The organism is Methanococcus mangrovi (assembly GCF_054506835.1).
Window position 1 is genome coordinate 402,275 of the sequence record NZ_CP197114.1, and the last position, 230,686, is coordinate 632,960.

At 32.9% G+C, this 230,686-nt stretch carries 253 protein-coding genes, 1 tRNA gene, 4 pseudogenes and 1 CRISPR repeat array (2 of these 259 cut by a window edge); of the genes and pseudogenes, 125 read left to right on the plus strand and 133 right to left on the minus strand.

Annotated elements, in window-relative coordinates:
* Together ACS5L2_RS02175 and modA (ACS5L2_RS02180) are read right to left on the minus strand one after the other, a co-directional pair.
* On the minus strand, positions 1–318 hold the 5' end (the start) of the coding sequence (locus tag ACS5L2_RS02175) for an ABC transporter permease (protein WP_459202127.1). The gene continues 483 nt to the left of window position 1, outside the view; 318 of the gene's 801 nt are visible here — the first part of the coding sequence; it begins with the start codon at positions 316–318; its stop codon lies off the left edge, out of view.
* 13 nt (positions 319–331) lie between these two features.
* Positions 332–1,117, minus strand: coding sequence for a molybdate ABC transporter substrate-binding protein (gene modA, locus ACS5L2_RS02180; RefSeq protein ID WP_459202128.1), 786 nt, complete (start codon positions 1,115–1,117; stop codon positions 332–334).
* A gap of 585 nt (positions 1,118–1,702) precedes the next feature.
* Here modA (ACS5L2_RS02180) and ACS5L2_RS02185 point away from each other — a divergent pair.
* From ACS5L2_RS02185 to ACS5L2_RS02205, 5 genes are all read left to right on the plus strand, one after another.
* A complete protein-coding gene (locus ACS5L2_RS02185; RefSeq protein ID WP_459202129.1) occupies positions 1,703–2,278 on the plus strand; it encodes an FmdE family protein in 576 nt (191 codons plus the stop codon).
* A 43-nt stretch (positions 2,279–2,321) separates the two neighbouring features.
* On the plus strand, positions 2,322–4,073 hold the full coding sequence (locus ACS5L2_RS02190; RefSeq protein ID WP_459202130.1) for a formylmethanofuran dehydrogenase subunit A: 1,752 nt from the start codon (positions 2,322–2,324) through the stop codon (positions 4,071–4,073).
* Between the two features lie 9 nt (positions 4,074–4,082).
* Complete coding sequence (locus ACS5L2_RS02195) at positions 4,083–5,330, plus strand: formylmethanofuran dehydrogenase subunit C (protein ID WP_459202131.1); 1,248 nt, start codon at positions 4,083–4,085, stop codon at positions 5,328–5,330.
* Positions 5,331–5,335: 5 nt separating this feature from the next.
* On the plus strand, positions 5,336–6,667 hold the full coding sequence (locus tag ACS5L2_RS02200) for a formylmethanofuran dehydrogenase subunit B (protein WP_459202132.1): 1,332 nt from the start codon (positions 5,336–5,338) through the stop codon (positions 6,665–6,667).
* A 120-nt stretch (positions 6,668–6,787) separates the two neighbouring features.
* Positions 6,788–8,125, plus strand: coding sequence for a formylmethanofuran dehydrogenase subunit B (locus ACS5L2_RS02205; protein ID WP_459202133.1), 1,338 nt, complete (start codon positions 6,788–6,790; stop codon positions 8,123–8,125).
* A gap of 81 nt (positions 8,126–8,206) precedes the next feature.
* Here ACS5L2_RS02205 and ACS5L2_RS02210 read toward each other — a convergent pair whose 3' ends face one another.
* Entirely contained in the window at positions 8,207–9,328 is a 1,122-nt protein-coding gene (locus tag ACS5L2_RS02210; RefSeq protein WP_459202134.1) for a molybdopterin molybdotransferase MoeA, read from the minus strand.
* Between the two features lie 238 nt (positions 9,329–9,566).
* On the opposite strand from ACS5L2_RS02210, the gene modA (ACS5L2_RS02215) reads away from it, so the two are divergent.
* The 3 genes from modA (ACS5L2_RS02215) (at position 9,567) to modD (ending at position 11,979) form a co-directional block, all read left to right on the plus strand.
* Positions 9,567–10,343 carry a molybdate ABC transporter substrate-binding protein gene (modA, locus tag ACS5L2_RS02215; RefSeq protein ID WP_459202135.1) on the plus strand — a complete coding sequence of 259 codons (777 nt, stop codon included), beginning with the start codon at positions 9,567–9,569 and terminating at the stop codon, positions 10,341–10,343.
* A gap of 10 nt (positions 10,344–10,353) precedes the next feature.
* Positions 10,354–11,019, plus strand: a complete 666-nt coding sequence (modB, locus tag ACS5L2_RS02220; protein WP_459202136.1) for a molybdate ABC transporter permease subunit — start codon at positions 10,354–10,356, stop codon at positions 11,017–11,019.
* A 105-nt stretch (positions 11,020–11,124) separates the two neighbouring features.
* Positions 11,125–11,979, plus strand: coding sequence for a ModD protein (modD, locus tag ACS5L2_RS02225; RefSeq protein WP_459202137.1), 855 nt, complete (start codon positions 11,125–11,127; stop codon positions 11,977–11,979).
* A 27-nt stretch (positions 11,980–12,006) separates the two neighbouring features.
* Here the strand turns inward: modD and ACS5L2_RS02230 are convergent, their stop codons facing one another.
* From ACS5L2_RS02230 to ACS5L2_RS02265, 8 genes are all read right to left on the minus strand, one after another.
* Entirely contained in the window at positions 12,007–12,537 is a 531-nt protein-coding gene (locus ACS5L2_RS02230; RefSeq protein ID WP_459202138.1) for an MBL fold metallo-hydrolase, read from the minus strand.
* Positions 12,538–12,619: 82 nt separating this feature from the next.
* Complete coding sequence (locus ACS5L2_RS02235; RefSeq protein WP_459202139.1) at positions 12,620–13,000, minus strand: hypothetical protein; 381 nt, start codon at positions 12,998–13,000, stop codon at positions 12,620–12,622.
* Positions 13,001–13,015: 15 nt separating this feature from the next.
* The gene (locus tag ACS5L2_RS02240; protein ID WP_459202140.1) at positions 13,016–15,520 is read right to left on the minus strand and encodes an HAD-IC family P-type ATPase; all 2,505 of its coding nucleotides are present in this window, start codon (positions 15,518–15,520) and stop codon (positions 13,016–13,018) included.
* 100 nt (positions 15,521–15,620) lie between these two features.
* Positions 15,621–16,865, minus strand: coding sequence for an ABC transporter permease (locus ACS5L2_RS02245; RefSeq protein ID WP_459202141.1), 1,245 nt, complete (start codon positions 16,863–16,865; stop codon positions 15,621–15,623).
* A gap of 12 nt (positions 16,866–16,877) precedes the next feature.
* Complete coding sequence (locus ACS5L2_RS02250; RefSeq protein ID WP_459202142.1) at positions 16,878–18,194, minus strand: COG1361 S-layer family protein; 1,317 nt, start codon at positions 18,192–18,194, stop codon at positions 16,878–16,880.
* Positions 18,195–18,198: 4 nt separating this feature from the next.
* Positions 18,199–18,903 (minus strand): ABC transporter ATP-binding protein, encoded by a 705-nt coding sequence (locus ACS5L2_RS02255; RefSeq protein WP_459202143.1) that lies wholly within the window; start codon positions 18,901–18,903, stop codon positions 18,199–18,201.
* Positions 18,904–19,103: 200 nt separating this feature from the next.
* A complete protein-coding gene (locus ACS5L2_RS02260; protein ID WP_459202144.1) occupies positions 19,104–19,889 on the minus strand; it encodes a hypothetical protein in 786 nt (261 codons plus the stop codon).
* Between the two features lie 33 nt (positions 19,890–19,922).
* Complete coding sequence (locus ACS5L2_RS02265; RefSeq protein WP_459202145.1) at positions 19,923–20,375, minus strand: hypothetical protein; 453 nt, start codon at positions 20,373–20,375, stop codon at positions 19,923–19,925.
* A 516-nt stretch (positions 20,376–20,891) separates the two neighbouring features.
* Here ACS5L2_RS02265 and ACS5L2_RS02270 point away from each other — a divergent pair.
* Together ACS5L2_RS02270 and ACS5L2_RS02275 are read left to right on the plus strand one after the other, a co-directional pair.
* The gene (locus tag ACS5L2_RS02270) at positions 20,892–21,617 is read left to right on the plus strand and encodes a hypothetical protein (RefSeq protein ID WP_459202146.1); all 726 of its coding nucleotides are present in this window, start codon (positions 20,892–20,894) and stop codon (positions 21,615–21,617) included.
* A gap of 15 nt (positions 21,618–21,632) precedes the next feature.
* Positions 21,633–22,253 carry a helix-turn-helix transcriptional regulator gene (locus ACS5L2_RS02275; RefSeq protein ID WP_459202147.1) on the plus strand — a complete coding sequence of 207 codons (621 nt, stop codon included), beginning with the start codon at positions 21,633–21,635 and terminating at the stop codon, positions 22,251–22,253.
* Between the two features lies 1 nt (position 22,254).
* Here ACS5L2_RS02275 and ACS5L2_RS02280 read toward each other — a convergent pair whose 3' ends face one another.
* Together ACS5L2_RS02280 and ACS5L2_RS02285 are read right to left on the minus strand one after the other, a co-directional pair.
* Positions 22,255–22,476 carry a class III signal peptide-containing protein gene (locus ACS5L2_RS02280; RefSeq protein ID WP_459202148.1) on the minus strand — a complete coding sequence of 74 codons (222 nt, stop codon included), beginning with the start codon at positions 22,474–22,476 and terminating at the stop codon, positions 22,255–22,257.
* A gap of 437 nt (positions 22,477–22,913) precedes the next feature.
* The gene (locus ACS5L2_RS02285; RefSeq protein WP_459202149.1) at positions 22,914–24,572 is read right to left on the minus strand and encodes a SulP family inorganic anion transporter; all 1,659 of its coding nucleotides are present in this window, start codon (positions 24,570–24,572) and stop codon (positions 22,914–22,916) included.
* 236 nt (positions 24,573–24,808) lie between these two features.
* Between ACS5L2_RS02285 and ACS5L2_RS02290 the strand changes: the two genes are divergently transcribed.
* From ACS5L2_RS02290 to ACS5L2_RS02300, 3 genes are all read left to right on the plus strand, one after another.
* Positions 24,809–25,426, plus strand: a complete 618-nt coding sequence (locus ACS5L2_RS02290) for a nucleotidyltransferase domain-containing protein (RefSeq protein ID WP_459202150.1) — start codon at positions 24,809–24,811, stop codon at positions 25,424–25,426.
* The gene (locus ACS5L2_RS02295) at positions 25,413–25,922 is read left to right on the plus strand and encodes a HEPN domain-containing protein (protein ID WP_459202151.1); all 510 of its coding nucleotides are present in this window, start codon (positions 25,413–25,415) and stop codon (positions 25,920–25,922) included. Before ACS5L2_RS02290 ends, ACS5L2_RS02295 begins: the two co-directional genes overlap by 14 nt.
* Positions 25,923–26,081: 159 nt before the next feature.
* Positions 26,082–27,584 (plus strand): hypothetical protein, encoded by a 1,503-nt coding sequence (locus ACS5L2_RS02300; RefSeq protein WP_459202152.1) that lies wholly within the window; start codon positions 26,082–26,084, stop codon positions 27,582–27,584.
* Between the two features lie 30 nt (positions 27,585–27,614).
* On the opposite strand, the gene ACS5L2_RS02305 is transcribed toward ACS5L2_RS02300, so the two are convergent.
* The 4 genes from ACS5L2_RS02305 to ACS5L2_RS02320 all read right to left on the minus strand — a co-directional run bounded on the left by ACS5L2_RS02305 (position 27,615) and on the right by ACS5L2_RS02320 (position 31,018).
* Positions 27,615–28,691 carry a mechanosensitive ion channel family protein gene (locus tag ACS5L2_RS02305; protein ID WP_459202153.1) on the minus strand — a complete coding sequence of 359 codons (1,077 nt, stop codon included), beginning with the start codon at positions 28,689–28,691 and terminating at the stop codon, positions 27,615–27,617.
* A complete protein-coding gene (locus tag ACS5L2_RS02310) occupies positions 28,692–29,351 on the minus strand; it encodes a DUF432 domain-containing protein (protein WP_459202154.1) in 660 nt (219 codons plus the stop codon).
* 150 nt (positions 29,352–29,501) lie between these two features.
* Positions 29,502–29,915, minus strand: coding sequence for a CGGC domain-containing protein (locus tag ACS5L2_RS02315; protein WP_459202155.1), 414 nt, complete (start codon positions 29,913–29,915; stop codon positions 29,502–29,504).
* Positions 29,916–29,947: 32 nt separating this feature from the next.
* Complete coding sequence (locus tag ACS5L2_RS02320) at positions 29,948–31,018, minus strand: DUF123 domain-containing protein (RefSeq protein WP_459202156.1); 1,071 nt, start codon at positions 31,016–31,018, stop codon at positions 29,948–29,950.
* Positions 31,019–31,110: 92 nt separating this feature from the next.
* On the opposite strand from ACS5L2_RS02320, the gene ACS5L2_RS02325 reads away from it, so the two are divergent.
* The 9 genes from ACS5L2_RS02325 to ACS5L2_RS02365 all read left to right on the plus strand — a co-directional run bounded on the left by ACS5L2_RS02325 (position 31,111) and on the right by ACS5L2_RS02365 (position 39,065).
* The gene (locus ACS5L2_RS02325) at positions 31,111–31,722 is read left to right on the plus strand and encodes a hypothetical protein (protein WP_459202157.1); all 612 of its coding nucleotides are present in this window, start codon (positions 31,111–31,113) and stop codon (positions 31,720–31,722) included.
* Between the two features lie 217 nt (positions 31,723–31,939).
* Positions 31,940–32,230, plus strand: a complete 291-nt coding sequence (locus ACS5L2_RS02330) for a hypothetical protein (RefSeq protein WP_459202158.1) — start codon at positions 31,940–31,942, stop codon at positions 32,228–32,230.
* Positions 32,231–32,395: 165 nt separating this feature from the next.
* A complete protein-coding gene (locus ACS5L2_RS02335; protein ID WP_459202159.1) occupies positions 32,396–33,388 on the plus strand; it encodes a 3-isopropylmalate dehydrogenase in 993 nt (330 codons plus the stop codon).
* Between the two features lie 78 nt (positions 33,389–33,466).
* Positions 33,467–34,204: a phosphoribosylaminoimidazolesuccinocarboxamide synthase gene (purC, locus tag ACS5L2_RS02340; RefSeq protein WP_459202160.1), complete on the plus strand. Its 738-nt coding sequence runs from the start codon at positions 33,467–33,469 to the stop codon at positions 34,202–34,204.
* Between the two features lie 37 nt (positions 34,205–34,241).
* Positions 34,242–34,883, plus strand: a complete 642-nt coding sequence (gene serB / locus ACS5L2_RS02345) for a phosphoserine phosphatase SerB (protein ID WP_459202161.1) — start codon at positions 34,242–34,244, stop codon at positions 34,881–34,883.
* 125 nt (positions 34,884–35,008) lie between these two features.
* Entirely contained in the window at positions 35,009–35,611 is a 603-nt protein-coding gene (locus tag ACS5L2_RS02350; RefSeq protein WP_459202162.1) for a DUF7121 family protein, read from the plus strand.
* A 35-nt stretch (positions 35,612–35,646) separates the two neighbouring features.
* Positions 35,647–36,162, plus strand: coding sequence for a chorismate pyruvate-lyase family protein (locus ACS5L2_RS02355; RefSeq protein WP_459202163.1), 516 nt, complete (start codon positions 35,647–35,649; stop codon positions 36,160–36,162).
* A gap of 14 nt (positions 36,163–36,176) precedes the next feature.
* Entirely contained in the window at positions 36,177–37,187 is a 1,011-nt protein-coding gene (gene amrS / locus ACS5L2_RS02360; protein ID WP_459202164.1) for an AmmeMemoRadiSam system radical SAM enzyme, read from the plus strand.
* Positions 37,188–37,214: 27 nt separating this feature from the next.
* On the plus strand, positions 37,215–39,065 hold the full coding sequence (locus ACS5L2_RS02365) for a molybdopterin biosynthesis protein (protein WP_459202165.1): 1,851 nt from the start codon (positions 37,215–37,217) through the stop codon (positions 39,063–39,065).
* A gap of 11 nt (positions 39,066–39,076) precedes the next feature.
* Here the strand turns inward: ACS5L2_RS02365 and ACS5L2_RS02370 are convergent, their stop codons facing one another.
* Complete coding sequence (locus ACS5L2_RS02370) at positions 39,077–39,772, minus strand: rhomboid family intramembrane serine protease (protein WP_459202166.1); 696 nt, start codon at positions 39,770–39,772, stop codon at positions 39,077–39,079.
* Positions 39,773–40,141: 369 nt separating this feature from the next.
* Here ACS5L2_RS02370 and ACS5L2_RS02375 point away from each other — a divergent pair, with 369 nt between their 5' ends.
* The 7 genes from ACS5L2_RS02375 (at position 40,142) to ACS5L2_RS02405 (ending at position 45,947) form a co-directional block, all read left to right on the plus strand.
* Positions 40,142–40,753 carry a TIGR00296 family protein gene (locus ACS5L2_RS02375; RefSeq protein ID WP_459202167.1) on the plus strand — a complete coding sequence of 204 codons (612 nt, stop codon included), beginning with the start codon at positions 40,142–40,144 and terminating at the stop codon, positions 40,751–40,753.
* A 60-nt stretch (positions 40,754–40,813) separates the two neighbouring features.
* A complete protein-coding gene (locus ACS5L2_RS02380) occupies positions 40,814–42,109 on the plus strand; it encodes a DHH family phosphoesterase (RefSeq protein WP_459202168.1) in 1,296 nt (431 codons plus the stop codon).
* Positions 42,110–42,190: 81 nt separating this feature from the next.
* Positions 42,191–42,763 (plus strand): imidazoleglycerol-phosphate dehydratase HisB, encoded by a 573-nt coding sequence (gene hisB / locus ACS5L2_RS02385; protein ID WP_459202169.1) that lies wholly within the window; start codon positions 42,191–42,193, stop codon positions 42,761–42,763.
* Positions 42,764–42,773: 10 nt separating this feature from the next.
* Complete coding sequence (locus tag ACS5L2_RS02390; protein WP_459202170.1) at positions 42,774–43,322, plus strand: CD3072 family TudS-related putative desulfidase; 549 nt, start codon at positions 42,774–42,776, stop codon at positions 43,320–43,322.
* A gap of 177 nt (positions 43,323–43,499) precedes the next feature.
* Entirely contained in the window at positions 43,500–44,294 is a 795-nt protein-coding gene (locus ACS5L2_RS02395; protein ID WP_459202171.1) for an ABC transporter substrate-binding protein, read from the plus strand.
* A gap of 32 nt (positions 44,295–44,326) precedes the next feature.
* Complete coding sequence (locus ACS5L2_RS02400; protein ID WP_459202172.1) at positions 44,327–44,986, plus strand: amino acid ABC transporter permease; 660 nt, start codon at positions 44,327–44,329, stop codon at positions 44,984–44,986.
* Between the two features lie 73 nt (positions 44,987–45,059).
* Positions 45,060–45,947: a DMT family transporter gene (locus ACS5L2_RS02405; RefSeq protein ID WP_459202173.1), complete on the plus strand. Its 888-nt coding sequence runs from the start codon at positions 45,060–45,062 to the stop codon at positions 45,945–45,947.
* A 19-nt stretch (positions 45,948–45,966) separates the two neighbouring features.
* Here the strand turns inward: ACS5L2_RS02405 and argF are convergent, their stop codons facing one another.
* Positions 45,967–46,881 carry an ornithine carbamoyltransferase gene (gene argF, locus ACS5L2_RS02410; RefSeq protein WP_459202174.1) on the minus strand — a complete coding sequence of 305 codons (915 nt, stop codon included), beginning with the start codon at positions 46,879–46,881 and terminating at the stop codon, positions 45,967–45,969.
* A 118-nt stretch (positions 46,882–46,999) separates the two neighbouring features.
* Between argF and ACS5L2_RS02415 the strand changes: the two genes are divergently transcribed.
* A complete protein-coding gene (locus ACS5L2_RS02415; RefSeq protein ID WP_459202175.1) occupies positions 47,000–47,599 on the plus strand; it encodes a class I SAM-dependent methyltransferase in 600 nt (199 codons plus the stop codon).
* A gap of 29 nt (positions 47,600–47,628) precedes the next feature.
* Here ACS5L2_RS02415 and ACS5L2_RS02420 read toward each other — a convergent pair whose 3' ends face one another.
* Genes ACS5L2_RS02420 through ACS5L2_RS02430 form a run of 3 tightly spaced genes read right to left on the minus strand, consistent with a single transcriptional unit; the run spans position 47,629 to position 49,194 of the window.
* A complete protein-coding gene (locus ACS5L2_RS02420; RefSeq protein ID WP_459202176.1) occupies positions 47,629–48,471 on the minus strand; it encodes a TatD family hydrolase in 843 nt (280 codons plus the stop codon).
* Between the two features lies 1 nt (position 48,472).
* Complete coding sequence (locus tag ACS5L2_RS02425; protein WP_459202177.1) at positions 48,473–48,886, minus strand: UPF0146 family protein; 414 nt, start codon at positions 48,884–48,886, stop codon at positions 48,473–48,475.
* Positions 48,887–48,897: 11 nt separating this feature from the next.
* On the minus strand, positions 48,898–49,194 hold the full coding sequence (locus tag ACS5L2_RS02430) for a hypothetical protein (protein WP_459202178.1): 297 nt from the start codon (positions 49,192–49,194) through the stop codon (positions 48,898–48,900).
* Positions 49,195–49,311: 117 nt separating this feature from the next.
* Between ACS5L2_RS02430 and ACS5L2_RS02435 the strand changes: the two genes are divergently transcribed.
* Together ACS5L2_RS02435 and taw2 are read left to right on the plus strand one after the other, a co-directional pair.
* A complete protein-coding gene (locus ACS5L2_RS02435) occupies positions 49,312–49,827 on the plus strand; it encodes a DJ-1/PfpI/YhbO family deglycase/protease (protein WP_459202179.1) in 516 nt (171 codons plus the stop codon).
* Between the two features lie 62 nt (positions 49,828–49,889).
* Entirely contained in the window at positions 49,890–50,651 is a 762-nt protein-coding gene (gene taw2, locus ACS5L2_RS02440; RefSeq protein ID WP_459202180.1) for a tRNA(Phe) (4-demethylwyosine(37)-C(7)) aminocarboxypropyltransferase Taw2, read from the plus strand.
* A gap of 35 nt (positions 50,652–50,686) precedes the next feature.
* Here the strand turns inward: taw2 and ACS5L2_RS02445 are convergent, their stop codons facing one another.
* The 11 genes from ACS5L2_RS02445 to ACS5L2_RS02495 all read right to left on the minus strand — a co-directional run bounded on the left by ACS5L2_RS02445 (position 50,687) and on the right by ACS5L2_RS02495 (position 60,389).
* Entirely contained in the window at positions 50,687–51,121 is a 435-nt protein-coding gene (locus tag ACS5L2_RS02445; protein WP_459202181.1) for a carboxymuconolactone decarboxylase family protein, read from the minus strand.
* A gap of 91 nt (positions 51,122–51,212) precedes the next feature.
* Positions 51,213–51,503 (minus strand): hypothetical protein, encoded by a 291-nt coding sequence (locus ACS5L2_RS02450; protein WP_459202182.1) that lies wholly within the window; start codon positions 51,501–51,503, stop codon positions 51,213–51,215.
* Positions 51,504–51,639: 136 nt separating this feature from the next.
* Positions 51,640–52,131, minus strand: a complete 492-nt coding sequence (locus ACS5L2_RS02455; protein ID WP_459202183.1) for a DUF2124 family protein — start codon at positions 52,129–52,131, stop codon at positions 51,640–51,642.
* A 62-nt stretch (positions 52,132–52,193) separates the two neighbouring features.
* Positions 52,194–53,102: a tyramine--L-glutamate ligase gene (gene mfnD, locus ACS5L2_RS02460; protein WP_459202184.1), complete on the minus strand. Its 909-nt coding sequence runs from the start codon at positions 53,100–53,102 to the stop codon at positions 52,194–52,196.
* 19 nt (positions 53,103–53,121) lie between these two features.
* Entirely contained in the window at positions 53,122–54,045 is a 924-nt protein-coding gene (locus ACS5L2_RS02465) for a hypothetical protein (RefSeq protein WP_459202185.1), read from the minus strand.
* Positions 54,046–54,075: 30 nt separating this feature from the next.
* Positions 54,076–55,725, minus strand: a complete 1,650-nt coding sequence (locus tag ACS5L2_RS02470) for an AMP-binding protein (RefSeq protein WP_459202186.1) — start codon at positions 55,723–55,725, stop codon at positions 54,076–54,078.
* Positions 55,726–55,745: 20 nt separating this feature from the next.
* Entirely contained in the window at positions 55,746–56,153 is a 408-nt protein-coding gene (locus ACS5L2_RS02475; protein WP_459202187.1) for an acyl-CoA thioesterase, read from the minus strand.
* Between the two features lie 22 nt (positions 56,154–56,175).
* Positions 56,176–56,754: a helix-turn-helix domain-containing protein gene (locus tag ACS5L2_RS02480; RefSeq protein ID WP_459202188.1), complete on the minus strand. Its 579-nt coding sequence runs from the start codon at positions 56,752–56,754 to the stop codon at positions 56,176–56,178.
* Between the two features lie 126 nt (positions 56,755–56,880).
* Positions 56,881–58,470 carry an S-layer protein gene (locus tag ACS5L2_RS02485; protein ID WP_459202189.1) on the minus strand — a complete coding sequence of 530 codons (1,590 nt, stop codon included), beginning with the start codon at positions 58,468–58,470 and terminating at the stop codon, positions 56,881–56,883.
* Positions 58,471–58,685: 215 nt separating this feature from the next.
* Positions 58,686–59,579, minus strand: a complete 894-nt coding sequence (gene moaA / locus ACS5L2_RS02490) for a GTP 3',8-cyclase MoaA (protein ID WP_459202190.1) — start codon at positions 59,577–59,579, stop codon at positions 58,686–58,688.
* Positions 59,580–59,711: 132 nt separating this feature from the next.
* Complete coding sequence (locus tag ACS5L2_RS02495) at positions 59,712–60,389, minus strand: FKBP-type peptidyl-prolyl cis-trans isomerase (RefSeq protein WP_459202191.1); 678 nt, start codon at positions 60,387–60,389, stop codon at positions 59,712–59,714.
* Positions 60,390–60,498: 109 nt separating this feature from the next.
* Between ACS5L2_RS02495 and ACS5L2_RS02500 the strand changes: the two genes are divergently transcribed.
* Positions 60,499–61,143: a molybdenum cofactor guanylyltransferase gene (locus ACS5L2_RS02500; RefSeq protein WP_459202192.1), complete on the plus strand. Its 645-nt coding sequence runs from the start codon at positions 60,499–60,501 to the stop codon at positions 61,141–61,143.
* Positions 61,144–61,206: 63 nt separating this feature from the next.
* Here the strand turns inward: ACS5L2_RS02500 and ACS5L2_RS02505 are convergent, their stop codons facing one another.
* From ACS5L2_RS02505 to ACS5L2_RS02615, 23 genes and pseudogenes are all read right to left on the minus strand, one after another.
* Positions 61,207–62,970, minus strand: a complete 1,764-nt coding sequence (locus ACS5L2_RS02505) for a radical SAM protein (RefSeq protein WP_459202193.1) — start codon at positions 62,968–62,970, stop codon at positions 61,207–61,209.
* Complete coding sequence (locus ACS5L2_RS02510; protein ID WP_459202194.1) at positions 62,951–63,625, minus strand: class I SAM-dependent methyltransferase; 675 nt, start codon at positions 63,623–63,625, stop codon at positions 62,951–62,953. The genes ACS5L2_RS02505 and ACS5L2_RS02510 overlap by 20 nt, the downstream gene beginning before the upstream one ends.
* A 403-nt stretch (positions 63,626–64,028) precedes the next feature.
* Positions 64,029–64,580, minus strand: a complete 552-nt coding sequence (locus ACS5L2_RS02515) for an HNH endonuclease (RefSeq protein ID WP_459202195.1) — start codon at positions 64,578–64,580, stop codon at positions 64,029–64,031.
* A 152-nt stretch (positions 64,581–64,732) separates the two neighbouring features.
* A complete protein-coding gene (locus tag ACS5L2_RS02520; RefSeq protein WP_459202196.1) occupies positions 64,733–65,938 on the minus strand; it encodes an MFS transporter in 1,206 nt (401 codons plus the stop codon).
* A gap of 149 nt (positions 65,939–66,087) precedes the next feature.
* The gene (locus ACS5L2_RS02525; protein ID WP_459202197.1) at positions 66,088–66,606 is read right to left on the minus strand and encodes a cyclophilin-like fold protein; all 519 of its coding nucleotides are present in this window, start codon (positions 66,604–66,606) and stop codon (positions 66,088–66,090) included.
* A 73-nt stretch (positions 66,607–66,679) separates the two neighbouring features.
* A complete protein-coding gene (locus ACS5L2_RS02530) occupies positions 66,680–67,627 on the minus strand; it encodes a DUF3737 family protein (protein WP_459202198.1) in 948 nt (315 codons plus the stop codon).
* A gap of 15 nt (positions 67,628–67,642) precedes the next feature.
* On the minus strand, positions 67,643–68,629 hold the full coding sequence (locus ACS5L2_RS02535; protein ID WP_459202199.1) for an alpha/beta hydrolase: 987 nt from the start codon (positions 68,627–68,629) through the stop codon (positions 67,643–67,645).
* Positions 68,630–68,665: 36 nt separating this feature from the next.
* Positions 68,666–69,091 (minus strand): cupin domain-containing protein, encoded by a 426-nt coding sequence (locus ACS5L2_RS02540; protein ID WP_459202200.1) that lies wholly within the window; start codon positions 69,089–69,091, stop codon positions 68,666–68,668.
* An 87-nt stretch (positions 69,092–69,178) separates the two neighbouring features.
* Entirely contained in the window at positions 69,179–69,757 is a 579-nt protein-coding gene (locus ACS5L2_RS02545; protein ID WP_459202201.1) for a TetR/AcrR family transcriptional regulator, read from the minus strand.
* 154 nt (positions 69,758–69,911) lie between these two features.
* Positions 69,912–70,691 (minus strand): nickel pincer cofactor biosynthesis protein LarB, encoded by a 780-nt coding sequence (gene larB / locus ACS5L2_RS02550; protein WP_459202202.1) that lies wholly within the window; start codon positions 70,689–70,691, stop codon positions 69,912–69,914.
* Positions 70,692–70,702: 11 nt separating this feature from the next.
* Positions 70,703–71,896, minus strand: coding sequence for an aldo/keto reductase (locus ACS5L2_RS02555; RefSeq protein ID WP_459202203.1), 1,194 nt, complete (start codon positions 71,894–71,896; stop codon positions 70,703–70,705).
* Between the two features lie 131 nt (positions 71,897–72,027).
* Positions 72,028–72,563: pseudogene (locus ACS5L2_RS02560) on the minus strand (flavodoxin family protein).
* Positions 72,564–72,580: 17 nt separating this feature from the next.
* Positions 72,581–73,717 (minus strand): annotated as a pseudogene (locus tag ACS5L2_RS02565) (aldo/keto reductase).
* Positions 73,718–73,804: 87 nt separating this feature from the next.
* Positions 73,805–74,521: pseudogene (gene larC, locus ACS5L2_RS02570) on the minus strand (nickel pincer cofactor biosynthesis protein LarC); the annotation flags it as partial.
* A gap of 30 nt (positions 74,522–74,551) precedes the next feature.
* Positions 74,552–75,088 carry a flavodoxin gene (locus ACS5L2_RS02575; RefSeq protein ID WP_459202204.1) on the minus strand — a complete coding sequence of 179 codons (537 nt, stop codon included), beginning with the start codon at positions 75,086–75,088 and terminating at the stop codon, positions 74,552–74,554.
* Positions 75,089–75,141: 53 nt separating this feature from the next.
* A complete protein-coding gene (locus tag ACS5L2_RS02580) occupies positions 75,142–75,777 on the minus strand; it encodes a flavodoxin family protein (protein WP_459202205.1) in 636 nt (211 codons plus the stop codon).
* Between the two features lie 106 nt (positions 75,778–75,883).
* Positions 75,884–76,311 (minus strand): annotated as a pseudogene (locus tag ACS5L2_RS02585) (cupin domain-containing protein).
* Between the two features lie 23 nt (positions 76,312–76,334).
* Positions 76,335–77,447 carry an aldo/keto reductase gene (locus ACS5L2_RS02590; protein ID WP_459202206.1) on the minus strand — a complete coding sequence of 371 codons (1,113 nt, stop codon included), beginning with the start codon at positions 77,445–77,447 and terminating at the stop codon, positions 76,335–76,337.
* 53 nt (positions 77,448–77,500) lie between these two features.
* Complete coding sequence (locus tag ACS5L2_RS02595; protein ID WP_459202207.1) at positions 77,501–78,463, minus strand: alpha/beta hydrolase; 963 nt, start codon at positions 78,461–78,463, stop codon at positions 77,501–77,503.
* A 113-nt stretch (positions 78,464–78,576) separates the two neighbouring features.
* The gene (locus ACS5L2_RS02600; RefSeq protein ID WP_459202208.1) at positions 78,577–79,155 is read right to left on the minus strand and encodes a TetR/AcrR family transcriptional regulator; all 579 of its coding nucleotides are present in this window, start codon (positions 79,153–79,155) and stop codon (positions 78,577–78,579) included.
* Between the two features lie 325 nt (positions 79,156–79,480).
* Positions 79,481–80,119 (minus strand): YczE/YyaS/YitT family protein, encoded by a 639-nt coding sequence (locus ACS5L2_RS02605; protein ID WP_459202209.1) that lies wholly within the window; start codon positions 80,117–80,119, stop codon positions 79,481–79,483.
* 168 nt (positions 80,120–80,287) lie between these two features.
* The gene (locus ACS5L2_RS02610; RefSeq protein WP_459202210.1) at positions 80,288–80,839 is read right to left on the minus strand and encodes a flavodoxin family protein; all 552 of its coding nucleotides are present in this window, start codon (positions 80,837–80,839) and stop codon (positions 80,288–80,290) included.
* Positions 80,840–80,882: 43 nt separating this feature from the next.
* On the minus strand, positions 80,883–81,026 hold the full coding sequence (locus tag ACS5L2_RS02615; RefSeq protein ID WP_459202211.1) for a hypothetical protein: 144 nt from the start codon (positions 81,024–81,026) through the stop codon (positions 80,883–80,885).
* Positions 81,027–81,138: 112 nt separating this feature from the next.
* Between ACS5L2_RS02615 and ACS5L2_RS02620 the strand changes: the two genes are divergently transcribed.
* The 3 genes from ACS5L2_RS02620 to ACS5L2_RS02630 all read left to right on the plus strand — a co-directional run bounded on the left by ACS5L2_RS02620 (position 81,139) and on the right by ACS5L2_RS02630 (position 84,275).
* A complete protein-coding gene (locus tag ACS5L2_RS02620; RefSeq protein ID WP_459202212.1) occupies positions 81,139–81,879 on the plus strand; it encodes a winged helix-turn-helix domain-containing protein in 741 nt (246 codons plus the stop codon).
* Positions 81,880–82,097: 218 nt separating this feature from the next.
* A complete protein-coding gene (locus ACS5L2_RS02625; protein ID WP_459202213.1) occupies positions 82,098–83,444 on the plus strand; it encodes an MATE family efflux transporter in 1,347 nt (448 codons plus the stop codon).
* Positions 83,445–83,612: 168 nt separating this feature from the next.
* Complete coding sequence (locus tag ACS5L2_RS02630) at positions 83,613–84,275, plus strand: hypothetical protein (protein WP_459202214.1); 663 nt, start codon at positions 83,613–83,615, stop codon at positions 84,273–84,275.
* Between the two features lie 175 nt (positions 84,276–84,450).
* Here ACS5L2_RS02630 and ACS5L2_RS02635 read toward each other — a convergent pair whose 3' ends face one another.
* From ACS5L2_RS02635 to ACS5L2_RS02675, 9 genes are all read right to left on the minus strand, one after another.
* On the minus strand, positions 84,451–85,533 hold the full coding sequence (locus ACS5L2_RS02635; RefSeq protein ID WP_459202215.1) for a transglutaminase-like domain-containing protein: 1,083 nt from the start codon (positions 85,531–85,533) through the stop codon (positions 84,451–84,453).
* A gap of 242 nt (positions 85,534–85,775) precedes the next feature.
* A CRISPR array of direct repeats spans positions 85,776–91,378; the repeat unit is 30 nt; unit sequence GTTTCAATCCCTTTAAGGTCTTATTTTAAC.
* Positions 91,379–91,683: 305 nt separating this feature from the next.
* On the minus strand, positions 91,684–91,947 hold the full coding sequence (gene cas2 / locus ACS5L2_RS02640; RefSeq protein ID WP_459202216.1) for a CRISPR-associated endonuclease Cas2: 264 nt from the start codon (positions 91,945–91,947) through the stop codon (positions 91,684–91,686).
* Between the two features lie 2 nt (positions 91,948–91,949).
* Positions 91,950–92,915, minus strand: a complete 966-nt coding sequence (gene cas1b / locus ACS5L2_RS02645) for a type I-B CRISPR-associated endonuclease Cas1b (RefSeq protein WP_459202217.1) — start codon at positions 92,913–92,915, stop codon at positions 91,950–91,952.
* Positions 92,916–92,925: 10 nt separating this feature from the next.
* Complete coding sequence (gene cas4, locus ACS5L2_RS02650; RefSeq protein ID WP_459202218.1) at positions 92,926–93,444, minus strand: CRISPR-associated protein Cas4; 519 nt, start codon at positions 93,442–93,444, stop codon at positions 92,926–92,928.
* Between the two features lies 1 nt (position 93,445).
* Entirely contained in the window at positions 93,446–95,680 is a 2,235-nt protein-coding gene (cas3, locus tag ACS5L2_RS02655; RefSeq protein ID WP_459202219.1) for a CRISPR-associated helicase Cas3', read from the minus strand.
* A complete protein-coding gene (cas5, locus tag ACS5L2_RS02660; protein WP_459202220.1) occupies positions 95,677–96,354 on the minus strand; it encodes a CRISPR-associated protein Cas5 in 678 nt (225 codons plus the stop codon). The genes cas3 and cas5 overlap by 4 nt, the downstream gene beginning before the upstream one ends.
* Before the next feature lie 8 nt (positions 96,355–96,362).
* A complete protein-coding gene (cas7i, locus tag ACS5L2_RS02665) occupies positions 96,363–97,415 on the minus strand; it encodes a type I-B CRISPR-associated protein Cas7/Cst2/DevR (RefSeq protein WP_459202221.1) in 1,053 nt (350 codons plus the stop codon).
* Positions 97,416–97,417: 2 nt separating this feature from the next.
* On the minus strand, positions 97,418–97,765 hold the full coding sequence (locus tag ACS5L2_RS02670; RefSeq protein ID WP_459202222.1) for a hypothetical protein: 348 nt from the start codon (positions 97,763–97,765) through the stop codon (positions 97,418–97,420).
* Between the two features lie 4 nt (positions 97,766–97,769).
* A complete protein-coding gene (locus ACS5L2_RS02675; RefSeq protein WP_459202223.1) occupies positions 97,770–99,050 on the minus strand; it encodes a hypothetical protein in 1,281 nt (426 codons plus the stop codon).
* A 152-nt stretch (positions 99,051–99,202) separates the two neighbouring features.
* On the opposite strand from ACS5L2_RS02675, the gene cas6 reads away from it, so the two are divergent.
* From cas6 to ACS5L2_RS02690, 3 genes are all read left to right on the plus strand, one after another.
* The gene (cas6, locus tag ACS5L2_RS02680) at positions 99,203–99,916 is read left to right on the plus strand and encodes a CRISPR-associated endoribonuclease Cas6 (protein WP_459202224.1); all 714 of its coding nucleotides are present in this window, start codon (positions 99,203–99,205) and stop codon (positions 99,914–99,916) included.
* 127 nt (positions 99,917–100,043) lie between these two features.
* Positions 100,044–100,130 (plus strand) — tRNA-Ser (locus tag ACS5L2_RS02685).
* Positions 100,131–100,632: 502 nt separating this feature from the next.
* Positions 100,633–102,021: a hypothetical protein gene (locus tag ACS5L2_RS02690; protein ID WP_459202225.1), complete on the plus strand. Its 1,389-nt coding sequence runs from the start codon at positions 100,633–100,635 to the stop codon at positions 102,019–102,021.
* A gap of 722 nt (positions 102,022–102,743) precedes the next feature.
* On the opposite strand, the gene ACS5L2_RS02695 is transcribed toward ACS5L2_RS02690, so the two are convergent.
* Positions 102,744–105,041, minus strand: coding sequence for a NosD domain-containing protein (locus tag ACS5L2_RS02695; protein WP_459202226.1), 2,298 nt, complete (start codon positions 105,039–105,041; stop codon positions 102,744–102,746).
* Positions 105,042–105,354: 313 nt separating this feature from the next.
* Positions 105,355–107,316, minus strand: coding sequence for a helicase C-terminal domain-containing protein (locus tag ACS5L2_RS02700; protein WP_459202227.1), 1,962 nt, complete (start codon positions 107,314–107,316; stop codon positions 105,355–105,357).
* 151 nt (positions 107,317–107,467) lie between these two features.
* Between ACS5L2_RS02700 and ACS5L2_RS02705 the strand changes: the two genes are divergently transcribed.
* A complete protein-coding gene (locus ACS5L2_RS02705) occupies positions 107,468–108,175 on the plus strand; it encodes an aspartate/glutamate racemase family protein (RefSeq protein WP_459202228.1) in 708 nt (235 codons plus the stop codon).
* A 516-nt stretch (positions 108,176–108,691) separates the two neighbouring features.
* Here the strand turns inward: ACS5L2_RS02705 and gatC are convergent.
* The 6 genes from gatC to ACS5L2_RS02735 form a co-directional block, all read right to left on the minus strand.
* Positions 108,692–108,931: an Asp-tRNA(Asn) amidotransferase subunit GatC gene (gene gatC, locus ACS5L2_RS02710; protein WP_459202229.1), complete on the minus strand. Its 240-nt coding sequence runs from the start codon at positions 108,929–108,931 to the stop codon at positions 108,692–108,694.
* A 17-nt stretch (positions 108,932–108,948) separates the two neighbouring features.
* Positions 108,949–109,818 (minus strand): 4-hydroxy-tetrahydrodipicolinate synthase, encoded by an 870-nt coding sequence (gene dapA, locus ACS5L2_RS02715; protein WP_459202230.1) that lies wholly within the window; start codon positions 109,816–109,818, stop codon positions 108,949–108,951.
* 10 nt (positions 109,819–109,828) lie between these two features.
* Positions 109,829–110,020 carry a 30S ribosomal protein S17e gene (locus tag ACS5L2_RS02720; protein ID WP_459202231.1) on the minus strand — a complete coding sequence of 64 codons (192 nt, stop codon included), beginning with the start codon at positions 110,018–110,020 and terminating at the stop codon, positions 109,829–109,831.
* A gap of 81 nt (positions 110,021–110,101) precedes the next feature.
* Positions 110,102–110,392, minus strand: coding sequence for a chorismate mutase (locus ACS5L2_RS02725; RefSeq protein WP_459202232.1), 291 nt, complete (start codon positions 110,390–110,392; stop codon positions 110,102–110,104).
* 100 nt (positions 110,393–110,492) lie between these two features.
* Entirely contained in the window at positions 110,493–111,209 is a 717-nt protein-coding gene (locus ACS5L2_RS02730; protein WP_459202233.1) for a 6-hydroxymethylpterin diphosphokinase MptE-like protein, read from the minus strand.
* A gap of 16 nt (positions 111,210–111,225) precedes the next feature.
* The gene (locus ACS5L2_RS02735; protein WP_459202234.1) at positions 111,226–111,936 is read right to left on the minus strand and encodes an anaerobic ribonucleoside-triphosphate reductase activating protein; all 711 of its coding nucleotides are present in this window, start codon (positions 111,934–111,936) and stop codon (positions 111,226–111,228) included.
* A 94-nt stretch (positions 111,937–112,030) separates the two neighbouring features.
* Here ACS5L2_RS02735 and ACS5L2_RS02740 point away from each other — a divergent pair, with 94 nt between their 5' ends.
* The 3 genes from ACS5L2_RS02740 to ACS5L2_RS02750 all read left to right on the plus strand — a co-directional run bounded on the left by ACS5L2_RS02740 (position 112,031) and on the right by ACS5L2_RS02750 (position 113,975).
* Positions 112,031–112,813, plus strand: a complete 783-nt coding sequence (locus tag ACS5L2_RS02740; protein ID WP_459202235.1) for an MBL fold metallo-hydrolase — start codon at positions 112,031–112,033, stop codon at positions 112,811–112,813.
* A gap of 144 nt (positions 112,814–112,957) precedes the next feature.
* Complete coding sequence (locus ACS5L2_RS02745) at positions 112,958–113,674, plus strand: AzlC family ABC transporter permease (protein ID WP_459202236.1); 717 nt, start codon at positions 112,958–112,960, stop codon at positions 113,672–113,674.
* Complete coding sequence (locus tag ACS5L2_RS02750; protein ID WP_459202237.1) at positions 113,667–113,975, plus strand: AzlD domain-containing protein; 309 nt, start codon at positions 113,667–113,669, stop codon at positions 113,973–113,975. Before ACS5L2_RS02745 ends, ACS5L2_RS02750 begins: the two co-directional genes overlap by 8 nt.
* Positions 113,976–114,034: 59 nt before the next feature.
* Here the strand turns inward: ACS5L2_RS02750 and ACS5L2_RS02755 are convergent, their stop codons facing one another.
* Positions 114,035–116,695 carry a valine--tRNA ligase gene (locus ACS5L2_RS02755; RefSeq protein ID WP_459202238.1) on the minus strand — a complete coding sequence of 887 codons (2,661 nt, stop codon included), beginning with the start codon at positions 116,693–116,695 and terminating at the stop codon, positions 114,035–114,037.
* Between the two features lie 415 nt (positions 116,696–117,110).
* Here ACS5L2_RS02755 and ACS5L2_RS02760 point away from each other — a divergent pair, with 415 nt between their 5' ends.
* Entirely contained in the window at positions 117,111–117,548 is a 438-nt protein-coding gene (locus ACS5L2_RS02760) for a universal stress protein (protein WP_459202239.1), read from the plus strand.
* A gap of 5 nt (positions 117,549–117,553) precedes the next feature.
* On the opposite strand, the gene ACS5L2_RS02765 is transcribed toward ACS5L2_RS02760, so the two are convergent.
* On the minus strand, positions 117,554–118,252 hold the full coding sequence (locus ACS5L2_RS02765; RefSeq protein WP_459202240.1) for an endonuclease III domain-containing protein: 699 nt from the start codon (positions 118,250–118,252) through the stop codon (positions 117,554–117,556).
* Positions 118,253–118,278: 26 nt separating this feature from the next.
* On the minus strand, positions 118,279–119,448 hold the full coding sequence (locus ACS5L2_RS02770; RefSeq protein ID WP_459202241.1) for a cation:proton antiporter: 1,170 nt from the start codon (positions 119,446–119,448) through the stop codon (positions 118,279–118,281).
* A 115-nt stretch (positions 119,449–119,563) separates the two neighbouring features.
* Here ACS5L2_RS02770 and dph5 point away from each other — a divergent pair, with 115 nt between their 5' ends.
* Positions 119,564–120,331 (plus strand): diphthine synthase, encoded by a 768-nt coding sequence (gene dph5, locus ACS5L2_RS02775; RefSeq protein ID WP_459202242.1) that lies wholly within the window; start codon positions 119,564–119,566, stop codon positions 120,329–120,331.
* Between the two features lie 40 nt (positions 120,332–120,371).
* Here the strand turns inward: dph5 and ACS5L2_RS02780 are convergent, their stop codons facing one another.
* Positions 120,372–120,572 (minus strand): hypothetical protein, encoded by a 201-nt coding sequence (locus ACS5L2_RS02780; RefSeq protein WP_459202243.1) that lies wholly within the window; start codon positions 120,570–120,572, stop codon positions 120,372–120,374.
* A 258-nt stretch (positions 120,573–120,830) separates the two neighbouring features.
* On the opposite strand from ACS5L2_RS02780, the gene ACS5L2_RS02785 reads away from it, so the two are divergent.
* A complete protein-coding gene (locus ACS5L2_RS02785; RefSeq protein WP_459202244.1) occupies positions 120,831–122,363 on the plus strand; it encodes a radical SAM protein in 1,533 nt (510 codons plus the stop codon).
* Between the two features lie 4 nt (positions 122,364–122,367).
* Here the strand turns inward: ACS5L2_RS02785 and ACS5L2_RS02790 are convergent, their stop codons facing one another.
* The 6 genes from ACS5L2_RS02790 to spcS all read right to left on the minus strand — a co-directional run bounded on the left by ACS5L2_RS02790 (position 122,368) and on the right by spcS (position 126,691).
* The gene (locus tag ACS5L2_RS02790; protein WP_459202610.1) at positions 122,368–123,063 is read right to left on the minus strand and encodes a glycosyltransferase family 2 protein; all 696 of its coding nucleotides are present in this window, start codon (positions 123,061–123,063) and stop codon (positions 122,368–122,370) included.
* A 37-nt stretch (positions 123,064–123,100) separates the two neighbouring features.
* Positions 123,101–123,751, minus strand: a complete 651-nt coding sequence (locus tag ACS5L2_RS02795) for a hypothetical protein (RefSeq protein ID WP_459202245.1) — start codon at positions 123,749–123,751, stop codon at positions 123,101–123,103.
* 10 nt (positions 123,752–123,761) lie between these two features.
* Positions 123,762–123,944, minus strand: coding sequence for a hypothetical protein (locus tag ACS5L2_RS02800; RefSeq protein WP_459202246.1), 183 nt, complete (start codon positions 123,942–123,944; stop codon positions 123,762–123,764).
* On the minus strand, positions 123,941–124,726 hold the full coding sequence (gene minD / locus ACS5L2_RS02805; protein ID WP_459202247.1) for a cell division ATPase MinD: 786 nt from the start codon (positions 124,724–124,726) through the stop codon (positions 123,941–123,943). The genes ACS5L2_RS02800 and minD overlap by 4 nt, the downstream gene beginning before the upstream one ends.
* A gap of 66 nt (positions 124,727–124,792) precedes the next feature.
* Positions 124,793–125,362, minus strand: a complete 570-nt coding sequence (locus ACS5L2_RS02810) for a hypothetical protein (protein WP_459202248.1) — start codon at positions 125,360–125,362, stop codon at positions 124,793–124,795.
* Between the two features lie 18 nt (positions 125,363–125,380).
* The gene (gene spcS / locus ACS5L2_RS02815) at positions 125,381–126,691 is read right to left on the minus strand and encodes an O-phosphoseryl-tRNA(Sec) selenium transferase (RefSeq protein ID WP_459202249.1); all 1,311 of its coding nucleotides are present in this window, start codon (positions 126,689–126,691) and stop codon (positions 125,381–125,383) included.
* A gap of 194 nt (positions 126,692–126,885) precedes the next feature.
* On the opposite strand from spcS, the gene ACS5L2_RS02820 reads away from it, so the two are divergent.
* The 3 genes from ACS5L2_RS02820 to ACS5L2_RS02830 all read left to right on the plus strand — a co-directional run bounded on the left by ACS5L2_RS02820 (position 126,886) and on the right by ACS5L2_RS02830 (position 130,467).
* Entirely contained in the window at positions 126,886–128,319 is a 1,434-nt protein-coding gene (locus tag ACS5L2_RS02820) for a Pre-mRNA processing ribonucleoprotein (protein ID WP_459202250.1), read from the plus strand.
* A gap of 17 nt (positions 128,320–128,336) precedes the next feature.
* The gene (locus tag ACS5L2_RS02825) at positions 128,337–129,029 is read left to right on the plus strand and encodes a fibrillarin-like rRNA/tRNA 2'-O-methyltransferase (protein ID WP_459202251.1); all 693 of its coding nucleotides are present in this window, start codon (positions 128,337–128,339) and stop codon (positions 129,027–129,029) included.
* 151 nt (positions 129,030–129,180) lie between these two features.
* On the plus strand, positions 129,181–130,467 hold the full coding sequence (locus tag ACS5L2_RS02830) for an alkaline phosphatase family protein (RefSeq protein ID WP_459202252.1): 1,287 nt from the start codon (positions 129,181–129,183) through the stop codon (positions 130,465–130,467).
* 11 nt (positions 130,468–130,478) lie between these two features.
* Here ACS5L2_RS02830 and cobK read toward each other — a convergent pair whose 3' ends face one another.
* The 4 genes from cobK to pyrF form a co-directional block, all read right to left on the minus strand.
* Positions 130,479–131,225: a precorrin-6A reductase gene (gene cobK / locus ACS5L2_RS02835; protein WP_459202253.1), complete on the minus strand. Its 747-nt coding sequence runs from the start codon at positions 131,223–131,225 to the stop codon at positions 130,479–130,481.
* 47 nt (positions 131,226–131,272) lie between these two features.
* Positions 131,273–131,947: a class III signal peptide-containing protein gene (locus ACS5L2_RS02840; protein ID WP_459202254.1), complete on the minus strand. Its 675-nt coding sequence runs from the start codon at positions 131,945–131,947 to the stop codon at positions 131,273–131,275.
* Positions 131,948–132,045: 98 nt separating this feature from the next.
* Positions 132,046–133,140, minus strand: coding sequence for a class III signal peptide-containing protein (locus ACS5L2_RS02845; protein WP_459202255.1), 1,095 nt, complete (start codon positions 133,138–133,140; stop codon positions 132,046–132,048).
* Between the two features lie 117 nt (positions 133,141–133,257).
* A complete protein-coding gene (gene pyrF / locus ACS5L2_RS02850; RefSeq protein WP_459202256.1) occupies positions 133,258–133,911 on the minus strand; it encodes an orotidine-5'-phosphate decarboxylase in 654 nt (217 codons plus the stop codon).
* Between the two features lie 144 nt (positions 133,912–134,055).
* Between pyrF and eif1A the strand changes: the two genes are divergently transcribed.
* The 3 genes from eif1A (at position 134,056) to ACS5L2_RS02865 (ending at position 135,835) form a co-directional block, all read left to right on the plus strand.
* Positions 134,056–134,370 (plus strand): translation initiation factor eIF-1A, encoded by a 315-nt coding sequence (eif1A, locus tag ACS5L2_RS02855; protein ID WP_459202257.1) that lies wholly within the window; start codon positions 134,056–134,058, stop codon positions 134,368–134,370.
* An 8-nt stretch (positions 134,371–134,378) separates the two neighbouring features.
* Positions 134,379–135,200: a serine protein kinase RIO gene (locus tag ACS5L2_RS02860; protein WP_459202258.1), complete on the plus strand. Its 822-nt coding sequence runs from the start codon at positions 134,379–134,381 to the stop codon at positions 135,198–135,200.
* Between the two features lie 80 nt (positions 135,201–135,280).
* Positions 135,281–135,835 (plus strand): KH domain-containing protein, encoded by a 555-nt coding sequence (locus tag ACS5L2_RS02865; protein WP_459202259.1) that lies wholly within the window; start codon positions 135,281–135,283, stop codon positions 135,833–135,835.
* Between the two features lie 39 nt (positions 135,836–135,874).
* Here ACS5L2_RS02865 and ACS5L2_RS02870 read toward each other — a convergent pair whose 3' ends face one another.
* From ACS5L2_RS02870 to pth2, 4 genes are all read right to left on the minus strand, one after another.
* On the minus strand, positions 135,875–136,651 hold the full coding sequence (locus ACS5L2_RS02870; protein WP_459202260.1) for an RlmE family RNA methyltransferase: 777 nt from the start codon (positions 136,649–136,651) through the stop codon (positions 135,875–135,877).
* A gap of 21 nt (positions 136,652–136,672) precedes the next feature.
* Positions 136,673–138,283, minus strand: coding sequence for an NrpR regulatory domain-containing protein (locus ACS5L2_RS02875; protein ID WP_459202261.1), 1,611 nt, complete (start codon positions 138,281–138,283; stop codon positions 136,673–136,675).
* 38 nt (positions 138,284–138,321) lie between these two features.
* Complete coding sequence (locus ACS5L2_RS02880) at positions 138,322–139,557, minus strand: methanogenesis marker 15 protein (RefSeq protein WP_459202262.1); 1,236 nt, start codon at positions 139,555–139,557, stop codon at positions 138,322–138,324.
* Positions 139,558–139,695: 138 nt separating this feature from the next.
* The gene (gene pth2 / locus ACS5L2_RS02885) at positions 139,696–140,046 is read right to left on the minus strand and encodes a peptidyl-tRNA hydrolase Pth2 (protein ID WP_459202263.1); all 351 of its coding nucleotides are present in this window, start codon (positions 140,044–140,046) and stop codon (positions 139,696–139,698) included.
* 148 nt (positions 140,047–140,194) lie between these two features.
* On the opposite strand from pth2, the gene tgtA reads away from it, so the two are divergent.
* A complete protein-coding gene (gene tgtA, locus ACS5L2_RS02890; RefSeq protein ID WP_459202264.1) occupies positions 140,195–142,144 on the plus strand; it encodes a tRNA guanosine(15) transglycosylase TgtA in 1,950 nt (649 codons plus the stop codon).
* 51 nt (positions 142,145–142,195) lie between these two features.
* Positions 142,196–142,738: an MBL fold metallo-hydrolase gene (locus ACS5L2_RS02895; protein WP_459202265.1), complete on the plus strand. Its 543-nt coding sequence runs from the start codon at positions 142,196–142,198 to the stop codon at positions 142,736–142,738.
* 1 nt (position 142,739) lies between these two features.
* Here the strand turns inward: ACS5L2_RS02895 and thpR are convergent, their stop codons facing one another.
* A complete protein-coding gene (thpR, locus tag ACS5L2_RS02900) occupies positions 142,740–143,264 on the minus strand; it encodes an RNA 2',3'-cyclic phosphodiesterase (protein WP_459202266.1) in 525 nt (174 codons plus the stop codon).
* Positions 143,265–143,272: 8 nt separating this feature from the next.
* Positions 143,273–143,419 carry a Trm112 family protein gene (locus ACS5L2_RS02905; RefSeq protein WP_459202267.1) on the minus strand — a complete coding sequence of 49 codons (147 nt, stop codon included), beginning with the start codon at positions 143,417–143,419 and terminating at the stop codon, positions 143,273–143,275.
* 79 nt (positions 143,420–143,498) lie between these two features.
* On the opposite strand from ACS5L2_RS02905, the gene budA reads away from it, so the two are divergent.
* Together budA and ACS5L2_RS02915 are read left to right on the plus strand one after the other, a co-directional pair.
* Positions 143,499–144,299 (plus strand): acetolactate decarboxylase, encoded by an 801-nt coding sequence (budA, locus tag ACS5L2_RS02910; protein ID WP_459202268.1) that lies wholly within the window; start codon positions 143,499–143,501, stop codon positions 144,297–144,299.
* 97 nt (positions 144,300–144,396) lie between these two features.
* Positions 144,397–144,972, plus strand: a complete 576-nt coding sequence (locus tag ACS5L2_RS02915; protein WP_459202269.1) for a flavodoxin family protein — start codon at positions 144,397–144,399, stop codon at positions 144,970–144,972.
* Positions 144,973–145,185: 213 nt separating this feature from the next.
* On the opposite strand, the gene truD is transcribed toward ACS5L2_RS02915, so the two are convergent.
* A complete protein-coding gene (gene truD, locus ACS5L2_RS02920) occupies positions 145,186–146,478 on the minus strand; it encodes a tRNA pseudouridine(13) synthase TruD (RefSeq protein ID WP_459202270.1) in 1,293 nt (430 codons plus the stop codon).
* Positions 146,479–146,596: 118 nt separating this feature from the next.
* Between truD and ACS5L2_RS02925 the strand changes: the two genes are divergently transcribed.
* The 5 genes from ACS5L2_RS02925 to atwA all read left to right on the plus strand — a co-directional run bounded on the left by ACS5L2_RS02925 (position 146,597) and on the right by atwA (position 151,003).
* The gene (locus tag ACS5L2_RS02925; protein WP_459202271.1) at positions 146,597–147,871 is read left to right on the plus strand and encodes a TiaS agmantine-binding domain-containing protein; all 1,275 of its coding nucleotides are present in this window, start codon (positions 146,597–146,599) and stop codon (positions 147,869–147,871) included.
* Between the two features lie 23 nt (positions 147,872–147,894).
* On the plus strand, positions 147,895–148,542 hold the full coding sequence (radB, locus tag ACS5L2_RS02930) for a DNA repair and recombination protein RadB (protein WP_459202272.1): 648 nt from the start codon (positions 147,895–147,897) through the stop codon (positions 148,540–148,542).
* A 107-nt stretch (positions 148,543–148,649) separates the two neighbouring features.
* Positions 148,650–148,979, plus strand: coding sequence for an MJ1244 family protein (locus tag ACS5L2_RS02935; RefSeq protein ID WP_459202273.1), 330 nt, complete (start codon positions 148,650–148,652; stop codon positions 148,977–148,979).
* 10 nt (positions 148,980–148,989) lie between these two features.
* Entirely contained in the window at positions 148,990–149,385 is a 396-nt protein-coding gene (locus ACS5L2_RS02940) for a DUF134 domain-containing protein (RefSeq protein ID WP_459202274.1), read from the plus strand.
* A gap of 22 nt (positions 149,386–149,407) precedes the next feature.
* Positions 149,408–151,003: a methyl coenzyme M reductase system, component A2 gene (gene atwA / locus ACS5L2_RS02945; RefSeq protein WP_459202275.1), complete on the plus strand. Its 1,596-nt coding sequence runs from the start codon at positions 149,408–149,410 to the stop codon at positions 151,001–151,003.
* A gap of 18 nt (positions 151,004–151,021) precedes the next feature.
* On the opposite strand, the gene ACS5L2_RS02950 is transcribed toward atwA, so the two are convergent.
* Positions 151,022–151,831 carry a sugar phosphate isomerase/epimerase family protein gene (locus ACS5L2_RS02950; protein WP_459202276.1) on the minus strand — a complete coding sequence of 270 codons (810 nt, stop codon included), beginning with the start codon at positions 151,829–151,831 and terminating at the stop codon, positions 151,022–151,024.
* Positions 151,832–151,877: 46 nt separating this feature from the next.
* Here ACS5L2_RS02950 and ACS5L2_RS02955 point away from each other — a divergent pair, with 46 nt between their 5' ends.
* The 4 genes from ACS5L2_RS02955 to ACS5L2_RS02970 all read left to right on the plus strand — a co-directional run bounded on the left by ACS5L2_RS02955 (position 151,878) and on the right by ACS5L2_RS02970 (position 154,648).
* The gene (locus tag ACS5L2_RS02955; RefSeq protein WP_459202277.1) at positions 151,878–152,786 is read left to right on the plus strand and encodes an ADP-ribosylglycohydrolase family protein; all 909 of its coding nucleotides are present in this window, start codon (positions 151,878–151,880) and stop codon (positions 152,784–152,786) included.
* 63 nt (positions 152,787–152,849) lie between these two features.
* Positions 152,850–153,515 carry a TIGR00266 family protein gene (locus tag ACS5L2_RS02960; RefSeq protein WP_459202278.1) on the plus strand — a complete coding sequence of 222 codons (666 nt, stop codon included), beginning with the start codon at positions 152,850–152,852 and terminating at the stop codon, positions 153,513–153,515.
* 68 nt (positions 153,516–153,583) lie between these two features.
* The gene (locus ACS5L2_RS02965; RefSeq protein WP_459202279.1) at positions 153,584–153,985 is read left to right on the plus strand and encodes a pyridoxamine 5'-phosphate oxidase family protein; all 402 of its coding nucleotides are present in this window, start codon (positions 153,584–153,586) and stop codon (positions 153,983–153,985) included.
* 45 nt (positions 153,986–154,030) lie between these two features.
* A complete protein-coding gene (locus ACS5L2_RS02970; RefSeq protein ID WP_459202280.1) occupies positions 154,031–154,648 on the plus strand; it encodes a LysE family translocator in 618 nt (205 codons plus the stop codon).
* Between the two features lie 59 nt (positions 154,649–154,707).
* Here the strand turns inward: ACS5L2_RS02970 and ACS5L2_RS02975 are convergent, their stop codons facing one another.
* The 3 genes from ACS5L2_RS02975 to ACS5L2_RS02985 form a co-directional block, all read right to left on the minus strand.
* Positions 154,708–154,941 carry a 50S ribosomal protein L14e gene (locus ACS5L2_RS02975; RefSeq protein ID WP_011170569.1) on the minus strand — a complete coding sequence of 78 codons (234 nt, stop codon included), beginning with the start codon at positions 154,939–154,941 and terminating at the stop codon, positions 154,708–154,710.
* A gap of 82 nt (positions 154,942–155,023) precedes the next feature.
* A complete protein-coding gene (gene cmk, locus ACS5L2_RS02980; RefSeq protein WP_459202281.1) occupies positions 155,024–155,560 on the minus strand; it encodes a (d)CMP kinase in 537 nt (178 codons plus the stop codon).
* A gap of 9 nt (positions 155,561–155,569) precedes the next feature.
* Positions 155,570–155,839 (minus strand): 50S ribosomal protein L34e, encoded by a 270-nt coding sequence (locus tag ACS5L2_RS02985; RefSeq protein WP_459202282.1) that lies wholly within the window; start codon positions 155,837–155,839, stop codon positions 155,570–155,572.
* 328 nt (positions 155,840–156,167) lie between these two features.
* Between ACS5L2_RS02985 and ACS5L2_RS02990 the strand changes: the two genes are divergently transcribed.
* On the plus strand, positions 156,168–156,374 hold the full coding sequence (locus ACS5L2_RS02990; protein ID WP_459202283.1) for a TOBE domain-containing protein: 207 nt from the start codon (positions 156,168–156,170) through the stop codon (positions 156,372–156,374).
* Between the two features lie 166 nt (positions 156,375–156,540).
* On the plus strand, positions 156,541–156,939 hold the full coding sequence (locus tag ACS5L2_RS02995; RefSeq protein ID WP_459202284.1) for a helix-turn-helix domain-containing protein: 399 nt from the start codon (positions 156,541–156,543) through the stop codon (positions 156,937–156,939).
* A gap of 212 nt (positions 156,940–157,151) precedes the next feature.
* Here ACS5L2_RS02995 and feoB read toward each other — a convergent pair whose 3' ends face one another.
* The 3 genes from feoB to ACS5L2_RS03010 form a co-directional block, all read right to left on the minus strand.
* Positions 157,152–159,095: a ferrous iron transport protein B gene (feoB, locus tag ACS5L2_RS03000; protein ID WP_459202285.1), complete on the minus strand. Its 1,944-nt coding sequence runs from the start codon at positions 159,093–159,095 to the stop codon at positions 157,152–157,154.
* Positions 159,088–159,249 (minus strand): hypothetical protein, encoded by a 162-nt coding sequence (locus ACS5L2_RS03005; protein WP_459202286.1) that lies wholly within the window; start codon positions 159,247–159,249, stop codon positions 159,088–159,090. Before ACS5L2_RS03005 ends, feoB begins: the two co-directional genes overlap by 8 nt.
* Before the next feature lie 121 nt (positions 159,250–159,370).
* Entirely contained in the window at positions 159,371–159,577 is a 207-nt protein-coding gene (locus ACS5L2_RS03010) for a FeoA family protein (protein WP_459202287.1), read from the minus strand.
* 112 nt (positions 159,578–159,689) lie between these two features.
* Here ACS5L2_RS03010 and ACS5L2_RS03015 point away from each other — a divergent pair, with 112 nt between their 5' ends.
* The 8 genes from ACS5L2_RS03015 (at position 159,690) to ACS5L2_RS03050 (ending at position 168,535) form a co-directional block, all read left to right on the plus strand.
* Positions 159,690–160,094 (plus strand): metal-dependent transcriptional regulator, encoded by a 405-nt coding sequence (locus tag ACS5L2_RS03015; RefSeq protein ID WP_459202288.1) that lies wholly within the window; start codon positions 159,690–159,692, stop codon positions 160,092–160,094.
* Positions 160,095–160,253: 159 nt separating this feature from the next.
* Entirely contained in the window at positions 160,254–161,417 is a 1,164-nt protein-coding gene (locus ACS5L2_RS03020; RefSeq protein WP_459202289.1) for an ATP-binding protein, read from the plus strand.
* Between the two features lie 106 nt (positions 161,418–161,523).
* Positions 161,524–162,099, plus strand: coding sequence for a rubrerythrin (rbr, locus tag ACS5L2_RS03025; protein WP_459202290.1), 576 nt, complete (start codon positions 161,524–161,526; stop codon positions 162,097–162,099).
* 140 nt (positions 162,100–162,239) lie between these two features.
* Entirely contained in the window at positions 162,240–163,433 is a 1,194-nt protein-coding gene (locus ACS5L2_RS03030; RefSeq protein ID WP_459202291.1) for an ABC transporter permease, read from the plus strand.
* A gap of 2 nt (positions 163,434–163,435) precedes the next feature.
* The gene (locus ACS5L2_RS03035; RefSeq protein ID WP_459202292.1) at positions 163,436–164,164 is read left to right on the plus strand and encodes an ABC transporter ATP-binding protein; all 729 of its coding nucleotides are present in this window, start codon (positions 163,436–163,438) and stop codon (positions 164,162–164,164) included.
* 196 nt (positions 164,165–164,360) lie between these two features.
* A complete protein-coding gene (locus ACS5L2_RS03040) occupies positions 164,361–165,596 on the plus strand; it encodes a COG1361 S-layer family protein (protein WP_459202293.1) in 1,236 nt (411 codons plus the stop codon).
* A gap of 35 nt (positions 165,597–165,631) precedes the next feature.
* Positions 165,632–166,174 (plus strand): winged helix-turn-helix domain-containing protein, encoded by a 543-nt coding sequence (locus ACS5L2_RS03045; RefSeq protein WP_459202294.1) that lies wholly within the window; start codon positions 165,632–165,634, stop codon positions 166,172–166,174.
* Between the two features lie 126 nt (positions 166,175–166,300).
* On the plus strand, positions 166,301–168,535 hold the full coding sequence (locus tag ACS5L2_RS03050; protein WP_459202295.1) for a beta-propeller domain-containing protein: 2,235 nt from the start codon (positions 166,301–166,303) through the stop codon (positions 168,533–168,535).
* Between the two features lie 95 nt (positions 168,536–168,630).
* Here ACS5L2_RS03050 and ACS5L2_RS03055 read toward each other — a convergent pair whose 3' ends face one another.
* The 4 genes from ACS5L2_RS03055 to ACS5L2_RS03070 form a co-directional block, all read right to left on the minus strand.
* A complete protein-coding gene (locus ACS5L2_RS03055; protein ID WP_011170583.1) occupies positions 168,631–168,819 on the minus strand; it encodes a 50S ribosomal protein L24e in 189 nt (62 codons plus the stop codon).
* Positions 168,820–168,838: 19 nt separating this feature from the next.
* A complete protein-coding gene (locus ACS5L2_RS03060) occupies positions 168,839–169,069 on the minus strand; it encodes a 30S ribosomal protein S28e (RefSeq protein ID WP_459202296.1) in 231 nt (76 codons plus the stop codon).
* A 39-nt stretch (positions 169,070–169,108) separates the two neighbouring features.
* Entirely contained in the window at positions 169,109–169,462 is a 354-nt protein-coding gene (rpl7ae, locus tag ACS5L2_RS03065; RefSeq protein ID WP_048058475.1) for a 50S ribosomal protein L7Ae, read from the minus strand.
* A gap of 146 nt (positions 169,463–169,608) precedes the next feature.
* Positions 169,609–170,586: a methanogenesis marker 12 protein gene (locus tag ACS5L2_RS03070; protein WP_459202297.1), complete on the minus strand. Its 978-nt coding sequence runs from the start codon at positions 170,584–170,586 to the stop codon at positions 169,609–169,611.
* A 143-nt stretch (positions 170,587–170,729) separates the two neighbouring features.
* Between ACS5L2_RS03070 and ACS5L2_RS03075 the strand changes: the two genes are divergently transcribed.
* Positions 170,730–171,743: a DUF354 domain-containing protein gene (locus ACS5L2_RS03075; protein ID WP_459202298.1), complete on the plus strand. Its 1,014-nt coding sequence runs from the start codon at positions 170,730–170,732 to the stop codon at positions 171,741–171,743.
* A 1-nt stretch (position 171,744) separates the two neighbouring features.
* Here the strand turns inward: ACS5L2_RS03075 and ACS5L2_RS03080 are convergent, their stop codons facing one another.
* Together ACS5L2_RS03080 and ACS5L2_RS03085 are read right to left on the minus strand one after the other, a co-directional pair.
* The gene (locus ACS5L2_RS03080; RefSeq protein ID WP_459202299.1) at positions 171,745–172,623 is read right to left on the minus strand and encodes a cation diffusion facilitator family transporter; all 879 of its coding nucleotides are present in this window, start codon (positions 172,621–172,623) and stop codon (positions 171,745–171,747) included.
* Between the two features lie 16 nt (positions 172,624–172,639).
* On the minus strand, positions 172,640–173,584 hold the full coding sequence (locus tag ACS5L2_RS03085) for a malate dehydrogenase (protein ID WP_459202300.1): 945 nt from the start codon (positions 173,582–173,584) through the stop codon (positions 172,640–172,642).
* Between the two features lie 203 nt (positions 173,585–173,787).
* Here ACS5L2_RS03085 and ACS5L2_RS03090 point away from each other — a divergent pair, with 203 nt between their 5' ends.
* Complete coding sequence (locus ACS5L2_RS03090; RefSeq protein ID WP_459202301.1) at positions 173,788–173,991, plus strand: hypothetical protein; 204 nt, start codon at positions 173,788–173,790, stop codon at positions 173,989–173,991.
* Position 173,992: 1 nt separating this feature from the next.
* On the opposite strand, the gene ACS5L2_RS03095 is transcribed toward ACS5L2_RS03090, so the two are convergent.
* From ACS5L2_RS03095 to ACS5L2_RS03105, 3 genes are read right to left on the minus strand one after another with little or no spacing between them, the layout of a single operon-like run.
* Complete coding sequence (locus ACS5L2_RS03095) at positions 173,993–174,409, minus strand: archease (protein WP_459202302.1); 417 nt, start codon at positions 174,407–174,409, stop codon at positions 173,993–173,995.
* A gap of 2 nt (positions 174,410–174,411) precedes the next feature.
* A complete protein-coding gene (gene rtcA / locus ACS5L2_RS03100; protein WP_459202303.1) occupies positions 174,412–175,431 on the minus strand; it encodes an RNA 3'-terminal phosphate cyclase in 1,020 nt (339 codons plus the stop codon).
* A 4-nt stretch (positions 175,432–175,435) separates the two neighbouring features.
* On the minus strand, positions 175,436–176,968 hold the full coding sequence (locus ACS5L2_RS03105; protein WP_459202304.1) for a carbamoyltransferase C-terminal domain-containing protein: 1,533 nt from the start codon (positions 176,966–176,968) through the stop codon (positions 175,436–175,438).
* 158 nt (positions 176,969–177,126) lie between these two features.
* On the opposite strand from ACS5L2_RS03105, the gene ACS5L2_RS03110 reads away from it, so the two are divergent.
* The 3 genes from ACS5L2_RS03110 (at position 177,127) to ACS5L2_RS03120 (ending at position 180,065) form a co-directional block, all read left to right on the plus strand.
* Positions 177,127–178,890 (plus strand): acetolactate synthase large subunit, encoded by a 1,764-nt coding sequence (locus ACS5L2_RS03110; RefSeq protein ID WP_459202305.1) that lies wholly within the window; start codon positions 177,127–177,129, stop codon positions 178,888–178,890.
* Between the two features lie 13 nt (positions 178,891–178,903).
* Positions 178,904–179,413 (plus strand): acetolactate synthase small subunit, encoded by a 510-nt coding sequence (ilvN, locus tag ACS5L2_RS03115; protein ID WP_459202306.1) that lies wholly within the window; start codon positions 178,904–178,906, stop codon positions 179,411–179,413.
* A 199-nt stretch (positions 179,414–179,612) separates the two neighbouring features.
* A complete protein-coding gene (locus ACS5L2_RS03120; protein WP_459202307.1) occupies positions 179,613–180,065 on the plus strand; it encodes a hypothetical protein in 453 nt (150 codons plus the stop codon).
* 16 nt (positions 180,066–180,081) lie between these two features.
* On the opposite strand, the gene ACS5L2_RS03125 is transcribed toward ACS5L2_RS03120, so the two are convergent.
* The gene (locus ACS5L2_RS03125; protein WP_459202308.1) at positions 180,082–181,053 is read right to left on the minus strand and encodes a bile acid:sodium symporter family protein; all 972 of its coding nucleotides are present in this window, start codon (positions 181,051–181,053) and stop codon (positions 180,082–180,084) included.
* Between the two features lie 175 nt (positions 181,054–181,228).
* On the opposite strand from ACS5L2_RS03125, the gene ACS5L2_RS03130 reads away from it, so the two are divergent.
* Both ACS5L2_RS03130 and ACS5L2_RS03135 read left to right on the plus strand, forming a co-directional pair.
* Complete coding sequence (locus ACS5L2_RS03130) at positions 181,229–181,753, plus strand: hypothetical protein (RefSeq protein WP_459202309.1); 525 nt, start codon at positions 181,229–181,231, stop codon at positions 181,751–181,753.
* A 1-nt stretch (position 181,754) separates the two neighbouring features.
* A complete protein-coding gene (locus ACS5L2_RS03135) occupies positions 181,755–182,615 on the plus strand; it encodes a tyrosine-type recombinase/integrase (RefSeq protein WP_459202310.1) in 861 nt (286 codons plus the stop codon).
* A 692-nt stretch (positions 182,616–183,307) separates the two neighbouring features.
* Here the strand turns inward: ACS5L2_RS03135 and ACS5L2_RS03140 are convergent.
* Positions 183,308–183,709 (minus strand): hypothetical protein, encoded by a 402-nt coding sequence (locus ACS5L2_RS03140; protein ID WP_459202311.1) that lies wholly within the window; start codon positions 183,707–183,709, stop codon positions 183,308–183,310.
* A 42-nt stretch (positions 183,710–183,751) separates the two neighbouring features.
* Positions 183,752–184,090: a hypothetical protein gene (locus ACS5L2_RS03145; RefSeq protein ID WP_459202312.1), complete on the minus strand. Its 339-nt coding sequence runs from the start codon at positions 184,088–184,090 to the stop codon at positions 183,752–183,754.
* Positions 184,091–184,215: 125 nt separating this feature from the next.
* Between ACS5L2_RS03145 and ACS5L2_RS03150 the strand changes: the two genes are divergently transcribed.
* Positions 184,216–184,950 (plus strand): tetratricopeptide repeat protein, encoded by a 735-nt coding sequence (locus ACS5L2_RS03150; RefSeq protein WP_459202313.1) that lies wholly within the window; start codon positions 184,216–184,218, stop codon positions 184,948–184,950.
* A 144-nt stretch (positions 184,951–185,094) separates the two neighbouring features.
* Here the strand turns inward: ACS5L2_RS03150 and ACS5L2_RS03155 are convergent, their stop codons facing one another.
* The 4 genes from ACS5L2_RS03155 to ACS5L2_RS03170 form a co-directional block, all read right to left on the minus strand.
* Complete coding sequence (locus ACS5L2_RS03155) at positions 185,095–185,328, minus strand: hypothetical protein (protein WP_459202314.1); 234 nt, start codon at positions 185,326–185,328, stop codon at positions 185,095–185,097.
* Positions 185,329–185,551: 223 nt separating this feature from the next.
* Positions 185,552–185,686: a hypothetical protein gene (locus ACS5L2_RS03160; RefSeq protein ID WP_459202315.1), complete on the minus strand. Its 135-nt coding sequence runs from the start codon at positions 185,684–185,686 to the stop codon at positions 185,552–185,554.
* Positions 185,687–185,719: 33 nt separating this feature from the next.
* Positions 185,720–187,285: a coiled-coil domain-containing protein gene (locus ACS5L2_RS03165; RefSeq protein ID WP_459202316.1), complete on the minus strand. Its 1,566-nt coding sequence runs from the start codon at positions 187,283–187,285 to the stop codon at positions 185,720–185,722.
* Between the two features lie 120 nt (positions 187,286–187,405).
* Positions 187,406–187,792, minus strand: a complete 387-nt coding sequence (locus ACS5L2_RS03170) for a winged helix-turn-helix transcriptional regulator (protein ID WP_459202317.1) — start codon at positions 187,790–187,792, stop codon at positions 187,406–187,408.
* Positions 187,793–188,010: 218 nt separating this feature from the next.
* On the opposite strand from ACS5L2_RS03170, the gene ACS5L2_RS03175 reads away from it, so the two are divergent.
* The 27 genes from ACS5L2_RS03175 (at position 188,011) to ACS5L2_RS03305 (ending at position 202,559) form a co-directional block, all read left to right on the plus strand.
* Positions 188,011–188,145: a DUF2080 family transposase-associated protein gene (locus ACS5L2_RS03175; protein WP_459202318.1), complete on the plus strand. Its 135-nt coding sequence runs from the start codon at positions 188,011–188,013 to the stop codon at positions 188,143–188,145.
* Complete coding sequence (locus ACS5L2_RS03180) at positions 188,146–188,418, plus strand: hypothetical protein (RefSeq protein ID WP_459202319.1); 273 nt, start codon at positions 188,146–188,148, stop codon at positions 188,416–188,418. It begins immediately after the preceding gene.
* Positions 188,411–188,845, plus strand: a complete 435-nt coding sequence (locus ACS5L2_RS03185) for a hypothetical protein (RefSeq protein WP_459202320.1) — start codon at positions 188,411–188,413, stop codon at positions 188,843–188,845. Before ACS5L2_RS03180 ends, ACS5L2_RS03185 begins: the two co-directional genes overlap by 8 nt.
* A gap of 3 nt (positions 188,846–188,848) precedes the next feature.
* Positions 188,849–189,265, plus strand: a complete 417-nt coding sequence (locus tag ACS5L2_RS03190; protein WP_459202321.1) for a hypothetical protein — start codon at positions 188,849–188,851, stop codon at positions 189,263–189,265.
* Positions 189,258–190,613, plus strand: coding sequence for a hypothetical protein (locus ACS5L2_RS03195; RefSeq protein WP_459202322.1), 1,356 nt, complete (start codon positions 189,258–189,260; stop codon positions 190,611–190,613). Before ACS5L2_RS03190 ends, ACS5L2_RS03195 begins: the two co-directional genes overlap by 8 nt.
* 24 nt (positions 190,614–190,637) lie before the next feature.
* Positions 190,638–190,793, plus strand: coding sequence for a hypothetical protein (locus ACS5L2_RS03200; RefSeq protein ID WP_459202323.1), 156 nt, complete (start codon positions 190,638–190,640; stop codon positions 190,791–190,793).
* Between the two features lie 8 nt (positions 190,794–190,801).
* Positions 190,802–191,005 (plus strand): hypothetical protein, encoded by a 204-nt coding sequence (locus ACS5L2_RS03205; protein WP_459202324.1) that lies wholly within the window; start codon positions 190,802–190,804, stop codon positions 191,003–191,005.
* Complete coding sequence (locus ACS5L2_RS03210; protein ID WP_459202325.1) at positions 190,998–191,234, plus strand: hypothetical protein; 237 nt, start codon at positions 190,998–191,000, stop codon at positions 191,232–191,234. The genes ACS5L2_RS03205 and ACS5L2_RS03210 overlap by 8 nt, the downstream gene beginning before the upstream one ends.
* A gap of 5 nt (positions 191,235–191,239) precedes the next feature.
* Positions 191,240–191,737 carry a hypothetical protein gene (locus ACS5L2_RS03215; protein ID WP_459202326.1) on the plus strand — a complete coding sequence of 166 codons (498 nt, stop codon included), beginning with the start codon at positions 191,240–191,242 and terminating at the stop codon, positions 191,735–191,737.
* Positions 191,738–191,955: 218 nt separating this feature from the next.
* Positions 191,956–192,078 (plus strand): hypothetical protein, encoded by a 123-nt coding sequence (locus ACS5L2_RS03220; protein ID WP_459202327.1) that lies wholly within the window; start codon positions 191,956–191,958, stop codon positions 192,076–192,078.
* 41 nt (positions 192,079–192,119) lie between these two features.
* Positions 192,120–192,260, plus strand: a complete 141-nt coding sequence (locus ACS5L2_RS03225; protein ID WP_459202328.1) for a hypothetical protein — start codon at positions 192,120–192,122, stop codon at positions 192,258–192,260.
* 35 nt (positions 192,261–192,295) lie between these two features.
* Positions 192,296–192,565 carry a hypothetical protein gene (locus tag ACS5L2_RS03230; RefSeq protein WP_459202611.1) on the plus strand — a complete coding sequence of 90 codons (270 nt, stop codon included), beginning with the start codon at positions 192,296–192,298 and terminating at the stop codon, positions 192,563–192,565.
* Positions 192,566–192,952: a hypothetical protein gene (locus ACS5L2_RS03235; RefSeq protein ID WP_459202329.1), complete on the plus strand. Its 387-nt coding sequence runs from the start codon at positions 192,566–192,568 to the stop codon at positions 192,950–192,952.
* Entirely contained in the window at positions 192,953–193,150 is a 198-nt protein-coding gene (locus ACS5L2_RS03240) for a hypothetical protein (RefSeq protein ID WP_459202330.1), read from the plus strand.
* A 4-nt stretch (positions 193,151–193,154) separates the two neighbouring features.
* On the plus strand, positions 193,155–193,391 hold the full coding sequence (locus ACS5L2_RS03245; RefSeq protein WP_459202331.1) for a hypothetical protein: 237 nt from the start codon (positions 193,155–193,157) through the stop codon (positions 193,389–193,391).
* A 116-nt stretch (positions 193,392–193,507) separates the two neighbouring features.
* Complete coding sequence (locus tag ACS5L2_RS03250; RefSeq protein ID WP_459202332.1) at positions 193,508–193,822, plus strand: hypothetical protein; 315 nt, start codon at positions 193,508–193,510, stop codon at positions 193,820–193,822.
* A 22-nt stretch (positions 193,823–193,844) separates the two neighbouring features.
* On the plus strand, positions 193,845–194,210 hold the full coding sequence (locus tag ACS5L2_RS03255; protein WP_459202333.1) for a hypothetical protein: 366 nt from the start codon (positions 193,845–193,847) through the stop codon (positions 194,208–194,210).
* A gap of 4 nt (positions 194,211–194,214) precedes the next feature.
* Entirely contained in the window at positions 194,215–194,541 is a 327-nt protein-coding gene (locus tag ACS5L2_RS03260) for a hypothetical protein (RefSeq protein ID WP_459202334.1), read from the plus strand.
* Positions 194,538–195,989, plus strand: coding sequence for a hypothetical protein (locus ACS5L2_RS03265; protein WP_459202335.1), 1,452 nt, complete (start codon positions 194,538–194,540; stop codon positions 195,987–195,989). Before ACS5L2_RS03260 ends, ACS5L2_RS03265 begins: the two co-directional genes overlap by 4 nt.
* On the plus strand, positions 195,982–196,227 hold the full coding sequence (locus ACS5L2_RS03270; protein WP_459202336.1) for a hypothetical protein: 246 nt from the start codon (positions 195,982–195,984) through the stop codon (positions 196,225–196,227). The genes ACS5L2_RS03265 and ACS5L2_RS03270 overlap by 8 nt, the downstream gene beginning before the upstream one ends.
* Positions 196,224–196,775 (plus strand): hypothetical protein, encoded by a 552-nt coding sequence (locus ACS5L2_RS03275; protein ID WP_459202337.1) that lies wholly within the window; start codon positions 196,224–196,226, stop codon positions 196,773–196,775. The genes ACS5L2_RS03270 and ACS5L2_RS03275 overlap by 4 nt, the downstream gene beginning before the upstream one ends.
* Positions 196,776–196,892: 117 nt before the next feature.
* Positions 196,893–197,111 (plus strand): hypothetical protein, encoded by a 219-nt coding sequence (locus ACS5L2_RS03280; RefSeq protein ID WP_459202338.1) that lies wholly within the window; start codon positions 196,893–196,895, stop codon positions 197,109–197,111.
* Positions 197,112–197,116: 5 nt separating this feature from the next.
* Positions 197,117–197,521 carry a hypothetical protein gene (locus ACS5L2_RS03285; protein ID WP_459202339.1) on the plus strand — a complete coding sequence of 135 codons (405 nt, stop codon included), beginning with the start codon at positions 197,117–197,119 and terminating at the stop codon, positions 197,519–197,521.
* A gap of 11 nt (positions 197,522–197,532) precedes the next feature.
* Positions 197,533–197,883: a hypothetical protein gene (locus ACS5L2_RS03290; protein ID WP_459202340.1), complete on the plus strand. Its 351-nt coding sequence runs from the start codon at positions 197,533–197,535 to the stop codon at positions 197,881–197,883.
* A 10-nt stretch (positions 197,884–197,893) separates the two neighbouring features.
* A complete protein-coding gene (locus ACS5L2_RS03295; RefSeq protein WP_459202341.1) occupies positions 197,894–198,625 on the plus strand; it encodes a PEGA domain-containing protein in 732 nt (243 codons plus the stop codon).
* 12 nt (positions 198,626–198,637) lie between these two features.
* Positions 198,638–200,632: a COG1361 family protein gene (locus ACS5L2_RS03300; protein WP_459202342.1), complete on the plus strand. Its 1,995-nt coding sequence runs from the start codon at positions 198,638–198,640 to the stop codon at positions 200,630–200,632.
* Positions 200,619–202,559 carry a hypothetical protein gene (locus ACS5L2_RS03305; protein ID WP_459202343.1) on the plus strand — a complete coding sequence of 647 codons (1,941 nt, stop codon included), beginning with the start codon at positions 200,619–200,621 and terminating at the stop codon, positions 202,557–202,559. The genes ACS5L2_RS03300 and ACS5L2_RS03305 overlap by 14 nt, the downstream gene beginning before the upstream one ends.
* 4 nt (positions 202,560–202,563) lie before the next feature.
* On the opposite strand, the gene ACS5L2_RS03310 is transcribed toward ACS5L2_RS03305, so the two are convergent.
* From ACS5L2_RS03310 to ACS5L2_RS03320, 3 genes are read right to left on the minus strand one after another with little or no spacing between them, the layout of a single operon-like run.
* Complete coding sequence (locus tag ACS5L2_RS03310; protein ID WP_459202344.1) at positions 202,564–204,042, minus strand: hypothetical protein; 1,479 nt, start codon at positions 204,040–204,042, stop codon at positions 202,564–202,566.
* A gap of 30 nt (positions 204,043–204,072) precedes the next feature.
* Positions 204,073–205,218 carry a hypothetical protein gene (locus tag ACS5L2_RS03315; protein ID WP_459202345.1) on the minus strand — a complete coding sequence of 382 codons (1,146 nt, stop codon included), beginning with the start codon at positions 205,216–205,218 and terminating at the stop codon, positions 204,073–204,075.
* The gene (locus ACS5L2_RS03320; RefSeq protein ID WP_459202346.1) at positions 205,205–205,402 is read right to left on the minus strand and encodes a hypothetical protein; all 198 of its coding nucleotides are present in this window, start codon (positions 205,400–205,402) and stop codon (positions 205,205–205,207) included. The genes ACS5L2_RS03315 and ACS5L2_RS03320 overlap by 14 nt, the downstream gene beginning before the upstream one ends.
* 946 nt (positions 205,403–206,348) lie before the next feature.
* Here ACS5L2_RS03320 and ilvC point away from each other — a divergent pair.
* The 3 genes from ilvC (at position 206,349) to ACS5L2_RS03335 (ending at position 208,220) form a co-directional block, all read left to right on the plus strand.
* On the plus strand, positions 206,349–207,341 hold the full coding sequence (gene ilvC / locus ACS5L2_RS03325) for a ketol-acid reductoisomerase (protein ID WP_459202347.1): 993 nt from the start codon (positions 206,349–206,351) through the stop codon (positions 207,339–207,341).
* A 57-nt stretch (positions 207,342–207,398) separates the two neighbouring features.
* Positions 207,399–207,593 carry a MoaD/ThiS family protein gene (locus ACS5L2_RS03330; RefSeq protein WP_459202348.1) on the plus strand — a complete coding sequence of 65 codons (195 nt, stop codon included), beginning with the start codon at positions 207,399–207,401 and terminating at the stop codon, positions 207,591–207,593.
* Between the two features lie 75 nt (positions 207,594–207,668).
* Positions 207,669–208,220, plus strand: coding sequence for a methanogenesis marker 17 protein (locus tag ACS5L2_RS03335; protein WP_459202349.1), 552 nt, complete (start codon positions 207,669–207,671; stop codon positions 208,218–208,220).
* A gap of 20 nt (positions 208,221–208,240) precedes the next feature.
* Here ACS5L2_RS03335 and ACS5L2_RS03340 read toward each other — a convergent pair whose 3' ends face one another.
* From ACS5L2_RS03340 to ACS5L2_RS03360, 5 genes are all read right to left on the minus strand, one after another.
* Entirely contained in the window at positions 208,241–209,083 is an 843-nt protein-coding gene (locus tag ACS5L2_RS03340; RefSeq protein WP_459202350.1) for a MerR family transcriptional regulator, read from the minus strand.
* A 142-nt stretch (positions 209,084–209,225) separates the two neighbouring features.
* Complete coding sequence (locus tag ACS5L2_RS03345) at positions 209,226–209,498, minus strand: ACT domain-containing protein (RefSeq protein WP_459202351.1); 273 nt, start codon at positions 209,496–209,498, stop codon at positions 209,226–209,228.
* A gap of 100 nt (positions 209,499–209,598) precedes the next feature.
* Positions 209,599–210,492, minus strand: coding sequence for a radical SAM protein (locus ACS5L2_RS03350; RefSeq protein WP_459202352.1), 894 nt, complete (start codon positions 210,490–210,492; stop codon positions 209,599–209,601).
* A gap of 91 nt (positions 210,493–210,583) precedes the next feature.
* Positions 210,584–211,795, minus strand: a complete 1,212-nt coding sequence (locus ACS5L2_RS03355; protein WP_459202353.1) for a U32 family peptidase — start codon at positions 211,793–211,795, stop codon at positions 210,584–210,586.
* 37 nt (positions 211,796–211,832) lie between these two features.
* Positions 211,833–212,351 carry an adenine phosphoribosyltransferase gene (locus ACS5L2_RS03360; RefSeq protein ID WP_459202354.1) on the minus strand — a complete coding sequence of 173 codons (519 nt, stop codon included), beginning with the start codon at positions 212,349–212,351 and terminating at the stop codon, positions 211,833–211,835.
* Between the two features lie 378 nt (positions 212,352–212,729).
* Between ACS5L2_RS03360 and ACS5L2_RS03365 the strand changes: the two genes are divergently transcribed.
* The 5 genes from ACS5L2_RS03365 (at position 212,730) to ACS5L2_RS03385 (ending at position 216,655) form a co-directional block, all read left to right on the plus strand.
* On the plus strand, positions 212,730–213,605 hold the full coding sequence (locus ACS5L2_RS03365; RefSeq protein ID WP_459202355.1) for a phosphoadenosine phosphosulfate reductase domain-containing protein: 876 nt from the start codon (positions 212,730–212,732) through the stop codon (positions 213,603–213,605).
* Positions 213,602–213,832 (plus strand): KEOPS complex subunit Pcc1, encoded by a 231-nt coding sequence (locus ACS5L2_RS03370; RefSeq protein ID WP_459202356.1) that lies wholly within the window; start codon positions 213,602–213,604, stop codon positions 213,830–213,832. The genes ACS5L2_RS03365 and ACS5L2_RS03370 overlap by 4 nt, the downstream gene beginning before the upstream one ends.
* Positions 213,833–213,880: 48 nt before the next feature.
* Complete coding sequence (locus ACS5L2_RS03375; protein ID WP_459202357.1) at positions 213,881–215,500, plus strand: SulP family inorganic anion transporter; 1,620 nt, start codon at positions 213,881–213,883, stop codon at positions 215,498–215,500.
* 27 nt (positions 215,501–215,527) lie between these two features.
* Positions 215,528–216,088: a TIGR00267 family protein gene (locus ACS5L2_RS03380; RefSeq protein ID WP_459202358.1), complete on the plus strand. Its 561-nt coding sequence runs from the start codon at positions 215,528–215,530 to the stop codon at positions 216,086–216,088.
* Positions 216,089–216,166: 78 nt separating this feature from the next.
* Positions 216,167–216,655 (plus strand): DUF2115 domain-containing protein, encoded by a 489-nt coding sequence (locus tag ACS5L2_RS03385; RefSeq protein WP_459202359.1) that lies wholly within the window; start codon positions 216,167–216,169, stop codon positions 216,653–216,655.
* Between the two features lie 32 nt (positions 216,656–216,687).
* On the opposite strand, the gene ACS5L2_RS03390 is transcribed toward ACS5L2_RS03385, so the two are convergent.
* Positions 216,688–218,313 carry a Na/Pi cotransporter family protein gene (locus ACS5L2_RS03390; RefSeq protein ID WP_459202360.1) on the minus strand — a complete coding sequence of 542 codons (1,626 nt, stop codon included), beginning with the start codon at positions 218,311–218,313 and terminating at the stop codon, positions 216,688–216,690.
* Between the two features lie 379 nt (positions 218,314–218,692).
* On the opposite strand from ACS5L2_RS03390, the gene rpsB reads away from it, so the two are divergent.
* From rpsB to ACS5L2_RS03420, 6 genes are all read left to right on the plus strand, one after another.
* Positions 218,693–219,358 (plus strand): 30S ribosomal protein S2, encoded by a 666-nt coding sequence (rpsB, locus tag ACS5L2_RS03395; RefSeq protein ID WP_459202361.1) that lies wholly within the window; start codon positions 218,693–218,695, stop codon positions 219,356–219,358.
* A gap of 29 nt (positions 219,359–219,387) precedes the next feature.
* The gene (locus ACS5L2_RS03400) at positions 219,388–219,996 is read left to right on the plus strand and encodes an HVO_0476 family zinc finger protein (protein ID WP_459202362.1); all 609 of its coding nucleotides are present in this window, start codon (positions 219,388–219,390) and stop codon (positions 219,994–219,996) included.
* Positions 219,997–220,008: 12 nt separating this feature from the next.
* The gene (locus ACS5L2_RS03405; protein WP_459202363.1) at positions 220,009–220,686 is read left to right on the plus strand and encodes a 30S ribosomal protein S3ae; all 678 of its coding nucleotides are present in this window, start codon (positions 220,009–220,011) and stop codon (positions 220,684–220,686) included.
* A gap of 84 nt (positions 220,687–220,770) precedes the next feature.
* Positions 220,771–221,661 (plus strand): DMT family transporter, encoded by an 891-nt coding sequence (locus ACS5L2_RS03410; protein WP_459202364.1) that lies wholly within the window; start codon positions 220,771–220,773, stop codon positions 221,659–221,661.
* Between the two features lie 9 nt (positions 221,662–221,670).
* Positions 221,671–221,865, plus strand: a complete 195-nt coding sequence (locus tag ACS5L2_RS03415) for a YwbE family protein (protein ID WP_459202365.1) — start codon at positions 221,671–221,673, stop codon at positions 221,863–221,865.
* Between the two features lie 102 nt (positions 221,866–221,967).
* Positions 221,968–222,885 (plus strand): ketopantoate reductase family protein, encoded by a 918-nt coding sequence (locus ACS5L2_RS03420; RefSeq protein ID WP_459202366.1) that lies wholly within the window; start codon positions 221,968–221,970, stop codon positions 222,883–222,885.
* 8 nt (positions 222,886–222,893) lie between these two features.
* Here ACS5L2_RS03420 and ACS5L2_RS03425 read toward each other — a convergent pair whose 3' ends face one another.
* The 5 genes from ACS5L2_RS03425 to ACS5L2_RS03445 all read right to left on the minus strand — a co-directional run bounded on the left by ACS5L2_RS03425 (position 222,894) and on the right by ACS5L2_RS03445 (position 227,123).
* Positions 222,894–224,126 (minus strand): tetratricopeptide repeat protein, encoded by a 1,233-nt coding sequence (locus tag ACS5L2_RS03425; RefSeq protein WP_459202367.1) that lies wholly within the window; start codon positions 224,124–224,126, stop codon positions 222,894–222,896.
* A gap of 261 nt (positions 224,127–224,387) precedes the next feature.
* On the minus strand, positions 224,388–224,588 hold the full coding sequence (locus tag ACS5L2_RS03430) for a helix-turn-helix transcriptional regulator (RefSeq protein WP_459202368.1): 201 nt from the start codon (positions 224,586–224,588) through the stop codon (positions 224,388–224,390).
* 10 nt (positions 224,589–224,598) lie between these two features.
* Positions 224,599–224,985 carry a DUF2178 domain-containing protein gene (locus ACS5L2_RS03435; protein WP_459202369.1) on the minus strand — a complete coding sequence of 129 codons (387 nt, stop codon included), beginning with the start codon at positions 224,983–224,985 and terminating at the stop codon, positions 224,599–224,601.
* Positions 224,986–225,126: 141 nt separating this feature from the next.
* The gene (locus ACS5L2_RS03440; RefSeq protein WP_459202370.1) at positions 225,127–226,524 is read right to left on the minus strand and encodes an ATP-binding protein; all 1,398 of its coding nucleotides are present in this window, start codon (positions 226,522–226,524) and stop codon (positions 225,127–225,129) included.
* Between the two features lie 122 nt (positions 226,525–226,646).
* Entirely contained in the window at positions 226,647–227,123 is a 477-nt protein-coding gene (locus tag ACS5L2_RS03445) for a DUF2124 family protein (RefSeq protein ID WP_459202371.1), read from the minus strand.
* Positions 227,124–227,249: 126 nt separating this feature from the next.
* Here ACS5L2_RS03445 and ACS5L2_RS03450 point away from each other — a divergent pair, with 126 nt between their 5' ends.
* Positions 227,250–228,230: a transcriptional regulator gene (locus tag ACS5L2_RS03450; protein ID WP_459202372.1), complete on the plus strand. Its 981-nt coding sequence runs from the start codon at positions 227,250–227,252 to the stop codon at positions 228,228–228,230.
* A gap of 98 nt (positions 228,231–228,328) precedes the next feature.
* On the opposite strand, the gene ACS5L2_RS03455 is transcribed toward ACS5L2_RS03450, so the two are convergent.
* Both ACS5L2_RS03455 and upp read right to left on the minus strand, forming a co-directional pair.
* A complete protein-coding gene (locus tag ACS5L2_RS03455) occupies positions 228,329–229,906 on the minus strand; it encodes a Na+/H+ antiporter NhaC family protein (RefSeq protein ID WP_459202373.1) in 1,578 nt (525 codons plus the stop codon).
* An 89-nt stretch (positions 229,907–229,995) separates the two neighbouring features.
* Positions 229,996–230,686 carry the 3' portion of a uracil phosphoribosyltransferase gene (gene upp, locus ACS5L2_RS03460; protein ID WP_459202374.1) on the minus strand. 5 nt of this gene lie beyond the right edge of the window, so 691 of the gene's 696 nt are visible here — the last part of the coding sequence; its start codon lies beyond the right edge, outside the window; its stop codon occupies positions 229,996–229,998.

Consider the following 230,686-nt stretch of genomic DNA (forward strand, 5'->3'; position numbering starts at 1 on the left):
TAACGCAAAGCCTGTTATTAATGGCGGAAGAATTACCGGAAGTTCGACAACGCTGTCAACGATATTTTTTCCTTTAAAGTCGTATCTTGCAAGTGCGTATGCTGCAGGAACGCCAAGCAGTGTACCAAGCAGTGTTGCAATGCTCGCAGTTTCAAGGCTTAATTTTATTGCAAACTGGATTTCTTTTGAAAATAACGAATAATAAAACGTTTCAAAAGATATGTTGGTAACGATGGACATCACTATCATTAATATGAACAATATGAATACAGATAGTGCAAAAAGTGAAAAAAATTTTAAAAAATCATTATTTTTCATAATATCCCATGCATTACTCTATAGCTACAAATCCATGTTTTTCAAAGATTTCTTTTCCTTCATTATTTACAAACTCGTAGAACAATTTTGCGTTGTCGTAGTCTTCGGTTGTTGATAATATCGAGATAGGTACTGTTTTTATTATATTATATTCGCTTTCAATTGGCACTATATCTACCGTATCTAAGTTTTCATATGCGTCTGCTTTCCAAACAACTGCTGCATCTACGTTTTCTTCGCTAACATACAACAAAACCTGTTTTACAGTAGCACCTGTTACAACAGTATTTGCATTAACTGCTTCAGTGACGTTTACGCCTTTAGTTTCAGCTTTTGAGAGTATTTTTGTGAATAATTTTCCAATTGATATGCTGTCGTCCCCAAGTGCAAGTTCTAATCCGTCCTGCCCTAAATCTGAAAGTCCCGTGATATTTTTAGGGTTTCCTTTCTGAACTGCGATAACAGGGATGTGTTTTGTAACATTAGCATATTCAGTAATCATGTCTTTATCTTGTAACTGGTAGACGTATGAACAGTCTCCAGGCATGAATATGTCACCCTGATTTGATGCAACTATTTTTGATAAAAGTGCACCGCTACCTGAATAATCGTATTCAACTTTTATACCGTATTTTTTTTCAAATTCGACTGCAATTTCATCCATTGGCATTTGCATTCCTGCACCAACATAAGCGTGCAATACTTTTTGTTCTGATTCTGCCCCAGTATTGTCAACGCATCCTGAAAATAGCAGTACAAGTGATAATATCGAGATTATACCGAGCAATGATTTTTTCATTTTAGTTCACCATGTGAGTTTTAATACGGAATTTTATTTCCGATATTTATACTATCATAAGGAATTATAATTCCGGTATGTATTCTAATTATAAATACTTTACCCCAAATGGGCCTTACGCTTTGATATTCATTCAATGATGTCTGAAATCAAAAAATACGCAATTAATTTGAATTAATATATGGGTAAAATAGTAATTAATAATAATTACAAGTATATAAATATAGCCAAAAAAACTTCAATAAATTATCAAAAAAGCTAAATTGTTAAACAAAAGTTTTTAATTTTGAAAACAATGTAATATTATTCAATGAACACAAATTGAGAGAATAAAAATTATAAAAATATCTTACTAATTTTTTAAATCATTTTAAGAAGTATTTTTTAAAATAATCGTTTTTTAGCTAATTTTAATATATTTATATATTTGGATAAAATATATGTAATATATATTGATTTCGACTTGGCTTTAGTGCAAATAGATATAATTACATATAGGTAATTAGGTAATATGGTATGTTTAATAATCGGATTTCAAAATCTGAAAAAATTCTCAAGTAGATTTAGACATATCTGGGTGAATACATGCATAAAGCACAAGAAATTTTGGACTTGGTAGAGGACCCCAATCTTCTGAGTCAATTTGAAAGAGTAGTTGAATTTCATGGATTCCCGACTGCGGGAGCATTCATTGGAATTCAGATGTATAATTTTTCAAAAGAATTGCTAAATTTTAGTAATGAAGATAGGATATATGTCGTAAGCGAGACATACAATTGCTTACCCGATGCTTTTCAAATTTTAGGTAAAGCTACAACTGGAAATAAGGGTTTAAGGATAGAAAACCATGGTAAAATGGCTGCAAGGATTAACGCTTGGGCTCCTGCAGGAGATAACATAAAAGGAGTTCGTATAATCTTAGATCCTGAGAAAACTGTTAAATACCCATTACTCCATGCATGGTACATGAATACTGCAAAAGTATCTCATAAAGATGCAGTAGCTGAACTTTTGAAGGCTGGAAACGACGTTTATTCGTACGAATTTATTGGTGTTATAGCACCATCTAAGCCTAAAAAGAAGGTAGAACTTTGCGAAGTATGCAAAGAACCGTTCATACAACAAGATGGCGAAAAGAAATGTTTAGCTTGTTCTAAATAATCCTATAATTTTAGATTTGCTGAATTAATATACTGGTGGTATGATGACCAAAATGGTTATAAAAGGCGGGACGGTTTATGACCCCCTAAATGGTATTGATGGAGAAGTAATGGATATCTTCGTCAAGGATGGGAAAATTGTCGAAAACCTGTCCGATAGCGAATTAAAAGACGCTAAAATATTGGATGTAAAAGGAAAAGTGGTAATGCCCGGTGGAGTTGATTCCCACACACACATAGCAGGACCTAAGGTAAATGCTGGAAGAGTAATGTGTCCAGAAGACCACTACAAATCCCCTTTGAAAAAAACTCACAATACACACTGTGGTTCAGGGGAAATTGTTCCTTCAATCTATGCACAAGGGTACAAATACTCTTCAATGGGTTACACAACATTATTTGAAGCAGCAGTTCCTCCAATGGTTGCAAGGCACACTCACGAAGAGTTTAAAGCAATGCCAATCGTTGACAAAGCAGGATACCTCCTTTTAGGAAGCAATTGGTTTGTAATGAAATATTTAAAAGAAGGAAATATTGAAAAAGCAGCAGCATATGTTGCATGGGCTCTTGAAGCAACTAAAACTTATGGTATTAAACTCGTAAACCCTGCAGGTGTTGAAAACTGGGCATGGGGTAAAAACGTACATTCACTTGACGAAGAAAACATTCACTTTGGTATTTCATCAGGTGCTGTAATTAACGGGCTTGCCGAAGTAAATGAAATGCTTGGCCTTCCAATGTCAATACACCTTCACGCAAACAACCTCGGTCACCCCGGAAACTGGGAATTTACAATTGACACGATGGATGTTGCAAAAAATATCAAGCCAGCTGTTAATAAAAAAGCCTATGATACGGGCGTAAAAACGAAATATTCACACGAAAGAGAACAGAGCGTTTACATGACTCACATACAATTCCATTCATTTGGTGGAACGTCATGGAATGACTTTGAATCCAGAGCAGAAGATATTTCAAAATATATTAATAAATCAGACCACGTTGTAATGGACAGTGGTAGCGTTGCGTTTGGAAATGCTATTTGTATGACTGGAGATGGTCCAGGTCTTTACGACTTGGCTGTAATGAACGGTCAGAAGTGGATAAATGTGGACGTTGAACTTGAATGTGGTTCAGGTGTTGTTCCATTTACTTACAGCATGAAAAACAAAGTCCACAGCGTTCAATGGGCAATGGGTATTGAGCTTTTATTATTAACAGACCCAAGAAAAGCAATCATGACTACTGATAATCCTAACGCAGGACCTTTCACGAAATATCCTCAATTAATTACCTGGTTAATGTCTCAAAAGGCAAGAGAAGACACAATGAAAAAATGCCACAAATGGGCCGGTGAAAGAAGCGGTCTTGGTGGTAATGACAAAGAACTCAGCCTTTACGAATTAGCTACCGTTACAAGGGCAACCCCTGCTAAAGCAATTGGTATGGGACACAGAAAAGGACATTTAAGCCCAGGTGCTGATGCAGATATTACAGTTTATGATATACGTCCAGATTACAACCCTAATGACTATGCAGCAATTGAAAAAGCATTCACAACTGCATTATTCACAATAAAAGATGGTGAAGTAATTACAAAAGATGGACGGATTATCGAAACTCCAAAAGGTAGAACTTACTACGTTGATGCTAAATTCGATGAAGAAATACAAAAAGAAATTGTTGCAGATGTACAGGATTGGTTTAGAAGATATTACTCAATAGGCTTCTCAAATTACCCAGTTCCTGAGCTATACCTCACAAAACCAACTCCTCTTAATATAAATGTGAGATAGGTGAGAAACATGGGAGAAATTATACTTAAACCAAAATACGACGGCACAATACCCGTAGAATGTGAAGTGATTACCCCTGATGAATTTGAAGGAAAATCACAAGAAGAAATAAGTGCTTTGAAAGTATTTATTGGACCTGAAGAACACCCCCTCTCAGATATTTTTGAAATTTCTGGAGATTTTACAAGCAAAAAAGAAGATATGGTAATTAAAATTGCAGGAAATGCTGGAAACGTTAAATTAATAGGCTTCCAGATGACTGCAGGTAAAATTATCGTAGAAGGAGATGCTGGATTCCACGTTGGCTGTGAGATGAAAGGCGGAGAAATTCTTGTAAAAGGAGATGCCAAACCCTGGGCAGGAAGGGAAATGGAAGGTGGAACTCTCCATATTCTCGGAAATGCTGGTGACCACTTGGGTGGTGGCTACAGGGGAAGATGGGAAGGAATGCTTGGTGGAACCATTATCGTAGAAGGAGATGCTGGAAACAACATCGGAGACGGTATGGTTGATGGTAAACTCATTGTAAACGGAAATGTAAGAGCATTCTGTGGAATTCGATTAAACGGCGGATTATTATACGTCGGCGGAAATGCAATTAGGGCTGTCGGAGTAGAAATGAAAGGCGGAACTATTGTAGTTGCTGGAAAAATTAAAAACTTTGCACCTGGATTTGTATCCAAGGGCGTTGTAACTGATTATGAAACCGGACTTTCAGGTTTAGCACTTCCTGGAAAATTAATTAGTTTCAATGGAGACCAGGCATTCTTTAACAAACCAAAAGGTAAGTTATACGTTTCATTAAGCGAAAATTACGATTTATTAAACGATGAATTGCCCGCTAAAGAAAGACCTATCGAATTCAAAGAAAATGCTTTAAAAGTTATTCTAAACACTGGAAGTACGATTGAACAAGGTAGAATCATCAAAGGTGGAGACAAATATTCACACGAGTACTTAGAAGTATGTGCCGTATGTAATATGCACCCTGAAGATTACATATTACTTGGAAAACCTGAAAAGGTAAAAGTTACGAGTGAAAATGGAAAATACAGTGTTCTTGTACGTGCTCAACCTAATGAAGATGTTTTAAGAAGAAATGTCTTTATTCCAAGAAGTGTTTGGGCAAACGTTATAGTGGATGCTTATTCAGTCAGTACAGGATCTCCCATCTATAAAGGGGGAACTGTATACGTAGAGCCTTCTGAAGGAGAAATACTGGAAGCAGAATACATTATCGATAACATCTACAGGTGAATTAGATGGCAAGTCAAACATTTAAAGACATCGTCTGTCCAGTATGCGGTGGAGCATGTGATGACATCGAGATAGTCTGGGACGAAGAAAAAAGAGATTTAACCGTTAGAAATGCGTGTAAATTGGGTGCGGCTAAATTTAGAGAAATTGTAAGCCACCACAGAATCATGTCGCCAAAAATTAGAAAAAATGGCGTATTAGTTGATGTATCATGGGAAGAAGCACTTGAGAAAGCTGCTGAAATTTTGGCAAACTCGAAAAGACCACTTCTCTACATGGGTGCAGAAACATCTTGTGAAGCGATGACAACAGGTCTTCACATGGGTGAATACTTAGGGGGAATCGTTGATTCCTGTTCGACAGTGTGACACGGACCTTCCTTAATGGGGGTTCAAGAAGCTGGAAAACCTGGCTCAACTGCTGGGGAAACAAAAAACAGAGCTGACGTTGTCATATATTGGGGAACCAATCCTATGGACTCAATGCCAAGACATTTGTCAAGATATGGTGTATTTCCAAGAGGTTACTTTGTCGAAAAAGGAAGAAACAGTAGAACTGTAATAACTATTGACCCGAGAAAATCTGCAACCGCAAAAGCATCAGATATACACTTGCAAATAAATCCAAATACTGATTACGAGCTGTTCTCTGCATTTATGATGGCTTCAAGAGGTAAAAGACCTCACCCAAGTATTGAGAAAGTGACTGGTATTTCCGTAGATACAATAATGGAAACAGTAGAACTACTCAAAAATTCTAAATTCGTATCCATCTACGGTGGACTTGGTTTAGCATCATCATTTGGTAAACAGAGAAACTTGGAGTGTGTTTTAACTCTTACAAAAGAACTTCAAAGATACACGAAAGTTACAATCGGTTTAATCAGGGGACACTGTAACGTTGCAGGATTTAACGTACTTGCAACATACCTTTACGGATTCCCATTCGGAGTTGATTTTGCAAAAGGATATCCAAGATATAATCCTGGAGAATTTACTGCAAATGATGTTTTAAGGGAAAAAGAAGTTGATTGTGCATTTATTATGGCATCAGACGTTGGTGCACACTACCCACAAGATTCAGTAAGCCACTTAAAAAACATTCCGGTAATCACTCTTGATATTGCGCCATGTCCATCAACATCAGTTGCAGACGTGGTTTTACCCGGAGTTATAGATGCACTCGAGTGTGATGGTACATTCTATAGATTTGATGAAATACCAATATACTACAAACCATTTGCAAAATCACCATTTGACTTCACGAAAAGTAATGAAGATACAATGGAGCAGTTGTTTGAATTGGTAAAAGAAGTCAAAGCAAGAAACGGTCAATAGAGCAGCTACTTTTCGGAAGATTTTTTCTTCATTACACTAGTTCTTTTGGAAGATACGAAAAACATATCGAAACACTTGTTTTGGAGTTTTTAAGTATTTGCAAAAAAACTGGTGAAAAAAATGGTTGCCGAAACGTTTAAGGATATCGTATGCCCTGTTTGCGGGGGTACGTGTGATGACATTGAAGTAGTATACGATAAGGAAAAAAGGAATATCGTTGTTAGAAACGCCTGTAAAATGGGCGCTGCTAAATTTAGGGAAATAGTAAGTAATCACCGTATAACTTCCCCAAAAATCAGGATAAATGGAAAATTAGAAGATTCTAAATGGGAAGATGCAATTGAAAAAGCTGCTGAAATCCTTGTAAATGCTAAACGACCCTTATTTTTCATGGGTTCAGAAACTTCATGTGAAGCAATGACTGTTGGATTACACATGGGTGAATATCTTGGCGGAATTGTAGACTCAAATTCAACAATCTGTCATGGACCTTCTTTGATGGGGGTTCAGGAAGCTGGAAAAGCCGGTGCAACTGCAGGGGAAACAAAAAATAGGGCAGATGTAGTTATTTACTGGGGAGTAAACCCTATGTGTTCGATGCCAAGACACATGTCAAGGTATGCTGTATTTCCAAGAGGATATTTTGTCCAGAAAGGAAGAAAAGAAAGAATTGTAATTACTGTAGACCCAAGAGTTTCTGAAACTGCTAAGGGCTCAGATATTCACATACAGTTAAAACCGAGCACTGATTATGAATTGTTTTCAGCTTTAATGCTTGCAGTTAACGGAAAACCTATTCATCCAAGTATCGAGCAGGTAACAGGTGTTTCAATCGAGAAGATTCATGAAGTTGCAGAAATTATGAAAAATGCAAAATTCGGGTCAATTTATGGGGGACTCGGGCTGGCGTCTTCATTTGGTAAGCACAGAAATTTAGAATGTGTTTTAAATTTAACTAAAGAATTACAAAAATATACAAAGTTTCAAATTGGTTTAATCAGGGGACACTGTAACGTTGCAGGATTTAACGTTGTTGCATCATACCTTTACGGATTTCCATTTGGGGTTGATTTTTCAAGAGGATATCCAAAATATAATCCCGGAGAACACACGACAACTGATGTTTTAAGGGAAAAAGAGGTTGATGCAGTATTTGTAATGTGTGCAGATTTAGGTGCCCACTTAGCCCAAGATTCAGTTAGATATATGCATGATATACCCGTAATATGCCTTGATATTGCACCATGCCCCTCAACATCTGTAGCAAACGTGGTTTTACCAGGAGTTATAGATGCACTCGAGTGTGATGGTACATTCTATAGATTTGATGAAATACCTGTGTATTACAAACCTTTCACAGGGTCCCCATTTGATTTTACAAAAAGCAATGAGGATACACTGGAACAATTGTTTGAAAAAGTAAAAGAATTAAAGGAACTTAAAAAAAATAAAAAATAATTTCTATATTTTTTTATTTGAAATCAATGTACTTTTTTAAAGATGTTTTTTAAAATTTAAAATATTACATTATTAAAAAAATTAATCGTATATCCAGACTTCAACTTCATCATCTGCAATTGAAATTCCTTCTTTTAATTCAACTATCGCGTTTGAATAAGCAATAGATGTGATGTGACTTGAATCTTTAAATACTGGTTTTACAAATCCATTTTCATAGACCACGGGTAAATAAAATCTTTTATCTGCTTCTTTTTTAAATTCACCCATGATTTTTGCATTTACAATTTTTTTACATTTTTTGGAATTTGAGTACCTGCAAAGTAGTGGATACAAAAATAAGTATGAACAGATTATACAGGACGTAACTTTTCCAGGCATGCAGATAATTGGAATTCCGTCGATTTCTCCTGCAAGAACAGGTTTTCCAGGCCTCATGTTTACGCCGTGGAAAAGTACTGTTCCAAGTTCTTCAATTATCTCTGAGGTAAAATCTCTTTTTCCAGCAGAGACTCCTCCAGAAGTTACAATTACGTCATAATTTAGGGCTTCTAATACTTTATTTCTTAATTCTGTTCTATCATCTTTGGAAATTCCCAAAAAAACAGGTTCACAGCCAGCTTTTTTAACAATTCCTGCAATAGACTTTGAATTTACATCTGAAATTTTTTCAAGTTCATCTCCTGTAGAAATTATTGCAACTTTAGGTGTTTTGTATACCTTTAATTCAGAAATTCCTAACGATGCAATCAAACCGATATTTCGTTCATTAATTAAGCTTCCTTTTTTTAAAACCAAGTCTCCATTTGAAATGTCAGACCCTTTTTCAACAACATACGTACTTTCAGGAATTTCAATTATTTCTACAATGTTATTTTCAATTACTGTATTTTCAACTGGAATTACGCAGTAGGCTTCATCGGGAACTTTGCCGCCTGTTGCAACCCAAACGCATTCCTTACCTTTTATTTGTATATCCCTAAAATCTCCAGCGTGTATTTCATCCATTAAAACGTAAGATTCTAAACATGGGCTTGTTACCGCGTATCCATCCATATTCGATTTTCTAAATTCCGGAATATCTTGAGTTGATACAATATCCTTTGCGATAATTCGCCCGTAGGAATTAAACAGGTCTACATTTTCTGTTTTTTCAAATTTAAATTTTTTTAAAATGTTTTCCGCTTCAGGCACTGATATCATATTTTCACACAAAAAACCAGCATATCGTTTAAATTTACCTTAAAAATAATGATAAGGACTTACGAAACAATTATATAATTAATTAATAGTAATTACAATATATAAATCAATCTAATATAAAAAGTCTAAAAGCTTACTCAAAAACATAATCCATATATATTGGTAAATGTTATTAATTACTGTTTAATTAAAATAGTAATTACTTATAATTAATACATATCATAAAGGTGAATATATAATGAAAAAGCAGATAGCTATCGCAAGTCTGCTTGCAATAATCCTGTTATTTTCAGGTTGTGTTTCAGAATCTCCTGAAGAAACCACTACAACGATAACAGTTTCAGCAGCATCAAGTTTAACTGATGCAATGACGGATATTGCAGCAGCATTTGAAAAAGATAATCCTAATGTTAAGGTAGAATTAAATTTTGCAGCATCGGGAGCACTGCGGCAGCAGATTGAAGGGGGAGCTCCTGTAGATGTGTTTGCATCAGCATCACAAAAGCACGTTGATTTGTTACAGGAGCAAAATCTTATTGAAAATGCTTCAAGAGCCACATTTGCTAAAAATACACTTGTATTAATAGTTCAGGAAGGAAATCCTCTTGGAATCACTTCCGCAGAAGATTTAACAAATAATAATGTTGTAAAAATCTCAATTGGAAATCCTGAAACTGCACCAGTTGGAAAATATGCTAAAGAGTCACTTGAAACCATGGGTTTGTGGGGTAATTTAGAAGAAAAAACCGTATATGGTGAAAATGTAAGACAAGTTTTAACATATCTTGAAACTGGTGACGTTGATGCAGGATTTGTATATATGACAGATGCAAAAATTGCAAAAAACAATACCATTGAAGTTATAGCCACCATACCAACAGTTACCGAAATTAGCTATCCAGTATGTGTTTTAAAAGCATCAGAACATAAAGAAGAAGCCCAGATGTTTGTTAACTACTTAACCGGAGAAACAGGTAAGCAAATATTGACTGATTATGGATTTACTGCTCAATAAGGGGTATTTTATGGATTCACTACTATTTCCAATATTGCTTACATTGAAAATTTCTTTCTTATCTACTTTTTTTGTGTTTTTTATAGGAATTTTTATATCGTATATTCTTGCGAGGATGGAGTTTCGCGGTAGAAATATACTTGAAATTATTGTAACTCTACCGATGGTCCTTCCTCCAACAGTTTTGGGGTACCTACTTGCATTGCAGCTTGGAAAAAATGGAATTATCGGAAGTGCATTTTATGACATCACCGGTTCAGGTATTTTATTTACGTGGGAAGCAGGAGTAATTGCTTCATTTGTAGTTTCTCTTCCATTGATGGTTAAAACAACAACCGCAGCAATTTCAGCGGTTGATAAAGAACTTGAGCATGTTTCATATACGTTAGGAAACACCAAACTTGGAACTGCACTTTTAATAACACTTCCACTCTCAAGAAAGGGAATAATTGCAGGATTGGTTCTCAGTTTTGCAAGGTCTGTCGGAGAATTTGGTGCAACGCTAATGGTTGCAGGAAACATGCCTGGGAAAACAAATACAATGTCGCTTTCAATTTATCAGGCGTTTCAAACGGGAGATTATAATTTAGCGAATATATTAGTTATAACGCTTGTTTTAATGTCGTTTTTATCGATATATATAACTGGAAAACTGGCCGATAAACTGAACTCTTAAAAATCAAAAAATGATATATACTACCCATGCGAGATGTTAGATCAAGTGTTTAAGTGGTTTGGTTGGCCTTTGAGTTTGAGATAAATCTTAAAAGAGGTCACAAATATGTCATCATTTTATATTCCTAATTATGAACTTGAGAAAATAATTGAAGAAGATGTAAATCCAATTGATTTAACATCAAGAATAATGAAATTAGATAGATTTAATGCGAGACTTGCATATAAAGCGCGACATGACATGGTTTTGTGCTGTACCGAAGAAGCTGAGAGAATATGCAAAATACTTGGATTAGAAGTACTTTCATATAAAAGCACCGGAACCTATGTAAAAGAAGGTGAAATATTTTTTGAAGCAAGGGGGCGAGCTGATAGGGTCCACCTTGCATGGAAAAGTGTTCTTCGGCTTCTTGAAGGTTACTGCGGCATGGCCACGCGAACTTACGAGTTTGTGAAAATAGCAAGAAAATACAATGAAAACATAAATATTGTAACAACTCGAAAAAATCTTGCAGGGACCAAAAAACCAGCAATAAAAGCAATAGTTGCAGGTGGAGCATATCCTCACAGAATTGGCTTATCTGAAACTGTACTAATATTTGATGAACACCTTGCTTTTGTAGATGGAAAAGAAGAGTTAAAAGCCGTTTTAAAAGAAATGAAAGCAAATGCTCTTGAAAAAAAGATCGGAATCGAAACTAAAGATTTTGAAACCGGTATCGAATACATTAAAATGGGCTTTGATTACGTACAGCTCGATAAATTTGATTCAGAAACCGTTAAAAAATTTGTAAAAGTTGCAAAAGAAATAAATCCAAATATTACGATAGTTGCAGCAGGCGGAATAACTGTTGAAAATGTGGATAAGTATGCTAAAAGCGGTGCCGAAGTACTTGTTACATCAGCTCTTTATTTTGGAAAAGTAGCTGACATTAAAGCGATAATTGAAAAAATAGATTAAGCAAAATGAATTAAAATAAATTATAATTTAATATTCATTTTTGTACAAAATTCCGTCATGCCCTGTAATGATGTTTTTTTGAAGACTTTTTATCTTTTTTAATGAATTTAAAGCAAGTTCTAAATCTACCGTAACTCCCGGAGCCTTTTCTTTTAATATATTGTTTTTTAATGGTGTTGCATCTCCAGAAATTATATAATCTTCATAAATTATGGAGATACTATCCATTGTGTGACCTGGAGTTTTTATAATTTTAATTTCCGGGTCAGTTAACTCATTAAAATTGGAATAATTAATAATTTTAGCATTTTTAAAAAGATCGTTATTTGAAACATGGTCAAAGTGATTGTGCGTATTTATCACGTAGTTTATTTCGCCTATATCAATATTTTTATCTTTAAAATAACTCTTTATATGTTCTGTTTTTGATTTAGATGATGTATCCACTACTATTTTATTTTTTTCAGTTTTTATAAACGTAACCGATGAAGCTACTTCTAAAATTCGTGTTTTTTCTTCATTAAATTTTAAAATCCCGCTGTATATTAAATCAAGCATGTTTTCACGTCTATTTTTAAGATTAATTAAGTAATTAATTAGTTTAAATTTCTTAAATTATTATATAAACACTTTTGTAATCCTATTTTAGTTTTATTTTTAGTAAGTAACCCATCGAAGTACTTATTGTTGGAATTATTAAGTATCTAAGCCCGATTTGTGAAAAATAATCCACGTAAGTCATTTTGGACATGGGAATTAATATTATAATATCAAGTATCAGATTTATAATAAGCCAGAAAACTCCTACGGATATTCCTTCAAGTAAATAATCTTTTTCAATGTCTTTAAAGTACAGTACAAGTAAACTAACGCCAACTAATCCAGATACAACAATCATAATTGATTTAAATAAAAATATATCGATTACTAACCCTTCACTTTCCGAATAAAATAAGAATGATAATAAAAATGGAATTAGCCAAGTCAGTAATCCAAAAAATCCGCATTTTAAATATTTCATAAAACCACCTAACTTCTATTTTTTCATTTTAATTCTTTTTAATAGTTTTATTAATTCCCACCAGAGTGTCGATACCCCTGAAAGCAGTATTGCAAGAATTAATTGAGTTTTGGTAAGTGGAACTGTTTTTGCAATTACTGTTGCTGACGGAACGTAGAGCAATACCAAAATTCCTCCAAATATCCCGATATTTACGAACCAGAGAACTGCATCTTTTTTGAATTTTCGAAATGCAGAAAATATTGATTCTATTTCAGACTGGTTAACATATACAAGGAAAAAATTGGACGTAATAAGAATTACAAATGCAAAAGTTCTTGCAAGATTTATTTCAAAGCCCTGATTTAAGAGGTATATATAAGAACCAAAAGCAGCTGCAAAGATTGAGCTTCCCTGAAGTACTGCTTTGAATATAAGGTGGTAATCCAAGAGGGATTCAGTAGGTATCCTTGGTTTTCTATTCATGATGTCGTTTTCTGCAGGCTGTCTTTCAAATACAATTGAGCAGGTTGGGTCGATAATAAATTCCATTAAAACTACGTTTATTGGAAGCAGCAAAAGCGGTAATTTTAGAAGTGGCGCAAAAAGTGCGGTCATAAATACTGGAATGTGGATTACAAAAACGTATCCTATGGCTTTTTTGATATTGTCATAAATTCTTCTCCCATCATGTATTGTTTCAACGATAGTTTCAAAATTATCATCAAGTAAAATCATGTCTGATGCTTCTTTTGCAACTTCAGTTCCTCTTTTACCCATTGAAACTCCAATATCTGCATATTTTAGTGCAGGTGCATCGTTTACGCCATCTCCTGTCATTGCAACAATTTCGCCGAGTTCTTTAAGGGATTTAATGATTTTTAATTTATGTTTTGGAATTACTCTTGAAAATATATTTGTTACTTTTACTTTTTCTAAAAATTCTTCATCGCTCATCGAATCTATTTCACTACCGGTTATCACGTTTTCGCCGTTTTTCAGGCCAATTGATTTTGCAATTGATTTTGCAGTAGTTCCATTGTCCCCAGTAATCATTACAACCCTGATTCCAGCAGCACTACATATTTTCAGGGCATTTGATACACCGTCTCTTGGCGGGTCCATCAACCCGATTAATCCTACAAATTCGAGTGAATATCCGCCTAATTCCTTATTAATATTCCCGATATTCATTTCTCTTGCAACAGCGATTACACGGTATCCTTTTTTTGCCATTTCAATTGATTTTTTTTCTAAATTTAATTTTTTAGATTCGTTTAGATTACATAAATTTATAATATTTTCAAAAGAACCCTTTGAAGCTAAAATTTTATTATTATTCCTATCCCAAACGTTTCCCATCATCCGGGTTTCCGAACTAAATGGATATTCGTGTAAAAGACATCCATTACACAATTCATCTATTTTTAGTCCAATAGATTTTGAATAAGTTAGGATTGCTTTTTCCATTGGGTCATATGCTTCAGTTTCTGACGCAAGGCACGCATAAGTCATAAGTTCAGTTTCATTAAATTTTGAATCAAAATATGTTTCTTTTACTTCCATCTGGTTTTTGGTAAGTGTTCCCGTTTTATCAACGCACAAAACCGATATCGAACCGAGTGTTTCAACTGCTGGAATTCTCCTTATAAGTGAATTTTTGTTTGCAAGCCTCCAGGCCCCCATTGCAAGAAATACTGTTAAAATCACGGGAAATTCTTCTGGTATGATTGCCATTGCAACGGTTACGCCTGACAAAATACTATCAGTGACACTTCCCATGTAATAAAAATTAACAACTACGATCAACAAAAGCATAAAAAAAGCAGCAATTGCCGAATATTTTACAAGTTCGCAGGTCTGTTTTTCAAGTAATGTGGGCATAGAATCGACTGAAAAAATATCTTTTCCGATTTTTCCGTATTCTGTTTTTGAACCCACATTTATGACCTTAACAACAGCTCTACCTTGTGTTACAGAGGTTCCCGCATAGCAGATATTCTTTTTCCAGTGTTCTGAACTTTCATCTTCATCTAAATCAATTTTTTTCCACACAACTTCAGATTCTCCTGTTAATGTAGATTCATTTACTCCTAACCCGTAATTTTCAATAATAATTCCATCAGCAGCAATATTTTCTCCTTCTTTTAAAATTAAAATGTCATCTACGGTTAATTCGCTGCTGTCAATTGCCATCATTTTTCCATTTCTAATAACCGTTGATTTTGGGGAAGATAAGTCTTTTAGTGCCTGAAGGGTTCTGTCAGTTCTCCATTCCTGAAAAAATTCAATTGCGCAGATAAAAATAACGGAAATTATCATAATTGACCCATCACGGGGCTCACCAAGGAAAAAATAGATAAAAGCAGCAATGAATAATAGTAAAAACATCGGTTCAGCAAATATTTTTAAAATATAGCTTAAAAATGTTTTTTTCTTTTTCTGGAGTAATTCATTTTTCCCGTAAGTTTCTTGGTATTTTTTTACTTCTAAATCGGTAAGTCCGAAGTAATCTTCCTTAAAACCTTTAAAAAATGTCATTTTTTCTATACTCCCCGATAAATTATATAAGATAATATCTGGAGTTTAGAAACTATATAATTAATGTCTTAAATTTCAAAAAATAATTAAAAAAAGAAAATTATTCGCTTCTTAAAGCATCTACAGGCTTTAATTTTGAAGCATTATATGCTGGAATGATTCCTGCAATAATTCCTGCTGTAAGTGACGATCCAATTGCAATTACAACGGAACTGATACTCAGTACAAACTCATAGCTGCTGTCCATACTCGATGCAATAAACCAGACTATTATCTGGGAAATTATGGTACCAAGTATAAGTCCCAAAATTCCTCCAACAAGTCCAATGATTGCAGAGTTAAAGACAAACAATAGCAGTATATCTTTGTTTTTGGCACCAATCGCTTTCATTATTCCAATTTCTCGAGTCTTTTCAAGAACTGTTGTAAACATGGTATTTGAAATACCTGTAACACCAACAATCAGTGAAATTCCTGCAATTGCTGAAAGGAATGTTGTAAGCATTGAAATTATTTCTTCGGGGCCTTCAGGGGTAGTTGGGGTTCTTATTGAAAAGTCAATATTGTCCTCATTGACGTGTCTTGACATCATCAATTTTTCCTGAATATTTTCAAGTGCAGTAGTTTGATTCACGTCTTCGTACAGTGTAAAGATTATTTCATCATACACTCCTTCTTCTTTTTCATCGATAGAATATGATGCATCATCATCCAATTCTAAGGTATATACTGCTTCATATGGCATGTAAACAGTGTTTGAGCTCATACCGCCCATTCGACCAAATCCCTGAGTTTCATCTTCTGCAAGTATTCCAACGACTTTAAACTGTTTATTTCCAATAGTTATCATCTGGTTTATTCCAATTTCCCTATCAAACGCTTCTGTTGCAGTATAGTATGAGATAACTACGGCGTTTTTATCACTTGATTGCAGAAGCCTTCCTGCGTACAGTTCTTCATCAGTCATCTGCGACCACACAGCAGGATCAACTCCCGTAATCGTTGCAGTCTCACGGCCTCCTGCAAAACGTATTTCATTTTTACTCGAAACCCGCACATCTACGTATTCTATATCCGATATCCCGTTTAGAATCAGTACATCCATGTCAGTAAGTTCCGGTTCATCGTCATCACCACCTGCTGCAGCCGATGCAGTAAGTGTAATTTCATCGCTCACCATGCTGTCAAGCTGGTCGCTAACTGACGTTGAAAGGTAGTCTCCAGCAGATATGATCGCGATAACTGATGCAATTCCTATAACGATACCTAAAATGGTAATCCAGCTACGAAGTTTACTGCCTTTTACCATTTTAGATGCCATATTAAATAATTTTAAGGGTTTCATTTTTATCAACCCTTATTCGGTTTTGGTTTGTTTGGTTTGTTTTGATTTTTTTCTTTTAATTATTTTGTATACAAATACTGCAATTGCAGCAAGTGCTACAAGTCCTCCAATAACGTATGGTATTGCTGAGGTTATTGAATTTTGAATTGTTGAAAGTGGGTTCATGTTTCCGCCAGGGCCTCCTGCAAAGTCTTCTGGAGTACCTGAAGTATCAGAACTCATACTTGTGACTGAAGTTGTACTTGGCATTTCCACTTCTTTTTCAATTGTTACCCTATCTCCTTCTGGTGACGTGTATGTTATTTCAACGATAAGTGGTGAGTTGCTGTTCGTGGTTGACAGTTCAAAGTTTGAGAATGTGTAGTCACCACCATCTAAGTTTCCGATAATGGAAGTGCTGACTCCAGAAACGCTCCATGCATCCTGTTCAGGGATTGAAACGATTACTGAATTAACATCACTTTTTCCAACATTCATTACAGTAAGGGTATATTCGCCGCTGTCTTCTCCAGAATAACTAACTTCAAAGTCGGTTTTTCCAAGTACTAAAATTCCGGCAATGTGTTCTACTTCTTCTTTAGTGTCGTTCAATGAATCATCATAATTTAAATTCATAGTTAATTCATAAATTCCGGGGTTTACATCTGTGCTTGCAAGTACTGTGTAGGTAATATCAACACTCTTTCCAACACCGATGTATGAAATTGTTTTCAAGTTTCCTGAACCTAATGGTAATATTGCGTTATCTTCACTTTCCCATGAAAATTCAAGGTTTTTAATTGGTGCAGAACCAGTATTTTTTATTGTGAATGTAACATTGGTTTTATCACCTGATACCAATTCATCAGCATCCAAACTAACTTCTGCACTTTCTTCATTTCCGACAGTTACGGTGATTTCTTTAGTGTATCCTGAGGATGCATCTTCTCCTTTTTTGTAGATATGGACTTCTATTGGGTAATCTCCTTCTGTTGCATCTTCACTAACTCTTAATTTGAATTTTGCGATGATTGCATCGTTTCCATCTTCATATCCGTTTATAACTCCGACATCCTGTATTAAATCTTCGCCTTCTACTTCTTCAAATGGATAGCTTGGTTCAATTTCTACAATAAAGTCTCCTTCTCCGCTTCCACCATCATTTTCGATGCTGATTCTAAGGTCGAATACATCTCCCGCGATTGCAGGATCAGGGTCTTGATTTACTTTATTTATGTTTAAAATCACGTAATCGTTTACGTCATCGTAAAATGTGTATGCATAATTTCCCACGAATGAGAATAGCATTATCAACATTACTGATCCTATTTTTAAGGATTTTTTATCCATAATATCACTCATAAACTGTATTTGGCTTGTTATCAATTATATTAATAATATTTCCGTCTTTTAATTCAACAATTGTTTTCGCGTATTTTGCAAGTTTTTGATCGTGGGTAATCATAATAATGGTTTTTCCACTTTCCCAGAGGGCAGTGAATAAATTTATAATTTCTTTACCTGTCGCACTATCGAGCGCCCCTGTTGGTTCATCTGCAAGAATAATTTCCGGGTCACATGCTAACGCTCTTGCAATCGATACTCGCTGTTGCTGACCTCCAGAAAGCTGGGATGGTTTGTTGTTCATCCTGTCTTCAAGGCCAACCTGTTTTAATGCTCGTTCTGCAGCTCTTTTTGCAGTAGAATCATTGACTTCCTGTATCTGCAGTGGTAAAAGTACGTTTTCAAGTGCAGTCATGTTTGGAATTAAATTATATTGCTGGAAAACAAAACCAATTGTTTTTCCTCGAAGTTCAGATAGTTCTGATTCAGTCATATTCGAGATATTTTTTGATTTAAGGTAAACGTCGCCTTTTGTTGGTACATCGAGGCATCCTATCATGTTCATCATGGTTGATTTTCCTGAACCCGATGACCCAACAACTGCGACGAAATCACCTTTATTTATATCAAGTGAAACTCCCTTCAAGGCTTGAACTTCAACTTCGCCCATCTGGTAGATTTTCCAAACATCTTCAAGACTTATAATTTTGTACATATTTTCACTTGGAAACTTTTTCTATCCTGTTAATTGAATTTTTACACTCTTTTTTTAAATTGAATAATGAAATCATCCCAAATATAATTAATAACATCAATAATATTGGGAGGAGTACTCTAATCATATTTATCACACTTTTACAAAAAATTAAAAAATATAGATATTATTTTAAATGTTTTCATTTTGGGGGTGTTATGTTATTTTGAGTCAGCTTTTTGGCATTCTCCATGTCTTTCAGGCATATTAGTTATCATTTCTTCAAGTTTTTCAGGGTCATCAATCAAGCTTTGGGTCATCTCAATTCTTTCCTGAATTCTTATCTGCATTTGTTCGTCTTCACAAGAATCATATTCATCTTCAAGTTCAGCAAGCTGTTCATTAAGTGCTTCCTGAATCTCTTCCGTAGTCATGTTCTGGAATTCGATTTTTAAACCATTTCCTTTTCCTTCAGGCATTTCAGGCATATTAGTTATCATTTCTTCAAGTTTTTCAGGGTCATCAATCAAGCTTTGGGTCATCTCAATTCTTTCCTGAATTCTTATCTGCATTTGTTCGTCTTCACAAGAATCATATTCATCTTCAAGTTCAGCAAGCTGTTCATTAAGTGCTTCCTGAATCTCTTCCGTAGTCATGTTCTGGAATTCGATTTTTAAACCATTTCCTTTTCCTTCAGGCATTTCAGGCATATTAGTTATCATTTCTTCAAGTTTTTCAGGGTCATCAATCAAGCTTTGGGTCATCTCAATTCTTTCCTGAATTCTTATCTGCATTTGTTCGTCTTCACAAGAATCATATTCATCTTCAAGTTCAGCAAGCTGTTCATTAAGTGCTTCCTGAATCTCTTCCGTAGTCATGTTCTGGAAACATATTTGGCACATTTTTCCAGGTTCCTGTTTCGCAGTGTCTTTAAAATCTGATGAGGCAACTACTGCAGAAACAGAAACAAGTGCAAGTACCATTAATAGTCCTAAAATTTTTCTCATGATCTGCACCGTGTAATTCTTATTTTTAAGTTTTTACTGAATATTCTTTGAATTTATTTCAATCGGGGTGTTATTATCAAAGTTTTCAGGAATTTGGGGTGGGTATTTTGTGTCATTGTTTTCAGGCATACCTGTCATATTTCTCGGTTCTGGCACGTATGATTCATTGAAATTTTCAGGCATGTTATTCGGGGTATTTCGTGTTTCATTCGTTATGTTTTCAGGCGTAATATTATTCATTTCAGGCATTGTATTGTTATTTTCAGAATTATTCAGTACAGGTGTCCTTGGTAAGCAATTTGAACTATTGTTTTCAAACGTAATGTTATCATTAACATCAGTTCCAAATGCCGATTTTAGCCAAGATAATATATTATTAAATATATTACTGGAACTTTCAGTCTGTTCATCCAGGGCCATACAATATGGCAATAGTGTGATAACAATGAGGATAGTTCCGGTGGCTTTTTTTAGTGGTTTTTTCATGTTATCACAGAGGGGGTTTAATTTCCAAAAGGCACTAATTTGGAAATCATTACTATTTTTCAGGCAATATGAATTCAAGAATTATTTGAATTCAAGAATTCTTTGGCACCTAATTTAAATCCATAAAAAAATTAGGTTTTGAAAGTAAGTGTTCTTACAATTACTTTCAACTAACCTACCGCGGGAACGGCATAAGAATGTATTTTGAAACGGCGTTTCCATATTATGAAACGGTATTTTGAAGCCCTTTAGAAAGTATTTTCTAAAAATAGTATCAATACGTTCAATAAATTAATAAAAAAATTGTTTAAACTTTTTAAATCTAAAAAAACCATTATAATGATGATATAATATATAAGTTTGATATTTTTTAAAAAAATTTTTCAAAATTTTGAAAGGATTATAAATTAGCATTTATATACTATACTGTAAAAATGGACAATTCCATTAAATGGAACAGGTGTTCCACATCAAATAATTATACTGTTTGAACAATGTAATTGTTAAATAAATTGAATGGTTGGTATCATGAAACGAATTTTAATCATATTTTTAGTACTGACAATTATCGGAGTTGCAATTGGTATAATGAGACCTTTTGATTCTGTACTTATCGAAGATGATTTATTCATTGCACACGACTTTGAAACTAATCCAAACATGACTGAGTTTAACCCATATCCTGAAGAAAGTCCACATTTAACTGAAGGTCAAAATCTTGCAATTGAAATTGCAAAGTCTAACGAAACAGTTTCAGAGTATTTATCTGAAGGCTACTGGCTTGCACCGGGTACCCTATTAATAAAAGAAGATTTTGAAAAATATGGTGAAACTTGTAAAGGGGTTCTTTTAACAAAAAATGACACTTTAATATATGTAATTGTAAATCTCGAAGAAAACAAAGTTCAATCTATCAAAAACTACACAACATTTGAGCTTAAGTCTAAAACGCTTGTAATTGAACATGAAGATGGATATTCTGAGATTAAAGCTACAGGATTTACTGAAAAAGATGTAAAAACAGTTCAAGAAATATTATCTAATGATCAAAAAACAGCTCAAATTATAAAAGATAGAGAGTATAATATAACTATTCAAGATATGGTGTATTTAAGCAATAAAAATTTCCAAAATGCAACATATGCGATGGTTGTATTGGATATTGAAGATGGTTCAAGATACGTGGTAATGGTGGATATTACTGAAAGGAAAGTTTTCAAAATGGGTAAACCTTTAAATTAATAATGTGTGAAATTTATGAGTTCAAAAGTTAAAATAGCCATATATATGCTGATATTTATTGTTTCAGTAATTGTGCTAACTTCTAAATTTTTGTATCCGCCGACAGTTCAGGTAATTGTTCAAGGGGACACCACGTATGTTCAGGAAGTTCCTAATGTATACACGCTTTATGATTGTATGTTAATGGTTTTGGCATCATTTTCGCTATGCTTAAGTACTACTTTAATTTACTTTACAGTTCGTGATTTAGAGCTTTCAGAGAAAAACAATGTTAATAAAATAGATTTAAGCGATTTAAACGACCATATTGGAAAAATTGTATCTTCAAAAGTCGATGATAAAATTAAAAATGGAAATATTAATGAAATTCAAAATTTCAGCGTAGAAACCGAATTAAAAACGGATAATGAAGAAAAATTAAGAAAAGAAAACTTTATTAAAATTTTAAAAGGAAATGAAAAAACTATTGTAAAAATACTGATGGAACACGGAGAAATAACTCAAAGCGAACTTTTTGAGAGGACAAAAATTCCAAAATCTACTCTTTCAAGAACATTAAGCGATTTGGAAGTTAGAGGAATAATTTTAAGATACGAACACGGTATAAGTAAAAAAGTAAAACTGAACAAATGGTAGGTTATGTAAATGTTATCTGGGATATTTTACAGTTCGTGGCTGCTGATGAGTTTAAAAGTGCATCGCCAGTATTCTTTGCAGTTTCCCCAGAATGTGTATCGGAATATTTAACATGCAATATATAGTAATAGCTTGCAATAGCTGAAACTATGACTGCAGATGCAACCAAAATCCCTATTTCCATGGAAACCTGTCCCTTTTTTGAATATAATTTTTGAAGCATAAAATATTTCCCCGAAATTTGTGCCGTTTGTAATTACAATATATTACATCGTCTAAAAGTTATTTTTTAATAGATATATAAGTTTAAGTATTTTTTCAGAGGTCTATTAAATATAAATAGCATGGTAAAATACACGTTTAAGTTAAAACCCTTTTTTAAACTTTTTTGTAATATTTCTATTTTAATACGTTTTTATCAACATTAATCCCCAAAATAATAAATAGTGCCTAAAAGAAAAAATATATTATCCCAGAATCAATTTTTCTGGGGTATATTGGGGAGTTTAAAAGAAGTGCTGGTTCTTTAAATAAAATTGGCCTAAACGTCACAGATCCTAACCAGTTTTCGGTTGAAACACGAAATGCATGCCGTGCACCATGCTGTTTATTAAACAGGGGGCATGCATTTAACTTTTTTATTTTTAGTCTATTATTTTTTTATTTAGGACATAATCCAGTTTCAGGATGTTTTATTTTTATGATTTCTTTTGCTCGAGCAAGTGCTATATCAATATTTTCACAGATATTTTCCTTACCTATTTTACCTGTGAGATCGTATTTTTCAAATTTAGCTTTTAATTTTGAATCTGCACCCGAAATTATCAGGGCTATCTCCTGATTTTTAGAAGATTCGATAAATTCTTCGAGGTTTTTTATACCTGTGGCGTCGATTATCGGGACATTTCTCATACGAAGAATTATTGCTGAAGGTTTCCTTTTAGCAACGACATTTAGGGTACTTTTAAATTTATCCGCTATTCCAAAGAAAAATGGCCCATTTATTTCGTAAACTTCAATACATGGCGGAACATTTCTTAAAGTTATTGAATCAGGGTCTTCATCCTGAGGAACTGTTTTTAAGTTCGAAACTTCACTAACTTCAATCAATCTCTGCATAAATACAATTACTGCAAGAAGCATTCCAATCTGTATTGCAGTATTTAAGTTTACAAAGATTGTGAGCAGGAACGTAACGAGCAGAACGATTCTATCTCTTTTTGGGGACTTAAATAATATTGATTTAAAGTGTTTTACTTCGGCCATGTTCCATGCTACGACTACAAGTATTGCAGAAAGTGTAGCAAGGGGTATTTTTAAAATTAACGGGGATAACAATAGCATGAATAAGAACAACATTATCGAATGGATTATTCCAGATAATCTTGACGTAGCTCCAGCTTTAATGTTTGTTGCAGTACGTGCAAGTGCCCCTGTTGCAGGAATTCCTCCAAACAATACTGAACCGATATTTGCAATTCCTTGACCTACTAATTCCTTATTGGAATTGTGTTTGTATCCAGTCATACCGTCTGCAACAACTGCACACATTAATGATTCTATTGCACCTAAAAATGCGATAGATAATGCACTTGGGAATAAAAGCTCCATTTTTTGAATACTCAATTCCGGAAGGCTTGGGAGTGGGATACTGTTTGGAATATTCCCAAATTTTGATTCAATTGTTTCAACAGGTAAATTAAATACGTAAGCTAAAACAATTCCTACAATTATTGCAATTATTGGGGAGGGTATTTTTGAAAATACTTTTTTTGAATTTGTAAGTATAACCAATGATACTATTGAAATAAACAGTGCATAAGGGTTTAATAACTGGATATGTGTTGCATAAGTAATCCACTGGCCTAAAAATGATGCAGGAATGTTTTCTATTGAAAGTCCAAAAAAATCCTTAACCTGTGTAGAAAAAATAATTAATGCAATTCCCGACGTAAATCCCATTGTTACAGGATAAGGGATGAATTTTATGATGTTTCCAAGTTTTAAGAGTCCCATGGCAATTAAAATAACTCCTGCCATTAGTGTAGCAATTACGAGACCTTCATAGCCATATGAAGCTATAATTCCAAAAAGTATTACGACAAAAGCCCCTGTAGGTCCTCCTATTTGATATTTACTTCCCCCAAGTAATGAAATTAGAAAACCCGCAATTATTGCAGTAAATAATCCTTTTTCAGGCGAAACCCCCGAAGCTATCGCAAAAGCCATTGCAAGAGGTAGTGCAACTATTGCAATAGTAAATCCTGCAAATAAATCGCTTTTCAGGTTTTCATAATTCAAATGCTGATTAAGTTTCATATATTAGTGCCCTCCAGAGGTTACGCATTATTTTGTATTAAATACGAAGTTTATTTTTCAGATTATAACGCATCGTAATTTTAGTATATAAATATATCGAATATATGTACTTGGAGAGGACAATTTTGTCAGGTGCTATATCTTTTTTATTTTTTAGCATGCAAAAATACCAAAAATTGGTAATATATTGCCAAAAATTGGTAAATTATATATACCTAAAAATCTAATTAAAAAGTATGAACGCTTTAGACAAATTATACAGAGCATATTATGCAGCAAATAAAAGTAAATTATATTTTAGCGAGTTAAAGGAACTTACTGGACTTTCAAACAGTTCTCTACAAAATGCTTTAAAAAAACTCGAATCTGAAAAACAGGTTTTAAAATTAAAGGAAAAGTCAAACACTTATTATATTTTAAAAAATACCAAAAAAACAGTTTTTAAATTCTCAGAAATCGATGATGAACGATTTTTAAAATTGAATAGAAATGTACGGGCCCCAATTTTAGATTTTTTTGAAAATTTCCCAAAAGAAATCGATTTTATGATTCTTTTTGGGTCTGCATCGAGAAAAAAAGAAACAGAAGATAGTGATATTGATTTAATGGTTGTAACTTATTCATTCGAGGACCCTGACCTTCAAAAACGTTACCGGGAAGAAATAAACCAGAAACTCGAATATGCAAAATCAAAAGCTGAAAGCAGGTCAATATACCCTTTAAGTATAGTCGCGGTTGAAATCGACTATTTTTTAAACTCAAACGACCATATAGTAAACCAGGCTAAATTAACAGGATTTCCTATTTTTGGGCACCAGAATTACCACGAGGTAATTTTAAATGTTAAACGTTGAAGAATATTTTAAAGATAAAGAAAAGCTTGAAAGCGCTTATGATTTTCATATCTATAAGAAAAATATCGAAAAAGAACGTCATGCAAAGTATCTGGTGTATGCACATCTTGATAAAGCAAAACACAATCTTGCATTTGTAAATCAAAATATTAAAAACGGTAATTTTCAGGATTGGAGTGTTGTTGGCCTTTATTATGCAGTTTATCACGCTGCATTAGCACTTGTTGCTAAAAAAGGTTATATTTCAAAAAGCCACAATGCTACAATGATTTTTTTGATAAAAAATTATACGAACGAATTTAGAAACGATGAGTTAAAACTGATTGATGACCTTGCAATAACCAAAAAAGATGCAACATTTTATACCGATTTAAAATCGGAACGTCAAAAGGCAAGTTATTCAACAGATGTGATGTTTAACGAACCTAAAGTTTTAGAACTTCAGAAAAAATCCATTGATTTTGTAAATAAAGTCGAAGACATTATAGAAAATTAATTTAAACATTAATTTTTCAAATTTTACGTTTTTTTAGCATTGTTAAACTTGGATAAATTTTTATATTTATTTTCATAAACTTATATTGTCGATAACATACCGATTAATTACTTCAAAAAAATAATTATTAACATGTATGAATTCCATTAGGTGGTTTAAATGGGGATATTTAGTTCGATAAAAAATGCTGCGTTAAATGTTGCAACTCTTGGATTATATGGGCTTGGTAAAAAAATCGGGGGTGCTGCAAGTTCAGCAGAAGAAGCTGCTGCAGAAGCTGCAATAGCTCTTACGACCATAGGGGTGACTGTTCATGATGTTGGGGAGCAGTTAGAATCGATACTTCACGAGACAGAAAAGTTAATTGTTATAAAACGGCTGATTCCAAGGGATCGTGATGATTTGTGGGATGAGGAAAAAGAAAGACTCGAAGAACTTGAAGCAGAACTTTTAAACGTGGAAAATGAACTTCGGGATTTAGGAGTAAATAACCCTTCAGATTACAGTTTTGGTGCTAATCTTTCGGATTTTTTTAATTTTGAGAAATTTCAAAAGATGATGAATCTGTTAACGAAGCGCTACCAACTAAAAAAAGAAATTTATGAAATATTGTATACCGAACCAGGAATTATTTCTGACAGTATATACAATGTAAATGAATGCATCGAGAGATTTAACACGATAGAACAGCCAAAAATTGAAAATTTGATGGATTCCGTTGATGAAAATCTTTTAAAAACCGAAGAACTGCTTGATGAAGTGAAAAAACTGTTTGTAATAAATAACAAAGAAGAAGACCTTAAATTAAAACTTCCATGGTACAATTACAGGATTGAAAAGTTAAAAACTGACAAAGAATATTTTTTAGACCGTTTTGGAAAAAAAGAATTGCAGATACAAAAATTTGAGGAACGTTTAAAACCAAACTTTGGAATAGATATTGAAGTCGTAAATCCTCCTGAAGTAATTACGGGTGTTGATGATTTAAAAGACGATTTAACCGGAATAACTGAAAAAATAGATGCAATAACTGATGAAAGAGTAACTGAAAAAATAGACGAAAATATTAATGAAAAGATAGAACTTCAAAAAACACTGAACAGTCAAGCTGCAGCTAAATCTGTCCAAAAAGTACTTTCAACTGTAACATACGAAAACGTTGCAGGTCTTGGAAAGAACTTTTCTGTAGATTCAAACGTCTTTAAAACAAATTCCGATGCTTCAAAAGTTGTATCCTGCACGAGGTCCAAAGAAGAAACAATTCAAAGGGCAAAAACCTTATTAAAATCACAAAAAGATTATTTTGAGCGGGAAATATACCGGATAGATAGAATAATTGAATTAAATAAGATAAAATCTGAAAATGAGCCCGGAGTAATTCCAAAAACTCTCGATGAAGTATATGAAATATTAAAAGGAGTAAGGACACAGGAACAGCCAAGAATTGATAAACTGCTCGATTCATTAAATGATACGCTTGATGAAACTAAATTAACAATTTCAGAAGTAAAAGATACAATAGGCCCGATTCAGGAACTTATTGACGGGTGTTCAAATCTTGAAAAACCGTTAAAAATCGGGTTAATGGTTTTCGGAGGTCTCTTAGTATTGGATTTACTTGCAGCACTTGTAGTTCTCGTAAAAATTGCGATATGGGGTTAAAGTTAATTAAAGATTTATTTTTTCTTATTTTTATTTTTCGTCGGTTTCTTTTTCAATTTTAATTTTAAGGTCTTGTGGGAACCATAATGTTCTTTGAGGGAACGGAATTTCTATTTTTTCTCTATCAAATTCTTTTTTAATGTTTTGGATAATTTCACGTTTTACATCATACCATTTTTCGCTTGGAGCCCAAGCTTTTACCGAAATATCAACGCTGCTGTCCCCAAGGTCTTTTACAAAAATCTGGGATTCCGGATCAACTAATACATAAGTCATATCTTCAAGTATGTTTGATATAATGTCCATTGCGCGCTGTGCATCCTCTTTGTATGCGATTCCAACGTCAATATCGACACGTCTTGCAGGATATTTTTTATTGTTTATAATTTCGGAATTGAAAACTTTTTCATTAGGTATTCTAACTAATACTCCATCCCATGTCCTGATTCTCGTAGACATCATTTTAATATCATTTACAATTCCAGAACTTGTTCCAATTTCTACGGAATCTCCAATTTTCAGTGGTTTATCAAAATAAAGGAATATTCCAGATATAAAGTTTGCAACAACAGTCTGGGATGCAAAACCCAAGATTATACCTGTAATTCCCCCTGCAACGAGAAGTGTTCCAAGTTTACTTGTAAGTCCAAGCATCTGGAAAACTATTCCAAACGCGATAATCATTGCAGAATAGTGAAATATTGTTGCTTTTAACCGATATTCCGCAAATTTTCCTTCCTGAGAACCTTTTAGCAATAAATATCTTTTAGAACGGTTGGAGATTCTGTATGTAAAATACAAGAGCAGGAATGAGTAAATAATAATTTTTAAGTCGAATCCAAATAGTTGGTATGTTACAAAACTCTCGATGACATTTAATGCAAGAACTACGAATATTGCAAGTACAAATGTTGAAATAAGTCCTGCAGTTTCTTCATTTATTATCCAGGTATGTTTTGTAGTTTCTGATAAGTCTTTAACCCATTTTTCAATAAAATATGAAAATAGCAACCCTATGGCTACAACAAAAATTAATTTTACGCCTGAATAATATGATAATCCATAAAAAAAGTTATTTTGTAAAAATTCGAGCAGTTCTGTTATCATTTAAATTCTCCTCAAAAAATTAGATACCGGAGTTATGTTTTTAGTTCCAATCAACCCGCTTTTGGGCGATTTTGAAGTGTTTAGTAATTCAATGGTTCCATTTTTTGTGAGATTTATAATTGTCGGGTAGTATGCTTTATCTTCTGAATAATACATTATAGTTTCCCATATTGGAAAGACTAACTTTTCAAAAGTTTTCCAGTAATTTGAACCATTACTCAGGATAAATCTTGTAACGCAGAGTGAATCTGGCTCATCTGTGTAAACCCTGCTTGAATAATACCTTGAAATATCTCCTATATCGACAGTTCCGTAAATTGTATATTTCTCTTTTCCAAGTTTAATCAAATCTAAGTTCATGTCCCCCAATTTTAATTCGATATCACAGGGGGATTCGACGTATCCTTTAAACGAATCTTTTGGCGGAACAACTACTGGCTCCTTAAAGTCAATCGTTAAATAGTGTACCCCATAGCCAATTGCAGGACTCGGCACTATTTTTAATGAATAAGACGTCTTTTTAATCAGTTTTGAAGTACCCGCTCTTGTATATTTTAATAAGCTGTCCTGTTCTTCAATTTTGATGTCATTATTTTCAATTTGAAAATTTTCCGGTATTAATTGTCGATATCCAAACATGAATATATTATACGAATTCAAAAGATTTATACTTTATTATGTTACAAAATGCCGTATTAATGAAATGTTTTTAAAAAAAGAAAAATAAAGATGTTATTCTTAAAAATGGGCTTAATATTCTAATTATTTTTCAAATAGGTATCGATATATCGTTTACGCGTTTTATACAAATTACAGGTATTTTTTATATATTCCTTCTTCACGCAGTTTTTCAGATTTTTTACTAAAAATACTTCCTTCAACAATATTTTTGTAGCCTTTCTTATTTATAATCTGTTTTATATAGTCAATATTTGGGCACCTGTCGTAATGAGCGTTATCTGTTGACATACAGGATGAAAGGTGTACTGTAACTTCATCTTTTTCAATACCCTCATACTTTTTAATCCAGCTTGAAAAATTTGCAAGTTTAGCGCTTACTAATTTGCCAGAACAGCCCCCACAGGTGAAAGAAATATATTTTGTATCATTATCGTAATTTTTGAATGCATCCGTTTTTTCATAAAATGCATTCGTGCACCTCATCCCGCTGCACCGGTTTTTAGCAAGACTGCACTGGATTATAACTACGTATTTTGTTTTCATAATTTTTCCCCATTTATCTTATTTACTGTTAATCAGGGTTTAATATAATATAAATGACTTTTACACTTGCAGTCCGAACATCCGAAAGACTCTATCGAATCTAAAACTAAATTAAACCTATTCGAAACATCGCATTCGAAACGTCCAAGTGTTACATTCACTTCTTTTACATTTGAAAATTCAAGTAAATAATCAATATGCCATCTTTTTTTCTTATTGTCTGATAAATGCCGGTTTATTCTATTATAAAGGTTCACGCTGTCCCCCATTGCAGAACCGATGTAAAAATAATCTCCTTTTTTAAATTTAATTTCTCTTTTTCCAACGAAAATATTTTTTGGAGAATTCATCTTTATTCTTAAGACATAAGTGCCTTTATCTCTTGGAATTTTGGTTTTTGGGGTCTTTTTAAAGTTAAAATCTTTATAAATTTTTTCAATTTCTTTCAATGAATTGTAGTGGGGGCAGATTTCTCGAATTTCAGAAAAGCATTTATCGCATTTTGGAATCGGGCTGCATATTTCTTGTCCAAATACAACAAGTAGGTTATTAATTCTTTTCCAGTAGTTTTTAGGAAGTTTTTCTCTAAGCTCCATTTCCGTGTTTTCTGGAGACTCGGTATCAACGTAATTCCAGCGATTTGTAATTCTGTGAACGTGTGTGTCAACACAGATTGCGTAATCGTCAAATGCAAGTGTCATTACCAAATTTGCAGTTTTTCTTCCAACTCCCGGCAGAGTTACAAGTTCTTCGATTGAATCCGGGACTTTTGAGTTATATTTTTCAATTAAAATTTCTGCTAATTTTTTCAGGTTTTTGGCCTTAGTTTTGTAAAATCCTGCAGGGTGAACTAATTTTTCAAGTTCTTCTAAATGTATTTCAAAAAGGTCTTTTGGACTTTTTACTTTTTTAAACAGTGTTTTTGACACTTTTGCGGTAGTTTCGTCTTTTGTTCGTGCACTTATTACTGTAGAAATCAGTATTTTAAATGCTCGTTCATTTTCATTCGAATTTTTGGATATTTTGTCAACTACGGCATCTTTTTTAAGTTTTTCGTTTAAAATATCTAAAAATTCAGTGAATTTGGTATCTGAATCGCTCATGAATATCCTGTCGGTTTAGTTTATATATCACTCAAGTAATAGTATCAATTTGGAAAATCTAACTTATAAATTTAATAGTGCGGGGTTTTTTCATGTTTAATCAGATTATTGAAGAACTTGGAGAACACATGCCATTTACGGCATTTGGGGCTGTTTTTGGTATAGTATTATTAATTATATTTAATGGAATTTCATTTAGTGAATCTTATTCAATATTTTACACCCTTCACCCACTACACGTATTTTTAAGTGCATTTACCACGACGTCGATGTATAAACTGCATAGTGGGGGCAGCATCAAGGGCATTAAAGGAATTTTAGTACTATTCCTGATAGGATATGCCGGTTCATTATTTATTGCAACGATTAGTGATTCGTTAATTCCTTATATCGGGGAAATTATATTGGATATGCCAAATCGTGGGGCCCACATAGGATTTATTGAAGAATTCTGGCTTGTAAATTCTTTAGCATTATTAGGGATAGTTTTAGCGTATTTTAAACCATTTACAAAAGTGCCTCACTCAGGACACGTATTTTTAAGTACTGCTGCATCACTATTTCACATAATAATGGCTCTTGGAACCGGACTGAGTTTTTTAATGTATTTTGAAATATTTTTATTCCTTTTTATTGCAGTCTGGATTCCTTGCTGTACAAGCGATATTATATTCCCGCTAATTTTTATAAAATCTAAAGATTAGCCGGATTTATGCGTATTATTAAAATTATACTATGTGAAATATACATTAAAACTTTTTGAATGGTTAATCGGATATATTGTCCCTTTAACAGACTTAATTTTTTATTTTAAGATTATTTATATTTTTTTGGATAAATTCAATAGTATTTACTATATATATTTGGAAATTCAAAAGTGTATATATTAAACAATGAATAATACGCTTTAAAAGGGATATTTTGCCATATTCTGACGAGGAATATCAAAAAATCAAGAAAAACATCAAGTATATAATAAATACAGGCCACAGTTCAGACGACGAGTTTAAAAATCTTATCGGTCGGGTGTACGCCAGTATAAAGCTGAAAAATCAAAATTGTACAGATAGGTTACTTGATACATTAAGAACTAAATACAATCTTGATTTAATAACCGATATTGACATATTCAGGACATTTTACCATAAAAAATTGCCTGAAATTAAAACAAAAGAAGATTTAAAAAGATATATTCGAAATAACCGTAAATAATGCTATTTTTTCTAAAGTATACTTTTTTAATGTATTTTGGCATATTTTTAAAATAGGGGCTGTTTTTTATAGTTTTTTGTCTGCGTTAGATTTTAATATATCGATAATCAATATAGTTGCAAACGTCAAGGTAAACTGGAGTTTAACTCGAAAGGTGATTTTACAATGCATAAAATTTGTGTAATTGAAGGCGATGGAATCGGAAAAGAAGTGGTTCCTGCTGCTGTAGAAGTTTTAAAAGCTACTGGTGTTGAATTTGAATTTAATCACGCTTTAGCAGGCGATGAAGTATTTGAAAAAACCGGTGTAGCACTTCCTGAAGAAACAATTGAAGCTGCAAAAGCTGCTGATGCAATATTGTTTGGTGCTGCTGGCGAAACTGCTGCTGATGTTATTGTAAAATTAAGAAAAATACTTGATACTTATGCAAATATTAGGCCTGTAAAATCTTACAATGGAATAAACTGTTTGAAAACAGGTATTGATTACATAATCGTCAGAGAAAACACGGAAGGCCTGTACAAAGGGATTGAAGCTGAAATTGCAGACGGTGTTACCGTAGCAACAAGAGTTATCACAAAAAACGCTTCTGAAAGAATATTTAAACATGCATTTGAACTTGCGCAAAGCAGAAAAAATCAGGGAAAAGCAGGAAAAGTTACCTGTGCACACAAGGCAAACGTATTAAAAGTGACTGACGGCTTATTTAAGAAAACTTTCTATGAAGTTGCAAAAGATTATGAGGATATAAAAACTGAAGATTTTTATGTCGATGCAATGAATATGTTCATAATTTCAAGACCTGAAACATTTGATATAGTAGTTACTTCGAATTTATTTGGTGACATTTTGTCAGACGGTGCAGTTGGAATGGTTGGCGGACTTGGAATGGCTCCATCAGGAAATGTTGGTGATAAATATGGTCTTTTCGAACCAATTCACGGTTCAGCTCCAGATATTGCTGGAAAAGGACTTGCAAATCCAACTGCAACAATATTAACTTCAGTAATGATGCTTAGATACTTAAAAGAAGATGAAGCTGCTGACAAAGTTGAAAAAGCTCTCGAAGAAGTTTTAAGTCTTGGTTTAACAACGCCTGACCTTGGAGGTACGCTTTCAACAAGTGAGATGGGTTGTGAAGTTGCAAAAAGAGTATAAATTGTAACTATTATAAACAGGTAAATCTCTTATTTTATTTTTTATTCTAATTAATCATAATTTATGTCTGGTGAGATTATGTCATATGATATTTCAAAAATAACTGCAAAAGAGCCAATTTACGTTGGAAAAGCAAAATCAATATATACAATCGAAGAAAATGAAAAAGAAGTTTTAGTGGAATTTAGGGACGACATAACTGCTGGAAACGGTGCAAAACACGACGTAAAATCCGGAAAAGGATATTTAAACACGTTAATTTCAACTGAACTATTCAAAATTCTCGAAAAAAATAACGTTCCAACACACCTCATCGAATACATCGAACCAAGCCACATGATTGCAAAAAACGTTAAAATAATTCCTCTTGAAGTAATTGTGAGAAACGTTGCTGCTGGAAGCCTATGCAAAAAATATCCATTTGAACAAGGACAGGTATTGAAAACCGCGGTTACTCAGTATGATTATAAAAATGATGACTACGGAGACCCAATGTTAAACAATGAAATTGCAATTGAACTTGGTCTTGCAACAGAAGAAGAATTATTCGAAATTAAAAAACTCGCTTTAAAAGTAAACGATGTTTTAAAAGGATTCTTCGACGAAAAAGGAATAATTTTAGTTGATTTCAAAATCGAAGTTGGGAAAACCCTTGATGGTGAAATCATTGTAGCTGATGAGATTAGCCCTGACACAATGAGGCTTTGGGATAAGGAAACAAAAGACGTTCTTGACAAGGATGTATTTAGAAAAGACTTGGGTGACGTTTTAGAAAAATACAAAATCGTTGCTGAAAGAATCGGATGTTTAAAATAATTCTTTTTATTTTTTATTTTTACCAATTGGTGGAATAATGACAGATAATTCAGTAAAAAAACTTATTTTATTTGATTTAGATAGCACTCTTGCAGACTGCGAAGTTATCGATGAAATTGCAAAATTTGCGGGTGTTGAATCAGAAATTAAAAAAATAACTGAAGAAGCGATGAAAGGTAAAATAAAATTCAGAGAATCACTTAAAAGACGGGTAAAACTATTAAAGGGAGTTCATGTTGAAAAACTCTATGAATTTGCAGAAACTATTCCTATAATGAATGGTGCACCGGAATTAATTGTAGAACTTAAAAAACAAGGATATGTTACAGCCCTTGTTAGTGGGGGATTTGATTTTGGGGCTGAACATGTTAAAAAAGTGCTTGGACTTGATTACGCTTATTCAAATACTCTTTTATCTGAAAACGGAATTCTAACTGGCGAAGTCATCGGTCCAGTAATGAGCGAAACTGCAAAAGGCGATATTTTAGAAGAAATTGCAGCAAATGAAGATATTTCGCTTGAAAACACTGTTGTAGTAGGCGATGGTGCAAACGACATAAGCATGTTTGAGAGAGCCGGTTTTAAAATAGCATTTTGTGCAAAAGAAATTTTGAGATCAAAAGCAGATATATGCATCGATAAAAAAGACTTAAAAGAAATATTGAACTATATTAACTAACTTTTTTTCGCTTTTTTTGGCCCAAAACGGCTTTTTTCAACTTTTTTGCTTTGTTTCAAATAAAAATATTTATATAGCTTACAACAAAAATTTATAATATGTTAAATGGGGGTTCGGTGTTAAAAATGGATTACAATACAATAAAAACTAAACTTGACGAAATAAATACACAGATAAAAGACCTTTATGAAAATGCCAAAGAATTAAAGGAAATTAGGGATAAAGCAAACGATGACGTAAAAAAATACAAAGACCTAAGAGAAGACATCAATGTAAAGGTTAAAGACCAGATTGAAGAAATCCGGCTTTTAAAGCAAAAAAGAGCAGACATGCTCAGTGAATTCAAGTCCATGAAGATAAGTAAGTCATACCTTGCACAAAAAATAGAACAGTTGGAAACTACTCTTCAGACAAAACCGATGTCAATAGAACAGGAAAAAGACATGATTCGAGAAATTGAATCTCACAGAAAGCTGCATGAAAAAGCAGTTGAATTAGAAGACTTGAATGAAACTATAAAGTCAATGTCTGATGGAATTTCCACCCTTGTAAACCAGTCTTCAGAAGAACACAAAAAAGTGCTCGAAAATGCAAGAGTAAGTGCTGAAAAACATCAGGAACTTTTGAAAACCTATGCTGAAATAAATGACTTAAAAGCAAAGGCAACTGAGTTATATGACAAATTAAAAGAAATGAAAATAAAAGAAATAGTTGAAGAAGAACTTTAATTTTTTTAATTTATTGGTAGTAATTAGTGAAAATTATGAATGATAAGTATATTAAGCCCTATATTGTTATAGGGGACCTTTCAAAAGTTTATGGACTAAAAAACGAAGAAAAAGTTCTTCTTGGAACTGACGGAAGTATTACAAACCTTTTGGAGATACTGTTTAATTGTGAAGTAGTTGTTGAAACACTTTATCAAGAAATAATTGATAATGTAAATTATAGGTCAGTAATTCTCAAGGTAAATGAAATTCCCCTAATATATGCAACTTCAAAAACACCACTCGAAAATATCGATGAAACACACATACGTGAAAAAATAAGAAACGACCTTCTTTCAGCAGACATACCTATTGGAAAAATCCTAAAGATTCACAATTTGGAAACAAGGCGAGAAATCGTAAGTGTTGATGTAGATGAAGTTTCAGAAACTGTTAGAAGTAAATTAAATCCAAAAAGAAGTAAAATTCCCCAGAGAACATATAATATAATCTACAAAAACAAAGTACTAATGACTATAACAGAAATGTTTAATTTAGAAGATCACATTTAGTCAGAAGTGATTCTATGTTAAAAGAAGCGCTTTTTTATGAAACCCATGAAAACTGCATGGTAAAATGTAATTTATGCCCACGACACTGCATAATTTCTTCTGGAAAAAGGGGAGTTTGTGGTGGAAGAGAAAACATAGATTGCAAGCTCTATGCTGTAAACTATGGGAAAATATGTGCAACAGCAGTTGACCCGATAGAAAAAAAACCCCTATTTAATTATAAGCCTGGTACAAGCGTTTTTTCGATAGCTACTGCAGGATGCAACTTCAAATGTAAACACTGCCAGAACTGGGAAATAAGTCAGTCTTTGCCCGAAGAAGTTCCTTTCAGTGAGTTAACCCCTGAAGATGTAGTAGGGCTTGCTAAAAACTATTTGTGCGAAGGAATTGCATACACCTACACCGAACCAACCATATTTTATGAATTCATGCAGGAAACTGCTGATTTGGCAAAAAATAATGATTTATTCAATGTAATGGTTACAAACGGGTATATTGAGAAGGAACCTTTGAAAAAGCTCAAAATAGATGCAATGAATATTGACATAAAAGGAAACAGTGAGTTTTACAAAAAAATATGTCTTGCAGAGTTAGAACCTGTTCTTGAAACGTGTATTTTAGCAAAAAAACTTGGAATTCATGTGGAAATTACAAATTTAATCGTTCCAACATATAACGATAATAAAAAAGACATAGAATTCATAATTAATTTTGTAAAAGATGAACTTGGAATAGATACGCCACTTCACTTCACTGCATTTTACCCCCACTACAAACTGACATCTGTTTCATCTACTAATATAGATACAATTCGGAAAGCAAGAGATATGGCACTAAATGCAGGATTACATTATGTATATGCAGGAAACGTCCCATTTAGCGCAGGATACAACACGTACTGCCCAGATTGCCGGGCTATTGTTGTTGACCGTTTTGGATACCAAAAACCAGAACTTTACCTTGATACTACTTCAAAAACTCCAAAATGCCAAAAATGCGGCAGAGAAATCGATATAATAATTTAAATTATTTTTATATATTTAGGTGATATTTTGAGATACCTAAAACTTTGTACAATTGACCATGCTAAAGAAGTTGTAAGAACTCTTTTAAATGAATTAAGCACCGAAGAAGTAAGTCTTTTTGAACTTCCGGGAAAGATTCTTGCCGAAGATATAGTTTCAAATGTGGATGTACCCCCATTTGACCGTTCAAGAATGGATGGTTATGCAGTAAGGGCAAAAGATACTTATGAAGCTGAAGAAGATAAACCAGTTACTCTTCAAATAATCGATAAAATACGTGCTGGTGGAAATTCTGAGTTAGAATTAATTCCAGGACAGTGCATGGAGATTGCGACAGGGGCCCCTCTTCCAAAAGGTGCTGATGCGGTAGTTATGGTTGAATTTGCAGAAATTGAAGAAAATTCTGTAAAACTCTATAAGGCAGTTTCCCCGCATGAAAATATCCAGCCTTGTGGGAATGATATTATGGTTGGGGAACTCATAATGAGAAAAAATACAGTTGTATCTCCAAGAGACATTGGTGCAATATCTGCGGTTGGAAAAAATAAATTAAAAGTATTTAAAAATCCAAGTATCGGGCTTTTATCAACTGGAAACGAACTCATAAGTCCCGAAGATAAATTAGAACCGTATAAAATTTACGATGTAAATACCTACACGATAGCATCATCAATTTTAGAAAAAGGATGGAATTTTAATTTTTATGGGATTGTACGGGATAACAAAGAAGATTTAATGGAAAAACTAAAAAAAGCAATGAATGAAGATATAATACTGCTTAGTGGAGGGACTTCTGCAGGAGTTGGTGATTTAACGAGTACTGCAATTGAAGAGCTTGGCGGGGAAATTTTAGTACATGGAATAAAAATAAAGCCTGGAAAACCAACGATTATCGGAAAAATTGGAAAAAAATTGGTAGTGGGCCTTCCAGGTTACCCAACATCATGTTTAACTATTTTTGATGTGTTATTCAATGAAAAAGGAAAAACAATGCGGGCGCAAGTGTACAATAGATACATGTCTGCTAAAGGAAGGGAAGAATACCTTCCAGTTTCCATAGTTCGCGGAAATGAGGGCTACGGTGCGTATCCTGTTTTAAAGGGAAGCGAAGCAATAACTTCACTTGCATATGCTGACGGCTACATTATAATTCCAGAAAACAAAGAAATAATTGAAGATGAAATATTTGATGTCCACATGTTTGGGGATATTAGAATTGGGCTTAATATTATTGGAAGCCACTGTGTTGGAATCGATAGAATCTTAAGAAAAGGCCAGATTCTTGCAAGAACAGTAAATACTGGTTCCCTTGGTGGAATAATGGCGGTAAAACGAAAAGAAGCAGATATTGCAGGAATTCACCTTTTAGATAATAACGGGGAATACAATATTTCATATCTAAAAAAATACAATGTAACTGATGCGGTTTTAGTTCGAGGTTACATTCGTGAACAGGGTTTCATGTTTAAAAAAGAGCTTGGAATAAACTCATTAGATGATTTAATCGAAAAAATTCGAGATTATAGAATAATAAACCGGAATAAAGGTTCTGGAACGAGAATACTCTTTGATAAATTTTTAAACGAGAATAATATCGATAAAAATTCATTAAATGGGTATGATATTGAAGCAAAAACGCATTCTGCAGTTGGAGCGGCAGTTTCAATGGGTAAAGCACAGATTGGGCTTGGAATAAGTACGATTTCTGACCACTACAGCCTTGAATTTATCCCGATTGCAGATGAATACTACGACCTTTTAATCCCTAAAGAAAAATTGTACGATGAGGATATAATTAAATTTATAGAAACGCTCAAAAAAGAAGAACTTCCATTTAAAAAGTCAGAAGATACTGGAAAAATCATTTTTGAATGTTAAATATTATTTTTTTAATTTTTAGTTATGTAATTTTTAAATCTTGTCAAATTTTCTTCAAGTTTATTGAACTTTTTTTCAGGGTAGTGAAGTGCAATTACAATTCCTGTTATAAAACCCCCAAAATGAGCGATATTTCCGTAATTGATGCTTGAATTAAAAAATCCATAAAAATTAAAGAGTAATCCGAATGTTAAAGAGTAAATTATGGAAGATATAATAAGTTCTTTTTCAAAATCTAATTTTTTAAAGATTTTGCTGCTTCTCAAAATCAGGGTGGCTGAAAGGATAAAATATATACTTATAAGGCCAGAAATTGCCCCCGAAAGTCCAAGTGTGTTCATATACCACATTGACGTATTTTCAGACACGTAAAGAATTAATGAAACTGAAAGATACAGGCAAAAACTTCCAAGACCTGAAATTATAAAAAACTTAAAATAATCTTTTGTTCCTGTGAAATATTCCATAACGGGTCCGATAAGCAATAAAATTGCAATATTTGAGATTAAATGGATATTGTCTAAGTGAATAAACATTGCAGTAAATATCTGCCAGAATGTAGGTGGTATTGCAAATAATTCTGCGGGAGTTAAAGCAAATATTTTAACTATACTCGGGTTTTTCAATTTTAAAATATGTATAATTATACTTGAAATTATTATAAATCCTGAAAATTTGATTTTGTAGATAAAATTTCTGGCATTCATGGTTTTCACGAAAAATTAACAGATAATTGGTTTTATTTTAAAATTTAAATGAAAATTTAATTTTTAAATTATGATTGAAATTAGATATTACTAAATTTATACTATTTTTAACAGTTTTTTAAATTTACGATTTTTTTATATCTTTAAAAATCAAATAATTAAAATCGGGCACTTGAAAAAATTCATATTCCATTTTAAAAGTCAATTTTAACAGTTTTTTAAAATCCGAGAATATTTATATTTGTTGATACAAAATTTTTATTAAATTTATATCAAAAATTAATGTATATTGCAAAGTTACGGGATTTAAATTATCATATTTTAGTTAAGCGGTTATATCAGAAATTACAATTTCGGGAGGGATTTAAATTGAAATTAAATCTTGAAGAGGGGACTTTGGTAATTAAGTATGCTCGAAATGTTCTTGAAAAATATTTAAAAGGCGAAGAGCCGGATATTCAAAATTATCCGGATAAATTTAACAAGGTTCTTGGAATATTTGTATCACTCCATACTCATCCAGAACACGATTTAAGGGGGTGTATCGGAATTCCTGAGCCCATAATGACCCTTATCGATGCGATAAAGGAAACGTCAATAAGTGCTGCTGTTCACGACCCGAGGTTTCAGCCTTTAAGGTATACTGAGCTTAAGAATACGATTATTGAAGTCAGTGTTTTAACACCTCCAGAAGATGTAGATGTTCAAAATCCAATGGAGTACCTTGAAAAACTTAAAGTTGGAAGGGATGGGCTTATTATTGAATTTGGACATTATCGAGGGTTACTACTTCCACAGGTGGCTACAGAATATAACTGGGATACAAAACAGTTCCTGTCAAACTTGTGTTTAAAAGCAGGTCTTCCAACAACAGCGTGGATTGATTACGACGTTAAAATAAAGTCTTTCCAGGCACAGGTGTTTGAAGAGCTTGTTCCAAATGGTCCAGTAGTTGAAAAATCAGCATATACTGGATGCTAACCAATACTTTTTTAATTTTGGAAAATATATTAGATATAAAACTTTTTTCACGTGATTTTTATGGACATACTCCCAATTGAAGATATTTCTAAATTTGAACAGATTACTGGAAAAATAAAAGAAAAAATTGAAAATTATGCAGGGCCCATAAGAATTGTAACGCACCACGACCCTGATGGATTGACTGCCGGTTTAATAATGCTAAAAACATTGATAAGGCTGAATAAAAATGTGCAGATGACTATTTTAGAACACCTGTCAAAAGAATCCCTTGAAGACCTGTCAAAAGAAAATGACAAACTGTTTATTTTTTGTGACATGGGGAGCGGCCAGATTGAATTGATAAATTATCTTCAATTTAACGCGATAATTCTCGACCACCATCCTCTCGAAGTGTTAGAAACTGAAGTTGAAAATATTTTGCAGTTAAATCCACACTTATTTGGTGCAAACGGTGCAAAAGAGATTTCTGCAAGCGGAGTATGTTATTTAATTGCAAGATTGTTTGGATACTACGATTTAGCACCAATTGCAGTTGTTGGGGCTATAGGGGATATGCAGCACCTTCCATTTACCGGTTTAAACAAATATATCTTGAATGAAGCAAGAAAATATCGTTATTTAAGTGTCATAAAAGATATAGTTTACAACTGCTATAATTTACCGATTTCAAGTTCAATATACTATTCAACCCAGCCCTACATTCGAGAATTGGGGAATATTAATAAAATAAAAGAAATTCTTGAAGAATTGAAAATAAATCCTGAAAAAAAAGGATTAACCGTAAAAGAAGCTGAAAATTTACTCGAATGTTTTAAAAAATTCAACAAAAATGACGATTTAATTGTTGATAGGTACGAAATAAATCATAAATTAAACGATGCTTTTTACCTTTCAGAAGTTTTGAATGCATGTGGTAGAAAAGAAATGACTTCGGTTGGAATTGGAATATTACTTGGAGACGACGAGTGCATTGTACATGGAGAAAAATTATATCGAGAATATAAAAATGAACTAATCGAAGAGTTAAAAAATGTAAAATTAACTTCGATGGATAATATTGAATATTTTATCGGGGAAAAAGGAAAAACAGGAATAATGGCAGCTTTAATGGTAAAAGATAAACCTGTGCTCGGATTTAATGAACAGGGGGAAATTTATAAAGTTTCTTCAAGGGGTAGCAAAGAGCTCGTCGAATGCGGACTCAACCTTTCAGAAGCAATGGCAGTTTCAAGGGAATTTGGCGGAGATGGGGGCGGACACAATATTGCATCAGGTGCAGCGATACAGAAAGGCTATTTAACTGAATTTTTGGAGAAAGTCGATGAAATTGTTGGTGAACAGTTAAAACACTAAACTGTTTACATAGCAGGGCTTTTGATTAAAAGTATAAATAACGGGATATTATATATTATTAGCCAAAAATCAGGGGATAATATGAGAGCCTTCAAAGTAAAACGAGATACAAATGAAACGAAAATACAGCTTGAATTTAATATCGATGGAACCGGAAAATACGCAATAACTACAGGAGTTCCTTTTTTTGACCACGTTCTTTCGTCATTTGTTAAGCACGGGGCATTTGATTTAAAATTAGACGTTTTAGGGGATTTAGAAGTTGATGACCACCACACTGTAGAAGATGTCGGCATTGCTCTTGGAAAAGCATTTGATAACATGGAAAAGAAGAATATTAAAAGATTTGGGTGGGCAATAATTCCAATGGATGAAGCAAAAGCAACGGTATCTATCGACATTGGCGGAAGACCGTATGTTGTTGGAAATTACACTCCAAACACCGAAAAAATAGGAAGTTTTTCAACTGAAAACGTGGTACACTTCTTTGAGTCATTTTCAAACAATGCAAAAATAAATATGCACTTTGAAGTTACTGGTGAAAATGAGCACCACAAAGTAGAAGCACTCTTTAAGGCATTTGGAGTAGCAATGGATATGGCAACGCAGATAGATGAAAGAAAAGGGATTGTAAGCACAAAAGGCGTAATTTAAAGATGATACAATGAAAAGAAACAAAAAAATAGCACTTGTTGCACACTGTATTTTAAACTGTAATTCAAAGGTCGAAGGTCTTTCTGAATATGGCGGTGCGTTAAAAGATGTTGTAACTTATTTAATGGATGAAGGTTTTGGAATTATCCAGCTCCCCTGCCCTGAAATGGCAATATATGGTATAAAAAGATGGGGGCATGTAAAAGAACAGTTTGATACGCCCCATTTCAGAAAAATAACCAGAAAATTGTTTCAGCCCGTTTTAGAACAAATTCTTGATTATATAAAAAACGGTTATGAAGTATCCCTTTTGATAGGAATTGATAAAAGCCCAAGCTGCGGGATAAACGAAACCTGTTCTTCAAAAGAATGGGGAGGATATTCGAGCAATGGAAATATGGCCGAAAAACTTGAAAAATTAGAAATGGTCCCCGAAAAAGGCGTATTCATGGATGAAATTTTAAAAATACTCGATGAAAATGAAATAGCACTTAAATGTGCTGCAATAGATGAAGAAAATATTGGAGACTCTCTTAAATATTTAAAAAAATTTATTTAACTTTTTTTCAATTTTTTCAACTGTTAATACGTTATTAATTTTTATTTTTTCTATTTTATTATCTATTAATAATATTAGTATGTTGATTAATTATTAGATAATATTTCAACAACTAATAAATATTTTGATATACAATTTAAGATGAATGTTCATAAAATCATATTTGGTGATAATTAAATGGATAATAAGTTTTTGATATTAATTATTGGACTTCTTGGAACAGTTTTAATGTTTTCAGGCTGTGTTTCTAATTCTGAAGCTCAAAGTACAGAAGACCTTTCGTGGAAAAATGTTGAAGAAAGTGGGGTATTAAAAGTAGGCCTTTGTGCTGCGTGGCCACCATTTGAATCAAGAAATGAAAAAACTGGGGAAATCGAAGGTTTTGACGTAGACCTTGCAAATGCACTCGGTGAAGAACTTGGTGTTAAAGTTGAAATTATTGATGCAGATTGGCAGGCACTTTTTGGAGGTCTTTCTAAAGGAGATTACGATACATTGATAACTTGCATGTCCAAAAAAGAGGCTTATGCTGAAAGTGTTGAAATGAGTGACGTTTACTATGAATTAAATGACGTAATTGTTGTAAAAAAAGATAATACTGAAATAAACAGTGTTTCAGATTTATCTGGAAAAACAGTCGGAGTTCAATTGGCTACTGGAAGTGAACAGGCAGTAGATTCGCTTTCAGGATTAGGGGAGATAAAAAGATATAATTACAATAACGAAGCTTTTATCGACTTACAAAATAACCGTGTTGATGCAGTTGTGGTTGGATACACTTATGCATTAGTTCAAATGTCAGAATATCCTGATTTAAAAGTTCTTGATGAGCCAGTTTCATCTTCAGATATAGTAATGGTTCAAAAGGGCGGTGCTTTGGAATTAACTGTTAAATTAAACGAAGCGCTTTTAAAAATAAAAGAAAATGGAAAATACGATGAAATACGGGAAAAATGGTTAAGTTTAGAATAATTATCTAAACTTAAACTAATTTTGGTGTTTTTATGAAATTTTATATCATTTTTGATAATATTCCGTTTATTATTGATGCGGTTTTTGTTACTCTTAAAATAACAACGATGTCTTTTTTGATGGCCGTTATTATCGCAATTTTAGTGGGTTCTATAAGAGCAATGAATGTCTCAAGATTGTTGGACTCGTTTTTAATGATATATGTCGAAGTTTTCAGGGGGACTCCTCTTTTAATCCAGCTGTTTTTTATATATTACGGGCTTCCATCTGTAGGAATTGCAATGTCAAGCACTTTTTCAGCAGTTCTCGGTCTTTCTTTAAATGGTGGAGCATATATTTCCGAGATAATACGTGCTGCAATACAATCAGTTCCCGCAGGCCAGTTTGAAGCGGCAGAATCGCTTGGAATGAACAAAGTCGAAACTATGATTTATATAGTACTCCCCCAAGCCTTCAGGATTACAGTTCCTTCCTTAGTAAACTCATTTTCGTCACTTTTAAAAGAGAGTTCTTTAATATCCGTTCTTGCAATTACAGAACTTACGAGAATCGGGCAACTGATATATACAAGAACATCAAGACCTTTTGAGATATACCTGACAATAGGGCTCATATATTTATTTTTAGTGTCTATCGTCTCGATATGTTCATTTAAACTTGAAAAAAAGTTAAACAATGCATACGAAAAATAATTTTTCAACTTAGTAATGTTTATATAAATAAAGCGAGTTATCATTAAAATCAATGATATTCGCGAGTTATACCATGGACAAGGTAAAAGGAACATTATATACACTTTATTCATCTGTTGCATTTGGAATAATGCCTTTTTTAACTAAATTTGCATATGATGGCGGGGCAAATGCAGTTACCACGTTGATGTTTCGTTTTTTGATTGCAGGACTGCTTTTATATGTATTTTTAAAATTTAAAAAAATAAATTTAAAGATTTCAAAGCACAATTTTTTAGAAATTTTATTTTACGGTGCATTTCTGTACGCTTTAAATACAGTATTTCTCTATGAGGCTTATAATTATATTCCAACAGGTGTTGCAACCACGCTGCACTTTATATACCCTGTAACGGTTACATTGATTATGATAAGCATTTTTAAGGAAAATTTGGGAGTAAACAAAGCTTTAGCACTTATTTTTTCATTTTTAGGAATGTACTGTCTTGTTGGTGGAAATTGCGCTGGTTTTGATATTTACGGGGTGTTACTTGCAGCAGGTTCTGGTCTGGTTTATGCAGGATATATTGTTTCTGCTGGAAAATGTAATTATTCAAAAATAGACTCGTATGTAACGATATTTTACCTATCAATCTTCTCATCAGTTTTACTTTTTATCTACGCGTTATTTACAAATACATTAACGTTAAATATGGCACTTTCAAGCTATGCGTCAATTGGAATTATCTCGATATTTTGTACGGTTTTGGCACTGATCGCGTTTTTGGAAGGAATAAAATTGATAGGTCCATCAAATACGGCAATATTAAGCACGTTAGAGCCAATAGTGAGTATAATCTTTGGAGTATTTTTATTAAATGAAGTGATGAGCTTTAAAATTGGGTTTGGAAGTGTTTTAGTTTTAATTTCTGTAATAGCTGTTACATTAGAAAAAAGCAAAATTAAAAAGCTTGAAAATTAAAAAAGGGAATTAAAAGAATTCAGTGTTCAAAAATGTATTTTAACACTGCTTTTTGAGCGTGTAATCTATTTTCTGCCTGGTCAAATACTTTGGACTGTTTTCCATCGATTACTTCGTCGGTAATTTCAAGTCCCCTGTTTGCAGGAAGGCAGTGCAGTACTATTGCATCGTCTTTTGCTTTTGATAAAATTTCCGCGTTTATCTGGTATTTCGGGAATATTTTTAAAATTTCATCCATCTGTTTATTTTTATCACTCATGCTTATCCATACGTCAGTGTATAACACGTCTGCATCTTTTGCAGCGATTTCTGGATTGTCTGTAAGTGTTAAACTTCCTTCTCCGTATTTCGCGATTATTTCAAGGGCTTTTTTAACGAAAAGTCCACTTGGTTCGTAACTTCTTGGTGTTGCAATAACAACGTCCATTCCTAAAATTGCACCTGCAATCATTAATGAATTTGAAACGTTATTTCCATCACCAAAATAAGCCAATTTTAATCCTTTGAAGTTTTTGCCGTTTTCTTTCATCGTTAGTAAGTCTGCTAAAATCTGGCATGGGTGTGCAAGGTCGCAGAGTGCATTAATTACTGGAACATTCCCGTATTCTGCAAGGTCTTCTAATGTTTTGTGATTTTTAACTCTCGCGACAATTGCATCGACAAACCTGCTCATAACTCGTGCAGTATCCGCAATGCTTTCCTTCTTCCCAAGGTGAATTTCTCCTTCATTCATCATCAAGGAATGCCCCCCAAGTTCATTTACCGCAAGGTCAAAACTCATTCTGGTTCTTGTAGATGGGCTTTCAAAAATCAATGCAATACTTTTGTTTTTGAGTAAATCATGGCCGTATCTATTTTTCTTAAAGTATTCGGCGTCTTCAATAATTTTTAAAACATCTTCGCGCTCTAAATTCCAAAGTGTTAATAAATTCATAGTACCACCACTAAAAACATGAACAATCAAAATACAATTGAAGATAAAATTTAATATACATCTTATATTTAAAATATACCTAAATATTTAGGATACTAAAGTCAAGAGTTGAAATATTATGCACTATTTTTCAGAAAATCCTGATTCAAAACACGATGAATCTACAATTTCAGGAATTCTCAGGGGAAAAAAATTTTCTTTCGTAACGGATAGCGGAGTTTTTTCGCCAAAAAAAATTGACAAGGGAACAATAATTCTCGTAGATGAATTAGAACTTTCAAAAGACGACGATGTTTTAGATGTCGGGTGCGGCTACGGGGTTATCGGGATTTCTATTGCAGATGAAGTTAATTCCGTTACAATGACTGATTTAAACAACCGTTCTGTTAGCCTTACAAGAAAAAATGTAAAATTAAATGGAAAATCTGAAAAGAACATGGAAGTTTTCCAAGGGGATTTATTTGAAAAGGTAAAATCTAAAAAATACAGTGTGATTATTTCAAATCCACCAATAAAAGCAGGAAAAGATTTAATACACAAAATTATTTCGGAAGGGCACGAACTTTTAAAAGAAAATGGGTCAATCTGGGTTGTGATTCAAACAAAACACGGTGCAAAGTCGCTTACCAAATACATGGAAGAAATTTTCGGGAACGTTCAAACAGTTACAATATCTGGCGGTTACAGGGTTTTAAAGTCAGTTAAAACTGTAGACTAATTTAAATCATTTATTTTTAAATAATTTTTTTAAAAGTCGATTTCAATTCCGTAAACTTTTTCTACATTTTCTTTGTGAATTTTAAAGCATATTTCCTCATCAATTATTTCGTTTTCAAGTAATTGCCTTGTTTTTCTTGGAACCGTTTTTATTCCAAGAACAACTCCAGGTCTTTTTAAATCATCAATGTAATCGGTTTCCATTAAAAATCGTGTAGATTTTTCAATTGCAGTATCAATTGGTTTTGAGGCAACGATTGACGGAAAAATTCCAAATTCTTCGCCTTCTAAAACCATGTCTGAAGAGTGGTGTTTTATAACTCTTTCGGGGGAAAGTTTTACTGATTTTGCCATTTCTGAAAACTCTTTAAACTGCGCTCTTGAAGCACTTTCAGCATGAATCTGCACTGCACAGTCAATATCTTTTGCAATTTCCATTGAATAAGTTAAAATTTCATTTGAAACATCCCATATCTGTTCTTCAACTTCAAAATGGGGCCTTCCAACTTCGCCGATTCCAATTAAACAGTCATTTTCTAAAATCAATTTTTTCGCATGGTCAAGTGCATCAATCATGCGGTTTTTCGCGGTTTCAAGTTCGATTCCACATTTAAGCATTACTGTTAATTCAGCAGGGTGAACTCCTAAAATTCCAAATGCACGTATTCCATTTTCCCTTACTTTTTCAACGATTGAAGCCATTTCATCCATTGGTTTAGTTAAATCTGCACTAAATGCAGGTTTATTTGGTATAATCATCACGTTACCGCCTGCATTTTTAAAAGTTTTTGCAACTTTTTCGGGTCCAAGGCCGTTTACGGGGTCGATATGGATGTGGTTGTCAGTTACGGGAAGTTCTTTTAAAATATCCATTTTAATCCCTTTTCCAGATATAAATTGGTTTTCCATTGTAATTTATCAGTTTCAACTCATCAACTGGTTCTTCACCGCTGAGTGCTTTTACAATTAAATTGCAGTTTATTTTTTTCGCAATTTCTAAAATAAATGGCTGTAAGTCTCTTGGTGGCCTAAATGAGTAAATTAATCCGACGTTCTTATAAATTTCAAAATTTGGGTTGAATAAATCATCACAAAATGCATTTAGGCCGTTTTTTTCTGCTTCTAATACCGCATTTTTGTTAATGTCAATAACAATCACGTCAAAACCTGAATCTTTTAATTTTTTCGCATTATCAAAATAAAATCCAATTCCAAGTTCTGCAACTTTTAGGCCGTTATTTTTAATATCGCAGTAGTTTTCATTGATATATTTAAAAATTGTATCCATTAACTATCCCTTCATTTGTAATTTTCTTGAAATTCCTTATTTTTGATAATTCCAAATGTTTCAAGTATCCAAAATATCGTTGCTGAAGGAATTGCATCTGTTCCAATTAATATCTCTTCAAATCCACCAAAAAATCCTAAAATTGACGAATGGTATAGATTCCTAATAATCAGGGCATATATCGGGGCCCATACAATATCCCCTGATTCTCCAAGTCCTGGAATTAAATATGTTGCCATACCAACGAGGTCTAATCCAATAGAAATTATTAACTTTTTATAATCGGGTTTTAAAGAAGTACTGTTCATTTTTTCACAAATAATTTGAATAATTAATTTTTACAGGTTATGAGTTTACATTATTTACGTTTTTATAAATTAAAGTATATATGTTTAAATATCAAAAACGAAGAAGGAGGGATTTTCATGGCTATTGTAATGGTTATTGCACCAGAAAAGTTCAGGGATGAAGAGTTTTTTGAACCTTTACAGGTATTTCAGGGCAAAAATATCGCTACACAGGTAGTTTCAACCACCATTGGACAGCACAAGGGAGTTATGGGCAGGGTAGTGACAACTACAAAAACAATTTCACAAGTTAATCCAGATGAATTCAATGCAATTGTTATTGTCGGGGGCGGAGGTTCACGAGATTACCTCTGGAATAACAAAGAATTAATCGAACTTTTAAAAGAATTTAATAAACAGGGAAAAATTACAGCTGCAATATGTATTTCACCGGCAGTTCTTGCACAGGCAGGACTTTTAACCGGTAAAAAAGCAACAGTATATCCAGATGATGAATCTATTGCAGTTTTACAGCAAAATGGGGCAATTTATCTTGATGAAGCAGTAATTGTGGACGGAAAAGTAATTACTGGAAGAAATCCTGATGCTGCAAAAGAATTTGGCTTGAAAATTGCAGAAGCACTTGGAAAATAATTAATTCTTTTTTAAATCTTTTAAATCGAAATTCAATCTTAAATTATAATTTACGTGAAAATATGGAATTTAAAACACCAAAATATCAAAAAATAGGCGATATTTTAATCGTTAAAAAGAATTTAAGCGACGAAGAAATCGATTATTTGGTAGAAAAGACCAAATGTAAAACTATTGTAAAATATAATACTTATATCACGGGAGATTTGAGAACTCCGAAAATAAAATTAATCCATGGAACTGAAACAGAAACGATAAATAAAGAACACGGATGCCTTTTTAAAATCGATGTATCAAAAGTAATGTGGAGTATGGGGAATTTAAAAGAGCGAAAACGAATAAGCACACTTTCAAACAGCGAAGAAGTTGTTGTTGATATGTTTGCAGGAATTGGATACTTTACAATTCCTATTGCAAAATATTCAAACCCTAAACAGGTTTACGCTCTTGAATTAAATCCCGATTCTTATTATTACCTTTCTGAAAATATAAAATTAAATAAACTCGAAAATATAACACCGATTTTGGGAGATAATAGAAATTTTCCATTAAAAAAGATTGCAGACAGGATTTCGATGGGTTATGTTTTAAAAACGCATAAATTTTTGGACAAAGCTTTTGAAATACTTCGTGAAAATGGAGGAGTAATCCACTACCACGAAACAGTTCACGAAAATATATTGGAATCTCGTCCAATCGAGCGTTTAATGTATCACGCAGAGAAAAACGGTTATAACTTGGATGAATATAAAATTAATAAAGTAAAGAAGTATTCTCCAGGAGTATGGCACGTGGTAGTTGATGCAAAATTTTCAAAAATATAAAAATCTAAAATTTTAAAACTAAATAAATAAAAAAATTATTTTATTCCCGAAATATTGCATTCTGGACAGTCGAGGCTGTTTTCATCGTATTTTAGCATATTGTTTACTTTTTGAAGTGCACGGGTTGATTTTGAAAGTACTGCTGAATTTGATAATGACCCAGCAATTAAAACGGCAGTCATTATCTGTTCTTCACTTATTCCCATTTTTTTCGCAGCTTCGATGTGGAATTCAATGCAGTGTTCGCAGCCAAGAGCGGAAACAACAGCAACAGAAATTAATTCGGCTGTTTTTGGGTCGATATGTTTATAGTTATCGACAACGGCTTCATCGTAGTTGATTTTTGATTCAAGGAGTTTTGGATTGTTTTTCATTTTTTCAATGATGTATGGAACTTTTCCGTACCTTTTTTCAACGATTTCCATTAATTCGCACAATTTTTCATCAGGAATTGAACTTTTTTTATCCATATATGGCACCATTACTGTTTAAAATTAATAAACATATGATAGTACGTTTTCTATTAAATATGAATCGAAATAAATCAAAATAAAAAAAGCATTAAATGAATTTCATAATGATTTCAATCAGTGTTTCCCTAAAATATTCGGAAAATTGAAATGCCAAGACAACTGTTATAATAGTAATCCCTGGAAACAGGTAGTAAGTTAAGATTTTGTCGTGTAATGTTCTAATTCTCTGATTTTTAGACCTTATTTTCTTTTGCAAGCGCTCTACAATCTCTTTTTTTTCAGATGTAGTTCGTTTTCGATCTGTCAATACTTTTGAAACTTCTTCTTTTAACTGGCAGGTTTCATCTTTTAATTCAAAATATTCTATAAGTGCCCCCATAATTTACCCCGATATAATTTTAATTTCAACGTATAATTATTTTTTTTAAATAATATATACCAATTACTGTTATATTTAAAAAAAGGACAATTTTATCGCGTTAATTTCCTAAAAAAAGTTATATCGGGGATAAATATTATAAATTTATTTTTTTCCAAGATGTCACTGGTTCAAGAGTTCCATCGATTACCATATCAAAATTAATTTTTTCAAGCCACCCGGTTTCTTTAAATATGTTGCAGATACTTATCCCGATAATTTTTTCGGGATTTAACCGTTCAATTACCCGGTCTGCTTCATCAGCAGTTGTTTTTGAATGTTTAGTTGCAATTCCGCCCATTATTACTAAAATATCTGGATTTTGCAGATTTTTTTTATTTTCAAGCCCGAAAAACCTGTATCCGATGTCGGTGAGTTCATATTCTACGGAATTTTCAATTTCAGCATCAGGAACAAAGTACTGATTTTTTACAGTATTTCGAATAGAATATCCAAAAAGTTGGGCCATTGAAAAACAAACGCCTTTTGAGCCAAGATAAACTATTTTTTCAGTTTTTTTGGATTCAACTTCTAATTTAAATTCTTCAACAAAAAATGAAAGGCACTTTCCAGATTTTACGATGTTCATAATTTATCCCTCGTAAATGTATCTGTATTTTAAAATAGTTAAATTTTTAGAATTTAAAAAAATTATAAAAATTCAAATCCAAAATCCTTTCTTTTAAATTTTAAACCGGATTCTGCTTCAAATTTTATCTCTTTTCCAAACGCATTATCTATCAAAAGTTTTCCAACTGATGGTTTTGATTTAATTCCGCAGATTGAAGTTGTAATCCTTGGATTTACTTCAAGAATTGATATATTTTCCCCGTCAATCATGAAATCTACGCCAACGTACCCGTTAATTCCATCAATCTGTTCGAGAGTTTTTTTACATTCTATGATTGCTTTTTCTTTTAACGGATGATCAATATTTATTTCCCCTCCACAGTATCTCTCTTCAATATACTGTTTATTCATGCATAGGGAATAGAATTTTTTGTTTTTTACAATAAAAATAATAGAATAGGGTTCTCCTTCAATAAACTCCTGTACAATATAATTTTCATCAAACGTATCGTGAGTACTATCGCATCCAAGCCTGTTTTTAACAACGTATTTTTTAATGGGATACGTTTTTGGAGTATTTACGAAATTTTTAATCGCTTCATACGTTAAAAATTTGTCTCCTGCAATTTTTACTCCTAATTTATTACATCCTAAGTTTAAACAACCGCTTTCTTCGATAAGTTCAGTTAGGTTGTACAATATCATATCCTCTTCTGGCGCAATTGCAAGTGCAAAATCAGAGTCTTTTAAACACGAAATAAATGAGTTTATGTAGTCATCCGAAACAATTACTTCTAAATTATCCATTTTATTATATTCCGGGTATTTTTTAGCTATTTTTTCACACAGTATTGTTTTAACAGTGTAATTTTCGTTCAAAAACTGATTTAATAAAATATCAAACATTAATTTTCCTTCAGCAAGGAGTTCATCGGGAACGAGTCCTGTCCCAACTGTAAACTCAAAAAGAAATATTTTTTTGTCGCTCAATTTTTTCACTCCTTAAATATTATTTTAAATATTTCATAATTTCTTCTGCACCTTCAGTGGGTTCCACGAGACCGCTGTAGACTTCTGAAACAATCTGTTTTACTTTAAATGTTTTCGTTATTTTGTTTCTTTTGCAGGATTGTATGAATAAGGGGCAGTCTAAACTTCTGCCCTTATGTATCAATGAATTTAATTTAACGGGAAACATTTTTAAGAAATTTAGTACGTGAATTCCATTTATTAATTTGTAATTCTGGTTAAAATGATTGAATATAACAACATCAATGTTTTTATTTTTTGCATACTGCAGCATTTCAGAAATTAGGTTATTGCAGATGGTTTCGCAAGGGTCGTTTGATATTGCATCGATTATCTGATTATTATTCAATAGATACGGGCTTAAAATTTCGTATTTTACATTTTTATTTTTTAACACTTTTTCAGTCCTGTTTCTATTTTTGTGGGGCAGTATCGCGGTTCCAAGGTCAAAAATTATTAAATGCGGGTTAAAATATTCTTTTATAAAATCAATCGCCGAAAGGTCGTTTTCGCACTGCACAACGACTAAAGCATCTTTTTTGACTGAAATATCCAGCCCTTTTTCTTTTAAAAATGAAACAGAATAGTTAAGGGTTTCAAGTTCCTTTTTTCTATCGATATGGCTTTCTACCCGGATAATTAAATTTTCTTCGAAATTATCGTTTAATTCTTCTCTTAATTTTCCGATCACCCAACCGCCAGGCCCGATTAATAGCGATTTATCGGTTCTTGTTGGGGTATATATCGTTAACATTAGATTATCAGTATTTTCAGAATCAATTTTAAATTCAAGGTCTGAAATTGTAATTTCTGAGGTATTTAGGCCAATATCCAATCTTATTTTCGCAACTATTTTGTAAATTTCTGATAAAAATTCTTCTTTTGATTTATTTGCGTGCTGCATATTTTAACCATAAAAAATAATAAAAAAAGTTTATAATTCTTCGTTCTTGTTTTTCAGGAGTTCAACTGCAAGTTCAGTTAATTTAAATTTCTGTATTTTACCGCTTGCAGTCATCGGGAACTCTTCCACGATAAATACGTGTTTTGGAACTTTATATCTTGCAATTTTTTCAAGTGCGAAGTCCCTAATGTCTTCTTCCTTAATGTCGAACCCTTCTTTTAGGATTACGAATGCACCAACTATTTCACCATATTTTTCATCAGGAATTCCAATAACCTGTGCATCTTTAATTCCGGGAATAGTATATAAGAATTCTTCAATTTCTCGCGGGTATATATTTTCCCCACCACGAATAATCAGTTCTTTGATACGGCCTACAACTGAGTAATAACCTTCTTCGTCTACTGTCGCTAAATCACCACTGTGGAGCCAGCCATCTTCATCAATTACTTCTTTAGTCTTTTCAGGCATTTTATAGTATCCTTTCATAACATTGTAGCCTTTACAACATATTTCCCCAATTTTTCCAGGTCCTACAGTTTCGCCAGTTTCAGGGTCTACAAGTTTTACCTCACATTCTGGTAATTTCTTTCCAACAGTTTTTACCCTTTTTTCCAATGGGTCGTCCACGCTGGTCTGGGTAAATCCAGGAGATCCTTCTGTTAAGCCGTATACACTCGTTATTCCAGTCATATACATGTCATTAACTACTTTTTTCATGACTTCTATCGGGGGTGTGGATCCTGCCATAATACCTGTACGAAGACTGGAAAGATCAAACATGTCAAACATCGGGTGGCTGTATTCTGCAATAAACATGGTCGGTACCCCATAAAGGGCAGTACATTTTTCTTTTTGAACTGCAGCTAAAACTAAAAGTGGGTCAAAAAGCTCCACCATTACCATTGTGGCCCCGTGGGTTAAAATGGCCATAACTGCAAGAACAATACCGAAACAATGGAAAAGCGGCACTGTTATACATAACCTGTCTTCTTCAGTAAATTTCTGTCTATCCCCAATGTAAAACCCGTTATTTAAAATGTTTTTATGTGTGAGCATTACTCCTTTTGGAAAGCCAGTAGTTCCGGAGGTATACTGCATATTAACTACATCATCGGAATTCAAGCCTTTTTTAGCTTCAATTAGTTTTTCATCAGAAACGTATTTACCAAGGAGCATGAGTTCATTTGTATTGTACATTCCGCGGTGTTTTTCCTGCCCGACATAAATTACATTTTTAAGGTATGGGAATTCTTTGCTGTTTAATTTTTCCCTGTTGCTTGTTTTTAATTCTGGAACGAGTTCATACAGGATATCGATATAATTTGTGTCTCTATATCCGTCAATAATTGCAAGGGCTTTCATATCGGACTGTTTAAGAACATACTCAAGTTCATGGCTTTTGTATGCAGTATTTACAGTAACCAAAACTGCACCGATTTTTGCAGTTGCAAACATGAATGTAAGCCAGTCCGGAACGTTTTTAGCCCATATTCCTACGTGGTCTCCCTTTTTAATTCCAATTTCCAAGAGACCTTTTGCAAGAAGATCGGTTCTTTCATCAAATTCTTTGTATGTAAAGCGGAGATTTCTATCTGGATATACAATAAATTCTCTATCGGGGTCTTTTTGAGCCTGTTTTTCAAAGAATTCTCCGATAGTATCATTTGTAAAAAGCATGATTTACCTCAAATATGCTGTTAATCGATTCCTTCGATAAAGTGTTCTTTTAATTTTTCTTTAATGGAATCTGGTATTGGAACTGATTTCTGGTTTATAAAATCGTAATGAACAGCAACTGCTTTTCCTTTTACGGCTAATTTGCCGTTTTGCCAAGCTTCCTGATACATCGTAAATGATGAGTTTCCAATTTTTGAAACGTAGGACCTGATTTCAACGTCTTTTCCAAGGTACATCTGCCCTACGAAGTCGAATTCTGTTCTTACCATTATTAAATTCCATTTTTCATAGCTTAAATCGAAATCTGGTACAAATATTTCGAATAGTGGGTTTCGAGCCTGTTCAAACCAGATTGCAGGTACGATGTTGTTTACATGTTTTAATCCATCAACATCGCCAAATCGGGGGGTTACGGTTGTTTTAAACATTTTATCACGGATTTTTAAATTATTAGAATGGTGAGTAGATTACTGCAAGAATTTTTGCAACGTCTTTTCCAGATGCGTGCAGGTCATGCGGAACGATTGAATCGTAATATATGCTGTCGCCTTTTTTAAGGGAATATTTTTCCTGCCCATATAATACTTCAATTTCTCCGTCCATAACATAAATGAATTCTTCTCCTTCGTGTGAGGAAAGTTTGTAATTTTTTGATTCGAGAGGGAATACATCTATTAAAAATGGTTCCATATGTCTATCCTGTTTTTCAGCAGCAAGTGCGTAAAAATTTAATTTACTATCCTTGGTTCCATCTATTTTTCCTGAAAATCTGACAATACTGTCCGAATGTCCTGATTTTGTGAGTACCGGCCCAGTTTGGGGAGCGTCATCTAAAAATGTACCGAGTCTAACCCCGAGAGCTCTTGCAATTTTAAAGAGCGGGGTTAATGACGGAACTAAATCCCCATTTTCTAAGCTTTCGATAAGTTTTACACTGGTGCTGCTCGCTTCTGCAAGTTCTTCGACAGTCATGTTCTGCCTTTCCCTTACCTGTTGAATTTTAGCGCCAACATGATTTTTTTCAGCCATCGTTATCCCTAAATGTTAATTTTTTTAAAAATTATATAATCTTCCATAATTTCCACTATTACTACGGGTTTAACTTTTAAAAAATTATCGTTGAATAAATATAATTGAAATATTTAAAAAAAGATATTAAATGAGATTTAAAATAGAAGATACGGCACTTTCAGTACTGTATCTATCGCCACCTGCAATTACGAGGACATCATTTCCGTTTGCAGCACCTTCAATTAATACTGCTGTTTCAGGACTTTCATTATCAATATCAATTTTACCGCTATTTTGAAGTTCTTCTGTCAGCCGGTTGGCAACAGGGCCCCCTATTAAAATTAAATTTTTGTCAGCTTCGTCAAGTTCTATTTCACTATCGAGAAGTACTTTTGGGGCAATTCCCGGTTTCGAAACGACGGTTCCACCAGTTGACCCAGTTGTTACTGTTTTTTCAGCCCTAAATTCGGCAATCATTTTGTCAATGTCGTCTTCATCGTTAAATACTAAATTTACGTAATCTGCAATTTTTATCCTGTCCCCATCGTTTATCCCGTTTACATCGCTTCCAGTGTATACAAGTGCAATTCCAACGGTGTTGTCTTCGTAAGTTTTTAAAAAGTCAATAGTTCCCGCATTATTTGTAACAGCTCTTAACTCCCAATTATCTATATATTCTTCTCCAAGTTCCAATTCAATTAGGGACTTGCATACGGTGATATCTGCATAAGCAGTATCTGCTGCCGTATTTTGCCACACATCATAAACTGTAACGCCAATACCATCTGCAACAAATGAAAATGACCTGTCTGAACGTAAAGTTTCACTGTGTTCTTCAATTACATTTCCATTTCTTAAAACATCGATATCCACGATGTATTCGCCGTCATTTTCAAGAACTTTCCTTAAAACAACCTGGTACTCCCCACCCGGATTTATGTAACTGCCCTGTTCAACAGTCCCTTCGTATGAGCTTGTTCCAAGGTATATCCTGTTATTATTTTCATCAATTTTTACAATACGGTATTTTTTACCTAAAAATGGAATTTCGTAACCTTCTTTTAAGTCTTTTGTCAATTTAAATGCAGAAACCTGGTTCGGGTACACGACTGACGCGTAAACCATGTCTTTTCCAATATCAAATTTGTACGAATTTACACCATTGTCTGAATCAGTAATTCTTACAAATAATAACTCTGTTGAATCATCATCGGATTCAAAATGATTTTCAGGGTCAATATCATCTATTTCAAGTAGATATCCCAAATCTCCAAGTGATTTGGTCTGGTCTGCTTGTGAAAATCCAGAATATGAAAAAGAATTTCCTTCATCGTTATCGAAATGATCTGCACAATCGTCATCTGCTGCCGTAACAAGAATCCACGATTTTTCGGTACCTGCACTATCTAATTTATCAGTTCCATCCCTTAAATCAACACTGTCAGATTCTCCGATAATTTTGTATTCTACCGTAGATTCATCTTCTAAGACCGTTTCTGTATACGTAAGAGTTCCAATTTTTGCAGAAACTTTGTTTGCTGAAGTTACATCTAATGCGGCAGCATTTTCCCCAACTACAATGTAAACATCAGGGTTTCCATATTTTACCAGACTATTATCTATAAAATTATTGACATTTCCATATTTTTCGAGAGCGTAAGCTGCAGTAATGGACGCGGATAGTAGCGTACTTCCAAATAAAATACAACCTATTTTTTTTAGAACTGATTTCAAAGTTTCACCCGTTCTCCTTATAATAATATATTTTTATTTTGTTTGATAAATAACCTGCCTATTGATAGCTTTAATTAATGGGATAAGTTTAATCCTGCTGTACCCCTCGTATTTTTGATAGTTAGTAATTTTTTTAAAATTAGGGGTATAACTTAAAATTTAAATATAAAATAAAAAAGTCACAAATTTTAAAATTAAATGATTTAATTAATGGTTTAGTGTTTACAGAAAGGTTCTCTTTCCTGTATACATTTTATAAAGTATTTCCTGATATTTTCCCCGTTTCTAATTGGATTTGCAACATCCACTAAATTATCGTCTCGTAAAAGGCATGGTTTTAAGTAACCATCGTAAGTAAGCCTGATTCTTGTGCAGTGTCCACAAAATTCAGTATTATCCATTGGTCGAACAAATTCAACTTCCAATCCATCAATGACGTATTTTTTCCTGTTCTGCATGAATTTTCTTGTAAATGTTTGATCTGCACTTTTTGCAATTTCTTCTTCTATTGGTACAACATCCACGTGGTGGTGTTTCAAATCTGTGTCTATCGGAATAAATTCGATTATTTGAAGAATTGCACCAATTTTTCTACAGTAATCCATAATCGCTGGAAGTTGATTTACTGTATCATCCATTGCTAAAAAATTAACTTTTAACGGGGTTAAACCTACTTTTATGGCTTTTTCTATTCCTTTTTTTACGCTTTCAATGTTTCCGCCAGCAGTAATCTTTTTGTATTGAACTGGGTCTAAAGTATCCAAACTCACGTTTACTCTATCAAGTCCGGCATCTTTTAATTTTTGTGCGTATTTTTCAAGCAGTATTCCGTTTGTAGTTAACGAAATGTCTTTTATTTGTTTATCTTTGATATTTTCAATAATTTCGGGTAAATCAGTTCTTAAAAGCGGTTCCCCGCCAGAAATCTTAATTTTTCTAACTCCAAATTCTAGAGAAGATTTTACAATTTTTCCAATTTCATCAGCGCTCATTAATTTGCCATGTTCTTCATTTCTGCCTTCTTTATGGCAGTAAAAACATTTTAAATTGCATTTGGGAGTTATCGAAATTCTAAAAGAGCGGATTTCTCTTCCGTATCGGTCTTCCATTGTTATCACGAAGTGTAAATTGTGGTTAAGGGGTAATGTTTACACTAACTATGGATACGGTAATTTAAAAAAGTTACTATTTGAAATTACGTCGGTAATAAGACAAAAAGAGAAAATATTAATTAATTGTAATTATTCTGTTTTTTTAACAAAGTTGTCGATGAATGAAACTTTTTTAGCTTCCAATCTTTTAATTAATTCATTTGCAATACCCATTTTAACCATTTGGAGGTTTTGCATGAATGCTGTGTTTTCAGGAAGGTCTAATGTTACGTTTTCGCCGTCAATGGTTACTTTTAAGTTTTCTTCTGAAATTCTTGGGATGAATAATTTTGCAACTTCTAAAGCAATAGCTTCAGGAGCTTCTACAACGTCTTCGATTTTTAAGTTGTATTTTAAAGCTTTTCCTGCAAGTTCGTGGTTAAAATCAACTAATATTCTTCCACCGTTTGCGCTAACAACTTTTCCGATTTTGTTGTCAATGTTTACAGGCATTCCTGGGATTGGGTTTACATTGTGTTTTTTGAATTCTTTCATTGGAACGATTTTTACTTGTGAAGCGTCTCTTTTACCGAAAGCTTCTTCAGCAGCTAAATCAAGTTCTCTTTCTTCTCCAACGTTCATTTCCATTATAGCGCTGTCAAGTCCTGGAATTAACATTTTTTCGCCAACGGAAACAGTAACTGTACCGTAAACCATGTTTGGATTGAAAATTCCCTGTTCTTTAGCTGTTTCTTCGTTTGTAGTGTCAAACAAGTTTCCTTCGACATATCCGTCGTATGAAATTTTTACGAGTTTTCCTTTTTCCATTGTTTCACCAATATGTTTCAATAAGTAAATCGCGAAGATTATCACAACAAGTATAAATAAAAGAGTATATAAATCTTGTCAAAATCATGTTTTTAAAATTGGGACACTTATGATATCAGCGATTATATTATCTGGCGGAAAAGCAGAGCGTATGGGTGGCGAAAAATCCTTTAGAAAGTCGGGTAATAAATATTTAATAGAAAATATTGCAGACATGTTAGTTGAAATGGAAATTCCATTTGTCACCGTATTTAGAAACCCTCGATTTATGGAAAAACCACAAGAAGAAATTGAAAAACAGCTTTATTATTATAAAAAGTACCATCAAACGATTACATGGGATTTTGTGCCGGGAATGGGTCCTTTGATTGGAATGCTTTCGGGAATGTTAAATACTAATTCTCAATGGGTTTTTTTAGTTCCGTGTGACATGCCTTTTATTACTGAAGAATCTATAGTAAAGTTACTTGAATGTATAAAAGAAGCAGAATTAAGCGGCAATGATTGTATCGTTCCAAAGCACAAAAACGGGTTTATCGAGCCACTTTTTTCACTTTACCATATTTCATCAGTAAATGTACTTGGATCAATTGTTGAAGAAATGCTTGAAAAAAACAAATCCTCCCCAATAAGGCGCTTGATAGACGAATTAAATCCACTGTACGTGGATGTTGAAAAAATAGACGAAACTTGTGACATATTTATAAATTTAAACACTTTAAAAGAACTCGAAAATGCATGTTTTGACAGGTAAATTTATTTTTTTAAGGAATCATTATTATATAATATTTTTAAGAAAAAAGACAGGTAATGGGGATTATTTTTCCTGTCTGGTATATACTACAGGTCTTGAAAAGTCACGGTTTGTAACGACGTTTTCTGCATGAATACCATAAAATCTTTCGTAAAACTCTTTTTGTTCCGCTTCTAAGTCGAAAGAGAAAATTTCTGGATGGATCGTGTTTGCAAGGAACATGAATCCGAGTATCCACCGGGGACTTCCAAAATCCCATCCTGCTGGCACGTTAACTATTTTATTCATTTGAACGGCTTTATTATCGATTTTGTGCGTGTTACAGTATTGAATATAGTCAGAAGCAGGTGATGATAAAAATCCAGATATAAACATCATTTCAGGGCTGAGTTCATTTAATTCATTGACTGATATATTAATGCCAGGTTTACCTTTTCGTGTAAGGCGTTTGTTAACACAAACACCGCCTGCAGCTTCTACAAGGTTTGTTTCAAACCTCTCGGCATTCAGAGCAAAGAGCGGGTACCCCATTGAATAATATACAGAAGGGCGCGATTTAACGAGGGCAACACCTTTATTTATTACATTGACACGTTCCTGAATAAATGATACCAAAGCTTTGCCTTCATTTTCTCGACCAGTCTGTATTGAAAGGTCCCAAATCAGTTCGAGCCACGAATCGATTTTTTGAATTTTATCATGCAGTCCCCGAATAAAATCTTCTTTAATAATATTTCCAAGTACGCAACTGAGTTCTTCATTATCCCGGATTCCAAGCGTTACTAAAATGGCATGGGCCATTTCAATAGCACGTGTTGTTCGGTAGCCTCCAAGCATGCCGTATTCAGTGAACTGTTCTGTATTAATTGGTCCTTTTACTGGCGCCTGCCATCCGCAAGAGCACTGGCCGTTTTTGTAATGATTAATGGTGCGGCATCCCATTGGCCCATAAAATTCCCTTTCAATAACTTCAGTCCCGCAGACAGGGCAGTTAGTTGTCAGGTACGTGGTGCCGGGTGAGTTAAATAAGTAAACGTGGTTTAGGATGTTTCGAAGGCGGTCTACCACCTTTTCTGAGTTATTGATAGTTGGTTCAAGACCTGGTGTAGCATCTCCAAAAGGCACAAAACGCATAACTTGTAGTGGTATGTCTTTAGAAACAGATGCTACTTCTTTTGCGGCATTAAGTATCTCTTTATCTGCATTGTTGATGTACATTACAGAAACTTCCACATGTACTTGAGCTTCGTGTAATTTGCAGATATTTCGAAAAACGGGCAATGCAGATTTTGCACCACATTCTTGATAGCGCGCATCCGAAGAGCCTTTCAAACCGATATTGGCGAAATCAAGATACGGTATGAGGGTATCAAGGGAAGATTCTGTAAAGTAGCCGTTTGTAGAACATCCTACCAATAGACCTGCTTTTTTTGCTTCCTGTGCAAGTGCTAAAAATGTGTAGTATGAAGCCGCGGGGTCGTTGAGACAGAAAACGATTCCTAAACATTCTTCTGCCTGTGCACGCCGTATGATATCTGCTGGTAAAGCTGTATTAAGGGCACCTGCTATTGCATCAACATTTGAGGTCAGTGTTTCTGAAATGCACCCCTGACATTTAAAGTTACATCCGACAGTACTGACTTGTAAAAATTTGTTTTTTGGTGCAAAGTGGACCATTGGCATTGTTTCGATGGTGATTGGAAGTATTGTAAGGTAAGAGTTTGGAAATCTTTCGATGATTCTGTCGTTCTGATTCGTATACATCTGACATCTGCCGTAATTTCCTTCGGTAATGTCACACCCTATTTCACATACTGTGCATTTCATTGGAGCCCCCCTGTTCATTTTTTGAGATTACAATCCAAAATCCCTCGTCCCCAAGGATAAGTTCATAGGTTGAGACACCTATGTCATCTAAAACAGCACGGAATCGCTCAACGTTTTCCTGCGATATGTTTTTGCGGTTGAATTCTTTCCAATCGGGGTTTCTGCGAATCATCTCAGCGGAAATTGAATCGCGTAGTTCTTTGTTTCCGAATCCTCCACCAATGTATGTTTTTCCGCCAGGCTTTAAAACCCGATAAATTTCTCGAAATGCAGTATTAATATCTTCCCAGAAGAATACAGAGCCCCTGCTCACGATTAAATCTGCATAGTCATCATCAAATGGAATTTTGTGTACATCACCCTGAACGAGTTGAATTCTGCCGTTCATTTCTGCATCTGAGATATTTTTTGATGCTATTTCATTCATATGCTCAGAAAAGTCCAAAGCAATTACCAAAAAGTCGGACTGTTTTGATAACGCAATTGACAGCGATCCAGGGCCACTGCCAAGGTCTATACATGTGCCTTTGGTTATTCCAAAACGATTAATAATGTTTTTGGCAATCACGGGATATATTGGAGCAAAGAGTGTCTTTGAAATTTCATTCATATGATTGGCACCTTCTTTGTCGAACTTTTTTTTGTTTTCGGGCATAGTATGACCTCATGTTAAGTTTATTCGTTACGTTTGGGTATTGTTAACATAAATACGGTGTTAAATGTTGTATTGTAACAAACCTGCTGTAATGATCTATAGTAATTTAAACAGATTTAAATTAAATAATATATAATAATTACTTTTTTTTATAAAATGTAATTTAAATAGATTACTATTAAATATTAAAATTATGATTGATGAACACTGCTGTTAAAAAATGTAAAAAAGAACGGTATATCTGTTATATTTTAATATATTAGATTTTAGGCTAACTGTTGGAAAATAAAAATGTGTTTGAGTTGTGTTTTACACAAATGTACGTTTTTTATATGATCCGTCAAATTCAAAACGATTTTTAGTATTTTAGGGTGTATTTTGAATCAACTTAAAATTGCATGAATCATTTGAATTCTTTTAAACTTTCGTCAATATCTAAAACTGAACCTGTTTTTTGGTCAACTTCATTACATAGTTTGCCTGCGCAGTTACAGCATCGATAAACTATTTTTAAATATTTTTTTTCTAAAAGTGGTGGAATATTATCAAAAAACTTTTTTTCATCAGGATAAATGTCCCGGTAAACTTCATAAAGTCCTTTAGTTCCTTTTTTACTATTGCAGGACTTACAGGCCCAAATAATATTGTGAACCCCCTGAACTGCATCACACGTACTACACCTTTCATTTATTGAAATAGATTTTGGAATTATGTGGTCTTTTGTTAAATTTTCAGTTGCACCGCAATAAATGCATGCTTTTTCAGATTCTATGAACTGCATATCTTCCCTTAAAATATCAGACCATGAAATTTTTCCAGATTTTAAATCGAGAAACTTACGTTTTATAAACCCGTAACTCATCTTTTTTCCGTCTTTAGACGCACTTTTTGCAATTATTTTTGCATATTGGTAATAAATTAAATCTTCAATCGTTTCAACATCTTTGTCTGGCATAGTATCCCCCAAATATACTTTAAATTATTACATAAATTTTATTTAAAAATGTCGAATTAATAAAAAAATTCCTCCAAAAAATGCAGAATATTATGAAAATAAATTAAATTTACTGATAATTTTGAAGAATATGTACTTAAAAAAATAAAAAATTATTCTGGTAAATCTTGCTGTTTTTTATTCCTACTTAATGAAAAGAGTGCAGTTATCCAAACTAACGTCACCAATAAACCATATCCAACTGCGATTTCAAATAAACTAAAACCACCCGCCAAACGTGCCACAATCAAATTTGGAATAGCTGCACCACTGTAGGATATTATATAAATGCTCGAAAGCAGGCCTGCTCTATCTTCCTGGCCAATTTTATCCAGCAAACTACGGATACTTCCAGTAAATGCTAAACCCTGCGATATTCCTGCAAATACTGTTGCTATAAAAAATGGAATCATGAGGCTAACATTCAATGAATAAATAAGGGCCACGATACTCAGGAAAAAAGCGGATATACCGATACTTTGAGCTTTATCGGGATTAAAACGGCCACTAATCCAACCTCCTATCGCATAAGGAGTCATTAAACATGCGAAAACTGCTGCGGCCACCATAACGCTATTTGTATTAAGTAATTCTGCCGTTATGGAAGAACTAAATGCCTGATAAAATCCACCAATCGCCCACGTTCCAACAAAAATACTGCCTGCAGCGGGAAGAAGATGGCGAATATTTCGAGGTACTGATACCTGTGGAGTTAAGGATGAAATAACCCCTCGTTTAGGAGTTACCGTCTCAGGAGCCATTGCAATCAGTACGGCACAAAGAGCAAGTAGTGCAATAAATATCATGTATATTAGCGATAAAGAACCAAACCCATATTCTTGAATGACTGCAGCACCAAAAGCACCTGCTGAAAGTCCAACCACGGGTGCCCCACTGATAACAGCTGCACTTATCCATTTTGGTGAAGTTGGTGCGTTATCAGCGATATATGATGTAATTGTGCTGGATGCCAGACCAGATGCAATTCCCTGTATAAACCTTCCAATCAATAGCATTGCTGCATTTTGAACATAAATAAACATGAGACATCCCATAACAGAAATCCCCAATGTAGCAAGTGTCACTGGACGGCGTCCCAAATGATTCGAAACTCTTGCAAACACCAGCAGTGATAATACACACCCTATAAAGTATGTAACTGCAGTCATAGAAAGATCTCCGCTCGTAAGATTAAGCGTTTGGAGATAAGTGTTAAGTAATGGAATAGGGGCAGAAGAAGACGCAAATACAACAAACAATGAAAAAGTTGCCCCTATAAAACCAGTTATTCTTTCATTCAGTTTTAAATTTTTTATCATTTTTTATCCATTTATTATTTTTTGAATGAGGATATTGTAAGAGGGGCTCCCACAATATAAAAAAAGTTTATTTTAATCAGGATTGATTTTGAAACCCAAGTATGATCTTCATGTCGTTCTTTGGCCATTCGCATCTAATTTAGCTAAATTTACATTTTATTGATTGTTATTGTACCAGACATATTTTGGATATGTTCGCTACCGGATACAACGTTTCCAAGTTCATATAATCCACCAGCTGAACCAAAATTACCATAAAAGATTACAACATCCCCCCATGGTGCATAATACGCAAGTGTTCCAGTTTTCGCATTTGTAAGTGGCGTATTACTCGTATTAAGTTTGTTTGGCGGGTAAAATATCTTTTCATTGGTACTGTAATTTTTAACTTCAACGGTTAATGGAAGCTGTTCATAGAGTTCTTTAGCAGCTTGACCATTATTGAGTTCAAAAACTATTGATTCCCCATTTGATTCAATACTTATCCTCATTTTTGAATCACCTGCTTTCGAATTATTTAGTTCAATCTGTTCGTCTTCTGATTGGTTATTGATGTTTTGATCTAAGTTATTTTGTTCAACACAGCCTGTAATCAAAACTGCCAACAATAATACTCCAGAAAATAATAACATCCGTTTTATTCCGTTATACTTAGGACTAACTTTCATAAATAAAGCCCCACGTTAAGTATATTTCTATACTCGTACGGTATTATACGTGAATTTTAAATTAATTATTATTTTACTTATTTTTAACTTCAATCACACATGAACTGCCCATATGTTGATTTTCATCCAATATTATTTCTCCAATTGAATCCGCAATAATATGCCCACTGCTTGGATTTTTTACACTTGTTATCGAACCGATAATTGATGCATTAACGTTGCTGTATTCAAAAGAAAGGTCACAATCAATCATTTCACAATCTTCTAAAACCAGACCTTCGGCATAACAGAGCGGTTGGGTTCCGATTATTTTACAGCGAATCAATTTGAGATTTTCTGAGTACCATCCAAGATATTCGCCTTTTACAATACTGTCAGATACTGTGACATTTTTGCTGTGCCAGAAAGCATCCTTTGTATCCAGACGGGAATTCTTGATTTCAACATTTTCGACATATTGGAATGAGTACTTACCATTCAATACAAAGTTATCAAGCAAAATATCGGAACTTTGTAAGAAAGGATATTCTGACTCGAGTTCTGTATTTTTTACAGTTATTTTGTGAGAGAACCATCCAAATTCAGGTGAGTGAATAGTACAGTCTTCAATAGTGACATCTTCACATTCTCTTAATGCCTTAATACCGCCCAGATGACTTTTTACAATTGTCATGTGGTCACTATACCATATTGCAGCACGGCATGTTTCGGTCATGTGACTATTTTCCATTATAGCGTTTTTGACATGCCAAAAAGGATATCGAAGCCTGAAATCACAATTTAAAACATATATATCTTCACTTTCTTTTAAGGCAGATTCTCCATCAAGAGGGCCATCAAATATACAATTACTGACTGTTGCGTTATGTACGCCGTATAAGGCACGCTCTTCATCCAGGTTTAATTCATTGTATACTGTTGGTTTCTCTTTTTGCTCAACACATTCGGGATATTTAGTGTTAGTAAGGGGGATTGTCCCCCTACTTTGCATGTTTAAATTATCGTTGGTGTTTCGACCCATATTTAATACCTGTTTTTATTTCAAATGTTCTTTAAAAAATCCTTCCAATTTGTCAAATGGAATATAATCGCTGTCTCCACCATCGTACAAATCAATGTGTCTTGCACCTGACACAATGTAGAGTTCTTTTGGTTCAGCTGCTTTTTCGTATGCATCTTCACTGTAGTATCTGGAGTGAGCATTTTCTCCAATTATGAAAAGAAGTGGTCTTGGAGAGATGCTTTCAATGTAGTTCATTAACGGGAAGTTCATGAAAGACATACCACTTGTTGCCGTAAATGAAGCTCCCGCATTTATATGGAATCCCCTTTTCATTGCATAATATTCAAAGAATTCACTTGTAATTGGGTCTAATCCTTCTGGAATTGAATCTGCTGGTGTTCTAGGGAATCCTTCAGGTACTAATGGGGTTCCGTTTTCAAAGTCAGTCCATCTTTGTTCAGCCATTTGGACCAACATTGCGTTACGTTGCTCATCAGTTAATGTTTTTCCAAATCCATCTCTGAACATGCCGCTTATATCATACATACTTGCGGTAGCAACTGCTTTAATTCTCGGATCGACTTGTGCTGCAGTAACTGAAAATCCTCCACTTCCACAAATTCCAATAACTCCAATTTTTTCTCTATCTACGAAGTCTCTAGTGCCAATAAAATCAACTGCGGCACTAAAATCTTCAACAAATAAATCCGGTGAAGAAATGTGTCTTGGTTCTCCTTTGCTTTCACCATTATATGATTCGTCAAATGCAAGAGCAACAAAACCTCTTTGCGCCATATTTTGTCCGTAAATACCTGCACCCTGCTCTTTTACACCGCCATAAGGTGTTCCAATAACAATTGCAGGATATTTTTTAGATGTGTCAATATCTTTTGATAAGTACAGGTGCCCTGCAACTTCCACTCCAAATTTATTTTTGAACATGACTTTTTGAACAGTTACATTTTCGCTTAATTTAAATGTAAGGCTGTTAAGGTCCACGTTAGTTTTTCCTGATTCCATATTTTCATCCTCAGATTTTGGTTTTGAATTATATGCTTATTTTAATTTTCTATATTCTTCAGCAGATACTGGTTCTAACCATTCTGCCGGACCAGCCTGTGAATTTGTCTCAACGGAAAGATGTACAAACCAGCTGTCGTGTGCTGCTCCATGCCAGTGTTTTACGTTTGCTGGAATTTCAACTACATCTCCAGTTTTAAGTTCTTGTACAGGTTTTCCTTCTTCTTGGTAGTAACCACGGCCACCTGTAACGAGCAAAATCTGTCCTCCTGGATGTTTATGCCAGTTGTTTATAGAACCGGGTTCGAATGTCACGTTTCCAATTGGGCAGTTGAATTCGTTATCTCTTCCAACTAACATGCTGACCCATACTTTGCCGGAAAAATACTTGCTCAAAAATTCTGGAAGTTCTTCTCCTTTTGGAAAGATTGTGCTATTACTTAAATCCTCTGATATTGTCATATTTTTAGCCTCCAGTGGTAATTGCTAATATTAATAAATAATCGGTAAATTTTAGATATTGAGTAATCAGCCATAAGTTAATTAAAATTACTTTTTAGAAAGTCCTGTCCATACAACTTCAAAACCCTCATTAATTATTTTATTTTTATCTTTAGATAAACCATAGCCCGAAATTACTTGCACTACGGTCCTGCTGTTTTGGTAAAACATTGCAATGACCAGTTTTAAAGGTAATTTTTTGACAGCTCCATCAGTTACTCCGTTTTCAATGAGTTTATGGATAGTAAAGTACTCTTTCATTACTTCTTCACGCGTAAAATTCGAAATATATGGAGAATTGCAAAACTGTCCGACAAAAAGAAACTCGTTATGGTTATCTAAGCCCCATCTAATCAAATTATCCCATATTTTTTTCAACCGGTCTTTAAAGTTAACTTGTGATTCGAGATCTTTTACCATTGCTCGGCTTAAATCCCCTTTTACTTCAAAATACAGGTTGTTTATCAGGTCTTCTTTCGTTGGAAAATAATGAAAGAGCGTACCTGTAGCTACTCCTGCTTCTTTTGAAATTTGGGCTGTAGATGTACCGTGAAACCCACGTTCAGTGAAAAGTTTCAAAGCGGCATCCATAATGGCTTTTCTTTTGTCTTCAATATTTGTTTTCATGTGTATCTCATCCTGACTGATTAGTCAATTAATTATACGGTTGTCTTGATATATAAACTTGACTGAGTAGTCAGGTGAATATACTAATTAGTACCCATTTCAAAAAAGTAAAAAGTTAGAATAATCAATGTTGGCATTTCTCGATAATTTATCTTTATGATTTATTATTCCGTGCTTCAGCCACACTATTTGCAATTCTTGCGGCAAATGCTCCTGCAACAAACCCTGCATCGATATTTACAACAGACACTACTGAACACGATTGAAGCATTGATAAAAGTGCAGCTTCACCTTTTGCACCTGCACCATAACCTGTAGAAACAGGAAGGCCCACAACAGGTGCGTCAACAAGTGCAGAAACTACTGTTGGGAGAGTTCCTTCCCTTCCAGCAGCAACTACGATTGAATCGGGTTTTTTATCTTTAAGTATCGCCATTTCATTAACAAGCCTGTGAAGTCCTGCAACACCTACATCATATATTGCAATCGTTTCACAGCCCATTTCTGATGCAGTCATTTTTGCTTCTTCTGCTACGTCGATATCCGCAGTACCTGCGGTAATTACTGCAACTACGCCACCTGTTTTTTTAATCGGTGTACCGTTATGAACTACTGCGGTAGTTGAATGAAGGCCCCAGTCAATTTCTTCAGGTTTGAAGTTTGACTGCAACGCTTCTTTATGTTTATCGCCAATACGCGTGATGAGAACACGTCCACTGGCAAACATTTGAGCTTTTGCAATTTTTACTACATCTTCAGGAGTTTTGCCCTCAGCAAGTATTGCTTCCAAGATTCCTGTTCGATGCTTTCGAAAAGTATCAATTTTAGCAATATCAGTTACTGATACGTACCCCATCGACCGAATAGTTGCTTCTGCAGTTTCAATGTCAGTTTCACTGTTCTTTACGTTATTTAATATACTTTTGAGATCCATTTGATACCCACCTACTTCAAAAAAATGCTCTTTACCATAGCGATTTTTTCATCATTATCAGGACCTTCAAATTCAGCTACAACTTTTTCGAGCATTTCAGGTATCTGGATATTTTGAGGACAGTGTTCTAAGCAAATACCGCAATTTGTACATTGTGATGCGAAATGCGGTTCATTGGTCCATAACATGTCACTAAGTAATGCGAAATACTGGAATCTTAGGGATTCATCGTGGAACATGTGTAGTTTATTGTACGTGTCAAAACATGTTGGTATATCAACTTTTGCAGGGCACGGCATGCAGTAGCCACAGCCAGTACAGTTAATCTTTAACAATTCGCCATATTTTGAACCGACTCTTTTTACAAGATTCAGCTCTTTTTCAGTTAATGAATTTGGATAACCCTCGTTTGCAAGTTTTACGTTTTCTTCAACCTGTTCAGGTTCAGTCATTCCGGATAAAACACAGGTAACTTCGGGATGATTCCATACCCATCGAAGTGCCCATTCTACAGTTGTTCGTTTCGTGTCAGCTTCATTCCATATTTCCATAACTTCTTCAGGCGCTTTACCAGATAAATTACCGCCACGTAATGGCTCCATTACAAAAACTCCGAGGCCCTTTGAAGCAGCGTATTTAAGTCCATCTGTTCCAGCCTGAATTTTTTCATCCAAAAAGTTATACTGTATAAGGCAGAAATCCCAATCATAACCATCAACAATTGGAGCAAAATCTGCCTGTGTTCCGTGGTATGAAAAACCTGCGTTTATAATTCTACCGTCTGCTTTTGCACTATCTAAAAATTCAATGATACCAAGTTCTTTTACCCGTTCCCATGCTGGCCCTGTAAGTGTGTGTATCATGTAATAATCGATACAGTCGGTATTCATTCTCTCGAGCTGGGCGTTTAGGTATTTATCCATGTCTTCCCTGCTGTTAACCATCCACGTTGGGAGTTTTGTTGAAAGTTTAACCTTTTCTCGGTATTCATTGGAAAGTGCACGACCCAAAAACTTCTCACTTTCACCCATGTGGTATGGCCACGCAGTATCTACGAAATTTACACCGTTATCTATTGCGTAGTGAACCATTTTTGTAGCTTTTTCTTCATCAACACTACCATCCTCTTTTGTAGGTAGCCTCATAGCACCAAAACCCAATATTGAAAGTTTATCGCCATTTTTTGGATTTGTTCTGTATAACATGTTCATTCACCCGATTTTATGTGATTGACCGCTCAATCAGTAATAATTATTACTCTTCATGTTTTTGGATATATAATTTACTAAAAATCATATTTTAGACAAATTCAAACAATTATTTGAGATATGTTAAATTAAATCGATTTTCCCATTTCATAGGCCCGATCCATTGCATCAGTCCCTACAATGTCGCCAATATTCCAGGCACCAGTTCCATAAATGAGCCCTTTTTCTTCTGCACATTCAAGGCAAGACATAAATCCACGGAATTCTTCAAAAGTTCGTTCCATTGCAGGTTTACTGTTATCAGCAGCTGCTACGATGAAGTAAATTCCTTATCGTTAATTTCCGTGTATCTTGAACATGTTCTGTCGATTAGTGTTTTCATTTGACAGTTCATCGTGTAAAAGTAAACTGGTGTAGCCATTACAATTACGTCCGCATCAACCATTTTATCCAGTATTTTATCCATATCATCTTTTTGTGAACACACTTTTGTTCCAAAACAGGTACCGCAGCCAGTACAGTAATTAATTTTGTTGTCACCAACGAAAATCTTTTCTACAAGGTTGCCTGCTTCTTTTGCGCCTTTTATAAACTGGTCGAACAACATGTCGGAATTTCCGCCTTTTCTCGGGCTTGCTGATATTACACGTATATATTTACTCATGATTTTACACCCTCTAATTATTTTGTCGGTAAGGCAGGTCCACCAGTTTCAAATTCGGCTACAACATCTTTTAAATATTCAGATATCTGCAAATGCTGAGGGCATAACTCTTCACATTTTTTACATTTGATACAGTCGCTGGCTTTTCCATGGTTTGATGTAAGGTTTAGGTAGTACACAAACTGGCTTGAAATGTTATCCGTTACAGCACGCTTTGTACTGTTGTACAATGCAAGGTAATCGGGTATATGGATATTTTCTGGACAAACTCCTTCGCAATATCTACAGGTTGTACAGGGGATTTCACTATTTTCATGTATTATATCGATTACCTGATCGATGATTTGATGTTCTTCATCATTTAATGGCTTGAAATCGTCCATGTATCCAGTATTATCCAAGACCTGTTCCATTGTACTCATTCCGCTAAGAACCATTATAACGCCGTCTAAACTAGCGGCAAATCTAATAGCCCATGATGAAATTGAAGCATTAGAATTATATGTTTTCATCAAATGTTCTGCATTTTTTGGAACCGTTGAAAGATTTCCTCCTTTACATGGCTCCATTACAATAATTGGCTTTTCATGTTTTCTCGCAACTTCGTAGCATCTTCTTGAATGAATTCCCGGATTTTCCCAATCAATGTAATTAATCTGTAATTGTACAAAATCCAATTCTGGATGAGCAGTTAGAATTTTGTCCAGTAATTCGGGGGTATCGTCAAATGAAATTCCTAAATTTCTTATTTTTCCTTCTTTCTTTTTGTTCATGGCAAAGCCAAATGTATCGTATTTGGGTGCATTTTGATACGCTTCTACGCCGATGTTGTGAAGTAAATAATAATCAAAGAATTCAACACCGCAGTTTTCCAATTGTTCGTTGAATATTCTGTCCTGATCATCTACTGACTTCAACATTCTTGGTGGAAGTTTTGTTGCAAGAACAAATTCATCTCGGCTATGCCTTTTTACCAGAGCTTTCTAACTGCTTCTTCGCTTTTAAATCCGTGGTATGTATAGGCGGTATCAAAATGTGAATCCACGTTCTAAATACGTATCTACTATCTTATTCAATAATTCAGTATCAAATGAAGTTTGATCGTCTTTATTGAGAACAGGTAATCTCATACATCCAAAACCCAAATGTTTCATTTTTTACCCTATTCCTCAAATTTTGCTCATGTTTTATCTGAAAAACATTCCAATCGGAACTATTTTAATTCTAAGTCCTGTTTAAATATCCGTTTCAGCCAATAATCCCTGAAGCACATTTGGACCCTCAAGATCTGCATCGCCTGCACCATATCCTATTGAATTTACCGTACATTTTGGAAAGACCTTTATCGGTTTTGCGAAATGAGAAAGAATTGCTGCACCAGTTGGTGTTAGAAGTTCTTTTGATTCATTTCCACCGTGAAAATAAAGATTTCCTTTTTTCAGGAGTTCAAGAGTTGCGGGGGCAGGTACTGACATGACCCCGTGTGCACATTTTACAGTTCCGTTTCCAACGTTGATCGGCATGCAGTAAACAGAATCGCATTTTAGTGAATGAATAGCTGCTGATGAACCGATGACATCTGCAAGTGCATCATTTTGCCCAACTTCATGAAAATGTAATTTTTCAAGATCATCTTTACCATGAACATGTGCTTCAGCTTCGGCCATCTTTGAAAATATGTCAAGTGCACTTTTTTCTACATCATTTGGTAATTTAGCATCTTTTATAATATCCACCAGTTCGAAATAGTTTCGTGAATGTTCGTGTTCGGGAACATTAATCTTGACGTCTAATGCCCTAATTCCTCTTTTCACAACTTCATTCATACTTACAGATACGGGTACTGCTGATTCAATGATTTCTTTTACGTAATTTTTATCTTTTAAAAGATCCAAAGTACATACAAGAATCATGTCACCAGCAGCTCCCGAAAACGGGTTGAATATAAGCGATTTCATAATTATCACATCTTAATTAAATTAGAATTTTTAGAGAATCCTTAGTTTATCCAACCATTTTTCAATATCTTTTTTCGAAGAACTTACCTTAGACCCATAAATTGAAAGTCCGTTTAGAATTTTTGCATTGGAGCAGTTTTTTGCAATATCACTTTCACTGTGGCCCATACCGCTTCCTTCATGAGTACAAAACGGAATAATGGTTTTTCCTGAGAAATCATATTCTTCAAGAAATGTAAAAACTGCCATTGGCACTGTACCCCACCAGTTTGGGTATCCCAAAAATACTGTATCGTAAGAATCCATATTCTCCACGTGGCTGGTCAGTTTTGGTCGTGCATTTTCATTTAATTCTTTTTTTGCTATATTCGTTGTTGCAGAATAATCCTTAGGATAAGGCGTTACAGTATCAATATGGAAAAGATCGCCTCCGATTATTTCTTGAATCGTTTCGGCTGCTACTTTTGTGTTACCTACTTGCAAATTCACGATTTTTCCACTAACATAGTTATTACCAGCACGTGAAAAATATGCTATAAGATATTTCTTTTCTTTTAAATCGGGCATATTATCCCTCTTTTTAAATTTAATTAGTTCTAAATTGTTAAATAAATGATAATTTAGTCTCGGATGAAATTTGTAAAGATTCTTCCTTCATTCGTTGGGAAAGGTACGCCCGCTTTAAGTCCTGCTTCTTTACACTTCAAAAACCATGCCATATTCCTTGCAAGTACTCGCATTATGTGTAAGCCTTCTAAATCTTTTTCTACATCTTCTGGTTTTGCACCATGAACCATGTTCCAGTATCTGGATGAAATTATGGGCATTTCTGAAATTGTAAAATATTTATTAAGCTGGTCAAATGCAGCTGTTGTTCCGGCCCTTCTTGCAGAGACGACTGCTGCTGCAGGTTTTAGGTAAAATGAGTTCCTGCCTCCAAGTAAGTCCGTATAAAATGCACAATCCATGAATGATTTAATAGAACCACTTGTAGATGCATAGTGGACTGGAGAACCAAAGATAAATCCGTCTGAATCTTTAGCGATATCTAAAAAATCGTTTACATTATTGTTAACTGCACAACGTCCTGTTTTAACACATGCCCTACATGCAGTACATCCACTAAGGGGTTTTACCCCGACCCAGTAAATTTCTGTGTCGATATTTTCCGCGTTTAATGTCTTTTCGATTTCTTTTAGGGCAGTATACGTACAGCCTTTCTTATTTGGACTTCCATTTATTAATAACACTTTCATATTTTCACTTTAAATTTTAGTAATCAGTTTTAATCCGATCTATTCGGTTTCAAGCAATATTTCTGATAAGGTTTCATTTAACATGGATATTTCATCTTTAGTTAATTTATCTTCGTAAGCTATCATATTCTTTATCGCTCACAGGTTCCAACCATTCTGCTGGACCCTCATTAACATTTGTTTTAACGGAAAGGTGTACAAACCAGCTGTCGTGTGCTGCCCCTGCCAGTGTTTTACGTTTGAAGGAATTTCAACTACATCCCCAACTTTAAGTTCCTGTGCCGGCTTTCCTTCTTCTTGGTAGTAACCCCTGCCACAGGTAACAAGTAAAATTTGTCCTCCTGGGTGTTTATGCCAATTATTTCTACATCCTGATGCAAATGTCACATTTCCAATTGGACAATTGAATTCGTTATCCCTTCCAACGAGCATACTCAGATATGCCTTGTCTGAAAAATATTTACTGAAAATTTCTGGAAGTTCTTCACCTTTTTTGAAAATTACGCTATTGATTAAATCTGTTGAATTGTTCATTTATCACCTGAAATATTCGGATTTCATTTTTTTGCATTATTTATTGAACCAAAATAATTCTTTGCTTCAAGCATTCTGCCACGTATATCCACATTAAACGGACAGTTCTTTTCGCAAATGCCACAATGGGTGCAATCACCTGCATTTTTACTTAATTTCATGTAGTGGTCTTTTGCAAGGTCGTCCCCTGCCCTTGCAAGGTCCAAATACTTATTTACTGAACCAATATCGATTTTGGAAGGGCAGGGTTGACAGTGATTACAGTAAATACAAGTACCCGTCATTTCCCTGTGCGGTAGGCCGCCGATAAATGAATAATCTCGTTCTTTTTTAGAAACTGAGTAAAATTTAAGTGCATCATCTAAATCTGCTCTTGATCGTACCCCTGAAAGACAGGAAATAACACCTGGGCGATCCAATGCATACTGTATGCATTGAGGGATTGTCATAACACGTTTGAAAGGTGATGTTTTTTCATTTAATAGCTGTCCACCACCATAAGCTTTCATAACGGTGATTCCTATCCCCTGTTTTTCACATTCTCGATAAAGTTCCATACGTTCTTGTGATAAAGAGAGCTTGCCTCTGGACGGACTAAAATCATAAGCTGCATTGATGCTGAACATTATGACATCGATTTCACCAGTCTCGATAAAGAGTTTACATATCTCTTCAGAATGGGATGAAATACCAAGATGTCGAATGGTTCCGTCTTGTTTTAGTTTTTTAGCATAATCAAAAATGCCGTTTGACATGATATTTTCAAAGTCTTTAACCTGATCAACATAGCTGATAAGGCCGATATCCGCATAGTTGGTGTTATAGTTCTTCAATTCCTGTTCAAAACCCTTTTTAACATTTCGGAGAACCCTTGTCCTTGAATATGTTCCTTTTGGATACCACACACCAAGATGTAGCTGCATCATCATCTCGTCACGATGTTCTTTCATTGCCTCTGCGATTGGCCCCACCGCGCTTGTGTCATACATAACGGTATCGATCAGATTTACGCCCTGTTCCATGCCATAACTGACGATATCTTTGATATCCTGTGGTGTGGTTTCTTTTAGACTTCCTGATCCAATGCCGATAGTGCTGACCTTTTCACCACCGTGTGGTAATTTTCTGTATTCCATAAGTTCTCCTCATTCCAATGTTAACTTTGATTTATTATTCGACCAGTTTGGTTTTATTTTAAATGTTCTTTGAAAAATCCTTCCAATTTATCAAATGGAATATAATCGTTGTCCCCACCATCGTACAAGTCGATATGTCTTGCACCAGGTACGATATAGAGTTCTTTTGGTTCTGCAGCCATTTTGTAAGCATCTTCACTGAAATATCGGGAATGGGCATTTTCACCGATGATGAATAAAATTGGTCTTGGTGAAATCGTTTTTATGTAATTCATCAAAGGGAAATTCATGAAAGACATACTGCTCGTCATAGTAAATGCAGCTCCTGCATTAGGGTGATGTCCACGCTTCATTCCGTAGTATTCGAAGAATTCACTTGTAATAGGATCCAACCCTTCAGGAATAGCATCAGCAGGTTCACTTGGAAAACCAGCAGGTAATTCTGGAGTACCATTCTCAAAATCTTTCCATCGTTGCTCGCCAAGCTGAACCATGGTTTGAGCACGTTGTTCCTCGGCCATTGAATCTTCCCATCCATTTCGGATCATCCTACTCATGTCGTACATACTCGCAGTAACAACAGCTTTAATTCTGGGATCTACCTGAGCTGCGGTAATTGAAAATGCTCCACTTCCGCAAATTCCAATAGCACCGATTTTGTTTCTATCTACAAAATCTCTTGTTCCTAAAAAATCCACTCCTGCGCTAAAATCTTCCACAAATAAATCTGGTGAAGAGATATGTCTTGGCTCCCCACTACTTTCTCCATTGTATGATTCGTCAAATGCGATTGTTACAAACCCTCTTTCGGCTAAATTTTGTCCATATATTCCTGCACCCTGCTCTTTTACACCACCATAAGGTGTTCCGATAACGATTGCAGGATATTTTTTGGATTTGTCTATGTCTTTTGACAGGTACATATCTGCTGCAACGGTGATTCCGTATTTGTTTTTGTAAGAAACCTTTTCTACAGTCACCTTTTCACTTAATTTGAAAGTTTTATTTGATTCCATATTTTTCACCATAAATTTTTCTGAATTATTTGGTAAATTGCTGCACCCAAATTAAACATGTACAGCAACATAAGTTTAAGAGTGACTAATCAATCATCGTTTAACTAAAAAAATTAGTTTTTGACTAGTCCATTCCAGACTATCTCAAACCCGTCATCAATAAATTTATTTTCGTTGCAGGATGGACCACAACTTGAAATTACATCTACTAATGTCCTGCTGTTTTGATAAAAAAGTGCAATGACCAGTTCTGAGGGTAATTCTTTAACGTCCCCATTTTTTATTCCGTCATCAACGAGTTTGTGTAAGAACACGTACTCTTTCATTACTTCTTCACGCGTAAAATTCGATATGTATGGAGAATTGCAAAACTGTCCGACAAAAAGAAACTCGTTATGGTTATCTAAGCCCCATCTAATCAAATTATCCCATATTTTTTTCAACCGGTCTTTAAAGTTAACTTGTGATTCGAGATCTTTTACCATTGCTCGGCTTAAATCCCCTTTTACTTCAAAATACAGGTTGTTTATCAGGTCTTCTTTCGTTGGAAAATAATGAAAGAGCGTACCTGTAGCTACTCCTGCTTCTTTTGAAATTTGGGCTGTAGATGTACCGTGAAACCCACGTTCAGTGAAAAGTTTCAAAGCGGCATCCATAATGGCTTTTCTTTTGTCTTCAATATATGTTTTCATGTGTATCTCATCCTGACTGATTAGTCAATTAATTATACGGTTGTCTTGATATATAAATATTGGGGCGAGTGTTTATATGTCTTTGATTGTAAAACTTGAAAAATCACATTATTTAGAATAATTGAATAATGGTGCTATCAATATTTAGTAATTTTGTTTACTCTTTTGACATACTTTTTATATTTGCATATCTCGCATCGACATTTTCACGTATATTCTAAAATAGAATATGATTTTCAGTTGAAGTTAAATTTATTGTTAAAATAGTTTTTAAAATTCAAAAAGAAAACAATGTTTTTTTCTGAAAAATCTTAATTTTTTTTAGTTAATCTATTTTCATATCCCTTAATATTGCGGATGAAGTGTTATTAAAGAATTTTACAATGAAACCAACTAATATGGCTGCAATAATGGTTCCTTCGCGTATTCCCTGTAATTGGTGTAAAAAAATGAATGAACTTACAATGCCTACAGAAACCATTGAAACGTCGACTCCAATTTTTGCTTTCCCAAATTCTTTCTTAAAAGTGTCAGAAATAGCCATTGCTAAGCCTTCTCCCGGAAGATAAATAATCTTCGCTTTTACTTCTAAAAAAACACCAAATGCAATTGCGATACAGCTGACTAAACATAATGCGATCTGCCATAAGTAAGAAGGGATATACAAATTAGAAAGCATGTACATTGTTAAATCGATAAATAAACCAAGAACAAACACGAAGGGTAGCTGTACTAATATTAAACGATAGTTGCGGCGAAGCATAATCATCTGAAGCATGATCAGCACCATGTTGAAAAATATTGTTATCTGGCCTAAGGTAAGTGGAAACTTACAACTATACACATAAGGAACACAGGATATAGGGGATATTCCCAAATTGGCTTTTACTGATAAAGATACTCCAAAAGCCATGATAAAAAGTCCTAAAATAAAAGTTATAATCCTTAAAATTAATTTATTCATTTTTTTATACGCCTTTTTAAAATTAGTTATATTAAATTTATCAATCCACTATTTATACTAAATCCATGGCAGTTGAAAATTTAAATTAAAAGAGTAATTTGTAAATTATTACTAAAAAGTAAAGTTATTAAAATTTAGGAATTATTGCACTGTTTTATTAAATTCGTTTTAAACAGTTAATTTTTTTCCAATATTAAATGCTTTTTCTAAAACATCCTCATGGTTTAATATGTCCCCAGGGGCTCCAACACCGCCTTTTACAATGCTTTCAACAACATCTAATCCAAGGAAATTTAAAACAGTGTTGTTATGTTCAATATATGGAATAAACATGCTTTCATCAGGGTTTGCCTGAACATAAACTGTAACAGTTTTGATATTTTTCAATCTCGGGCTAAAATCTGCATTAATTACGGGGTAGAGCCTGTCGATAAATGTTTTCATCTGCCCGGTAACCTGCCACATGTAAATTGGAGTTCCAAGTATCAAAACGTCAGTTTCTTTTAAGTTTTCTAAAATTTCTGCCATATAATCTTTTTGAGCACATTTAAACTCAGTTCTACAGTGCATGCAACCTTTACATCCATTAATATTCATTTTATCAATGTCGTATTTAATTACTTCTGCACCGTTTGATTTGGCACCGTCTAAAACTTTGTTTATTAATAATGCAGTATTTCCATCTTTTTTTGGACTCCCGTTTATTGCAACAACTTTCATAAATTATCACCCTGTAAATATCCGACTTTTTAATTTTTGAAACTTACTTTTTTTCAAGCAAATCCTGCATGCAGTACACTAAAGTTCCAGCTTGGAGGTGTGCCTTGATGCAAGCTACACAATCGCCCCGGTTTGGACATTTAGTGTCTGCACAGTTGCAGTTTTCATTTTTACAGCAATTACTCATATTTATCACCTCGGTTACAGGAATCTATATATTTGGTAAATAATATATACTTGAGCGTCAATAAAATATACTCAATACATATTTGGTATATCCTGATAACCTTGTGATAAATATGGAAAACGTTTCTGTGAATTCTGAAGACATAACTCAAATAAAAGACGAACTTTCAAAGCTGAATACTCGTTTAAACCAATTTATTGAAAAATCAAACCAGCAGCATGTTGAGTTAATATTGAATGAACTGCGCGAAAAGTATTCTAACATTTTTTACGGAAATACATTAAATGAATCGAAATCTTGTCTTGAAAACAGCATGATTTCAGATTGTGAAATGAAAAACAAATGTTTTGAAACATTCTTAAACATTTTGAATAATTCTGCGGAAAATATAAAAGAAAATAGCATTTCAGAAGATAGAATAACAAATATAAGAAAAAATTTGGAAGAATTAAAAGAAAAACTCCCTTATGAAAAATGCAGTGTCTGCTACTCTGAAACTGTTGAGTTATTTGAAAAGCAGCTTGATTTAATGAAAAATCTTGGAATATATTCTGAAAATCACGAAGAAGATAAATTAAATGTTTCAGAAGAAGAAATTATCGAATCAATGCTCGAACCAATTTCAAACAAACACAGGTTGTTAATTTTAAAGTCTTTGATGGCTGAAACAAAGACATTTTCAGATATTTCAAAAGTAACTGGATTAAAAGCTGGAAATCTGCTTTTTCACCTGAAAAAATTGCAGGATTCTGAAATGATAATGCAAAGAAGTGATAGGGGCGACTACATGATTACCAAAAAAGGAATTGACATACTGAATGGAATTTTGGGAATATATGGCAAAGTTTTTTAAATTTTGGGGAATTTACCTGAAAGTCTAATCCCTGATGAATGAACTTAAAAACAGGCTAATTTTAATTGAATAAATAATTATTTTTTCGTTTTAAATTAATATTCAAAAGACCATTTAACAGCTTCTTTTTAATTTTAAATGCCAACATATAAGTATTTTGAATAGACAGTATTACTTCCGGCGTTGTACAAATTTTTCAAATTTAGGTGGTAGAATATATGAATAACGTTGATTTGTCAACCGAAAATATCAACAAATTAATCACAAAGTACGCGATACCTTCAATAATAGGTTTTGTGGTTCTTGGGATATACATAGTCGTTGATGGGATATTTCTTGGAAATTTTGTCGGGTCAGAAGCAATTGCAGCAGTAACCGTTGCAATTCCATTTAGTTTTGTAATGACAGGTTTTGCAATAATGTTTGGAATCGGGGCATCAGCCCATATTTCGATGAAACTTGGTGCTAAAAAGAAAGAAGAAGCAGAAAAAATTCTAAAAACTGTATTTTACCTGATTTTTATCGGGGGATTACTTCTTACCGTGGCTGGTTTGGTATTAATAAAGCCATTATTGGTAGCATTTGGAATTACTGGAGATTTGCTTGAATCTTCATACACGTACCTTAAATTGATATATTTTGCATGTATCTTTGTAATGTTTAAGGTAGGGCTTGATCCAATCGTTAGAAACGATGGATTTCCAAAAAAAGCAATGATTACCGTTGTGTTGAGTTCTTTACTTAATATTATATTTGATGCAGTTTTTATCGTATTTTTTGGATGGGGCGTATTTGGAGCAGCGCTTGCATCAGTAATCGGGGAAACTTTTGGAGCTTTGATATATATTCACCACTTTTTAGGTGGAAAATCACATTTAAAACTTGATTTATCGGCTAAATTCAAAGATTTAAAATCAGAACTTGAAATAGTTAAAAACATAGTTTCTGTTGGAATTTCGCCATTCATCCTTGAAATATCTGCTTCAGTAGTCATGATGCTTCATACAATCCAGTTTTTAAAATATGGAAGTCCTCTTGACGTTTCCGCGTACGGGATTGTAAGCTACATTTTCGCGCTTGTAATGCTTGTCTATATGGGTCTTTGTAACGGGGTTCAGCCCTTAATAAGCTATAATTACGGTGCAAAGGAATATTTACGTGTAAAAAATATTTTAAAAACAACAGGAATTCTTACGGGAATTATCGGGCTCGTTTCATTTGTTACATTATCAGTATTTCCAAAAATTCCGATAATGTTTTTTAACCAGACTGATGTCGCGTTAATTTCATCTACCGTATTTGGCCTCAAATATTTTGCTTACGGGCTTTCTGTGTTTGGGCTTGGCTTTTTAATAATTACGTACTTTCAATCAACCGGAAAAAGTAGAATTTCAAATGTCCTTTCGTTAAGCAGAACTGCAGTATTTTTAATTCCTTTGCTTGTAATTTTGCCAATGTATTTGGGAATTACGGGAATATGGATTTCACAGCCGATTGCAGAAGTTTTAACATTACTATGCGGATTAATTTTTATTAATTCGGATTTCAAAAAAGAGATTTTATAATTTTTTGAACTTCTTTTTTATTTTTTTATTTTAAAAAAGATTAATATCAAAAATTTCAAAACGGATGTAAAAACAGGTTTTTTATATTATCGTTAAATTTAAAATTGGTAATTTAAAAACTTTTTTAAGCAATAAACTGTACATTTTATTAAAAAAGGAGGGGTATTTTTGAACTTATTGAAAATACTGGGTATATCAATGTTAATAACTGCAGTAATGTTTTCAGGCTGTATAGATACTGCAGAAACAGATGATAACGATACATTACAAACTAATGTATCAACTAACGAAGCTACAAATGTTTCAAAAACAGAACAAGATACAACGTATAGTAATTTAACAAATACCGAATTTAACACGTTTGATTCTCAAGATAACAAACATGATGCATATATTACAGGATATCCGGATAGAACTGATGACTACTATTTAGAACACCCGAAAGAAACTGAAATTTTAGATGATCTTGTTTTAAAATTAGATGAAGTAATTTCTGAAGACTATTCTTTAGATTGTTACATCAAAACATGTGATGATTCCGAATCTTCTGTATGCAATGCTACAATACTGTCAGACAGGCTTATTGTTAACGATATTTTCATTACGGGTACCATTGAAACAATAAATTACATTGATGATACTTATAAAATCGATAGAATTCAGATGACCATGGTTGATACAAGCACAGGTGAAGGCTATTACGAGGTAGAAACCTCAGGTCCCAACTATAAAGATATTAAACTAATTTTTAAGTACGCATTAGGGGATGAATACCAGATTACTTACTGGAATAAGGATTTGAACAATTATACGATTGAAAAATTGAATTAATCTTTTTTTCACGTTTAATTGAATTTTTATAAAATAAAATGAAGTACGACGTGAAATATTTAAGAAAAATTCAAAAAAACTTTTTTAAAAAGCAGTTAGTTAAAAATTTTAAAATGTTGATAATAACGTCTATTATCAAAAAAGTACTTGTAATGGTTTATTTTTTAAAATTAAGTTATGTAGTAAATGTTTCAGAATACGATTCAACAGATTCAAAATTATCTCCGTAAAGAACAATTTTAAGTTGAGAATACTGGTTTCGAGGTACCGTTAAGTATACTTCAGCATATCCTGTGGAGCCTTCTTCGTAATTAGTCAGTTCAAGTGTAGTTTGATCCCATGCATATCCAGGATTATTCAAATTTAATACACCCACATATATTTGGGGATTTTTTGCAGCTCCTGAACCAATATTTTCAATATTAACATATATTCTATAACATACGTAGTTTGAATCATAATCGTAAACTTCTGCATCCCAAGATAGGGCCATGTTTGGAATCTGGGTCATTGAATAAATGGTGGCATTTTCATCTTTGTATTCTTCAGGGATTTCCCCAATTTCCCAACCCGTTCCTGTAGTTTCCACGTAAAAATATTTTTTTCCATTATATTCATAGTAAGTTCCATGTACTGTACTGTCACCACTTACTCCAACTGCCATATGTCCTGGAAATTCAATTAAAACAACCCCAAATCCAAGTTCGTGAAGTAATGCAGCAGTTAATATTGCAGTATCTTCACAATCCCCTCCATTATCCATCAGGGTTTCCACCGGATATCTGGGATATTCGTCGTAACCGGTAGTAACTTTATCTGACGTGTACTCCAGTGATTGTACGAATGCTACGATAAATTCTACAGTCTGACTTTTGGTATATCCTTTTTCATCCGCTGCGTTATCAAATGATGTAATCATTGATTTTAAATATGTTTTATCGTAATCGGATAATGCATATTGTTCGTAATCCCCTATTCTGGGTTTATTTTTATAATATGAATATAATTCTTCAGGTACTGTTAAGGACAATTCCCAGTCTAAACCCCCATATTCCCAGGAATATTCTTCAGTAAGGTATTTTCCATCATCCACAGAGTATTCTGTATCCTGTTCTATCTGCGTGTAGTTATCTGAATCAAAATCATTAGTAATAGCTGCATCTGATTCTGTATCCACATCGGGTTCTAAATTATCGATACATCCTGCAAATGAGGCTATTATTAATAATGCCAAAATAATAGTTTTTAAAGAGTTCATACTCCTCACAAAAATCCTTTTGATAATCAAAGTAATCGATATATTAATTTATGTAAAAACTGGAATATACATTTTATTTTTTAAGATCAGTGAATGAATACTAAATTTTTACGTTTTCAAATCCTTTTAATTTTTAAAATAGAACTTATTTTCGAAGATTTACTATTTTAGTAGAGTTTAATTTGGGGTAATTACTTTAGTGGAGGATTTATTTTAAGTTACTCGGTGTTTCCTTTATTCGTGTTTCAATCCCTTTAAGGTCTTATTTTAACCCTTCCGATAGGATTTAATTTATAATCCCTGGTTACAAGTTTCAATCCCTTTAAGGTCTTATTTTAACGGAAACAAATACAATCATTAGAATATTTCACGAGCGAGTTTCAATCCCTTTAAGGTCTTATTTTAACCATCTTCAGACCATAATGATACTTGAATGTGTACTGATCCGTTTCAATCCCTTTAAGGTCTTATTTTAACTTACTGCTCTGGTTGGCTCCTAAATTACCGATAATGTTTCAATCCCTTTAAGGTCTTATTTTAACGAGTTTACGTTCAACATAATTCAACAAAAGCCAACGTTTCAATCCCTTTAAGGTCTTATTTTAACCTTTGTGGTCCACAATTCCATCAAGGATTGATTGAGGTTTCAATCCCTTTAAGGTCTTATTTTAACACTTTCTGAAGAAACATTCAAATCATCTAATACATACGTTTCAATCCCTTTAAGGTCTTATTTTAACTCTTTTATTATATACATCATATCCTTTAATATTTACGTTTCAATCCCTTTAAGGTCTTATTTTAACAATTAACGACCATACGTCCCCAAATATGCTTATTAGTTTCAATCCCTTTAAGGTCTTATTTTAACATTCAATCTTTGATACATTAAATGATATTCCAGTTCTGTTTCAATCCCTTTAAGGTCTTATTTTAACCGAAAACGGGCCTAATGCACGCCCACATTATGATATTGTTTCAATCCCTTTAAGGTCTTATTTTAACTAAATATTTATAGGGTTTCCGTTCATATGACATTATGGTTTCAATCCCTTTAAGGTCTTATTTTAACTACCTAATTTTGTTGGTTCTATTGTAAGATTCATTTGTTTCAATCCCTTTAAGGTCTTATTTTAACATGTAAATTCTATTTCTGACTTTGAATCAATATATATGTTTCAATCCCTTTAAGGTCTTATTTTAACGCGATATTAGAAGAATTAACCAGAGACGATGCACCAGTTTCAATCCCTTTAAGGTCTTATTTTAACTACGTTTTGGAGTTGTCAAAATCCAACTGCTCTATGTTTCAATCCCTTTAAGGTCTTATTTTAACATAGTGATGATAATATTTTAGTACCCGAGAAAACATAGTTTCAATCCCTTTAAGGTCTTATTTTAACCTTATCTTTAACCAAAATAAACAAAACTTAAATCGGTTTCAATCCCTTTAAGGTCTTATTTTAACCCTTTTGGTTTATCTGTTTTGGAACCTTTTTTCTTGTTTCAATCCCTTTAAGGTCTTATTTTAACTTTAATTAAAAATAAAAAAGGTAATCGTGAATACTTGTTTCAATCCCTTTAAGGTCTTATTTTAACCTATAAGGAATATACAAGCCTTACAGACATTGCAAGTTTCAATCCCTTTAAGGTCTTATTTTAACACCTATGTCGAAGCTCTTGCTATTGCGCTTGATAATGTTTCAATCCCTTTAAGGTCTTATTTTAACACAAGCACAGAAAAAAACCAAATATCAGAGTTAAACGGTTTCAATCCCTTTAAGGTCTTATTTTAACTATCCCAGAGGATACGATATTTTATCAGTTAATTTTGTTTCAATCCCTTTAAGGTCTTATTTTAACTATCCCAGAGGATACGATATTTTATCAGTTAATTTTGTTTCAATCCCTTTAAGGTCTTATTTTAACCAACAGTACATACAATATCTATATGATTTTCAGTCGTGTTTCAATCCCTTTAAGGTCTTATTTTAACGGATTTATCAGTTGATTACAATTTAACCGCGATTACGTTTCAATCCCTTTAAGGTCTTATTTTAACAAAAAAAGGGTTTTGCACGTTTTCGCATTCATCAAGCAAGTTTCAATCCCTTTAAGGTCTTATTTTAACACTGACTTGTAGATCTACTGGAGATCAGTGCATCAGAGTTTCAATCCCTTTAAGGTCTTATTTTAACTATTCAACGAAGCAATGACCTCAGCAAATGCAGCAATGTTTCAATCCCTTTAAGGTCTTATTTTAACACGTATACTTACCAATGCTGTTACCCTTTTGCAGAAGTTTCAATCCCTTTAAGGTCTTATTTTAACACTGTGTACAGTTTTTCTTCTTTTGTGAGCTCAACATGTTTCAATCCCTTTAAGGTCTTATTTTAACTTTAAAAGCATTTTTGATACCGTTTTGGCCTTTTTTGTTTCAATCCCTTTAAGGTCTTATTTTAACTAACTGCTTTGAATCTTGCATTTTTAGCTTCACCACTGTTTCAATCCCTTTAAGGTCTTATTTTAACTCTGGATTTTTTGTCAAAAACTCAGTTACTGCTTCGTTTCAATCCCTTTAAGGTCTTATTTTAACGAATTTGGACAAGCAAACGGTTCATATTCATTTGAGTTTCAATCCCTTTAAGGTCTTATTTTAACATTCAAGTTATAATGCCGTGGTTTCTGGAAATCAGAGTTTCAATCCCTTTAAGGTCTTATTTTAACTCTAACGATACTAATGTAGTAAGTGCGGTTGTAAGTTTCAATCCCTTTAAGGTCTTATTTTAACTCTAATGCAATTGCGAGTTTTTGAACTTCGCTTGAAGGTTTCAATCCCTTTAAGGTCTTATTTTAACAAATGACCGCCGAGGGCGTTTTAAAAAAGGAAACAGTTTCAATCCCTTTAAGGTCTTATTTTAACTATGATTATGCTTGAGGTTTTAATGCTAAAAAAAGCGTTTCAATCCCTTTAAGGTCTTATTTTAACAAAACTGGGAAAATTCAACCCGAAAGATTTACTTCGTTTCAATCCCTTTAAGGTCTTATTTTAACCAAACAATTGCAAAATTCGTTGTACCAGCCAGACAAGTTTCAATCCCTTTAAGGTCTTATTTTAACCCGCACCATTTAGGGAAGATGTTGCAGATTTTAATCGTTTCAATCCCTTTAAGGTCTTATTTTAACAAAACTTAACAATGTAGATATGAGAGTCCCCGCAGGAGTTTCAATCCCTTTAAGGTCTTATTTTAACTTATCGGTGACAAACTATGTTTTGAAAGCGAAGTTAGGTTTCAATCCCTTTAAGGTCTTATTTTAACGAAGTAGCCCGGTTTGAAAATACACTCGCATATATGTTTCAATCCCTTTAAGGTCTTATTTTAACACTAATAAAGCTGCACTTTATTCAACAGGTATCTGTGTTTCAATCCCTTTAAGGTCTTATTTTAACTTTGAAATTGACTTCTTTTACAATCATAATTTCACGTTTCAATCCCTTTAAGGTCTTATTTTAACGTTGCGGAAGTTTCAGAAAGAGTTATTGTATCATCGTTTCAATCCCTTTAAGGTCTTATTTTAACACGTTCATTGCAGTTGAGGTTGATTTTTGTAAACTGGTTTCAATCCCTTTAAGGTCTTATTTTAACAAGAAAATACTACTCATGATTCAGCTGTTGAAATCAGTTTCAATCCCTTTAAGGTCTTATTTTAACTTACTCCAAGAATAGAATAAAACGTTTGTGATACTGTTTCAATCCCTTTAAGGTCTTATTTTAACACCAAAAGGGACCCATGAGTTAATTTTTGAAAAATCGTTTCAATCCCTTTAAGGTCTTATTTTAACATCAAATTCCATTATAAGTGGAATTGTGGACCATGAGTTTCAATCCCTTTAAGGTCTTATTTTAACGAAGTTAATTGAATATGGGTGATTACAGGTTATTATGTTTCAATCCCTTTAAGGTCTTATTTTAACTTTATCATGTCGCTTATTGTTCTTCTGAATCTTGAGTTTCAATCCCTTTAAGGTCTTATTTTAACGCTCTCCGTTTTCCTCTGAAAGGGCGGTTATTCGTGTTTCAATCCCTTTAAGGTCTTATTTTAACAATATTACAAGTTATAAAGAATTAGAAGATTATTTAGTTTCAATCCCTTTAAGGTCTTATTTTAACTTTATCTTGCTTGTAAAAGCTGTTATTCAACATATTGTTTCAATCCCTTTAAGGTCTTATTTTAACTTGATAAAACCGCTTGTGAAGTTTTTTTACATATACGTTTCAATCCCTTTAAGGTCTTATTTTAACTGAAACTTATTACCAAAAGAAAATATAATCGATTTTAAGTTTCAATCCCTTTAAGGTCTTATTTTAACTACAATATAAATAATTAAATTTAAATAAATTTAACGTTTCAATCCCTTTAAGGTCTTATTTTAACTGATATTGCCAAAATCTAAGAAAAAACCGACCGTTAATTAGTTTCAATCCCTTTAAGGTCTTATTTTAACCCTCTACACAGGAATTCTTTAAGAACAAAGTTATAAAGTTTCAATCCCTTTAAGGTCTTATTTTAACGCTAATGAAGCTGCAAATTCAGTAATCAGTGCACTTATGTTTCAATCCCTTTAAGGTCTTATTTTAACAAAATTAATCTTAATTATGCCATATTTAGGATATTTTGTTTCAATCCCTTTAAGGTCTTATTTTAACGAATAATAAAGAAAATGAAAGTGACCTGCACAGAGCTGTTTCAATCCCTTTAAGGTCTTATTTTAACTATTCCCACCAATTAGGGCGTTGTAATTTGCTTTATTGTTTCAATCCCTTTAAGGTCTTATTTTAACTAAAAGTTAAAAAAGTATTTATTTTTTTGAATATTTGTTTCAATCCCTTTAAGGTCTTATTTTAACGTTTGATTTGTCTTCATTTTTTGAAGATGAAGAACGTTTCAATCCCTTTAAGGTCTTATTTTAACTGAAACTCCATATAATGTATATTTAGACACACATACGTTTCAATCCCTTTAAGGTCTTATTTTAACCCCCCTGCCGGTGGCATTTTGTTAACTTTTATTTTACGTTTCAATCCCTTTAAGGTCTTATTTTAACACAGTGAAGATAATATTTTAGTTCCAGAAAAAACATTGTTTCAATCCCTTTAAGGTCTTATTTTAACATATTTAAATTAAAGGGGTGGCCTTGTTCCCCTTGTGTTTCAATCCCTTTAAGGTCTTATTTTAACGCAGTTACATCGATTTTGTGCGTAAACCTTTTTCTAGGTTTCAATCCCTTTAAGGTCTTATTTTAACTTTCAGCATACACTACATACTATCTTTTAAACGTTACGTTTCAATCCCTTTAAGGTCTTATTTTAACAAATTTAGAAGGTAGCGAAGTTTCTGCAAATGAAACGTTTCAATCCCTTTAAGGTCTTATTTTAACATTATGAAGTTTATGGCCGTTGTGCCGCAGATAAGACGTTTCAATCCCTTTAAGGTCTTATTTTAACTAATTCTACTTTTTCAAGCTTTTCAAATATTTCATCGTTTCAATCCCTTTAAGGTCTTATTTTAACATCCTGCGTATTCATTTGATTTATTACTTGGACTTTGTTTCAATCCCTTTAAGGTCTTATTTTAACTATTTTCTCGCCAATTTCAAGTATATTGCTGTAATTGTTTCAATCCCTTTAAGGTCTTATTTTAACTTAGAACTATCAGAACCCCCCGAACTACTTTTTTTAACTGTGTTTCAATCCCTTTAAGGTCTTATTTTAACACTTAAAGCATCTCCTGAAATTACGACTTTATAATATTGGTTTCAATCCCTTTAAGGTCTTATTTTAACAGTTCAATATATTGCTTATTTTACTATAAATAAGCATCCAAAGAGCTTTATTTTAAAGCTCAAATCTCGAATCGATAATTTAACATGTTATTTATATGGATGTAAGATTAAAAATCAGTACTTTAAAATGTACAAAAGAACCAATTTACAACTTACATGTAAAAATAAGAAAGTTTTACGAGGAAAATTATTATAATTCAACTGTAAAGTTTTATTATTCTTAAAAACGGATAAATTTATTTATGTAAATATATAAAATATGTTGGAAAAATGAATGATTCGAGACCTGTAAAAAATGAGTATATTTATAAAATATCATCGTTTTGGGATTTTTCAATTCCTAAAACCTGCCTGTCGATGTATTTTATATCGTTATGTTTAAAAATTATGATACTGTCTTCTGACTCTTTAATTATCTTTTTTAATCCTGTTTTCACTCTTAAAAATTCAGAATCTGTAAGTTCCCCTTCAAATACGCTGTTTTGAACCCAGTTAAGGTATCTTCTTAAGAATTTTTTAACTTTGTTTACTCGTTCAACTGAAACATCATATACGATTATAACGTACAAAACTACCACCATATTACGAATGGCTGATATTGTTCTATATCCATTACGTGTTTTTCAAGTTTATAACATTCGAGACGTATCAAACGTTGATAAGAGACATTTCTATTTAATTTTCTGTGTTTTATTGTCTTTTCAAGTCTTTCTTTGTAGTTTTCTAAAAATATTTTTCTGCCTGCATCATTTAAAAGGCAGGAGTTTAAATCTTTTTCAAAATGATTTTCGTTTATAATTCTTTTATTTACAAGCTTGAAAATAAGTCTATCTACTATAAATGGCTTAAAAACATCCGCTATATCAAGAGCAAGCGAAAATCTCTTTTCAAAAGGCTCGTGAAGGTACGAAACTGCGGGACTTAAGTGTGTATTGAATATTTCTGTAATCGTGTTCGAATAAAGGAGTGAATTTCCAAAACTAATAAGTGCATTAATTTCATTTTCAGGCGGTCTTTTAGTTCTTTTTTCAAATTCAAAATTTTTGAAAATTTCGTCGAACTTTGAGTAATATATATTTCTTGAAAGGGCTTCAACAGACATTATTTCATTTATCGTTTTTGCTGAATTTAAACGATTCAATAAATCATTGACGTCGTATTCTAAATTATATCGAGAAGTATTCTTTGAAATATTTTTGATACTTCCTTCAACGAATGATTTGGCGATATAATTTCGTTTTTCTTCATCTAAATAATTTTTTGATTGTTTTACAATAACTTTTCCGGAAAAATTTTCTCCTTTTGGATAAAATGTACCGATATAATTTCCATATCTTCCAAAGTAATGTATTGGTACGTTGTACTTTGAAAGAAGGGCTACAACGCCTGAGGTAAAGCTCACTTCTTTGTAACAGTAAATTGCGTAAATTTTTTCGACTGGAATTGGTACCGATTTTCCGTTAGAATTTACGAAATAAACTGTATTTTCTTTTCTTTTTAGAATTCCTTCTGAGTTTAAGTATTTGTTGGACTTCATAGTTTCCCCTTCATGAAAAGCAAAATTCAAAATATGCACATTTCTTACAGTAAGTCTTCTTTTCAGGTTTGACCGGAACGTCTGAATCAATTATTTTATGAATTTTTTCAATAATCTGTTCTAATTCTGACGTATTTTTATTATTTAATTCAACTTTTAAAATTTTATTTTTAGATGGATAATTAATAAAGCCGATTGCAGGAATATTTTGATTTTTTAAGTAGTAAATATAGTATAACACCTGAAAAATATCCGATTTTTCCATTTTATCAGTTTTTTTAACTTCATGTATCTCTAAAATGCCATCTTTATTTTTAATGTAGTCAATTGCAATAGAATTGATAATTATGTCCTTTTTTTCATGATTATACGATTTTTCGTGTAAAAATTTTCCTAAACGGACATTTTCATGCTCATTTTCAAGCCGGATATTTTTTGAAAAAAGGTAGAGTTTGGTTTTACATATAAAGTAGTAATTTATTTCAGTACCTTTCAGGCGGAGGTCTTTGAATTTGTCTTGAATTGGCATTTTAATCCCCTAATATATCCTCACTTTTGGATTCAGAAGTAATATCTAAGCCTTTTTCCGAATCATATGATAGGTCTACAAAGCATACGCCAGAATCTCTTTCGCCAACAATAAAGTCTTTTATCATGTTATAATTTACATTGAGCGAATATTCCCCGGCTTTTAACCAGCAGCCGTTTTCTTTTAATTCCTGATAATCTGGCCTAAATGACAGCGGAACAACGGTGCAGAGATTGTCATAATTTTCAAGTACCCCTTCAACCCAGTCTTTAGTAATTCCTGCAACTAAATTTTCTTCGAAATTTGAAATTTCTTTATTATTGTATCCCATTTCAAATTCTAACAGTTCTTTTTCGTTATATCCCTCTTTATAAATCTCGTTTATCATGCCCAAAAGTTCCATCTCACCAAGAGGATTTTCAGTTTTTTCAAGCAGTGAAATAGTTTCAGACGTTCTTTTTTTATCGTATATCTGGTGATTTGAATACTGTTTTCTAAGTACATAAATATCAGCTGGTTTTCGAGAACCTTTCCTATTTACCCGTCCAAACCTCTGGGAAAGAGCATCAAGAACTGCAGGTTCAGTAAACATCAAATCATAATCAATATCCAATGACACTTCTATAACCTGGGTTGCAATTACAATTTTTGGCGGATTCTTTGAGGTGATCGCATCTTCTTTGTTTTTACGGTCTGTTTTATTAAATCTGCTGTGAAGCATTACTGGACTGCACTCTTTAAGCTCATCAAATAATTTTTGGGCAGTTTTCACGTGATTTGCAATTATTAACACGTGTTTATCGCTTTTTATTTCTTTTTTGATTAAATCAAGATTATCAAAAAGATTTCCATCAATTACCGAAATGTTATGTCGTTTTTTATCAAGAACTTCCTTATCTGATGGCTGATTTTCTGAAAGAGTTATTTCTTCGATATTTTCTATTCTCCGGGTAATTAATTTTTTTAAAAATTCTGGAAATGTCGCGGAAATAAATGCTACTTTTGCACCCAATTTTGTTAATAATTTGGCGGTTGCAAGTGTTAAACCAACAATTCGCGGCTGGAAAGCATGTATTTCATCATAGATGACGATACTATTTTCAAATTCTAAATATAAAAATTCCCACCCTGGCCCTTTTAATCCAAATTTCAACAACTGGTGTGGGGTGCATATTCTAACAGGGTAGTATATTTCCTTAGATAGTGACGATAACTCTCTTGCAAGTTTTTGTTTTTTCTTTTCAGCTTCTTTGGCGTCTATGTCTTCTGAAATTTCGTCATCAAGCAAGTTGTAAAAATAAAACAACGAATTTGAATGCAAAACACCTATTTTGTCTTTATTATCACTGAAAATTTCGCAAAATCGTTCATGCATTTTGTTTATTGAAGCTTGATATGGTAAAACATAAAAAAGTCTTGAATTTTCGCAATAATTGTTCTGAGCCCATAAAATCGCAGCTTCTGTTTTTCCAGAACCTGTTGGTGCAATTAATAACATATTTTTTGATGTATTGCTGCATTTTTCTTGAAAAAATCGTGGACTGTAATCTTTCAATGCGGAATAGTTCTTAATATTCAAATTATCTTTTGGCAATGTATGGCCTGATGCAAGGTGGTCTGAGGCTCTTAGTATTGCCCTTAGTTTTAATGCTAAAATTCTCTGTTCAAGTGAAAACTGCTGCTGATTTGGGATAAAATTCCCACCATCCCCCCTCAGCCACTTGGTACATATTCCAATTCCATCACCAACAATTGATGATGGAATAAAGCTGCTACCAAGTATTTTTTGAAAATCAACGCATAATTTTTCAACTTCGCTGCTGTTTTCGTTAAATTCCTGTTTTATTGTTTTAAGAGAATTTGAATCTTGTTTATCAGAAATCTGTCCAATTGGAAGATTTTTTGAAGTTCCATTTAATGTCATAATATTTTTGTGGTGAGTTATAACCGCGAAAATCTGTTCGTCAGATAAATTAAACTGTTTTAAAAATGCAGCGGAGATTATTTCATGACGGTTTCCGCCCCAATTTTTGGCATTACCAATTAAAACATTTTGAAAGCCTGTTGCAGCTTTTCCAATATCATGGTATAAAAGAGGGATTTTTGAAAGATTTTTTAAATTTTCTCTTTCAAATTCTGAACAGGGCAAATTTTCAATTAGTTTAAGTCCGGTTTCGTAAGTTAATGTGCTGTGTTCAAATAAACTTTCTCCACTGCTTTTTGCGAGTAATTTCATTCTTCACACCCCAATTTGTGAAGGTAAATAACTTCATCGCAATTATTAATGGTATATAGATTATCTCTTTTTATTAGAATTCCTTCTTTAGAATTTGGAACGATTTGGTACAGAATTGGGGGAACCGCAGGTTTTCTGATATTTCCTGTTATTTCTGTATCATAATAATCAACGTATCGTATTAAACGTCCACCAATATCCGTGCAAGGGTAGGGTATAAGTGTGGGTTTGATAAGACCTTCGTCCACAGGTTCAATTTCGATTTCTTCTATTTTTGTAATCCACGAAATGTCTTGAGATCTTCCAAGTACCGGAACACCAACTGGGCTTAAAAAGCAGCTTTTTAATTCAAGGTTGGTGAGGTATATATCAAGAACTGGATTTACATGGAATTCCCTGTTTGTTATGCCGGGTTTTGGGTCTTTAGTAAGATTTCCCGTATCTGTTATTTTCAGCCTGCTTAAACTCTCCAAATCATCCCCCTTACCACCATATTCGTATTTAAATCCGATACGTGTTTCATCTATTTTCAACGGCCTTCCAAGACAGCAACTTATCAAGCCAACTATCGTGGAGTATGACGGAACTGGAGCACACAAAGTATTATTTGCATTGATATTTGGATGTTTAAATGTTGAAGTAAATCCTTCAAAACTTATATGGAGGGCTTTCATATTCCCACCTATTTTTCAAATATTTCCTGGTTTATAAATGAATTAACAGCGTTTCTTGGAGCATCAAGTACTAATTTTCCATTTAACTGCTCTGATAAGTTTACTAATTCGGGTTCATTTTCTAAATATCCTTTTCTAATGCCCAAATAGATTTTTCCAGGTATTCTATCAGAATATTCTTCAATTATTTCTTTTAATACATCTACTTTAATTAAAACGCCTTCATCTTCCTGAACAAATATTTTGTTAAATATTGGGTTTCCGCCATTTAATCCTGCTAAAAGGATTACTTTTGGAGAAATGTCCGTACCAAATGACGCCTGTTTGGAACCCCCTTCAAGGACTGAAATAGCTTTTAATATTCCAGAAATTCTCTTACACCTTTGTTTTTCGAGGTCTTTTAGCTGGTATATCTTCCAGTCTTTTTCATCTTCAACGCTGACTTCTTCAATTAATCCTTCTTTTAAATATTTTTCAGCAAATGGCATATCAAGTTCAATACGGTCCCCACAATTATTAAATACTCCAACCCTATTGCAGTCAATACTAAATAGGCCCTGTAATGCAGTGTTATAAAATTGGGTACTGTATGGTTGAGGAGTTCCTTCTTTTAAGTGTACAAATCCATCATCTACTGAAATATTACCTTTTTTTCGTAAACCTTTTAAAATGGAAGCTACAAAGGGTGACGCTCTGATTACAGCTTTTACTTTTTCGCTATTTTCTCCTTTTTTGGAACTTCTGGCTTCCATGTATCCAAATAAATCATCTTCAGGAAATACTACGGGGTTTAACTCTCCAGCAATTTTGTTGGTGTTTCCCTTTTCATTTCGGTCTATTGCCCGTAAAACACTTGGTTTCCAGTTATTTTCATTTACAGCAGTATTTCTAAGCCATCGTTTCCATGCTTGGGCAGAAACGTAAGGCAGTGTGTATTTTCCTTCTTTAAGTCTTTTAACAACGGATAATGTTTTGTCTTCCCCCATCCCTAAACCAGCACCGTTTAAAAAGCTGGATTCTGCATTAATTAGTATGGTTCCTGTAATGTGGCTTGTTTTCATAGTTATTCCCCCAGATTTTTGTTGTATTTTCGATATAATTCTGCAAAACCAAGTCTTACCTGGTATAATAATTCACGAATTTGTTTATCCCCTTCATCATCGGTTATAAACTCAAACCATCCATCATAATTGAGTTTTAAGTCATCACAATCATATATCTCTGCGATTTTTGCAAAACTGTTTTCTAACCACTGCTGGTTGAGTTTTTTGAAATCATCGAGAATATTTTTTTTAAACCTATCGATTCCCCTTCCAAGCCCTTTTTCACCATCAACCACGTAATAATTAAAATAAAGCTCTGCAAAAGATTTTATTTTGGGATTCATTAATTTTGAATCTATTTCCAACATTTTTTTACACCTCCTGACGATTGTAAATATAATAAATTATTGGCCTGTAATCTATCGCTCTTGAAACTTTTAGATACGTATTATCCGGGTTAAAAAGTGATAAATATTCATCATACGTTGCTTTTCCATCCAATAACATCTGAAAAATTGTTTTTTTAACTGCATTTTGATATTCGAATTTGTAGAATATGTCACTTTTTTTTAATTTTTCAACATCTTTTTCAGGGGTTGCATCTAAAAGTTCTTTTGCAACGTTTTTAGCAAAATTGAGAGCTGTTTCACTTCTCCCAACGATGTTTTTTTGATAGTATTCGTAGAGTGTAACGCTGACTCCGGCACTTTTTTTGTACGGGTATAATTCTATAATATCTTCGTTATTTGAGATAGAATCAAGCAATCTACCCTTATCTTTTTCAACAAGACTTAAAAATTCGTTTTTTATACTTTCATTTTCATGAGCAAGGTTCCAGAGTAATTTTATTAAATTATTTGGTATTTCTAAAATATCGCACCGTGGACTGTCTCCTGAATTTGAAAATATCCAGTAATAAATTACTTCATTTTCATAAATCTCATTTACAAATTTTAAAATATTAAGAAAATTTGAAAAAATCTGTTTTGTGCTGTCTTTTTTTCCATAAATCTCGGTGCTTTCCAAATCTACCCGGTTGAGATTTTCTTCCACATTTTTGTTTATTAAAAGACCCATCATCTGTTCAGATGTACTTTCAATGCATGTTAAATTTCCTTTTAAAAGCATTGTAGACATTGGGATAAACTGTACTGCATAAAGACATTTCGGACATAAGTTTGGCAGTTTGGATGCACAGGAAAGTGCATGGGCTCCACTACCTGCGGTACCGATTAACGGGAAAAAGTCCCTTCCAGCTTCTTTTATTTTTTTATCATTTTTTTTAAAGCCAGTTTTTTCAAGGATTTTTTTCCACGATTCATCCATGTTAAAATCATGTTTTGCACCGCATATTTCACAAATTTGGTCACCTTCAACTCCGATATGGGTAACCAGTTCTTTTAAAAATTCTTTATAAAGTTCTTCATTTTTCCCTTTGTAAGCGTTCTGGTACAATGGACCGTTAGTTCCAAAAACCATGGTGTAGCTTTTTAAGGATTTGTTTATCAATGGAATATTATTTTCAATTAAAACTTTCTCAAAATCAGATTTTTTAAGGTCTGATAATGAATTAACTTTGCTTAAACTTGCAATGCAGCATAAACCATGGTCTACAAAAGCATTACCTGTTCGAGAACTGATTGAATTTACCACTAACTTTCACCCCCATTCTTAAAAAATCACAATGGTAATTTATATAATCAGTAATTATATATAATTTTGTAGTATTATGTGGGATAATAAGATTATATTAAGATTGAAATTTGTGCTTTTTTAAGTAAAAATAAGACCTTAGAGGGATATACATGAGAGCAAAATTGGAGTTAAAAACAGAAAAAAATACGTTAATTCCATTTAATCACCAATACCATTTAGCATCAATGATATATGGTATGTTAAATACGGGAAACAGTGAATATGCTAAAAAACTGCATGAGTATGATAAATACAAATTTTTCACATTTTCATGGCTTGATATTCCAAACAGGACGTTTTCTAATGGTGGGCTGATTTCAAATGACGGGAGATTATTTTTAAAACTGAGTTCACCAAATGACGAGTTTTTATTTAATTTTGTTCAGGGACTTTTTGAAAAAGAAGAATTAACTGTTGGAAATATAAAAATGAAGCCTTCAGAAATTATTGTTGAAAAAATTCCAAGCTCATTTAATGCTTTAAAAACTATTTCGCCAGTTTATGTAAAAACTCAAGTTGAGCAGGATGGTAAAAAATCTGTAAAAGACCTTGTTCCAAATAATTCTAAATTCTATGAAAATTTAAAAACAAATCTTAAAAACAAATATGAATCATATTATGGTAAAAAATGTGATTTGGACTTTCAAATCGAGATATTGGATTATAAAACAAAACGTATGAATATAAAAAACACGTTTCATGTGTGTTCCAACATGAAATTTGAAATTTCTGGAGATTATAACCTTATAAAATTTGGTTATGAATGCGGATTTGGTGAGAAAAATTCAATGGGTTTTGGAATGGTTGAAAATTTTTACAAATAAAACATTAAATGGAAAATCTAAAATATTTGTTCATTGGATTTTGTGTAGTTTAATTATGTATTATATTTGTAACGGGGCTAAAAAATAGAAAAGTATATATAGCTGAATCGCTTAAGTACAAGTGCGAGCAGAGGTGGTTGAGCTTGGCCAAAGGCGCCGGACTTGAAATCCGGTTCTCCACTGGGGAGCGGGGGTTCAAATCCCTCCCTCTGCGTTTTCTTTTTAAAATGATTTTAAAGCATATCTCAAAAGACCAATTGGTAAAGTATAGTTCTTTTTTTCGTAGCTCAATTTTAAGGCTATTGGACTTTAAATTTAACCGTATACCGCAACCGGTATTTTGCATTGTTAACCAAAACATTATTTTTCATTTATATACTCAATAATCCGGTTGTGCGTTTTCATCGGTTTTTTAGTCCGGTGCATACATTATATTTTTTACACAATTTAGCTTTCAATTCTTTCAAAAACGAATTTAAACAGTTATTTCAATAAATTATAAATAATATAAGCTCTTTTATTTAATCAGGTATAGTAAATTTTTTTAATTTTTATTTTAAATTGGCAGACATATTTTCTATTTTTCAAGGATTATTTCGACATTTTTAAATATCGTTTTTATAATATTTTATGTGATAATTTAGATAAGGTAGGATTTTTTGGATTTTATTATTGGGCAGTTTAGTGTTTTAATCGGGAATTTAGTGGGGCATATGATGGTAAATACGCAAGAAAGTCAGAGATGTAACATGTCGATATGGGGTCTTATTATTAATGTAATATCATGTTTTATGGACGTTATCAAGCATGCATATTTAGTTATTATACATACAATTCGTGGATGTTGGGCAGTACTAAATAATAATCCCAAAAAATTAGTAAAAATGATTTGCACAATACCTGCAGTTATCTTCGTCATAGTTCTTCAGATAATATATGTAGTATATAGAATATTCGTATTATTTTCAAATTTTATTGTCATAAACGCGTTTAAACGTGAATTATATCGAGTAATTCCAACTTTTTTTAAAAATTCAGGAAGTGATTCAAAACTTGTGGAATCAGAATTTAGCGATTCAGTTATATTGAATATTTTTTTTATAGTTTTATTTCTGGTGTTATCTCTAATACATTTGGGCATTACGCAGAATATTTTATATTCTTCTTTTAATCAGTTTTTTGGGTCTTTTGAATGCCATAGTGTGCTACAAGTCGGAGCCACTTTAATAAATGATATAAACGTAGGTAATTCAATGGAGGATAAAACAAACCAATATGATATATATTCTATAATTGCAATTTTGGGTTTCGCGTATATTTCGATATTGGGCTATTTAAAAACTAAAAAAGTATACGTGGGGCAAGATATCGATAGCAATGGTGCAATATATTTTAGTATTATAACTATAGTAGACAACATTTTATTTTTAATCGTGCCCTTTTTAATAATTTATTTAGCATTATTCCCTACAACAGGCTATTTAGAAGTGTCATTTTTAATTTTAACATTTATAGCATCATTATTTTTTAAACGTTCACGTAAAATATATAAAAAGAAGTTAAAATCTTATGACTTTATAGATAATTTTAACAATACTCCAGAAAAGATATTTGAGCTAACTTCAGAGAATACCGACAATGTTGAATCAAATTACTCAGAAGAGAACATTAAAGCAGTAACTCGTGCAAGAATTGATTTTGAAAAGTCTTTACGGGCATTATATGATGCAATGTTCCGATTTGTAATTTTGAGCATGCATAAGTTAGATAAATTCATTATACTGGGGTTTATGAGGAATAAAGTATTTTCAGATGGCATAGTGATTTTATCATTAATCGTACTCTATTGTGGCATAGTTAATAATTTTAACATATTTTCAATTATGTATTTACTGGTCAGTCAGATATTTTGGTATTTCACATTATCCCTGATTTCACACGGAATTCCCAAAAAAACATCGGATATTTATTTTAATAATAATTTGGAACCCATGAAAAAAGTTTATATAATCTATGAAAATCCCGACGATGAACATATCGTGGTTGTAACTGAAAAGAATCATATTCAACGAATCTTTAAAAATTCAATATGTAAAGTGGAGTAAGATCCAAGTAATACCTTTTTAAAGGTAAGATTGATGTTGTAGGTTATTAGCCTACTATTATTCAATATTACTAAGGATTTTCCTTAATAACTCAATCAAAGCCTTACTGAGGGCAGGTATTTCTTGGCTCATATTCACACCTTTAATTTTTAATACAATTCCATCTAAAGCATGATTATTTTTGATTTAAACGCTATAAATATATTATGATTGGTTTCAAAGGTAAAAACCAAACAAATCGTTAAAAATATATATTATGATTTAAAGAATATAATTGTCTAATCATGAAAGTAGAGAAGGTATAGCCTTCCTCTTTAAAAATGAGGTGACAAAACTAATACGTAAAAGCAGACTTTGTAAGTTTGCTAATAGTGGGCAGATACTTGGAAGTAAGTCCACCTTTTTATGCAAGGAAATCTAAAGCAACACATTTCTAAAGCATACATTTTTTAAACTTTTGAAAAATAAATTCTATTAAATATTCAGGAAACTCTTTTAAACGATTTATTTAATTATCAGTTATTCTTTTAACTCATTTTTCAGGTTTAATCGGTACATAAATGATTAATCCGGAATAGTAACTCTTAACGAATTTTTAATTTAAATACATCTAAAATATTCTTAAATTTTAAATCATGAATACTGGTTTTCAAACTGTTTATATTTTGATATAAACTTTTCAAAAAGTTAAAAAAAGAAAAATATTTGTTTTTAACGAGTTATTAAATTAAAACCGGCCCATTTTCTGTCCATTTTACAGTTATTGGTTCTTCTGGCAATTCATCCAAAGTTTTAAAGTATTCTAATGCAGCCTGTGTTCCAAATCTATCAGAACCTGCAATATAAATTAACTGGTACGTTTTAATGAAGTTTCCAACTTGAACTTGAATATTTTTAACCTGAATCACTCCTTTATTTTCCCCAGGATAATCGTTTGAAATTGATATTCTAAATTCTGAATCGTACTTTTCAGCAAGCGCATTTGATAAAGGTCCACCAACAATAATCGTATCTCCACTGATTGTGTAACCACTTGCATTGTAGATGTTTTCTCTTAATTCTCCCGCGTATTCTTCATCAATTTCGCTTCCATATACAACTTCTGAATCTGAAACTATACTTTTAATTACTGATGAATTAATTCCATCAGCAAGGTCTGAACTGTAGTGTTTTCCACTATTTCGGGATGGTAAAGAAGAACTTGGGACTGCAACGGTGAAGTTTACAGTTTCATTTGAATTTACGTTTCCCGCATTATCATTTGCAACTACGGTTATTACATAGTTACCATTTGAAAGGCTTCCAGTAGTTCCGGTATAGAACTCCCCATTTAACATGAGAGTTACGTTTTTCACACCTTCGATTTCAGCAATAACTGATGAAATTCCGGATAATGAATCATTTGCTGTTACATTTATTGAAACTGAGTCTGTAGTATATGTTGTTTCATTTGTTGGAGTGTTAATTTCAACTTTTGGGTTTATAGTATCCACGGTGAAGTTTACAGTTTCATTTGAATTTACGTTCCCTGTAGAATCGTTTGCGTAGATTTTGATAGTGTTTAATCCTTCACTAAAGTTAAATGTTGAATTTACGAAATATCCTGAAACATTTTCTAAAGTAATATTTGTAGTACCGTTTATTTCAGCTTTGACAGTTACATTTGTAATATCTGTTACTGAAACGTTTAAAATGTTACTGGTTCGGTTATAGTAACCTGGTTCTGTGTTAATTTCAACTTTTGGGTTTATAGTATCCACGGTGAAGTTTACAGTTTCATTTGAATTTACGTTCCCTGTAGAATCGTTTGCGTAGATTTTGATAGTGTTTAATCCTTCACTAAAGTTAAATGTTGAATTTACGAAATATCCTGAAACATTTTCTAAAGTAATATTTGTTGTACCGTTTATTTCAGCAATAACTGAAATATACGATCTTGAGTCATTTGCTGTTACATTTATTAAATCTGAACTCGTGTTATATAATCCTCCATTTAACGGAGTGTTTATTGAAACTTCTGGAGCAGTTTTATCCCATAAAAGCGGCAGGAAATCTATCTCAGAACTCGTTATAATGTACGGTTCATCACAAAAACCATCTCCGTCTGTATCATTCTGTGTTTCAGACCAGCCTGTTCCGTTTGGAGTAAGCCAGTAGTTTCCACCGCCGAGTTCTTTTGATGTGTTCCAGTAGTTTTGACTGGTTGAATAATAATTGTTCGTGTTATTGAATAAATTGTTGTATATTTTATTATTTACAGAGGAAGAAATGCGAATGCCTGACCAAAAACTTAAATCCAAATTATTGTTTGTAATTTCATTGTTTGTAATTTCATTGTAATCTGAGTTACCTTGTAAAGAAATACCATTACGGCGGTTTGAATTAACAGCATTGCCCATAATAAAATTACTTGATGAATCAGCTATCATCATACCTGTACCATGGTTTGAATTAACAGCATTTCCTGTAACGGAATTATTTCGGGAATGATACAAAGTAATTCCATACTCATTTAAATTAACAGCATTTCCTGTAACGGACGTATTTGAAGAACTTAGTAAGTAAATCCCACGTTCACTGTTTGAATCCACAGTATTGTTTATTACGTCATTATTTGAAGAAGAATCTAAACAAATACCTTGATACATATTTAAATTCGCACTATTATTTTCAATCTTACAGCCTGTTACATTCATTAAGTGAATACCTCGATAAAAATTCGTCACATTAACGTTTTTTATCGTAATATTTGAAACTCCGTTGGCATAGATACCATTTGAATTATAAATATGTGACCCGATTATGGAATATCCATGGCCATCAAGTGTTACATTATCACAATTAATGGTTATTGCACTGCCACTACTACAATTAATACCACATGTTAAAACATACGTTCCATTCGTGGTGATAATATAAGGAGTGCTATTTATTGCAGTATCTTCTGCAGATATACTTGAAATAACTGCTAAAAATACAATTAACGATAAAAGAACAGTTTTAAAGTTTAAATGTTTCATAATTTCCCCCTATTTTTGTTGAATAATGTAATTTTAAAATGGTAGTCTAAAATTTTTAGGAAAATTTCCTTGAAAAAAACTAATGATTGATTTTTACAACCATATAAAAAATAATATTTCTGGTATATCTACCTTTTTAAAACGTTTTTTAAGGGAACAACGTTCAAAGTTTAGTTGATACCAACAAGGACTAATCATAAAGAGTAAATTTTTTAAAAAAACGAAGTTTTGATTTAAATAAATACAGATTTAATTTTAAAAGAGTATTTAAAAATTAAAGATTCCAACTGTAAAATATTTCATAAAAGTTAATTCATTTTAAATTATCATTCAAAGCATCTTCAACAGTATCGTAGTTAATAACCGCTTCTTTTACCCAATTTGGAGTAAAATTATCATTTTTTAAATAATAAAGTGCGCGTTTGTCTAAAATATACGTTACTGAGTAGTCATTTACTGAACGGGTGGTTCTCCCGTATGATTGGATCATCTGGGTTACTGCTTTTCCAAAATACCAGTTTGGGTCTTTCCTTCGCCTTGCAGAAACCTGTTCGTCGCCTGCTAAAAAGGGGACCTTAAAGATAATCTGAAATCTTGCTTTATCATCTTTAAAATCAACTCCGGTGTGGAGACTTGGGGAAATTAAAACACTGTTATTTTTCTTTTCATGATAATATAAGCCTGAATCAATAGTTTCTATTCCATCAATAAGATTTCCCATCGAGGTTACTTTTATCATCCTGTTTTTATGAATCGAATTTTTAAAAATATCATTCATGAGTTTATTTGATGAAACGTGTATAATTCCACGCTCATTTTCATGATTTTTTAATATTAAATCCAATTTTTTAACAGCTTTTTTGAAATGGTCCTTTTTATTCAAATTTTCATAATTCATGTTAAATTCGTTTATTACTTTTAATGGCCTGTTTTTAACCGGAAAAGATGCTGGAACGGTTACAACTGCATAATCTTTTTCATCAAATCCGAGGTCTTTCATGTGCTGCTTTGAAAGCGTTGCAGATGATAAAATATAGAACTCAGCTTGATTAAACAGTTCTTTTTTTAATTCTTTCACGTCAATTGGCTTTAAAATGATTTTTTCCAAGTGTGTTCCAACATTTTTTCCATAATTTTTTTCAACGTGTGTTGGAATCCATTTGGCACCCATTTCGCCAGATTCCTGAATCTTTTCAATCCTGTATAAATCATCAAACAGACTTATGGCATATTTCAGTCTTTTGTGGTATTTTTCAATAGAATCCATAAATCTTGTAATTTCAGACTCATAAAGGTCCATATAACTTGATGGTAAAAATAATTTAGAATAATGGATTAATTTATGCTTTCTTTCTAAATTGGTCATGTTTACGATATTTTTTTCATCCTTAACTTTCATAAAAAAGATATCTTTTGAAACTAACTCTTTATCAAGGAGTATTCTTGTATCACTGTAAACAGTGTTTTTTAAAAATTTTAAAAGTTCAGTTTCCCCTTCATAGATATTTTCAAATGCTGCATCGACTGCATAGTTTATAATATCTTTAAAATATAGATTTACTGGTAAAATTCCATTCCATTTTTCTTTTGGAAAGTTAACTTCTTTTTGTTCTTTTAAACTCTTTCTTAAGTTTTCTACACGTTTTTTTGTAATTTCAATCGTGTAGTGGTTCATTAATGTATCTTCAATATTGTGTGCTTCGTCAATTATGCACAAAGTCCTGTTTTCAAAGCCTACTTCTTCGTTAGGGACTGCAAGGATAAAATAAGCCATATTCATGCATGCAAAAGTAGATTCCAAAGCCTCTTTTTTAGCAACTTTGTATTCACAAATTCCTTCAAAATTGCATTTCGTGTTTTTAGCAATCTTGTAGCAGTCTTCGCAGGTTTTTGGTTTATATTCCTCAGTAGTTTTTCCTTTTTTCGCATCTTCCTTCTTTCTTAAATTGTAGAGCCATTCCCAGGATTTGCAATGGTAATTTGCACGTCCTTTAATTACGCGTACTTCTGGAAACTCGTCCGAATACTGGTTTTGAAGCATTTTTGTTGAAGTTAAGACAAAAGCATTATTATTTTCATCTAAGGAATTTAAAATTGAACCAACCGAGATATTGTAAAGTGATTTTCCAGCCCCTGTTGGCGCATTTAAAACAATTATTTTCTTACCGTTTGAAATATGGCCTAAAATCTCCTCAATTTTTTCTTTCTGGTACTTTCGCCAGTATTTAAAGTCCGCAGGGATATTTTTTAGCATTTTTGGAGATTCCGGTATCATCAGTTTCACTTTGGTTTATTTGCTGGCTTTTAATTTTTGTTCTGGATTATCTTTATCTTTTAAAGTTTAAAAACTACCTCTTTTTATAGCCTTATTTTATAATATAATTATGTTATTTTTAAGAAATTTTAACTGATTTGGAGGGAAAATCATGAAAACTATTGGATTAATCGGGGGCCTTAGTTGGGAGTCCACTCAAGAATATTATAGAATTATAAATCAATCTATTCGGGATAAACTTGGAGCTCCCCACTCGGCAAAATGTATTCTTTATTCTGTTGATTTTGCAGAATTTGATAAATTATCCCATGATGAAGAATGGGATGTTATTGCAGAAAAACTTACAGATATTGCCAAAAAGCTTGAGAAAGCAGGGGCAGAAGGAATTGTAATATGTACAAACACAATGCACAATGTTGCAGATTTGGTTTCAGAAAATATAAATATTCCCCTAATTCACATTGTAGATGCAGTTGCAGATGATATTAAAAAGAAAAATATCAAAAAAGTGGGGCTTTTGGGTACAAAATTTACAATGGAACAGGAATTTTATTCTGGAAGATTAAAAGAAAAACATGGAATAGATGTAATAATTCCATCTGATGAAGAAAGAGACGTAGTTCATAATGTAATTTATAAAGAGCTGGTTTCTGGAATCATAAATGAAGAATCCAGACAAAAGTACTTAAAAATCATAGATAATCTTGTAGAAAACGGGGCAGATGGAATAATACTTGGCTGCACTGAAATTCCCCTGCTTATAAAACCGGAACACTGCAGTACTCTTATTTTTGATACTTCTAAAATACATGCAAAATCAGCCGTTGAATTTGCTTTAAAAGATTCTGAGTTATACTAAAAAAGTTAGGAAAACGCGCGTTTAAAATCATATTTATTATTTATGTAACATATTCATTGAAAATATAAATACCTCATATTAATCTTTGTTTGGGGCAAAGGATAAATATGGTTCAAAAAGAAAGTTAAAGTGTCGAGAAGGGTTTTTGGTTCCCTGATCGGTATAATGTGCATATTAAACCAATGATACGCCTTAGTTATAGACCTATCATCTAAAGTCCGTAGTAATACACAAAAATCCCCGAAATAGATACTTAATTAAAAAAATCAGAAATTCTCCCCAAATTTTTTTTAAAACATTTCAATTTTTTTAAAAATTAAAAAAGTTCTTTAAATTTCCAAAAAATTTAAAAAATAAAAATAATAGTTATTTACTTAAATTTATTTATTTTCTCTTTTTTCTCTTTTCATTCTTCTAATTCTTTTTTTGTAGTGTTTCCATCTCATTTGTCCTTTCTTTTTCCATCTTCTTGAACTTCTTTTTATATTCTCACGCTCCATCTTTATTTTTTAAGAATTACTGGCTCCATTTACTTTTTTCAACGACGATTGAACCGTCTTTTACTTTAGGTGCCACATTTAATGCGTCGATTTTAAATGATTCATCAAGTAAAGCTTCATCGTTGTCTCTGAGTACATTTTTTGTTTCGAGAATGTGGTACTCTTCCTCAGTTTCAAGGTCGAAGTTTTCTAAAACTTCTGAAAGCTGAGCAACGATTTCATCTGCTTGTTTTTGAATTTTTTCAACATTAATCATAATATCACGAACTGTGATTATTTTAATAGGCCCAGATTGTTAAGTGCATTTTGCAATTTTAATTTATTGCTTTCTGCCATTTCACAAAGAGGTAACCTTAACTCACCTGAAGGCATTCCAAGCATGTTCATCGCAGTTTTAATTGGTATTGGGTTCGTCTCGATAAACATTAACTTCATTAGTGGAAACAATTTGTAGTGAATCTCTTTTGCTTTGTCAAATTTGCCCGCATTTGCATAATCGACCATTTGAACGAATTCTTTTGGTGCGATATTTGCAACAACGCTGACAACACCTTTTCCACCAAGGGACATTATTGGCAAAGTCAACTCATCGTTTCCAGATAATACGTCAATGTTGCAAGAGTCCAGTACCTCAGAAACTTGGGATAAGTTTGGGTTAGCTTCTTTTACGGCTGTTATATTACTGTATTCTTCAAATAAGTATTTAATGGTTTCTGGTTCTATGTTTAACGCAGTTCGTGAAGGAACGTTGTATAGAACAATAGGCACGTTGATGGAATTTGCAATTTCTCCAAAATGCCTTTTCAAGCCTTCTTGACTTGGTTTATTATAGTATGGGGTTATTAATAACACTCCATCCACGCCGACATCCTCAGCATATTGTGAGAATTCCAGTGCTTCCGAAGTTGAATTAGAACCGGTACCTGCAATCACTTCGACTCTGCCGTCTACGAATTCAACAGTTTTTTCAATGACATTTTCGTGTTCTAATGGTGTTAATGTTGGTGATTCACCAGTAGTTCCAACAGGAATAACTCCAGTAACTCCATTTTCAATTAAAAAGTCAATGTTGGTTCGTAGTCCGTCGTAGTCTACTTTACCGTCTTTGAATGGAGTAATAATCGCAGGATATACACCTTGCATAATTACACCCTTATGCGTTCATTTTTTTTACTTTAGCAGTAACGTAACCTGCTATTCTATTTCTCAAGGTTTTTGTCGAGATCATTGCAACTTCTGAAACAGCTTTTTTGTTTTCTTCAAAATCGCTTGTGAACTTATCTGCAAATTTCTCGATGAGTTCTTCGCCGGTTCTTTTGATGAACGTCTGTCTTATTCTTCCCAAGGTATCACCTTATGAAACTTCGATATCTTGTTTCATTTTATATTACACATCTGTAATTATGATTTATATATTTAGCTAAGTTTACCTTTCAATGCTGTCTTTTTGGACTTCTTTATTGTAGTCCATAAGAATTTTCATAACTTTTAAGGCCACTTCGGGTTCTATGTGGTGCTTATCACACATCAAACGTGTTTTTTCGCAGATTGCATCTTCTCTTTTAGGGTCGAAGACACAGGTTCCAAGTGACTTTTTAAGTGCAGCAATTTCAGGTGCGAAACTGGTTCTTTCAGCAATCAATTCGATTAACTGTTCATCAATTTCGTTAATTCGCTTTCTAATTTCTTCGAGTCTTTTTTCCGAAGAATTTGACATAAGTATCTCCACGAGCAATAAATAGAATTATCAGAAGAAGTATTGAAATGTATATTATTTAAACTTAACTATGGTTTTTTAAAACATCTAAGAAATGAACTTAGGCCATGAACTCAATGGGGCTTTTTCCATTGTTGGTGAGCCAATTTACAAACATTTCCGCGTATTTTAATTTTTTCACTTTAACTTCATCGGCAAGTTCGACGTCATTTTCAATGTTTGGGCGAGAATATTTCGTGACATAGATTCCAAAGTCCATTCCACAGAGTATTATTTTTTTAGCGCCAAATTCTTCTGCTAAAAAACAACACCTATCCCCGTCAGTAAACCCTCCATAATTTACGAGCAAATCAAATTTTTTTGGGAATTGGGTACTTCCAACAATGTTTTTTAGTAATTTAATGTATTTTTTAAGTTTATCGATATTGTCTCCATGAGCATGAGCTACAACAATTGAACCAAGATTGTTGCTCTCTAAAATTGAATCAATATCCCCATCTAAATCAGAAACAATAATATCTGGAACTATATCTTCTTCAAGAAGTGCTTTTGTAGCTCCATCTGCCGCAATAATTGTGATATCCGAATCAATATTTTCTTTTAATTTTAAAACATGTTTTTTAAGAGAGGGACCTGCACCAAAGATATACACTTCTTTTCCAGAGATTTTTTTGGAAATTTCGGTTAAATCAACATTATTTTTAAAATTTTTAATCATTTCTTCAAGGATTTCCGCACTTTTTAGGTCCTCTTCGAATCCATATCCAAAATCATCAAGTATTTTTTTGTAAAAAGAATCCCATGTCTTTAAATCCATTTTTATCGCTCTATATCTAATTTACATTAATTTCGCTTGAAAGTGTTTTAATTTTTACATTTTCAATGTATTTTTTTGCAATTTTTCCTAAATTAATCAATTCAGTTTCACTAATTGGTTTTATTTTGGCCAATTCTTTATCGTATGAATGTTCTTGGTCAAACTGCTGGATAGAGTACAAATCGCAGTCTTTAACAGTTTTTGCAATTTCTTCAATATCTGATTTACCCATTAATTCTGGAATAAATGTAGTTCTGCATTCTACAAATATTTTATTGTTTTTACAGGTGTTTACTATTTTTAAGATGTTTTCTTTGATTTCTTTTTTGTATCCTGTAATTTTCTCGTAATTTTCAAATCCTGCTTTTACATCTATTGCAACATAATTTAATAAATTATTTAAAATAAGTTTTTCAACTAAATCCGGGTTTGTTCCGTTGGTATCAAGTTTTACTGGAAAACCTTTTTCTTTTGCAATTTTTGCAAGTTCTAAAACTGCTTCTGGTTGAAGGGTTGGTTCTCCACCGCTTATTACAAGTGCTTCAGCAAACATCAAATCCATGCTGTTAAAAACTTCTTCAGCAGTCATTTCAGATACATTTGTGGTGATATATTCGTAATTTTGACAGTAGCCACATTTCATGTTGCATCCGGATAAAAAAACAACAGCAGATGCATGTTTTGGATAATCAATTGTCGAAAGTTCTACGATTCCAGATATTTTCAAAATTTCACCAGTGCCCATATGTGTTTTATATAAAACAGTTACTCCTATAATATATAAAAATAGATGATTTAAATATTTATTAAGGTGGTTTTTCATGGAAATAAAAATACTCGTGGACAATACTGCAAAAGGAAAGTTTTTAGCACAGTCTGGATTTTCAGCAATTATAAAAGAAGATGATTCTAAAATTTTATTTGACTGCGGACAAAGCGCACTGGTTTTTGAAAATAATTTAAAATTGATGAATGAAGATGATAATTTTGACGCAATAATCTTTAGCCATGGCCACTACGACCACACGGACGGATTTAATTATTTTATTGAAAAATACAGGGAAAATTTAGACGTTCCAATTTATATTCACGAGGCTTCGTTTGTTGACAGGTATCATGGGAAACGGTACATTGGAATCGATGAAAACATAAAAGATTTCTTAAAAAATTATAAAAATCTAAAACTTGTAGAAAAACCAGTTAAAATTTCAGAAAATTTAATAATCTCTGGAACAATTCCAAGAAATAATTATTATGAACGAGAAGACTTTGAAAAAATAGAAAATGATAAAAAAACAGAAGATATCATAATTGACGACATGTTCATTATGGTAAAAGATATAATTCTTTCAGGCTGCACCCACAGTGGAGTAATTAACTGCATAACTCACGCAAAAACACTAAACGATGTACATGGGATTATTGGTGGTTTTCACATGGGGAGTGTATCTGATACCTACATAAATCAGGTTAAAAATTATTTAGCGAGTCAAAACTTTAGATTAATTTCACCAATGCACTGCACGGGCTTTAACGCTACAAAAGAATTAAGTTATATGCCAGGATTTAAATTTGGACACGTTGGAAGTGTTTTTGAAATTTAAAATTTTTCTATTTTTTTATACGATGTATCATATACAATACAAAAAGTATTATATACTGAACATACATATTACTCGAATTATCTTTAAGTTTTGTAAACCGAATTTTAAATAATTTAAAAAACTAAATATAAATTTGGAGAAATCATGAAACAGTTATCAATTAATAAACTGTATTTTGAGGGAATAAAAGATGCAATTCCTATATCCATAGGGTATCTTCCGATTGGTATTGCTTTTGGGGTTTTGGCAAAATCAATGGGAATTCCTTATGAGATTGCACTTTTAATGTCTTTAATCATATTTGCAGGTGCAAGCCAGTTTGTAGGAGTCAATTTAATTGCTATAGGGACTTCGTCTTTTGAAATAGTTTTAACCACGTTTATATTAAATTTAAGGCACTTTTTAATGTCGTCTTCACTTTCGCAGAGGATTGACTACACAAAATCTAAAAAATTTTTAAGTGTAATTTCTTTTGGAGTAACTGACGAAACTTTCGCAGTGGCTTCATTAAAAGAGGAACCTAAATTAAGACCTGAATTTTTATTCGGACTGAATTTCACTGCATTTTTTGCATGGAATTTTGGAACAATCCTCGGAATTTTTTTAGCAGAAAGCATTCCAAAAGAGATACAGAGCAGCATGGGAATTTCACTTTATGTAATGTTTATTGGGCTTTTAATCCCTGCAATAAGGCGTTCAAACAAGGTTTTAAAAATTGTAATGGTCGCAATATTCATCAGTTCAGTTTTGACGTGGGTTCCGTTGTTTAAATTTATTTCTACCGGTTGGATAATCATAATTACGACTATTTTGGCGTCATTTATCGGAGCTAAGTTTATACATGGTGATGGGGATGAGTAGGGAAGAAATGATATTATTAGTAATATTCATGGCACTTGTAACGTACATTCCAAGAATGCTCCCGATTGTACTTTTTAAAGATGCAAAACTGCCACACTTTTGGAGAGCATTTTTTAGCTATATTCCATATGCCGCTCTCGCATCGTTAATATTCCCAGGAATAATCTATTCGACAGGAAACATGTATTCTGCTATATTTGGCGCAGTTGTTTCTCTAATATTGGCCTATTATCGATTAAACGTGATAATTGTGGTATTTGGGGGAATAATTGGTGCATATATTGTGCATGTGCTGGTTTAAATTTTTAAAAATTGGAAAAATAAATGTCTAAAATATTTTAAAAAAGAATATTTGAAAAATTATTGGATTATTGCAATCGTATCGATTAAACTGTCGATATCTGCAGTTTCAACAATTTCTCCTTTGTTATATATTGCTCTTTTTACTTCTTTGATGTGTTCTTTGTTTAAAGCACCAAATTCGGTTTCAATTCCTTCTGAAAGGATTTTTTCGATTGTTTCAGCATCTGCTTCTTTGATAAATGCAGTTACTTTTCCAGCATCTTTTTTAAATTCTGGACCGATTTTGGATTTGTTTGGGGTTACTTCTGCAATTTTCTGTTCCAGGAGCGGTTTTCCAAGGTCTATTTCAAGTTCTTTAATTTTTAAAGATTTTTTAATATCTTCTGAAGCTTTTGAAAGAGCATTAAAATCTTTTTCATCGCTTACGTACATTTCAACTTTGTTTAATTCTGCGTTGAGCGGCATTCCTTTGTTTGATTTGTATCTTCTAATTGACGCAACCGTATTTTTCGCAACTTCTCCGACAAATTCGTTTTCTAAACTTATCAGACTTTCATCGGAAACTGGCCATGATATGTGCAAATCATCGATTTCGTAGATTTCTCCAACGATTTCTGCAAAGTGCGGTGTAAATGGCGTAAGTAATTTTACAGATTCTGTAATTACCTTGTAAAGCGTGTATTGCGCCATTAATTTTTCCTGTTTAGCGCTTTCAGATTCATCTTTACTGTAGAGTCTGTGTTTTACCATTTCAATGTAGTTATCGCAGAATTCGTGCCATAAGAATTTTTGAATTTCTACAACAGTATTTATTTTGTAATTTCCAAGGTCATCGGAAACTTTTGAAATTAAATTATTTAATTTACTCAAAATCCATAAATCAACAGGATTTTCAATTGAAATACTTTTTAATGATTTTAATTCAGAAATTGTTTCATCTGAGATGTTCATTTTTGCAAATTTACATGCATTCCATATTTTTCGCAAAAATCTTCCACCGTATTCAACTTCTTTCCATGCAAATGGAACATCTTTTCCAATGGTGCTGTTTGAGGCCCATAACCTTAAAGCATCTGCACCGTAAGTTTTGGTAATTTCTCCAGGTTCTACAACGTTTCCCCTGCTTTTACTCATTTTAAAGCCATCTTCCCCGAAAACCATTCCGTTAATTACGATTTCATCCCATGGTTTTTTTCCAGTAATTGCAAGTGACCTGACCATCGTGTAAAATGCCCAGGTTCTGATGATATCGTGGCCTTGAGGTCTCAATTGAACAGGGTAGTGTTTTTTGAAGAATTCTTCATCTTCAAGCCATCCTGCTATAACTAAGGGAGTAATTGAAGAATCCATCCAGGTATCTAAAACATCAGTTTCTGCAACAAGGTTTGAGTTTCCGCATTTGCAGGTGTATGGACTTTCTTTTGTTGGATCTATTGGTAAATCTTCAGGTTTAGCTACAATGATTTCTCCACATTCTTTACAGTACCAAACAGGAATTGGGGTTGCAAACAATCTCTGTCTTGAAATACACCAGTCCCAGCCCATGTCTTCGATCCATTTCATGAGTCTTGCTTTCATGTGTTCTGGAACCCACGATATTTCGTTTGCAGCGTTTTCTACTTCTTTTAATAACTTTGTAACGTTTACAAACCACTGGTCTCCAACAATGATTTCGATAGGTGTTTTACATCTCCAGCATGAACCAACATTCTGTTCAAGAGGGTCTTGTTTTATCATGTAATCTTCAGAAATTAAATCAGAAATAATTTCTTTTCTTGCATCATCGGACTTTTTACCCGCGTATTTTCCGCAGATTTCTGTTAATTGTCCTTTTTCATTGATTGCTTTTTTAACTTCCAATTTGTGCCTATTTACCCATGTAACATCTGTTTTGTCACCAAATGTACAGACCATTACCACACCGGTACCAAATTCTTGTTCTACATCGGAATCGGGGTAAACCGTAACTTCTTGATTAAATAATGGAACTCTAACGGTTTTTCCAATGATATCGCTGTACCTTTCATCTTCGGGATGCACAACAATTCCAACACAAGCAGCCATTAATTCAGGTCTCGATGTTGCAATTTCAAGGTATTTTTCAGCATTTTGTGCATACGGGAATTTTATGTAGTTTAATTTGGAAGTTCTTTCCTGATATTCTACTTCTGCAAATGCGATTGCAGTTTCACATCTTGGGCACCAGTTTACTGGGTGTTTTCCCCTGTAAATTAACCCTTTTTCGTACATTTTCAAAAATGCAGTCTGTGATTTTCTAACGTAGTCTGGATTCATTGTAATGTATTCTCTATCCCAATCGATTGAGATTCCAAGGGATTTAACTTGGCCCCTCATTTTTTCTACGTTTTCATCAGTCAATTCTACGCAGAGTCTTCTAAATTCGTGTCTATCAATGTCTGACTTTGTGATATTGTTTAATTCTTCAACTTTAACTTCTGTTGGAAGTCCGTGGCAGTCCCAGCCTTGAGGGAAAAGCACATCGTATCCATTCATTCTTTTAAATCTCGCAATAATGTCCATATACGTCCAGTTAAGCCCGTGTCCAAGGTGCATTCTACCAGTTGGGTATGGTGGTGGGGTATCTATAATGTATGGGGGTCTTTTTTCATCGTCTAAGAATTTGAATGTTTTTTCGTTTTCCCATTTTTCTTGAACTTTTTTCTCAAGTTCTATTGAATATTCTTCTTTTATTTCCATTATTTCCCTCAGATTTACGGTAAATCAACGTTTAAAATCGATAAGAATTTTTTGACATAATATAACATAATTAACAGAATATTGATATAATCATCATGAACTTGTGTTTTTTAAATTTATATTTGTAATGCAAGTAATAATAAAAAATAACAGATTCAGCTTATGAAAGATATCATCACCAAAAAATCAGATAACCCTCTTTTCATCATCATCCGTTCCTAAATAATATCTACAGGATATATAAAGGTTTATTTAACCTATTTAAATATTGTTTCTATATTAGTTTATTGGTTGAATGGTAAAATGATATTAAATCAGTCAAAGTATCTGATTTTGCCGGGTTTGGCCTGTTTAAATAAATAGTAATATATATTTTAAAAATGAATATTAAATTAATTAGAACGGGGTGAAGCCAATGGTTTACAAAAAAATTATTATGCCCACAGATGGATCAAAAATATCAATTGAAGCTGCAGAGCAGGCGATAGAATTAGCAAAAGATACTGGTGGAAGAGTCTACGGGGTTTATGTAATCGACATAGTTCCATTTGTAGGACTTCCAACTGAAGGACTTTGGGAAAGCATGAAGGAAGTTTTAGAAAAAGAAGGTCACACTGCGCTTAGAACGTTAACAGATATTGCGAGAGAAAAGGGTGTAGAAATAAAGACCGAAATTTTGGAAGGAACTCCTTCAAAAGAAATTGTTGATTATGCTGAAGCTAAACAAGCAGATTTAATTGTTATGGGCACAACCGGAAAAACGGGACTTGATAAACTCTTGCTTGGAAGTGTTGCAGAGAGAGTTTTGAAAAAGTCACACTGTCCAGTACTTTTAGTAAAATCTTCTGAATAAATAAATTATTTTATTATTTTTAGAAGTGGACATCTGCAATAATTTTCTTTTTTTCGGTAGTAGTTTTTAGCATGTTCAACCAAAAGGGCATGATATTCTTGATACATTTCAAGGTTTTTTTCAATATTTTCTTCGAATAATTCTTTAATTTTATCGTATTTTTCGTTATCTTCAATTAAATTTAAATTAAAAAGTATTCTTTTGGTGTACGCATCAATTACAAAACTTGGAACTTTAAATGCATAAAGAAGCATTGAATCAGCAGTTTCCGGGCCAACCCCCTTTAATTTTAGCAGTTCTTCCCTTGTAGGGATATTTTTTAATTTGATAAAATACTTTGAAAAACCTTTCAAACGTTCCGATTTTTGATTGTAGTATCCGCTTGGTTTAATTGCTTCTTTTAACAATTCAATATCCAAATTAATTATATTTTCAGGCGTTATTTCTATTAAATTTCTTAAATTTTTCAATGATTTTTCAACAGACGGCCAGGAAGTATTTTGGGTTAAAAATGCACCGATACAAATTTCAAAGCACTGGTTTTTTGTTTTTGGATATTCGTAATCATTTGGGTGATACCCATTTACTGAACCTGTTTTTGTAGGATTGCATCCATCTACTTCTAAAAGTGGCCACCAGCCTTGTGGGCCGTATAATTCAAACAAATAGTCGTAAATCTTCTGTAAGGTTTCTTCATGTTTCATGTTTTTCCTTATTTTCGATTTTTATTCTAATTTAATTTTAGTTTGTCGTAATTTGTAGAAACCAGATTTTTAACGTAGATTGGGGCAACTGTTGATGTTAAAAGTGCAATAACTACAACTGCAACAAAGAATTTTTCTGGAAGTATCCCTAAATCCCTTCCAAGTGTTGCACCAACTAATGATGCAGTAAGTGATGGAACAGTCAAAAGACCTCCACAAAAGCTTTTTAATTTGTTATAATTTAAAATTCTGAGTGAAAAGTATCCTGAAATAATTTTAAGGCCTATTAAACTTATAACTGATACAAATATTATGCTTAAATTGTCAAAGTTAAAAATTACGCTGATATCTGTAGTCATTCCTAAATTTAAGAAAAATAATGGAATGAATATCCCATAACCAATTGCATTTAGGTTTTCATTTAATATTTTATCATGTTCTTCTTTTGTTAATTCTTCAGAAACTGCAATTCCGATAATAAATGCACCAATTATCGGGTGAATTCCAATATGTTCCCCAACAATGACAGAAATTAATATTATCAGAAGAATAAAATGAATTTTTTGTACGTGAAATTTCTGAAGCTCATTTAGTATCAATTTTGAAATTAATGGAATTATTATGAGAAGTGCGATGATGTATGCAGCAATAAGGACTATAAATGGAATAATATCTGCATTTATTCCGATTCCACCCATTCTGATAAGTATAGAAATAACTATTAAACTTATAAGGTCGATTACAACAGATGCGCTGATTACAGTTGTTCCAAATCGGGAGTTAATAAGTCCAAGTTCATCCATGAGTGCGTAGACTATTCCAACGGAGTGTGAGGAAAATATAACTGCGTACAATAATGAACCTATAAAATCAAGTCCGAAATATTGCCCAATAAGAAATCCCCCGATTGACGGGATTAACATTGAAAATAAACTTAAAATTAGGGAATTTTTAAATTCATCTTTGAGTGTTTCGTTGTCAACTTCCATCCCTGCTAAAAACATTAAAAATATTACTCCAAATGATGCGAAAGTGTCAAGAGTGGAACTTGTTTGAAGTAAATTCAATCCAAATGGCCCGATAAGTATTCCGGCAAGCATTGTTGCGGTAATTGTCGGAACATTGAATCTTTTCAGGATTTGAGGTACAATAGAAATTGAAGTTAAGATAATAAAAAATAAAAAATAAGTGTCCATCAGATTACACCGTTAGCAGTTGGGATTGCACGTTATGATTTTAAGTTTATAATTAAGTTTATGAGTTATATGGTACTATTAATATTAATTCTATTTATTAAATCGGGTGAAACACATGCTTGTAATGGCAGGACTTGGACTTTACGATGAAAGAGATGTTACCTTAAAAACTCTCGACTTTGCAAAAAAAGTTGATAAAATTTACGCTGAATTTTATACTGCAATTCTTACTGGAACGACAATGGATAAAATAGAGGAAACTCTTCAAAAACCAATAACTGTTTTGGATAGGGAAAAAGTAGAGTATGAAACGAATAAATTAATTGATGAAGCAAAAGATAACGATATAATGTTTTTAACTGCCGGAGACCCGATGGTTGCAACAACTCACGTGGATATTGCAGTTGAAGCTCGAAAAAAAGGAATCGAAGTTGTAATTATAAATGCCCCATCAATTTATTCTGCAATTGGAATTACTGGACTTCAACTCTATAAATTTGGAAAAACAACGTCAATAGTATTTCCTGAACCAAACTACTTTCCAGAAACTCCTTATGATGTAATAAAAGACAATTTGAAGTTAGGATACCACACACTCTGTCTTTTAGACATTCAGGCAGATAAAGAAAGATTTATGACCGCAAACGAAGGATTGGATGCACTTTTAAAAATCGAAGAAAAAAGAAAGGAAAATGTAATTTCTGGGGAAACCTATGCAGCGGTTGTTGCAAGGGCTGGAAGTATTAAGCCAGGGTTATACTACGGGAAAATAAAAGACCTTTTAAATTATGATTTTAAAAGCCCGCTTCACTGCGTAATAATCCCTGGAAAACTGCATTTTATGGAAGAAGATGCTTTAAAATACTTATTTGAAAATATTTAGAAAAATTGAAAATTTAAAAAATTAAAAACAACTTGAATATTTAAGCTTCTTCGCACGGTTCTGCAGGCATTGATGACTTTGCAAGTAAGTATGTGGCGGTAATCAGTGCAAAGACGTAAAATACGTGCATGACGTACCTAACCGCAGAATCAGAGCTTAAATAATATTTAAATGACAATCCAACTCCCAATATTGTAAATCCTATCATCATTAAATATATGATTTTGATATCATCTACCAAAGCTCCCACCCCCATATATTTAATTTTCTAACTTTTAATGTTAATAAAAATAACTGTTTTTTAAAAAATTAAAAAAATAAAAGTTATCCAGTCTCAGAGCTCATACGGTTCTTCATTATTAAACAGGAGTTTAATTCAGAGCTGGTTATTTTCATCACCGACTGAAAGACTTAAAAAAGAATTTTTTAAACATCTTTTATATATCTAATTTAAACATATGCATTATAAATCAACTCTCAAAATTTTAAAGGGATTATTATGAAATTTTTAATTCTTGACGGATACACGGATGAGCCAGCGGGACTTGGGGTTCCGCCCTATATTGGAATGTACCCACGATATGCTGCAGGAGTTCTTTACAAGTTTAAACACGACGTCGATTATATTACAATTGACAAATTAAGGGAAGAACTTAAAAAAGGATACGATTTTAATAGATATGATGCAGTAATTGCGATATGTGGATTTCACACCCCTGGAAAGTACTTAAATGCAAATCCTGCAACATTGAGAGAATTTGTATCGATTTTGTATAATTTTAAGGGCTTAAAAATTCTTGGTGGACCAGTTGCCACCAAATTTGGTTCATCTCTTGAAGGGGGAAAAATAAAAGACGAATCAAATTTAAAATACTTCTTTGACGTGATTTCCGAAGGCGATTTAGATGCAGTTTTACACGATCTTTTAAAAAATAATTTATCGCTTGAAAAAGTGGATGGAACAAAACTTAGAACTTATGCCGAACTCGATGAGTTTGCTAAAATTGGGGCAAAAATTGTAAAACTTCATCCAAATTATCCAAATATCATTGCAGAAATTGAAACCTATCGTGGCTGTGCAAGGGCATTTAGTGGAGGATGTAGTTTTTGTACAGAACCAAGACGATATGGTTCCCCAAAATTTAGAAATTCGACAGATATAATTGAAGAAGTAAGAAATCTCTATGAAAATGGAATTAAATGTTTTAGAATCGGAAGGCAGCCCTGTATGTTTTCATACCTGGCAAAAGATGCCGAAAGTATGGACGTTCCAGTACCAAACGTTTTAGAGGTAGAAAAACTCTTTAAAGGAATAACTTCAGTTTCAAATCCTGATGTTTTACATATCGACAATGCAAACCCGTCAGTTATCGCAAGGCATGAAAAAGAAGGAAGGGAAATTGCAAAAATACTTGTAAAGTACTGTACTCCTGGAAACGTTGCAGCTTTTGGGGTTGAAAGTTTCGATGAAAAAGTTATTTCAAAAAACTGTCTTTTAACTGAACCTGAAGATGTTTTAAAAGCAGTTGATATTTTAAACGAAATTGGTGGAAAACGTGGGGAAAATGGCATGCCTTATCTTCTTCCAGGAATAAATCTGCTTTTTGGATTAAAAGGAGAATCAAATGACACTTTTGAGATAAATTACGATTATTTAAAAGAAATATATGATTCAGGAAATATGATTCGAAGGATAAATATAAGGCAGGTAGTTCCATTTTTTGGAACCGATATAACAGTTAAAGATGTTGAAAAAGCAAAAAAACGAAAAAATCTATTTTTGAAGTTTAAGGAAAAAATAAGAACTGAAATAGATAACCCTATGTTAAAAAGAATGCTACCCACAGGTACAATATTAAAAAATGTATTTGTCGAAGTTAAAGAGAAAAATGACCTTTATTTTGGAAGGCAGTTTGGAAGCTACCCGATTTTAATTGGAATTGCTGAAAAAAATGCCGAGATTGGAAAATTTGCGGATATAAAAGTAACAGGTTATGGTAGAAGGTCAATAACTGGAAAAATAGTAAAATAACGAGTTAGCGGTTTGATAGCACGTATTTTGCAACTTCTTTTACAACATCCAATATTTTTTTTGTCGTAATATAAGAAATTGCATTGTTGTGATATTCAATTGTCACGTATTCTTCAGTTATTTTTGCATTTTTTTTCGCCAACTGAAGAGCAATTAAATGTTCAACGCTGTATCCCTCGCCAAAATATGCATCTTTTAAAAATTCGGATTTTATTATTCTAAATCCGCACTGGATATCCCTAAAAATATGGAAATTTCCAGAAAATATCGAAACAGTTATTGACATTATAACACTTGCAAGAAAGTTTGAAAACTGCCTATGGAATGGTATGTGTTTGTATTTTCTGATTCCAAAAACGGCATCTGCATTCTCAGATTTCATTTTTTCGTACATTGGTATAATGTCAGATGGCTTGTGCTGGTAATCTCCATCAAGATATACAATTGCACTGTAATTTAACTTTATCGCATATTTTGTCCCGTCTTCAAGTGCCTTTGATTTGCCTTCGTTTTTTTCTTTGAAAATTGGAAATATTTTGTTTTTAAATTCGTTTTTTTCCAAAAATTCATTAATTATTGTTTTTGTTTTATCGGTGCTTCCATCATCTACAACAATCACGTCAATATTGATGTCGCTTAAGTCCTTTAAAACAGGGATGATATTTTTTTCTTCATTATACGCTGGAATGACCGCAATCATCATTATTATCACATTAAAAAAGTAAAGGAATGTTTTTTTATTCTTTTGCGTATGCAATAACTGCACCAAGTAGTATACCCAAAATAAGTCCTCCAAGTATATAATAAATACCGCCAGGACCAATTAATCCGCTGTTAACTTCTGCTGATGGTGAAGGTGTATTTTCACCTGCAATTTCGGATTTATTTGAGCTTTCATTTTCTAAAATAACTATATTGATATTTTCCGAAGTATTTGAACTTTCCTCTTTAGTATCATTTTCAGTTTCTAAAGTTTTAACAGGTTCGTAGTCTTCAGGAGTAACTATCTTTTCAACAATCCTTACGCCTGCATCGGGAACTACTGATAGTTCAAAGAATTCAACAGATCCAATTAAAGTTCCATTTTGGAAGTATCTCTTTAAAAGTTTGATTTTGTAGTTTCCAATCTCAGTTGCAGTTCCTTTAAACATTTTAAATACAGATTCGTTTGCTTTAACGTTGCTTACATTATATTCGTATTCTTCAAAAACAATATTTTCATCTGCATTTATTGTTAAACTAAGGTTTTCGATGTCTTCTGGTGCAGTCCAGTCAAATACGAGGTAAACACTGTCATTTACCCTGACAGCATCTGGAGCAAGTTCGGCAGCATTAATTGCGGGGATAAGTAGTAAACTTAAAAAAAATAGGTAGTATATTTTTTTCATAAGTTTCACCTTATCTGAGCTTAATGTTTTTCAGCCTTTCGTTTAATTTATTGACTTCATCGCTTGTAAGTCTTGTCGAATGTTTAATGTCTTCAAGTTCGCTTTTAAGAACAACGAGTTTCATGAACAAAAATATGTTTAAAACAATGCTTATAAGAACCAAAATTGTAAGTATGCTTGGATCGAGATTCATTTTTTCTTACCCCCAAATACTCCTTTAAAGAATTTTTTAACAAATGAGTCTTTTGGTTTTTCTTTTGGGATGTACTTTTTACCCACCAATTTTGCAGCAAGTTCTGTGATTGCCTGTGCTGCGGGAGAATCATTATGTTTTAAAACAATAGGAACACCAAATGCAGAACTTCTCCTGACGTTTGTATCTTCAGGTACAATACCAACAATCGGAATTTCTAAAATAGTTTCAATAGACCTTGAACTTAGTTCTGAGCTGTCTTCAGTAACTCTGTTAATTATTGCACCAAGTACATTGGTTTCTACCCTGTTTGCAATAGATACAACTTTCAATGCATCAGATATTGATGATATTTCGGGGTTTACAACAACTAACAAATGTTCAGCTGCGGAAATTGCGGTAAGTGCCTCTTTACCAATTCCTGCAGGACAGTCGATAAGTAAAACTTCGCTCTGTTCATCAAGTTTAGTTAATATTTCAAGAAGTCTCTCAGGTCTTGCTTTTTTAAAGCTATCGAGTGAAACTCCTGCTGGAACCACTTTTACGCCTGCTGGCCCTTCATATATCGCACTTGTAATATCAGCACTTCCTGATAAAACATCATTCAATGTTACGGGTTTCCCTTCAATGCCCATGATAAGTTCGAGATTAGCCATTGCAATATCTGCATCAATTACGGTTACCTCTTTACCAAATTGGGATAGTGCAACTGCCAAGTTAGCACAGGTTGTTGTCTTTCCAGTGCCTCCCTTACCAGAAGCTACTGCAATTGTTATAGCCATGTTCTCACAACCTTGATATTTTAATTACGGTTATTCTAAAGAATATAGTCGAAATAGTATATAACTTTATAATGTTTTTCTGGGGATTATACCATTTAACGAACTTAATATCGACATATATCTATCTTCAATTCGTTCAATAAGACCGAGATCGTACCTGTGAGTTTTTAAAATAATCTTGTCATTTAAATTCAAATCATCATTTAAATTATAATCGGGAATAATTTGGATTGTTCTCTCATTTTTATGTTCAAATCCTAAATCGTCGATTATTTTTGTTATGAATTTTGAATTTGAACTAACACCATATTCAAAATTTTTTATAAATTCAAAATTATCATTTTTTATTTTAGAGTCAAGTTTTTTCAAATTTTCAATTGATTGGTTTATGCAAAATTCATCGCCAATGTGTTCATTTTTTAACTTTTCAAGACTTTCAATTAAATCTAAAAACGTAGCAGAATTTATTTCAATTATTTTAGAATTTGGGTTTAATTTGTGGACTCTATCAAAATACCCTTTTGATATGATTAAGTAATCACAGTTATAGGAATTTTTGTATGGATTTACAATTTCAAAGTCTTTAATTCCTGAAAGGGCGGTAATTTCAGAGTACATCTTAGAAACACCTATCATAAAAACACCTTAAAAAATTTATAAAAGAATACTTTCGAGTTTGGATATTGAATTTATAATGTCTTCAGTTTTAACACCGATCGCAGCATTCATCACGATATAGTCATAAGGGTATGTTCCAATGTAGCAGTTTCCAAAATGGTCTGTTTTTTTAATTCCTCTTGGGCCAGTTACTCTTAAATTATAGAGTTTTGCAGCAATTTCAACAGGGTCTGAAGTTACTGAAATGCATGAAGCAATCGGACTTTTAACATCTAAAAATTTTCCGCCAGTTTTTTTAGCACAGTCTTTTAAAAGTTCATCAAGTAATTTTTTGCTGTTTTTCTGGTTTTTCATCAATTCAAGATAATTTTTAGAACCAATTGATAAAAGAGACACTAATGTATTCACAACAGGTGTTGCACTTGCTCTTCCAGGGTATGAAAGAGATATTTCATTTATAAAATCCGCATCTGTTGAATATATCAATCCCCCACCAATTGGGGTGAGTAGATTTTTGTCACTTGAACTTACAACTGCGTTTACCCGATATTTAAACGCTTTTTTTAATTTTTCGAGATAATAATTGTTTTGAATTGCATAAGCTCCGTTAATTATATGTGGAATATCATAAATTTCACAAATTTTTGCAATTTCTGTTATATCGTCGCTGTTTCTTGGCGGGAAAAACGTCAACGTGCTTAAAACACAAGGTTTATTTCCAAGCTCGATTTCTTTTTTTATCGCAGCTTCAATATCTTCTACTGGAACGTATACACTGTCGCCATCTAAAACGGTTTCAACAAGTCTCATATCCATTCCAACAAAAGATACAGCTTTTATGGGGCTTTTGTGTGACGCATAAGGATAAATTACAACGTTTGAACCGTATTTTTTTCTTGCAGCACTCAAACATAATGATATTGACATCCCGGTTGATACGGGCGTTGCAATTGCGTGAACATTTAGCCCTAAAGTTTTAAAAAAGCTTTCAAGTATTTTGTTTGTAAGCGCATACATGATACTCGCGCCAGATGCTTTTGGTTGCGGATCAACTAAATTTCCACTTCTCCCAATGCCGTGGCAAAATCCAGAAGATAATTCTTCATGAATTTTAGAATATATTCTTGCTTCTCTTTCCCCAATTCTTACAGATTTTGGGTCTTTATCTGTATCCATCATCGAGAGAAATTTTAAAAAAAGCTTTATTTTTTCATCATCAATCCCGTTTTCAGGAATTTTTCGATGGTTAAATATGTCTTCAATTTCTTTTAAATATTCATTAAGTACTAATTCTCCCCTTTTTTCCATATTTTTTGGAATTAACCCTTCAATGTTAAAATCGAGCATTATATCACGTTGATAAAATTAAAATATCCATTATATTCAATAAAATCCGTTTAAAGTTATTTAATCGCGATTATTTATAATCTTTTTTATCGGGGTTTTAATTAATATTAAATACCCGAATGATTAAATAGTTTTAGATTGATTAGAAGTTAAGAGTACATTTTTCATGGATTTATAAATTTTTAGGTGATTTTATGTTATTCATTGCCTTTGCACCATTTGGAGCATTTGCACTTGAAGCGAACTCGAAAAACGGTGAATATTCCTTAGATGATATTAAATATTACAAAATATTTGAAGACGAGGATATTCCAAAAATAATGTATGAATTGAGACAAGGGCATTTTGAAATATCCGATGAGTTGAAAAACGAATGGGAAATCGGAGAAGAAAGCGTTAGCTTTGAGTATACTGGTTTTAAAAACCCTGCTGGAGAACTTATTCGAAATAATTTATACGAATTAGGTCAAAAGTACAATGTTTTTGAAAACGAAAATGATTTTGTTTCAAAAATGAATCTTTGGGCAACCGCATTTACAAAATCGATGATGAAAAAATCATCAGAACAGAAAGATAAATTGATAGTTCAAACAGTAAATGCTCTTGATAACCTCGATGAAACCCTGAATTTATTTTCAGAACGACTTAGAGAATGGTATTCACTTTATTTCCCAGAAATGGATAATTTAATTAAAAAACAGGACATTTATGTGGCGTTAGTTTCTGAATACGGGGATAGGGAGGAATATACCCGAACAAAACTCAAAAAAACAATGCCTTCAAACGTTGCAAGAACTATTTCGCTTGCTGCAAAAGAATCGATGGGTGCAGATGTATCCGAATCTGATTTGGCAATCATGAAAAACCTTGCAAACGAAATAAAGAGCATGTATGATTACAGGGAAAGACTGCAAGAATATTTGGAGACTTCGATGAAAGAGATTGCTCCAAATTTAACGAAAGTTGCAGGTGCATCACTTGGTGCAAGATTGATAAGTCTTGCGGGTGGAATTGATAGACTTTTAAGACTTCCTGCATCAACAATACAAGTTATCGGTGCAGAAAAAGCATTATTTGCACACTTAAGAGAAAAAGCACTACCTCCAAAACACGGGGTTATATTCCAGCACCCACTCATTCAGGGAAGCCCTTGGTGGTTGCACGGAAAAATAGCAAGAGCGATTTCCTGTAAAATTTCAATTGCAATAAGAGCAGATGCTTTTGGAAACGATATTTCAGACATGCTAATTGAAGACATGAACAAAAAAGTAGCTGAAATAAAAGAAAAATTCCCGGAACCAATGAGGAAAAGAAGACCAAGACCTGATACGAGAAGCTTTGGTAATAAAAAAGGTGGCTTCGATAAGGATAGACGGTCACAGGGTGACAGAAAACCATTCGATAAAAAAAGCGACTCTAAAAAAGGTGGAAAGCCATTTGGTGGAAAACCTGATAGGAAAAACGACAAACGAGATGACAGAAAAGGCGATAAGAAACCATTTGGTGGAAAACCAAAAAATAGTGGAAATCAGCCTCCAAAGGAAAAATCTGGCGAAAAAAGAAGAGATTCAACAAAAAAAGTTAAAGCTGAAAGAAAAGTAATTGGAAAAACTTCTTCACAGAATTAATCCCTATGGTGAGTTAAATGGAAAAAATTAAGGTAAAAGAAATTTTTAACAACGTATATTCAGTAGATTTTGGAGACGGACTTAAAAGGATTGCTACAAAATCATTAGTTCCTGGAAAAAGAGTTTACGGCGAAAAATTAGTATATTCTGACAATATTGAATATCGAGTATGGAATCCAAACAAGAGTAAACTCGGAGCTGCAATTATAAATGGATTGAAAAAGATGCCAATCCAAAAAGGAACGAAAGTTTTATACCTTGGAGCTTCTGCTGGAACTACTCCTTCACACGTTGCAGATATTGCAGAAAATTCACTCGTTTATGCAGTTGAATTTGCACCAAGAATCATGAGAGAATTTATCGATTCATGCAACGAAAGAAAAAATTTAATTCCAATTTTAGGGGATGCAAACAGGCCTCAAGACTATTCAAATATCGTTGAAAAGGTCGATGTTATATTTGAAGATGTTGCACAGCCAAATCAGGCAGAAATCCTCGTGAAAAATGCAAAATGGTTCTTGAAAGAGAATGGATATGCAATGATTTCAATAAAAGCAAGAAGTATCGATGTTACTAAAAATCCAAGAGAAATTTTTGAAGGACAGAAAAAAATATTGCTTGAAGGCGGATTCGAAATTGTTAACGAAATAAATATTGAACCTTTCGAAAAAGACCACATGATGATGGTTGGAATCTGGAAAGGAAACTAACTGTATAATATTACTAAATTTTAAATAATATTAAATATTTCTTTTTTATAATGTATACCAAAATCAAATTTACATTTCAACTTTATATAAGCGTCATTATATAATTATATTTTGAAATAACTAAAAATGTTTTGTTGATGGGCGGTATTTTATGAAAACTGTTATTTTGTATTTTGATGGACTTTTAGACGACCCGTATGAAATTTTAGATAACAAAACACCACTTGAATATGCAACCACCCCGAATTTTGATAAATTAGTTCAGAATGGTTCTTGCGGGTTGTTAGCCCCGTATAAACGGGGCGTTCCTATGATTTCTATAATGGATTTATTCATAATGGCAGGGTATCCTTTGGAAGAATTTCCGGGAATAAGTGTTTTAAAGACACTTGGGGAAGATATTAAGCTTGATGATAATTCCATATACCTTGAATGTATGTTTGTTTCAACTGTTGAAGATGATTACGGTCACAGGGTGGTGGACAGAACCGTCTGTGACGTAATGGATAAAGAATTAAGTCAGTTAATGGAAATTATTCCAACGAATTTTGAAGGTTACGAATTCAAATTAAAAAATTGTGCAGATTGCGGCTGTGTTTTGGTAATGACTGATAAAAACGGCTGGATTTCTGATAAAATTTCTGATTCTGACCCTTATTATCCTGGAAGGCACATAAATAAAATATCGCCAGTTTACGAACTTTGCAGTTCGTCTGGAGAATGTAAACGTGCAAAAAATACTGCAGATGCCCTAAATAAGTTTTTGTTAAGGTGCCATAAAATTTTAGATGGCCATGAAATAAATTCCAAGAGAAAGAGGAAAGGAAGGTACCCCATAAATTTCCTTTTAACAAGGTTTCCTGGTAAAAATATTGATGTACAGCCATTTTCGGAGAAGTACGGTTTAAAAACGCTGTCGATTTCGTCATGCGGAGCTGCAAAAGGACTTTCAAAATTCATGAAAGTGGACTATATCGTGTCAAAAGACTTTGAAGATTCAATAAATGCGTTAATTAATAATTTAGATAATTATGATTTAATTTATGTAACGGTTCCCGAAGTTTCGCAGTACAAGATTAAAGACCCTGTTAAAAAATCAGAATATATCGAAAAATTAGATGCAGGTCTTGAAAAATTGCATGATTTAAATGATACACTTGTTGTAATTACTTCAAACAAGCTTTATCCGGCAATAGGAACCCTTGTAAATTCTGGAGAAGATTATTCTATAATTATCAGCGGAAAAAATGTTAGAAAAGATAATAATACGGAATTTTCTGAAAAAAGTTGTTATACTGGGTCTTTAGATGTAAAACATGATGAAGTATTAAATTTAATTTTGAATTACATGAACAGGGCACTTTTGTATGGTTTAAGGCCTGGCGGATATTTATTAAATTATATTCCTGATGACGAAGATATTGAACATTTGAAATAAGTTAAACACTTTTAAATATTTTTTAAATATTTTACCAATTCATCTATTTTTTCAAATTTTAACGGGTAATCCATCTCTGGTCGTTTGATAATTATTGGTTTTGCACCTGCTGTTATTGCACCAGAGACCTTTTTATCAAGCCCACCACTTTTTCCACTATCTTTTGTAATAATTACATCACAATCATAATCTATTATCAGATATTTATTCAAATTTTCTGAAAATATCCCTTGCATTGCAACAATATTTTTTGAAGGAATTATTTTGAGAGCATCTGGGACCGAAGTTGGAAGGAGTCTTACAATTAGCCTTTCAATGGGGATAATTTCAGAAACTGTTTTTAAATTTTTAATTCCTGACATGTAGAATATATTTTTTTTAGAGATGTTTAAAGCTAATTTTGCAGCCTCTTCAAAAGTTTCAACGTAAAAAGCATCTTTAAAAAAGTCAACAGGTCTTTCATACCGCAGGTATGGAATATTTAATTCTTTTGAGATTTTTATCCCGGTTTCACTTGCGCGCGTGGCAAAAGGGTGTGTTGCATCTATAAAAACATTTATATTCTTATCAAGCAGCGTTTTTTTTAAATTATCATAACTCATTTTTTCCGAAATTACCAAATCTGCAGTATTTTTAGCAATTTCTCCACCAAAATCGGTTGTGGTTGTTAAAATCAAAAAAGAATGTTTGAAATTTTGTTTAATTTCTTTTGAAATTTTGTTTGCGTCACTAGTTCCGCCGCGAATCCAGATATTCATTTTTTCACGATTTTTTAAAAATAATTTGGGTTTAATATATTTCTGTATTAGTTTTCGTATGGCAATAGCACTATAGTTCCACTGGTTTCGTTTACTGCTAATTCGTACTTTTTATCGTTAGCTTTTGTAACAATTATTGTTACGTCATCCGCTTTAATATTTAAAAACGCCTGATTAGATGTTTCTGGGCTGTCACCGTGGTCCAACGAGTAGTTTATCGGTTTATTTTCAACATCGTTTGCAATTATCTCAAATTTTTTAATGTCACTAAAGTCGAGTTCGTAAGACTGCCAGTTCATTGTAGTCGGAGTATCTGATCTAAATATTATTCTTGAAGCATAACCCCCATAAGGTAATAAAATCAGGTCTTCATCAGTAACCTCTTCTTCAGGGTCACTCGTATTTGCAAAACCTTTGAATATTCCATCAGTGTAGTACCAAAGGTACGTATCGTTTCTCGTATCGTTTATTTCAAGCCAGGCGTTATTTAATGTCTGTGAGGGACTTATTTTAATGTCTGTGAAGTTTAACGAATAGTATATCGGAGGTTCATACACTGATATTGTAAATACCTGAAATGCATCTTCTTTAACATTTGAAATGATGTCTCCTTCAAAAGTGAATTTTGTCATCTGAAATGATACTAATATACCTGCAAGAAGAACTGCCATCATCAAAAGTATTAATTCTATTGAAATTTGGCCTTTTGAAAATTTTGTCATATATACCACGCCCCAATTGACAAAATAAATTATTATGTATAAAAATAGAATTTTTCAGAATAAATACTTAATTAAAAAAAGAAATTTAAAGGGTAAAATTATTCAAAAGTAATGTTTACATTATTTGTATTAAATCCATATCCGCCATCACATTCGTAGGGGATGGTTATGTACGTTGCCCAAAGGTCTTTTTCTATTTTAAATCTTATTCCTTGAGGTATATTTGAAACAATTTTAATGTTCCCATCAGCTTTTTCATAAGGTACTTTTTCATATATTGTACTTAAAAGGTCTGAAGCTCGTATTGTAAATGCAGTATCTTCATCATAATCATATTCTTTGATTTTGAATATCTTTGTATACACTGTAGATGGGTCTCCCGTAAATTCAAGTTCTGATGCATCATACCACGTATCCCTATACCACGTGTTTGTTTTAAATGATGAGATTGTGTTTCCATCTAAATCCTTAGCTTTAATATCTGAAACTCCTGTAATATGCAGGTTATCAATATACATAATTACATTTGTGTACGTGTTTTCAGTTAAAAGTTCATCATCTACATTATCTTCAATAGATACTTTAACTCCTGTAGCATCGAGTTCAAGGTAAAATTGATTTCCATTTTCTTTACTTATTTTCATGGTCATTGGGGATATTTCTTTGCATTCAATAGTGAATTTTTTGTTAGATTTATCTACCGAGCTACCATTAATAAGTACTGTTGATTGGGAGGGTTGTTTTACTCTGACAATGATTTTTTTTACACTAAATTCTTCACTTTCGCCTTTAGCTATAATATATGGATTTCCATTGATGTATAACCCTTTATCTGAACCATCTTTTTTTAGTTCATAAATTTCTCCACTATATCCAATCGCGGTAAATTTATTGTTCTGTTCTGAATCCGTAGGGTTTATTGGTGCATCGATGTATATTCTTGTGTAGCCATCTTCACTTTCGCTATCATTTTCTTCCGGGTTGCCAGTTCCAGATGTGCTTGAACTACCGTTTACTGCTGTTTTTACTATTGTAGGCCCTTGAAAAACCTGTTTTTTAACAAGGCTAATTTCACCTGCTGCACCTGAGTCTTTTGTCATGTGGGCAGCAAGCAGGGTTCCCGAAAGCAAAACTGCAAGAACCAGTATAACCATTTCAATTGAGAGCTGTCCCCGTTTTGATTTAAATAGCATAACTATCGCCTGAAAATATTTAATTGGTAGCTAAAAATAAGTTAATAAATTCATTTCGTGAATATATTCGAGTTAAAATTATAAATACCTTATGTTGGCGATAATTATTACTTTTAATTACATCTGCATTTTGTACTGTTTTGCAGCATTTTTTGGATTTTCGTTTTCGTAGATTGCTCTACCGATAATTACATAGTCATTTTCACTTAAAACATTTAAAACATCGCTTAAATTTCCACCCTGGGCTCCAACTCCCGGTGAAATTACAAAAGCATCCTTAACAATTGATTTGATTTCTTTTAACCTTTCAGGTCTTGTTGATGGTGCAACTATTCCATCAACTTTTAATCTGTCGGCCATTTTTGCCATATCCTCAGCTACGTTTTGTAAATATTCTGTAGCTCCGGGATGAGACATTTCTGTTACCATTATTACTTTTTTATTTTTTGCTTTTCCAACATTTAAAATTGCAGAAACACTGTCTGAACCAACAAAACCCTGACAGATTATCCCATCAGCATGATTTAGCGTTAATTCAGCAATTTTTTCATTTGTTGAAGGAATGTCTGCAACTTTGAAATCACAGATTACTTCTTTGTTAGTGGCTTCTTTTATTTTGTCGATTATATTTAATCCGGTAGCCAAAACTAACGGGTATCCTATTTTTATAGAATCAACGTACTCTGAAGTTTCTTTAGCAATCAAAACTGCCTTTTTTTCATCCATTACATCAAGTGCAAGCATTAATTTTACCAAACTCTCACCATACATAATTAAGTATATAAATGATTAATACTTCATTACTATAAAAAGATTTAAAATAAACGAATAATCTTCGTTTTACGTTTTTCTTTTGATTTCTTAAAACTATCGATTAACTAATTTTTTAAAATTATCGAAAAAAAGGTGAGAACTATGCGAGGACAACAAGCACCCCCACAACAACCAACAAGAGTAAGGACCCCAAGAGAAAATGAAAACGAAGTTCTTGGTGTAATCGAACAAATGCTCGGTGCAAGCAGAGTTAGAGTAAGATGCATGGACGGAAAGCTTAGAATGGGCAGAATTCCTGGAAAATTGAAGAGAAAAATCTGGGTAAGGGAAGACGACGTTGTAATTGTTACTCCTTGGGAAGTACAGTCCGATGAGAAATGCGACGTAATCTGGAGATACACAAAAGGACAGGTCGACTGGTTAAGTAAAAAAGGATACTTAGACTTCATGCATTAAGGGATAAAATGAGAGAAGCCCTTAAGATGGACTTAGATAAAAAAGAAAAACAGCTTGATAGGGAGTTTCAAAAAAAGATAGTTGAACGAAAAAAGAAATTTTTAGAAGAATTAAAAACTGAAAATGAAGTTTTCGACCAGCGAACTCTCTTAAATATTTATAATTTACTTGTAGCAAAGCACATTGACGAAATTTCAGGAGTTGTTAATTCTGGAAAGGAAGCAGTCGTGTTTTCTGCAAATAAAGAGGACGAACTCTACGCATTAAAGGTTTACCGAGTTTCTACGTGTGATTTTAAAACAATGTGGAAGTATATTCAAGGGGACCCGCGATTTCACCTTAGACGAAGCAGTACTCGACAGGTAATAACTGCATGGGTTGAAAAAGAATTTAGGAACCTTTTAAGAGCGGGAGATTATATAAACACGCCAGAACCAATATTAAAAAGGGAAAACATACTTTTAATGGACATGGTTCATGAAGATGGGGTTCCAGCTCCAAGATTAAAAGATGTTGAAGTCGATTATTCTGAATTCTACGAAATGATACGAGAAGATATTAAAGTATTATATCAGGATGCCCAGTTAGTTCACGGGGATTTATCCGAATATAATATTTTAGTACATGAAGAAGAGCCAGTATATATTGATTTTTCACAAGGGGTCGTTAAAGAACATCCTCTTTCAAAAACACTCCTTATTAGAGACATTAAAAACGTTTGCAGTTTCTTTAAAAGAAAAGGGATTGCAACTGACTACAAAGAGTTCTATAAATTTGTGTCAGGAGAAGAACTCGCATTAATAGATGAAGAAATGGCAAAAACATATTAAAAAAATTTTTACAAAATCTTTTTTTAAGTATTAATTGTATAATATTTAACGAAATTTAAATGCGTAATTGGTGAGAATCTATGTACGAGAATGTGGAAGTAGTGAAGATTCCAAAAGAGAGAACAGGTATCCTTATTGGAACTCACGGAGAAGTTAGAAAACAGCTTGAAAGTGAGCTTGGAGTTGAATTAGAAATAGATTCCGAAGGAGAAGTTAATATTTATTCAACAGACGATCAAAAAGACCCGCTGGCACTCTGGAAAGCAAGAGATATTGTAAAAGCTATTGGAAGAGGATTTAATCCTGAAAAAGCTTTAAAACTGGTTTCAGATGAATATGCATTCGAAGTAATTGATATTTCAGAGTATGGGAATTCCGATAAAGCTCTTCAAAGATTAAAAGGAAGAATTATTGGAAGTGGCGGAAAATCTCGAAGATATATTGAAGAATTAACTTCAACGCACATTTCAGTTTACGGAAAAACCGTTTCAATTATTGGAGAAATCGAAACTGCAAAAATTGCAAAAGATGCAATTGAGATGCTTTTAAGAGGAACTTCGCACTCAAAAATGTATAAATTTTTAGAAAGACATAGGCAAGATGTCAAAAGAAGTGAACTTAGACTTTGGAAATAAAATCTATTTTAATTTTTTTATTTTAAAAAAAGTAATAAATTATTCTTTTTTGGATCTCATTTCCTTTATTCTTTTGATCATGAGTCCACTATCTTCTTTAGATATTTCTTTTCTTAAACTTGGGCTTGCAATTTCTTCTTCAACAGGTTTTGTATCGAGCAGTTTTACAATTGGTGATTTTGAGTTCATGTCAAATTTTTTGCCATTGAATCGTTTTCCAATCACGTATACTTCTGCACTTTCGTCTCTTGAAGCTTTTGGTTTTGTTGTAAATGCTTTATCAAAGTATTCTGAAACGAGCTGAACGTATTTTTCAAATAAATCGCCCTGAAATACTTTTACAACAAAATTTCCGCCTTTTTTTAACATTTTAGTTGCAGTCATGAGCGCCATTGTTGTAAGTTCAAGAGACCTTGCGTGGTCTACATCCCAAACACCGCTAATATTTGGAGAAGCGTCACAAATTATAACATCTGGTTTTTCTGGCAATAGGTCTCGTGCCTGTTTTAATATTTCTTCTTTTGTCATATCTCCTTTGATTGCAATGACATTGTCACATGGAAGCGGTTTTACAGTTTGTAAATCAATTCCAACGATAAAACCTTTATCGCCAACAATATCTCGCGCAGCTTGGAGCCAGCCTCCTGGAGCGCACCCTAAATCTACAACAACGTTTCTTTCCTTTATTAAATTGAATTTTTCATTTAACTGGAATAATTTATACGTTGCTCTTGATCTGTAATTTCTTTTTTTTGCCAAATTATAGTAATGGTCGTTTTTCCTTTGAAGAACCCATCTTTTGTCCTTTTTTCCCATAATTATCTCCTTAATTAAAATTTAAATATCTTCGTAATGTGTTAGTTCTGAATAATCCAGTGATTTATGAAGGGTCTTCATTTCTACCGGGATGTTATTTTTATTCATGTACGCAAAGGGGTTTGTTCCACCAATTGTAGTAATCCCAAACATGCATTTTTCAACACGAACACCGCAGATGTCGTTATTTGGCCTTCCTATTTCAAGTATTGAATTCCAACCAAGTTTTTCGTTAATTTCAATTAATTTTTCGGCTGCAGACATCGGAACTTTTCGAATACCTGCTAAGATGTAGTTTTTACCATCACTTTTATTGAAAAATACTTCGTGAGGGTCAAGAGAAGTTCCTTCATAATCAATTGCTTCTATAAATCGTTTTTTGTCAGTTTTAACTTCTAAAATTCCACCATAGTATGGAATTACAGGAATTTTATTCTTTAAAAATACTCCATCAACAGTTAAGGAACAGATTGTATATATTTTTAAGAATTCGTTATCGTATTCCACTTTTAATCGGTCTGAAATTGCGAGTTTACTTTCGTAGCTTTCTTTTAATGAGTTTATGGCTTCTTCTTTATATTCGATAGGAACTTTTGCGGAATTAACTACAACATTGCCTTTTTTATCTTCAATATCATAGTTTATGGTCTGCATTTTTGAAAGCATCTTGGATAAAACAGGAGTTACTTTAAATCTTCCTTTCTTTTTCTTTGGTTCAAGGAATCCTTTTGTTTTTTTCTCCATAGACGAAATATCTTTAAGTTGTGTTGCTGCACTGATATCTGCAGTATATCCTGCTTCGTGTGGGATACATAGCGGTGTTAATCCCCCAACTAAGACTACTCCGATTTGTTCAGGGTTTAAATTCATTCCAAGTACGTTTTCACTACCGTATGCTAAAACAGAATTTAACATATCTTTTTTAAGGATATTTTCAAATTGTTTTTCGCCAGATTTTGGAATTACTCTAAAATTTGCAGGAACGAGTCCTTCTCCATTTTCAATTACTCCTGTTACGTCTGTTTTGCCCTGCATAATAAATGCAACTAATGGATCGATTGAAGAACTTCTAAAATCAATTACCCCTTCAAAATTTACTGGTTCGTAGTCTTCAAATTTAACAATTCCACCGTATTCAGGGGTTGGAATTATCCCGTTTTTTAATAAAAAATTATCAAACGTTATACTGCACAGGGTTTCTACAAATATGCTGTTTCCCTTTTTTTTAATATTTAAGTAATCTCCCACAGAATACCCTGCTTCAAACGATTTTAAAACCATTTCTTTTATTTTTTTATAATCGCCCTCAAATTTAGCAGTATTTATAAGAACTTTTGACGGAAAGTCTGATAAATATAATTTTTCGATGACTTGCGAAAATACAGAACCTATTCTAAACGAAATATTTGCTTTTTCAAGTTCTTCAATTCCTTTTTCAGTAATTTCTCTTCCCGAATATCCTAATTTTTTTGTAAGCTTGTTTTCATCAAGTACTTTTAAGTGGTACCTTACAGCCCGCTCTCCAATATCGTAACCCCTGTCTTTTAGGGCATCTGCAATTATTTTTGCACCAACTGGGGAAGATGACTCCGATAGAATAGATAATATTTCAACATCGATATTACTGTCCATAATTGACACACCTGATTAACCTAAAAACTTAAAAAAAGTTATTTTTTAAGGTTCCTGTATCCTGAAGAAATCAATGCAGCACCAACTGCGCCGATAAATTGAGAATATTTTGGAACTATTATTTTTTTCCCGAGTATTTCTTCGAGTGCAAGAACCATTCCTTTCAAAAGACTGCTTCCACCAACTAAAATTAAAGGGTCCCTTACATCAACTTCCTGGAGTTGTTGTTCGTAAATCTGTTCTGCAACAGAGTGTGCAGCTGCAGCCGCAACATCATTTGGCGTAGCACCGCCTGCAAGACCCGTTACTAAATCCTGAATTCCAAATACGATACAGTAGCTGTTCATCATGACATTTCGCCAGTCGCCAGTTGCTGCAATGTCACCAAGTTCTTGAATTGAAACTCCAAGTCTTCTTGCAGTAATTTCAAAGAACCTACCGCTTGCTCCAGCACAGATTCCTCCCATGGTAAAACCGTCAGGAATTGCATTATTCAGTGAAATTGCTTTATTGTCCATTCCACCAATATCGATTACTGTAGCTTCTCCTTTTTGAGCACCTGCTAAAAATGCAGCTCCTTTTGAGTTAACAGTTAATTCTTCTTGTACTAAATCAGCTTTAAAGTGATTTCCAAGCGTATGTCTACCATAACCCGTAGTTCCAATTGTTTCAATATCTTCCATTTTAATTCCGGATTCTTTCAAAGCTGCATCAAGTGCTTCCTGTGCAGATTCAATAACGTCCTTAGTATAAACCCAGCCAGTTCCCACAACTTCGTTATTTTTCATGATAACTGCTTTTGTTGTAGTTGAACCGCTATCAAGTCCTAAACTTATTCCATCCTGCTTTTTCCTTGCAAGGAGTGCTTTTTTGTCCACAATTGTAACTAAAGCTTCCATTCTTGTAAGTAACTCTGAAGCTTTCGTTCTTTCAGTAAATGAATACATGACAACAGGTAAATCCGTGTTTTGTTGTATTAATCTCCTAACTTCGTTTCTTACAAGGGCCCCTTCAGCGCATCTAAAGCAGGTGGAAATAAAAACTGCTTCTGCATCAGTGTTTCCTTCAATAATGGACATAGCTCTTGCAAACATTAATTTTAAGTTGGCTGATGCAACTTCAAATCCTAAATAATCGTTAACTTTATCGATATATTCTAAATCAACTTCAGGATATACAATTTCCCCACCAACTTCCTTCGCAGCCTTTTCAATTTCAGCCTGAACACCACTGTATTCTGCCCCACAGGTAAGTTCTGCTATTTTAACAGCCACAATTATCACCGGATTAAATTAACTCTTAAATAATGCATGAATTAATGAAGTTATATTTTTTGTATGAATTTATTATTTCGTTTTCAAATATTTATTAATAATGCTTAAAATTATTTAAAACTCTTGTAAATTTAAGTTTTAAAGTAATTTTAAATCTTTCGTAACTTTTGAAATTTTTTCTTCTTTTTCAGGTCCAATTCCAACAGCAGTAAGGCTTCCCGGTTCAATCTGTGTTCTTCCAGCATCTCTTATCAAACTGCATGGAAGTCCTTCAATATTGACGTTTTTAAATACTTCTAAAAGTTCCTTTTCAGAATTTACTTTTAACACAACTTTTTTTTGCCCTTCATTCATCCAACCGCTAACTGCAGATGAACTTATTTTTTGAGCATGTAAAAACGCCTGAATTGATGCGTGACAGGCTTGAGCTGCCATTTTTCCCTTTCCCATTTTTAGATCATTTCGAATAACAATAGCCTGTTCATACATTTTCTCGCCAACCAAAAATATTTTAAATAAGAATCTCTTTTTATATGAAGTAATATATCTAATAGTTAATTGCTATTTTAACATTTGGGATTATTATTGAAAATTATCGATTTTTACAGATTATGAAGTTTAATTTATGGTGGAAAATATGTTTGAAATAAAATCTCGTGATGCAATGGGAAGGCTTGGAGTAATCACGATAAACGGAAAAAAAATTGAAACTCCAACAATTATGCCGGTAATTCACCCGAATCCTAAAAAACAAACCGTTTCAATGGATTTAATAAATAAACTGGCTGACGTTGTAATTACAAACTCGTATATAACTTACACGACACCGGAACTCAGAGAAATTGCGGAAACAAAAGGAATTCATGACTTAATTGATTTTAAAAATGTTGTTGTAACTGATAGCGGTTCATTTCAATTGAGTGTTTATGGCGATGTAAATGTTGGCCCAATGGAAATAATCGATTTTCAGGAAAAAATCGGTGTAGATGTTGGAACAATACTTGATATCCCAACTGGTCCGGATGTTTCACGAGAAAAAGCTGAAAGCGACTTAATAGAAACCTTTAGGCGAGCAGAAGATTCGATTAAAAGAAGAAAAGAAATGGGCTATAAACTGGCGTTAAATGGAACTATTCAGGGTTCAAAGTACTTGGATTTAAGGCAGAAAAGTGCTGATGTTATGGGTAAAATGGACTTTGATATTTACCCAATCGGTGCAGTAGTTCCTTTAATGGAAGATTATCGATACAGGGAAGTTGCAGAAGTTATTTTAAATTCAAAAATGTATCTTCCAACAAACAAGCCAGTTCACCTTTTTGGATGCGGACACCCGATGTTATTTGCACTTTCAGTTGCTCTTGGATGTGATTTATTTGATAGTGCCGCATATGCTCTTTACGCTAAAAATGGCAGATATTTAACAGTGGACGGAACACTCCACCTCGAAGACATGAAAGATTTGAAAAGTTTCCCTTGCACCTGTAAAGTATGTAGTGAATACACTCCAAAACAACTTTTCAACATGGAAGAAAAGGAAAAAACGAGATTACTTGCAGAACACAATCTCTACGTTACTTTTGAAGAAATTGATAGAATTAAAAATGCAATAAAAGAAGGAAATCTCTGGGAACTCGTTGAAGAAAGATGCAGGAGTCACCCTAAACTTTTGAACGGTTTGAGAGTTATTTCAAAATACATGGATTTCATTGAAAAACACGACCCAGTTTCTAAAAAGTCTGGATTTTTCTACACCGGATACGAAAGTATGAATAGGCCTGAAATTTACAGGCACAAACAAAGGCTTGAAAGAATCCAGTACGATAAAATCTACTTAACAACAGTTTCTGAAAATACTTCAAAGCCATACCACGAAAATTTAAGCAATGTTCCTTGCGACGTTGATGTACTTATAAAAGACAGCGTATTTGGATTAGTTCCTTTAAATATCGATACAATGTATCCATTAGCTCAAAATGAAGTACCGGATTTGTATGACTTTGAAAAGAAATACAACAATGAATTTGTAAGCGAATTTAAGGAAAAACACGCTGAAAAAATCCTCGATATAAGCACGTACAATTACTACATAAACCACTACGGAACGAAAAAGGAATGCGATAAAATCAATCCTGACGTTTTCAGAATCGGAAAAATGCTCGAATACCAGTATGGAGCAAAAATACTCGACGATGAATTAATGGGAAAAGTAAAAGCAAGAAGAAGTAAAAATACGGGTAGAATTAGAAATGTTTTGTTCGAAAAGGAAGTTTTGTTTACATTAAGGGCAAATGATAATTTCTTAATTCCTGCAAAATCAGGTGCTGAACTTTTACATGAAAAACTCGAGTTTCCAAAGTATAGAATTGTAATTGACAGCAGTGTTGAAGAATTTGCAAGAGCTGGAAAATCGGTTTACTCCAAATTCGTTAAAGACTGCGATCCAGAATTAAGGCCCTTTGAAGAAGTATTGATTGTAAATTCTGACGATGAATTGTTGGCGTACGGTACAACAATACTAAATGGTCGTGAATTGATGGAATTCGATTACGGTGTTGCAGCAACCCTTCGAGGAGGTTTAAAAAAATAACTTTATTAACTTAAAATTTAATTATTTTTACATTATTAAGGAAGTGATTACTTGTTAAAACTACTTTACAACGGCTCAATTACATATCTCAATGAGGAAAATAACATGTTTGTGGGCCCGAGTTCTTCTTGTACGTACATTGAAACATCGGAAAATAAAATAATCGTTGATACATCTTCAAAGGATAAAAAAAAGATTATAATTTCAAATTTAAATAAATTAAACGTTAAATTAAAGGATATCAATTATGTTATAAATTCGCATAATCACAACAACCATACTGGAAATAATGACCTTTTTAGAAATGCCAAAGTGGTCATGTATTCTGATGGTTCGATAAATGATTTTAAAGACCCAGAAATAGAAATAATGTGGACTCCTGGACACACCTTTGATAGTATTTCTGTGATTTATGAAGATTACGTAGTTGCTCCTGCTGCAGTTCACCGCAAAAAGAATATTCTTGAAGGTACGGACCTCCCGATTTTAATGGATCGTGAACTTTCAAAAAAATCAATCCAAAAAATCGTATCTTTGAAAAAGAATATTATAACTGGGCATGACGGAATTTTATACACTTTTGAGTATCTTTAATTTATTCCCAACGTTTAACGGTTTCATAAACTGGACCATCTTTAGTTAATGTACTTTTCATAAGTGAAACTGAATTTATTTCTATTTTTCCGAAATCAATATGTTTATTTTTTTCAATTAATTTTTTCAAGGTTTCTTTTGAATCATTTTCGATAAATTTAACTCTTCCAAGGGTAATGTGTGGATCGTAACTTTTTTCTTTTTTAAAACCTAATTTAAAGAGTTTTTCATCAATATTTTTAAAAGTTTCTTCGAAATTTGTAGTTCCAACCCATATTACACGGATATATTCTTCATTTGGGAATGTTCCAACTCCTTTTATCTCAGAAATAACTTTTTTAATTTTTAAATCTGAATTAAGTATTTCTTCAAGTTTTTTATCGTCAATATCTCCCAAAAATTTCACAGTTATATGTAAATTCTCTTTTTCAACTGTTTTTATGCCTTTTAAGTTAAATTGTTTTTTTAAGTTTTCCAAATTTTCTTTTAAGTCAGTTTTTAATTCAATAGCAAGGAAACATCTCATAAAATCACCTATTCGTCAAGAAGTACTGGGATTTTATCTTTAATTAAATAAACTTTTTTACATTTTTTACAGCATAATTTATTGCTAAAAAGCATTAATTCGCCCTTACACTTTGGGCATTCCAATAAATCAATCAATTCTTCAAGCCATTTCATAAAGTACCCCTAAAACCAAATCATTTATTATTTATAACATTTTAATTATAAGTATTTTCATTTAAAACGGGTGAATAATATGAATATATTTGTAAAATTTTTAGTAGTTATAATGGTGTTATGTTCGGGTTGCATCTCCACAGATAACAGTTCTGTTTCAGAAATCAAGTCAGAACAGGTTTCAGATGTTTTATATCAGGTATCTACGATAAACGCGCTGATGGAAAGTATTTATGACGGATTTGTACCTGTAGATGAACTTGTATCTTACGGGGATTTTGGAATAGGTACTTTTGACAAACTCGATGGAGAAATGGTTGTTTTAGATGGAATATGCTATCAGGTTAGGGCGAACGGTGTAGCATACAAGGTTGAAAATGTAACAACACCTTTTGCAACAGTTACTTCGTTTGAAAACGATGAAACGTATTTTTTAAATGAAATGAATATTTCAGAGTTTGAATCATATTTTGAATCGAAATTCCCTTCGAAAAATATGGTTTATGCAGTAAAATTAACTGGGACTTTCTCAAAAATGAAAACAAGAAGTGTTCCATCCCAAGAAAAGCCTTATGAAAAATTAGTAGATGTTGTAAAAAACCAGTCAGTATTTGAATTTGAAAACGTTTCTGGAACTGTTGTTGGGTTCTGGGTTCCTGAATTCATGTCTGGTTTAAATGTTCCTTTATACCACTTACACTTCATAACTGATGATAGAACTGCTGGAGGACACATTCTTGATTTTGAAATTGATTCAGTAGAAGCATCATTTGATACAACGCCAGAATTTTATATGGTTCTTCCAACTTCTGGAGAATTTTATAGTATGGAATTTTCAGATACTCTTGAAGATGACTTAAAAACAGTAGAAAAACAATAAATCTTTTTTTAAACCTTTTTTTATTAATTTCATGCAAAAATATATCATTTCTCAAAATCATAAAATCAAACATGAAATTATTTTTGAGGGTGGGATGTTGAAAGTAGTTGCATTTAATGGAAGTCCACGAAGGGACGGAAATACCTCTATTTTGATCGATAAAGTATTGAACGAATTAAAAAAAGAAGGAATTTCTACTGAACATATGCATATTGCCGGCGGAAAGCTGAGGGGATGCACTGCATGCTACAAGTGTTTTGAAACACTGAATAATAAATGCATAATCGAGTGCGATATCATAAATAACTGCATAGAAAAGATGGTTGAAGCTGATGGAATAATTTTGGGGTCTCCAACTTATTTTACAGATGTCACTGCTGAAATGAAAGCACTGATTGATAGGGCAGGCTTTGTAGCAAAGGCAAACGATGATATTTTAAAAAGAAAAGTCGGGGCAGCAGTTGTGTCAGTAAGAAGAGCTGGCGGAATCCATGTTTTTGATACATTAAACCACTTTTTTTCAATAAACCAGATGATAAGTGTTGGTTCAGACTACTGGAATTTGGGATTGGGTCTTGATATTGGGGATGTTCAAAAAGATAATGAAGGATTACATACAATGGAACTACTTGGCCAAAATATGGCGTGGATTTTGAAAAAAATTAACGAATAATACCAATAACTATAAAATAATCATAAAAGTCGTTTAAATCTTTTTTTAAATTTTTTAAAAAAGCAGGATTAATGTATCTACCTTTGGAAAACCATGTTTTCATTGACTCTCAACAGATACTCAAGATGGCCGCCTTATAGGTAGAACTGCTAGTGACAGTATCACGAAATCAACTGCCAAATAATGTTATATTTTTTATTATATATACTTGATTTAACTCAAATTTCCGGTAAATTCTCTTGTGACGATTGTAGCGTAATTTCCGCGCTCAAGTTTAAAGCTCAGTTCAAAAATATCATTTTCAAAGCTGCTTTTAAAGTCATAAATCGGAGTTATCAATTTTCTTCTTGTTCCGTAGAAATTTCCGAAGTCTTCGATTTTAAATTTCTTCAAATCGAGGTTTTCCCTTTCAACAATTTCTTTTTCAATTTCACCCTGAATTCCACTGCTGAATTCAGTATCGTATCCTATTAACGTTCCTGTTGGAGTATTGTCTTCTAATATATCTCCTTCTTTTGCATCAAATCCGTAATCAAATCTTTTATTTATCATTTCATTGAATAAATATGCCTGATATGCATTTACAAACATACTGTTTAATTGAGGAGGTAATGCAGTAAAAGCCATTTTAAAGTCTTTGTATTTTAAATACTGCTGAATTAATCTTTTTTCGTAGTCGTGGTTTCTATTAAATAATTTTAAAGCTTTTTTAAATTCACCCATGTCAACGAGCTGTCGTGCTTCAAGCGAATCGCCGGTTTCACTTATTGGAGTTCCGCAGTAGGTGTAAAATGCACTTTCAAAGTCTCTTTCATAGATAAATTTTCCAACGATGTGTGTAATAGGCCTAACAAGCCCAAATCTTTGTATTCCGTAGTAATTTAATACGTAATCTAATTTTAAATCTGAAATTCTTTTAATTTCGTCTTTTGAAAGATTTAAATCCCTAATTTTTATCGTGAACTTGTTTCCCCAGAGATCCCCCATTCTGAGTTTTTTATTTGATTTTTGAACATCTCGAATTATAATATCTTTAATTTTGATATCTTCAAGCTGTTCTTTTTTAAGTCCAAAACACCCAAATCTCTGAGTAGTTACTGCAAATTTATCTTTAGTTCCTGCAAATCCAAAATTTTTCCTTTTCGTTTTTGTTGCTTTTACAATCTGTTTTAATGCATCCATCGTGTTCCAGTTCGTTTTTTCAACTGTAAAATGGATAAATGAGCCGTGCCAAGTTTCAACATCTTCAAAACCGATGTCCTTCCCAACTTCTAAAACCGTTCCTTCCGGAGTTATCTCTTCAACAATGAAATCTTCAGGGCATTTTTTAAGTGTTCCGTCAAACCTTTTCATATCCAAAATAAATTTGTCAATGTTTATCGGCATTTCGCTTAATTTCCGTCTTATTTTATTATTTCTAAATTTAAACTGTTTTTCTTTCCGAAACTGGTTAATAATATCTTCACTTTCTTTTTTTCTCGCATTTTGAATAAACAGGGGGTGCATGATAAAATCTCCATTTAAAAATTAGTTTTATATAAGTTGATAGCGATGTTAACATAAATATGTTTTTAAGGATGAAAAATTTTTAAATTTAAATTTTACCGAGATTTAAGTGGTAACCATGTATATTGGAATTGATGATACAGACAGCAGGGAAAAATACTGCACGACCTATGTTGGAACTATTCTTCAGGAAGAACTTGAAAAAAACTATAAAATGGACACTCCAAAGTTAATCCGGATGAATCCGATGGTTAAATATAAAACCCGTGGAAATGGCGGAGTTTGTTTAAGAATTATTGAAGATGAAAAAAAATTAAATGAATCGGATATTGAATCCATTAAAAAATTAGTAATTCAAACCGTTGAAAAGTTCAGCGATTTTGATTGTGAAAATACAAATCCGGGAATTGTTTTTTTAAGCGAAGAAAATTATCAAAAGAATCAAAAAACACTTTTAAATTACTATAATTCGGTTTTATATGATATTTTGAAAGTAGAAGATTCTGAAAAAGTTTTGAATGAAATTGGTGCAGAATACCTAAAATACAAAAAAGGGCATGGAATAATCGGAGCTCTTGGTGCAATTGCTTCAAAACCGCCGTTTACATACGAACTCTTATCCTACCGAAAAAGTGAAAAATGGGGGACTGAACGAGAAATTGATGTCGATTCCATAATAAAAATGGATTTAGAAACATTTCCATTTACATTTAACAATATTGATGGAAAAAAATCGATAATTACGCCACACACGCCATGCCCTGTTCTTTACGGAATAAGAGGAATTTCAAGAGAAATTTTAGAAAACGCAAAAAATACTGTAAAATCTGATGAAGTTGATAAATGCCAGTTATTTATTACAAATCAGGGAACTGACGTTCATTTAAGGTTTTTTAAAATAAAAGATATCTATCCAGATACAGGAGTTATTTCTTACGGCAAAGTTGTTGAAAAGCCAAGAGAAATAACTGGGGGACATGTTTTATTCAAAATAGAAGATGATACTGGGAAGATAGACTGTATTGCCTATGAACCAACCAAGGAATTTAGAAATACTGTAAGAAAATTAATTTGTGGCGACCTTGTTGGAGTTTACGGGACAGTTCGAGAAGAGCCTTTTGAAATAAACATTGAGAAATTAAAAGTAGTTACACTTCAAAAAATATATGAAAAGAACAAATTATGCGTTTGTGGCGGAACCCTTAAAGCTAAGGGTTTAAAAAGCGGTTATAAATGCAATGTCTGTGGTAAAAGACTTAATTATGATGAAATAGAATTGAACGAAGTAAAACGAGATATAAAAGAAGGATTTTACGAAGTCCCGCCTTCTGCAAGAAGACATTTAAGTAAACCTATCGTACTATATGATTTTAACCTTGAAAATATAAATTAAATGTATTATTCTAATGTGATTTTATGCTTGAAGAACTTTTAAATGGAAATATCGAGAAAAAGACGATAACTCAAGTTTACGGGCCCCCCGGTGTTGGAAAAACGAACATCTGCATACTTGCAATGTTAAAAGCAATTGAAAATGGCAAAAATGTGGTTTACATCGATACAGAGGGCAGTTTATCAATTGAAAGAATAAAACAGCTTTCTGGAAAAAATTGCGATGAATTACTTAAAAATATAATAATTTACGAGCCATCGACATTTGAAGAACAGTCTGAAGCTCTTGAAAAGATATTTCTTCTCGAAAATATCGGGCTTATTATAATTGACGGCATTGTTTCTTTATATAGGTTAGAACTCTGCGACAACATCAATGAAAATACCAAACTAAACAGGATGCTTGGAAAACAGATTTCAAATATTCTAAAAGTTGCGAGAATGAAAAATTCTGGAATTTTAATTACAAATCAGGTAAAAGACTCGCTAAATGGTATTGAACCTGCGGGGGGAAGGCTTTTAGAGTACTGGAGTAAATCGATAATAAAAATTGAAAAAACAGAGTCTATTCGAAAACTCACGCTTGAAAAACACAGGCACGCAAAAGAAGGCGAAAATTTAAGGTTTAGAATACTTCAAAATGGGCTTGAAATAATAAATAAGTCCTGTTAATAAACTTTTTTTATGAGATATTTAGTTAAAATTGCTCTTTATAAAAAAACTATATATACCATGTTTCACACATATGTGTAAGTAGTAATTTTATATGAGGGAATCGCATGAGAGTACTCTTAAAACTATTTGTAGAAAGCCAAAACCTTGGAAAAGCTATAAATGCACTTTCAGAGGGAGGAATTTCAGGATTTTATTTAAAAGAATATCAAGGGATGTCACCTGACGATTGGAAAGGTTTTTTGCTTGCAGAAGAACCGGAAATGGCAGTAAAGATAGTTAACGAGTTATCGCAGGATACTGTCGTGATAAATTCTATCGTAAATATTGAATGTCTCGGAAAGATAAAAGAAATGATTAGAAAAAAACTTGAAAATGATAAATACACATTAGTTGAACTTCCAGTTTTAGGCATGGAGGTTAATTCACCAGAATAAGTGATTTTAAATGAAGTTTAGAAAAGGAAGACCAAAAATACTCCGGCTTATCTCAGAAGAACCCCAATTTACGTTGTTTAAACCTGCAGGAATTTCGAGGTCTGAACTTGAATCAGAAGTACTTACTTTTGAGGAATTAGAATCTATAAGGCTCGTAGATTATTTAAACCACCCTCATGAAGATGCTGCTGACGAAATGGGTATCTCAAGACGGGTATTTTGGAATATATTAAAATCTGCACGAAAAAAAATTGCAGATGCCATCATAAATGGAAAAATGATTGATATTGGTGGTGGATATTACAAAATAAGGGAGTGTAATCACGAAAACGAATGCCAAAGGGGTAAAAATTGTAGATACGCCGTATCAAACTGTTTAAGATTAAAAAATAGGGATAGTGAATAAGTGGCTCGCTTAGGTGATATTAATGTTACTGTTGGAAGTAAAGAATGTTTCAAAAAGTTATGGGGACACAGAAGTACTTAAAAACGTGAGTTTTGAGTTAAACGAAGGGGAAGTTATCGGTGTTTTAGGTAGGAGTGGTGCTGGAAAATCCGTACTTTTACACATGTTAAGGGGCATGGAAGGGTACGAACCTACATCTGGACAGGTAATATATCACGTTGCGTACTGTCCAAAATGTGAAAATGTTGAAGTTCCTTCATATGTTGGAAAAAAATGCGACTGCGGAAAAGAATATGTCGCAAAATCCGTAGATTTTTGGAACCAGCATGAAATCACTTATGCATTAAAGAAAAAAATTGCGATAATGCTTCAGAGAACTTTTGCACTTTATGGTGAGAAAACCGTTGCAGAAAACATCATGGAAGCGCTGACTGCTGCAGGATATGATGGAAAAGCTGCAACAGATTGGGCACTGAATCTTATTAAAATGGTAAAGCTCGAACACAGGGTTGCACACATTTCAAGGGATTTAAGTGGTGGTGAAAAACAAAGGGTAGTTCTTGCAAGACAGATCGCTAAAAATCCGGTTATTTTCCTTGCTGATGAACCAACTGGAACACTTGATCCAAGAACTGCAAAATTCGTTCACAACGCACTTATTGAGGCAGTTATAAAACACAATATTGCAATGGTTATTACCTCACACTGGCCAGAAGTAATCGAAGAACTCTGTCAAAAAGCGATATGGCTTGACAAAGGGGAAATGAAACTTTCAGGAGACAGTAAAACTGTTGTACAAGAATTTATGAAAACCGTTACTTCAATGAAAGAATTTGAAAAAGTTGAAGTGAAAGATGAACTTATAACCATCGAAAACGTTGAAAAACGTTATGTTTCAGTTGATCGAGGTATTGTAAAAGCTGTTGATGGAATAAACCTTTCAATAAACGAAAAAGAAATTTTCGGGCTTGTTGGTGTAAGTGGTGCAGGTAAAACCACACTTTCAAAAATAATTGCAGCAGTAATTCCTCCTTCAAAAGGAAAATACGAGTTTAGGCTTGCTGATGAATGGATTGATATGACTAAAGTGGGCCCGTTATACAGGGGACGTGCAAAAAGATACATCGGAATGTTATTCCAGGAATACAGCCTTTACCCACACAGGACAATTCTTTACAACCTAACAGAATCAATAGGCCTTGAAATGCCTGGTGAATTTGCAAAAATGAAAGCAGAACACACTCTGGTTTCTGTTGGATTTACTGAAGAAGAAGCTGAAAGCATGCTTGAAAAATACCCTTCAGAACTCAGTGTCGGTGAAAAACACAGGGTTGCACTTGCGCAAGTGTTAATCCGTGAACCTCACCTGATTCTTTTAGATGAACCTACGGGTACAATGGACCCGATAACAAGAAACCAGGTTGCAGAATCGATCCAGAAATCAAGAAGCGAACTTGACCAAACATATGTTATCGTATCCCACGATATGGATTTCGTGTTAAATGTATGCGACAGGGCTGCTCTTGTAAGGGGCGGAAAAATAATAAAAACTGGAAAACCTGATGAAATCGTAAAAATATTGTCAGAAGAAGAAAAAGACGAAATGATAGGCCATTAATTTAGTTATGGTTCTACTTTATTCCACTATTTTTTCGAGATAATTAATTTCGTTGGTTAAAATATCAATTTTTTCTTTTTTTGAAATGGCTTCTTTGTATATTAAATCATTTAATTCAAAATTTAAAGCGCCTTTGTAATTATATTCGTTTACAAGTAAATTTAGAGTTTTATCAAAGTTTATTTTAGATTCACTTAATGGGTAGTGGTCTTTTGAATTTACCCCCGAAATATGCATATTTTTAATTTTTTCATGGAAATTTTTGATAAAATCAAGTGAATTTTCACGGGCGTGTGCAATATCAAGCGTCATGTACAGGTTTTTAAATTTATCAAGCGTTTTTTTCATCGATTCAACATTGTAGCAGATATTGTTTATTTTTTCAGGAGAATTTTCAAGGCAAATTGTTATTTCTTTTTTTAATGAATAATCTATTGATTTTTTTAGATAATCATCAAAATTATTGTATTCTTCAGCTGTTGGGATTCTTGCGGTTGGCCTTTTTCCCGCATGTATTGTAATAAGTTTTGCATTGAATTTTTTTGAGAGATCAATTGCCCAAAATGTTTCCATCAACGTAACATGCCTTATATTTTCATTTGTAGATGATGAATTTAACTCGATATATGGCGCATGAACTGTTATTTCAAGTTTTGAGAGTTCAGACTTAACGCTATTTATATAATCTAAATCATTTCTTTTTTTCCAAAATTCCGGATTTTCGGGAAAAAATTCCATATTTTTTAAGCCGAGTTCTAAATATATGTCCACGATTTCTTCAATGTCATATTCCCAGAAAAACAGCGATGAGCAACCTATTTTTACCATGATTCAAATATTGTTATTTTGAATTATAAATCTTTTGAGGGATATTATGGACAAAATGCTTGAAAAGTTTGAGGGGAGCATTTTGGGGCTTTCTATCGGCGATGCACTCGGCATGCCCACGGAATGGTTTACAAAAGAAGAAATTGCAGAAAAATACGGGAAAATCGATAATTTTGTTAATCCAAAGAATAAATTCGATGGAATTTTAAAAGCAGGGCAGTATACTGATGATACTGACCAAACAATTGCAATATTGAATTCTTTTGACGAAAAAGGATTTAATAATGAAATTTTTATTGAAGAACTTATAAAATGGTATAACAATAATCCAGTTGGAATGGGGCCAACGAGTACAAAAGCGATTGAACAGTTAATTGTTGGAAATACTAACGGTTGCGATTCAAGAACATGCGGTTCTTCAATGAGGGTTGGGCCGTTAGGACTTTTTTATTTTGGGGAATACGAAAAATTAAAAGAAATAACAATTGGTGCTACAAAATTAACCCATAACAACGATGAAGCTATTGCAGGGGCTCTTTCAATCGCATTTTTTGTTGCAGAATCTGTAAACAACGTCAAATCTGAAAAATCCATCAAAAGATGTGCAAAATTTATTGAAGACGTTTCTTACAACTTTTCAGAAAAAATACTCCTTATAAATGAGTTAAATTCGGCCGATGAAGCTTATGACTTATTTAATACTGGCCTTCCTGCAATCGAGTGTGTTCCTTCAGCAATCGCAACGTTTTTAAGAACGGATAACTTTAAAGATGGAATGATTTCTTGTGTAAATGCGGGAGGGGACACTGACAGCATGGGAAGTATGTATGGGGCAATTGCAGGAGCTTACTATGGGATTTCAAATATTCCTGAAAATTGGGTATCAAACATTCAAAATAAGGAATTATTATTGAATTTATCTAAAAAACTCTACAGATTAAGATTTAAAAAATAATCAAAGCGAAGATATATAAAATACAGTTTTTATATTAATATAAAGAACTATATTGGTGAAATCATGGCAAAATACGATTTTGAAATAACGAGCAGGCCTTCATATTCCCTTTTAAAATTGAATCTTAAAAATCAGGAAATAATGACAGAAACTGGTTCAATGGTTTACAAAGATAACAGTGTAAGTATCGAAACTTCTGCTAAAGGTGGAGTTTTAGGTGTTTTAAAAAGAGCAGTTGTTGGAGAAAGTTTATTCATGAATAAATTAAGCGGTTCAGGAAGAGTTGCACTTGCACCAGGTTATTCTGGAGATATAATCCACCACGAGCTCAATGGGGTACTTTATGCAAGCAGTGGCGCTTATTTAGCATCTTCACCAGATTTAGCAATTGACACGAAATTTGGTGGCGGTAAAACATTTTTCGGTGGAAAAGGTTTATTTTTGATGAAGATTGAGGGTTCAGGAGATGTATTTTTATCTTCATACGGTGCAATTGAAGAAATAGAATTAAATAACGAATCAATCATGGTTGATAACGGAAATTTAGTTGCATTTACGGGGGATTTAAACTATAATTTGGGAAAAGTGGGCAATTTAAAATCAACTCTTCTTGGCGGTGAAGGTTTGGTCTACAACTTCAGCGGAACTGGTAAAGTTTATGTTCAAACAAGAAATATCGAAAGTTTCATCGACTTCATAACACCTTACCTTCCAACACCAAAACAGTAATGATTAATTTTTTAAATAAGTAATGATTAAAAATTAAAATGCAAATAAAAATAGAACAGGGGATATAAATGGTTAAATTAACAGAAGAAATGAAAACCGAGATAACAGGTCTTTTATTTTTAGCAACCTCTTCAAAAGACGGAGTTCCAAACGTTGCTCCAATGGGTGCAAACCAGTTTGTTGGAGACAAGCTCGTAATTTCAGATAACTTCATGAAAAAGACACTCAATAACATTAAAGAAAATCCTGTAGTTGCAATAAACGTTGCAAACTGCAGAGCACACCCATTCCAGTACAAAGGAAAAGCTGAAATTGTAACGGAAGGAGAATACTTTGAAAAAGCAAAAGAATTAAACAAAGTAAAAATTCCAGGATTGACCCCAAAAGGTGCAATTGTTATTACAATTACAAGTATTTACAGCGTAAAACCAGGACCTGAAGCTGGAAACTTAGTCGAAACAGATGATTAAATTTTTTGAAAATAATCTTCTTTTTTCAAATTTTTAGGAAAAAACATGATTTTTGAAACTTTTTTAACAGGGATAATATTAGGATTTTCAATTGCCGCACCAATTGGTCCAATTGGAATACTTTGTATTCAAAAAACACTGAATTTTGGAAAATTGCATGGATTTGCAACCGGATTTGGTGCTGCAACTGCTGACGCGATGTACGGGATTATTGCAGCATTCAGTTTAACCGTAATTTCCAATTATTTTATTGAAAATGCGTTTTTTCTTAAAGTTATTGGGGGCATATTTTTAATTTATCTTGGAGTAACGTCATTAAAATCTTCAAAAAATTTAGAATTAATTCAGGATGTCAAAAAAGAAAAATTAATTATAACGTATTTAAATACGTTTTTTTTAACTTTAACAAACCCGATGACGATTATATATTTTACGCTGCTTTTTTCAGGCTTTGTAATTCCACAATCCGATTATTATATGTCTTTAATTTTGGTTATCGGGGTATTTTCCGGTTCATTACTATGGAGTGGCTTTTTAACAGTAATTTCAAGTAAATTTTCCAAAAAATGTTCAAAACACGTGGATAAAATCAATAAAATTTCAGGAATGCTTTTGATAGCTTTTGCACTGTTTGTATTTTCAAGTGCATTAAAACAGTTTTAAATTTTTTTAAATATTCTAAAAAAAAGAAATTTAAGTGCGATTTTAGCACTGATTTGGAGTTATAATAAGCCTGCTGCATCTAAAGCTAACTTAACTTCTTCGGTTGAAGCTGCTTTTTCTAAATCAACTTTTTTGTCTGTTGGTTCAACGTGTTTTAAGTTGCATCTTCTTCTTTTAACGCTACCGTCGATAACTACAAAGTTTTTGTCTAATACTTCAACGATAACACAGGTGTTTCCTGCTTCTCTTCCTAATGTTTTGATGCAAACTCTTCCTACTTCAATTGCTGCCATAATTATTACCTCGTCTTATTTTTTGTTAATGTGAATGTCGCCAATCACATGTCATACTTCAAACAGAGAGATTTATTACCATCTAAGCTTTCAAGTTTTCTATGGCTCTTTCGATGATATTAAATACCCCATTGGCGTCCCATTTCGAGGACTCGATTGTTATATCGTATATTGATAAATCATCAATTTCGATATTATATATTTCTTTGTATCTTTTCTTTTCGCTAGCTTCTCTTGAAATCATTTTTTCAAGTGCCAAATCAACGTTCTCGTTTTCACGTTCGCTGATTCTAATGCATCTTACCATCGGGTCTGCTTTAAGCCAAATGCTTAAATCCGGTTTTATGTCACTTTTTTTGAGGATCCATCCTGCAAGTCTACCTTCAAGGATTAAATCCCCTGATTGAGCTGCCTCAACCTGTCTTCTGTCAATTTCGTTGTCAACTTCAGTATTTGTTTCTGCATAACTGCTGAATTCTTGGAGGGTCATATTCATTTCTTTTGCCATGTCTCTGAAGATAAATCCTGCACAGACGTGGTTTAACCCGTACTTTTCTGAAAGTAACTTAGAAGTCGTTGTAGTCCCTGTACCCGGTAATCCTCCAATGGTAATTATCATTATAGCACCTTAGAAGTTTCTAGCTTTTGCGACCATCATTTTTTTAACACATTTTGGGCACAAGTTGCCACCAAATGCTCTTTCTGGTCTTTTCTGCGTTTTAGCTAATTTTGTGATTTCTACTGCTCTTCCTCTTGGTACTCCATTTAATAAAGCACCGCAAGCGCCACACACAGCTTTTGATTGTTTTTTTCTTCTATAGTGCACGATTGAACTGTTTCCAGGTGCTTTTCTGTACACTTTTTTAGATGAACCTGACTTATATCTTGGGGCAGGCATAGTATAACCTCCAAATGGTTTTCCAAAATCTATTTTGTTTAAAAGTATATAAAGTTTAGGTACATCTCAGGGTATTTATTATATTAGCCATTTTTGTGCCGTTTATAGAATTTAATTCAAAAAAACAGCATCCACTGCAGGTTTAATTTTTTAAAAAATCGCAGGGAAAACAAAATTTGGAGAAAAGTCCAAAGTATGGCTGTACCATAACACCATAATTAGTACAACCATGTATAAAAAGTTTATCTACGTATAAACTGGAAAGTTTATAAATTAGTAAGTTTAAATAAACTATTGGACATAACAAATCTCATAGGAGGGGAGATGTATGAAGATGAGTATTAGAAATCAATTCAAGGGAAAAATACTCGAAATAGTCGAAGGACAGGTTGTTGCGAAGGTTGTATTGGATATTGGTGGTGGAAACACCATGGTTTCAGTAATCACCGTAGATGCAGAAAAAGACCTCAGCTTAAAAGTTGGGGATGAAGTAACTGTACTTGTTAAATCAACTTCCGTGATGATAGAAAAATAAATATCATGGCTGCATCAAATAACTTTTTTAATATGGGGTAATAATAAAAAATCGAATACCCCTTTATATATTTTGAAAAATAATGTATTTTTAAGGCCACTATTTTTATAAAACTATTTACCCAAATCCAAAAAACAAAAATCCAACGAAAATATATGGTGTCAATATGAGTAAAACTATAGAGAGTGTCGAAAAAACATTGATTGCTAACGTATCTTCTCTTTTATCAAGTGAAGTTCGGGCAAAAATATACATATTTTTAAGAATGAATCCCCAAAGTACTGTAGAAGAAATAGCAAAAGGAACTGGAATATACCCTTCAACCATCCGGGAATCAATATTTGAAATGTATAACGACGAGTACGTGATTCGAAAAAAAATGGATAGGGATGGACTTGGTAAAAAACCATATCTTTATTCTGCAATAGAACCTGCTGAATTAGTACAGTTAATTTCTGAATCAATAAAAGAAAAATTGAATGATTTAGCATCCGTTGATGAGATAATTAGCGGTAAAAATGTTGAAAATTCATTAAAAGTTGTTATTAAAGTAGAGTCTAATTAATCTACCTTTAATGATTTAACTCTTTTTAAATATTAATTAAAATGTTATTTTAGCTGTGTATCAGTAACTTTATGTTTTCTACGGTTTTAAAATCATCTTTATCTTCTAATCTAATCGTTATATCTATAAATTCCTTAATATGATATAACATGATTAATTTTGATATAAAGTTTTTTTAAAGGTTAAATTAAAAAAGTAAGTAATTATTTGGATTAAAATCCAAGTAATGTTCCAATATTGTATGTTATTATTCCAACAACTGTTGCAAGTACTAAATTATAACCTATTCCAAAAGCAGTCCATTTTAAACTCCTCGTTTCAAGGTAGAGTGTAGCAAGGGTTGCAAGGCACGGAATGTACAGAACTGATACAAGTGTCAGGACAAAAGCTTTTAATGGACTGAATGCTGTTGAAATGTTTTCAGGATATAATATACTAAAGCTTGAAACAACAAGTTCTTTTGCAAATATTCCAAAGATAAGGGATATTGCGGCTCTCCAGTCGAGTCCCATGTATAAAGTCACATGTTCAAGTATTTTTCCAACAACTGCGGCGTAATTTGCGTCAGGAGAAGGGTAGTTTACAAGCCCGTAGAATAAAAGCGAGCCTGCTGCAATAACAGTTCCTGCTTTTTTCAAAAATTCTTTACTTTTTTCCCAGGTCATTTTAATAATATTATCCCAATCAGGAATCCTGTAAGGGGGCAATTCAAAAATATAGTCTTCCGGTTCGCCTTTTATGAATTTGCTCAATATGTACGATACCATGAAGAGCAGTGCAAATGTAATTGCAAGAATACTTAAAGTAAATAATGCGGCATTTTCCATGAAAAAGAATGAAGCGAAAAACCCGATTATTACAAATCTTGCAGAGCATGGAACAAGAGGCGTTACTAAAAGGGTAATCAATCTTTCTTTATGGCTTGAAATGAATCTTGTACCCATCAATGCTGGAACGCTGCATCCAAATCCGGTAATTAATGGAATAAATGATTTTCCGCTTAATCCCATTTTGGACATGATCGAGTGCGTTAGTGCAGTAACTCTTGATAAGTAGCCGGTATCTTCAAGAAGGGATAGTGAAAACATTATTAAGAATACTATTGGGAAGAATTCAAGTACTCCGCCAACTCCAGCAACTAATCCATCAACGATTATCCCTGAAATTGATTCTGGCAGGATTTTCATTAAGTAATTTCCAAAAGCATCAAAAAAGGAGCCAATAATGCTTGCAAAAATGTCCCCAACTCCAAAAACAAAATTATACATCGTGTATAAGACTACCCCAAATATCAAAAGCCCGTAAACTGGATGAATCACAATCGTATCAATATCTTCGTATAATTCGCTGTTTACCATGACGCCGGCTAAAATTTCGTCGCATTTTTTGTATCTCTGTTCTACAATGTAGCTTTCAACATCATGTTTTATTTCATGTTCTATTTTAATTTTTAAGTCGTTTATAAATCTTATTAATTCAGGGTATTTTGAAAATTCAGCTACCACATCAGGGTCTTTTTCAAGAAGTGATATTGCAATCCACCTTTTTGGAAACGTTTCGTACTTTGAATTAATTTTAAAATGTTCATTTTCCAATTTGTTTACTATTATTTCAATATTTTCTTCTAAAAGAGCCGAATACGTAATTTTTACGGGTTCTACAGTTTTATAATTGTAAAGCGTTTCTTTTAAAGTATCAATCCCGATTTTATGTCTTCCAGACGTTCTTACCACGGGAATTCCTAATTTTTCACTTAATTTCTGGTCATTTACAAATATTCCAAATTTTTCTGCTTCATCAATTAAATTCAAGCATAAAATTGGGCTGATTCCAAGTTCCAAGAGCTGTACTGTTAAATAAAGATTCCTGTTAATGTTTGGGGTATCAATTACATCTATTACCGTGACCTGCTTATTTTCAATTATGTAGTCCCTTGCAATCTTCTGGTCTATCGAATCAGATGTTAAAGAATATATTCCAGGTAAATCGACTACAACGTAGCTTTCACTATTTTTTTTAAAGAATCCTTCCTTTTTTTCAACGGTAACCCCGGGCCAGTTTCCAATTCTCTGGCTCATACCTGTTAAGTGGTTGAAAAGAGTAGTTTTTCCAACATTGGGCTGTCCAAGCAGTGCGACAATGTTTTTTTCATCCATTATTTTCACCAGTTTTTAAATCAGTATTGCATTTTTTTCTACAGTATTTTTTTTCGCTACAGCATGAACAGCTGTTTTTTACTATTTTTTTTGAAATTTTAACAAGAATTTTTTCTAAAATACCTTCTTTTTTTTCGTTTTTTAAATTTTCCATGAATATCACACGAAATTTCATATCTTTTCCATATATTTTGGTTAGATTAAATAATTTAAGTAAACTTAAATATTTTCTTGTAAATTAGCTTATGTTTTTTCCAAATAAAAATATTCTTAAATTATTCTACAAAAATCGATTCTGCCATGCCCCTTCCAAGAGCAACTTTCGAGTTTCCAACTCTAATAAGTACGGGACCATGGTTAGTTTGTGATATTAGGGTTATTTTACAACCTGGAAGAATTCCAAGCTCGTAAAACTTTCTACAATGCCCCTCAACCTTTACAACCATGTATGATCCGGGGTCTTTTTGTAAAAGATTTTCCATGTAACCACCAAAATTATATATACAAATTAATTAAGATACATTAAATAATTTAACTTAGCTTAAATTTTATAATATTTTGAAACTATATATATTTTTTCATTTGGTGATTAGGTTGGTATCCCAAAACATCGAAGACTACCTTGAGAATATATTTTTATTTATACGAGAGAATAAACGGCCTGTAAAAACAACTGAACTTGCAAAATTAATGAATGTTCAGCCCGCTGCGGTAACAAGCATGGCCAAAAAGTTACATGGCGATGAACTGATAGACTATCAGCCGTATATTGGAATAACTCTTAAAGAATCAGGCGAAAAAATTGCAAAAGAAACCATTCGAAAGCACAGGATTATTGAGTATTTCCTGACTGAAATTTTGGGTCTTGATTTAGAGTTTGCACAAGAAGAAGCATGTAAAATAGAGCATGCAGTGTCGGATAAAACAATAGAAAAATTGTATGAATATATAGATAAACCAGAAAAATGTCCACACGGCTACAAAATAAATTTAAAGTAATTAAATAGTCTAACTTTTTTAAAATTTTGGAATAATCGAGTTTTTGTAGTGAATTTCTAAAAAAACTAAATCATAACGGTTAAATATTTTTTATTAATATATTTCATAGACACTTGTTTTGATTTTTTTAATGTTAATCTTAGTTCAGGGGTGCAGCTTATGGCCGGGAATATTAGTGATGAAGAAATTCAACAAAACATTTTAAAGCATCTCTATAAGATAAATAGTAGGGATAATGACGCTTTTTTGTCTTGTGAGATATTTAAAGAAGAATTAAGTCTTGAAAGGGCAGAACTCTATCGAAATATCGATATTTTAAAACAGAAAGGCTTTATCGAAATGGGAAATAACCCCGGAATAGTCGGATATTCCATAAGACTGTCTGAAAAGGGGATGGACACTTTTGAGAATCCAAAATTTACACGAGAAGAAATTGAAAAAGCCTATAAAACCTTTAAAATTTATGCTGAAGAAGTAACAAACGCATCTTACGATACATATATAAAATCACTCGCTGCATTTTTGAATTACTGTAAAAATAACGAAGTATTGGAGTTTGTAATTTTCAAATTCAATCTAATAGAACGCGATTTTGAAAAATGGTATGATAATTTTTTAAATTCAAAATTACATGCCCATACACTCCCGCTTGATGAAGACGAAAAAATTTCGATAATTTATAAATTTTTAAATGAAATCAATTCTGGAAAGATTAAAATTCCAGAATTTGTGAAATCAGCCTACAAAATTTCTGGAAAAACTGAAAAAACGATTAATAAATTTAATCAAAGCATTTTTTTGCATTTTGTACGTGGAATTGATATCCGGCTCAAAAAAATGATGAGCAAAGTTGAATCTTTCGAAAAACCCGAAACAAATGAAATAGTAGTGGCTACTAAAATGGAAACTCCAGCAATTTCAAAAATTGAACTGATAGATTCGGATTCACTTACTTCAAAAAGAAGGCTCGAAAACTTTGAGAAAGATAATAAAGTTGTAATTTATCCTTCGGAAGTAATTGATGGGGATGCAGTAAGTAGGAAACTATCAAAAACAACGTATAATATGGATAATCTTGAAAATGCATTATTAAATCTTTCAAAAGAACTTAGGGATGATAAAAAGTCAGTTGCAGCAATATCTGCAGTATATTTACTGTCAAAAAATATTGATTCTACAGATTTAGTCGAAACTCAAAAGCTTTTAAATGAGGCAGTATCCGCGGAACCATGTCTTAAAGAAAAGTTTAAAGACATTGCAATGGCTTCAAGCATTGAAGTGGCAAATACAAGTATAATTAAAGGAATACTCACACTTTTTTAATTTTTATTTTTAAATAAATCTCTAATTCTTTTTTAATGATTTAAATCTATAAAAAATATATAAAATGAATTTTATAAATTAACGCATGGTAAGAGAGGTGAATGCTTTGCAAAAAACAATAGAAAATCTTTCAAAAGCATTTATAGGGGAGAGTCAGGCTCGAAATAGATACACCATATATGCAAAAATAGCTCAAAAAGAAGGCTACGAAAAAATAGCCGAAATATTTACAATGACGGCAGAACAAGAGCGAGAACATGCTAAATGGTTATTTAAACTAATTAATTCGCTTAAAAAAGACGAATCTGAAATAATAATTGACGGGGCAGCAGTTCCAACTGCATATGGAACTACAGTCGAAAACTTAAAAGCTGCAGCATCTGGAGAAAATTATGAACACACTGAAATGTATCCAGAATTTGCAAAAATTGCAAAAGAAGAAGGATTAACTGAGATTTCAGACAGGCTTCTTGCGATTGCTCAAGCTGAAAAGCACCACGAACAACGGTATAAAAAATTAATAGAACAGCTTGAAAAAGATTCATTCTTCAAAAAAGATGAAGAAATTTACTGGACCTGCAAGAAGTGCGGATATTTGGTAAAAGGCAAAACTGCGCCAGTTGAATGTCCTTCATGCGGACACCCAACTGCATACTTTGAAAAACAGTGCGAAGAATATTAATCCCTTTTTTAATTTTTTTAGATAATTTTGTTTTTAAATTAAGTCAAAAAGAATATAAACCACGATATTCCCTTAGTTTATTAATGACTAAACTGGATAATCTATTTTCAACTTTCAGTCGGTAACTCCGGTGAAAATCAATGAAACTAAACGATATAGTTTCTTTTGCGGGAAGAAACATAACACAAAAGAAGACACAAAGTCTTTTAACGATAATTGGTATTGTTATAGGGATTTTAGCGATTGTAAGTCTTATTTCTCTTGGATACGGGGTTCAAAATTATATTACCGAAGAAATATCCAAAGCGGGAGCCAGCGTTATTACAATATACCCGTCACAGCAGATTACAAGTATTGCAATGTCTAAAAATTTTAACGATAGGGATTTAAGGGCTGTAGAAAATGTAAGGGGCGTTGATGTTTTGTTATATGGCTGGTTTGGGGGAACGCTAGTAACGTACAATGATCAGGAATACTATTCAAGCGTTTTTGCAACAAAAGCGTCAATATATCAAATATTTTTCACTGAAGCTTATGGATACGAGCTTGAAAAAGGTAGATGGATGAAAGACAGTGATACATACACTTGTGTAATCGGAAACAGTCTTTCAAAAGATACATTTGGTAGGGAAATAGATCTTGGGGATAAAATTGAAATTAATGGCAAAAAATACAAGGTAGTGGGCGTTTTAGAGCCATTAGGAAACCCTGATGATGATAACTCTATTGTAATTCCTTACGAAGCAGCTTCAGAAGTTTTTGATGTAACTGATGAGTATAATATATTCATGGTTAAAATACGGGATGGCGAAGATGTCACTAAAGTTGCAGACGAAATCGAAAAAGAACTTGAAGATTCAAGGGGGGACGAAAATTTCTCAGTTTTAACTTCAGAACAGCTTGCAGAATCAATTAACAGTATTTTTAGTGTTTTAACAATATTCTTAGTCGGTGTTGCAGGAATTTCATTACTCGTTGGAGCTGTAGGGATCTCAAACACGATGCACATGAGTATATTGGAAAGAAGAAAGGATATTGGAATTTTAAAGGCACTTGGCGCAGAAAATAACACGATACTTTCAATATTTGTTGTCGAAGCTGGATTTTTAGGACTATTCGGTGGAATTATTGGAACGATACTTGGAATATTAATTGCGAAATCTATCGAATACATTGCAGCAATTTCAGGATATGGATTGATTAGGGCATGGATTTCTTGGGAATTGATTGTTGGAGTTCTAATATTTTCATTTGTAGTTGGAATTTTAAGCGGCTACTTCCCTGCAAGAAGCGGTGCAAAATTAAACCCTGTTGATACTTTGAGAGGGGAATGATTATGACATTAATCGAAACAAAAAATGTAATAAAGACTTATGGTGTGGGCGAAGCTAAATCCAACGTTTTGAAAGGGGTTAATTTAAAAATTGAAGAAGGAGAATTTGTAATGATAATGGGTCCGAGTGGTTGTGGAAAATCCACTCTAATGAATATTTTGGGTCTTTTAGACGTTCCTTCAAAGGGTGACGTTTACATAAAAGGTAAAAAAACCACGAAAATGAATGAAAATGAGCGTGCAGTATTTAGGAGAAAAATTAGTGGGTTTATATTCCAGCAGTTTCATTTAATCGGAACTTTAACAGCGTTAGGAAATGTTGAACTTCCGATGACGTTGGATGGAAAAGATGAAACTTTCAGGAAAAAACGAGCCAAGGAACTATTAAATATGGTTGGACTTAGTGAGCGGGAAAGTTATAAACCATCCCAGCTTTCCGGGGGGCAGCAGCAAAGGGTTGCAATTGCAAGGTCCCTTTCAAATAATCCAAAGCTGCTGTTTGCAGATGAACCAACTGGGAATCTTGACAGTAAAAGCGGTAAACAGGTAATGGAGATACTTGAGAACTTACATTCCGAAGGAATGACAATTATAATGGTTACTCACGATAGTTACATGATAAAATATGCTACAAAGGTTATACGAATGAAAGATGGTGAAATTCTTGAAATTGATCGGGTTAAAGATGGCGAAGTTGTTGAAACCGAGGTTATTAAAAAAGAGGAGCAATGAATTTTACAGTTAATCTTACAAATAACCCTTTCAGGCGGATTTAAAATAAATTTACTTTAACCGCTCTTGGAAATTTTAAATTAAAAAGATTTAAAAAATGTAAAAATAACTGGTTGGTGGGAAAATGTAATGTTTTATACAATATGTAACATGATTTTGTTAAATAACCGACCTTAAAATTAAAAAGAGTGATATAATGAGACTTTCAGTTAAGTCTGGGGTATTATTGCTTGTATTTGCATTGGTAGCAAGTTCTTATGCGTTATCCTTGGATGATCCGCAGTACGAGGTGGATAATTCGGAATTTGGAGAAACAAATCCAAACGTTATACACCCTGGAGACGATGTAAATATCTGGATAAAGGTAGTTAACGACAACTATGATAAACAGTTAAAGGATATATCCGTAGAAATAAGCCCGCACTATCCGTTTGAAATAAAGCAGGTAAATCCTGAAACGGGAGTTGCCGAAATTTCACACCTTAACGAGGGTGAAAGTGATACTGCATACTTTAAGATACACGTGAGTGAGAACGCGCCTTCTGATGAGTACAGAATTGATGTTACCGTGACTGCAACAGAGTATGACTCTGGGGAAGAGCCAAATGAAAGAGAAAAAACATTAACAAAAATATACTACGTTCCAATATATGGAATAGCTAAATTTGAAATTAATTTAGACGATAACAACCCGATAAACCCTTCTGAATCAGAAGAGCTTGAAGTATATATTAAAAACCAGGGAACAGGAACTGCAAAATATTTAACGCTAAATTTAGCCGGAACAAGCGAGTTAAATATTGTTGGTCCGACAACATTTTATTTAGAATCACTATCACCTCAAACTCAAAAGTTGATAACTGTTGATGCATATGCAGTTCCAACAACTGAGGACGGGATTTACCCGATAAATGCGAATATTGAATGGATTGGGGAAGACGGTGCAGAATATACCTCATCAATTCCGATAAATTTGAAAGTAAAAAGTACAATTTTTGATAACCAGCCGTTTTTATACCTTGATGGTGTACAGCCAATTTCTGGAGGTCAGGAAGTAACAATTGCGCTTGCAAACAGGGGAACTTCAAAATTAAAACACTGTGTACTTGAAGTTGATGGTGCAGTTGAATTAAATGATAATTACATTCGATATATTGGGGATTTAGAAGAAGACGATTCTGATTCAGGCATATATGAATTAGAGGTCTTTGGAGATTCAAAAACAAATATCACTGCAACATTGACGTACTTTAATGAATACCACGAAGAATATACGATTACACAGGAATTTGAACTTGACCCTGCTAACAGCCAGGTAAAACAGGAAGGAACAAACTATACTTTTATCGTGGTAATTGTTGTTTTAGCAGTTGTTGCATACATTTTATATAGAAGATGGAAAAAGAGAAAAGACTCTGAAGAAGAAAATTAATTATTTTTTTCTTAACTTTTATTAAGTGATTAATGATGACAGGCCTTGAAGTTAACAAAAAGTTTTTAAAAGCACTATCCTCGCGCTCAAGAATATCCATTTTAAAAGCACTCGGAAATAAAAATTATACTGTAACCGAACTTTCAAAAAGTCTGAAACTATCCAAATCAACAGTTCACGAACATTTATCAATATTGGTTGATGGAGAACTTGTAAAAAGGAATGAAGATGGTAGAAAATGGGTATACTATGGATTAACGGAAAAAGGACAGTATTTGATCAGAAATGATATTGAAAAAATGGTAATATTGTTCCCGATGTCTGTAATCGTATTTTTAAGCGGGTTATACAGTATAATGTTCCTTAAACTTGGAAAAAAATTACTTTCAACGGATTTAGATACGTATGGTACATGTGAGGCGTTAAGCGCTGGATCAGATGTAGCAACTTGTAGGATTTCAGAACCCGTAACTGCCGTTAGTTCTGATTTAAATTTATTGATTGGTACAGGATTGATTTTAATAAGTTTACTTATGGCATATCACGTAATTTCAAAAATCGTGTACAGGTCTAATTAATTATTTTTTTATTTTTCACGTTTTTATTTTACTTAAAAAAAATGTTCGGAACTCACCGAACGATTTAAAAACTATTTTTAAGTGTTTACAACACAGTATTATTATGACGATAAAACGGTGATTTTTATGAATCGCAATATAATCATTATTTTGGGGCTACTCATCGTAACTTCCGCAGTTTTTTTAACCTATAATCCGGAAGATTTAAAAATAAATTATACTGGGGATTTTAAGGTAGTTCCGGTAAATTCAGAAGAAAACTTCAATAATTTTTTAAAACAGGTATCAAGTTCAGGATATTATCTTAGTGGCAGTAATTATGCAGTAAAAGAATATGCTGTAACATCCGAGATTGCTTACGATAGTGATTCAAGGGCTTCAGGATATTCGGAAGAGAGATATTCAGAGACAAATGTTCAGGTAGTAGGGGTTGACGAAGCGGATATTGTAAAAACAAACGGTGAATTTATATTTTATACAACGCAAGGTCCAACATGGGGTAATTACTGGGGGCAGGTTACATATACAATTGATGCATTACCTCCTGAAACCGCTCAAATAATTGGAAATATCACTGATGGCGGTAATCTTTACCTTGACGGGGATAATTTAATTGTAATAACTTATGATGGAATAAAAAACTACAATATTTCAAATCCAAAAGCGCCTGAATTAATATGGGCAAAAGATTTAAACGGTTCATATGTTGATTCAAGATTAATCAATGGAAAACTGTACATGATAGTTCAAGAATATGGAATAAATGGGCCTATAATCTGGAATAACGTTAGAATTGATTATGATAATATATACATCCCGATAATTCCAGATATTATCTACAACGACTTTGAAACCACATACATAGTTTCATCGATAGATGTTGAAAGTGGGGATATTGAAAACACGGCTGCATTAGTTGGTTCCTACAGCAATACTGTGTATGTTACCAAAGACAGTATTTATTTTGCTTATGAATTAGATTATGATGAAGATAAACTGATGATGAAGTTTGTGGCGGAAAATAGTGCTAAATATTTCCCAAAAGAAGTTACAGACAAACTTGATCGGGTATTTTCAAATACTGATTTTGGAGACAATGCAAAATATGTACAGATGACTGAAATTCTCGAAGATTATTTAAAAACACTATCCTCAGAAGAAATGAATAATTTAGAAAATGAAATTGAAAATGATTATGAAATTTATTTGAAAGAAAACTGGGAAGAACTTGAAGGAACAGGTATTGCAAAAATAAGTCTCGATGATTTTAAAGTAACAAGTGGAAAAGTTCCTGGAACAATTTTAAACAGCTTTTCAATGGATGAATACGAAGGAAATTTAAGAATTGCAACAACAATTGGAAATGACTGGAGATTTAGGGATATTCAAACAAATAACATCTACGTATTCGATGAAAATATGGATGTTATCGGGAAAGTGACGGGCCTTGAAGAAGGAGAAAGAATATACTCTGCAAGGTTTATTGGGGACAAAGCTTACATTGTAACATATAAAGAAACCGATCCATTACTCGTAATTGATTTAAAAGACCCGGAAAATCCAGAAGTAATTGGTGAACTGAAAATTCCAGGATATTCTACTTATTTACACCCAATTGGAAACAATAAAGTAATTGGAATTGGAAAAGATGACCAGAATATGGTAAAAATTTCATTATTTGATATAACTGACCTTGAAAATCCAAAAGAACTTTCAAAATATTCCTTAAACGAATACTGGTCAACTGCTCTTTACGAACACCACGCATTTTTGTGGGATTCTGAAAAAGAAATACTCGTACTTCCTGCAGGAAGCCACGCATATGCTTTTGAAGTTAAAGAAAACGGAATTAAAATGGTTAAAGATGACGTTTTCAAAGACTACAGCGTTTTGAGGTCTTTATATATCGGAGATTACTTATACACGTTTTCAAACTATGAAGTACACGTAATTAATGAAAATACCTGGGAAACCGTGAAAAAAATTAATCTACCAAAATATGAATACCCATATTATGGACCATACGTCGAACCAGCGGAAGATTCTACTGATACGAAAATAGAAACCATTGACGAAAAAATAAATGTCGGGGAAACCTTAACAATAACGCTTGATGAAAACCCTACAACTGGCTACACGTGGAATTATTCTATAAGCGATGACGATAAAATAGAATTATCGTTTGACGAATATATCCAAGATGAAGTAGAAGATGGAATTGTTGGTGCAGGCGGGGTTCATGAATGGACATTTAATGCAACTGAATCTGGAGAAGTAGAGCTAAAATTTGATTACTACCGTTCATGGGAAGGAATTGAAAATTCTGCAAACACCGTAGTTTATAAAATAACAATTGAATAATTAAAAAAATTCATTTCTTTTTTTTAAATTTTTAAAATATTTTTCAAAAAAGCTAATTTTAATTTTAAACCAATATTAAAAAAGATTTAGAGGAGTTATTGTCCTCTGTTGATTCTTTTAAATGTGTTAGTCCATTTTAATTTTCTTCCAACTCTTCCGAGTTTGAAGTTCTTTTCACACTTTGATGAACAGAAGTGCATAACTGAACCGTCTTTTTTAACGTATTTTTTTCCGCATCCAGGTTCAATTGTGCCTTCACAAAAGCTACATGTTTTCCATTCCATTGTAATCACCTAGCGGGAATTATTTCCTTCTTTTACCGAGTTGTTTTGCTTCTCTTTCGGTTTCTCTTAACATGATGAAGTCACCTAATTTAACAGGTCCTTTCACGTTTCTTGTTAAGATTCTGCCTGTGTCTTTTCCACCTAAGATTTTGCATCTTACTTGGAAAATTTCACCAGTAACTCCTGTTCTTCCGTTAACTTGGATAACTTCAGCAGCTACTGCTTCCTGGTATACCATCTCATCAGCCATTTAAATCACCTGATTTTATTTAATTGTTAGCTGCTAAACTTATGCTTTTAATCCATTTAATTTTTCAACTAAATCTTTTAATTCGTCAGCGTTTCCTTCAGCAACAACTGCAATAGCTGATGTAGGTACTTCTAAACCAGCAGCTTTTCCTAAAGCTTCTTTTGTTGAACTGTATGAGTATGCAATTCCTTTTTCGTCACAGATTACTGGAATGTGTGCAACGATTTCTTCAGGTTGTACATCTTGTGCGATTACAACTAATTTTGCAATTCCTTTTTCTACTGCTTTTGTAACTTCGTTAGCGCCTTTTTTGATTTTTTCAGCGTTAGCAACTACTTCTGCAGTTTTTTCTTCGAGTTCTTGTGATATTTCAAATTTAACATATACAGCCATATTATGACCTCCTTCATCACTTAAAAAAATTTTTTTATCCGGATGGCGCCCACTCATATCATCATGGTTTTAAAAGAGCGGCAACTACCATATATCGAAAAGTGGTATATAATGGTTATGGTACAAAGTCTAAAAATTTAGAAAATTTAAAAATCAACCTGTATTCCAAGAATTTCCTTTTTACCATTTAAGATATCCTCTGCAATCATTGCGCTACCTATTGCACCACTTTCTTCATCTAAAACCAGGACATTTCTATTGATATTCTCTTTTATCATTTCAGAAACATTCGGGTTTTTCCAAGTGCCAATGGAGCCTGCAAGAATCACGTTTTTGTCAGGATTTAAAAACATTAAAGAGTTTATTTCCATCGAAACACTTAAAACAAGTGAATCAACTGCCAATGTGCATTTTTCATCCTTTTTGTAGTTATTCATAATTTCAAATTTAGTATCTTCAACGCCTTTGTAAGAATCTGTAATTTTAACGACTCCTGCTTTTGAAAAAGCATCATTTGCAGTAATTTTTTTTGCATCGATATTTCTAATTAATTCAAGATCAAGGGGTCCGTGTAATATTCCAACAGCACCAACGCATGCATCAAATCCGCCGAATATTTTTCCATTTTTTATCAAAAGTGTGACAGTATTTGAGGAAATGTCTGACAGAATGAAATTTTCAAATCCAAACGTTTTGTAAGCATTGTAGCAGATGGATATTTTTTCTGGAGATGCAATATGTGAAAAAAGAGCGTTAAATCTTTCATCCATACTTTTTACGCCCTTGTGAAGTCCCGGAATGACAACTGCAGGAATATTTGATGATTTTATCTCATCGTAAACTCTCGTTCCGCCACCAATCTTTTTTCCAATTCCTTCAAGGTTTATTACTCCCCTATTTTCAACTTTTTTTATATCGGTTATTTTATCTATTCCGTCCCCCATTGAGTAGCATACGCCCATCAGATCGATGTCATTTAAATTAACATATTTTTCAAGTTCTTTTAAAAATGAATTTTCGTTTATTTCAGTTCTTTTCATCTTAAAAATAGATTTTACAGTTTTGTTTTCCATCACACATGCGGTAATTCCCGATGTGCCGTGATCAATCCCTACAATAATCATAATCTCCCATACAAAAGATAATAAATTTCAAATACCAATAATTATATATAAAACAGTGCTACTTTATTAAAGAACTTTTTGATTCAATATCATTACTAAATAGAATTATTTTAGTGATCCAGTAGAAATTTATTGGTGATTTTATGGACGTATGGATCGATTTAACAAATTCCCCGCATATTCATTACTTCTCGCAATTAATTGACAAATTCAACAAGGAAGGAATCGAATATTACATAACTGCAAGAAAATTTCAAAGTTTAGAGGATTTAATAGATATTTATGGTTACGATTATATTTCTGTTGGAAATCATGCAGATTCGTTAGAAGAAAAGCTTATAAATTCTTCAAAAAGAGTAATTGAACTCACAAAAATTGTAAAGAAGTTAGACCCGAAAATTGCAATTGCAAAACACTCTGTAGAACTTCCAAGAGTAGCTTTTGGAATGAATATCCATTCAATATTTGTTTTAGATAATGAACACGCGAGTGCACAGAACAGGTTAACTATCCCGCTTGTAAACGACGTAATATGTCCAGAAGGCACAAAATTGGTCTTAAACGGGAGTTCTTTTGGAAAAGATATCGATTCATTTGCAGGAACTTGTGAAGTTTCTAATGTTAATTCAAGGTTAAATTCTTCATTTTCAATCGATGAATCAATAAAGGAAAAATTAAATATCGATGAATCACTGCCCTTAGCAATAATGAGACCAAGACCTAATTCTTCGTACTGCAACGGGAAAAAAGACATTATTCCAATGATAATTGATAAATTAAAGAGTCAAATGGACTGTAATATCGTTGCATTTCCAAGAGATGAAGAACAAAGGGAAAAATACGTATCAATGGGCGTAATTGTTCCAAAAACAATCGATGCAATATCTTTGCTTTACTATTCAGATGCAATGATTGGTGCTGGTGGAACGATGAACCGTGAAGCGGCAGTTTTGGGTGTTCCAACGATTTCGTGCTACCCTGAAAAGCTTTTGGGTGTTGATAACTACCTGATAGACAAAGAAAGAATGATTCACACAAGAGATTTAGATGAAATTGTAAATCACGTGATGGATAACATCGGAAAAAGAAATAATGGAATAACTCTCGAAGACCCGACAAAATTGATGTTTGAAAAAGTTGTTGAAAGTTTAAGCTAAATTATTCTTTTAAATAAGGGTTCACATGAACCATACAGTGTTTTACCTTTTTTAATTTACTTTCAATTTTTGAATGGACATTTTCTGAAATGTTATGTGCTTCAATTAATGATAAATCTTTATTAACTGAAATTTCAACGTCAACATAGATTTTGTTTGAATGAATTCTCGTCTTTAACACATCTATTCCCAAAACCCCGTCAACTGAAAGAATTATTTCTTCAATTTCTTCAATGGTTTTCGGGTCTGCAGCTGTGTCTAAAAGCTGGTTTAATGCATCGTAATATATCTCAAACGCCATTTTTGCAATGAATAATGAAATTAATATTGATGCAAGGGGGTCGAGTATTGGATATCCAAGTTTTGCTCCAACAACCCCTACTAATGTTCCTACCGATGAAAAAGCATCGGATCTATGGTGATAAGCATCAGCAAGGAGTGCGGAGCTGTCAATTTTGTTAGCAGCTTTTGCAGTGTATTTATACATCCATTCTTTTACAAAAATAGAAATCAATGCTGCAATTACGGTTATATTTTCTGGAATTTGATAATTTTTACTGAGAATCGTTGTTAAACCGCAGTAAAAAATCATCAACGCAGTTGCAAGTAAAATTACGGCTAAAATTTTTGTCAGGGCAGGTTCTATTCTTTCGTGTCCGTAAGGGTGGGATTCATCGGCAGGCTTTTCTGAGAGTTTTAACCCAAGCATCACAACAACAGTGGTTAAAATATCGGAAAATGAATGCATTCCATCTGCAATTAAAGCACTACTCTTTCCAAATACTCCGGCAAGTATTTTTAAGATTGATAGCCCGATATTTGCAACAATCGTGATTTTGGAAATTTTATTTCCGATTTTTATTCTTTCAGAAACTTCCACATTATCGTCTCATGAATTAAATAGATTCAATCTCTTTACAGTACCCTTTTACAAGTTCAAATGATTTTTTAAACCCTTCAATTTCGTCATCGTTCATTTTCATATGAATTACTTCTTCAATTCCGTCTTTACCTACCTTTACGGGAACTCCTATACAGGAACCTCCTTTAATCCCTTCAATTTCATCTTCAATGTATGCAGAAAGGGTTAAAAGTCGTTTTTCGTCATGTGCGATACACCTTACAATATTCACAATAGCAGATGCAGGGCCGTATTCTGAACCGTTTTTCAAATCTATAATTTCTTTTCCGTAACCTTTGATTTTTTTGAGGATGTGGTCATACGGGAAATTTTCGTATTTTGGAAGTCTTATTATTGGAATTCCACCAACCGCAGTTGCGCTGATTAATGGAACCATACTGTCCCCGTGTTCTCCAACAATCCTCGTCCTAACATCGTCAATGTGAACTTCAAAGTATTTCGCAACAGCTACTTTAAATCGCATCGAATCAAGGTGTGTTCCAAGTCCGAAAACCTGATTTCTTTCGTATCCACTTTCGATAAACGCTTTATATGTCATCATGTCAACAGGATTTGAAACCATGAATATTTTCGTATCCCCTGCATTTGAAATTTTTTTCGCATAGTTTTTTATAATCTTTGCATTTTCACGCATTAAGTCGATTCGAGACATATCTCCAGTTCTTGCAAGTCCTGCGGTAATTATCGTGACATCTGAGTTTCCTGTACACGATAAATCATCGTCATTACATATTTCGATGTTGGTGTCCTGACCAGCAGCTGCCATTGCATCATAAAGGTCCATTCTAAGTCCTTTTAATTTATTCACGGAACTATTTCTGGCAATTAAATTAATATTTTTTATATAGCTTTCCTTTGCTAAAAGCAATGATAAAACACTTCCGATTTTGCCTGAAGCCCCGATAATTGATACTTCCATAGTTTCACCCTTGCCGTTAAAAACAATTCCTATATCGACCTCTATACATATATATCTAACCGAATATGGGAGTTCATTAATACTATTTTCTATAGAAATTTATATATATGATAATAATATATTTTAAATTAGTATTATTATAATCATAATTTATTAAAATTAATATTACAGTACATTAATTAAGACAATTTCGAGGTAATTTTATGAAATCAACTCAAGAAGAACCTGAAATGGATAAATTAGCAGTTGAAATGCTGTTAAAAGCTCCTTTGATGTCAAAAGAAGAATTGGATGAAACCCTGTTTACTTTAAGAAAAATGGCAATTAAAAAGTCTGGTCGGAGAAATGCAAGATTTATCATGGATTCATGGGCAGATACTGCATACAACATGTCCATGAAATGTTGAGTTATAAATCTACAATAAACTTTGTTTTCCAACAGTTTTCATCCTTTTTTATTTCCATTTTGTGATAAGTAATTGCTTTTACTTCTTCTTTTGGTTCGTACTTATCTTTTGAGTACGTATCTCCAAAAGCAATGCAGTTTAATTCGTAACATTCATTTTTCTCGATTTTTACGTCAAATTCTGAAAATATTAACAGTTCAGAATCATGAAGTATCAAAAGTTCTGTTAAGAAGTCGTATAACAGCCCAAGAAGGTCTTCTGAAATAACTTTAAACGAGCGCTTTTCTACTTTTTCAATTGATTCAATATCAACCATGATATTTGATAGGCCTCTTGCAGAATTTTCAAAAGATTCTTCAAGAGTTTTTCCAAAAGCAATTATTCCAATATCCGCGGTAGTTTCAAAATATGTATACATAACTAAACACCTTTGGTTGATATTACATATCCTTTTGCACTGTTTTTTGAGTATTCTTCGATATTAAATTTAACGTCGAAGAATTTTTCTACAACATAAATATTTGTCAGGGTATGGTTTGTAATTTTCGAAACGCCGATTTCAATGTCTGAAAAAGGCATAAATGGAATTATCTGGTCAGCCAAATGCGAATCTATTGCCATTTTTGTATTTAATTCTTCAATTAAATTTTCAGAGGCAATTTTTCCAACTGTTTCGGATAAAAGCCCCTTTTTTCCAAGACAGTCTGAACCAACGTAATTACTGAACAAAAATATTCCAACTCCAGAACTTTTCCCTTTCGTTTTTTCAAGCCTGATTTCCGGGTAAAAACCGCTATTTAATAATATATCGCTTGCAGATTTTCTTATTCTTTTTGAAATGGTTTCATCGAGGTTTTGGTTAAAAATAATTCCTTTAATATCGATATTTTCATTTTCAATTAATTCATAAGAAATGATTTTTGAAGGCTTCAACGTTATTTTAACAGTTCCTCCACCTTCAGGGAATAATCCACGGTTTAATACTGATAATTCCGAATTAATTCCAATATTTTCTAAAAATTTTAAAGTTATATTTTTAATATAGTCAATTGGCGGTGAAAATTCTACATTAGTTCCACCGATCAGTGTAATTTCGACAGGTTTGTCTATTGCAAGTGTAATTGGAAGTATTGACTGAATAACAAGAGAAATGCTTCCTGCAGTTTTAATATCTATTTCAAAATTTTTAGCAGTAATTTCTTTAGGGTAAAAAACCAAGGTTTCAGAGCCTTTTAAAAGACCTTCAACTTCTGCATTACAGATTTTTGAAACTGCATTTACACATGCGATGTGCTGGTTTGATAACCCTGGATTTTTTCTATTTTTTCGAATATTGATGATTTTAACTGGTTTTTTAGTTATTGCAGAAAGAGAAACTGCGGTTCGTACAATCTGTCCCCCACCTTCGAGATAACTTCCATCAATCGTAATCATAAACATTCTCCTAATTAATTTTTTCAATCAAATAATTTCCAAGTAAAAGCACATCCCCGACATATTTAAACGAGTTTATGGCATCAATTTCACTGCAAACAATTGGTTCACCATGTAAATTGAAACTGGTGTTTAAAACTGCAGGAATTTTTGTTGAATCGTTTACAAAATTAACAATATTATAATACGTTTCATTAAATTCTTTCTTCAACGTCTGAGCTCGCGTAGTTCCATCAACATGAACGGTTCCTTCAATATCCTGTTTTTTAGATTCAAAACAATCAAAGAGCATGGTCATGTAAGGACTGTATGTTTTGTTTTTTAAATAAATTTCAGAGTATTCATCAAGAATTGTTGGAGCATAAGGCATAAATGAATTTCTTTTCAGAGTTTTTGCAAGTTTTTTCGCATTTTCATGTGTGGGAAGTCCTAAAATGCTTCTATTTCCAAGAGCACGCGGTCCAAATTCCATTTTTCCTCTCGAAACGCATACAAGTTTATTGTCTGAAATTAATTGGCCAACATACTCTGAAATATCTTTTTCTTCGAGATACTGAACTTTAAAATTTTTTAAATCGACAATTTTTTCAACAGTATAATTATCGATTTCATAACCCAAATATGTATTTTTCAAATCAAAGTTGTGGTTACTGTTTAAAATTGACGATCCAATTGCTAAACCCTCATCTCCAGTAAATGGGGGAACATACAGCTGATTTACAAAGTCCTGATGAATTATTTTTTTATTTAGCTTGACGTTCTGTGCAACTCCGCCGCTAAATACGACGTTTTCAATTCCCGTTTCTTCCACAAACTGTTTTAAAAGTTTTAAAACAACCTCTTCTAATTTACTTTGGGCAAACGTTGAAATTTGAATATCGTAGGACCTATTTGGGTTTGAATAATTTAATATTCTTTTCAATGCTTTTGTTGATTCAGAGCCAATTACTCCAAGATAATTCTTAAAAGATTTAGTTTTTTCATTATAATCAATAATATCAAGATTAATCGTGGAATCATTCGTTTCAAAACTTGAAAGACTCATAACTTTTCCTTCGTCTTCCATTGGTTTAAACCCAAGCAGTTCAGTGATTGACGCGTAAAAATCCCCTACTGAATTAATTAAATCACTCTGAGCAATAGTTTCTATTTTAGAATCTTTTCCAATAGATACTGTTGACGAAAGTCCATCTCCTCCACCATCTATTGTTAATATCAGGCATTCTTTAAAATTTGATAATTTGTAGCTTGCAGCGTGGCATAAATGATGATTAAAATAATACATTGGGATTTCTAATTTTTCCTGGAGTAATTTAAGTTTTTTTAGTCTTTCACCCTTTCTAAACTGCCCTCCAATAGTGATGAGGGATAGTTCATCTATTTCATTTACAAAAGAGTTTAGCCCGTAATTTATGGAATTTTCAGGGTATCCTCTAAAATTCTTTTTTCTTGTAAATCTTTCTTCACTTGCAGCATAGCGGATTTTTTTTTCATCGATTAATGATGCACTTGAATTGTGGCCATCGCAAATACCTAAAATCATAAATTTCACTGATTAATTTAATATATGGTGGACGAGAGATAATTCGGACAGGTAAATTTTACAAATTTTATGTTTTCATAATATTTATATAAGATTTTGAGTTAATAAAAAGAAACGAATTAATTTTAAATCTATTACGTCTTATTCTTGGTGATCTCATGAAAGGAGCAGAGGCTATGATGAAGGCCTTAGAAGCAGAAAATGTAAAAGTCCTTTTTGGATATCCTGGGGGCCAATTACTTCCCTTTTACGATGCACTTTACCACAGCGACCTTGTACATATTTTAACGAGGCACGAACAGGCTGCAGCACACGCGGCTGACGGGTATGCAAGAGCAAGTGGGGATGTTGGAGTATGTGTCGCTACATCGGGCCCAGGTGCAACGAATCTTGTTACGGGAGTTGCAACAGCACACGCGGATTCTTCCCCTGTAGTTGCATTAACAGGACAGGTTCCAACAAAATTAATTGGAAACGATGCATTTCAGGAAATTGATGCACTTGGAATCTTCATGCAGATTACTAAGCACAATTTCCAGATTCAAAAAACAAGCGAAATTCCAAAAATATTCAGAAAAGCATTCGAAATTGCAAGAACCGGAAGACCGGGTGCAGTTCATGTCGATCTACCAAAAGATGTTCAGGATAATGATTTAGATTTAGAAAAATACCCAATTCCTGCTGAAATTAACCTTCAGGGGTATAAACCAACGAAATTTGGACACCCTTTACAGATAAAAAAAGCAGCAGAGCTGATGAAACTTGCACAAAGGCCAGTTATTATTGCAGGCGGCGGAGTTCAGATTGCAAACGCAACACCGGAACTTATAAAATTGTCAGAATACGCTCAAATCCCAGTATGTACTACTTTAATGGGTAAAGGGGCTTTTCCTGAAGAGCACCCACTTGCACTTGGTTTGGTGGGGATGCACGGAACACAGGCTTCAAACTATTCTGTTTATGAAAGCGATGTTTTAATTGCAATAGGATGCAGGTTTTCAGACCGGATTACGGGAGACATTTCGACTTTTGCGCCAAATACAAAAGTAATCCACATAGATATTGACCCTGCAGAAATTGGAAAGAATGTTGGGGTAGATATTCCCATCGTGGGAGATGCAAAAGCAGTTTTAAAGGATATATTAATTCATTTAATGAAAAAAGAACTAACTAATAAAACAGAATGGATGGAAAATGTCAAAAAACTTCAAAAGAAGTCCCTTCCTATAATGGAGTTTGACGATACACCAATAAAACCTCAAAAAGTTATCAAAGAAATGATGGCTGCAATTAGAGAAGTTGATCCAAATTTAACAAATACTGTTCTTACAACGGATGTAGGCCAAAACCAGATGTGGATGGCACACTATTTCCAAACAAGTGCTCCAAAATCATTCATTTCATCTGGTGGACAGGGTACAATGGGCTTTGGATTCCCTGCAGCAATTGGTGCTAAATTTGCAAGACCTGATGCAAACGTAATTGCAGTAACCGGGGACGGTGGATTTTTAATGAATTCACAGGAACTTGCAACGATTGCAGAATACGAAATCCCTGTTATAGTTGTAATTTTTGATAACAGGACTCTTGGAATGGTTTACCAGTGGCAAAACTTGTACTATGGAAAGCGACAGTGCGCAGTACACCTTGGAGAAACGCCTGATTTTATAAAGCTTGCAGAAAGTTATGGAATCGATGCTTTAAGGGTAGAAAAACCTGAAGATATTAAAGAAGCATTTAAAACTGCATTAAATAGTGGAAAACCATATTTAATTGATATTTTAATCGACCCGGCAGAAGCACTGCACATGGTACCTCCTGGAGGAAACATGACAAATATATTATTCCCGGAAAGACAGGAGCCAACTCCAAAAGCTCAATGCTTTAGCGAAATGAAAAAAATACTTAATCCTAAGGTCTAATCGGGTGATTATCATGGAACACAAACACATCATTTCAGTTTTGGTTTTACACAAACCGGGTGTACTCCAGAGAATTTCTGGATTATTTACCAGAAGATGGTTTAATATTTCAAGTATGACTGTTGGAAGTACTGAAAACCCGGATGTTGCAAGGATGACAATTGTTGTTCAGGGGGACGATACAGTACTTGAACAGGTTGTAAAACAGTTGAATAAACTTGTAGAAGTCATAAAAGTAACTGATTTAAACAGTAACAAGTCTGTGCAAAGGGAACTCTGTCTTGTAAAGGTTTATGCGCCAACTGAAGACAGCAAATCTCAGGTAATCCAGTATGCAAACATATTTAGGGGAAAAATCATCGATTTAAGCACTGAAACACTTACAGTTGAAATTACCGGGGACGAACAAAAAGTCAACGCATTTTTAGACCTTATCAGGCCAATGGGAATCAAAGAAATCGCAAGAACAGGACTCACTGCACTTATGAGGGGTTCTAAAATCTTAAAATCGAATAAAGCATAATGATTACATTTAATTTAACTACTATTTTTTCTTTTTATTTTATATAATGCTCAATTAATCTTTTAATTTAATTTTAAAGACTAAAATATCCAAATACTATATATCAAAGGATAGTGGATATATTATTTAATGCTTAAACTTTTGGATGATTTTATTCTCTTAATTGTAATTATTTTGTATAATTTTCGGGGTGGTGTTTATGAATGGCGAGGATATCGAAACTAAAAATTATTATTCAAAAGCACCCTTAAACCAGATATGGGAAAATATTGTATCGAGAAACCACCCATTTAAAAAAATATGTGTCTACGAGGAGTGGATGTGTGAAAAAAACGATATTTCGATGAATACAATAAATGCGTACTTTTCAAAGTTATGTACTTACGATACAGTAATGTTTCAGGATATAAATTCTGAAAAATTGGGGATTTATAAAGTTAGAATACCGTATGGAAACGATAAAATTGAATTAATATCTGAATTTAGGGAAATTGATATTTTGGATAAACTATCGAGATTATTTTATGGTTATTTTAAATTAAACGAAAAGAAAATACCCTCAATTTTTTGGGGGTTTGAAGATGATTGGTTTAGGGTATATGTAAAGCCAGAAAATTTTTCAGATTTAAAAGAATTTTTAAATAATTTGTAAAATTAAATACTTTAAATCAAATTATTCTTTTGACTATTTTTTTATCTTGTTTGGACCAGTAGTTTGCCAAGATTGGCCCTGTAATATTGTGCCAGACGCTAAAAATTGCTCCTGGAACTGCTGCAAGGGGGCTGAAGTAAATTGTTGCAAGTGCTACAGCAAGTCCAGAATTTTGAACCCCGACTTCTATTGTAACGGCTCTTGATTTTTTTTCATCCATTCCAACGAGTTTTGTTCCGAGATAACCAAACAAAAGGCCAAGTGCGTTGTGAACGATTACTGCAAGCAAAACGATAAATCCTGAAGATACTATTTTTTCTGAATTAACCCCAATTATCGCACCAACAATTAAAACAATTGCAACAACCGATAAAAGTGGTAAAATCTGCCTTATTGAATCGATTTTTTCTCCAAAAGAATTGTTAATAATTACTCCGAGAATTACTGGAATTAATACAATTTTTACAATTGATAAAAACATCGAGTATGCTGAAACATCTATCCATGCTCCTGCAAGTAAAAGCACAATTATTGGGGTTATTAGCGGTGCAATAACTGTTGAAAATGTCGTAATTGCAACTGAAAGTGCAACGTCTCCTTTTGCAAGGTACGTTATCACGTTTGATGCAGTACCTCCCGGACACGCACCAAGTAAAATTACACCTATTGCAAGTTCTGTTGGTAAATGAAATAATGTGACTACCAAAAGAGCAAATAGGGGCATTAAACTAAACTGTAAAACAGACCCAAAAACTACGTCAATTGGTCTTTTTAAAACTGTTTTAAAATCATCTTTATTTAGTGTCATTCCCATTCCAAACATGATAATTCCAAGAAACAGGGAAATGTGGGGCAGTGACCACCCAAATATACGAGGATTAAAAAAACCTACAATTGAACCTAAAATAACTAATACTGCAAAATAATCTTCTGAAAATTTTGTAAGTTTCCAAAGAGTCTTTTTTAACCAAATAGACCCCGTATCCATAAACATCACCAAAATCACAAATTCGTTTTTCGCCGTAATTTATTCTATATTATGCCTAATTTTAGATATTATTATATATGATTATACCCTTAAACTGATACCCTTATGGTATCAATTATATACAATGAATTATAGAGTTATTAACAACGTTTTTATTTATATACTGGGTGGTTTTTTGATACGAAGGAACATTAATTTTGATGATGAAAAAGACCTTGAAGATTTTAAAAATATGGCAAAAGAATTGGGTTATACATCACTTTCAAGTTTTGCAAAAAATTCAATGAAATTTATGCATTTATATAAAACTCGAAATGATGAAATGCTTACTAAAATGGATGTAATTTTGGCTAAAATGGAAGATGTGATGACTACCACTGAAAGTTCGTTTGAAAGATTTGAGAAAAAAATTGATGATTCATTTGAAAAATTTCTTGAAGCTCCAACAGATTCAGAATTTAAAGAAGTTTATGATAAATTAATTAGAGTTTTAAGTAAAAATCCCGATATCTGGATGACTTACGAAGATTTTAAAATTAAAACAGGAATTGAAGGCAATGTCAAACAGGAAGAAATTTTACAAAAAATAATCATGGGTAATATTGAATTTAAGGCAATGGTTGAGCGAAAGGGTAGGTACTTTAGAGCACGAGATGAAGCTTTGCCGATGGGGGATATAAAATATGTGGTGAGGGATTAGTTTGGATGGGAAATCGAAAGAACTTGTTGATAAATATATAAAGTTCTGTTCTGGTTTGAGTGAAACTACTCTTGTAAATTATAAATCTACAATGAATATCGTTTTAAATTATTATGAAGATGACGTTTCATTTGAAAATTTAACAATAGAAGATATAATTGAATTTTTTGAAGTGTATGAAGCTTCGAGAAATACAAAAATATACCGTTTAAGGTCTTTAAATCGGTTTTATGAATGGGCCAATAAACATAGACATATTACGGGTAATCCAGTTAGAAGTTTTTTAAACACCTTGAAACCGGATAAAAAAGAAAGGGATTATTTGACTCAAAGGCAGTCAGAAGAATTGATTAGAAGTATAATTGATATTAATTTCTATATATTTACCATGTTTTTTATTAAAACAGGGGTAAGGGTTTCAGAATTTCAGAATATACTACTTAATGATGTAGATTTTAATGAACAGACAATATTTATACGTGGTGGAAAGGGAAGAAAAGACAGATACGTGTTTTTTGATTCAGAAATGGGAATTAATTTAAAAAGATGGCTCCGGGAAAGGGATATTTTAAAACCAAAAGCACCGAATTTGTTTTTAAATCGGCGTGGTAAGGCAATCGGAAAATCTTCTATAACGCATTATATTAATTATTTGAATGACGTTTATGGAAATAAGATTAATAAACGGATTACTCCTCACATACTGAGACATACATTTGCAACTTTATGTGTAGATAAAGGAATGGACTTAAGAACGCTGCAGGATATTTTAGGTCATGAAGACATAAAAACAACTTCTATTTACCTCCATAAAAATAAAGAGAGCTTGAAAAGAGAGTATTTAAGGATTATGGGAAAATAAATTTTAAATTTCTTTTTAAATTTGGAATAACTGTTGAAAAGAGCGTTTTATTTTAACGTAGTATCGTAGTATATATACTGTGTTATCAGAGTATATATAGTCTGTAAACATCTTTATATATTCGTAAACAAATATCTTCATCTATAAGTTTCCCAGACTTATGAATCATTAGATATTTGCTTTTTTTATTTAATTAATTGTTTTTATTAAAAGTAGTAATATCACATAAAAAATCTTCAAGATGACACTTGAACGATTGCGGTTTTCTTTTTTGTTATTTTCATCAGTTGTTTCTTCGACGTTTATTGAAATTTTTCTTTTCATATTTTTTCCTTTTTATATTCATTTTTTCACCTTTCCACCTTTTTTCCGTGTTTCATCGGGTCTTTAGTTTTATTTGAATATATTTTAACTAAAGACGTATATTAGTTATATTAATACTACCATATATTTGTATTGATTTTGAATTCGAGCGGTGCGTTTATAATATATATTTTTTAGGTAGTATTATACTACAAACGTTTCTTTTATGGGTTTTAGTTATTACCGTATAAACTTTATATATTTTCTACGGTAAAAATAATTAAATAATTAAAGAATTAATTCTTTTGAAAAACGAGTTGATATTTTATTTAAAATTTTGTGCAACAACACTTTAAAAAATAGTATATTTTAAAAAAGAAAGTCAAAACTTATTCAAAACTCCAGTTTCCAAAATAATCTATTTTCCATTCATCATCTTCAACTTTATAGTAAGTGCTTTCAAAGATGATGAATATTGGAGTATCATTTTCAATCAGATTCTTTTCAATTGCATCTTTCCTTAAAGAAATTCCAGTTTTATTTATAAATTCGGACTGTTCTTTATCAGTTAAATTTCTAAATTTATCATTAAAAGTTACCCAGAGCCTGAAAGTTCCACTTTCTTCCATTCCACCGCCGATACCGCCAAGATATGTACGGTTTGAGGGGTAGGGAAGTACAATTTTTTCCGAGTCGTTGGTAGGAGTTTCATAAAATGAATTTTGTGCAAAAAATCCGACAACCGAGAAAATTACAACTAAAACAATGAGTATTTTGTGGGTATCTTCCATTTTATTCACCGTTTAAACGTAAAAATTAAAAATAAAAAAGGTTTAGCTTGTTGTAACCGATACGGTTCCTTCTTCACTATATTCTGTATCAAAAGTAAATACAACGTATTTAGAAGCTCCTTCATCCATGTAAACTGTCTGTTTTTCTGAAAAAGTTCTGCCTTTATTTGAATTGTAAACCGCTTTTACGGTTACATCCCCTTCATAACCATGATTTTCTAAAAGTACCGTTACTTTATCAACAGTATTTAGCCCATCAAGGGTTTTTGCAGTAGTTACAGATACTACTTCTGGGTCAGGTCCTATGATTCCTGCACATCCGCAGGTACTTACCAAAACCGCTATTGCAGTACAAATTATTAGTTTAGATATAAATTTCATACCCGATCACTCGTTTATATTTGCTAATTAGCCTGAAAATTACTCCTGATTAAAGGAATGGATATCCATTTATAAAATAAAATATAAGATATTTGTGGTTTAGTCGAGGATTAAGGGGTCATGTCATGAAAAAAATTGTTATTTTATGCATTATTTTAACAGTTATTAGTTCAGGATGTATATTTCCCGAATTAGATTCTATAAGTTGTTATTCAAAAGCACATTCTTACGAAGAAGAGGGTAGATACGAAACTGCGCTGATATATTATGATAAATCTATTGAACTGTGGCCGGAAAATATTAAATCCAGATACAACAAAGGGGTATTACTTGTTAATCAGTTCAAGGACTATAACGGCGCTTTAAACTGTTTTTCAGAAGTATTGGAACTTGATCCTACTAATAAAGCTGCACTTTATTCAACAGGTATCTGTTATTATTTAATGGGTAATTACAGTGAATCCATAAAATATTACGATAGAGTATTGGAACTATATGGTGATGATACTGATGTATTGATTAGTAAGGGAAAAACACTTGAAAAAATGTATGAATATGAAGATGCAGTCGAGTGTTATAATTTGGCACTTAAAAATGACCCTGAAAATGTAGGCGTTTGGTTATCAAAAGCAAATATATACAGACATCGGGGAGATTTAAACGGTGCTTTAACTTGCTACAATGAGGTTTCAATAATTAATCCTGAGGATACATATTCCTGGAAAGGAAAAGCTGAAATCTATGAAGAAATGGGTAAGTATTCAGAAGCAATAAACTGTTATGATGAATATCTAAAAATAGACCCGGATAATGATTATATCAAAGGTCTTAGAAATGAATTAATTAGAAAATACACGTAAACACTATAAAAAATCGTTAAAGCCTAACAAATACTGTGATACAATTAAATGTATTCTTAAAAAAATTAATACATCACTAAACCTTTCTTTTTTCAATCAAATCTAAAAAGAGTAATTTAATGTATATTAATACTTAATTTGTCTTCATTTCATGATATATTCTGTAAAAATAATTCCTAAAATTAAAACTGTCATCGATATTCCAAAAAGACTCTGTAAATCAGGAACTAAATCAACCCAGTACGGTATTATGTCACATCCTGTATAATAACATAGATTTAACATTAATGAAAGAGCAAATATTGTCAAAAAAACGGTAAACATTACATAAGAAATGTTTCTTTTGAAATACTGTTGAACACCTTTTTCTATATCCATTTTAGGCCCCCTTAAGTATACTCACTTTACCTCATTAAATAAAAAAATAGCATATTATTTTTTATTAAAAATCGTATATATAATTTAACTGTTTAATCGTGGATTTTATTAAAAATTTAAAAAGAGTAATTTAAAATTTAAGATGAGAATGGTTATTAAAATTTATCGAAGAAGGTTATTTTAAAATTATGTTAATATTGGCAATTAAAACTATTAAAATTGATTATTGGACAATTGTATCTTTGTTTTCGTTTCTTTTTTTAAAATATTTACCGATACCAATAGATACAGCATATAGTGTTAAAACTGCTAAAATAATGCTCATTGCGATAATAAAGAGCCAATTTAATATATCCATTATACCACCGTTAACCAGAATATCCTTTTAAACCTATATATCATTTTTGGTAATGCTCAATATTGAATTTTTAAATATTTTTTGTCTTTTGTTATTTTTGGTAATTATTTCGATATGGTCTTCATCAGGATTTTCATACAGGATATATACATTAAATAACGTTTTGTTTCCATTTTTAAAAAGTATATCTGATGTTTTCGAGGGAATTCCATAAGAAAAAATACTTAATGAATAATACCAAAATACAAGACTTAAAAGAATATAGCCCATTGAAAGCAGGTTAAAATTATTAGTTATTCCATAATAAATTGAAAAAAATGAAATGAATATAACAATATTTTGGTATAGTTGTGTAGAATTCATATATATAGTTATTAATTTATGTTCGATATATTTCTCCAATATTGATAAAAACTTTTCAAATAAACTGTCAATTTTATTATCTAATGCTTTCATCTTCTTTTCGTCACGTCCAATTTGACTTATGATACATGCCCTAACTTCTTGTGAATCAAGGTCTTCTTGTTGTGAATCAAGGTCTTCTTGTTGTGAATCAAGGTCTTCTTGTTGTGAATCAAGGTCTTCTTGTTGTGAATCAAGGTCTTCTTGTTGTGAATCAAGGTCTTCTTGTTGTGAATTAATTTCAGCCCAATTGTTGAAATAATAAATAAAATCATAAGAATGTAAATGTTTTAAATATGTATTCATAGAATTTCCATAAAATAAACTTACTGCAAATATAAGTATCAAAATCTTAACCTCGAAAAAGGCTTCTTTTGAAAAAATTAAAAACCATATCAAAGGGAGTAGTAACCATCTCAGCATGGAATGGACGATGGATATGAAATTAAAGTATAATGCACTTCCATTATCTATATTTTGACCGACATACACCTTTTTAGTTTTAAGATAACCAAATATTGATAAACATATGAATAAGAAAATTAAAAGTTTACAGAAGATATCAATATTGATTGACACCCCATTGAATTCAACTACCGTTTGAGAGATAGTTAATGAAGAATACTCGAAATTATTAAAAAATTTAATAAGCGTAGATTTAGATAAAACTTCGGTTAATATTTTTATAAATAAAATAATTAAAAAACAGGTTCCCAGCAGTACAGAATCGTAGAATTCTGTTTTATTTTCTTTTTTAATAACGATTCTATTTAAAGTACGAAATAAAGCTTTAAAAATCTGAATAAAAATATGTCCTATAATCATTAGAGGAATGCCTGCTATCAGGAAAGGTAATTTTAAGGGCATGGAATTTAAACTTAACATTCCTTGAATATAGGTTGATGCAGTTTCCTTGTGAAATTTTAATATTTTTACAAATAGTTCAAGAATTTCCTTATATTCCTTAAAAGTTAGTACTTGGGGCATCTCCCATAATACACGGTTTAATCTTAAAATAAGCAAAAAATTCTGGTCTACATAATAATTATTTAGTTTTTGCATTTTTTCTGAAGCATGAACACTTAGTTCAAATTGATCATAAAAACATATGAACATTTCTTCAAGTTTTTCAGATAATATTTTTAAGTCACTTTTTTTATTTTTTGGTTTTGTATAAAAGTTAGTATATTCGTCCATTTTCCCACACCTTTAATAAAATTTCCCTCAATCAAAAAACATAAATAATCTAAATATAGTTATTAACTAACTCTCTTAAAACTCTCAAAAATTAAAATCTAAGATTAATTGTAACCCAAATTACTTTTTTACGTGTAAATTTTGAATGTTATTCCCTATAATCTGGAAACCTTGATTATTTTTATTATCGTTATGGCTAATACTTACATTATCTGGCTTTTTTTCATCAAATTTTCCTGCCTGAATTTCATCTGAGTATTTATATAAATTTAGAGCTTCAATACCACGGACCGTGATTTTATAGAATACTCTGGACATTCTTTTGGATTCGTCTTCGATTATTCTTGTAACTAACCCAAAATCTAAAAAAGCGTTTAATGTATCGGTTAATACTCTTCCATCTATTCCTAATTCTTTTTTAATATCGCCAAAATGAAGTCCATCTTCGTTTTTTGCGAGTAATTCTAATACGGCTCTTGAATTTTTCTTAGCTAACGCACTTATCATTTAATTCAACTCAAATTATCATTAGAGATGAATTTGTAATTAAAGATATATTATCAGTTAGTGAACTTTTTATCATTAGTGAGTTACTTAGTAAATTTTATATAGTAGTATATCCATTTTTTAATTAGTGAGTAAATGCTCACTAATGAAATACTCCCCCCATCTGAACATATGAAAAATCCATATCTTTTATTTTTTAAAATAAAAAAGAGGCGATAATGACCAAAGAAAAGAAAAAACCTATCGAAAAACAGGTAAAACCTTTCGGGAACACCGGACACGTAACCTTACCAAAATACCTGATAGGAAAGAACGTCATAATCAAAATTCAAGGTGAAAACAAGGATGATTAAATGTATCCTGAAGTTAAGCGGACATACAAGCCCCGGGTTTATACCGTTAAAGGACGGCAACCCAACGAGAGTAAAAGAGTAGAAGTTTATTCAATGACTGGAGAATGCCTTGGAGTTAATGAACTTAAGGTTCATAATTTTATCGTTCAAGACTGTCAAGAAAAGTATTTTTCTCTTAAAACTGAATCGAATGGTTTGGAAATAGGGGATAATATCGAAGTAATGTACTGCTATGGAAAATATAACGTAAAAAAGGTTGATACAAATGGCTAAAATCACAGAAGACAAAGCTACATTTTACGGAAAAATTTACAAAGGAAACGTCCAGTTAACAGTTGAAAAAGGTCAGAAAAAAGAAGGAAATGATTATGTTTACGACGAAGACAAGGAAGGAAAAGTAACACTATTCCTCGACCAGGTAAAAGATTTCAAAGACAGACAGACTGGAGAAATAAAATACATTGTGGCTCTCCCAATTGCATTAATAAATGAATTAATTAATGCTAAAAATACAAACGAAGAAGGATTCGGAGACATGTTTGATAAATGTGTTGCAAACGGTAAAGTCTGGGAAATCGTAAGCATGATTAGGAAAGGAAGTTCTGAAAACACTGTAAAAGGCTATGTAAAAGATTTAGGACTTTCAGAAGAAGTTATCGAAAAAGCTTATGCTATTGTTGAGAAATCGCAGGAGGCTTAAATCATGTCTGTAATGGACTTGAATAATCTGCCAACTCCTGAAATGATAAATTTAGGCTATTCGGTTATCACGTCTTATCCTCACATTTCAGTAAAAGAGGATGCTGCAAGAGTGATACATTCTTTTGACCCAAAAAGAACCGGATATGTTCATGTTCAAAGTCATGCGAACTGTCCTTCAAGGGAACACTCGAAAGAAGTTTTTCTAACCCACATGGATTTTAAAAATGCAGTAAATATGTTTGAAACGAACACAAAATTTAGAAATTCAGTTCTTGAAGGTGCTAAAAGAAACGCAATCGATGAACTTATCAAAGTAAAATCAACTGGAGCAGGATTTTCAACAGTTCAGATGTACGGTCATGATTTGGGTCTTGATGACGAAACTATCAAGAAAGTTTTCGGTGGGGAATATGTATGAAACATTTAGCCCACTCTCAGACAAGTACGTTGAAAATGCAAAAAGAAGAATCCTGATTGACAGGGTTTACATAACTTTACAGATTCCAATTCTCTGGTCGGTTCTTGGAAACCACTTTAGAAAAGACATTTATGAAGATTTAAACCACAGATTTCCGCAATTTGTGAAAAGGATGGTCGAAAAGAGCGGAACAAATAAAACCGCAACATTTCACTTTCAGATACCTGTTGAAATGAGAAGCGGAAAACCAGTTGAGGAAGACATGGATGGAAAAGAAGTTGCATCAATTGCAATATCTATGAAAAGTCCCCACATTGCAAGGGGCTACTTTAACATGAACCGGGTTTACCTCTTGAAAAAAGGAATCGACCCTTATGAAGATTCTTTCCGTGATGATAATGTCCTTCCAATATGGGTTGAAGAAGACAGTGAAGGAACTTTACTAAAAGATTATTGCAGGATGTTCTGCGAAAGAATCGAAGAATTCAAGTTTGAATACATTCACTACCTGAAAAATGCTTTTGGAATCGATGTTTTAGAAATTGCAAGAAAACTCGGTAACAAAGATGACCTTTACAGTCTTGTAGATGTGTCTGTTCAGAGTGCTGAAATTGACATTGAGTGGTTAAATTGCGAATCTTTACAGTTCCAGTTTATTACTGACGAAAGAAAGTCGAATCACTTAAAAGTGTATGGCGATTTAACCCAAACTGAATATTATACTTCGCCAAGTGCAAGAAACCCGATACAGTGGAAAAGATACCAAAAAGGGGCAGGGATTAACCGCCACGAGTTCACGTGGAATGGGGATATTTCCAGAAAGTGGCTTGTTGGGGACCCTGAATATCTGTATCACTCAATAATACACGGAGTACATCAGTCTTATGAACATTTCGGCTATAATTTTGATAATTTAAAGCCGTTGCAGTTAAAAGGGGAAAGCGTTGTTCAAACCTGTGCAGAATGGTGGCACGTTTCCCTTGACCTTGCAAAAACTATACTTTTTGGAAAAGCTTATTCATTAACTTTTGATTTCCACACAAAAGGACTTCGAGAGCGATTAATGGCGAATAATTTGATTGAACCACTTGAAAAAGAACTTGGCGGAAAAAGGGGCGTTTACCGTTGGAATGATACGGTACAGGGAATGAGATTATTTTACCAGGGCGTTTACCGCTGTGAATGTGGTTCCTTAATGCGTTATGATCCTGTCCAATATCGGCACATCTGTGAAAAATGTGGAAAAATTGACGACTATTCGAGATTTTCTATCGGAAACGAACAGTTTGAAGTTATCGGTTTTAAATCGTTGGGAGATGTGAAAAATGCAGAGGAAAAATCGGTTTAGACGAAAATTAAGGAGTGAAGTTCAATGGAATCGAGTGAAAAAATTGAAGAATACAAAAAAATTACTGATCAACAACAAAAACTCCAGTTTGAGTTAATAAAAGAAGGAGTTCCTGTTGAGGTTTTAAATCAGATTTTTAGTGATGCATGTTTTAGAAATATGCAAATTTTATGTAAATGAGGTTGAAAATGGATTCAATCGAAGAAATTGTAAAATGGAGTGAAGAACACGGAAAAGACGTTGGCAGGAGAGCAAGAGAAGGCTGTGAAATTTCCCAAAGAATTATCCAGTTTTATGATTGGTATAGGAAGTCTGCGGATAACTGTACTTTTGTTTTGCTTGATAAAGCCGTACAAGATTATATCTCAAAATATTTGGTGAAAAATGGTTAAAAATCATTTCAAAAAGAGAAAAATCGACAGAAAAAAGTTTCCTGTAACTGACAGAGAACTTCAAAAAATTATCTACCAACTAAAAAAGCGAAATGAAATTAATCAAAATGTAATGGCTGTTGTGAATAAAGACGGTAAAATGCTTTGTATTCACGCAAATAATGAAGAAAAAACAGTAATTTACCATAATGTAATGATAATGTCCGATAGATTTAGAGTTGAGGGGTGAAAAAAATGCCTGAATTTCGAACAACTAGCGAAATCCAAGAAGAAGAGCAAGATTATTCCCTTGTCAAAGAAAAGGAAGTTCCAGAATGTAAATATTGTAATTCTTACGCAGAAGAAGGCTGTACTGGAAATCCTAACACGTGTAAAGCGGTTAAATTAATTAGAAACTATCCTGTAATACGGATTTCTGAATATATTGACTGGGAAGAAATTATTGTGGAAAAGGGGTTTGTTGAAAATATTGATTGGGAAAGTGTAGTTGAAAATTACACAAATGATAATTTTGGCTGTATTGGCGATTGTTCTATTTATGAAGCAAAACAGGATGAATTAAGTCGAATTGTTGATAATCCCGAAATAAAGAAAGAATTGAACTCAAAAATTGAAAAAATGATTGTTAAGAAGTTTGAAGGTATCGACTTTTATGTTGGTTCAATAATTAAAGAAGTGTTTGAAAATCACGGAATAGATACGAATTACAAGATTTACTCGTTTGGAGTTTGATAAAATGAGCTTTAAAATCGAAGACGAAGTAAAAGTCAACTGTGCTTGTAAACCCTGTTCTCTGTATAATCGATGCAGTAGAAAAGGTCAGATTAAAGTTATTTCGGAAAGTGTTACCACTAAAATTTATGGAGTTTACGTAAAAGTCTTAATCAAGGGCGGATATGCCCGTATTTGTTGTGATAACAAAGAAGACGAAATCGAGCTGGTGAATGATCATGAACTTAAAAGAAGCTAAAAAAATGTTTGAAGTTAATCATACAGAAGAAGCTCAATCTATGAAAATTGGAAAGAGTCATCCTGATTATTATCATGCAGCTTGTGTATGGAGAGGTTTTTAATCTGCTTTAATATTAACTGGAATGCTTGAAGGAGTGGAATTATGATTCTAAAACTATCAAAAGCGTTTAAAGACGTTCCAAAAAAAGAGAATAAAACTAATTTCGAAAAATTAGACTTTTCAGAAGAATCTGCTTTAAAACTGCGAATTTTAAGACAGAAATCTTGTGTAAATTGCTTATAATTAACGATAATTATCCTTTTAACTTTTTCAAGGTGGTGTACTTGAAATTAAAGTTTAGAAAGGGAGATTTCATCTCAAAGAATGGCTATGTCATTTATATTATAAAAATACATCAGAACGGGCTTGTCATTGGATTTTCAAATTATAGCGGATTTCCTGAACAGCTTTATGATTTTGATTTAGACGGCTATGAAAAGGTTTCAAGAGAAAAACTCTCTAAAACTGATGTTTACGAAATTAACAGAGCAATAACTAACTATAATAATCTTAAAACGACTGCAAATGCTGTGGAGTTGGTGGTTTAAATGATGAACATGGTTAGACCCTTGATTTTAAAAAATGTCTCTCGAAAGAAGTTTGATGAAACTGTTGAGCTGCTTAAAAAGAGATATAAATATAGACAAATTACTTCGCCAAAATTTATAGATTGGTTAGTTGCGTGTGAGTTAGGGCTTATAGAATATACAGGAACGGCTTCTACTGAACATATTGATTTGGTATATTACTTTATAAAAAAGAATCCTGGAGTTTCGAATTCTGAAATAAAAGAGTTTTATTCAATGGATAGAGAGTGTTTGCTTAAAAGTCGTTATGATTTCCAAGGACAACATGTTGATGACATTTTAGATTATCTTGTAAGTAAAGGCGAAATTGATGTTTCATTAGAAAATATGACTTATACGGTGGTTTAAATGGATTTGAAAGAAGCTAAAAAAATGTTTGAGGTAAATCATCCTGAAGAATTTATAATTTTAGCTATTGGGGGGAATAATCCTAATCGAGAAAATCCTCGTTGGATGGCTGCTTCATGTGTTTGGCGTGGTTTTAAATCTGCTTTGATTTTGACGGGTCAATTAACTGGAATAAATACTGATTGCCAAAAAAGGTGATTAAATGGATAAAACAAGTGTTGCAAGTGAACTCGATGGATTAATCGAAACGGTTGATGGAATTAATAAACAAAGACATCCTACGGATAAAATAATTTTTAAATTTAATTATAACGGATATTCATACTCTGCTTATGATAAAGTGGAAGGAAAAGAGCCTAATTTATTAATAGCTACCGATAGTTTAGCAGTTTTCAAAGCTTATGTGTGTGGTTTGGAATACGCATACAATGAAATGTAGCTCCAGGACTGTAATATTTTATTGATTGCACATGAACTCGAATTAATAGACCTTAACAAAGATTTTGAAGGTTTTACATGGGTAGGTAATGATTATTGCAAAAAAGGGTGAAAAAAGTGAATAATTTTAAATCAGATATTGTTTGTTATTTGATTTTTTTATTATTCATTTATTGGTTTAAATTGCTACCATTTGAAGCTGTAACCGTTATGACTCTTTCGGGAGTTTATTTCTATCGAAAATATGGGTTACCTGTCCTTATAGTGTATTGCTGTACTTTTGATATGTTTTATATTATCATTAGGGAGCTATTAACTGTTGGATTTACTGGGGATATAATTCACGTGTTTGTATTGGGCAGTGTTGGTTGCATAATGCTGTTCTTTGTTAGCGGAGTTATGGAAATAGTGATAAAAGATAAAATTGTTTAGGATGGTGAAAACAATGGAAATAATGACAGTAAAGGGCAATTTCTTAAAAAATAAATATGCGTTCCTTGTTCTTTGGTTAGCTTTTGAAATCGTAGCAATCAGGTTTGCATCTATGAATACTGCACTCATGGCAGAATATTGGAGCGATATTATTACTGCAGTTATCGGTTCAGGATTCCTCGCTTTTATGGCTGTTTGGGGGTACTCGCAGTATAAATATATGAAATTTTGTAGAGAAAATAACCTTTTTGCAGATACTTTTAAAATTACCTTTTCAGATGGCTCCATTCATGAAATAGATGGTGGAGATAAAGATTTACTAATCGATACAATTGTTCTCAATATCAAAAATGGTTTAAAAGTCGAGAATGTCGAGGTCATCGAGTGAAATAATGATGGCAATAAAAAATAACACATTTCACATTTTTGAACACTCAAACCTTCGAAATGTGGGGGATAAAAAGATAAGCCGAGCTAAAAGAAGGGCTGAAATTTTTATTGAGAGTGAAAGTTTTGAAAAATACCTCTCAGGTCTTGAAGATGAAGTTTCGTTTACGCTTGGAATTTACACTCAAAAGGTAAACGTGATTTCATTAAAGGTTAAAAAAACTAAAAAAGGAAAATTAAAGTACTGGTTAATTTCCGAGTGCATAAATGAAGCTGATTATATAATTTACGAGTCTGAATGGCAAAAATACGAAAAAGGAGATAATAAATGAAAAAGTTTATCTTTTTACTGCTACTTTTTTTAATTCCTCTTGCAAATGCTGAGGAAAACCAAATGCAGGATATTGCTTACGATTATTTCGGTTCAATTACTGCAAATTCTCTTGATTCAAATGTAAATACGTTTGATGATTGCATAATCCAGTCTACTTTTTACAATAAAACTGATATGACTTTAAAAATTGAAATTACGAATAATAGGGAGATTCCTGTAAAAGCTAAATTTCTTGATATTTACTCTGAAACTTTGAAAAATGTCGAGATACTTCCTGGAACTAATATTTACACTTATGAGAATGTAAAAACCAAAGACTCAAAAATATTTGTTGCATACTGGAACGATAACGATATTGCAGTTATTAAGAAAAGTACAATCAATTTAGAGCTCTCCGATACTCCTTACATAGCAACTCAAAAAGATATAGACTTTCACGCGTGGAAAAAGATAGTTTTAGCCTTGATTTTATTTTATCTTGGAGTACATATTACTAAAACTACACTGACCAAGAAAATGCTTCAATTAAATTTACAGGAAGCCGTACCTGTAATTTTAGTAAATATACTCGTATTTTACTTCCTTTTATTTACTGCAAAGTACGGACTTTTTAGTTTTACATGGAAAGCGATTATTCAAGGAAGATATGACGTATTTATCCCGATTCCGCATTTATTGTGGAATTTTAAATATTTTTTCTCGTACTTTAACTACCTATACATAGTTCCAATACTTCTCGGATATTTCGCAGGATTCAGGCTGCACGATGCCCCAGTTTTAAGGCTATTTAACTGGAACTTTGATTTGGTAAAGAATCAGCTTATTAGGATACTGAAAAATGATGATAGCGAAAATTCCTATCGTGTAAAATGGATTGACGGAAAATATTACAATCTGTCTCTTCCAAAATCCGTTGGAAGGTCTTTTGATTATGCGGAACACTCCTGCACTAAAATCGAAGATGAAGGACCAATTTATCACATAATTGATTATGAAATAAAGAAATTTGATGAAAAAGAGTATAATGAATCCACTTTCTGGAACAGGATTTTATCATACTTTGAGAAAAAACAGGATAGAATAAAAGAATATTTTGGGCGTATCAGTGGAAATATCATTATAAAACCTTCAATGTTACTTACTGTTGATGATTTAAGGTTGCTACACTTACAGGGCAATTTAACAGACATGAAAGAGTGGGTTTACACGCTTTTAATCATGGTTTCAAAATTGCAGGACGGTAGAGCAAAAGATGTTGCAATGATGACCAAGTATGCAGGCGATATGCACAGGTTCTTTTCAGAAAATCCTGCAAGAAGTGAGTACGCATTTAGACTGGTAGAAAAAATGGGGCTTTTGGGATTGGAAGAATTTGAAGAACTCGAAGAATTAAAGAAAAAAGCAGAGGAAGAAGTAAAAGAAAAGGACGGTGATTTAGGTGAATAAAGATTATTCAGAGGTTTCTCCTTTAATTCCTGTACGGTCAATGTCAAAACTTGATAATCTTTTAAATTCCCTCTGCCCTGATGAAGAGAAAGACACGTTTGTGCAGCTTCGAGCAGAAAAAACCGTGATGAGGGACCCTACAAAAATAGGATTTATATTGCAGGCCATGAAAGACAATGAAAAATGGGTTAGGTTTGTAAAAACTAAGGAAATTAAGCGTTTGAGTGAAAAAGAATGATTGATAGTTATTTTATAAGAATACCTGAGCTTTTAAATTTATTTAAATCTAAACATGACCATTTCTCTTTTGCCCTATTTGGTGCAAGGGGTTCGTTTAAAACTACCCATTTGTACGGACTTTATGAGGAAATGCTTGACAACAAAATTGATGTTGTCTTCGGATACGAAATTGAAGATATCTGTATTTGTGATTGTTTAATTCTCGATGATTTTGCATCTAAATTTTATAAAAGGGAATTTTCAACAACTGAAAATAAAGAATTTGCGAAATTATTGCAGGAGATTAGAACCAATATTCCAATGGTAATTACGTCTTGTCCCCACTATAATTTGCTTGATAAAGATTTTAGAGACTTTTTTAATCCTGCACAAATTTTAAAACCAGGATATATTCAACTTGATGGAAGAATATTACTTGCGGATCCCCCAAGTGAAGACCTTGAATCTAAAATGAGAGCTCTTGAAAATTCAGGCAGAAAACACAGGTTCTTAGAAGGGCTTGAAAGAATTAAAGAAGCAAGAACCAAGAAAAAAGCTAAAAAATAATTTATTAACTTATTTCGTTATTTCGCTATTTTGATATTTCGTTATTTCGTTATTTACGGCCATTTATAACCTCTTTTTTTGATATAATATTACTATGAAGTTAGAGGTGGTTTTTTTGTGGGTAGTGTAAACGTAACAACTATTCTAACCTTCCTTGGGGCGTTACTGCTTCCTTCCCAGTATATTCAAATGAAAGTTTCTGAAATGGTTGCATTTTCGCCTTTTTCATGGGAGATTACAAGCTGTATTATCGGTATTGTGCTGCTTACAGTTGCCTGTTATACTCCAAAATACCGGAAAAAAACAAATTATAACAATTCGAGTTATCGGAGGTGAATTCGGTGGTAAAAGTTTCTGATTTCGTGTTCCTTTTGGGCTGTGCTTTATCTTTGGGAGATGCAGGAATTGACGTTGTAAGTATTATCCCAGTTATCGGGCCAATTATAAATTCTATTGCAAGTGTTGTCGGTTGGATATCTATTACAATATGCTGTGTTGTTCTGCTCCTTCTCGGACAGTCCGGATTAAATGGTCGTAAATTTATCGGGGTTGTACTTGTTTTACTTTCCCTTTCACAGCCAGCCTGTGATATGCTACTTGCATTTTTACCAGGAACTAACATTATTGGAATGGCCCCTAAAGCGTTTTTATACACTGCAATTAACTTATCGGCGTTAATTATGTGTTACGATGGATTTGGCGGTCCAAATTTCTCGTATGGACGTAAATATTACAAAAGATATTGAGGTTTTGAAAAATGAACGTTGGAAAGAATGGATCAATTGGGCCAATAGAGTTTCTTGCTGCCGTTGCAGGTTCAGTCTGTGCAGCAGAACTTTTTGGTTTAACCAGTTTGGTATTTGGAAGCTCCTTCTATGCAGGAGTTGGATCAACTGTCATGATGTTTGCAGTCATGATTTCGCAGAAAAGAATTGGAAGATTTAAAGTATTTGGTACCGAGATTTTCGGGATTATTTATTCAGCAATCATGTTTTTGCTGCTCGGATACCTCTACACTGCCCCGGAAATTATTACATCATACGAATTAAGGATAGTACTCTGGTTAGTTACGGTCTGCACTTACTTTATCGTAGCTAAAAGGGATTAGGTGGTTAAAAATGGAAAATAAATCAATAAAAGGTTTCGGAGTTTTGTTTTTGTTCTTGATTTCCCTTATTTCAAGTGCATTTGCAACAGATGTTGTAATCAACTCAAATGTAGATGGCGTTGGAATTTACGAAAACGGCACTTTAATTGGAACTACGGTAAACAACACTGCAACAATCAATTTTACTGACGAAAACCACGACATTTCGCTTGTAAAAGAGTTTTACGATACTTTAAATTTGACAGTTAATCCGTTGAACGAAACAGAAGTAAACGCAACATTAGAAGAAACTGAATATTTACTTGCTTTGAATTCAAATGTAGATGGAGTTACAATATTTGACGTAACTAACAATGAATCAATTGGTTTATTTGATAATGGATTTAATGTACTCTTAACTCATGGAGATTACGAATTAACCGTTTCAAAAACCGGTTACGCATCCCAGACATTTAACGTTTCAATTCCTGCAGATATTGAAATTAACGTAACACTTGTAGCAGAAGAAACAACTGATGGTACTACCTCAGACGATACGGAAGATGATACTACTGCTGACGATTCAGAAGATGACGAAGATGGCCGGACAATTATCGTTTTAAGTGCACTTGATGACGATTCAGCTGTTTCAAAATTACAGGGCTTAATTTCAGATAATCCTGTAGTTGCACTCGTTGTATTTATTGTAGTAATCGTTACTTTAGGCTCTTTATTTGGAGTATGGAATATTAAAGGACTTTAAGGGTGATAAGAAATGAAAAAATCTTATTTCCTTTTTATTTTATTGCTACTTTCGGTAGTTGGCTCTGTTTCAGCTGCTACGGAAAATATTACAATTCCAGAAACTTCTGCAACATCGGACTGGTGGGTAGAATTATCTGATACATCGATGACTACTGAACTTGTAGTTTACCAGTTAAATCAAACTGTTTGGGGTGGAAATGCCCCAGTTTTAACGGGAATTTTTGATTACAGGATATATTTTGCGAGTAAAGATGATTTAGGTAGATTTTGTAATATTATTTCTACTACTTCGGATTTAGCGTTTAATGGGGATTTTACTCCTTTTGAGTGCGGACAGGCATTACCTTTAACAGTTATTAAAGTTCAAGGTTCCTGTAACGAAAATAAGTTGATTGATGATGTAATTTCCATAAATACCTCTGGTGCAGGTTATATTTATGCGTATAACCATTTGTGGGGCGGTACTTATTCATGGTCAAAAGTTGTTTTGAACGGGGTGCAGTTTTCTTATGCTTCACAAACCACGGTAGAGGAGTTTAACAAAGGTGTTATTTCATCAAGGAATGATTTAGAGTATTTAATTCAATCAGGTTGGTATAATGGTGGTGGTGCAAATTTAGAATGTTCATTTGCCATTTTTGATTATATCGACTATTCAGTTACCCAAACTACGAGTTATAAATCAACTGTTACAGAATTGTACTGCCCCCCTCCAAGATATGATTTAGAATTGAACTCAAATGTTAATTCATTTGACGTTTACGCTGGAGAGATATGTTTAGGTACGTATGATAATGAGGATATAATCCAATTTCCTGCCGGAATTCATGAATTAACTTTTAAAAAAGGCGGTTACTGGGATATTACCAAGACGGTTGAATTTATAGATGGTCCGGTAAGTGTAAGCCTTAATTTTATTCCTTCAAACTACCTGTATTCCATTACAACCGATGTTGGGGAAATAAACACGTACTGCTATGCTGAACAGATAATACCTTTCAGTATTTCACCAATTAAAAATTCAAATGGAATTACCGTATCGTTTAGTGGTGCGGAAGTTTTAGAAGTTAGGGATAGTGTGGGAACAATTCTTACAGCAGATTCAAACGGAAGATATGAAGTTGGCTCAATTAACGTTGATAGTTCAAAATCATATACTGTAAAAATCGCTACGGGTCCAACTCTTGGAACTAAAAACTTTGTAGTTACTGCAAATGGTTACGATTTGTATGGGAACGTGTATCAGGGAATTCAGACGATTTCATATACCTGTAATGAGCTTCCTGTAAGGCTTACGCTACCTTCATCTTACGTGATTGGTTTAAATTCTGTTAGGGTTGCAGAAATGCAAGGGGAAGAATCAACTGTAATTACTGTTGAACTCTTGAAAGACGGCGTTTCATTGTGGAACGATAACTACGACTTTGACAGCTACGATTCGCATACATTTGAATTCAATATTGATGAAACCGGAGATTACTCTTTGAAATTTGTTTCAAGTAGTTTTTCAATTACTGTTCCAATTTCAGTTGAAAATCCAATTTCATTAGTTGAAAATACTGTTACAGGAAGTGCTGGAAGTACTATAAGTATTCCAATTTCAATTACAAATCCTTTAACGGTTCCACAGTACTACGATATTATAATTGCGCCTGTAAATTCGGTTAATCCTTTACAAAACAGTACATCAACGAGGGTTTCAGTTGCACCTGGGGAAACGAAAACAGTAAGGCCCGAAGCAAAACTGAATGAAGAACTTGATTTTGATTCATACAGCCTTTTAGTAACTGTTATGAGTACCGATTCAAGCATTTCGTTGATGGAAGATCAGGTTACCTTAACGATATATTCAGGTGGAAGTTCATTTATTCCTGTATTTTACACCGATGGACCGATATATACCAATCCTTATGTTATTGGTGCAGTTATTTTGGTTTTAGGTGGTGGATATTTCATATTCAGGAAAAAAAGTTTGAAAAAAGGTGGTAAACGTGCAAAAAAATAAATTTGCTCTACCTTTAATCCTTTTATTTTTGATGTCTTTTGTTCCCGTTCATGCTGAGGATACAGGGGATATAGTAACAGATTGGCTCTTTAGAGCTTTTGATTATCCGGCATACTTAGTTTATCAGGGTGCAAGTTATTTTTACGACTTACTTACTGTAGATGATATTGCTCTTCCAACGTCAGACAATTCCGAGGAATCCGCAGATGAAAAACTTGGTGGTGCGGAAGCAAATACAACGGAAGTTGATGATGTTGCAGAATCAGATATTAAACACCTTGTTGATGAAATTGATGCAGACATGGTCCATTATTCAATGGATGGTGAGGGTTCGACTTCTGATATTGACGTTAAACTTTACGGACCTGATAATATCCGTGGATATTCTGTATTTCCTGTAAAAGTTACAATTTACAGAAATTCTTTTGATGGATTACCTAATGGAATTCACATAAAAAAAGTAGTTTTAACCGTTAAACAGGTTGGCGGTGAGGATGATGGAAACTCCTGGTGGTCTTACACAAAAGAAATACCCTATTGGTATGATGATGAGGAAACTGGAGATTATATCTTAAATGGGGTATATATTGATGATAATACCGCAACATTTAAAACATTATTAAAAACGCCTGATCCTTATGCTTCGCAAGTAGAAGATTATGCAACTGGAACAATCATTGACCCTTCAATTGAAGATATACTGCTTTCTGAATCTCCATCTTTTGAAGTTGAATGTAGTGTTTATGGTGAAATGGAAAACTGGTTTATGGCTGATATTTACGATGAAGAAGGAGATAAAATAGGTGAGCATAAGGAAAGGGATAACGATTTAGATGTAGTTTGCCATTATACCACTACCAAGACATATAAAGCAGAAAAAGCCGGTTTATATGCTTTAGGGGATTTTACAGGTGCTTTGACAAAAGATTTTGAAGCTGAGGATGGAGATACATATAAAGCATTTGAAATGATTGCTCAGGGGTCCACGAGTGATATTATAACTCGATTCTGGGCTACTCCAATTCACGTGTTAAATTCACACCCTGCAGAAAGATTATATATTCTTGCAAATCCAAGTTATATGGAAGAATTTAAATCAAATATTCAGATTTCAGATGATGCAAGACTTGTAACTGTTAGGATTTTAAAAGACGGAACTTATGAAATTTCCAATGACCAAAAAGATTCTTTCGGGGACCTTTCAAGTACTAACGTGATTACTGCCCTTACCGGATATGAAGCAACTGATGATACAATCGGTTTTGCAACGTATGGTATTGTTTACGCGGAGGTTGAAAGAGATGACGGTAAGGATTTGCCAATCTGGTCTATTGTGCGGCCTAAAATTGTTGTATTAAATGATGATGTAACAATTGTTGGAGATATAATAACCGAGCTTCAAGACTTGCTTTCTAAAGATAGTTTAAATGTTTTTGAGCAGGAGGAAGTAAATAATCAAGTTGTTTCACTTGGAGAATCTTTGAAAACTAAATTAGGTCAAGCTTCAAATTATGTTGAAAGAGGTCAAGACCTCAACATGGACGATGTTGAAAGAGTTGCAAAAAAAGCATATGATTCTTATGAAAAAGCAATTGAAACTCTTAATGATATTAATTACGAAGATGTAGACGATATTAATAATAAATTAGAAGAAGCAAGGAATTACGAACTTTCAGGTGATTTTTACCTTGAATCTGCAAAAGCTTATTACTTTGGAGATACCACGAGTGGAGATATTGCCGAAGAATCCGGAGATAAATTAAGTGATGATTCAAGTGGCTGGTTTATTTTTGCAGATGGTTCAATCATTTCTGACTTTGTAGAAATGGTTCCGGGGGGAACTTTAACAATTGTTGTAGTTCTTGGCGGATTAGTTTTGGCCTATTTCTTGTTTAAACCTTCAAATGGAAGGGGAAGAAGATATTAATTAACTACTTTTTTATTTTTTCAGTAATGTTCCCTTCTGTGAAAATATCCTTAAATTCTAAGGTATCCATGTTTGAATGTGGGGAAGACAATACTCCTAAAAAAGCTATTTCAAGTAATCCATATACCCATAAATTATAAAATTCTTTAATAAATGAAATCTGAACGTCATTGAATAGTTTACTATCTTTTTTATTATTAAGACCAATATCTATAATCTCCATACTTATTTTTAAAATGTATATAATGATGCCCAGTATTAACTCATAATTTGGTAGTTTTTTAATGTCTTTGTTAAAATAAAGTAGGTGAGATACTAATCTATAAAATGAGACCTCCCCCTCTAAATGTTCCATTACATATTCGTAGAATGGTTTTTTATCAATGTTTTCCGGTTTTGGAGGGATAATTTTGATTAACTCTTTTATATATTCAATTGCACTGTCAAAAGATTCTGATTCTAAATCTAAATTATTGGGTATTTCATAATACTCGATATAGTCTAAGTAACTTTCAGAGATTATTTTTTTAATGTAATAATTTATTTTTTCGTTATCATATGACCCTTTAAGGCCATTGGATACATTTTTGACCCGTTGTTTAATTTTTTTATCTTTGTATTCAGAGATGGCCCAAAATATAGTAAAACTACCTATCGCAGAAATGGCACTATTTGATGCCTGATTTTTTAGAGTAAACGAAATATTTAAAATTATGTAAAATACGCCTATTATTGACGAAACAGATAATAAATTAATAAAAAGGGCAGTTACACGTGCAATTAAAAGTGCTATAACAAGAAAAGTAACATATAATGATCTATTGGTTTTAGTTTTTAATCCATGGATTAAATCATAAATATTTTTTAAACTTACTTTTAAGATGGAAAAATCCATTTTTGACTTTTTGGTTAAATTTGTATATATGGTTTCTAAAACTTTTAAGGGAAACATTACGATTTTGATAAGTATCTTTAAAAATATCCTTAAAAAAACGTAGATATTAAGTATGGCATATCCAAAAGCCAATACAAAATAAAATAAACCTGATATGATGCTTTCCGCTAAATTTTTGATATTTATTATAATAAAATAGCATACAATAGCATAAGTAAAATAAGATATTAATATGTTATGAATGTTCAATGTAGAATATAACCAAGCTATTAACACTGAAAAGTACAATAAATACTGTTTTGGAGAGCTATTTTTTGAATACTTTATAAAATTTAATATCCATAATGCGATCAAAATTAAATAAAATGAAACATCAAATGGCATTGTTTCAAATAATTTATATTCTAAACCTACCCCAATAATAACTTTTGAAAAAACGTAAGCTACTAACAACGAAATTGCTAAAAATTCTAAAATCGTGGACGTAAACATCATATTCTGGGTCCAAGATTCAAAATCTTTAAAATATTTTTCAACTTTTGAAATATTTTCAGTTTCTTCTTTAATTTTTAAGCTGTTTGTGGACATTTTAACACTTATATATTAATTTTTAAAAAATCATTTTATGGGGGTATAGTTCCTGCAGTTATCTCCAAAACATCCGTAACCCCTATTGAAAATATGATTACATACATCGAGATTTCGATCAAGATACTTACAATCTGAAGTTAAAGTTTCTTCCCATTGTGCAGCTTTTATTTTTTGACATAAATAATCTAAGGGATGTTTAACCCAGGGCTTTTCACAAATTTCATCTTTATGGCAGTAGTATCCAAGACCGTTATCTTTCCAGTTTTTACAATACTCACAATGTACATATCGGGGTGAATTGTATCCTATATTATTACTAATATAATATTTTGTCCTCTCAGCGTTAAAATCTGCAGAAGTATTAAATATTGAAATTATTTCGTCCAAAAATAATTCTATTTCTTGTGTGGATGCTAAATCTAATGCTTTGACTTCTTTTACTCTTCCGTCCATATACATTCTTAAGTTATGGTTAAATTTTGCAGCAAACAAAAAAGCTACTAGTGATCTTCTGGGGTAGTGTGTTGGAGATCCCCCTGAAGAAATATCTGCCAAAATCCCCCGTATACATGGGGGAAACCACTCTGCAGGTATTTCTCCAGAGTAATTTACAGGTTTTATTACTATTTTATCTTTTTTAACACTTAACATTTCCCTAACATCTAAAAAACTATTTATTTCGTCTACAAATTGTTTTAAACAGTCTGGGAGTTTACGTTCTTTTATTTTTTCCATTCCATCGGTTAATTTTTTTCTCATTTTGTATTTCAAATATAGTTGGGTTTGATATGTATTCAATAAAACTTTTGAATTATCTACATTTATTCTGCATAAGTCTAAATCATTGTCATTAGAATGCGCTGCAACTTCAATAAAATCCCATATATCTAAAGTTTCTCCGTCTAAACCTTTTTTATGATTTAGACTTTCCGAAAGTTCTAATTTTATAACCTTATTGACGTATTGATACGAATAATTTGAATATGCAATTAAAACAAAAGTTATGTAATTTATTAACGTGTCTGTAGTTTCGTCTATCTCTTTTTGTTTATATTCGGGCCAATTTCTAAATATTTGGTCTATTTTCAACTGTATTAGCTGACACGTTTCTTTATTTTCTAACTCTTCTAATATATCTCGGTCTTTGATAAGTTCTATGTTATCTAAAAACATGCTTTTCACCTTCAACATGCTTTCGGATCTCTTCTCGCTGGTGTTCCAATATTATTTTAAATTCAACTGCTTCATCAAATGTCATTCCTTCATTCATTAATTCTTCAATTTCTAAAACAGACTTTAAAACTTCTTCTTTACTAAGTTCTTTAGATTCTCCATCAAAAAGTTCAGTTATCTTCAAAAAATACACCCCTAAAATGAATAATTAATGTTTTTTATTGGGGATATATCATCTTTTTGATCCTTACCCGAAGGGAATAAAATCGCATGCAAACTAAACCCCGTAGGGAGTAGTATTCTGTCCGACCTTTTTGGTCTTGTTCAGTAGTTTTGAATTTTCTACTATACGGGGTTTTGAGCGCAAGCGTCCCGAAGGGCAAAACCCGATATTGTAGAAAATTATATTTTCTACCCGTTAATCCAGACCCGAAGGGTCATATATCATATAGCCTTGAGCTCTAATTATCTCCCCGGCGATATATACCCGAAAGGGTATATAAGCCATGGGCTTGACTCGTTTTTAATTTAATAGATTGCGTGGCGTTCCGGAGGACTGCCAACACTCTAAAAAATAAAATCAATCTTGGCAGTTCGAGAAACGTCTGAGCAGGTCGCGACCTGCGAAAGCAATCGAACCGGTTATTTGAGTGTTAAAATCTAAACTTAATTGAATGAATTGCGTTAGCAATTCTTGATTCCGATAAAATCATAAATCTCAAGATACTTTTCATGGGCGTTAGCCCATCCTAAGTGTGGTAGCCAAACCCCCGTAAGAGGGGTTTGGCGTATACCATTTGGTAAGTTCGCCTGCTCCGTCAGGACTTATAATGGTAATCAAGGTGTTAGGGTGGGAAATCCACGCACAACTTTCAATCTCGGTAAAATGAATAAGCATGGATTAATCGTTTTTTACATAGAACTTGAAAATCGTCGTATTATACCTGTTTTAATCGTCTAAAAAAATAAGCGTTTTCCGTTCTTTAATCGTCAAAAAGAGAAATTATAAATATCATGATTTTAACTGTTAATTATAATAAATTAATACATTTGTGTATCCAAATCGGTATCAGATGTTAATATTATATATGATTATACTATAAAAGATTGTGAGATTAGAGGTGAAGACAATGAAGGTATTCTATGACTCAGATTTTAAATTAGATGCTTTAAAAGAAAAGACAATCGCAGTAATAGGTTACGGAAGTCAAGGTAGAGCACAGTCCTTAAACATGAAAGACAGCGGATTAAACGTTGTTGTTGGTTTAAGAAAAAACGGTGCTTCATGGGATAAAGCTAAAGCAGACGGTCATACAGTAATGACCATCGAAGAAGCTGCTGAAAAAGCTGACATCATCCACATATTAATACCTGATGAATTACAGGCAGAAGTTTACGATGCCCAAATAAAACCATACCTCAAAGAAGGAAAAACACTCAGCTTTTCACATGGTTTTAACATCCACTATGGATTCATTGTTCCACCAAAAGGAGTTAACGTGGTTTTAGTTGCTCCAAAATCACCTGGAAAAATGGTTAGAAGAACATACGAAGAAGGTTTCGGTGTTCCAGGTTTAATCTGTATCGAAATTGATGCAACAAACAACGCATTTGACATTGTTTCGGCAATGGCAAAAGGAATCGGTTTATCAAGAGCTGGAGTTATCCAGACAACATTCAAAGAAGAAACAGAAACTGACCTTTTCGGTGAACAAGCTGTTTTATGCGGTGGAGTTACCGAATTAATCAAAGCAGGATTTGAAACACTCGTTGAAGCAGGATACGCACCTGAAATGGCATACTTTGAAACATGCCACGAATTGAAATTAATCGTTGACTTAATCTACCAAAAAGGATTCAAAAACATGTGGAACGATGTAAGTAACACTGCAGAATACGGTGGACTTACAAGAAGAAGCAGAATTGTTACAGCTGACTCAAAAGCTGCAATGAAAGAAATCTTAAAAGAAATCCAAGATGGAAGATTTACAAAAGAATTCCTTCTTGAAAAACAAGTAAGCTATGCACACTTAAAAGCAATGAGAAGACTCGAAGGAGAATTACAAATCGAGGAAGTCGGAGCAAAATTAAGAAAAATGTGCGGTCTTGAAAAAGAAGAATAATTAATTTATTTTTCATTTTTAACTACTTTTTTATTATTTTAAAATCAGGTGGTTCTTTTGAAAGTTTTTATAAAGAATGCTGGAGAATTGTCCGAAATTGAACTGCCGGAAAATGCAAAGCTAAAAGATTTCATCAAAAAAATGGGATTAAAAGACAATCTTGTTGTTCGAAATGGCGAGATTTTATCTGAAAATGAAACTCTATCTGAAAACGACACTTTAAGACTCGTCCCAATTGTTTCGGGTGGCTAAGACTTTATTTATATACTATTTTTGCAATATATTACTTTAGAAAATAATCATCCATTTTTAAGATTCAGGGGTAATATGGCTTATATCGATGTTGAATGCAATGACGAAGCTGGAAAAGCAATTTACGAAAGAATTATTCAAACGTCTCTTGAAGACCTCGTTTTAGGAAAATCTATCATAAAGACAAAAATGATTTGTAAACAGGAAATTCCATATTTTATAATTGGAATCTTGCCAAAATCAACTTCAAAGCTGATAAGATTAAGGGATATTGCAACAATTGATGAATCAAAGAAATCGAATGGAAAAACTATAACTAAATTAAATATTGATGACGAAACTTACGCGCCTGAGCTTTTAGCAAAAATAAATGTTATAGACCAGCCTTCAAGATTTGAAATTGTTACTGATTCAGAAATTGATTCAAACATGGTAATTCACGATGCAAAGGAAGATTTTGTTGATCGGGTTCTTGATTTTATGAACCGTGTTTTTCCAGAAGGAATGAGAATTAGAAAAACAATTCGAGACAAAACTGTAGTAATGGTTGCATCAGAAAAGCCAATCGAACAAGAATGGATGGATGAAGCGATAAAACTTCAAGAAGAGCTTAAAAAATTTAAATAATTAAAATTAAGATTTAAATCTTAAATTTCTTTTTTAAAAGGTATTTGAAGTTCTGTAATTAAGTTTTCACTCTCAACTTCATGTGGACTGTTAATATAAAGTTCTCTATCTGGAAGTGTTTGAACAAGATTATTTTCAGCCATATATTCAAACAATTTTGAATAAACTATTCCTAAATTTTCATATGGACCCGTATACACGGTAGAAATACATTTACATTTTGGAAGTGTTTTTATTTCAATTTCGGGGACGTTTACTGTAATTTTTCCCGAAATTGGGAGTACCATTTCAACATCTGAATTGTTTTCATCAAATTCGCTGTCGTGGCATAACTTCATAACAGGACTTGTAATTTTTACTCCATTTTTCTGGTTTTCCGGATTAAAAACTGTTTTCATTAATTTTTCCACGAGCAAATGGCAGGTTTCTTTGATAGGTCCTGTTTTTCTTGAACTAATGACTCTTAATTCAGGAATTTCTTTTATTTTAATATCGGTCAGTGTTATGTTAAACACCTCTTCTGAATTATTAGATTCCAATATTTTTTGGATTTTTTGAAGTTTTTTTATTTCTTTTTTGGTAATTCTAATTTGATTTTCAATTAAGTTATGTATTAATTCATTATTTTCAGTTTTTTCAGCAGTTATCAGTTCAAAAATATTTTCAAGGCTGAATCCGAGGTCTAAATATGTTTTTATTTTAATCCCTGATTTTATCTGTGAAACTGAGTAGTACCTGTATCCAGTTATCATATCTTTTAATTCTGGAACCAAAATTTCTTTTTTATCGTAATAATGAAGTGCTTTTTTTGAAAGTTGGGTTATCACGGAAAATTTTCCGATTGGAATTTTATGCTGAATCATATAATCACTTAAGTTTGTCATTACACCGGTGCTCGAAATAAAATATGGATTGCAGGTTATATATTGAATAGCAGTTAACCACGGGTAAAAGTTTTGAATATCTTAAAAATAATCAAATTGAAAAGAGTATTTTTTAAAAAAATTAAATTCTGTGCATGTATTTGAAGATATTTTCGTGTTGCACGTTTATTTTAACTCCGATTTCTGATCCAAGCTTTTCAAGGGCAACGTTTAATTCTGAAAAGTCTGAACTTATTTTTGAAATATCAACAAGCATAATCATTGTGAACAGGTCTTCCATGATTGTCTGCCTGATATCTACGATATTTGCACTGTGTTCTGCGAGAATTTTTGTAACTGCTGCAACGATTCCGGGTTTATCAACACCAACAACGGTAATTACCACATTTTCCATAAATAGCACCTTTAAAAATCATGTTTCTTATCTTAGCTTTTATCTTTAAAAAGTATCATTTATACCTTATGGTTAAAAAATTAAAAATTTAAAAAAGAAATTAGTGTGAGAAGTGTTTTAAATCGTAAATATCTAACTGTTTACCTTTTTCTCCAAGGTGTTTGTGTTCCGTGATAAGTCCTGCAGCATCAGCTCTACACTGTTGGCATGCTCTAAACTGGTGGAGGTATTCTTCTGCAGTATCTCTTATGTTGCTTATTTCATCACAGGTTGGTTTTCTTAAATTTTCCATTTTGTACATTGGAATTAAAGGAATTACGTTGTGAACGAACGCATCTTTTTCGAAGGTTTTTGCAATTTCTACAATATGGTCCATATTTATTTCAGGGATTAATACCGTGTTAATTTTAACTGCAACACCGAATTCTGCCAATTTTTTAACTCCTTCAATCTGGTTTTTGATTAAAATTTCAGCACCTTCTTCTCCACGGTAAACTTTTCCTTCGTAGTATATCCAGTCAACAATCTGTGCTTGAATTTTTGGATCTACCGCATTTACGGTTACGGTTACAGTTTTTACTCCAAGTTCTGCCAACCTTTCAGCATATTTTGGAAGTAAAAGCCCGTTAGTTGAAAGACATCTAACTAAATCAGGGAATTTTTCTTTTAATATTTCAAGAGTTTCGAAAGTTTCTTCATTGAACAAGCTGTCTCCTGGTCCAGCAATTCCTGCAACTTTGATGTTTGGACTTCTTACGAGCAATTCGTTTAGGTAGTTTTCTACCTCTGCGGGTTTCATGATGTGGTGTGAAACACCTGGCCTATCCTCACAGACTGATTCATCTCCGATACTCCTTTTACAGAATTTGCACGCGATATTACATTTTGGTGCAACGGGCAAATGGACTCTTCCAATTTTGTGGTGGAGTTTTTCGTTGTAGCAAGGGTGTACGCTTGTAATATGTGCAAATTTAGACATCTTATCTTCTTTCATCATGATCACCATAATATTGATATTCATAATTCATACTTTTAGATATAAAAATTTACTGTACTAATTTCGGAATTTTAATTTAAAAACTAAATTAATCCTCTTTTAGAATGTAAACTTTGTCATTTTCCCTTACTAAATTTTCAAGTTTGATTCCAACATTTTGACCCTTTTTGGCAGTTTTTATGTTCTCACCTTCGACCTGCATCGACTCAATTTTTTCTTCAACGCATCCAGTAGTTGGTCCGATTATTAAAATACTATTTCCTACGTTTAAATCGTCAATAACTGTGATTTCTGCAACGCCTACTTTTTTAAAGTAATTTACAACCTTTCCAACTTCAATTTTTTTGTACGGGGAGACATTTCCTTCAAATTCGTACTGCAAATCGTGAGTACAAGTAATATCTCTGAAATAAAATCCTGTATCGTATTCTCGATTGTAGATTTTATCGAGTTCTTTTTTGAATATCGGCAGTTTTTCTTCGTAAGTTCCATCAATTACTGAATCAATAGCTTCCCTGTACGTTTTTGTTGCACGCATCACGTAATCTACGTTTTTAGCACGCCCTTCAATTTTAAAGCAGTCAAAAACATCAATCATTTCAGGGATGTGTTCAATCATGCAGAGGTCTTTTGGTGAAAGTAAGTATTTTCCTTCAGAGATTAGCTCATGAGTTCCATCCGCATGCTCATTTACCAATTTCCACGATCTCCTGCACGGTTGTAAACAATCCCCGCAGTTTGCATTTCTATTGAATAAATATGAACTTAAATAGCATCTTCCACTCATTGCGGTACAGAGCGCCCCGTGAATAAATCCTTCGAGCTCTAAATCAACTTTATTTACTTTTAAATTTTCTTTAATCTGTTTAATCTGATTTAATGTAAGTTCTCTTGATAAAACAACTCTTTTTGCAAATTTTGAAAAGAATTCAGCAGTTTTTGAATTTGTAATGTTGTTTTGAACGCTCACGTGAACTTCAAGTCCGAGTTCTTTTGCAGTAACCATTGCTCCAATATCATTTACAATTACAGCATCTACTTCTGCGGATTTAGCAAATTCGAGTATTTCATTTAAATTTAAAATATCATCTTCGTAAATTACCGTGTTTGTACAGAGATATACTCGCTTATTTGCATCGTGTGCGAAGTTAATGCCTTCGATTAATTCGTTTCTCTCGAAATTTTTAGCGGTTGCACGCATACTCATTTCTTTTAGTCCGCAGTACACTGAATCTGCACCGTTATTGAATGCAGTAATCAAGCCCGATAAATCTCTTGCAGGGGCCAATAATTCAACCATATTCTTCACCAAAATCAAAATAATTAGTATTAAAGCATTATACATCGTATTTAACAAGCGACTGTATGTCGTATCCTTTTAATTTATCCCTTCCTTTTAGTTCTGTGAGTTCGATTACAAAGTTAAGTGCTGAAATGTGTCCACCTACTTTTTCTACGAGTTTGGAAACTCCCAAAACAGTTCCGCCTGTTGCAAGAAGGTCGTCAACTATTGCAACGTTCTGACCTTTTTCAATTCCATCGCTGTGAATTTCAAGGCTGTCTGCACCATATTCAAGTGCATAATCAACTGAAAAAGTTTTGTACGGCAATTTTCCCGGTTTTCTAACTGGAACAAACCCGATATCAAGTTCATGAGCAACAGGAACACCAAATAAAAAACCGCGTGCTTCAGGACCGACTATAACATCGACATTTTTATCTTCGAGGTATTTTGTAATCTCTTTTGTCGTATGTTTCATTGCTTTTGGGTCTTTTAAAATTGGAGTTACATCTTTAAAGCTTATTCCTTCTATTGGAAAATTTTCTACAATTCTTATCTTTTTTCTTAAATCCATTGTATTCACCGGGTTGAACTCGTAATGAAAGCAGGAATATTCTTATAATTTTGTTACTGCACAGATTTTTAGGCTTTTTTAATATCCTATTTAAACGTATATAATATTGCACGTTTTATATTAAAGTATTTTTCTAAAAAATGGTTGAAATTATAAAATAGACTTAAAAATTAAAGATATTCTTTTTAAAATTTAAAATAATTAGATTTGGGCAGATTTTTTAAAAATTTAAAAAAGGATATATTTCATTTGCGGTTTAATCGGGAATAAAATAAAAAAATCAATCTCTAAAATTTAAAAAGAATTTTTGTAAAATTATTTTTATTGGAGTTATGTATTTAAGTAATTTAATCAAGTAGTTAGTATTGGTTGAATATCATGGAAAAAATTAAAGGAAAAAACACGGTAAACTGCGAAATTTGCCTTCACAACAGCAAAACACGCCCGATGTATAAACACGAAGGAAAAAACATCTGCATTGAATGCTTAAACGCCCTAAAATTTCCTAGAAACTTCGAAGAAATGAGAAACGAAGTAATGGAATATTTAGATGAACTCAGAATTAGAAATAATAAATACAACTGTATTTTAGGATTTTCTGGCGGAAAAGATAGCGTTGTTGCGCTGTATTTGCTTGTAAAAGAACTCAGAATCCGGCCTTTATGTGTAACTGTTGATAACGGTTATTTAGCAGAAGAAGCACTTATAAACTGTAAAAACGTTGCAAAGCATTTTGGAGTAGACTGGCTTGTAATAAACAAGGATTTTACGAAATTCTTCAAGGAAACCATTTCAAAAGGCGAATCTCCGTGCAGAGTATGTTCTGACATGAACATGCACGAAATCTGGCAGTTTGCAAGACAGACGAATATCGACACAATTGTGACAGGACACGAACTTCCATTTGGTACAACTGCAATACGGGAGATGAAAAAAGGAATAAATATGTTAAGGCTCCTCGTTGCATACAAATTAACAGAAGAAGATAGATATAACATATTAAAAGAAATTCCTTGGGAAAAACCTGATCTCGGCGGATACACGACAAACTGTTTAATTCTTGCTCCAGCGCTTGTCGAATTTAAGAAAAAGCATGGATTTAATTTTGAATATGATAGAGTTTCTGCAATGATAAGATATGGCCTCATGACACGCGAAGAAGCAGAAGAAGCATTAAAATGCCAGGAAGTTTCCGAAGAAATATACGAAGAGCTTAAAAAAAGAGGGCTCGATTTTAAAAATTTAAAAGAATGATTTTTATGAAAATAGATTTTGAAATGACTTACAATTCAAAAAAGGAAATTGTAAACAGCTTAAAAGTTGACGATGTAGACGATGGACTTATTATTGATACTAAATTTGATAATGAAAAGATTAAAGTGAATATTAAAACTAATTCAGTTGGATCTTTAAAAAACATACTCGATGACTTTTTTGTAAATTACGAACTTGCAGAAAATATAGTAAATCTTAAAAAATAATTTAAAGCGAAAAATTCGTTTAATCAATGAAATATAAGGTATTTAAAAATGAATGAAAAAATAAACACGAATCAAACTAAAGATTTAAAAAATAAAATAGTTGAATTGGTAATTCCAAAAAATGGAAGCGTAAAAAATGACGTTTTGTCAGGATTAACCGTAGCTTTGGCGCTGGTTCCAGAAGCAATTGCATTTTCATTTATTCTTGGAATTGATCCTACAATCGGGCTTTACGCCGCATTTATCATGGGAATTGTAACCGCATTAATTGGTGGACGACCCGGAATGATAAGTGGCGCTACTGGTGCTGTTGCGGTTATTTTTGCTCCATTGGTAATCTCAAAAGTTCAAACTAGCGGAATGGAGTCTGCACTCGGATATTTATTCATCGCAGTATTATTCATGGGAATTATTCAGGTATTTTTTGGAATATCGAAGGTAGGAAAATTCGTGAGACTTATTCCACACCCGGTAATGCTTGGATTTGTAAATGGGCTTGCAATAATAATATTTTTATCTCAAATCGGGCAGTTCTATGGTGCAGATGGAAATTTACTTCCATGGCCGATTCTTTCAATAATGCTTGTTTTAATTGCAATTACAATGATTATTGCGATATACTTGCCAAAAATCACCCGTGCGGTTCCCGCAACGCTTGTAGCAATAATTACTGTAACCATAATCTCGTATTTCTTAAATAATGCAGGATACACAGTTTTAACGGTACTTGATTTTATAAAATCGATAGATCCATTAAGAACGACGCTCGCAGTTTCAGTTCCTTCATTTGCCCTGCCAAATGTTCCGTTAAATTGGGATACGCTTAAAACAGTTCTTCCTTATTCATTTTTAGCCGCATGTGTTGGTTTAATTGAATCATTGATGACTTTAAGGTTAATTGATGAATTAACCGAAACTCGTGGTAGGAGTAATCGGGAATGTATCGGTCAAGGTATTGCAAACATCTTAAATGGATTTTTTGGTGGAATGGGTGGCTGTGCAATGATTGGACAAAGCATGATTAACATTCGAGGTGGCGGACGTGGCAGGCTTTCCGGAATTTCCGCTGCAATATTATTATTGATATTTATTGTATGGGGTGCCCCGATAATTGAAATGATTCCGCTTGCAGCACTCGTTGGAGTCATGTTTATCGTTGTAATCGGTACATTTGAATGGTCCAGCTTTAGAATATTAAAAAAAATCCCAAGGTCTGACGCAGCAATTATTGCAGTCGTGTCAATCATGACCGTTGTATTTAACCTTGCAACCGCAGTATTTTTGGGAATTATATTGGCAGCACTTGTTTTTGCATGGAATCGGGGAAAAGATATATGGGCAAGTACAAAATCTATGAAGAACAAAAAAGTATACATGCTTCACGGCCCTTTGTTTTTTGCATCAACATCGAAATTCAAGAGCCTGTTTGATTACCAAAATGACCCGATCGATGTTGTTATCGACTTTAACAAATCGAGGGTTTACGACCATTCTGCAATCGAAGCAATAAATAGTGTTGCAGAGAAATATACTCAACATGGAAAGCAATTGCACCTCCTTAATTTAAGCAAGGACTGCGATAAGTTAATTAAAAAAGCAGATAATATTGTAGAAGTCAGTATTCTTGATAATTTGATATGGCATGTTGCCGATGATAAGTTAGAATAATGTTTAAACATCAAAAGGGGATTTTTAGTGGAAATTAAGGAAGTTTTAAAAAATTTCAAAAGAGAATTTGATACAAGATATGTCGTGAGGGGTTTAATCGACGGCTCCCTTTCAACACTCGGTGTAGTTATTGGCGCAAGCGGTGGGGAAACCTCGATAATTATTGCAGCAGGAATCGGCGGTGGAATTGCAAATGGTATATCAAATATACTTGGAGCACTAACCGCAGAACGTGCAATAATCGAAGAAGAACGGGAGAAAAAAGAAAAAAGCCTTTTAATTGGTAATGGAAATTTAAAAGGAACTCACGAATACCAGTATAAGATAAATAAAACAATGTACAGTGGAACTTATGATGGATTATCAACCTGTATCGGTGCAGTAATTCCTGTAATTCCATTTTTTATATTTGACACCATGTTTGCGCTGATAATGGCAATAGCACTCACTTTACTGATACTTCTTGGACTTGGAATATTCATTGGAAAGCTTTCAAGGGACAATCTTTTATTAGCCGGTTTAAAAATGGTTCTTGGTGGAATAATCGTTGCACTGATAAGTTTTGGTGTAGAGCACGTCTTTGGATAATTCCCGTTGATGTAGCGCACATGTTACGGGAAATAAACATAAATTTTATTTTAAAATCAACATTTTTTGGGAAACAGGATGAACAGCCGAAAATTTTTTTCTAAACTTAAAGAAGAATCATACAATGTAAGCATTTTTGATTTAATGAATGCAAAAATCTATTTAGAAAAAGATATGGCGTATTTACCTGAAGACTATAAAAAAGGATACCTTGAAGACTTTTTTACTTTTTTTCCAGAAGTTTTGAAGGAAATAAAGAATAAAACTGAAGAAGAAATCGAAAATTTTGAAATTGATGGAGAAGCGCTGAAAAAAGTCGATTTAAGACTTTGTAATATTGGTTCTAAACGAACTGGAAGAGATTCTTATGAAAAACTTGTAAAAACTGTTATAAATTATTTAATATTTATAAATAAAAGGCCACTCCACGCTTTAACAACAAGATTTCCTGGTGGAAAGCAGATAATTGAAAAAAACGGAAACTATTACTGTCCAATAAAAAATGCGCAATCAAATGAACTTTCAATCTGTGAATTCTGTATCTGTAAAGATTTAAATGAACTTTAAAAAATTAAATAATTAAAAATATTAATTAAATTTTATGCGTCAAATTCCTCTTCTTCAAGGCCTGTTGCAATTTTTACAGCGTGGTCAGATATTCTTTCAAGGTAACCGATAATATCTAAGAATATAATACTTGCTCTTGGAGCGCATTCTTTAGCATTTAATCTTTGTATGTGCTGTTTTCTAAACGTTTTTTCAAGATTGTCAACTTCATCTTCAAGGAATGTTACCCTTTCGATTAATACTTCGTCTTCAGTCTCAAAAGCTTCGAGTGCAGTTTCTAAAGCAGTCATTACTTTATCAAACATGACGTTGATTTCTTCAACTGCAGTATCTGTAAATTCAATATTGTCTTCAATTACGTTTTCAGCATGTTCTGAAATATCTTCTGCAAGGTCGCCTATTCTCTCAAGGCTTGTAACGTTACTAATCAGGCTTGTAATCTTTAATTTTTGGTTTTCTGAAATTTCCTGATTCGAAAGCTCAATTAAGTGGTTCGTGATTTCATGAGCCATTGTATCTATTATTTTTTCCTTTTCGTGCACTTCTTTGATGCTGTGAATGTTTTTGCTTACAAATGCATCTTTTGCAAGTCTTAAGTTTTCACGCACGAATTTTCCCATTTCTACAACTTCTTTTATCCCAAGTCCAACCGCAATAGATGGCATTTCAACAATAATTCTTGAATCGAGATATTTTACGGGCATGAATTCTTTTTCATAATCTTTTATCGGAATTAGTTTTTCAACTGCATAAACGAAAAATCCGGCAAATGGAAGCATTATAAGAGTGTTTGTAACGTTAAATATCGTGTGTGCATTTGCAATCTGTCTTTCAATACTTCCCGCACTCAAACTCTGAATCCATGAAATTAGCGGGGTTGTGTAAATTAAAACCATGAATATCATTGCGCCGATGATGTTAAAGAGCAAGTGCATGAGTGCAGCTCTTTTTGCAGTCCTGTTTGCACCGATACTCGAAAGAAGCGCGGTAACGCAAGTTCCGATGTTGTCACCAAATAATATTGGAAATGCGACAGCAAGGCTTAATGCACCGGTTGATGCTACTGCAATTAAAAGACCGATTGTTGCACTGCTGCTTTGAATCATAAGTGTCATTCCAAGTCCAACGAGCAATCCGAGAATTGGATTTTCAAGATTCATTAATAGATCTGTAAAGAATGGTTCTCCTGCAAGTGGCTTTAACACGCTTGACATCGTGTGCATTCCAATAAATAATATACCAAAACCAATCAGAACTTCTGCAATATCTGAATGTTTTCGTTTTTTTGATGCAAGCTGCATGATAACACCGAATGCAACAATTAATGGTGCAATATCTGTCAGTTTGAATGCAACAAGCTGTGCAGTAACTGTAGTACCGATATTTGCACCCATAATAACCCCAATTGCCTGGTTAAGGTTCATTAAGGATGCATTAACAAAACCAACAACCATAACGGTTGTAGCACTGCTGCTTTGAATCAACATCGTTACAACAGTTCCAACCAATACACCGAGATATTTATTTTTAGTTAACACTTCAATAAGTCGTTTTAATCCATCTCCCGCGACTTTTTGAAGCCCGTTACCCATTAAATTCATACCGTAAATGAATAAAGCGAGCCCACCAAGAACACCTGCTATTAGCGTAAAGTCCATCTGTTCCACCAATGTTACCTATTCAGAGTTATCTATCCGTGATAATGCAACAGTATATTCATTTTAATTATAGAATAATTCATATTATATGAACATCAATTCCTTTGAAGTTTAATCCGAATTATCAATTAAGGAAGTAACTTTATTTAAAGCTTTTTTAATAATTATAAAAAGGTAATTTTAATTGTTGTAACTAATGGCCATAGAATCTGCTTTTGGGAAAACTATATATATTAAATCACATATTCATATACTGTTTAAATTTTTCTAATAGTCAATTTTTGAATTTGAAAGACTAAAACACAAATAAAATAAAAAAAATTACCGTAAAAGGCTTTATTTTACAAAGTCAAGAAACCACTTTTTTGGAGGAAGAAAAATGTCAGATGAAAATCTATTGACAAGCTTGGATACCTATTTGGCGTCCGGGATACACATCGGTACTCAGCAAAAAACTGAAGATATGAAAAGATTTATCTACAGAGTAAGAGCTGACGGATTATATGTTTTAGACGTTAGAAAAACTGACGAAAGATTAAGGCTTGCTGCTAAATTCTTATCAAACTACGAGCCTGAAGACATCATGGCTGTTACAAGAAGAGTTTATTCAGTAGGTCCTTTGAAAAAATTCGGACAGGTTACAGGAATAAACACGGTAGCTGGAAGGTTCGTTCCAGGTACATTAACAAACCCATCAGCTAAAAAATTCGCTGAACCAGAAGTTTTGTTTTTGAGCGACCCAAGAGTTGACAAACAAGCATTAAAAGAAGCAATCGAAATCGGAATCCCTGTTGTTGGTATGTGCGACACAGAACACTTAACAGCACACATTGACTTCATTATTCCAACAAACAACAAAGGTAGAAAATCAGTATCTTTAATGTACTACCTTATTGCAAGAGAATACATGAAAAACAGAGGACTTATTGGCGAAGAAGCTCCATTCAGCTACGACGATTTCCTCGAAAAAGCAATGAATGTTAAAGTAAAAATGAACACTGCACCAAGACAAAGAGGCAGGTTCCAAAGAAGAACTAAAAAATAATTCTTCTTAAAAAGATTTATGTGGTTTAAATGGAAGAATTATATCTCGAATGCCCTGGTTGCGATGAAGTAACCCTTCATGAAGTATTGAAAGAAAGGGACTCAAAAAAACATTTGAAAATTACTGTAAAGTGTCAGGAATGTGGAACTGTACACGATATAGAAAAAAATTTCAAATTAAAAGACATTAAAATAGTAATAAGCAGATACGACGAATCAGAACAGTCTGTAATTCAAATTGCAACAGATGAAATTTTAAAAATCGAGGATACAATCCTTGCATTTGGTGAATCTGTTGAAATTACTGCATTAGAAACTGAAGATTCAAGAAGGGTTTCCTCATCCGCTGCACAAGACTTAAAGATGATATGGGCAAAATCAGTAGATGTTCCTAAAAAAGTTGGCATATCTATAAATTCGAGAGAAAGTACATATTCTTTCAACATACTTGTTCCGCAAGATTTTGTATTCGAAGAAAAGAAGATATACCGTGCAGGACGAGACTTCTTTAGAATAAAACAAATAAAAACTGAAAAAGGAAACTTTTCAAGGGAATTAGCCCGTAAAATCAAAAGAATATACGGTGAACCTGTAAAACCACTTAGAGATTACACAGATTTAACCGACTATATGTTATAATGAGGTGTAACAATGGCAAGAATGAAAGCTAGGTCCGCTAAAGGAAAAAGAGTGGCCAAAGATACATGGAAATCTAAAGTATGGTACGATATTTACACACCACAATCATTCGGTGGAGACGTAATCGGACAAACTCCTGCAAACGACCCTGCAACATTGATTGGTAGGATTTCAGAAATTAGCTTAAGAGACTTAACAAACGAACATTCAAAACACATGACAAGAATGTACTTCAAAGTTGATGGTGTAAGTGGAAACAACGCTACATCACAGTTTGTAGGTCACGACACAACAAGAGAATACTTGAAATCACAAGTTAGAAGAAGAAGAAGCAAAATCAACGCAATCGTTGATGTAAGAACAAAAGATGGTTTCAAATTAAGAGTTAAAGCATTAGTTTTAACTGCTGTAAGAGCAAGAGACCACCACAAAACAGAAGTTAGAGTTAAAATGGAACAAATCATCAAAGACATGGCAAAAGAAACAGCATTTGCTGAATTCGTACACGCTATGTTAATGGGTGGCTTAGGTTCAAAAATCTACGGCGACTGTAAAAAAATGTTCCCATTAAAAAGAGTAGAAATCTTCAAATCAGAAGTTTTAGAGTTTGGAAAAGCTGTTGAAGCACCTGTAGAAGAAGCTCCTGTTGAAGCACCTGTAGAAGAACCTGCTGCTGAAACACAAGAATAATTCTTTTTAATTTTTTAAATTTTACTTAAATTTTCTGTTTTTTCAAAGTTTATTCTATTTAGTCTTTTATTATCTGGTGAATTTATGAACGACAAATCATTAGGTATTTTGTTAATGTTTTTAACAGTAATTTTTTGGGGAATTTCTTTTGTATCGACAAAAATCCTTTTAGTGTATATTCCGCCAATTACAATAGGGTTTATACGTTTTGCAATCGCTGCACTGATTTTAATTGTGTTGATTAGAAATTTTTCAAGTTATTCAAAAAAAGATTTTTTAAATTTATTGTTAGCAGGTTTTTTAGGGATTACTTCGTATTTTTTATTTGAAAACGTGGCTTTAGAATACACTACTGCAACCAATGCTTCATTAATTGCAGCAACGGTTCCGATATTCTATTTAATGGTTTCAGACTTAATTGAAAAGCGGTTTTCAAGTAAAATAAAATATTTTGGAAGTTTAATCGGGCTTTTTGGAGTTTCAGTTTTAATCTTGAACGGGAAGTTTATACTCGAATTAAATCCTCTTGGGGACTTATTAATGCTTGGTGCAGTTTTTACTTGGGTTTTATACACGTTTGTAATTCAAAAACTGCAAAAATACGATAATTTAACCGTTACAAGAGATATGACGTTAACAGGGGCATTGTTATTTATACCGTTTACGATTGTAGAACTTGGTTATAGTGGTACGTTTGATTTTTCGGTGTTAATAAATCCGGCTGTTGCATTTTCACTGCTTTATCTTGCAATTTTTTGTTCAGCAATAGCGTATTTGTTTTGGAATATGGCAATAAGACTTGCAGGAGCAAGCACTACAACTAACGGGATTTATTTTATACCCATAGTTGCAATGATTGCAGATTCTTTAATTTTAAAAAATATTCCAAATAGTTATGCAATAATTGGTGCAGTTTTGGTACTATTTGGAGTTTATATCTCTGAAAAAGGCGATAAATTAAAAATAAAATTATAATGTGATTGTATGGATGGAAAAAACAGGTCTGAAATAACGGCGGGATTAAAAGTAAACATAGTCCTTAAAAAAGACCAAAAAACTGGTAAATTAACTACAGGAATTGTAAAAGACATTCTTACGAATTCAAGCTATCACCCGCACGGAATAAAGGTAAGGCTTGAAGATGGGCAGGTTGGGCGAGTTCAGGAAGTTTTAAAATAAGAAAAATATTTTTTTATTTTTAACTATCTATCTAAATCTTTTAATACTATTTTTACAGATATTTAAATTAAATTTAGTTTAACGTAAAACGAGGGTTTTTAAATGAATGTTTTAATTATTGGGGCTGGTGCTGTCGGATTATGTCTGGCTGCTAAATTATCGAAAGTAGCAAATGTATTTGCAGTGACAAGGGAGAGGAATGCAAAAATCATACGTGAATCCGGCTTTAAAATGACTGGAATTTGGGGGGAAGGTATATTTAACTTTGAAGCTTCTGAAAATGTTTTGAAACGCGATTTTGACTACATTATTATATCTTCAAAGGGACTCGCAACAAAATCAATCTGCGAGCAATTTAAAGATGTTATAAAAGGCAAAAATGTTATCAGCATCCAAAATGGTGTCGGAAACGAAGAAATAATTTCAGAATATACTGATAAAGTAATTGGCGGAACTATTATAACGGGTTTTGAGTGGAGGGGGGATGCAAAAGTGCACGTTTCAGTAGAGGGGGGCCCAATGACTATTGGAAGATTTCCAAATGGAACTGATAAAGAAGTAAGTGATTTTGTAAACGTAATAAAAAGTACTAAAATACCTGTTAATGAAACAGAAAATATTCAAGGTGCAATATGGTCAAAAACAATTTATAACTGTGCATTAAATCCATTAGGGGCAGTTATGAACGTCCCATATGGTGAACTTTCAAACGAACATTCTTGGAATATAATTAAAAATATTGTATCGGAAATATTTGAAGTAACTTCTAAAAAAGGAGTAATTTTACCTTGGAATACGCCAGAAGAATATTTAAAATATTTAAAAGAGTTTCAGCTTCCAAATACTGCGGCACACCATTCTTCAATGCTTCAAGATATCTCAAAAGGAAATATGACAGAAATAGATTTTTTAAATGGTGCAGTTGTATCAATTGCAAAAGAATTTGGAATAAAAACTCCGTACAATGAATTTATTACTGAACAGATAAAATTTCTTGAAAATTTAAAATCAAAAAAATAAATAATTTTTTAGTTTGAAATTGAAGATTTACTTAATTTAGGTTCGTTATATAGTGGATCTAATTCAATTGCGTGGTTATAGCACACCACAGCTTCTTCATAATTTTTAAGTAATAAATAAGAATTTCCAAGTCCATTCCAAGCGTATTTATTTTCAGGATTTAATTTAAGGGCTTTTTCAAAGCAGAAAATCGATTTATTATAATTTTCAGTTTTGTATTGCAAATATCCAAGATTACTCCATGAAGAATCATCATTTGGGTTCAATTCAACTGCTTTTTCGTAAGCTTGGGTCGAAAGATTGTATTCATTTAGGTAATTATAAGAAAATCCAATTCCCTTCCAAAAACTTGGATTTTCCGGTTCAAGTTTCAGTGCTTTTTCGTAAGTTAAAACTGCTTCTTTATATTTTCCAAGATGTTTTAAAGAATCGGCTTTGTAAAAATAGCAGTAACCACAAGAGTTGTTCAGTTCGATAGCTCTTTCAAAGCAAGATACTGCATTAGAATAATTTTTCAATTTATAGTATGATATTCCCTCGTTATATACTGCATCATAGTAAAATTCGTCCTGAACCACTGCATTATCAAAACACTCAATTGCGAGAGTGTACTGCTCTTTTTTTTCGTAACAAAGCCCTTTACCGTTTAAAGAATATTTGAAATTTCCATTTAATGTTAAAGCTTTGTTAAAGCACTCAATCGCTTTTTCATAGTCCCCATTTTGATAATAAATGTATCCAAGGCTATCCCATGTCAAAACGAGGGATTCACAGTCTCCCGTAGCTTTATCAAATGCTTCCACAGATTCATCGTAATTTCCAAGCATTTTTAAACATATCCCTTTGTAAAACCACGTTTTTCCAACAGAATTATCAATTTCAAGTAATTTGTTATAATAATAAAGCGCTTTTTCATATTCACCATTTGTAATGTATATTTCCCCTAAACTTTTCAAAGCGTATTCATTTTCAGGTTCTACTTCAAGTAACCTGCTGAAATAAAATTCTGATTTAGTTAAATTTTTATTTTCTTCCATGAAATATTTTCCAAGGTATTCTAACGCACAGGTATTTTCAGGTTCTAATTCTATCGCTTTATCAAAACACTCAATGGAATTTTCATAGTCTTTTTCAAGATAATATTGTTCTCCCATTTCCGAATAATTAATACTGTTTTCTGCTACTGGTAACGACAGTAACAGTGAGAATATGGCCATGGTTGCCACTACGAATTTTATCATTTACACCCCCTCCGTGATAAATGATTATAATTTAAATAGGTATTCTTCCCCCAACTATCAAATTAATCTTTATTTTTTAAGCATTATTAAATTTATCATATAATAATCGCCAATTTTAAGTAAAAACTTATAAAAGTGTGTAATTAATGTTTTACTGTACAATTAATCGTATTCCTAAAAAATAATATTTAAATGGAAAAACCTACCTTGTAAAACAAAATAGTATAAAAAAAAATAAAAATTGATTTTTTTTAGGTAAATTCAGTCATTAGATTCATAAATGAATATTTCTTCAATTTTCGTGTTGAATAATTCAGCAATTTTAAATGCTAATTCAAGGGATGGGTCGTATTTTTCCCTTTCAATTGCAATAATCGTTTGACGTGTCACATTTAACTTTTTTGCAAGATTTTCTTGGGTTAAATTGTGCATCGCCCTGAATATTTTAATTTTGTTTTTCATGAATATTACCTTAAATCAGTCCATATTTTTTGCTATAAATGTATCTAAACAGCATGTTTACAGATAAAAGAAATAGCGCAGAATAAGCAAGTAAGTTTCCAATTAACTCATATTCAGGCACGTAACTTTCAAAAGTAGTTAAAAATACGCTTAATAATGCAAAAATTAAACATACAACTTGTATTGTAATGTATGACGCCTTTTCAGCGACTTTATGCAGAAGTTCATCTTCTATAACTTCATCAAGTTTTTTTCGAAGGTTCATCTTGGTAAAAATTCCGATTATAATGATTAAAACCGCAAGATATCCATTTCCTGTAGATACTGCCAAACTTACCAAAATTGCAACAGTTAAAATCAATATTCTAAGATACTTTTTATATGTTTTTAAATCCATTTCAACACCTTTGTTTATAATATTTTACATTATGTAATCATACTTATACATAATGTTAAGTATTATTTACATATATAAATTTAATGTAAAATGTAGTATTGATAAAAAAGTTTTTAAAAATTTAAAAAAGACTTGATTTAGTTAATTTTTGTAAGTTCCAATGATATAATCTATAAATTGTTTTGCAGTCCTTCCAGAAAAGCCGTTTTGAGCAATACCCCATTTTATTGCATCTTCACGAAGCGTTTCCCACGCCATGATAAGACCAGTCTGTTCTGACAATTTTCCAATGTTCATTGAATAAAATTTAACATCAGTCTGTTTGCATGGGCTGATTCCGTTTTCAAGGGCAAGTTTTTTTACCATGTTAAGATATTCTTCCTGTGTTGGTGAATAAAAGCTTAATGTAATTCCAAATCTATCAGAAAGTGACATTTTTTCGTTTATTGAGTCGTTTGAATGAATATCTGAATCTCTTTCTGACCAAGATTCTTTTATTAAATTTCTTCGATTTGAAGTTGCATAAATTATTACATTTTCAGGTTTTTTTTCAAGACTTCCTTCTAAAATTGATTTTAATTCTTTATATTCCGTTTCAGTATCCTCAAAAGATAAATCATCGAGGAATACTATGAATTTTTTGTTTCTATTTCTTAAATGGTCCATCATAAGTTCAAAATCTTTAAGCTGGCTTTTTTTAAGTTCAATAATCCTTAAACCCTCAAGATAATATTCTTTTACAAGGGATTTTACAAGGGATGATTTTCCAGTTCCCCTTGAACCAACAAGCAGCATATTATTTGCAGGATTTCCTTCGATAAATGCAGAGGTATTTTTTAAAAGAATTTCTTTTTGATACGTGTATCCAACAATGTTTTCCATATTGGCTAAATCGCAGTATTTAATCCCCGAAAATCCAGTTTTGTTATTCCATTTAAATGCAATATGGTCTACAAGTTCTCCAGACCCGATTTTGTAGTAGTATCCAATAATTGAATCCAAAAGTTCTGGAACTGAATCGATATTTAAAAGCTCTTCCCGATACTCTGAAAAAAGGGTTCTTTCGTCTTTATATAACGTGGGAGTATAATTTTCAATGGTTTCATCGTCTGAATCCATTATACTTCTCAAATGTTTCGTATCAATATCCATAATTCTTTTTAAAACACTTATATCCTTAAATGCGAGTTCATACAGGCTTTCTAAGTCATTGTTATGTTTTTCACAGGATATTGCAAATATATTTTCGTCTTTTAAAATTGAATTCATTATATATGCTTTTAAGATATTTCCGCTAAGATTTTCATTTTCAGCGATTATAATCAAGTCATGGGTTAATTCGTAGTAATTTTTTTCTACGGTTGATTCATCGGGTTCATCTTTAGATAGTTCTTTTATAATGTTTAGTAAATAGCCAATTATTTTGTCATCAAGAAGATTTCTATATAATATTAGCCTGTTAGAATCAATTAAAAGCTTTTTAAATTTAAGTTTCATTGAGTTCTGGTTATTAAGTAAAGATGCTTCGGGGTTTATCATTGGACTACACCGCCTTACTGGATTGATTATTATATTATTATTCAAACTACATTTTATAGTTTAGTCGTGTTTAAAAAATAAAAATGTTTTTCTTAAGTTATATTTGTTTAGTTATTTTGGTGTTATTTTTCATAAACTGTAACTGGCTCTAACTGGCTGTCTATTATCATGTCAAAATTGATATTTTTGTCCCATTCCTGTTTTTGAAAGACGCTTGAAAAACAAATTCCAACTACTTTTTTTGGATTTACATCATCAATCAAGTCGTTGACATCAGATGTGGTAACTTTAGAGAGTGGCATTGCAAGTCCACCCATTAAAACAAGCATATCTGGATTAATTTTTGTATTATCTTTTAAATTATCGTAAGTATAACCTAAACTGCCTAAGTTGAGTTTTGAAATTTCATCCAATTTTGCATCAGGACTGAAGTACTGTTCTTCAACATTTCTTACTGCATATGCATTTAACAGCGCAAATGGAAGACATACTCCTTTTGAACCACTGTAAAGAATACTTTTGGAGCCATATTCTAAAACAGATTCTTTAAACTGTCTTAATTGAAAAGAAATTCCCTTATCTTCAGCTACTTTTTTCAAGTTATCACCGATATTAGTCAATGTTACTGTATACTATATAAGTTTTCCAGAAGAAATAAATACTTTGTGGATTAGATTTAGAATAAATCAAAATATATGGTTTAAAACCACGCTGGTAAAATTGTTATGAGAGAAGTTTTACTTTCAGAATGCATTGATCTGCTTTACGAATCCCATTTTGTTATATCGAAGCCTTTTGGAAGGTCGTGCTTTGATTTAATTGCTAAAAAAGCAGATTTAAGATTGTTGATAAAGATTTTGAAAAATATTGATAGTTTAAGTACTGAACAGTCTGAAGAGCTTTTAAATATCTCAAAAATGCTTCAAGCAGTCCCGGTAATTATTGGAACCCGTACAAGAAACTCGATAATGGAAGAAGGGGCCGTTTATGAAAGATATGGTATAAAAGCGGTTACATTTAATACTTTTAAAGACCAGCTGTCTGGTGAACCTCCTGTAGTTTATGCAAACAGGGGCGGATTTTTCGTAAATATTGATGGGAAAGTTTTAAGAGAAACCCGTGAAAAATTAAAAATTTCAGTTGGCGAACTTGCAGAAATATCGAGAGTTTCAAGAAAAACGATATACAAATACGAGCAAAATGAAGCAAACCCTTCCGCAGAAGTTGCAATAAAAATAGAAGAGTATTTAGACGTTCCATTAATTAAAGGAATTAATATAATAGATTACATTGAAGGGCTAAAATCTTCAAAAAGTCGCGAAGAGGCTTTTGAAAAAATATTAAAAGAAGGGGAAGATTTTAAGATACGTGTTATAGATATACTTGGAGATATGGGATTTAATCTGCTTGAAACCACAAAAGCTCCGTTTGACGCAGTAGCAGAGGAATTAAAAGGGGACAACGCAGAAAACCAAAATATAATATTTACAAATATTCAGGAAACTGAAAATGAAGAGACAATGAGAAAAGCGATGATTGTAGATGAAATTTCTAAAATTTTAAATAGTCATTCTTTGCTCGTTCTTGAGAAAAAGACCAACGAAGATAAAAGAATAACAAGCATGAGTATATCCGAACTTGAAAAAATTGGCGATACCGTAGATTTGCTTGAATTTATCGAAAAAAAGAAAAAATCAACTAAATAATTACAAAAATTCTTTTTTTAAATTTTTTAACACATTTCTATTTTTTAAATTATAATTTATTTTAAAATAAAAATTAAAAAAGAAAGTTTTATTTTGAATTATTTTTTTGAAAGGAAGTTTGCTGCAAGGTAGACTGCTAAAGCCACAAATGCAAGGTTAATGAGTCCGCTTACCCAGTAGCCCAAATTTACCGTGTATCCCACAATCAGATAACCGAAAAATGCCATGATTCCGATTAATGTCGTGTACGGGAGCTGTGTTTGAACGTGGTCGATGTGTTTTGTACCCGCTCCAGTTGAACTCATGATTGTAGTGTCGGATATTGGCGATGAGTGGTCCCCATATATTGCACCACCAAGAACTGCTGCAACGAATGGAACGACAAATTCAGGCATTCCAAGTCCAACAGCCATAGGGACTGCAATTGGGAGCATGATTCCAAAAGTACCCCACGAAGTACCTGTTGAAAATGCCATAAATCCTGATAAAAGGAATATGATTGCAGGCAAAATTTGAACAGGCAGGTTGTTTTGGATTAAACTTGAAAGGTAAGTTCCAGTTCCAAGGTCTCCTATGACTGAACCAAGCGACCATGCAAGGATAAGGATTATAATTGCAGGAATCATTAATTTTGAACCTTTTACAAAGAGTTCTGCAATTTCTTTTGATGGAATTGCTTTTGATACTACAAAGTATAGCACGGTAAATACTAAAGTTACTAAACCTCCCCAGAAAAGACCCCATGATGCATCCATACTTAAGAACGAGTTTATAATTCCCGCGCCTGCAAAAAGACCGCCTGAAATCATGAATGCAAGGACTATTGCTAAGATGAGGACTACCAATGGTAACACGAGGTAGGAAATTTTTCCACCGCTCAATGGTTCGATTTCTGACTGGATTGCTGCAGTTTCAGCATCGCCATTGAATAAATCGCCAGTTTCTTCTGCAACTCTTTCATGAACTTTCATTGGACCGAAATCTAAGTTTTTAAGGGATATAATAATCGCAACCATGAATAATGCGACAAGTGCGTAAGTATTGTAGAGTATTGCTGAAAAGAACACGCTTGATGGACTCATATTTGAAAGAGCCCCAGTTCCAACACCTGATTCACTTAAATTTCCAACAACTGCTGCAAACCAGCTCGAAACAGGCATTAATATACAAACAGGTGCTGCAGTTGAATCGATAATGTATGCAAGTTTTGCTCTTGAAATTTTGAATTTGTCAGTAATTGGTTTCATTACTGTTCCAACAGTTAAACAGTTGAAATAGTCATCAATAAATAACAAAATACCTAATAATGATGTAGAAAGGCTTGCTCCTTCTTTTGATTTAATTTTTGTAGATGCCCAGTTTCCGTATGCAAGAGCCCCGCCTGCTCTCGTGATTAATGCAATTAATATACCAAGCATTACTAAAAACAATAAAATTAATAAATTCCAAAGATTTCCAACACCAGTAAATGCCGAAATTCCTGTAACAGAACTTAATTCAACACTTCCAATGATTGTATTTACAATATGTGATGCAGTTGCAACGATATTCCAGTTGTTATATAATAATGAACCAGCCAAGATACCCAAGAATAGTGACATGTAAACTCTTCTCGTGATTAAGGCCAATCCAATTGCAACAACCGGCGGCAACAGGGATAGTATGCCAAAATCCATAATTATACCTCCAAAAAGTCTATTTTAATACGTTACTTGTAGACTCTATATATAAATTACTTAAAAAAAGAAATAGAAAATTATTTATGTTATTCGAGATTGTGCATTTGAGGAAGCATCGAAACTTTAAAAGGTTCTCCAAATGCTCGATCACCTGCATCCCCAAGTCCGGGTAAGATATAGCCATCATTATTTAATTTATCATCGATTTTTGTTACGAATATTTCAACATCTGGAAATTCTGCTTTTACGGCGTTGATTCCTTCTGGAGCTGCGAGAACCCCAACTATCATCATTCTTTTAGGTTTTGAATCTTTAAACTCTTTTAAAACGTGAATCAATGTAGAACCTGTTGCAATCATCGGATCAGATATAATAACCGTGTCTTCGGGGGTAAGTTGCGGAACTTTTATGTAGTTCATTTCTATATTAAAGTCTGGTGCGTGGCCCCTTGATGCAGATACAATTCCAACCTTGGCAGATTCAAAGTTTTTAATCAGTCCTTCCATTAGTGGAAATGCAGCCCTTAAAATTGTTATTATTACCACATTTTTTCTATCTTTTGGAAAAATTCCTTTAGTTTTTTCTAATGGTGTCTGAACGTGCATTTCTTCGAATTCCATGGTTTTTGTGAGTTCATATCCCATGTATCTTCCAAGTCTAACGAGTCCTTTTCTAAATGAAATGTTTTCAGTATTTACATTTCTTAAATCAGTCAGTGTTTCCATCAAATATGGTGAGTCTTCAAAAGAGTAAACTCCTTCCCATCTTTCATCTTTT

Excerpts from the sequence above, each read along its gene's own strand:
- modA (WP_459202128.1), bottom strand. The coding sequence starts at position 1,117 with ATGAAAAAATCATTGCTCGGTATAATCTCGATATTATCACTTGTACTG.
- ACS5L2_RS02185 (WP_459202129.1), top strand. The coding sequence starts at position 1,703 with ATGCATAAAGCACAAGAAATTTTGGACTTGGTAGAGGACCCCAATCTT.
- ACS5L2_RS02190 (WP_459202130.1), top strand. The coding sequence starts at position 2,322 with ATGACCAAAATGGTTATAAAAGGCGGGACGGTTTATGACCCCCTAAAT.
- ACS5L2_RS02195 (WP_459202131.1), top strand. The coding sequence starts at position 4,083 with ATGGGAGAAATTATACTTAAACCAAAATACGACGGCACAATACCCGTA.
- ACS5L2_RS02205 (WP_459202133.1), top strand. The coding sequence starts at position 6,788 with ATGGTTGCCGAAACGTTTAAGGATATCGTATGCCCTGTTTGCGGGGGT.
- ACS5L2_RS02210 (WP_459202134.1), bottom strand. The coding sequence starts at position 9,328 with ATGATATCAGTGCCTGAAGCGGAAAACATTTTAAAAAAATTTAAATTT.
- modA (WP_459202135.1), top strand. The coding sequence starts at position 9,567 with ATGAAAAAGCAGATAGCTATCGCAAGTCTGCTTGCAATAATCCTGTTA.
- modB (WP_459202136.1), top strand. The coding sequence starts at position 10,354 with ATGGATTCACTACTATTTCCAATATTGCTTACATTGAAAATTTCTTTC.
- modD (WP_459202137.1), top strand. The coding sequence starts at position 11,125 with ATGTCATCATTTTATATTCCTAATTATGAACTTGAGAAAATAATTGAA.
- ACS5L2_RS02230 (WP_459202138.1), bottom strand. The coding sequence starts at position 12,537 with ATGCTTGATTTAATATACAGCGGGATTTTAAAATTTAATGAAGAAAAA.
- ACS5L2_RS02235 (WP_459202139.1), bottom strand. The coding sequence starts at position 13,000 with ATGAAATATTTAAAATGCGGATTTTTTGGATTACTGACTTGGCTAATT.
- ACS5L2_RS02240 (WP_459202140.1), bottom strand. The coding sequence starts at position 15,520 with ATGACATTTTTTAAAGGTTTTAAGGAAGATTACTTCGGACTTACCGAT.
- ACS5L2_RS02245 (WP_459202141.1), bottom strand. The coding sequence starts at position 16,865 with ATGAAACCCTTAAAATTATTTAATATGGCATCTAAAATGGTAAAAGGC.
- ACS5L2_RS02250 (WP_459202142.1), bottom strand. The coding sequence starts at position 18,194 with ATGGATAAAAAATCCTTAAAAATAGGATCAGTAATGTTGATAATGCTA.
- ACS5L2_RS02255 (WP_459202143.1), bottom strand. The coding sequence starts at position 18,903 with ATGTACAAAATTATAAGTCTTGAAGATGTTTGGAAAATCTACCAGATG.
- ACS5L2_RS02260 (WP_459202144.1), bottom strand. The coding sequence starts at position 19,889 with ATGAGAAAAATTTTAGGACTATTAATGGTACTTGCACTTGTTTCTGTT.
- ACS5L2_RS02265 (WP_459202145.1), bottom strand. The coding sequence starts at position 20,375 with ATGAAAAAACCACTAAAAAAAGCCACCGGAACTATCCTCATTGTTATC.
- ACS5L2_RS02270 (WP_459202146.1), top strand. The coding sequence starts at position 20,892 with ATGGTTGGTATCATGAAACGAATTTTAATCATATTTTTAGTACTGACA.
- ACS5L2_RS02275 (WP_459202147.1), top strand. The coding sequence starts at position 21,633 with ATGAGTTCAAAAGTTAAAATAGCCATATATATGCTGATATTTATTGTT.
- ACS5L2_RS02280 (WP_459202148.1), bottom strand. The coding sequence starts at position 22,476 with ATGCTTCAAAAATTATATTCAAAAAAGGGACAGGTTTCCATGGAAATA.
- ACS5L2_RS02285 (WP_459202149.1), bottom strand. The coding sequence starts at position 24,572 with ATGAAACTTAATCAGCATTTGAATTATGAAAACCTGAAAAGCGATTTA.
- ACS5L2_RS02290 (WP_459202150.1), top strand. The coding sequence starts at position 24,809 with ATGAACGCTTTAGACAAATTATACAGAGCATATTATGCAGCAAATAAA.
- ACS5L2_RS02295 (WP_459202151.1), top strand. The coding sequence starts at position 25,413 with ATGTTAAACGTTGAAGAATATTTTAAAGATAAAGAAAAGCTTGAAAGC.
- ACS5L2_RS02300 (WP_459202152.1), top strand. The coding sequence starts at position 26,082 with ATGGGGATATTTAGTTCGATAAAAAATGCTGCGTTAAATGTTGCAACT.
- ACS5L2_RS02305 (WP_459202153.1), bottom strand. The coding sequence starts at position 28,691 with ATGATAACAGAACTGCTCGAATTTTTACAAAATAACTTTTTTTATGGA.
- ACS5L2_RS02315 (WP_459202155.1), bottom strand. The coding sequence starts at position 29,915 with ATGAAAACAAAATACGTAGTTATAATCCAGTGCAGTCTTGCTAAAAAC.
- ACS5L2_RS02320 (WP_459202156.1), bottom strand. The coding sequence starts at position 31,018 with ATGAGCGATTCAGATACCAAATTCACTGAATTTTTAGATATTTTAAAC.
- ACS5L2_RS02325 (WP_459202157.1), top strand. The coding sequence starts at position 31,111 with ATGTTTAATCAGATTATTGAAGAACTTGGAGAACACATGCCATTTACG.
- ACS5L2_RS02335 (WP_459202159.1), top strand. The coding sequence starts at position 32,396 with ATGCATAAAATTTGTGTAATTGAAGGCGATGGAATCGGAAAAGAAGTG.
- purC (WP_459202160.1), top strand. The coding sequence starts at position 33,467 with ATGTCATATGATATTTCAAAAATAACTGCAAAAGAGCCAATTTACGTT.
- serB (WP_459202161.1), top strand. The coding sequence starts at position 34,242 with ATGACAGATAATTCAGTAAAAAAACTTATTTTATTTGATTTAGATAGC.
- ACS5L2_RS02350 (WP_459202162.1), top strand. The coding sequence starts at position 35,009 with ATGGATTACAATACAATAAAAACTAAACTTGACGAAATAAATACACAG.
- ACS5L2_RS02355 (WP_459202163.1), top strand. The coding sequence starts at position 35,647 with ATGAATGATAAGTATATTAAGCCCTATATTGTTATAGGGGACCTTTCA.
- amrS (WP_459202164.1), top strand. The coding sequence starts at position 36,177 with ATGTTAAAAGAAGCGCTTTTTTATGAAACCCATGAAAACTGCATGGTA.
- ACS5L2_RS02370 (WP_459202166.1), bottom strand. The coding sequence starts at position 39,772 with ATGAATGCCAGAAATTTTATCTACAAAATCAAATTTTCAGGATTTATA.
- ACS5L2_RS02380 (WP_459202168.1), top strand. The coding sequence starts at position 40,814 with ATGGACATACTCCCAATTGAAGATATTTCTAAATTTGAACAGATTACT.
- hisB (WP_459202169.1), top strand. The coding sequence starts at position 42,191 with ATGAGAGCCTTCAAAGTAAAACGAGATACAAATGAAACGAAAATACAG.
- ACS5L2_RS02390 (WP_459202170.1), top strand. The coding sequence starts at position 42,774 with ATGAAAAGAAACAAAAAAATAGCACTTGTTGCACACTGTATTTTAAAC.
- ACS5L2_RS02395 (WP_459202171.1), top strand. The coding sequence starts at position 43,500 with ATGGATAATAAGTTTTTGATATTAATTATTGGACTTCTTGGAACAGTT.
- ACS5L2_RS02400 (WP_459202172.1), top strand. The coding sequence starts at position 44,327 with ATGAAATTTTATATCATTTTTGATAATATTCCGTTTATTATTGATGCG.
- ACS5L2_RS02405 (WP_459202173.1), top strand. The coding sequence starts at position 45,060 with ATGGACAAGGTAAAAGGAACATTATATACACTTTATTCATCTGTTGCA.
- argF (WP_459202174.1), bottom strand. The coding sequence starts at position 46,881 with ATGAATTTATTAACACTTTGGAATTTAGAGCGCGAAGATGTTTTAAAA.
- ACS5L2_RS02415 (WP_459202175.1), top strand. The coding sequence starts at position 47,000 with ATGCACTATTTTTCAGAAAATCCTGATTCAAAACACGATGAATCTACA.
- ACS5L2_RS02420 (WP_459202176.1), bottom strand. The coding sequence starts at position 48,471 with ATGGATATTTTAAAAGAACTTCCCGTAACTGACAACCACATCCATATC.
- ACS5L2_RS02425 (WP_459202177.1), bottom strand. The coding sequence starts at position 48,886 with ATGGATACAATTTTTAAATATATCAATGAAAACTACTGCGATATTAAA.
- ACS5L2_RS02430 (WP_459202178.1), bottom strand. The coding sequence starts at position 49,194 with ATGAACAGTACTTCTTTAAAACCCGATTATAAAAAGTTAATAATTTCT.
- ACS5L2_RS02435 (WP_459202179.1), top strand. The coding sequence starts at position 49,312 with ATGGCTATTGTAATGGTTATTGCACCAGAAAAGTTCAGGGATGAAGAG.
- taw2 (WP_459202180.1), top strand. The coding sequence starts at position 49,890 with ATGGAATTTAAAACACCAAAATATCAAAAAATAGGCGATATTTTAATC.
- ACS5L2_RS02445 (WP_459202181.1), bottom strand. The coding sequence starts at position 51,121 with ATGGATAAAAAAAGTTCAATTCCTGATGAAAAATTGTGCGAATTAATG.
- ACS5L2_RS02450 (WP_459202182.1), bottom strand. The coding sequence starts at position 51,503 with ATGGGGGCACTTATAGAATATTTTGAATTAAAAGATGAAACCTGCCAG.
- ACS5L2_RS02455 (WP_459202183.1), bottom strand. The coding sequence starts at position 52,131 with ATGAACATCGTAAAATCTGGAAAGTGCCTTTCATTTTTTGTTGAAGAA.
- ACS5L2_RS02465 (WP_459202185.1), bottom strand. The coding sequence starts at position 54,045 with ATGCAGCACGCAAATAAATCAAAAGAAGAATTTTTATCAGAAATTTAC.
- ACS5L2_RS02470 (WP_459202186.1), bottom strand. The coding sequence starts at position 55,725 with ATGCTTTTTACAAATGATACTATCGGAGAATTCTTTGAAAAACAGGCT.
- ACS5L2_RS02475 (WP_459202187.1), bottom strand. The coding sequence starts at position 56,153 with ATGTTTAAAACAACCGTAACCCCCCGATTTGGCGATGTTGATGGATTA.
- ACS5L2_RS02480 (WP_459202188.1), bottom strand. The coding sequence starts at position 56,754 with ATGGCTGAAAAAAATCATGTTGGCGCTAAAATTCAACAGGTAAGGGAA.
- moaA (WP_459202190.1), bottom strand. The coding sequence starts at position 59,579 with ATGGAAGACCGATACGGAAGAGAAATCCGCTCTTTTAGAATTTCGATA.
- ACS5L2_RS02495 (WP_459202191.1), bottom strand. The coding sequence starts at position 60,389 with ATGGAAAAAGGAAAACTCGTAAAAATTTCATACGACGGATATGTCGAA.
- ACS5L2_RS02500 (WP_459202192.1), top strand. The coding sequence starts at position 60,499 with ATGATATCAGCGATTATATTATCTGGCGGAAAAGCAGAGCGTATGGGT.
- ACS5L2_RS02505 (WP_459202193.1), bottom strand. The coding sequence starts at position 62,970 with ATGAAATGCACAGTATGTGAAATAGGGTGTGACATTACCGAAGGAAAT.
- ACS5L2_RS02510 (WP_459202194.1), bottom strand. The coding sequence starts at position 63,625 with ATGCCCGAAAACAAAAAAAAGTTCGACAAAGAAGGTGCCAATCATATG.
- ACS5L2_RS02515 (WP_459202195.1), bottom strand. The coding sequence starts at position 64,580 with ATGCCAGACAAAGATGTTGAAACGATTGAAGATTTAATTTATTACCAA.
- ACS5L2_RS02520 (WP_459202196.1), bottom strand. The coding sequence starts at position 65,938 with ATGATAAAAAATTTAAAACTGAATGAAAGAATAACTGGTTTTATAGGG.
- ACS5L2_RS02525 (WP_459202197.1), bottom strand. The coding sequence starts at position 66,606 with ATGAAAGTTAGTCCTAAGTATAACGGAATAAAACGGATGTTATTATTT.
- ACS5L2_RS02530 (WP_459202198.1), bottom strand. The coding sequence starts at position 67,627 with ATGGGTCGAAACACCAACGATAATTTAAACATGCAAAGTAGGGGGACA.
- ACS5L2_RS02535 (WP_459202199.1), bottom strand. The coding sequence starts at position 68,629 with ATGGAATCAGGAAAAACTAACGTGGACCTTAACAGCCTTACATTTAAA.
- ACS5L2_RS02540 (WP_459202200.1), bottom strand. The coding sequence starts at position 69,091 with ATGACAATATCAGAGGATTTAAGTAATAGCACAATCTTTCCAAAAGGA.
- ACS5L2_RS02545 (WP_459202201.1), bottom strand. The coding sequence starts at position 69,757 with ATGAAAACAAATATTGAAGACAAAAGAAAAGCCATTATGGATGCCGCT.
- larB (WP_459202202.1), bottom strand. The coding sequence starts at position 70,691 with ATGGATCTCAAAAGTATATTAAATAACGTAAAGAACAGTGAAACTGAC.
- ACS5L2_RS02555 (WP_459202203.1), bottom strand. The coding sequence starts at position 71,896 with ATGTTATACAGAACAAATCCAAAAAATGGCGATAAACTTTCAATATTG.
- ACS5L2_RS02575 (WP_459202204.1), bottom strand. The coding sequence starts at position 75,088 with ATGCCCGATTTAAAAGAAAAGAAATATCTTATAGCATATTTTTCACGT.
- ACS5L2_RS02580 (WP_459202205.1), bottom strand. The coding sequence starts at position 75,777 with ATGAAAGTGTTATTAATAAATGGAAGTCCAAATAAGAAAGGCTGTACG.
- ACS5L2_RS02590 (WP_459202206.1), bottom strand. The coding sequence starts at position 77,447 with ATGGAATACAGAAAATTACCACACGGTGGTGAAAAGGTCAGCACTATC.
- ACS5L2_RS02595 (WP_459202207.1), bottom strand. The coding sequence starts at position 78,463 with ATGGAATCAAATAAAACTTTCAAATTAAGTGAAAAGGTGACTGTAGAA.
- ACS5L2_RS02600 (WP_459202208.1), bottom strand. The coding sequence starts at position 79,155 with ATGAAAACATATATTGAAGACAAAAGAAAAGCCATTATGGATGCCGCT.
- ACS5L2_RS02605 (WP_459202209.1), bottom strand. The coding sequence starts at position 80,119 with ATGAATAAATTAATTTTAAGGATTATAACTTTTATTTTAGGACTTTTT.
- ACS5L2_RS02610 (WP_459202210.1), bottom strand. The coding sequence starts at position 80,839 with ATGAAAGTTGTTGCAATAAACGGGAGTCCAAAAAAAGATGGAAATACT.
- ACS5L2_RS02615 (WP_459202211.1), bottom strand. The coding sequence starts at position 81,026 with ATGAGTAATTGCTGTAAAAATGAAAACTGCAACTGTGCAGACACTAAA.
- ACS5L2_RS02620 (WP_459202212.1), top strand. The coding sequence starts at position 81,139 with ATGGAAAACGTTTCTGTGAATTCTGAAGACATAACTCAAATAAAAGAC.
- ACS5L2_RS02625 (WP_459202213.1), top strand. The coding sequence starts at position 82,098 with ATGAATAACGTTGATTTGTCAACCGAAAATATCAACAAATTAATCACA.
- ACS5L2_RS02635 (WP_459202215.1), bottom strand. The coding sequence starts at position 85,533 with ATGAACTCTTTAAAAACTATTATTTTGGCATTATTAATAATAGCCTCA.
- cas1b (WP_459202217.1), bottom strand. The coding sequence starts at position 92,915 with ATGAAGTCCAACAAATACTTAAACTCAGAAGGAATTCTAAAAAGAAAA.
- cas4 (WP_459202218.1), bottom strand. The coding sequence starts at position 93,444 with ATGCCAATTCAAGACAAATTCAAAGACCTCCGCCTGAAAGGTACTGAA.
- cas3 (WP_459202219.1), bottom strand. The coding sequence starts at position 95,680 with ATGAAATTACTCGCAAAAAGCAGTGGAGAAAGTTTATTTGAACACAGC.
- cas5 (WP_459202220.1), bottom strand. The coding sequence starts at position 96,354 with ATGAAAGCCCTCCATATAAGTTTTGAAGGATTTACTTCAACATTTAAA.
- cas7i (WP_459202221.1), bottom strand. The coding sequence starts at position 97,415 with ATGAAAACAAGCCACATTACAGGAACCATACTAATTAATGCAGAATCC.
- ACS5L2_RS02670 (WP_459202222.1), bottom strand. The coding sequence starts at position 97,765 with ATGTTGGAAATAGATTCAAAATTAATGAATCCCAAAATAAAATCTTTT.
- cas6 (WP_459202224.1), top strand. The coding sequence starts at position 99,203 with ATGAGAGCAAAATTGGAGTTAAAAACAGAAAAAAATACGTTAATTCCA.
- ACS5L2_RS02690 (WP_459202225.1), top strand. The coding sequence starts at position 100,633 with ATGGTAAATACGCAAGAAAGTCAGAGATGTAACATGTCGATATGGGGT.
- ACS5L2_RS02695 (WP_459202226.1), bottom strand. The coding sequence starts at position 105,041 with ATGAAACATTTAAACTTTAAAACTGTTCTTTTATCGTTAATTGTATTT.
- ACS5L2_RS02700 (WP_459202227.1), bottom strand. The coding sequence starts at position 107,316 with ATGATACCGGAATCTCCAAAAATGCTAAAAAATATCCCTGCGGACTTT.
- ACS5L2_RS02705 (WP_459202228.1), top strand. The coding sequence starts at position 107,468 with ATGAAAACTATTGGATTAATCGGGGGCCTTAGTTGGGAGTCCACTCAA.
- gatC (WP_459202229.1), bottom strand. The coding sequence starts at position 108,931 with ATGATTAATGTTGAAAAAATTCAAAAACAAGCAGATGAAATCGTTGCT.
- dapA (WP_459202230.1), bottom strand. The coding sequence starts at position 109,818 with ATGCAAGGTGTATATCCTGCGATTATTACTCCATTCAAAGACGGTAAA.
- ACS5L2_RS02725 (WP_459202232.1), bottom strand. The coding sequence starts at position 110,392 with ATGTCAAATTCTTCGGAAAAAAGACTCGAAGAAATTAGAAAGCGAATT.
- ACS5L2_RS02730 (WP_459202233.1), bottom strand. The coding sequence starts at position 111,209 with ATGGATTTAAAGACATGGGATTCTTTTTACAAAAAAATACTTGATGAT.
- ACS5L2_RS02740 (WP_459202235.1), top strand. The coding sequence starts at position 112,031 with ATGGAAATAAAAATACTCGTGGACAATACTGCAAAAGGAAAGTTTTTA.
- ACS5L2_RS02745 (WP_459202236.1), top strand. The coding sequence starts at position 112,958 with ATGAAACAGTTATCAATTAATAAACTGTATTTTGAGGGAATAAAAGAT.
- ACS5L2_RS02750 (WP_459202237.1), top strand. The coding sequence starts at position 113,667 with ATGAGTAGGGAAGAAATGATATTATTAGTAATATTCATGGCACTTGTA.
- ACS5L2_RS02755 (WP_459202238.1), bottom strand. The coding sequence starts at position 116,695 with ATGGAAATAAAAGAAGAATATTCAATAGAACTTGAGAAAAAAGTTCAA.
- ACS5L2_RS02760 (WP_459202239.1), top strand. The coding sequence starts at position 117,111 with ATGGTTTACAAAAAAATTATTATGCCCACAGATGGATCAAAAATATCA.
- ACS5L2_RS02765 (WP_459202240.1), bottom strand. The coding sequence starts at position 118,252 with ATGAAACATGAAGAAACCTTACAGAAGATTTACGACTATTTGTTTGAA.
- ACS5L2_RS02770 (WP_459202241.1), bottom strand. The coding sequence starts at position 119,448 with ATGGACACTTATTTTTTATTTTTTATTATCTTAACTTCAATTTCTATT.
- dph5 (WP_459202242.1), top strand. The coding sequence starts at position 119,564 with ATGCTTGTAATGGCAGGACTTGGACTTTACGATGAAAGAGATGTTACC.
- ACS5L2_RS02785 (WP_459202244.1), top strand. The coding sequence starts at position 120,831 with ATGAAATTTTTAATTCTTGACGGATACACGGATGAGCCAGCGGGACTT.
- ACS5L2_RS02790 (WP_459202610.1), bottom strand. The coding sequence starts at position 123,063 with ATGATTGCGGTCATTCCAGCGTATAATGAAGAAAAAAATATCATCCCT.
- ACS5L2_RS02795 (WP_459202245.1), bottom strand. The coding sequence starts at position 123,751 with ATGAAAAAAATATACTACCTATTTTTTTTAAGTTTACTACTTATCCCC.
- ACS5L2_RS02800 (WP_459202246.1), bottom strand. The coding sequence starts at position 123,944 with ATGAATCTCGATCCAAGCATACTTACAATTTTGGTTCTTATAAGCATT.
- minD (WP_459202247.1), bottom strand. The coding sequence starts at position 124,726 with ATGGCTATAACAATTGCAGTAGCTTCTGGTAAGGGAGGCACTGGAAAG.
- ACS5L2_RS02810 (WP_459202248.1), bottom strand. The coding sequence starts at position 125,362 with ATGATAGGTGTTTCTAAGATGTACTCTGAAATTACCGCCCTTTCAGGA.
- spcS (WP_459202249.1), bottom strand. The coding sequence starts at position 126,691 with ATGCTCGATTTTAACATTGAAGGGTTAATTCCAAAAAATATGGAAAAA.
- ACS5L2_RS02820 (WP_459202250.1), top strand. The coding sequence starts at position 126,886 with ATGTTATTCATTGCCTTTGCACCATTTGGAGCATTTGCACTTGAAGCG.
- ACS5L2_RS02825 (WP_459202251.1), top strand. The coding sequence starts at position 128,337 with ATGGAAAAAATTAAGGTAAAAGAAATTTTTAACAACGTATATTCAGTA.
- ACS5L2_RS02830 (WP_459202252.1), top strand. The coding sequence starts at position 129,181 with ATGAAAACTGTTATTTTGTATTTTGATGGACTTTTAGACGACCCGTAT.
- cobK (WP_459202253.1), bottom strand. The coding sequence starts at position 131,225 with ATGAATATCTGGATTCGCGGCGGAACTAGTGACGCAAACAAAATTTCA.
- ACS5L2_RS02840 (WP_459202254.1), bottom strand. The coding sequence starts at position 131,947 with ATGACAAAATTTTCAAAAGGCCAAATTTCAATAGAATTAATACTTTTG.
- ACS5L2_RS02845 (WP_459202255.1), bottom strand. The coding sequence starts at position 133,140 with ATGCTATTTAAATCAAAACGGGGACAGCTCTCAATTGAAATGGTTATA.
- pyrF (WP_459202256.1), bottom strand. The coding sequence starts at position 133,911 with ATGTATGGTGAGAGTTTGGTAAAATTAATGCTTGCACTTGATGTAATG.
- eif1A (WP_459202257.1), top strand. The coding sequence starts at position 134,056 with ATGCGAGGACAACAAGCACCCCCACAACAACCAACAAGAGTAAGGACC.
- ACS5L2_RS02860 (WP_459202258.1), top strand. The coding sequence starts at position 134,379 with ATGAGAGAAGCCCTTAAGATGGACTTAGATAAAAAAGAAAAACAGCTT.
- ACS5L2_RS02865 (WP_459202259.1), top strand. The coding sequence starts at position 135,281 with ATGTACGAGAATGTGGAAGTAGTGAAGATTCCAAAAGAGAGAACAGGT.
- ACS5L2_RS02870 (WP_459202260.1), bottom strand. The coding sequence starts at position 136,651 with ATGGGAAAAAAGGACAAAAGATGGGTTCTTCAAAGGAAAAACGACCAT.
- ACS5L2_RS02875 (WP_459202261.1), bottom strand. The coding sequence starts at position 138,283 with ATGGACAGTAATATCGATGTTGAAATATTATCTATTCTATCGGAGTCA.
- pth2 (WP_459202263.1), bottom strand. The coding sequence starts at position 140,046 with ATGTATGAACAGGCTATTGTTATTCGAAATGATCTAAAAATGGGAAAG.
- tgtA (WP_459202264.1), top strand. The coding sequence starts at position 140,195 with ATGTTTGAAATAAAATCTCGTGATGCAATGGGAAGGCTTGGAGTAATC.
- thpR (WP_459202266.1), bottom strand. The coding sequence starts at position 143,264 with ATGAGATGTTTCCTTGCTATTGAATTAAAAACTGACTTAAAAGAAAAT.
- ACS5L2_RS02905 (WP_459202267.1), bottom strand. The coding sequence starts at position 143,419 with ATGAAATGGCTTGAAGAATTGATTGATTTATTGGAATGCCCAAAGTGT.
- budA (WP_459202268.1), top strand. The coding sequence starts at position 143,499 with ATGAATATATTTGTAAAATTTTTAGTAGTTATAATGGTGTTATGTTCG.
- truD (WP_459202270.1), bottom strand. The coding sequence starts at position 146,478 with ATGCACCCCCTGTTTATTCAAAATGCGAGAAAAAAAGAAAGTGAAGAT.
- ACS5L2_RS02925 (WP_459202271.1), top strand. The coding sequence starts at position 146,597 with ATGTATATTGGAATTGATGATACAGACAGCAGGGAAAAATACTGCACG.
- radB (WP_459202272.1), top strand. The coding sequence starts at position 147,895 with ATGCTTGAAGAACTTTTAAATGGAAATATCGAGAAAAAGACGATAACT.
- ACS5L2_RS02935 (WP_459202273.1), top strand. The coding sequence starts at position 148,650 with ATGAGAGTACTCTTAAAACTATTTGTAGAAAGCCAAAACCTTGGAAAA.
- ACS5L2_RS02940 (WP_459202274.1), top strand. The coding sequence starts at position 148,990 with ATGAAGTTTAGAAAAGGAAGACCAAAAATACTCCGGCTTATCTCAGAA.
- atwA (WP_459202275.1), top strand. The coding sequence starts at position 149,408 with ATGTTACTGTTGGAAGTAAAGAATGTTTCAAAAAGTTATGGGGACACA.
- ACS5L2_RS02950 (WP_459202276.1), bottom strand. The coding sequence starts at position 151,831 with ATGGTAAAAATAGGTTGCTCATCGCTGTTTTTCTGGGAATATGACATT.
- ACS5L2_RS02955 (WP_459202277.1), top strand. The coding sequence starts at position 151,878 with ATGGACAAAATGCTTGAAAAGTTTGAGGGGAGCATTTTGGGGCTTTCT.
- ACS5L2_RS02960 (WP_459202278.1), top strand. The coding sequence starts at position 152,850 with ATGGCAAAATACGATTTTGAAATAACGAGCAGGCCTTCATATTCCCTT.
- ACS5L2_RS02965 (WP_459202279.1), top strand. The coding sequence starts at position 153,584 with ATGGTTAAATTAACAGAAGAAATGAAAACCGAGATAACAGGTCTTTTA.
- ACS5L2_RS02970 (WP_459202280.1), top strand. The coding sequence starts at position 154,031 with ATGATTTTTGAAACTTTTTTAACAGGGATAATATTAGGATTTTCAATT.
- ACS5L2_RS02975 (WP_011170569.1), bottom strand. The coding sequence starts at position 154,941 with ATGGCAGCAATTGAAGTAGGAAGAGTTTGCATCAAAACATTAGGAAGA.
- cmk (WP_459202281.1), bottom strand. The coding sequence starts at position 155,560 with ATGATAATTACCATTGGAGGATTACCGGGTACAGGGACTACAACGACT.
- ACS5L2_RS02985 (WP_459202282.1), bottom strand. The coding sequence starts at position 155,839 with ATGCCTGCCCCAAGATATAAGTCAGGTTCATCTAAAAAAGTGTACAGA.
- ACS5L2_RS02990 (WP_459202283.1), top strand. The coding sequence starts at position 156,168 with ATGAAGATGAGTATTAGAAATCAATTCAAGGGAAAAATACTCGAAATA.
- ACS5L2_RS02995 (WP_459202284.1), top strand. The coding sequence starts at position 156,541 with ATGAGTAAAACTATAGAGAGTGTCGAAAAAACATTGATTGCTAACGTA.
- feoB (WP_459202285.1), bottom strand. The coding sequence starts at position 159,095 with ATGGATGAAAAAAACATTGTCGCACTGCTTGGACAGCCCAATGTTGGA.
- ACS5L2_RS03005 (WP_459202286.1), bottom strand. The coding sequence starts at position 159,249 with ATGGAAAATTTAAAAAACGAAAAAAAAGAAGGTATTTTAGAAAAAATT.
- ACS5L2_RS03010 (WP_459202287.1), bottom strand. The coding sequence starts at position 159,577 with ATGGAAAATCTTTTACAAAAAGACCCCGGATCATACATGGTTGTAAAG.
- ACS5L2_RS03020 (WP_459202289.1), top strand. The coding sequence starts at position 160,254 with ATGGCCGGGAATATTAGTGATGAAGAAATTCAACAAAACATTTTAAAG.
- ACS5L2_RS03030 (WP_459202291.1), top strand. The coding sequence starts at position 162,240 with ATGAAACTAAACGATATAGTTTCTTTTGCGGGAAGAAACATAACACAA.
- ACS5L2_RS03035 (WP_459202292.1), top strand. The coding sequence starts at position 163,436 with ATGACATTAATCGAAACAAAAAATGTAATAAAGACTTATGGTGTGGGC.
- ACS5L2_RS03040 (WP_459202293.1), top strand. The coding sequence starts at position 164,361 with ATGAGACTTTCAGTTAAGTCTGGGGTATTATTGCTTGTATTTGCATTG.
- ACS5L2_RS03045 (WP_459202294.1), top strand. The coding sequence starts at position 165,632 with ATGACAGGCCTTGAAGTTAACAAAAAGTTTTTAAAAGCACTATCCTCG.
- ACS5L2_RS03050 (WP_459202295.1), top strand. The coding sequence starts at position 166,301 with ATGAATCGCAATATAATCATTATTTTGGGGCTACTCATCGTAACTTCC.
- ACS5L2_RS03055 (WP_011170583.1), bottom strand. The coding sequence starts at position 168,819 with ATGGAATGGAAAACATGTAGCTTTTGTGAAGGCACAATTGAACCTGGA.
- ACS5L2_RS03060 (WP_459202296.1), bottom strand. The coding sequence starts at position 169,069 with ATGGCTGATGAGATGGTATACCAGGAAGCAGTAGCTGCTGAAGTTATC.
- rpl7ae (WP_048058475.1), bottom strand. The coding sequence starts at position 169,462 with ATGGCTGTATATGTTAAATTTGAAATATCACAAGAACTCGAAGAAAAA.
- ACS5L2_RS03070 (WP_459202297.1), bottom strand. The coding sequence starts at position 170,586 with ATGATTATTGTAGGGATTGATCACGGCACATCGGGAATTACCGCATGT.
- ACS5L2_RS03075 (WP_459202298.1), top strand. The coding sequence starts at position 170,730 with ATGGACGTATGGATCGATTTAACAAATTCCCCGCATATTCATTACTTC.
- ACS5L2_RS03085 (WP_459202300.1), bottom strand. The coding sequence starts at position 173,584 with ATGGAAGTATCAATTATCGGGGCTTCAGGCAAAATCGGAAGTGTTTTA.
- ACS5L2_RS03090 (WP_459202301.1), top strand. The coding sequence starts at position 173,788 with ATGAAATCAACTCAAGAAGAACCTGAAATGGATAAATTAGCAGTTGAA.
- ACS5L2_RS03095 (WP_459202302.1), bottom strand. The coding sequence starts at position 174,409 with ATGTATACATATTTTGAAACTACCGCGGATATTGGAATAATTGCTTTT.
- rtcA (WP_459202303.1), bottom strand. The coding sequence starts at position 175,431 with ATGTTTATGATTACGATTGATGGAAGTTATCTCGAAGGTGGGGGACAG.
- ACS5L2_RS03105 (WP_459202304.1), bottom strand. The coding sequence starts at position 176,968 with ATGATTTTAGGTATTTGCGATGGCCACAATTCAAGTGCATCATTAATC.
- ACS5L2_RS03110 (WP_459202305.1), top strand. The coding sequence starts at position 177,127 with ATGAAAGGAGCAGAGGCTATGATGAAGGCCTTAGAAGCAGAAAATGTA.
- ilvN (WP_459202306.1), top strand. The coding sequence starts at position 178,904 with ATGGAACACAAACACATCATTTCAGTTTTGGTTTTACACAAACCGGGT.
- ACS5L2_RS03120 (WP_459202307.1), top strand. The coding sequence starts at position 179,613 with ATGAATGGCGAGGATATCGAAACTAAAAATTATTATTCAAAAGCACCC.
- ACS5L2_RS03125 (WP_459202308.1), bottom strand. The coding sequence starts at position 181,053 with ATGGATACGGGGTCTATTTGGTTAAAAAAGACTCTTTGGAAACTTACA.
- ACS5L2_RS03140 (WP_459202311.1), bottom strand. The coding sequence starts at position 183,709 with ATGGAAGATACCCACAAAATACTCATTGTTTTAGTTGTAATTTTCTCG.
- ACS5L2_RS03145 (WP_459202312.1), bottom strand. The coding sequence starts at position 184,090 with ATGAAATTTATATCTAAACTAATAATTTGTACTGCAATAGCGGTTTTG.
- ACS5L2_RS03150 (WP_459202313.1), top strand. The coding sequence starts at position 184,216 with ATGAAAAAAATTGTTATTTTATGCATTATTTTAACAGTTATTAGTTCA.
- ACS5L2_RS03155 (WP_459202314.1), bottom strand. The coding sequence starts at position 185,328 with ATGGATATAGAAAAAGGTGTTCAACAGTATTTCAAAAGAAACATTTCT.
- ACS5L2_RS03160 (WP_459202315.1), bottom strand. The coding sequence starts at position 185,686 with ATGGATATATTAAATTGGCTCTTTATTATCGCAATGAGCATTATTTTA.
- ACS5L2_RS03165 (WP_459202316.1), bottom strand. The coding sequence starts at position 187,285 with ATGGACGAATATACTAACTTTTATACAAAACCAAAAAATAAAAAAAGT.
- ACS5L2_RS03170 (WP_459202317.1), bottom strand. The coding sequence starts at position 187,792 with ATGATAAGTGCGTTAGCTAAGAAAAATTCAAGAGCCGTATTAGAATTA.
- ACS5L2_RS03175 (WP_459202318.1), top strand. The coding sequence starts at position 188,011 with ATGACCAAAGAAAAGAAAAAACCTATCGAAAAACAGGTAAAACCTTTC.
- ACS5L2_RS03180 (WP_459202319.1), top strand. The coding sequence starts at position 188,146 with ATGTATCCTGAAGTTAAGCGGACATACAAGCCCCGGGTTTATACCGTT.
- ACS5L2_RS03185 (WP_459202320.1), top strand. The coding sequence starts at position 188,411 with ATGGCTAAAATCACAGAAGACAAAGCTACATTTTACGGAAAAATTTAC.
- ACS5L2_RS03190 (WP_459202321.1), top strand. The coding sequence starts at position 188,849 with ATGTCTGTAATGGACTTGAATAATCTGCCAACTCCTGAAATGATAAAT.
- ACS5L2_RS03195 (WP_459202322.1), top strand. The coding sequence starts at position 189,258 with ATGTATGAAACATTTAGCCCACTCTCAGACAAGTACGTTGAAAATGCA.
- ACS5L2_RS03200 (WP_459202323.1), top strand. The coding sequence starts at position 190,638 with ATGGAATCGAGTGAAAAAATTGAAGAATACAAAAAAATTACTGATCAA.
- ACS5L2_RS03205 (WP_459202324.1), top strand. The coding sequence starts at position 190,802 with ATGGATTCAATCGAAGAAATTGTAAAATGGAGTGAAGAACACGGAAAA.
- ACS5L2_RS03210 (WP_459202325.1), top strand. The coding sequence starts at position 190,998 with ATGGTTAAAAATCATTTCAAAAAGAGAAAAATCGACAGAAAAAAGTTT.
- ACS5L2_RS03215 (WP_459202326.1), top strand. The coding sequence starts at position 191,240 with ATGCCTGAATTTCGAACAACTAGCGAAATCCAAGAAGAAGAGCAAGAT.
- ACS5L2_RS03220 (WP_459202327.1), top strand. The coding sequence starts at position 191,956 with ATGAACTTAAAAGAAGCTAAAAAAATGTTTGAAGTTAATCATACAGAA.
- ACS5L2_RS03225 (WP_459202328.1), top strand. The coding sequence starts at position 192,120 with ATGATTCTAAAACTATCAAAAGCGTTTAAAGACGTTCCAAAAAAAGAG.
- ACS5L2_RS03235 (WP_459202329.1), top strand. The coding sequence starts at position 192,566 with ATGATGAACATGGTTAGACCCTTGATTTTAAAAAATGTCTCTCGAAAG.
- ACS5L2_RS03240 (WP_459202330.1), top strand. The coding sequence starts at position 192,953 with ATGGATTTGAAAGAAGCTAAAAAAATGTTTGAGGTAAATCATCCTGAA.
- ACS5L2_RS03245 (WP_459202331.1), top strand. The coding sequence starts at position 193,155 with ATGGATAAAACAAGTGTTGCAAGTGAACTCGATGGATTAATCGAAACG.
- ACS5L2_RS03255 (WP_459202333.1), top strand. The coding sequence starts at position 193,845 with ATGACAGTAAAGGGCAATTTCTTAAAAAATAAATATGCGTTCCTTGTT.
- ACS5L2_RS03260 (WP_459202334.1), top strand. The coding sequence starts at position 194,215 with ATGATGGCAATAAAAAATAACACATTTCACATTTTTGAACACTCAAAC.
- ACS5L2_RS03265 (WP_459202335.1), top strand. The coding sequence starts at position 194,538 with ATGAAAAAGTTTATCTTTTTACTGCTACTTTTTTTAATTCCTCTTGCA.
- ACS5L2_RS03275 (WP_459202337.1), top strand. The coding sequence starts at position 196,224 with ATGATTGATAGTTATTTTATAAGAATACCTGAGCTTTTAAATTTATTT.
- ACS5L2_RS03290 (WP_459202340.1), top strand. The coding sequence starts at position 197,533 with ATGAACGTTGGAAAGAATGGATCAATTGGGCCAATAGAGTTTCTTGCT.
- ACS5L2_RS03295 (WP_459202341.1), top strand. The coding sequence starts at position 197,894 with ATGGAAAATAAATCAATAAAAGGTTTCGGAGTTTTGTTTTTGTTCTTG.
- ACS5L2_RS03300 (WP_459202342.1), top strand. The coding sequence starts at position 198,638 with ATGAAAAAATCTTATTTCCTTTTTATTTTATTGCTACTTTCGGTAGTT.
- ACS5L2_RS03310 (WP_459202344.1), bottom strand. The coding sequence starts at position 204,042 with ATGTCCACAAACAGCTTAAAAATTAAAGAAGAAACTGAAAATATTTCA.
- ACS5L2_RS03315 (WP_459202345.1), bottom strand. The coding sequence starts at position 205,218 with ATGTTTTTAGATAACATAGAACTTATCAAAGACCGAGATATATTAGAA.
- ilvC (WP_459202347.1), top strand. The coding sequence starts at position 206,349 with ATGAAGGTATTCTATGACTCAGATTTTAAATTAGATGCTTTAAAAGAA.
- ACS5L2_RS03335 (WP_459202349.1), top strand. The coding sequence starts at position 207,669 with ATGGCTTATATCGATGTTGAATGCAATGACGAAGCTGGAAAAGCAATT.
- ACS5L2_RS03340 (WP_459202350.1), bottom strand. The coding sequence starts at position 209,083 with ATGATTCAGCATAAAATTCCAATCGGAAAATTTTCCGTGATAACCCAA.
- ACS5L2_RS03345 (WP_459202351.1), bottom strand. The coding sequence starts at position 209,498 with ATGGAAAATGTGGTAATTACCGTTGTTGGTGTTGATAAACCCGGAATC.
- ACS5L2_RS03350 (WP_459202352.1), bottom strand. The coding sequence starts at position 210,492 with ATGAAAGAAGATAAGATGTCTAAATTTGCACATATTACAAGCGTACAC.
- ACS5L2_RS03355 (WP_459202353.1), bottom strand. The coding sequence starts at position 211,795 with ATGGTTGAATTATTGGCCCCTGCAAGAGATTTATCGGGCTTGATTACT.
- ACS5L2_RS03360 (WP_459202354.1), bottom strand. The coding sequence starts at position 212,351 with ATGGATTTAAGAAAAAAGATAAGAATTGTAGAAAATTTTCCAATAGAA.
- ACS5L2_RS03365 (WP_459202355.1), top strand. The coding sequence starts at position 212,730 with ATGGAAAAAATTAAAGGAAAAAACACGGTAAACTGCGAAATTTGCCTT.
- ACS5L2_RS03370 (WP_459202356.1), top strand. The coding sequence starts at position 213,602 with ATGATTTTTATGAAAATAGATTTTGAAATGACTTACAATTCAAAAAAG.
- ACS5L2_RS03375 (WP_459202357.1), top strand. The coding sequence starts at position 213,881 with ATGAATGAAAAAATAAACACGAATCAAACTAAAGATTTAAAAAATAAA.
- ACS5L2_RS03385 (WP_459202359.1), top strand. The coding sequence starts at position 216,167 with ATGAACAGCCGAAAATTTTTTTCTAAACTTAAAGAAGAATCATACAAT.
- ACS5L2_RS03390 (WP_459202360.1), bottom strand. The coding sequence starts at position 218,313 with ATGGACTTTACGCTAATAGCAGGTGTTCTTGGTGGGCTCGCTTTATTC.
- rpsB (WP_459202361.1), top strand. The coding sequence starts at position 218,693 with ATGTCAGATGAAAATCTATTGACAAGCTTGGATACCTATTTGGCGTCC.
- ACS5L2_RS03400 (WP_459202362.1), top strand. The coding sequence starts at position 219,388 with ATGGAAGAATTATATCTCGAATGCCCTGGTTGCGATGAAGTAACCCTT.
- ACS5L2_RS03405 (WP_459202363.1), top strand. The coding sequence starts at position 220,009 with ATGGCAAGAATGAAAGCTAGGTCCGCTAAAGGAAAAAGAGTGGCCAAA.
- ACS5L2_RS03410 (WP_459202364.1), top strand. The coding sequence starts at position 220,771 with ATGAACGACAAATCATTAGGTATTTTGTTAATGTTTTTAACAGTAATT.
- ACS5L2_RS03415 (WP_459202365.1), top strand. The coding sequence starts at position 221,671 with ATGGATGGAAAAAACAGGTCTGAAATAACGGCGGGATTAAAAGTAAAC.
- ACS5L2_RS03420 (WP_459202366.1), top strand. The coding sequence starts at position 221,968 with ATGAATGTTTTAATTATTGGGGCTGGTGCTGTCGGATTATGTCTGGCT.
- ACS5L2_RS03425 (WP_459202367.1), bottom strand. The coding sequence starts at position 224,126 with ATGATAAAATTCGTAGTGGCAACCATGGCCATATTCTCACTGTTACTG.
- ACS5L2_RS03430 (WP_459202368.1), bottom strand. The coding sequence starts at position 224,588 with ATGAAAAACAAAATTAAAATATTCAGGGCGATGCACAATTTAACCCAA.
- ACS5L2_RS03435 (WP_459202369.1), bottom strand. The coding sequence starts at position 224,985 with ATGGATTTAAAAACATATAAAAAGTATCTTAGAATATTGATTTTAACT.
- ACS5L2_RS03440 (WP_459202370.1), bottom strand. The coding sequence starts at position 226,524 with ATGATAAACCCCGAAGCATCTTTACTTAATAACCAGAACTCAATGAAA.
- ACS5L2_RS03450 (WP_459202372.1), top strand. The coding sequence starts at position 227,250 with ATGAGAGAAGTTTTACTTTCAGAATGCATTGATCTGCTTTACGAATCC.
- ACS5L2_RS03455 (WP_459202373.1), bottom strand. The coding sequence starts at position 229,906 with ATGGATTTTGGCATACTATCCCTGTTGCCGCCGGTTGTTGCAATTGGA.